The 230,686-nt window shown below is 51.2% G+C and carries 182 protein-coding genes and 5 tRNA genes (2 of these 187 only partly in view); 102 read left to right on the plus strand and 85 right to left on the minus strand.

Annotation, left to right across the window (positions count from 1 at the left end):
- The 4 genes from rpsL to ACYU87_RS12515 all read right to left on the minus strand — a co-directional run.
- Positions 1-4, minus strand: the 5' portion of a protein-coding gene (rpsL, locus tag ACYU87_RS12500; protein ID WP_046577394.1) for a 30S ribosomal protein S12. 425 nt of this gene lie to the left of the window's left edge; 4 of the gene's 429 nt are visible here — the first part of the coding sequence; it begins with the start codon at positions 2-4; the stop codon falls past the left edge of the window.
- A gap of 172 nt (positions 5-176) precedes the next feature.
- Positions 177-497 (minus strand): DUF3467 domain-containing protein, encoded by a 321-nt coding sequence (locus ACYU87_RS12505; RefSeq protein ID WP_461134424.1) that lies wholly within the window; start codon positions 495-497, stop codon positions 177-179.
- A gap of 317 nt (positions 498-814) precedes the next feature.
- On the minus strand, positions 815-4,264 hold the full coding sequence (locus ACYU87_RS12510; protein WP_461134425.1) for a pyruvate carboxylase: 3,450 nt from the start codon (positions 4,262-4,264) through the stop codon (positions 815-817).
- Positions 4,265-4,461: 197 nt separating this feature from the next.
- Positions 4,462-5,487: a hypothetical protein gene (locus ACYU87_RS12515; protein WP_461134426.1), complete on the minus strand. Its 1,026-nt coding sequence runs from the start codon at positions 5,485-5,487 to the stop codon at positions 4,462-4,464.
- A 116-nt stretch (positions 5,488-5,603) separates the two neighbouring features.
- Here ACYU87_RS12515 and ACYU87_RS12520 point away from each other — a divergent pair, with 116 nt between their 5' ends.
- Positions 5,604-6,263: a DUF1345 domain-containing protein gene (locus tag ACYU87_RS12520; RefSeq protein ID WP_461134427.1), complete on the plus strand. Its 660-nt coding sequence runs from the start codon at positions 5,604-5,606 to the stop codon at positions 6,261-6,263.
- Between the two features lie 12 nt (positions 6,264-6,275).
- Here the strand turns inward: ACYU87_RS12520 and ACYU87_RS12525 are convergent, their stop codons facing one another.
- Both ACYU87_RS12525 and ACYU87_RS12530 read right to left on the minus strand, forming a co-directional pair.
- Positions 6,276-6,449, minus strand: a complete 174-nt coding sequence (locus ACYU87_RS12525) for a hypothetical protein (RefSeq protein WP_461134428.1) — start codon at positions 6,447-6,449, stop codon at positions 6,276-6,278.
- 75 nt (positions 6,450-6,524) lie between these two features.
- Positions 6,525-7,760: a nucleoside recognition domain-containing protein gene (locus tag ACYU87_RS12530; protein ID WP_461134429.1), complete on the minus strand. Its 1,236-nt coding sequence runs from the start codon at positions 7,758-7,760 to the stop codon at positions 6,525-6,527.
- 147 nt (positions 7,761-7,907) lie between these two features.
- Here ACYU87_RS12530 and ACYU87_RS12535 point away from each other — a divergent pair, with 147 nt between their 5' ends.
- Positions 7,908-8,579, plus strand: a complete 672-nt coding sequence (locus tag ACYU87_RS12535) for a M15 family metallopeptidase (protein WP_461134430.1) — start codon at positions 7,908-7,910, stop codon at positions 8,577-8,579.
- A gap of 124 nt (positions 8,580-8,703) precedes the next feature.
- Positions 8,704-9,702 carry a M20/M25/M40 family metallo-hydrolase gene (locus tag ACYU87_RS12540; RefSeq protein WP_461134431.1) on the plus strand — a complete coding sequence of 333 codons (999 nt, stop codon included), beginning with the start codon at positions 8,704-8,706 and terminating at the stop codon, positions 9,700-9,702.
- Positions 9,703-9,753: 51 nt separating this feature from the next.
- On the opposite strand, the gene panC is transcribed toward ACYU87_RS12540, so the two are convergent.
- The gene (gene panC, locus ACYU87_RS12545; RefSeq protein ID WP_461134432.1) at positions 9,754-10,593 is read right to left on the minus strand and encodes a pantoate--beta-alanine ligase; all 840 of its coding nucleotides are present in this window, start codon (positions 10,591-10,593) and stop codon (positions 9,754-9,756) included.
- A gap of 139 nt (positions 10,594-10,732) precedes the next feature.
- Between panC and ACYU87_RS12550 the strand changes: the two genes are divergently transcribed.
- The 3 genes from ACYU87_RS12550 (at position 10,733) to ACYU87_RS12560 (ending at position 14,187) form a co-directional block, all read left to right on the plus strand.
- The gene (locus ACYU87_RS12550; protein WP_461134433.1) at positions 10,733-11,539 is read left to right on the plus strand and encodes a glycogen/starch synthase; all 807 of its coding nucleotides are present in this window, start codon (positions 10,733-10,735) and stop codon (positions 11,537-11,539) included.
- A gap of 197 nt (positions 11,540-11,736) precedes the next feature.
- Positions 11,737-13,578 (plus strand): glutamine--fructose-6-phosphate transaminase (isomerizing), encoded by a 1,842-nt coding sequence (gene glmS / locus ACYU87_RS12555; RefSeq protein ID WP_461134434.1) that lies wholly within the window; start codon positions 11,737-11,739, stop codon positions 13,576-13,578.
- A 33-nt stretch (positions 13,579-13,611) separates the two neighbouring features.
- Complete coding sequence (locus ACYU87_RS12560) at positions 13,612-14,187, plus strand: DUF2911 domain-containing protein (protein ID WP_461134435.1); 576 nt, start codon at positions 13,612-13,614, stop codon at positions 14,185-14,187.
- A 122-nt stretch (positions 14,188-14,309) separates the two neighbouring features.
- Here the strand turns inward: ACYU87_RS12560 and ACYU87_RS12565 are convergent, their stop codons facing one another.
- From ACYU87_RS12565 to ACYU87_RS12580, 4 genes are all read right to left on the minus strand, one after another.
- Positions 14,310-14,762 (minus strand): hypothetical protein, encoded by a 453-nt coding sequence (locus ACYU87_RS12565; RefSeq protein WP_461134436.1) that lies wholly within the window; start codon positions 14,760-14,762, stop codon positions 14,310-14,312.
- Positions 14,763-14,802: 40 nt separating this feature from the next.
- On the minus strand, positions 14,803-15,315 hold the full coding sequence (locus tag ACYU87_RS12570; RefSeq protein ID WP_461134437.1) for a hypothetical protein: 513 nt from the start codon (positions 15,313-15,315) through the stop codon (positions 14,803-14,805).
- A 777-nt stretch (positions 15,316-16,092) separates the two neighbouring features.
- Positions 16,093-18,306: a penicillin acylase family protein gene (locus ACYU87_RS12575; protein ID WP_461134438.1), complete on the minus strand. Its 2,214-nt coding sequence runs from the start codon at positions 18,304-18,306 to the stop codon at positions 16,093-16,095.
- 90 nt (positions 18,307-18,396) lie between these two features.
- Positions 18,397-19,980, minus strand: coding sequence for an amidase (locus tag ACYU87_RS12580; RefSeq protein WP_461134439.1), 1,584 nt, complete (start codon positions 19,978-19,980; stop codon positions 18,397-18,399).
- A gap of 283 nt (positions 19,981-20,263) precedes the next feature.
- Here ACYU87_RS12580 and ACYU87_RS12585 point away from each other — a divergent pair, with 283 nt between their 5' ends.
- The 5 genes from ACYU87_RS12585 (at position 20,264) to ACYU87_RS12605 (ending at position 27,654) form a co-directional block, all read left to right on the plus strand.
- Positions 20,264-20,965, plus strand: coding sequence for a hypothetical protein (locus ACYU87_RS12585; RefSeq protein WP_461134440.1), 702 nt, complete (start codon positions 20,264-20,266; stop codon positions 20,963-20,965).
- A 417-nt stretch (positions 20,966-21,382) separates the two neighbouring features.
- Positions 21,383-23,950 carry a TonB-dependent receptor gene (locus tag ACYU87_RS12590; RefSeq protein ID WP_461134441.1) on the plus strand — a complete coding sequence of 856 codons (2,568 nt, stop codon included), beginning with the start codon at positions 21,383-21,385 and terminating at the stop codon, positions 23,948-23,950.
- Positions 23,951-24,127: 177 nt separating this feature from the next.
- Positions 24,128-26,989 (plus strand): TonB-dependent receptor, encoded by a 2,862-nt coding sequence (locus ACYU87_RS12595; protein ID WP_461134442.1) that lies wholly within the window; start codon positions 24,128-24,130, stop codon positions 26,987-26,989.
- Between the two features lie 90 nt (positions 26,990-27,079).
- Positions 27,080-27,337: an AbrB/MazE/SpoVT family DNA-binding domain-containing protein gene (locus ACYU87_RS12600; protein WP_461134443.1), complete on the plus strand. Its 258-nt coding sequence runs from the start codon at positions 27,080-27,082 to the stop codon at positions 27,335-27,337.
- Positions 27,325-27,654 carry a type II toxin-antitoxin system PemK/MazF family toxin gene (locus tag ACYU87_RS12605; RefSeq protein ID WP_461134444.1) on the plus strand — a complete coding sequence of 110 codons (330 nt, stop codon included), beginning with the start codon at positions 27,325-27,327 and terminating at the stop codon, positions 27,652-27,654. Before ACYU87_RS12600 ends, ACYU87_RS12605 begins: the two co-directional genes overlap by 13 nt.
- A gap of 72 nt (positions 27,655-27,726) precedes the next feature.
- On the opposite strand, the gene rpoC is transcribed toward ACYU87_RS12605, so the two are convergent.
- The 17 genes from rpoC to mnmC2 all read right to left on the minus strand — a co-directional run bounded on the left by rpoC (position 27,727) and on the right by mnmC2 (position 45,685).
- Positions 27,727-32,076, minus strand: a complete 4,350-nt coding sequence (gene rpoC, locus ACYU87_RS12610; protein ID WP_461134445.1) for a DNA-directed RNA polymerase subunit beta' — start codon at positions 32,074-32,076, stop codon at positions 27,727-27,729.
- A 102-nt stretch (positions 32,077-32,178) separates the two neighbouring features.
- A complete protein-coding gene (rpoB, locus tag ACYU87_RS12615) occupies positions 32,179-36,048 on the minus strand; it encodes a DNA-directed RNA polymerase subunit beta (protein WP_461134446.1) in 3,870 nt (1,289 codons plus the stop codon).
- Between the two features lie 250 nt (positions 36,049-36,298).
- Positions 36,299-36,682 carry a 50S ribosomal protein L7/L12 gene (gene rplL / locus ACYU87_RS12620; RefSeq protein WP_461134447.1) on the minus strand — a complete coding sequence of 128 codons (384 nt, stop codon included), beginning with the start codon at positions 36,680-36,682 and terminating at the stop codon, positions 36,299-36,301.
- Positions 36,683-36,786: 104 nt separating this feature from the next.
- Positions 36,787-37,320 carry a 50S ribosomal protein L10 gene (gene rplJ / locus ACYU87_RS12625; RefSeq protein ID WP_461134448.1) on the minus strand — a complete coding sequence of 178 codons (534 nt, stop codon included), beginning with the start codon at positions 37,318-37,320 and terminating at the stop codon, positions 36,787-36,789.
- Between the two features lie 3 nt (positions 37,321-37,323).
- The gene (gene rplA / locus ACYU87_RS12630) at positions 37,324-38,022 is read right to left on the minus strand and encodes a 50S ribosomal protein L1 (RefSeq protein ID WP_460937224.1); all 699 of its coding nucleotides are present in this window, start codon (positions 38,020-38,022) and stop codon (positions 37,324-37,326) included.
- Between the two features lie 25 nt (positions 38,023-38,047).
- The gene (gene rplK / locus ACYU87_RS12635; RefSeq protein ID WP_461134449.1) at positions 38,048-38,491 is read right to left on the minus strand and encodes a 50S ribosomal protein L11; all 444 of its coding nucleotides are present in this window, start codon (positions 38,489-38,491) and stop codon (positions 38,048-38,050) included.
- 147 nt (positions 38,492-38,638) lie between these two features.
- Positions 38,639-39,205 carry a transcription termination/antitermination protein NusG gene (gene nusG, locus ACYU87_RS12640; protein ID WP_461134450.1) on the minus strand — a complete coding sequence of 189 codons (567 nt, stop codon included), beginning with the start codon at positions 39,203-39,205 and terminating at the stop codon, positions 38,639-38,641.
- Positions 39,206-39,304: 99 nt separating this feature from the next.
- A complete protein-coding gene (gene secE / locus ACYU87_RS12645; RefSeq protein WP_012928967.1) occupies positions 39,305-39,496 on the minus strand; it encodes a preprotein translocase subunit SecE in 192 nt (63 codons plus the stop codon).
- 18 nt (positions 39,497-39,514) lie between these two features.
- Positions 39,515-39,585 (minus strand) — tRNA-Trp (locus ACYU87_RS12650).
- A 123-nt stretch (positions 39,586-39,708) separates the two neighbouring features.
- A complete protein-coding gene (gene tuf, locus ACYU87_RS12655) occupies positions 39,709-40,896 on the minus strand; it encodes an elongation factor Tu (protein ID WP_461134451.1) in 1,188 nt (395 codons plus the stop codon).
- Between the two features lie 154 nt (positions 40,897-41,050).
- Positions 41,051-41,122 (minus strand) — tRNA-Thr (locus tag ACYU87_RS12660).
- Between the two features lie 27 nt (positions 41,123-41,149).
- Positions 41,150-41,222: transfer RNA gene (locus tag ACYU87_RS12665), tRNA-Gly, on the minus strand.
- Between the two features lie 61 nt (positions 41,223-41,283).
- A tRNA-Tyr gene (locus tag ACYU87_RS12670) sits at positions 41,284-41,366 on the minus strand.
- Positions 41,367-41,476: 110 nt separating this feature from the next.
- Positions 41,477-42,016 carry a hypothetical protein gene (locus tag ACYU87_RS12675; RefSeq protein ID WP_461134452.1) on the minus strand — a complete coding sequence of 180 codons (540 nt, stop codon included), beginning with the start codon at positions 42,014-42,016 and terminating at the stop codon, positions 41,477-41,479.
- 146 nt (positions 42,017-42,162) lie between these two features.
- The gene (locus ACYU87_RS12680) at positions 42,163-44,184 is read right to left on the minus strand and encodes a M13 family metallopeptidase (RefSeq protein WP_461134453.1); all 2,022 of its coding nucleotides are present in this window, start codon (positions 44,182-44,184) and stop codon (positions 42,163-42,165) included.
- A 140-nt stretch (positions 44,185-44,324) separates the two neighbouring features.
- The gene (locus ACYU87_RS12685; RefSeq protein ID WP_461134454.1) at positions 44,325-44,915 is read right to left on the minus strand and encodes a thioredoxin family protein; all 591 of its coding nucleotides are present in this window, start codon (positions 44,913-44,915) and stop codon (positions 44,325-44,327) included.
- 83 nt (positions 44,916-44,998) lie between these two features.
- Positions 44,999-45,685 (minus strand): tRNA (5-methylaminomethyl-2-thiouridine)(34)-methyltransferase MnmC2, encoded by a 687-nt coding sequence (gene mnmC2 / locus ACYU87_RS12690; RefSeq protein ID WP_461134455.1) that lies wholly within the window; start codon positions 45,683-45,685, stop codon positions 44,999-45,001.
- Positions 45,686-45,778: 93 nt separating this feature from the next.
- Here mnmC2 and ACYU87_RS12695 point away from each other — a divergent pair, with 93 nt between their 5' ends.
- Both ACYU87_RS12695 and ACYU87_RS12700 read left to right on the plus strand, forming a co-directional pair.
- On the plus strand, positions 45,779-46,288 hold the full coding sequence (locus ACYU87_RS12695; protein ID WP_461134456.1) for a DUF4293 domain-containing protein: 510 nt from the start codon (positions 45,779-45,781) through the stop codon (positions 46,286-46,288).
- 138 nt (positions 46,289-46,426) lie between these two features.
- Positions 46,427-48,994, plus strand: a complete 2,568-nt coding sequence (locus ACYU87_RS12700; RefSeq protein WP_461134457.1) for a zinc-dependent metalloprotease — start codon at positions 46,427-46,429, stop codon at positions 48,992-48,994.
- Between the two features lie 146 nt (positions 48,995-49,140).
- Here the strand turns inward: ACYU87_RS12700 and mdh are convergent, their stop codons facing one another.
- Positions 49,141-50,082 carry a malate dehydrogenase gene (gene mdh / locus ACYU87_RS12705; protein WP_461134458.1) on the minus strand — a complete coding sequence of 314 codons (942 nt, stop codon included), beginning with the start codon at positions 50,080-50,082 and terminating at the stop codon, positions 49,141-49,143.
- Positions 50,083-50,266: 184 nt separating this feature from the next.
- Between mdh and ACYU87_RS12710 the strand changes: the two genes are divergently transcribed.
- The 5 genes from ACYU87_RS12710 to ruvA all read left to right on the plus strand — a co-directional run bounded on the left by ACYU87_RS12710 (position 50,267) and on the right by ruvA (position 55,138).
- Positions 50,267-50,728 (plus strand): YkvA family protein, encoded by a 462-nt coding sequence (locus ACYU87_RS12710; RefSeq protein ID WP_461134459.1) that lies wholly within the window; start codon positions 50,267-50,269, stop codon positions 50,726-50,728.
- A gap of 213 nt (positions 50,729-50,941) precedes the next feature.
- Positions 50,942-51,145 (plus strand): Sec-independent protein translocase subunit TatA/TatB, encoded by a 204-nt coding sequence (locus ACYU87_RS12715; RefSeq protein WP_460937199.1) that lies wholly within the window; start codon positions 50,942-50,944, stop codon positions 51,143-51,145.
- 98 nt (positions 51,146-51,243) lie between these two features.
- Positions 51,244-52,716, plus strand: coding sequence for an Asp-tRNA(Asn)/Glu-tRNA(Gln) amidotransferase subunit GatA (gene gatA / locus ACYU87_RS12720; protein ID WP_461134460.1), 1,473 nt, complete (start codon positions 51,244-51,246; stop codon positions 52,714-52,716).
- A gap of 103 nt (positions 52,717-52,819) precedes the next feature.
- Entirely contained in the window at positions 52,820-54,439 is a 1,620-nt protein-coding gene (locus ACYU87_RS12725; protein ID WP_461134461.1) for a lytic transglycosylase domain-containing protein, read from the plus strand.
- Positions 54,440-54,547: 108 nt separating this feature from the next.
- Entirely contained in the window at positions 54,548-55,138 is a 591-nt protein-coding gene (gene ruvA / locus ACYU87_RS12730; RefSeq protein ID WP_461134462.1) for a Holliday junction branch migration protein RuvA, read from the plus strand.
- A 70-nt stretch (positions 55,139-55,208) separates the two neighbouring features.
- Here ruvA and ACYU87_RS12735 read toward each other — a convergent pair whose 3' ends face one another.
- Both ACYU87_RS12735 and ACYU87_RS12740 read right to left on the minus strand, forming a co-directional pair.
- Positions 55,209-55,409 (minus strand): hypothetical protein, encoded by a 201-nt coding sequence (locus tag ACYU87_RS12735; RefSeq protein ID WP_461134463.1) that lies wholly within the window; start codon positions 55,407-55,409, stop codon positions 55,209-55,211.
- A gap of 557 nt (positions 55,410-55,966) precedes the next feature.
- The gene (locus ACYU87_RS12740; RefSeq protein ID WP_461134464.1) at positions 55,967-58,189 is read right to left on the minus strand and encodes a S9 family peptidase; all 2,223 of its coding nucleotides are present in this window, start codon (positions 58,187-58,189) and stop codon (positions 55,967-55,969) included.
- A 156-nt stretch (positions 58,190-58,345) separates the two neighbouring features.
- Here ACYU87_RS12740 and ACYU87_RS12745 point away from each other — a divergent pair, with 156 nt between their 5' ends.
- Complete coding sequence (locus ACYU87_RS12745) at positions 58,346-61,534, plus strand: SusC/RagA family TonB-linked outer membrane protein (RefSeq protein WP_461134465.1); 3,189 nt, start codon at positions 58,346-58,348, stop codon at positions 61,532-61,534.
- Between the two features lie 2 nt (positions 61,535-61,536).
- Positions 61,537-62,847 (plus strand): RagB/SusD family nutrient uptake outer membrane protein, encoded by a 1,311-nt coding sequence (locus tag ACYU87_RS12750; protein WP_461134466.1) that lies wholly within the window; start codon positions 61,537-61,539, stop codon positions 62,845-62,847.
- Between the two features lie 157 nt (positions 62,848-63,004).
- On the opposite strand, the gene ACYU87_RS12755 is transcribed toward ACYU87_RS12750, so the two are convergent.
- Positions 63,005-64,081 carry a Gfo/Idh/MocA family protein gene (locus ACYU87_RS12755; RefSeq protein ID WP_461134467.1) on the minus strand — a complete coding sequence of 359 codons (1,077 nt, stop codon included), beginning with the start codon at positions 64,079-64,081 and terminating at the stop codon, positions 63,005-63,007.
- 97 nt (positions 64,082-64,178) lie between these two features.
- Here ACYU87_RS12755 and ACYU87_RS12760 point away from each other — a divergent pair, with 97 nt between their 5' ends.
- Positions 64,179-64,559, plus strand: a complete 381-nt coding sequence (locus ACYU87_RS12760; protein ID WP_461134468.1) for a hypothetical protein — start codon at positions 64,179-64,181, stop codon at positions 64,557-64,559.
- An 11-nt stretch (positions 64,560-64,570) separates the two neighbouring features.
- Here ACYU87_RS12760 and ACYU87_RS12765 read toward each other — a convergent pair whose 3' ends face one another.
- From ACYU87_RS12765 to thrA, 4 genes are all read right to left on the minus strand, one after another.
- A complete protein-coding gene (locus tag ACYU87_RS12765; RefSeq protein WP_461134469.1) occupies positions 64,571-65,617 on the minus strand; it encodes a galactitol-1-phosphate 5-dehydrogenase in 1,047 nt (348 codons plus the stop codon).
- Positions 65,618-65,697: 80 nt separating this feature from the next.
- A complete protein-coding gene (locus ACYU87_RS12770) occupies positions 65,698-67,299 on the minus strand; it encodes an McrB family protein (protein ID WP_461134470.1) in 1,602 nt (533 codons plus the stop codon).
- A gap of 57 nt (positions 67,300-67,356) precedes the next feature.
- On the minus strand, positions 67,357-68,424 hold the full coding sequence (locus tag ACYU87_RS12775) for a retropepsin-like aspartic protease (RefSeq protein ID WP_461134471.1): 1,068 nt from the start codon (positions 68,422-68,424) through the stop codon (positions 67,357-67,359).
- A 204-nt stretch (positions 68,425-68,628) separates the two neighbouring features.
- A complete protein-coding gene (gene thrA / locus ACYU87_RS12780) occupies positions 68,629-71,085 on the minus strand; it encodes a bifunctional aspartate kinase/homoserine dehydrogenase I (protein WP_461134472.1) in 2,457 nt (818 codons plus the stop codon).
- Positions 71,086-71,489: 404 nt separating this feature from the next.
- Here thrA and ACYU87_RS12785 point away from each other — a divergent pair, with 404 nt between their 5' ends.
- Both ACYU87_RS12785 and ACYU87_RS12790 read left to right on the plus strand, forming a co-directional pair.
- Positions 71,490-72,209, plus strand: a complete 720-nt coding sequence (locus ACYU87_RS12785; RefSeq protein ID WP_461134473.1) for a ferritin-like domain-containing protein — start codon at positions 71,490-71,492, stop codon at positions 72,207-72,209.
- A gap of 15 nt (positions 72,210-72,224) precedes the next feature.
- Complete coding sequence (locus ACYU87_RS12790; RefSeq protein ID WP_461134474.1) at positions 72,225-72,968, plus strand: ferritin-like domain-containing protein; 744 nt, start codon at positions 72,225-72,227, stop codon at positions 72,966-72,968.
- 104 nt (positions 72,969-73,072) lie between these two features.
- Here the strand turns inward: ACYU87_RS12790 and ACYU87_RS12795 are convergent, their stop codons facing one another.
- Complete coding sequence (locus tag ACYU87_RS12795; protein WP_461134475.1) at positions 73,073-73,477, minus strand: nuclear transport factor 2 family protein; 405 nt, start codon at positions 73,475-73,477, stop codon at positions 73,073-73,075.
- 94 nt (positions 73,478-73,571) lie between these two features.
- On the opposite strand from ACYU87_RS12795, the gene ACYU87_RS12800 reads away from it, so the two are divergent.
- The 3 genes from ACYU87_RS12800 (at position 73,572) to ACYU87_RS12810 (ending at position 76,253) form a co-directional block, all read left to right on the plus strand.
- The gene (locus tag ACYU87_RS12800; protein ID WP_461134476.1) at positions 73,572-74,369 is read left to right on the plus strand and encodes a helix-turn-helix domain-containing protein; all 798 of its coding nucleotides are present in this window, start codon (positions 73,572-73,574) and stop codon (positions 74,367-74,369) included.
- Positions 74,370-74,492: 123 nt separating this feature from the next.
- Positions 74,493-75,848, plus strand: a complete 1,356-nt coding sequence (locus ACYU87_RS12805) for a neutral/alkaline non-lysosomal ceramidase N-terminal domain-containing protein (RefSeq protein WP_461134477.1) — start codon at positions 74,493-74,495, stop codon at positions 75,846-75,848.
- 114 nt (positions 75,849-75,962) lie between these two features.
- The gene (locus ACYU87_RS12810) at positions 75,963-76,253 is read left to right on the plus strand and encodes a hypothetical protein (protein WP_461134478.1); all 291 of its coding nucleotides are present in this window, start codon (positions 75,963-75,965) and stop codon (positions 76,251-76,253) included.
- Positions 76,254-76,295: 42 nt separating this feature from the next.
- Here ACYU87_RS12810 and ACYU87_RS12815 read toward each other — a convergent pair whose 3' ends face one another.
- From ACYU87_RS12815 to ACYU87_RS12850, 8 genes are all read right to left on the minus strand, one after another.
- A complete protein-coding gene (locus ACYU87_RS12815; RefSeq protein WP_461134479.1) occupies positions 76,296-77,507 on the minus strand; it encodes an ATP-grasp domain-containing protein in 1,212 nt (403 codons plus the stop codon).
- 156 nt (positions 77,508-77,663) lie between these two features.
- Positions 77,664-79,139, minus strand: coding sequence for a leucyl aminopeptidase family protein (locus tag ACYU87_RS12820; protein WP_461134480.1), 1,476 nt, complete (start codon positions 79,137-79,139; stop codon positions 77,664-77,666).
- Between the two features lie 9 nt (positions 79,140-79,148).
- Complete coding sequence (locus tag ACYU87_RS12825; RefSeq protein WP_461134481.1) at positions 79,149-80,225, minus strand: alpha/beta hydrolase; 1,077 nt, start codon at positions 80,223-80,225, stop codon at positions 79,149-79,151.
- A gap of 82 nt (positions 80,226-80,307) precedes the next feature.
- On the minus strand, positions 80,308-80,736 hold the full coding sequence (locus ACYU87_RS12830) for a response regulator (RefSeq protein ID WP_461134482.1): 429 nt from the start codon (positions 80,734-80,736) through the stop codon (positions 80,308-80,310).
- Positions 80,737-81,121: 385 nt separating this feature from the next.
- Positions 81,122-82,390: a GTP-binding protein gene (locus tag ACYU87_RS12835; RefSeq protein WP_461134483.1), complete on the minus strand. Its 1,269-nt coding sequence runs from the start codon at positions 82,388-82,390 to the stop codon at positions 81,122-81,124.
- 91 nt (positions 82,391-82,481) lie between these two features.
- The gene (locus ACYU87_RS12840) at positions 82,482-82,883 is read right to left on the minus strand and encodes an acyl-CoA thioesterase (protein WP_461134484.1); all 402 of its coding nucleotides are present in this window, start codon (positions 82,881-82,883) and stop codon (positions 82,482-82,484) included.
- Between the two features lie 35 nt (positions 82,884-82,918).
- Positions 82,919-83,149: a cysteine-rich CWC family protein gene (locus ACYU87_RS12845; RefSeq protein ID WP_461134485.1), complete on the minus strand. Its 231-nt coding sequence runs from the start codon at positions 83,147-83,149 to the stop codon at positions 82,919-82,921.
- Complete coding sequence (locus ACYU87_RS12850) at positions 83,127-83,654, minus strand: PAS domain-containing protein (protein ID WP_461134486.1); 528 nt, start codon at positions 83,652-83,654, stop codon at positions 83,127-83,129. The genes ACYU87_RS12845 and ACYU87_RS12850 overlap by 23 nt, the downstream gene beginning before the upstream one ends.
- Before the next feature lie 216 nt (positions 83,655-83,870).
- On the opposite strand from ACYU87_RS12850, the gene ACYU87_RS12855 reads away from it, so the two are divergent.
- The 3 genes from ACYU87_RS12855 (at position 83,871) to ACYU87_RS12865 (ending at position 87,542) form a co-directional block, all read left to right on the plus strand.
- A complete protein-coding gene (locus tag ACYU87_RS12855) occupies positions 83,871-84,233 on the plus strand; it encodes a hypothetical protein (RefSeq protein WP_461134487.1) in 363 nt (120 codons plus the stop codon).
- Between the two features lie 151 nt (positions 84,234-84,384).
- Positions 84,385-86,613, plus strand: a complete 2,229-nt coding sequence (locus tag ACYU87_RS12860) for a TonB-dependent receptor (RefSeq protein ID WP_461134488.1) — start codon at positions 84,385-84,387, stop codon at positions 86,611-86,613.
- Positions 86,614-86,615: 2 nt separating this feature from the next.
- Positions 86,616-87,542, plus strand: coding sequence for a cation diffusion facilitator family transporter (locus ACYU87_RS12865; RefSeq protein ID WP_461134489.1), 927 nt, complete (start codon positions 86,616-86,618; stop codon positions 87,540-87,542).
- A gap of 52 nt (positions 87,543-87,594) precedes the next feature.
- Here the strand turns inward: ACYU87_RS12865 and ACYU87_RS12870 are convergent, their stop codons facing one another.
- Positions 87,595-87,930, minus strand: a complete 336-nt coding sequence (locus tag ACYU87_RS12870) for an antibiotic biosynthesis monooxygenase family protein (protein WP_461134490.1) — start codon at positions 87,928-87,930, stop codon at positions 87,595-87,597.
- 81 nt (positions 87,931-88,011) lie between these two features.
- Between ACYU87_RS12870 and ACYU87_RS12875 the strand changes: the two genes are divergently transcribed.
- On the plus strand, positions 88,012-88,947 hold the full coding sequence (locus ACYU87_RS12875; protein WP_461134491.1) for an NAD(P)/FAD-dependent oxidoreductase: 936 nt from the start codon (positions 88,012-88,014) through the stop codon (positions 88,945-88,947).
- Between the two features lie 42 nt (positions 88,948-88,989).
- Here the strand turns inward: ACYU87_RS12875 and ACYU87_RS12880 are convergent, their stop codons facing one another.
- Positions 88,990-89,445 (minus strand): hypothetical protein, encoded by a 456-nt coding sequence (locus ACYU87_RS12880; RefSeq protein ID WP_461134492.1) that lies wholly within the window; start codon positions 89,443-89,445, stop codon positions 88,990-88,992.
- Positions 89,446-89,588: 143 nt separating this feature from the next.
- Here ACYU87_RS12880 and ACYU87_RS12885 point away from each other — a divergent pair, with 143 nt between their 5' ends.
- The 4 genes from ACYU87_RS12885 to ACYU87_RS12900 all read left to right on the plus strand — a co-directional run bounded on the left by ACYU87_RS12885 (position 89,589) and on the right by ACYU87_RS12900 (position 94,194).
- On the plus strand, positions 89,589-91,367 hold the full coding sequence (locus ACYU87_RS12885) for a family 43 glycosylhydrolase (protein WP_461134975.1): 1,779 nt from the start codon (positions 89,589-89,591) through the stop codon (positions 91,365-91,367).
- Positions 91,368-91,572: 205 nt separating this feature from the next.
- Complete coding sequence (locus ACYU87_RS12890; RefSeq protein ID WP_461134493.1) at positions 91,573-92,832, plus strand: MFS transporter; 1,260 nt, start codon at positions 91,573-91,575, stop codon at positions 92,830-92,832.
- A gap of 62 nt (positions 92,833-92,894) precedes the next feature.
- Positions 92,895-93,614 (plus strand): YqjF family protein, encoded by a 720-nt coding sequence (locus ACYU87_RS12895; RefSeq protein ID WP_461134494.1) that lies wholly within the window; start codon positions 92,895-92,897, stop codon positions 93,612-93,614.
- Between the two features lie 10 nt (positions 93,615-93,624).
- The gene (locus ACYU87_RS12900) at positions 93,625-94,194 is read left to right on the plus strand and encodes a putative metallopeptidase (RefSeq protein WP_461134495.1); all 570 of its coding nucleotides are present in this window, start codon (positions 93,625-93,627) and stop codon (positions 94,192-94,194) included.
- 31 nt (positions 94,195-94,225) lie between these two features.
- Here the strand turns inward: ACYU87_RS12900 and ACYU87_RS12905 are convergent, their stop codons facing one another.
- Positions 94,226-94,531: a putative quinol monooxygenase gene (locus ACYU87_RS12905; RefSeq protein ID WP_461134496.1), complete on the minus strand. Its 306-nt coding sequence runs from the start codon at positions 94,529-94,531 to the stop codon at positions 94,226-94,228.
- A gap of 106 nt (positions 94,532-94,637) precedes the next feature.
- On the opposite strand from ACYU87_RS12905, the gene ACYU87_RS12910 reads away from it, so the two are divergent.
- From ACYU87_RS12910 to ACYU87_RS12920, 3 genes are all read left to right on the plus strand, one after another.
- The gene (locus ACYU87_RS12910) at positions 94,638-95,609 is read left to right on the plus strand and encodes an aldo/keto reductase (protein WP_461134497.1); all 972 of its coding nucleotides are present in this window, start codon (positions 94,638-94,640) and stop codon (positions 95,607-95,609) included.
- A gap of 82 nt (positions 95,610-95,691) precedes the next feature.
- Entirely contained in the window at positions 95,692-96,375 is a 684-nt protein-coding gene (locus ACYU87_RS12915) for a response regulator transcription factor (protein WP_461134498.1), read from the plus strand.
- Entirely contained in the window at positions 96,372-97,688 is a 1,317-nt protein-coding gene (locus ACYU87_RS12920) for a sensor histidine kinase (RefSeq protein WP_461134499.1), read from the plus strand. Before ACYU87_RS12915 ends, ACYU87_RS12920 begins: the two co-directional genes overlap by 4 nt.
- On the opposite strand, the gene ACYU87_RS12925 is transcribed toward ACYU87_RS12920, so the two are convergent.
- Positions 97,668-98,129, minus strand: coding sequence for a type II toxin-antitoxin system VapC family toxin (locus tag ACYU87_RS12925; RefSeq protein ID WP_461134500.1), 462 nt, complete (start codon positions 98,127-98,129; stop codon positions 97,668-97,670). The genes ACYU87_RS12920 and ACYU87_RS12925 overlap by 21 nt on opposite strands.
- On the minus strand, positions 98,126-98,329 hold the full coding sequence (locus ACYU87_RS12930; protein WP_461134501.1) for a hypothetical protein: 204 nt from the start codon (positions 98,327-98,329) through the stop codon (positions 98,126-98,128). Before ACYU87_RS12930 ends, ACYU87_RS12925 begins: the two co-directional genes overlap by 4 nt.
- Before the next feature lie 135 nt (positions 98,330-98,464).
- Here ACYU87_RS12930 and ACYU87_RS12935 point away from each other — a divergent pair, with 135 nt between their 5' ends.
- A complete protein-coding gene (locus tag ACYU87_RS12935) occupies positions 98,465-100,654 on the plus strand; it encodes a TonB-dependent receptor (protein WP_461134502.1) in 2,190 nt (729 codons plus the stop codon).
- 130 nt (positions 100,655-100,784) lie between these two features.
- Here the strand turns inward: ACYU87_RS12935 and ACYU87_RS12940 are convergent, their stop codons facing one another.
- Both ACYU87_RS12940 and ACYU87_RS12945 read right to left on the minus strand, forming a co-directional pair.
- Positions 100,785-102,803, minus strand: a complete 2,019-nt coding sequence (locus ACYU87_RS12940) for an alpha-amylase family protein (protein WP_461134503.1) — start codon at positions 102,801-102,803, stop codon at positions 100,785-100,787.
- 107 nt (positions 102,804-102,910) lie between these two features.
- Positions 102,911-103,633, minus strand: coding sequence for an SDR family oxidoreductase (locus ACYU87_RS12945; protein WP_461134976.1), 723 nt, complete (start codon positions 103,631-103,633; stop codon positions 102,911-102,913).
- Between the two features lie 224 nt (positions 103,634-103,857).
- On the opposite strand from ACYU87_RS12945, the gene ACYU87_RS12950 reads away from it, so the two are divergent.
- Positions 103,858-104,226: a hypothetical protein gene (locus ACYU87_RS12950; RefSeq protein WP_461134504.1), complete on the plus strand. Its 369-nt coding sequence runs from the start codon at positions 103,858-103,860 to the stop codon at positions 104,224-104,226.
- Positions 104,227-104,311: 85 nt separating this feature from the next.
- Positions 104,312-106,786, plus strand: coding sequence for a TonB-dependent receptor (locus ACYU87_RS12955; protein WP_461134505.1), 2,475 nt, complete (start codon positions 104,312-104,314; stop codon positions 106,784-106,786).
- Between the two features lie 42 nt (positions 106,787-106,828).
- Here ACYU87_RS12955 and ACYU87_RS12960 read toward each other — a convergent pair whose 3' ends face one another.
- Together ACYU87_RS12960 and ACYU87_RS12965 are read right to left on the minus strand one after the other, a co-directional pair.
- On the minus strand, positions 106,829-107,350 hold the full coding sequence (locus ACYU87_RS12960; RefSeq protein ID WP_461134506.1) for a DUF1905 domain-containing protein: 522 nt from the start codon (positions 107,348-107,350) through the stop codon (positions 106,829-106,831).
- A 4-nt stretch (positions 107,351-107,354) separates the two neighbouring features.
- Positions 107,355-108,446, minus strand: coding sequence for a helix-turn-helix transcriptional regulator (locus ACYU87_RS12965; RefSeq protein ID WP_461134507.1), 1,092 nt, complete (start codon positions 108,444-108,446; stop codon positions 107,355-107,357).
- 141 nt (positions 108,447-108,587) lie between these two features.
- Between ACYU87_RS12965 and ACYU87_RS12970 the strand changes: the two genes are divergently transcribed.
- From ACYU87_RS12970 to ACYU87_RS12995, 6 genes are all read left to right on the plus strand, one after another.
- Positions 108,588-108,983, plus strand: a complete 396-nt coding sequence (locus tag ACYU87_RS12970; RefSeq protein WP_461134508.1) for a pPIWI_RE_Z domain-containing protein — start codon at positions 108,588-108,590, stop codon at positions 108,981-108,983.
- 38 nt (positions 108,984-109,021) lie between these two features.
- Positions 109,022-109,546, plus strand: a complete 525-nt coding sequence (locus tag ACYU87_RS12975) for a hypothetical protein (RefSeq protein WP_461134509.1) — start codon at positions 109,022-109,024, stop codon at positions 109,544-109,546.
- Position 109,547: 1 nt separating this feature from the next.
- Positions 109,548-109,796 carry a hypothetical protein gene (locus ACYU87_RS12980; protein ID WP_461134510.1) on the plus strand — a complete coding sequence of 83 codons (249 nt, stop codon included), beginning with the start codon at positions 109,548-109,550 and terminating at the stop codon, positions 109,794-109,796.
- A 357-nt stretch (positions 109,797-110,153) separates the two neighbouring features.
- The gene (locus tag ACYU87_RS12985) at positions 110,154-110,606 is read left to right on the plus strand and encodes a pPIWI_RE_Z domain-containing protein (RefSeq protein ID WP_461134511.1); all 453 of its coding nucleotides are present in this window, start codon (positions 110,154-110,156) and stop codon (positions 110,604-110,606) included.
- Between the two features lie 60 nt (positions 110,607-110,666).
- A complete protein-coding gene (locus tag ACYU87_RS12990) occupies positions 110,667-111,020 on the plus strand; it encodes a VOC family protein (protein ID WP_461134512.1) in 354 nt (117 codons plus the stop codon).
- A 421-nt stretch (positions 111,021-111,441) separates the two neighbouring features.
- The gene (locus tag ACYU87_RS12995; protein WP_461134513.1) at positions 111,442-111,822 is read left to right on the plus strand and encodes an AAA family ATPase; all 381 of its coding nucleotides are present in this window, start codon (positions 111,442-111,444) and stop codon (positions 111,820-111,822) included.
- On the opposite strand, the gene ACYU87_RS13000 is transcribed toward ACYU87_RS12995, so the two are convergent.
- Genes ACYU87_RS13000 through ACYU87_RS13015 form a run of 4 tightly spaced genes read right to left on the minus strand, consistent with a single transcriptional unit; the run spans position 111,800 to position 114,591 of the window.
- Entirely contained in the window at positions 111,800-112,000 is a 201-nt protein-coding gene (locus ACYU87_RS13000; RefSeq protein WP_461134514.1) for a Uma2 family endonuclease, read from the minus strand. The genes ACYU87_RS12995 and ACYU87_RS13000 overlap by 23 nt on opposite strands.
- A 30-nt stretch (positions 112,001-112,030) precedes the next feature.
- Positions 112,031-112,198: a hypothetical protein gene (locus ACYU87_RS13005; RefSeq protein WP_461134515.1), complete on the minus strand. Its 168-nt coding sequence runs from the start codon at positions 112,196-112,198 to the stop codon at positions 112,031-112,033.
- Positions 112,199-112,244: 46 nt separating this feature from the next.
- On the minus strand, positions 112,245-113,612 hold the full coding sequence (locus ACYU87_RS13010; RefSeq protein WP_461134516.1) for a sensor histidine kinase: 1,368 nt from the start codon (positions 113,610-113,612) through the stop codon (positions 112,245-112,247).
- A gap of 1 nt (position 113,613) precedes the next feature.
- Positions 113,614-114,591, minus strand: coding sequence for an acyl-ACP desaturase (locus tag ACYU87_RS13015; protein WP_461134517.1), 978 nt, complete (start codon positions 114,589-114,591; stop codon positions 113,614-113,616).
- 160 nt (positions 114,592-114,751) lie between these two features.
- Here ACYU87_RS13015 and ACYU87_RS13020 point away from each other — a divergent pair, with 160 nt between their 5' ends.
- Complete coding sequence (locus ACYU87_RS13020) at positions 114,752-115,495, plus strand: lysophospholipid acyltransferase family protein (protein WP_461134518.1); 744 nt, start codon at positions 114,752-114,754, stop codon at positions 115,493-115,495.
- Here the strand turns inward: ACYU87_RS13020 and ACYU87_RS13025 are convergent.
- The gene (locus tag ACYU87_RS13025; protein WP_461134519.1) at positions 115,490-116,875 is read right to left on the minus strand and encodes a sigma-54-dependent transcriptional regulator; all 1,386 of its coding nucleotides are present in this window, start codon (positions 116,873-116,875) and stop codon (positions 115,490-115,492) included. The genes ACYU87_RS13020 and ACYU87_RS13025 overlap by 6 nt on opposite strands.
- A 235-nt stretch (positions 116,876-117,110) precedes the next feature.
- Here ACYU87_RS13025 and ACYU87_RS13030 point away from each other — a divergent pair, with 235 nt between their 5' ends.
- The 8 genes from ACYU87_RS13030 (at position 117,111) to ACYU87_RS13065 (ending at position 131,870) form a co-directional block, all read left to right on the plus strand.
- Positions 117,111-118,838, plus strand: a complete 1,728-nt coding sequence (locus ACYU87_RS13030; RefSeq protein ID WP_461134520.1) for an ArnT family glycosyltransferase — start codon at positions 117,111-117,113, stop codon at positions 118,836-118,838.
- Positions 118,839-119,078: 240 nt separating this feature from the next.
- A complete protein-coding gene (locus ACYU87_RS13035) occupies positions 119,079-120,326 on the plus strand; it encodes an efflux RND transporter periplasmic adaptor subunit (RefSeq protein WP_461134521.1) in 1,248 nt (415 codons plus the stop codon).
- Between the two features lie 118 nt (positions 120,327-120,444).
- A complete protein-coding gene (locus ACYU87_RS13040; RefSeq protein ID WP_046577604.1) occupies positions 120,445-121,122 on the plus strand; it encodes an ABC transporter ATP-binding protein in 678 nt (225 codons plus the stop codon).
- A gap of 47 nt (positions 121,123-121,169) precedes the next feature.
- Positions 121,170-123,557, plus strand: coding sequence for an ABC transporter permease (locus tag ACYU87_RS13045; protein ID WP_461134522.1), 2,388 nt, complete (start codon positions 121,170-121,172; stop codon positions 123,555-123,557).
- A gap of 45 nt (positions 123,558-123,602) precedes the next feature.
- Positions 123,603-126,017: an ABC transporter permease gene (locus ACYU87_RS13050; RefSeq protein WP_461134523.1), complete on the plus strand. Its 2,415-nt coding sequence runs from the start codon at positions 123,603-123,605 to the stop codon at positions 126,015-126,017.
- A gap of 157 nt (positions 126,018-126,174) precedes the next feature.
- Positions 126,175-126,576 (plus strand): GlcG/HbpS family heme-binding protein, encoded by a 402-nt coding sequence (locus ACYU87_RS13055; protein WP_461134524.1) that lies wholly within the window; start codon positions 126,175-126,177, stop codon positions 126,574-126,576.
- Positions 126,577-126,926: 350 nt separating this feature from the next.
- Complete coding sequence (locus ACYU87_RS13060; RefSeq protein WP_461134525.1) at positions 126,927-129,344, plus strand: ABC transporter permease; 2,418 nt, start codon at positions 126,927-126,929, stop codon at positions 129,342-129,344.
- A 78-nt stretch (positions 129,345-129,422) separates the two neighbouring features.
- Positions 129,423-131,870: an ABC transporter permease gene (locus ACYU87_RS13065; RefSeq protein WP_461134526.1), complete on the plus strand. Its 2,448-nt coding sequence runs from the start codon at positions 129,423-129,425 to the stop codon at positions 131,868-131,870.
- A gap of 64 nt (positions 131,871-131,934) precedes the next feature.
- On the opposite strand, the gene ACYU87_RS13070 is transcribed toward ACYU87_RS13065, so the two are convergent.
- Positions 131,935-132,276 carry a LytTR family DNA-binding domain-containing protein gene (locus ACYU87_RS13070; protein WP_461134527.1) on the minus strand — a complete coding sequence of 114 codons (342 nt, stop codon included), beginning with the start codon at positions 132,274-132,276 and terminating at the stop codon, positions 131,935-131,937.
- 510 nt (positions 132,277-132,786) lie between these two features.
- Between ACYU87_RS13070 and ACYU87_RS13075 the strand changes: the two genes are divergently transcribed.
- Positions 132,787-132,954, plus strand: coding sequence for a lmo0937 family membrane protein (locus ACYU87_RS13075; protein WP_461134528.1), 168 nt, complete (start codon positions 132,787-132,789; stop codon positions 132,952-132,954).
- A gap of 159 nt (positions 132,955-133,113) precedes the next feature.
- On the opposite strand, the gene ACYU87_RS13080 is transcribed toward ACYU87_RS13075, so the two are convergent.
- Complete coding sequence (locus ACYU87_RS13080; RefSeq protein ID WP_461134529.1) at positions 133,114-133,557, minus strand: response regulator; 444 nt, start codon at positions 133,555-133,557, stop codon at positions 133,114-133,116.
- Positions 133,558-133,923: 366 nt separating this feature from the next.
- Here ACYU87_RS13080 and ACYU87_RS13085 point away from each other — a divergent pair, with 366 nt between their 5' ends.
- The 11 genes from ACYU87_RS13085 (at position 133,924) to ACYU87_RS13135 (ending at position 157,370) form a co-directional block, all read left to right on the plus strand.
- On the plus strand, positions 133,924-136,329 hold the full coding sequence (locus ACYU87_RS13085; RefSeq protein WP_461134530.1) for an ABC transporter permease: 2,406 nt from the start codon (positions 133,924-133,926) through the stop codon (positions 136,327-136,329).
- Positions 136,330-136,340: 11 nt separating this feature from the next.
- On the plus strand, positions 136,341-138,719 hold the full coding sequence (locus ACYU87_RS13090; RefSeq protein ID WP_461134531.1) for an ABC transporter permease: 2,379 nt from the start codon (positions 136,341-136,343) through the stop codon (positions 138,717-138,719).
- Positions 138,720-138,731: 12 nt separating this feature from the next.
- On the plus strand, positions 138,732-141,149 hold the full coding sequence (locus ACYU87_RS13095; RefSeq protein ID WP_461134532.1) for an ABC transporter permease: 2,418 nt from the start codon (positions 138,732-138,734) through the stop codon (positions 141,147-141,149).
- An 18-nt stretch (positions 141,150-141,167) separates the two neighbouring features.
- The gene (locus tag ACYU87_RS13100) at positions 141,168-143,552 is read left to right on the plus strand and encodes an ABC transporter permease (RefSeq protein WP_461134533.1); all 2,385 of its coding nucleotides are present in this window, start codon (positions 141,168-141,170) and stop codon (positions 143,550-143,552) included.
- Between the two features lie 12 nt (positions 143,553-143,564).
- The gene (locus ACYU87_RS13105) at positions 143,565-145,937 is read left to right on the plus strand and encodes an ABC transporter permease (RefSeq protein WP_461134534.1); all 2,373 of its coding nucleotides are present in this window, start codon (positions 143,565-143,567) and stop codon (positions 145,935-145,937) included.
- Positions 145,938-145,955: 18 nt separating this feature from the next.
- Entirely contained in the window at positions 145,956-148,340 is a 2,385-nt protein-coding gene (locus tag ACYU87_RS13110) for an ABC transporter permease (protein WP_461134535.1), read from the plus strand.
- A gap of 110 nt (positions 148,341-148,450) precedes the next feature.
- Entirely contained in the window at positions 148,451-150,901 is a 2,451-nt protein-coding gene (locus ACYU87_RS13115; RefSeq protein WP_461134536.1) for an ABC transporter permease, read from the plus strand.
- 309 nt (positions 150,902-151,210) lie between these two features.
- Entirely contained in the window at positions 151,211-152,083 is an 873-nt protein-coding gene (locus tag ACYU87_RS13120; protein ID WP_461134537.1) for a hypothetical protein, read from the plus strand.
- Positions 152,084-152,086: 3 nt separating this feature from the next.
- Complete coding sequence (locus ACYU87_RS13125; protein WP_461134538.1) at positions 152,087-152,863, plus strand: LytR/AlgR family response regulator transcription factor; 777 nt, start codon at positions 152,087-152,089, stop codon at positions 152,861-152,863.
- Positions 152,863-154,743, plus strand: coding sequence for a sensor histidine kinase (locus ACYU87_RS13130; RefSeq protein ID WP_461134539.1), 1,881 nt, complete (start codon positions 152,863-152,865; stop codon positions 154,741-154,743). Before ACYU87_RS13125 ends, ACYU87_RS13130 begins: the two co-directional genes overlap by 1 nt.
- 203 nt (positions 154,744-154,946) lie before the next feature.
- Entirely contained in the window at positions 154,947-157,370 is a 2,424-nt protein-coding gene (locus ACYU87_RS13135) for an ABC transporter permease (RefSeq protein WP_461134540.1), read from the plus strand.
- 111 nt (positions 157,371-157,481) lie between these two features.
- Here the strand turns inward: ACYU87_RS13135 and ACYU87_RS13140 are convergent, their stop codons facing one another.
- On the minus strand, positions 157,482-158,039 hold the full coding sequence (locus tag ACYU87_RS13140) for a sugar O-acetyltransferase (protein WP_461134541.1): 558 nt from the start codon (positions 158,037-158,039) through the stop codon (positions 157,482-157,484).
- Between the two features lie 253 nt (positions 158,040-158,292).
- On the opposite strand from ACYU87_RS13140, the gene ACYU87_RS13145 reads away from it, so the two are divergent.
- The 10 genes from ACYU87_RS13145 to ACYU87_RS13190 all read left to right on the plus strand — a co-directional run bounded on the left by ACYU87_RS13145 (position 158,293) and on the right by ACYU87_RS13190 (position 174,277).
- Positions 158,293-160,680: an ABC transporter permease gene (locus ACYU87_RS13145; RefSeq protein ID WP_461134542.1), complete on the plus strand. Its 2,388-nt coding sequence runs from the start codon at positions 158,293-158,295 to the stop codon at positions 160,678-160,680.
- 364 nt (positions 160,681-161,044) lie between these two features.
- Positions 161,045-164,068, plus strand: a complete 3,024-nt coding sequence (locus ACYU87_RS13150; protein ID WP_461134543.1) for a SusC/RagA family TonB-linked outer membrane protein — start codon at positions 161,045-161,047, stop codon at positions 164,066-164,068.
- Positions 164,069-164,081: 13 nt separating this feature from the next.
- On the plus strand, positions 164,082-165,767 hold the full coding sequence (locus tag ACYU87_RS13155) for a RagB/SusD family nutrient uptake outer membrane protein (RefSeq protein ID WP_461134544.1): 1,686 nt from the start codon (positions 164,082-164,084) through the stop codon (positions 165,765-165,767).
- 183 nt (positions 165,768-165,950) lie between these two features.
- Positions 165,951-166,532, plus strand: a complete 582-nt coding sequence (locus ACYU87_RS13160) for a hypothetical protein (protein ID WP_461134545.1) — start codon at positions 165,951-165,953, stop codon at positions 166,530-166,532.
- A 36-nt stretch (positions 166,533-166,568) separates the two neighbouring features.
- Positions 166,569-166,865: a hypothetical protein gene (locus tag ACYU87_RS13165; RefSeq protein WP_461134546.1), complete on the plus strand. Its 297-nt coding sequence runs from the start codon at positions 166,569-166,571 to the stop codon at positions 166,863-166,865.
- A 568-nt stretch (positions 166,866-167,433) separates the two neighbouring features.
- On the plus strand, positions 167,434-167,829 hold the full coding sequence (locus tag ACYU87_RS13170; RefSeq protein WP_461134547.1) for a LytTR family transcriptional regulator DNA-binding domain-containing protein: 396 nt from the start codon (positions 167,434-167,436) through the stop codon (positions 167,827-167,829).
- 333 nt (positions 167,830-168,162) lie between these two features.
- A complete protein-coding gene (locus ACYU87_RS13175; RefSeq protein ID WP_461134548.1) occupies positions 168,163-169,215 on the plus strand; it encodes a DUF4097 family beta strand repeat-containing protein in 1,053 nt (350 codons plus the stop codon).
- Between the two features lie 129 nt (positions 169,216-169,344).
- Entirely contained in the window at positions 169,345-172,332 is a 2,988-nt protein-coding gene (locus tag ACYU87_RS13180) for an FAD-binding and (Fe-S)-binding domain-containing protein (RefSeq protein WP_461134549.1), read from the plus strand.
- A 143-nt stretch (positions 172,333-172,475) separates the two neighbouring features.
- Positions 172,476-173,462 (plus strand): hypothetical protein, encoded by a 987-nt coding sequence (locus tag ACYU87_RS13185; protein ID WP_461134550.1) that lies wholly within the window; start codon positions 172,476-172,478, stop codon positions 173,460-173,462.
- 134 nt (positions 173,463-173,596) lie between these two features.
- Positions 173,597-174,277 carry a 3-keto-disaccharide hydrolase gene (locus ACYU87_RS13190; protein WP_461134551.1) on the plus strand — a complete coding sequence of 227 codons (681 nt, stop codon included), beginning with the start codon at positions 173,597-173,599 and terminating at the stop codon, positions 174,275-174,277.
- A 180-nt stretch (positions 174,278-174,457) separates the two neighbouring features.
- On the opposite strand, the gene ACYU87_RS13195 is transcribed toward ACYU87_RS13190, so the two are convergent.
- From ACYU87_RS13195 to arfB, 4 genes are all read right to left on the minus strand, one after another.
- The gene (locus ACYU87_RS13195; protein WP_461134552.1) at positions 174,458-175,918 is read right to left on the minus strand and encodes a sulfatase family protein; all 1,461 of its coding nucleotides are present in this window, start codon (positions 175,916-175,918) and stop codon (positions 174,458-174,460) included.
- Between the two features lie 43 nt (positions 175,919-175,961).
- Positions 175,962-177,557, minus strand: a complete 1,596-nt coding sequence (locus ACYU87_RS13200) for a RagB/SusD family nutrient uptake outer membrane protein (RefSeq protein WP_461134553.1) — start codon at positions 177,555-177,557, stop codon at positions 175,962-175,964.
- Positions 177,558-177,571: 14 nt separating this feature from the next.
- Entirely contained in the window at positions 177,572-180,733 is a 3,162-nt protein-coding gene (locus ACYU87_RS13205) for a SusC/RagA family TonB-linked outer membrane protein (RefSeq protein ID WP_461134554.1), read from the minus strand.
- Positions 180,734-181,226: 493 nt separating this feature from the next.
- Entirely contained in the window at positions 181,227-181,628 is a 402-nt protein-coding gene (arfB, locus tag ACYU87_RS13210; RefSeq protein ID WP_461134555.1) for an alternative ribosome rescue aminoacyl-tRNA hydrolase ArfB, read from the minus strand.
- Positions 181,629-181,793: 165 nt separating this feature from the next.
- Between arfB and ACYU87_RS13215 the strand changes: the two genes are divergently transcribed.
- The 4 genes from ACYU87_RS13215 (at position 181,794) to ACYU87_RS13230 (ending at position 183,594) form a co-directional block, all read left to right on the plus strand.
- Positions 181,794-182,303, plus strand: a complete 510-nt coding sequence (locus ACYU87_RS13215; protein ID WP_461134556.1) for a hypothetical protein — start codon at positions 181,794-181,796, stop codon at positions 182,301-182,303.
- Between the two features lie 185 nt (positions 182,304-182,488).
- On the plus strand, positions 182,489-182,836 hold the full coding sequence (locus tag ACYU87_RS13220) for a hypothetical protein (protein WP_461134557.1): 348 nt from the start codon (positions 182,489-182,491) through the stop codon (positions 182,834-182,836).
- A 55-nt stretch (positions 182,837-182,891) separates the two neighbouring features.
- Entirely contained in the window at positions 182,892-183,242 is a 351-nt protein-coding gene (locus ACYU87_RS13225; RefSeq protein WP_461134558.1) for a hypothetical protein, read from the plus strand.
- A 1-nt stretch (position 183,243) separates the two neighbouring features.
- Positions 183,244-183,594 (plus strand): hypothetical protein, encoded by a 351-nt coding sequence (locus ACYU87_RS13230; RefSeq protein ID WP_461134559.1) that lies wholly within the window; start codon positions 183,244-183,246, stop codon positions 183,592-183,594.
- Between the two features lie 90 nt (positions 183,595-183,684).
- On the opposite strand, the gene ACYU87_RS13235 is transcribed toward ACYU87_RS13230, so the two are convergent.
- Complete coding sequence (locus ACYU87_RS13235; protein ID WP_461134560.1) at positions 183,685-184,932, minus strand: FG-GAP repeat domain-containing protein; 1,248 nt, start codon at positions 184,930-184,932, stop codon at positions 183,685-183,687.
- A 36-nt stretch (positions 184,933-184,968) separates the two neighbouring features.
- On the minus strand, positions 184,969-185,832 hold the full coding sequence (locus tag ACYU87_RS13240) for an SDR family NAD(P)-dependent oxidoreductase (RefSeq protein WP_461134561.1): 864 nt from the start codon (positions 185,830-185,832) through the stop codon (positions 184,969-184,971).
- Positions 185,833-185,972: 140 nt separating this feature from the next.
- Between ACYU87_RS13240 and ACYU87_RS13245 the strand changes: the two genes are divergently transcribed.
- The 5 genes from ACYU87_RS13245 to ACYU87_RS13265 all read left to right on the plus strand — a co-directional run bounded on the left by ACYU87_RS13245 (position 185,973) and on the right by ACYU87_RS13265 (position 191,377).
- Complete coding sequence (locus ACYU87_RS13245; protein WP_461134562.1) at positions 185,973-186,539, plus strand: hypothetical protein; 567 nt, start codon at positions 185,973-185,975, stop codon at positions 186,537-186,539.
- Between the two features lie 148 nt (positions 186,540-186,687).
- Positions 186,688-187,167: a hypothetical protein gene (locus tag ACYU87_RS13250; RefSeq protein WP_461134563.1), complete on the plus strand. Its 480-nt coding sequence runs from the start codon at positions 186,688-186,690 to the stop codon at positions 187,165-187,167.
- A 176-nt stretch (positions 187,168-187,343) separates the two neighbouring features.
- Positions 187,344-188,279, plus strand: coding sequence for a homoserine kinase (locus tag ACYU87_RS13255; protein ID WP_461134564.1), 936 nt, complete (start codon positions 187,344-187,346; stop codon positions 188,277-188,279).
- 183 nt (positions 188,280-188,462) lie between these two features.
- Positions 188,463-189,950 (plus strand): APC family permease, encoded by a 1,488-nt coding sequence (locus tag ACYU87_RS13260; RefSeq protein WP_461134565.1) that lies wholly within the window; start codon positions 188,463-188,465, stop codon positions 189,948-189,950.
- 80 nt (positions 189,951-190,030) lie between these two features.
- Positions 190,031-191,377, plus strand: coding sequence for a peptidoglycan DD-metalloendopeptidase family protein (locus tag ACYU87_RS13265; protein WP_461134566.1), 1,347 nt, complete (start codon positions 190,031-190,033; stop codon positions 191,375-191,377).
- Positions 191,378-191,442: 65 nt separating this feature from the next.
- Here ACYU87_RS13265 and ACYU87_RS13270 read toward each other — a convergent pair whose 3' ends face one another.
- The 3 genes from ACYU87_RS13270 to ACYU87_RS13280 all read right to left on the minus strand — a co-directional run bounded on the left by ACYU87_RS13270 (position 191,443) and on the right by ACYU87_RS13280 (position 194,353).
- A complete protein-coding gene (locus ACYU87_RS13270) occupies positions 191,443-191,898 on the minus strand; it encodes a ferritin-like domain-containing protein (protein WP_461134567.1) in 456 nt (151 codons plus the stop codon).
- Between the two features lie 105 nt (positions 191,899-192,003).
- A complete protein-coding gene (locus tag ACYU87_RS13275; RefSeq protein ID WP_461134568.1) occupies positions 192,004-192,894 on the minus strand; it encodes a helix-turn-helix domain-containing protein in 891 nt (296 codons plus the stop codon).
- Between the two features lie 28 nt (positions 192,895-192,922).
- Complete coding sequence (locus ACYU87_RS13280) at positions 192,923-194,353, minus strand: hypothetical protein (protein WP_461134569.1); 1,431 nt, start codon at positions 194,351-194,353, stop codon at positions 192,923-192,925.
- 310 nt (positions 194,354-194,663) lie between these two features.
- Here ACYU87_RS13280 and carB point away from each other — a divergent pair, with 310 nt between their 5' ends.
- Entirely contained in the window at positions 194,664-197,540 is a 2,877-nt protein-coding gene (carB, locus tag ACYU87_RS13285) for a carbamoyl-phosphate synthase large subunit (RefSeq protein WP_461134570.1), read from the plus strand.
- Between the two features lie 93 nt (positions 197,541-197,633).
- Here carB and ACYU87_RS13290 read toward each other — a convergent pair whose 3' ends face one another.
- Together ACYU87_RS13290 and ACYU87_RS13295 are read right to left on the minus strand one after the other, a co-directional pair.
- The gene (locus ACYU87_RS13290) at positions 197,634-199,178 is read right to left on the minus strand and encodes a DUF4394 domain-containing protein (protein ID WP_461134571.1); all 1,545 of its coding nucleotides are present in this window, start codon (positions 199,176-199,178) and stop codon (positions 197,634-197,636) included.
- 168 nt (positions 199,179-199,346) lie between these two features.
- A complete protein-coding gene (locus tag ACYU87_RS13295; protein ID WP_461134572.1) occupies positions 199,347-200,846 on the minus strand; it encodes a capsule assembly Wzi family protein in 1,500 nt (499 codons plus the stop codon).
- Between the two features lie 145 nt (positions 200,847-200,991).
- Between ACYU87_RS13295 and ACYU87_RS13300 the strand changes: the two genes are divergently transcribed.
- Positions 200,992-201,810, plus strand: coding sequence for an aldo/keto reductase (locus tag ACYU87_RS13300; protein ID WP_461134573.1), 819 nt, complete (start codon positions 200,992-200,994; stop codon positions 201,808-201,810).
- A gap of 6 nt (positions 201,811-201,816) precedes the next feature.
- On the opposite strand, the gene ACYU87_RS13305 is transcribed toward ACYU87_RS13300, so the two are convergent.
- The gene (locus ACYU87_RS13305) at positions 201,817-202,596 is read right to left on the minus strand and encodes a Nif3-like dinuclear metal center hexameric protein (RefSeq protein ID WP_461134574.1); all 780 of its coding nucleotides are present in this window, start codon (positions 202,594-202,596) and stop codon (positions 201,817-201,819) included.
- 223 nt (positions 202,597-202,819) lie between these two features.
- Between ACYU87_RS13305 and ACYU87_RS13310 the strand changes: the two genes are divergently transcribed.
- Positions 202,820-203,221, plus strand: a complete 402-nt coding sequence (locus tag ACYU87_RS13310) for a hypothetical protein (protein WP_461134575.1) — start codon at positions 202,820-202,822, stop codon at positions 203,219-203,221.
- 196 nt (positions 203,222-203,417) lie between these two features.
- Here the strand turns inward: ACYU87_RS13310 and ACYU87_RS13315 are convergent, their stop codons facing one another.
- Positions 203,418-203,558, minus strand: coding sequence for a hypothetical protein (locus ACYU87_RS13315; protein ID WP_461134576.1), 141 nt, complete (start codon positions 203,556-203,558; stop codon positions 203,418-203,420).
- An 84-nt stretch (positions 203,559-203,642) separates the two neighbouring features.
- Here ACYU87_RS13315 and ACYU87_RS13320 point away from each other — a divergent pair, with 84 nt between their 5' ends.
- Positions 203,643-204,002: a hypothetical protein gene (locus ACYU87_RS13320; RefSeq protein WP_461134577.1), complete on the plus strand. Its 360-nt coding sequence runs from the start codon at positions 203,643-203,645 to the stop codon at positions 204,000-204,002.
- A gap of 262 nt (positions 204,003-204,264) precedes the next feature.
- Here the strand turns inward: ACYU87_RS13320 and ACYU87_RS13325 are convergent, their stop codons facing one another.
- Positions 204,265-204,465: a hypothetical protein gene (locus ACYU87_RS13325; protein ID WP_461134578.1), complete on the minus strand. Its 201-nt coding sequence runs from the start codon at positions 204,463-204,465 to the stop codon at positions 204,265-204,267.
- 811 nt (positions 204,466-205,276) lie between these two features.
- On the opposite strand from ACYU87_RS13325, the gene ACYU87_RS13330 reads away from it, so the two are divergent.
- The gene (locus ACYU87_RS13330; protein ID WP_461134579.1) at positions 205,277-205,492 is read left to right on the plus strand and encodes a DUF6965 family protein; all 216 of its coding nucleotides are present in this window, start codon (positions 205,277-205,279) and stop codon (positions 205,490-205,492) included.
- Between the two features lie 6 nt (positions 205,493-205,498).
- On the opposite strand, the gene ACYU87_RS13335 is transcribed toward ACYU87_RS13330, so the two are convergent.
- Positions 205,499-205,738, minus strand: coding sequence for a hypothetical protein (locus ACYU87_RS13335; protein ID WP_461134580.1), 240 nt, complete (start codon positions 205,736-205,738; stop codon positions 205,499-205,501).
- An 829-nt stretch (positions 205,739-206,567) separates the two neighbouring features.
- Positions 206,568-206,831 carry a hypothetical protein gene (locus tag ACYU87_RS13340; protein WP_461134581.1) on the minus strand — a complete coding sequence of 88 codons (264 nt, stop codon included), beginning with the start codon at positions 206,829-206,831 and terminating at the stop codon, positions 206,568-206,570.
- A 179-nt stretch (positions 206,832-207,010) separates the two neighbouring features.
- Between ACYU87_RS13340 and ACYU87_RS13345 the strand changes: the two genes are divergently transcribed.
- Positions 207,011-207,529: a DinB family protein gene (locus ACYU87_RS13345; RefSeq protein ID WP_461134582.1), complete on the plus strand. Its 519-nt coding sequence runs from the start codon at positions 207,011-207,013 to the stop codon at positions 207,527-207,529.
- A 42-nt stretch (positions 207,530-207,571) separates the two neighbouring features.
- On the opposite strand, the gene ACYU87_RS13350 is transcribed toward ACYU87_RS13345, so the two are convergent.
- The 3 genes from ACYU87_RS13350 to ACYU87_RS13360 all read right to left on the minus strand — a co-directional run bounded on the left by ACYU87_RS13350 (position 207,572) and on the right by ACYU87_RS13360 (position 211,173).
- On the minus strand, positions 207,572-209,044 hold the full coding sequence (locus ACYU87_RS13350) for a TonB-dependent receptor (RefSeq protein ID WP_461134583.1): 1,473 nt from the start codon (positions 209,042-209,044) through the stop codon (positions 207,572-207,574).
- 88 nt (positions 209,045-209,132) lie between these two features.
- Entirely contained in the window at positions 209,133-210,587 is a 1,455-nt protein-coding gene (locus tag ACYU87_RS13355) for a S41 family peptidase (RefSeq protein ID WP_461134584.1), read from the minus strand.
- 232 nt (positions 210,588-210,819) lie between these two features.
- Positions 210,820-211,173, minus strand: a complete 354-nt coding sequence (locus tag ACYU87_RS13360; RefSeq protein WP_461134585.1) for a YraN family protein — start codon at positions 211,171-211,173, stop codon at positions 210,820-210,822.
- 100 nt (positions 211,174-211,273) lie between these two features.
- On the opposite strand from ACYU87_RS13360, the gene lipB reads away from it, so the two are divergent.
- The 5 genes from lipB (at position 211,274) to ACYU87_RS13385 (ending at position 215,893) form a co-directional block, all read left to right on the plus strand.
- Complete coding sequence (lipB, locus tag ACYU87_RS13365; protein WP_461134586.1) at positions 211,274-212,026, plus strand: lipoyl(octanoyl) transferase LipB; 753 nt, start codon at positions 211,274-211,276, stop codon at positions 212,024-212,026.
- Positions 212,010-212,414: a hypothetical protein gene (locus ACYU87_RS13370; RefSeq protein WP_461134587.1), complete on the plus strand. Its 405-nt coding sequence runs from the start codon at positions 212,010-212,012 to the stop codon at positions 212,412-212,414. The genes lipB and ACYU87_RS13370 overlap by 17 nt, the downstream gene beginning before the upstream one ends.
- A gap of 107 nt (positions 212,415-212,521) precedes the next feature.
- Entirely contained in the window at positions 212,522-213,073 is a 552-nt protein-coding gene (locus tag ACYU87_RS13375; RefSeq protein WP_461134588.1) for a 3'-5' exonuclease, read from the plus strand.
- Between the two features lie 95 nt (positions 213,074-213,168).
- Complete coding sequence (gene rnr, locus ACYU87_RS13380; RefSeq protein WP_461134589.1) at positions 213,169-215,706, plus strand: ribonuclease R; 2,538 nt, start codon at positions 213,169-213,171, stop codon at positions 215,704-215,706.
- A gap of 115 nt (positions 215,707-215,821) precedes the next feature.
- Positions 215,822-215,893, plus strand: a tRNA-Arg gene (locus ACYU87_RS13385).
- Positions 215,894-215,981: 88 nt separating this feature from the next.
- Here the strand turns inward: ACYU87_RS13385 and ACYU87_RS13390 are convergent.
- The 3 genes from ACYU87_RS13390 to ACYU87_RS13400 all read right to left on the minus strand — a co-directional run bounded on the left by ACYU87_RS13390 (position 215,982) and on the right by ACYU87_RS13400 (position 223,368).
- On the minus strand, positions 215,982-217,310 hold the full coding sequence (locus ACYU87_RS13390; RefSeq protein WP_461134590.1) for a hypothetical protein: 1,329 nt from the start codon (positions 217,308-217,310) through the stop codon (positions 215,982-215,984).
- 153 nt (positions 217,311-217,463) lie between these two features.
- The gene (locus tag ACYU87_RS13395; RefSeq protein WP_461134591.1) at positions 217,464-219,905 is read right to left on the minus strand and encodes a TonB-dependent receptor; all 2,442 of its coding nucleotides are present in this window, start codon (positions 219,903-219,905) and stop codon (positions 217,464-217,466) included.
- A 511-nt stretch (positions 219,906-220,416) separates the two neighbouring features.
- Positions 220,417-223,368 carry a glycosyltransferase family 117 protein gene (locus tag ACYU87_RS13400; RefSeq protein ID WP_461134592.1) on the minus strand — a complete coding sequence of 984 codons (2,952 nt, stop codon included), beginning with the start codon at positions 223,366-223,368 and terminating at the stop codon, positions 220,417-220,419.
- A 340-nt stretch (positions 223,369-223,708) separates the two neighbouring features.
- On the opposite strand from ACYU87_RS13400, the gene ACYU87_RS13405 reads away from it, so the two are divergent.
- Both ACYU87_RS13405 and ACYU87_RS13410 read left to right on the plus strand, forming a co-directional pair.
- Positions 223,709-224,338: a DinB family protein gene (locus tag ACYU87_RS13405; RefSeq protein ID WP_461134593.1), complete on the plus strand. Its 630-nt coding sequence runs from the start codon at positions 223,709-223,711 to the stop codon at positions 224,336-224,338.
- A 415-nt stretch (positions 224,339-224,753) separates the two neighbouring features.
- Positions 224,754-226,457: an AMP-binding protein gene (locus ACYU87_RS13410; RefSeq protein WP_461134594.1), complete on the plus strand. Its 1,704-nt coding sequence runs from the start codon at positions 224,754-224,756 to the stop codon at positions 226,455-226,457.
- A gap of 98 nt (positions 226,458-226,555) precedes the next feature.
- On the opposite strand, the gene ACYU87_RS13415 is transcribed toward ACYU87_RS13410, so the two are convergent.
- Positions 226,556-226,996, minus strand: a complete 441-nt coding sequence (locus tag ACYU87_RS13415; protein WP_461134595.1) for a LytR/AlgR family response regulator transcription factor — start codon at positions 226,994-226,996, stop codon at positions 226,556-226,558.
- A 282-nt stretch (positions 226,997-227,278) separates the two neighbouring features.
- Between ACYU87_RS13415 and cysM the strand changes: the two genes are divergently transcribed.
- The 3 genes from cysM to ACYU87_RS13430 all read left to right on the plus strand — a co-directional run.
- Positions 227,279-228,151 (plus strand): cysteine synthase CysM, encoded by an 873-nt coding sequence (cysM, locus tag ACYU87_RS13420; protein ID WP_461134596.1) that lies wholly within the window; start codon positions 227,279-227,281, stop codon positions 228,149-228,151.
- Between the two features lie 95 nt (positions 228,152-228,246).
- Positions 228,247-229,296, plus strand: coding sequence for a quinone-dependent dihydroorotate dehydrogenase (locus ACYU87_RS13425; RefSeq protein ID WP_461134597.1), 1,050 nt, complete (start codon positions 228,247-228,249; stop codon positions 229,294-229,296).
- 131 nt (positions 229,297-229,427) lie between these two features.
- Positions 229,428-230,686 carry the 5' portion of an FtsK/SpoIIIE family DNA translocase gene (locus ACYU87_RS13430; RefSeq protein ID WP_461134598.1) on the plus strand. Its footprint extends 1,345 nt past the window's final position, so the window shows 1,259 of its 2,604 coding nt (coding positions 1-1,259); its start codon is at positions 229,428-229,430; its stop codon lies off the right edge, out of view.

Consider the following 230,686-nt stretch of genomic DNA (forward strand, 5'->3'; position numbering starts at 1 on the left):
GCATTCTAAAATTAGTTTACGAAAAAACAGTCTTCCCGAATTTTGAGGTGCAAAGATACGCAAAACCGTTTGAATGCCAAAGAGTTTTCTATTTGTGGTTTGTAGTTTACGACGGACCGATGCACAGTTGTTAGTAACCGTACGACGCACCACCATAAACTATAGGCCGGCCACTCCTACGCCTGCCCCACCGGCCCACTAAAGCCACCACCTGGAAAGCGAAACTCATTGGGCTCATTGATACCACCGTATGCTTCTTCGAAACGGCTTATGTTTTCGCGCAGGGCTTCCAGCAGACGCTTGGCGTGTTCGGGCGTCAGGATAATACGGGCTTTTACCTTGGCTTTAGGCACGCCGGGCATCAGACGGATGAAATCAAGAATAAACTCGCTGTTCGAGTGAGCAATCATTGCCAGATTGGCGTAAACGCCCTCAGCAATCTCTTCGCTTAATTCAACGTCAATAGCACCTTCAGGATTTTGTTGGGGAGGAGTCATACGAAAACTAGTTATCAGTAGCGGCTATTCGCCAGAACGAGCATCGATTTGCCCGTTACATTGGGATATTAAGCAATACCGACAGCAATCGCCGTCAATAAAGTTTACCACCGCAATAATAGTGAAAACGCGCCATACCACACCGCCTATGAAGAGCCGGAATGCACCAATAGCAAAGATCCTGGCCGGAAACGATGGAGCCGTAGCTGACAGATATCCGACATGCCCAAGAGTATAGACGTATGTGCCATAATATAATAAACAGAAAGGGGATCGATGTCTGGTGCATCGATCCCCTTTCTGTTTATTATTACCCGTTAGGCCAGTTCAATCACACAGTCGTCCTGCTCAACGGTCGTTGCTTCTTTTAGCACAACTTTTGCAACCTTTCCTTCTTTGGAAGCGGCTACAATACTTTCCATTTTCATGGCTTCGATTACGAAAAGCGGTTGGTTTTTCTTCACAACGTCGCCTTCCTTCACCAGAATCCGCGTTAGCCGACCCTGCAACGGCGCACCTACATCACCGGCTTTGCTCACTTTGGCGTTCATGGCTTTTTCGACCTTCGAGGCCCGGTCGCGAACCTGTACCTGCCGACTCTGGCCATTCAGTTCGAACGTGATCGTGCGCATGCCAAACTCATCCGGCTCCGATTTGAACAGCAATCGAACAAGGATATTTTTTCCCTCTTCGATGTTGATTAAAATCTCCTCGTTTTCCTTCAGGCCATAGAAGAAAGCAGGCGTTGGAATGATGCTGACGTTACCGTACTGCACATTAGCTTTGTAGTAATCGTCATATACTTTGGGATACATCTGGTAAGACAGATAATCGACGAACCCATCGCACTGGGGATATTTTTCCTGGAAGGCTTTGAAATCAGCATCGAAGTCAATCGGTTTCAGGTGCTCGTTCGGCCGACCCGTAATGGGCTGTTCGCCTTTTAGCACCACCTGCTGAATATTCTCCGGAAAACCCCCAACGGGCTGACCCAGAATACCTTTCATCAGTTCTTTCACCGATTCGGGGAAGGATAATGACTCACCACGCGTCAGTACATCGTTGGCCGTGAGGTTGTTAGCCGTCATAAAGATGGCCATATCGCCCACTACTTTCGAGGAAGGCGTTACTTTTACGATATCACCAAAGAGCTGATTAGCAACCGAGTAGTTCTTTTTAAGAACTTCGAACTTATCGCCCAACCCCGTAGCAATGGCCTGTGGTTTCAGGTTCGAATACTGCCCACCCGGAATTTCGTTCTCGTACACTTCGGCACTACCCGCCTTCATGCCCGATTCAAACGGGTAATAGTACTCGCGAACATCTTCCCAGTAGTTCGAATACGCATTTAGCGACGGCAGACTTGTTTTACACTCCCGTTCGTGCCCCTGCATCATGGCAACGACCGAATTGAAATTCGGTTGTGAGGTCAGACCAGACAAGGCCCCGAGGGCACAATCAATAATATCAACCCCGGCGTCGATGGCTTTTAAATACGTAGCCGCCTGAATACCCGGTGTATCGTGCGTGTGCAGGTGGATGGGAATGCTCACCGCCTGCTTCAGTTCCCGAACCAGCACTTCGGCCGACAAGGGTTTCAACAGACCAGCCATATCCTTAATCGCCAGCAGGTGAGCCCCTTCGTCTTCTAACTGACGCGCCATATCCAGATAGTACTGGAGGGTGTATTTTTTCTGATTCGGGTCCAGCACATCGCCCGTGTAACAGATGGCCGCTTCGCACAGGGCATCCGTCCGTTCGCGAACAGCCCGCATGCTCACCTTCATGGCCTCAACCCAGTTGAGCGAGTCGAAAATCCGAAATACGTCAATGCCCGTTTCCCACGACTTCTCGACGAATTTCTCGATTAGATTATCAGGGTAAGCCGAGTAACCGACCGCATTGGATCCCCGAAACAGCATTTGCAACAGCATATTCGGCATGGCTTCGCGCAAGGCTTCCAGGCGTTTCCAGGGACTTTCGTACAGGAATCGCATGGCTACATCGAAGGTTGCTCCGCCCCAAACTTCCATCGAGAACAGTTCGGGATGGTTCTTGGCGAATCCTTCGGCTACCTTCTGTAAATCCTGCGTCCGAACGCGGGTCGCCAGCAGCGACTGATGCCCATCCCGGAACGTCGTATCCGTGTATAAGATACTCTTCTGATCAACTACCCATTTCGTGAAGTTTTCCCGGCCTAATTCCTTCAACCGGTCACGATTGCCCGGTGGATACTGGCTGTAGACGTCGAACGAGGGCACAATGGGTGTTCTGAACACCTTGCTGTCGTCTTTCTTTTTAACTTCCGGGTTGCCGTTTACAATCACGTCGGCCAGGTAGTTCAGTACCCGTGTCGAGCGATCCTGCGGCTTGCGGAAATCGAACAGTTCGGGGTGGGTTTCGATAAACGATACCCGCGCTTCGCCCCGTTGGAATACCGGGTTACTGATTACGTTCAGCAGGAAGCCGATGTTGGTTTTAACCCCCCGAATCCGGAACTCCAGCAACGCCCGTGTCAGTCGTTGGGTAGCTCCTTTCAGCGTACGGCCCCGCGCCGACACTTTCACGATCATCGAATCAAAGTAGGGCGAGATTTTCATGCCCGCGTAGCTGCTACCTTCGTCGAGCCGGATACCAAATCCGGCCGCATTCCGGTAGGCAGTTATCGTGCCAAAATCGGGTTTAAAGCCATTGGCCGGATCTTCCGTTGTGATGCGGCACTGAATAGCGTAGCCGTTGAGGGGTACATCGTCCTGGTGATTAATATAAATTCCATTATCGGAAAGCTGGTACCCCATCGCAATCAGAATCTGCGTTCTGACGATGTCGATACCGGTAACTTCTTCCGTAATGGTGTGCTCAACCTGAATCCGGGGATTTACTTCAATAAAGTAAATATTCTCGGCTTTATCGACCAGAAACTCCACCGTTCCGGCATTGGAATAGTTAACGGCCCGACCCAGTTGCAGGGCGTACGCGTAGAGTTTGTCTTTGGTATCCTGCCGTAGACCAAACGACGGCGCTACTTCAACAACCTTCTGAAACCGCCGTTGCACCGAGCAATCACGCTCGTACAGGTGAACAATATTTCCGTGCTGATCGCCCAGCAACTGTACTTCAATATGCTTGGGCTCTTCGATGAATTTCTCCAGGAAAATCGTGTCGTCGCCAAAGGCATTCCGGGCTTCGTTTTTGGCTTCGGCGAAGGCCTTTTCAAACTCCTCGGCCTGCCGTACCACCCGCATACCACGACCACCACCACCGGCGGCCGCTTTCACCATAATCGGAAAACCAATCCGCTGGGCTTCCGTCAGGGCAAACTCCGGCGACATATTTTCTTCCCGCGAATCCGGAATGAGGGGTACCCCTGCTTTAGTTGCCAGATTTTTGGCCCGAACTTTATCGCCCAGCGCGTCCATGGCTTCCGGCGATGGGCCAATGAATATTATTCCTTCTTCACGGCACCGCGTAGCCAGTTTTACGTTCTCAGATAAAAAACCATAACCGGGGTGAATGGCATCGATTTTATGCCGCTTGGCCAACAGAATGATGCCTTCAACATCCAGATACGGTTTCAGCGGGTCCTCATCGCGCCCAATTTGGTAAGCTTCATCAGCCTTATAACGGTGAAGCGAATACCGATCTTCGTAGGTGTAAACGGCAACGGTAGTGATGCCCAGCTCAGTGGCGGCCCGCATAATGCGGATGGCAATTTCGCCCCGGTTAGCGACAAGCAGACGGTTAATGGGTCGGATATAATCTTTCATGATTCTCAACAAAAGCGGCTTCAGGCTACAAGACTGCTAAATAGCTTGGCAAGATTGTTGAAAATTTTGAAAAAATCGTTCTGCCCTGCATAATCATTGGATAAGACAGCCTTTTCAACGAATATTACAGAAATCAATATACCTCTGTTGGCACGATAACCCGGTACTAATCACTACTCATTCGACGGTTTCCCGGCTTACCGGTAACTTTTTAGCCACTGCCTCAGAATGCTTGTGTTGGCAAGCGCCTTTACATCCTGTTTCAATTGTTTGATGTCCCGCTTTAGTTGGGCAATATCGCTGTTGAGGCTAAACTCGAACCCAACCAAGGAACCAGCACTAAAGGTCGATTTCCCGGTCATAGCCGCCAGTTCTTTCTGAAGCGATGCAAACTCGGCTTCCAGTTCCTGCGCCTGCTGCCGCAGAATCTTGTTGTAATAGGTGAGTTGCTCTTCGGCCAGGGCTTCCAGATGCGCCTGATCGATACGCTCGAATTCCAGCTGTAACCGGAACAGAGCCAGCAAATCGCTTTTCTCGTAGGCGGCTATGACGCGGTGCATAATGTCGGTCTTCCGCAGCTTTTCGGCTTCATCAGGTTCGCGGTCGGGGTGAAACGCTTTGACCAGGTCCATGTACAAGGTGCGAACCGCTTTGGTCGTTTTCTGCGCGTCAGCCATTTTTTTAGCCTCCCGCTCCAATTGTTTGGCCGACTTCGGTTTATTCGCCCGTTGGCGCTGGCGCTCGGCTTCGGCGGCTTCCTGTTCAGCTATGTAATCATCAGCGCCTTCATCTGAATTTGCTTCGTTTCGACTAGCCAACGGCTGGTCTTCGTTGCGGTCATCGTCGAATTCGGCCGTGTTATACGTGTCGTAAATGGGCCTGAGCGCATCGATTCCGTGTACCGAGATCAGATCGGATGCCATCCTTCGGATCAGGTCGGCAAGCTTCTTTTTCTCGTTGTTCGTGATGTCTTCGTGCCCATAAGCCCGATCGAAAAGGCGTACCAGATCGGCCTGTAACCGACAATACTGATCGAGCAAAGGGTGATAGTCGGCCTTGACCCGTTGCTGAATATGCCCGGAAACATCGCGCAGGTCGTGCAGATCAACCGTAAGCTGCTCAATTTTTTGGGTTAACCGGTTAAACTCTTTCTGCGATTTAGACAGCGGTTCGCTTCCGGTCCCTATGCGAACAATATGATACTGCGTCGGTAAAAACGACATGGTTATCTAAGCTTGTTAATGAATAGAAGATTCTGGTAGAAACAATCCGTAAGCGAAAATTTGGGGAGTACGCCATTCAGAACGTACTTCGTCGTCTGCTACGTCTTTTTCTGACCATGAGTGCACATACAACAAATCCGGTTGCTCACCTCGACTCCCAGCATCGCTTACTGATTGGCCTAGCCGTGGCGGTACTTAGTTATTTCGTTGTTCCGGGACGATTTTCCGTAGCGGCCCAATTTGCGCTTGTCTGGGTGTCTTTTGCCGTAACCATTCTCGTGCTGATGTGGATCAGCATCAGCGTGGCTCACCCGCGTGATTTGCCAGCGCTTTCACGCCTTGAAGATTCGAGTCGAACCCTCATCTCAACGTTCGTGCTTGTGGCTGCTGTTGCCAGTCTCTATGCTGTAATCGTGCTGCTCGATTCTGCCGACAAGACCAGCCCGGAGTGGCCCCGAAATCGACTGCTGGCTATTTCAGCCATTGCCAGTGCCTGGCTTCTGGTGCATACAGTTTTTACGCTCCGATACGCCCATTTGTATTACGGCAATGACACGAAGCAAAAAAAGCAACCCGGCGGTCTGGACTTTCCAAGCGAGCCGGAACCCGACTATCTGGACTTTGCCTATTTCTCGTTCGTAATTGGCATGACCAGCCAGGTTTCCGACGTTGCCGTTAGCTCCAGACCCATGCGCCGTACCGCTTTGGTTCATGGGTTGCTTTCGTTTGGGTTCAACGCAATCATTATTGCCTTGACCGTAGGCGGCCTCTCCTAGCCGATAACCCGGTTACCGTTGCCCCGCCCGCCCCTGCTTTTTGGCTTTTTCCTGTTGTTCTTTTTCGTAGGCTTCGCGCTGTTGTTTATCGGATAATAAGTTGCGGTATAAGCCATTCAGCACATAGATGTCGTCAACATCATCAATTAGTAAATGAAGTTTCTCACGTACCTGATTAATATTCATTCGGTTAGTCCGCTGAAGCGGTGCGTTTGTTGAATTAGCGATCTAAGCCACTAACACGTTTCTGCTGTGTTTTGCTCAGTGGAAGAAGAAATATCCGAGGGCTATACCGGCAATAACGCCCACCAGATCGGCAAATAAGCCGTAGGGTATCGCATGGCGGGAATTTTTGATGCCCACCGATCCAAAATACAGCGCTACGATGTAAAACGTGGTATCGGCCGATCCCTGGAAAATGCAGACGAGTCGCCCGACGAACGAATCGGGGCCAAATTGCTTCATCGCGTCGATCATGAGTGCCCGCGCACCGGAAGCACTTAACGGTTTCATAAGCGCCACGGGCAGCGCATCCGTAAAGTCCGTATTCATACCCGTCAGGGAAAATACATACCTGAACCCACCGACCAGGTAGTCCAGCGCACCGGCATTGCGAAAGGCCCCAATGGCAACCAGCATCCCGACCAGGTAGGGAATGATTTTGACCGATGTTTCAAATCCGCCTTTCGCCCCTTCAATGAATGTCTCGAAGATTGGGACTTTTTTTCGGATGGCCCCCAGCAGAAACGAGACTACGATGGTCATCAGAATGACATTGCCGAACACTTTCGAAAACGTTTCGACTTCTTCTTTAGGGCGGCCTGCCAGTAGCCAAAGTGCCAGGCCGATCAGGGCCGTAATGCCGCCCAGCCAGCCGAGCACGGTGGTGTTCAGCAAATTAATACGCTGCTTGATCGATACCGCTACCAGCGCGACAACCGTGGTTACGTAGGTGCCAATGACGCAGGGAATAAACACATCCGACGGATTGGCAGCGCCCAGAATAGACCGTTGCGCCATGATGCTCAACGGAATAATTTGCAAGCCTGACGTGTGCAGAACCAGGAACATGATCTGTGCATTGGATGCCGATTCTTTATTCGGATTCAGCTCCTGTAAACTCGCCATGGCCCGTAGTCCGAACGGGGTAGCGGCATTATCCAGGCCAATCAGATTGGCCGAGAAGTTCATAATCATCTGACCATTGGCGGGGTGGTCTTTAGGCACTTCGGGGAAGAGTTTATGGAAAAACGGACCAATGATGCGGGCCAGAAAATTGATCGCTCCGGCTTTTTCACCCACATTTAACAACCCCAGAAAGAACGTCATCACACCCGCCAGTGGCAGGGCGATGTCCATGACCGCGACTTTGGATGAATCGAACAGCCCCTCGACAATAAGTTTAAAAATTTCGGTATCGCCCAGAAAAATCAGTTTGGCGAGCGCTACCAGAAAAGCAATGACAAAAAAAGCAACCCAGATGTAATTTAAGGCCATCGGTTATGAAGAGCGAAAGAATAAGCGGGCTACAGGCTGTGGTGAAGCGTACTAAAAATACCGCACGGCTGTTCGCACCGATCCGTTTATAAATCCTGTAAGTTTACGTGAACATTTGGCTCAAACCAATTTTGCCTTTCTAAAGTAATGCGGCTTATTTGTATTCTACTCGCTATTTTTTCGTTCGCGCCCCTGCTTGCCCGGTCGCAGTCCTTCGAGGCCATAATGGCCAAACAGGGCCTTGTGGATGTGCAGAAAGTTGATCCGACCATTCTGGTTGAACTCAAGTATTCGACGACCGACAACTTCGTTGGCAAAGACGTATACGGCGACCTTACACGCGCCTACATGCAACCCATGGCGGCCAAAAAACTCGCCGAAGCCAGCAAGTATTTACAGGCCCATCACCCTACCCTCCGGCTGCTAGTGTATGATGCGGCCCGCCCCCGTACAGCCCAGTGGAAACTCTGGAACGCCCTTCCCGATTTACCCGAAAACGAACGCCAGAAGTACGTAGCCGACCCCCGAAAAGGGTCTATTCACAACTACGGCTGCGCGGTCGACCTGACAGTAGCCAATCAGGATGGCAAACCCCTCGACATGGGTACCAAGTATGATTTTTTCGGTGAACTGGCTTACCCATCCCGCGAGACCGAGCTGCTCAAATCGGGCAAACTAACCCAACAGCAGATTGACAATCGGCAGATTCTCCGCACGGCGATGCGCCAGGGTGGATTCAGCCCCATTGAGTTTGAGTGGTGGCACTTCAACGCCCTTTCCCGCGAGAAGGCTAAGATGGTGTTTCGGATTGTCGATTAGCGAACCCAACCAGTGAAAGGCTAGAGAAGACATCTCTGTTAGGAAATTACGTATGCGATTAATTGTGTTACGAGTAGCGTTTTGTGCCCTTTTCAGTATTTGTCAAAGCGTTGCGCAGCCTGGTATGTCTCAAGTATCCGTTCCGATACAGCTGCTCAAGAAGCACGTCTATCTATTAGCATCCGACAGTTTACAGGGCCGCGCCACTGGAACGAAAGGACAGCGGCAAGCTGCTTTATATTGCGCAAGTTCGTTTAGACAAAGTCATCTACTGAGTTCTTTTCGCCTTGATTCTGTTCGAGGTTCCTTTCGACAGACCTTTCCCTTCACACTCGTTGAAGCTACCCCCTTTGGCTATTCAGGCAGCTACAGGAGCAGCTCGTCATCCTACAAACGTTTTGAACTGATCGAGCAGACTCTCTCTACCAAGGACAGCAATAAAGTATTCTTTGGCGACAATGTAGGTGGCCTGATGATCGGAACCGATCTGAAAAAGGAAGTGGTGATCATTTCGGCTCACTACGACCATTTGGGGCGTAATGGAAAATACATTTTTCACGGTGCCGATGATAATGCATCGGGTACTGCTACTGTCCTTAGTATAGCTTCGGTGTTTGATAGCCTGGCTCAACAAGGATTCAGACCGCGCCGTAGCATCCTGTTCTTGCTTTTTTCGGGGGAAGAAGGCGGATTACTGGGCTCCAAGTATTTTGTTAATCATAGTCCCCTCAATCTCAGCCAATTCGTGTGCGATTTAAACGTGGATATGGTGGGTCGGGTCGATGACGATCATCGAAAGAACCCCAATTACTGTTATCTGATTACTAACGCTCAGGGGAGTGAGGTCAAGACAATTACTAAAAATAGCAATCAGCAATCGGTGAATCTGGTCTTAAATCAGGGTGGCTACGATGCCGAAAATGATCCCAATAACCACTTTTCCCGATCGGACCAGTACAATTTTGCCCAAGCAGGTATTCCGGCACTGTTCTTTACAAGTGGGTTACATCAAGACTATCACCAGCCTTCCGACACCGCCGACAAGATCGACTATATACTCTTGCAAAAACGGGCAACACTGGTTTTCCAGACAGCCTGGACGATGGCAAATCTCAACCCATAAGCAGCCAGCAGTCTACATGGTTACTATGATCAGGTTACGGAGCTGCATATCTCAAAACACCAGGTTATCAATCAGCCTGACTTTCCCGAGATGGGCGGCCAGACAGATGGCCGTTTGGCCGGGAGCCAGTACCTCTGTGGCCAGTTGAAGCGTGTCGGCATTGACAATTTCGACGTACTCTAACCGAAAATGGGGATTACCCGCAAAAAAGCCCGTTACAGCCTCTTTCGCCTGCGTAGGGGTATGACCTTCCACCAGTAAGTCGTGGGCCAGTGTGAGGGCCTTAAACAGGGCCGTAGCCTGCTCCCGCTCCGTGTCGGTAAGATTCCGGTTGCGCGACGACATGGCCAGCCCATCAGGCTCGCGGACGGTCGGGCACCGGACCAGCTCCACCCCGAAACTCAAATCGCGCACGAGCCGCCGGATAACGGCTACTTGCTGCAGGTCTTTCTGCCCGAAATACGCCTTGTTGGCCTGCACGATGTTGAACAGCTTGGCCACAACCGTACCCACCCCATTAAAATGCCCTGGCCGGAAAGTGCCTTCCATCACGGTTTCCAGATCGCCAAAGTTGAGCCGTAACGTTGTTGGTTCCGGGTACATTTCGGCTACCGAGGGCGCAAAAACAATATCGCAACCAGCGGCTGCCAGTTTCTGACAATCTTCTTCCAGCGTACGCGGGTACAAAGCCAGATCGTCGGGGTTGTTAAACTGGGTCGGGTTAACGAAGATACTGCTCACGACCACGTCATTCTCTACACGAGCCGTCTCGATAAGCGTAACGTGTCCTTCGTGCAAAGCGCCCATCGTTGGCACGAAGCCAATTGTGTTTTCGGGACGCAGGGAATTCAGGTGATGACGAAGGGCAGATACCGTATCGAAACGAAGCATAACCGACAAGTTTTTTTTGGGGTTGCAATGATACGAGAACTGTATCTTTTTTGCACAAAATGTATTGAAATACGGGAAAAATTTGTATAATTTTGCAAGTTTTTTGGTTCTCTCAGACAATACACACGCTTCCCTATTTATGAGCAAACTTCGCATCCTTTATGTCGCCAGCGAAATCAATCCTTTCCTGAAAACGTCTGACGTCGCTGATTTCGTCCGCAAATTGCCGCAGGCCATGCAGGAGCGCGGGATGGAAATTAGAATCCTGGTGCCGCGCTTCGGTCTTATCAACGAGCGCAAAAACCGGTTGCACGAAGTGGTACGGTTGTCGGGGATCAACATTGCCGTAGGAGACGATGAAAAACCGCTGATCATTAAAGTTGCCTCAATCCCGACAGCCAAACTACAAGTCTATTTTATTGACAATGAAGACTATTTCCAGCGGAAATATGTTTTCCACGACAAAGAAAACAAGTTTTACGACGACAACGACGAGCGGGCCATTTTCTTCTGCAAAGGTGTTCTGGAAACCGTTAAGAAACTAGGATGGGCTCCCGATATCGTTCACTGCAATGACTGGATGACCGCCCTGATTCCGCTGTACCTCAAAACAACCTACAAAAACGACCCAATGTTCAAGGACACGAAGTCTGTTTTTACTGTCTATAACAATTCGTTCGAGCACCGTTTTGAGGGCGACATCATCGAGAAAGCCCGCATGATGGACATTGACGATGAGATGCTGGCCGAATTAAAAACGGCTGATTTTGAAGGATTTATACGCATCGGATCGACCTACGCCGACGCGGTTGTTCGGGCGGAAGAAGAAACAAGCGAAAGCCTCAACGCCATCCTGACGAACTTCTCCGAACACAAATTTGACACCGTTGATGAAGGTGACGTGACCGACCGATACTACAATCTGTACACGCAGTTGGCGGGTTAGTCGGCTCCGAACGTTATCGACTGTCGATAACGAGCTTACTTGATGTAAACGAGTTCAGCAAATGACTCAATAAAAAGCCGGAGATTTCCGGCTTTTTACGTTTACTTTACTTTCGAAGAAAGGCAGCTGATGGCGTCTTTCACTTTCTTTACCATCTCAACCGATAAACGCACCGACGGTCCGGTAGCAATAAAATTATGTGTGGTATTGTCGCTTATGTAGGATACCGGGAAGCGTGTCCATTGGTGTTAAAAGGGCTGAAACGGCTCGAATATCGGGGCTACGACAGCGCGGGCGTGGCTTTGATGAATGACCAGGGCCTGACTGTATTCAAGAAAAAAGGAAAGGTAGCTGCTTTGGAGCAGGAACTGGCCGGTAAAGACGTCCAGTCCACCATCGGCATGGGGCACACCCGCTGGGCTACTCACGGCGAACCCAACGATGCAAACGCTCACCCGCATTATTCCTTTCATCGGAAGCTGGCCATTATTCACAACGGCATTATCGAGAACTATGCCGCCATCAAGCAGGCGCTACTCAAAAAGGGCCACACCTTCAGCAGCGATACCGATACGGAAGTTCTCGGGCAATTTATCGAAGATATCTGGGAGAATACAGCCGGGGCGTCGCTCGAAGAAGCGGTACGACTGGCCCTGCAGGAAGTTGTAGGTGCCTATGCAATCGTAGTTATGAATCAAACTGACCCAACTCAGCTGATTGCGGCCCGGAAAGGCTCACCACTGGTCATTGGCGTTGGCGAAAACGAGTTTTTTCTGGCATCGGACGCTACGCCCATTGTTGAGTACACCAAAGATGTTATTTACCTCAACGACTATGAGATAGCCGTTATAAAAAATGGTGAACTGACCGTTGTTACGCTCGACAATACAACCACAACGCCTTACGTACACAAAGTAGAACTGGAACTGGAAGCCATCGAAAAAGGCGGCTTCGACCATTTTATGCTCAAGGAAATCTTTGAGCAACCCCGCTCCATTGCCGATTCCATGCGTGGGCGCGTTAAAGCCGATGATGGCCTGCTCCAACTGGGCGGCTTGCGGGATTACCTGGACAAGCTGGCCAAATCCAAACGAATCGTTATTATCGGCTGCGGCACCTCCTGGCATGCGGGCCTGGTAGCCGAATACATTTTTGAGGAACTGGCCCGGATTCCGGTTGAAGTGGAATACGCATCGGAGTTTCGGTACCGCAACCCGATCATCAAGGAAGGCGACATTGTGATTGCCATTTCGCAATCAGGTGAAACCGCCGATACACTGGCCGCTATTGAACTGGCCAAGTCGAAAGGGGCCACTATTTTTGGCGTTTGTAATGTCGTGGGGTCGTCGATTGCCCGGGCAACCCACGCGGGTGCCTTCACCCACGCCGGACCCGAGATCGGCGTAGCCAGCACCAAGGCATTTACCGCCCAGGTAACCGTTCTTACATTGATGGCTCTGGCAGCCGCAAAGCGCAAAGGGACCATCTCCGACTCCCTGTTCCGGCAGCTGCTGGCGGAGCTGGAAAGCATTCCGGCGAAGGTTGAGCGGGTGTTGCAGGCCGCCGACAAGATTAAGGAGATCGCGTACATTTTCACCTACGCCCGTAACTTCATTTACCTGGGTCGGGGTCTGAATTTTCCCGTTGCCCTGGAAGGCGCGCTGAAGCTGAAGGAGATCAGTTATATCCACGCCGAGGGCTACCCGGCGGCCGAGATGAAACATGGCCCGATTGCTCTCATCGACGAAGATATGCCGGTGGTGGTCATTGCCACGAAAGACAGCTCCTACGAAAAAGTGGTCTCAAACATTCAGGAAGTAAAAGCCCGCAAAGGCCGCGTCATTGCCATTACAACCGAGGGTGATACGCATTTACCCGGCATGGTCGACTTTACCATCGAAATCCCGAAAGTTCACGAGATTCTGGTGCCGCTGATCTCGGTTGTGCCACTGCAATTATTAGCCTACGATATTGCCGTGATGCGCGGCCGTAATGTTGACCAGCCCCGAAACCTGGCCAAATCCGTAACAGTCGAGTAAATACCACAAACCCACGAGTCATTTTCACAGACAATGAAGAAAGCTACCCTCTTTTTCGGATTACTTTGCCTGACAATTGGTACAACAAACGCCCAAACATTCAGAGGTCTCGACAAAACGCCGATGGATATGGCTTATTACCCGGATGACTATGCGCACGACCGGAAATTTGCCCCCGCCAAGATTGGTACCGACAAGGCGATGGTTCGTATCACCTACAACCGACCAGCAAAAAATGGCCGTGAGATTTTCGGGAAGCTGGTACCCTTTGACAAGGTATGGCGGGCGGGCGCCAATGAAGCGCCCGAAATCAAATTCTACCAGGATGTTACGGTTGGTGGTAAAAAAATACCCGCGGGGAACTACGCCCTGCTGACGATCCCGACCGAAAAAGAATGGACAGTCATTCTTAGTTCCGATGTTGACCAGTGGGGTGCGTATAGCTACAATCCGGCCCTGGATGTGGCGCGGGTAACGGTGCCAGTGCAGAAGGCTGAAACGCCACTTGAGAACTTTTCGATCCAGTTCGCAAAGAAAGATGCTAAAACGACGACCATGTACATGGGTTGGGACACAACCGTAGTGGCCGTTCCTATTTCATTGCAGTAGATCTATAGGCCAATTCACAAAATAAATTTCTTTCTGTGGAGTCGATTATAAGTAATCGACTCCACAGAAAGAAACAGCATTCCGGGTACTATTTTCCCCCACTTGCCTGTTACTGACTAAAGCTACTCGGTAACCCGTTTGTATTTTTCAATAATCACCCGATCAATACCAAGCTTTTCGAGCTTCTCCACGCCTTTCTGGGTCAGCGTGTCATTCGCAATTTTCACGACAAATTTGAACGTGTTGCCCTCCCATTGCTTGTCGGTAAAATAATCCAGGTATTCCGTATAGACGCTATCGGCCAGGGTGTATTTCCCGCCCCCCCCGGTAAACTCATGGGACGAAGAATCACTACCCGTGCTGCGTTTGTGATTCAAAAACGAAAAGTGGTCAGCATTAATGATCTTAATCATTTTATGCGTCGGATCGAAGGTCGAAAAGGACGTATCTTTCTCTGTGGTCGTGGCCGAAACCAACTCCCAGGTTCCAACAATTGGCTTTGCCGTTTCTTTCGACTGGCAGCTACCCAACGCAGCCAGTATTGTTATCAGAACCGGTAACTGTTTGTAATTCATAGTGTATAGCTAACCTATTTAACTCCGGTAGAGCATCCGTTTAGTTTTTCCCCTGACGACAAAGCTGAACGGACTCCTCCAGTTTCTGCTTGATCTGCTTAATCAACGATTCGTCCTTCGTGTTGAACGTCAGCGAAGTTGTATTGTCCTTGTTGTCTTTGTCTTTACCGTCAGTATTGAACGAACCACCAAAGCCACCCAGATTCATCGCCATTTTCACTTTATCCGCCGGAACGTCTAACAGCAGCGTATACTGCCCATCTTTGTTCTTCTTGTAGGACACTTTCCGTACGTCTTTCAATTGCCAGGCCATATTCACGCCTACTGAAACGTCTTTATCCTTGCTATCGACATCCATATTTATCTGGCACCCCCTGAACCTAAACGTAGCGTTTTCGTCCTTGTCTTTGTCATCATCTATCGTCAGTTGATTGAACTGCTTTTCGAGCCAGGCTCCATTCTTGGCCAGGGTCTGAGCATGAGCGGGTTGTACCAGAGAAAAACCAAACGATACGATGCCTGTAACCGCCAGAAGCTTGGTAGCCGTTTTCATATTATCTATGTTAAGGTGAGCCTGAATCAAGCCGATTATTGTTGATTTCACAACCAAAACCGGCTGAAAGGTGCACAGCCATTATGAAAGGATGACCCACCAACGACTCTGGAGATTGATTGTGAGCCCGTAAATTGAACACAAGCTACTTGCGCGTTTGTGTCTTTTGAGTGGTAGGCTATCACCTCTTTTTCGGAACGTGCCGCTTCTCATCCGTAACCCACCTACGCCGATCAAGGCCAGAAGCACCAGGGTACACCTCAAATTATGTTTTGTCTGGCGTTGAGTTCTTTCTTGATTGCTTTTAAACTGTTCCAGTTCAAGAATAGAATTGGTAGCAATGCAAACGGTATCACGCCCAGACTTATGCTCGTTGCACCAAGTCCTTTTTTACTGGCTAAAATCACTACCATAACGAGCAGTACTGAAAGCGCGCCAGCCAACAGACCCGTTGCAAGCGCTGTTGTCTTTTTTTGTTTAAGTAAGGCCTCCTAGGTAATCATTTCTTCGATTTTCTCGCTTTTCATATGACTCAGTTCGTGTTAAGAAAAAGTTACTGTATCAGGGGTGTTCATCTTATCAACCGAAGCCCAAAAATGGAAACCCAGATGCTCTCTTCCAGGACCAGGAGGTTTGTTGCCTACAAGCTGGAAGTGCACGCTCCTGCTTGTTCTCCCTCCAACACACTGTTGTATGCTATATCCACTGACTGCCAAGGCATTGATAATTTTGAAAGCCGCCCCTGTGTGATAATGCAGTTCCATTGTTCAGGAATAGTTACTCCCCTGGATGGTACGTTTTTTCCACATGTTGCTTCACGTCTTCGGGGTAGAACAGCACGTCTTTGAATTTGCCCACCGTGTAGAGTGGAGCCTGATCGGTGAAGTGCTTCAGGCCGGGTTTACTGCTCTGGCCGCCCGTGACGACGGAGCGGGCTTTTACGCGCTTGCCGAACTCAACGACAGCCACAAAGCTATTGCCTACACTCCCGTATCGCTTCTTGGTGCCCGGATACGTCCTCGCAGCGAAAGCCGCCAGTGAACCCCAGGCAGAGGACGTGAACGCCACCGGGAGGCTGGGCTTCTGATCGTCGTAGGTTTCCTGAATCCTGCCGGTCAGGCGCTGGTACCGGTTGATGTCGCCCCAGGGTGTTTTCCAGGTACCGAAGTCGCGGGTAAGTTCGGTCAGTACCTCCGCCAGCGCCGTTACTTTTTCTTGCGCTGTGGTTTGGCTGATCGTAAACGCTGTCAGACTTAGGTTGTCGAAACGCTGATCGCCAGCGGCACGGCTACGCGCCAGGCGCTGTATTTTTTCGCCCCAGTAAATAGCCAGTGTCTGACCAATCGATGTAGCGCCGTAGGCTCTATCCCAGGCTTGGAGCACCTGAATGGCTTCAGTCAGGTCTTTGGTCTGATTGACGGCCTCCCCCGAAACTGTTTGATAGGCGGTCAGCAGTGCCGGAAGCAACGCATCGAAAGCCGATAAATGGGGGTCGTTGGCAGCGGCAATCAATGTGTCGAGCGTAAACATCGACTTATGGCTCAATACCCGAACGGCGTTGATGCCCCGATAATTTTCGGCATCGGGAGCCATATACGCCGGAAATTTGCCTTTATCGGGACTGCTGCTCCCCGACACGGTGAATGGCGTTGCATTGCAGTTCTGAATCCAGCCAGTAGCCGGGTTACGTACCTGCACGATCTCATCGACCGAATGCAAACCCTGCCAATCAGTTTTGGGGTCGCTGCCGTCGACAGGTTTCTCCCAGTCGAATGCAGGATTGCGTTTCGGCATAAAGTTGCCGTGCCAGTAGGCGATGGTACCGTTGCGGTCGGCAAAAACTGTGTTGTTGGACGCATTGCCGTTCAGTTTCATCACGGCTTTGAAACTGGCGTAGTCCGTTGCCTTGGTTCGTAGATACGACTGCGACAGCGCATTCAGGGGCGTGTTCATCATGGCAATGGCAATCCATTTTCCATCTTGTTCGCCCGCAATGGGACCGTGCTGCGTGAAATACATCGTAAACTCCTTGTACTGTATGCCCGATGCAGTCTTGTACGGAAGCCTGACTTTCTGTGTGCGAACGGGCTTCAACTCGCTGCCGTGTTTGTAGTACAGGGCATTTCCTTTTTTCTCGATCGTTTCTAGGTATTCGTCCATCGAATCGGCATAGCTGGTGGTATGCATCCAGCCACAATTCTCGTTAAAGCCCTGATAGATGAAAAACTGCCCCCACGTAACGGCCCCGTAGGCATTCAGTCCCGCCTGGCTAACCATGTGCACCTCCGACCGGAAATAGAACGATGTGTGCGGATTAATCAGTAACAAGGCATTCTTGGTAGCGCTTTTGGCGGGGGCAATGGCAAACCCATTTGAGCCAACCGACTCGCGCTCGTAGTGGTCGACGTTGTTGATCCAGGAGGTTGATTTTCGCTGTTCGTAAAATGCTTTCAGCCGCTCCGTCGAGACAACGCTAATGTTGCCACCAATACTGCCTTCGCTGAACATGAGCGGCATCCAGGGTTGAAAGCGTTTGAGTAATTTCGGTTTTACATCAGGGTGCGTGTAGAGGTAATAATTGCTGCCATCGGCAAACGCATCCAGCAGTTGCTTCATCCAGAGCGGACTTTTGCTGTAGATGGCAATGGCCTGAGTCGAATCCAGAAACAAACGTGCCCGCAAATCCTGGTACAACGCCGATTCCCCTTCAACCTCCGCCAACCGGCCGATTGACGTAATGTAGTTTTCCTCTACGCGCTCAAAGTCGTCTTCGCATTGGGTAAACAGAAGGCCGAAAATAACGTCAGCGTCGGTTTTGCCATAAATATGCGGCACGCCCCAGGTGTCCCGCGTAATCGTTACCCGTTTGGCCTGTTGCTGCCAGCGGGCAATGTCGGCTTTCGTGACTGGCTGAGCCTGGAGTGCGTGACCGGCAAGACCGATAAACACACACAGACACGAGCTAATTGATTGTCGTATAGAACGATGCATAGGTTGATGATGTAAGGCTCAAACAGGCTCCGGTTGTTTGAATTCGTGTAGAATACAGCAAACAGCCGGAGCCTGTTTGGGCCTGACCAGTTATTTCCCCAGGTCTACAAACCGTTTGGGTGGTGCCCGGTGGTGGGTTGCCTGCTCGTAGCCATACGCTACTCGAATTAACGTTGGTTCGTCAAAGATTCGACCCAGAAACTGAATGCCAGCGGGCAGATCGCCGGTCGTATACCCCATGGGTACGGTAAAGGCAGGCTGGCCCGTGCTGGGAGCAATCAACTGGCTGTTGTCTCCTTTGTAGCCCTTCGCATCGCCAACGAGTGCGGGCGGGTAGTTCCAGCTTGGGTAAACCAGCGCATCGACCTTGCGTTTATTCATTTCGGCTTCTATGGCATTCCGGTAAGCAGTCCGAAGCGGGTCCGTAAACGCATCACCACAGGAAATTTCGGGATGAGCAGCCCGGCCGGAATGGGTGTTCTGGCTAACCAGCCGATCCCGGACAAGGTCAGAGTAACCACCAACGCGAATGATATCGTCCAGCGTTTTTAACGTATCCCGCTTCACAAACGTCCGAAGGTACGTTTCAACGTCGGCTTTAAATTCCGAACACCACTGGTTGGCACGCAGGGAGTCAAAATCGGGAATGGTCACGTCAACGATTTGAGCACCGGCACGAGTCATATCGGCCAGCGCCTTGTCGAAGAGTTGTTTTACTTCGGGGTGGATGTTCTTGTCGACAAGCTGACGCATTACGCCAATTCTTGTACCCTTCAGGCCGTCCTTTCGTAAAAACTGGGTGTAACTTTTGGGCATTTTACCCAGGCTATTCTTCGTAATTGGGTCGTTGGGATCGTAACCCGCCGTAACGTCCAGCAACCGAACGGCGTCGGCCACCGTCCGGCACATCGGCCCACCCACGTCGTTCCGGGTGTACAGCGGAATAATGCCGTACCGACTTACCAGCCCCAGCGACGTCCGAAAACCAACCAGCGCATTATGCGACGACGGCCCCCGGATGGAGTTTCCCGTATCCGAACCCAGACCAACCGCGCCCAAATTGGCAGCCACCGCAGCGGCCGTCCCCCCACTCGATCCGGCGGGCACATACGCCAGGTTGTATGGATTCAGCGTTTCGCCCGCCATCGAACTTTGCGAATGCATGGGTGTGAAAGCCCATTCAGCCATGTTCGACTTAGCCAGCACGATAGCCCCTGCTTCCCGCAACTTCTGAACCTGGTAGGCATCTTTGGTGGGCACAAACCCCTTCAGGGCAATCGAGCCGCCTGTTGTTTGCAGCCCTTTCGTATTGAAATTATCTTTTACGATAACCGGGATACCGTGCAATGGACGCAACTTACCAGTTTTCTTAAACTCCGCATCCAGGGCACGAGCGGTAACCAGTGCTTCGGGATTTACGACAATAATCGAATTAAGTTTGGTCGGCTGGTCGTACGTTTGGATACGATCCAGGTACGCCTTCACTAGCTGTTCGCTCGTTAGCGAGCCATTTCGAAACGCCCGGTGGATGTCGCTGATTGTCGTTTCAACTATGTCGAATGAACTGGCGGAGGTTTTTCCGGGCTGAGCATGAGCCCGTGGTAGCCAGAGGAGACTCAATAGCGCTAAAAAAGAATAAACTCGCAGTTGACGAAGAGGAATATGTCGCGGCATACAGTGTTTATGTAAACGCCTAATTATATGGCAAAAATAGCTTTTCTTATTATGAATTAGCGAACATCAGGATAAATTAGCCCTGTTCATGTAGATAGCAAGAGGATTTACCGAAGAAAATTCTCCTACCCTTACTTCAGACCGATAGCTTCTTATTTTGTTAACGTTAGCCCTTTGTTGTCAGCGGGTTATTATGTATATTTACTATCCCAATCTACAACAAACAACTATACTAATGAGCCGGGTTTTGCCCTAAAAAGCATCGTCTGGCAAGTCAATCCGCATGAAAAAAGGACGCTCACAACCGAATCAACTCCAAATTGATTTTCTGGCGGCTTTCCGCCAAATGCTGATCAGTCTTGGTAGCTCCGACAACCTACCTGTCAACGAAAGTCTGTTTATGCAGATGACGGACCAGTGGGAAAACACGCGCGCCATGCCCGCTGATCTGTTGTTCACCAAAAGCCCCATTGAAGCCATCGTTTTCCGGTTACAGAAAGCCGAGTTGGAGGGCGAAGTGGGCCGTCTGCGCTTTCCGGCAGAACTGATTGCAGGCGAAATTCGCGGAGAGAAAGGCCTGACTGGTTTCTCCGCCAAGTTTCGGGAACAGGGCTGGATTATCTTACCGGCTGAGTTATCGGCGATGTATAAAAACCTGTTCCTGAATATTCTGGCCGCTTCCATCGGACTCGAATACCTCTATCCTGTTCGGAAGGAGTTACTGGCCGAGGCCGAACGCGTAGCCCTGGCCGCTATGTTACCCGAAGCTGAAGTACGTAAGTTTTTTGGTCTGCGTCTGTCGCGTTTTCCCGACAGCTTCCGTAGTGAAGTGTCCAACTACTTCAATCTTCCTTTCGATTACGTCCTGAAACGGGCTAATCATCTTGGTATGGTAACGGAACAGGTTATCGAAGAATCACGCACGGTAACACAACCGCTGCGTGCCTCGGTACTACGCCGTCCGCAAAGCAGTAGGGCGGCTTAAGGCATATTTCATTATTCTGTATTTGAGCCGGTTGGATACGTACGTATCCAACCGGCTTTTTTATGCACTTCGGTTTTCAGATTAAGTCCTGAAACCCATCCGCCCCTCCGCTTGGGATAGGACTGGTCTATTTCGTTTTCCGCATGGCCAACCTCTCCACTGGCTCAAACAGCCTATTTCCAGATGCTCATTTATCTTATTACACCAAAAAATAGAACCCAAATAAGAATATTAGCCGAAAAAACACTACTTCGATAGATACTATTTGGAAGTACCATCAATAACATAGTGCTTTGCATAACCTATTAATCCAATAGACTATAACTACTAATAGTCTACCTACAACCGGGAGTATAGGGAGTATTCGTGAGCAACAGCGAATAGGCCAACAACAGGTAGTGTCAACCATCAGTAAGAATGAAACAAATTTTAACAGTAGCTTTATTCGTAGGGGCTTTTCTTATACCCTTATTTCTATCCGCACAAAATGCTCCCGTTATCAACTCGACAGTAACCGGACGCGTTATTGATGCCCGCACCAGCGAAAACCTGATCGGTGCTACGGTAGTCATTAAAGGCACAACCAATGGAGGCCCAACCGATCAGAATGGGGAATTCAAACTGCTTACGGGTCAAAAACTCCCCTTCGTTGTTCTTGTCTCGTTCGTGGGTTATGTAACAAAAGAGGTAGTCATCAGTGATAACAACGTAGATATTAAACTCGAAGAGAGCTCGAATCAATTATCCGACGTTGTGATTACCTCCCGGCGTCGTCAGGAATCAGCGCAGGACGTTCCTATCCCGATTTCCGTTGTCAGTGGTAACCGGGCTGAAGATGCCGGCGCGTTCAACGTAAACCGATTGAAGGAATTGGTGCCAACCGTCCAGTTGTATGCCTCCAATGCCCGGAATACTACGCTGAACATTCGTGGCTTAGGGTCTACCTTCGGCTTAACGAATGATGGTATTGATCCAGGGGTTGGATTTTACGTGGACGGTGTTTACTACGCCCGTCCGGCAGCTACCGCCCTCGACTTCATCGACATTGAACAGGTCGAAGTATTGAGAGGACCTCAGGGAACCCTGTTTGGTAAGAATACAACGGCTGGGGCATTTAACATTACGACACGTCCCGCCGGATTCACGCCCAGCGGAAGTTTTGAACTGAGTTATGGTAACTACGGCTACATTCAGGCCAAGGGGTCACTAACCGGGCCAATCAGCAAAAAGCTTGCCGCGCGGGTATCGTTTACGGGCACGCAACGAAACGGCACGTTTTACAACGTCCATACTCAGCTTCCCATCAACGACATTAACAACATTGGCGTGCGGGCGCAACTCCTGTATACACCCAATGACAACGTAAGAATCACCATAATCGGGGATGTTTCCGAGCAGAAACCGAATGGCTACGGCTGGCCGGTAGCTGGTGTTGTTCCTACCAAACGGGCTGCTTATCGTCAATTCAATGCCATCATTGCCGATCTGAATTACAAGCTCCCCTATTCAAGCGCTTTCGACCGGATCGTTGATCTTGATACGCCCTCCAAAGCCGATAATAACCTCGGTGGGGTGTCGGTCAATGCGGATATTAAAATCGGGAACGGTACGCTGACCTCTACCACCGCCTGGCGGCACTGGCAATGGACGCCCCTGAACGACCGTGACTACATTGGTTTACCCGTTTTCACGATTTCGTCGGGCAACTCAGTGCATGACCAATGGTCGCAGGAGATCCGCTATGCGGGTAAAATTTCATCCCGGCTGAGTGGGGTCGTTGGCTTATTCGGCCTTTGGCAGGATTTGAAATCTGATCCTGTACAGACTGAAGAAGCGGGTTCGGCTCAATGGCGTTTTGCCCAAAGTTCTACCAGCGCCCTCTGGAAAACGCCGGGGCTTTTTGATAACTTCGGCATCCGGACAACCAACCGGATTCAGAGTACGGGGTTAGCTGCTTTTGGGCAACTTGACTGGGCCATAACCGACAAATTCCACATTTTACCCGGTGTCCGGTATAACTATGACAAGAAGGTAGCCAACTACAAACGCGAAACATACGGCGGTTTGCAAACAACCGATCCGGCTTTACTGGCCCTGAAAAACGCGGTTTATACGAACCAGGCGTTTGATACGGATGTATCGGAGGGTAATTTTTCCGGACAGGCTACTCTGCAATACAGAGCGGGCAGAGCGATCAATGCGTTTGCCACCTACGCCATCAGCTACAAACCCGTCGGGATTAACATTGGCGGACTGCCAACGGCCAACGGGCAGGTCTTACTTGACCTGGCCAGAGTAAAACCCGAACACGTAAACCACATTGAGTTCGGCTTAAAAACCAAACCATCGCCCAACTCCATCCTGAATCTGGTCTTCTATAATACAGAAATCAGGGATTTTCAGACGCAGGTACAAACGCCTGAACCCGGTGTGAACCGAGGTTATCTGGCCAACGCAGAGAAAGTACGCGTGATGGGCGTTGAGGTAGATGGAAACATACGGGTTGCCAATCGCTTAACCCTGAACGCGGCTGTTGCTTACACGGATGGTAAATATGTAACCTTCACGAATGCGCCGGTGCCGCTCGAAGAAACCGGTGGCGAGCAAGCCTTCAAAGACATTTCGGGGGGGGCGTTACCCGGTATCTCCAAATGGTCCGGTTCGGTAGGTGGTGAGGTAACCGCTGGTGGTCAGTTTATCGGCTTGAAAGGAAATTACTTCTTCGGGGTAGATGGTTTTTATCGTTCGTCATTTTCTTCAAGCCCATCGCCGTCTCGGTACCTTAACATTGATGGTTATTCTCTGGTAAACAGTCGGCTTGGGTTCAGAGCGTCTACGGGCATCTCGCTGTTCATCTGGGCCAGAAATCTGTTCAACACAAACTACTACGAGCAGTTGCTGGCGGCTCCCGGCAGCGCCGGGCATTATGCTGGCATTGTCGGTGATCCCAGAACCTATGGCATCACCCTGCGGTACACATTCTAACCGTATCTGAAACGGTTAACGCGCCCAACGCGACGGCAGTGGGCACTATATGCGGGAGTCCGTACCCACTTGTTTATTATTGATCTAGTAAAAGCTGTTCACGTTAATTTCATTTAACGTGAACAGCTTTTACTACTTTTAGCCTGTTTATATCCAACTTCCAAGCACAACGAATTAATGAAACATTTCTTTTTACTGTTACTTTTCCTGCTGGCGAGCCTCAGTCAAACCTGGGCGCAGATCAATATAGCGGGAATTGTTACCGACGACAGTAATCAACCCATGGCGGGAGTAACCGTTGTCATCCGGGGTACTAACACAGGGACTATTACCCAGACTAACGGGCAGTTTTCTTTTCAAACCAACGAGTCATTACCCCTGACCCTCAGCGTATCATTTATCGGCTACAAGCGGGAATATGTGGCCGTTCGGGGCAGTAATTTTCGCAGTATTAGCGTTAAACTGAGCGAGGAATCGACCTTGACCGATGAACTTGTGGGGTCGGTGAGTCGTGGGCCGGAAGATAGTCAGAAAGCAGCTGTAACGGTCGAGAAGCTTAGCACACGCCAGTTTCAGCAGTCACCGGCGGCTAGTCCGTTCGATGCCCTTCAGAACGTAAAAGGGGTCGATCTGTTAACCCAGAGCCTGACCTTCAAATCCGTGAATCTGCGCGGTTTTGGTGCCAACAATAACAACCGTTTTCTGCAGCTTACCGATGGCATGGATAATCGCTCTCCCGGCCTGGGTTTTGGTTTCGGCAATGTGGCGGGTGTCTCCGATCTGGACGTCGAGAGCATTGAGCTGATTCCGGGGGCTTCATCAGCCCTCTATGGTCCGGATGCGTTACAGGGCCTGATGCTGACAGCCAGCAAAAGCCCGTTTACCTACCAGGGTTTGAGTGCCCAACTGAAAGTGGGTGCCAATAATTTCGGGAAAGGTGATTTTGGGCCAAAAGGATACAGCGACATCGCCATTCGGTATGCCAAACAGCTGGGCACACGGTTCGCCCTTAAAGTAAACGTCCAGCGTCTTAGCGGTACCGATTTCATTGCGGATGACTATAGTGACCGATCGACGCGGGCGCGAGCGAATTTCTTTACCACGGATCCGAGCAAAGGCGGAGTAGCTACCGGCATTGGTTACATTCCCAACAACGACCCAAACACAAATTTTGCGTACGATGGCGTTAACAGTTACGGTGATGATATCAATGCGGGTGGAGCCTACACCTTCCCAAACGATTACGCAAACGTACTTTTACGGGGTAAGCTGGTAACCCGCACGGGGTATACTGAACTGGATGTATTGGGCAACAACGGAAACGTATTTAACAACCGGGCCAATGTGTCCCTGCATTACAAATTACCGGGTAACGTGGAGGCCTCACTTGGCTGGTATTACGGCAACGGTAACTTCATCCGGACCGCGGGCTTCCGCGAATATTTTCCCGACTATAAACGCCACCAGGTCAAAGCCGAGCTACGCGGTGATAACTTCTTTCTTCGGGCCTATACTACCCAACAGCAGGCTGAAGGCTGGAATATTGGCCAGACGGCTACTGCGATCAATAATAGCTGGAAATCGTTGAATCAATGGGCAACCGAGTTCGGCCAGGTGTATATTGATAACAAGTTTACCGTCGGCGATTCCCGCGCCACCGCTGACCGGGGTCGCTATCTGCCCGGCTCGGCTCAGTTCAATGCTGTTCGGGACGCCTACGCAAACACCTACAACACCGATTTTATCCCCGGCTCGACCACCGCGAAAGGAACGCGTTTCCGGGATAACTCTACCCTGTGGCATTACGAAGGCATGTACAACTTCACCAGGCTGTTGGACAATATGGTTGAGGTACTTGCCGGGGGCAGCCTCCGCCATTATGGCATCAATACAGGCGGCACGGCGATCGCCCTCAAAGCTGACGGCTCTGAATACACCATTAACGAATACGGAGCCTACGTGCAGGCGGCCAAAGAAATGAAAATAGGTACGCTGCTGACGGTGAAACCAACCATAGCCGTCCGCTACGATAAGAACCAGTATTTTAAGGGTGGAGTAACCCCTCGCGCATCGGCCGTTATCAGTGTTGGGCAGCATAATTTTCGGGGATCGTGGCAATCAGCTTTCCGAAACCCCTCACCGGGTCAGTTATTTGCGATTCCAGCGGCTGGCAAAGGGGGCGATGTAGGGGGCTCGTCACTCGCAGCTCAATCGGCCGGGCTATCCACCAATCCAGCCTATGTAGATAGTGACGTAAAGGATTTTACGGCCGGCCGGATTACGGAAGCACAACTCCGCAGCCGCGCGTATAAACCGGCTGATTTCACGACAGAGACGATAAAAACCTGGGAGGTAGGGTATAAAACACTGATTCAGAATAAGCTTTACATCGATGCTTTTTACTTCCACAGCCAATACACCAATTTTATTGCCGCCCAGAGTTTTTACCAGCCTACTAATGGCCGGATCGCTGACTTCGCGACAAACGCCTATCGCACGCTGCAAATTAATTTCAATAATTACAACGAGATATTCGTCGATGGCTGGGGCATTGGCTCGGAGTATGGTATAGGACGCGGGTTTACAATTAGCGGCAATTTTGCCCATCAGGTAGGTACCGTAACCTTACGGGATGCCCAGGGAAATGTTGTCAATGATAATGCGGGTGTACCCATCATAAAACGGAAGATGAGTAATCCTGAAGTATCGCAAAAAGGGCGCAACTTCTTTATTTCACCCGAAAACCGGTATAACCTGACACTTGGCAACGCACGTCTGACGAACCAACTCGGAGCCACGGTAACCTACCGCTGGACAGATAGAATGTGGGTGGAGCAGGGCACGACAGCGGGCGATATCTGGCTACCGTCCTGGACAAGCCTTGATGCACAGGTATCGTATAGAGTACCCACGTTCAAATCTATCGTTAAGCTGGGCGGCACAAACGTAATCAATCAGTACTATGCCCAGGGGTATGGCCTGGCCCGAATCGGTGGACTGTATTATTTGAGCATCACGGTTGATGAGTTGATGCGGTAGCTGTTTTCATAAATACGCTGCATGAAGAATACCACCGCAATTTTATTTTCTTCTACTTTGTTATACTTTTGTTATAACAAAAAAACAGCCATGCACGTTAACATTCGCCGTATCGGGAATTCGCAAGGTATCATCCTCCCCCGCACCTTGCTTCAGCAAACAGGTATTGAGAACGAAGCTGATTTACAGGTCAGGGATGGCGCCATTGTTCTTCGTCCGATCGAATCAAATCCACGGGCCGGCTGGGACGACCTATTTCGGAAAGCTTCAGAAGCTGGCCACACGCCCGGTAACGATTTGTTTGAGGATATGTCGAATGATTTTGATCAAGACGAATGGCAGTGGTAGTAAATCGGTTTGATGTATGGTTGGTTTCTCTGGATCCAACAAAAGGCAGCGAAATTGCAAAAACTCGCCCTTGTGTCATCATATCACCTGATCCGGTCAATAGATACTTGAACACAGTTATCATTGCACCATTGACCAGCACCCAAAAACCATATCCTACACGAGTTGATTGTCAATTCGATGGGCGAGATGGGCAAGTGGCCTTGGATCAGGTCAGAACGATAGACAAGTCACGCTTATTGAAAAAGATCGGTCAGTTAGGTGATGCAGTTAGTCAGCAACTTTGTACCACCTTAGTCGCCATGTTTACTTATTAAGAAGATGATAACACAAAAAATGCCCCAGCCATTTCTAGCTGGGGCATTTTTATACCGCTTATTGCTGAACGGTTAGACCGTAGCTTTTTTCTTGCTGCGAGCGTACTGTTCGCGCGATTCGGTAATCGTTTCTAGTTCCTCTTTCGAGCCAACAATCGCCGTTTGATAACGACGGAGACCCGTACCGGCCGGAATTAGGTGACCAACGATTACATTTTCTTTCAACCCATCCAGCACATCGCGTTTGCCACGAATCGAGGCTTCACTCAGTACTTTCGTCGTTTCCTGGAAGGAAGCGGCCGAGATGAAACTATCCGTACCCAGCGACGATTGCGTGATACCCATCAGCGTTGGTTGAGAAACAGCAGCCATCGCATCCCGAACGGTCACCAGGGCCATATCGCGACGTTTCAGACCGGAGTTTTCATCGCGCAGCTGGCGACTCGTGATGATTTGCCCTGGTTTGACGTTTGGCGAATCGCCAGCGTCCATAACCACTTTAGCGTCCAGAACTTTATCGTTCTCTTCGCGGAAAGACCACTTGTCAACAACCTGACCTTCGAGGAAGTTGGTATCGCCTGAGTCGATGATTTCCACTTTCTGCATCATCTGCCGAACAATGGCTTCGATGTGCTTATCGTTGATTTTCACCCCTTGCAGACGGTAAACTTCCTGAATTTCATTAACCAGGTACTCCTGAACAGCCGTTGGTCCTTTGATGGCCAGGATGTCACTTGGTGTAATGGCACCATCCGACAGAGGAGCACCAGCCCGGACAAAGTCATTGTCCTGTACCAGGATGAACTTCGACAGAGGGACCAGATATTTCTTCTTGGTTCCGTCTCTCGACTCAATGAAGATTTCACGGTTACCCCGTTTGATTGCTCCGTAGGTAACAACGCCATCGATTTCGCTGACGACAGCTGGGTTTGATGGGTTACGTGCTTCGAACAATTCCGTTACCCGTGGCAGACCACCTGTGATGTCACGTGTTTTACCGACGTTACGCGGAATCTTCGCCAGCGGCTGACCAGCTTTAATTTTCTGGCCTTCCTTCACCACCAGACGAGATCCAACCGGAAGGTTATAGCTCTTCTGTAATGGACCACCGTCGTTATCGGGCAAGTGCAACGTTAAGGTCGTTGTGCCTTGTACAACAATGGCTGGGTTCTTGGCTTTATCGCGGCTTTCGATGATAACTTTCTCCTGGAAACCAGTCTGCTCATCAAATTCTTCACGATACGTGATACCATCTTCAATGGCATCAAAGTTCAGCGTACCCGTCAGTTCGGACAGGATAACGGCGTTGTATGGATCCCAGGCGCAAATATCGTCGCCCTTTTTCACCATGTCGCCATCTTTAACCCGCAGGAATGCACCATATGGTACGTTGTTGCTGATGAGCACAACGCTACGATCATTTGGATTCACAATCCGAACTTCACCCGAGCGACCCATTACGATCGTTTGTGGGTTCCCTTCGTTGTCTTCCGACTGAACCGTCCGCATTTCTTCGAACTCAATCAACCCATCGAATTTCGCTTTGATCGATGCATCAACGGCAATGTTCGAAGCCGTACCCCCTACGTGGAATGTACGAAGCGTTAACTGCGTACCTGGCTCACCAATCGACTGCGAGGCAATTACGCCCACCGCTTCACCAATGTCTACCATGCGGCCCGAAGCCAGGTTACGGCCATAACACTTGGCACACACACCCTGACGGGATTCGCAGGTTAATACCGAACGTATTTCGACCGTTTCGATGCTCGTTTCATCGATATGGGCGGCAACTTCTTCTGTTACCAGCTCACCCGAAGCAACGATCAGTTCTTTCGAGAGCGGATCATAAATATCGTGAACCGTGGTACGGCCCAAAATACGTTCTGACAGCGGCTCAACGATATCTTCATTGTCTTTCAGTGCCGACACTTGCAGGCCACGAAGGGTACCACAATCGTCTTCACTGATGATTACATCCTGGGCTACGTCATGCAGACGACGGGTCAGGTAACCGGCATCAGCTGTTTTCAACGCTGTATCGGCCAGACCTTTCCGCGCACCGTGTGTGGAGATAAAGTACTCCAGTACGTCAAGACCTTCTTTGAAGTTCGACAGAATTGGGTTTTCAATGATCTCACCAACAGAACCCTGCAGATTTTTCTGAGGCTTGGCCATCAGACCACGCATACCACCCAACTGACGAATCTGCTCACGGGAACCGCGGGCTCCCGAGTGCATCATCATGTAAATGGAGTTGAAACCACCCTGATCTGCTTCGAGCTGCTTCATCAGCGTCTCTGTCAGACGGGAGTTCACCCGTGTCCAGATGTCAATAACCTGGTTGTAGCGTTCGTTCTCCGTAATCAGACCCATCAGGTAGTTATCCCAAACGGACTGTACTTCGGTTTTCGCTTCTTCAACCAGACCCTGTTTTGCTTCAGGAATCATGATGTCGCTCAAACCGATGGAAAGACCGCCTTTAAACGCCATCTGGAAGCCTAGTTCTTTGATTTCGTCCAGGAACTGAGCCGTACGGGCACCACCCGAAATCTTGAAGATGAGGGCAATGATCTGCTGAAGTTTCTTCTTCGTCAGCAACTCATTAATGTATCCAACTTCTTCAGGAACAGCTTGGTTAAATAATAACCGACCGGCAACGGTGTCGATGATTTTGTAAACCAGATCGCCATTCTCGTCCCGGACTTTCACCCGGCACTTGATGTTGGCGTGCTTGGATACACGACCCTCGTTGATACCAATAATTACTTCTTCGGTACCATAGAATGTCATGCCTTCACCAACAATCGGATATTCAGGAATGCTCTTACGTCCTTTCGTTACATAATACAAACCCAATACCATGTCCTGCGATGGTACCGTAATAGGGGCACCGTTGGCAGGGTTCAGGATGTTGTGCGACGCCAGCATCAGCAGCGACGCTTCGAGCACGGCTTCCTGGCCCAGCGGCACGTGAACGGCCATCTGGTCACCATCAAAGTCAGCGTTGAAGGCGGTACAGACGAGTGGGTGCAGCTGAATGGCTTTACCCTCAATCAGTTTTGGCTGGAACGCCTGAATACCAAGACGGTGAAGCGTTGGAGCCCGGTTCAGCAGAACGGGATGACCTTTCAGTACATTCTCCAGAATATCCCAGATAACAGGGTCTTTCCGGTCAACGATTTTCTTAGCCGACTTCACCGTTTTCACGATACCCCGCTCAATCAGTTTGCGAATAACAAACGGTTTGAACAATTCGGCTGCCATGTCCTTCGGCAAGCCACATTCGTGGAGCTTCAATTCAGGACCAACGACGATAACCGAACGACCCGAGTAATCCACACGCTTACCAAGTAAGTTCTGCCGGAAACGGCCTTGCTTACCTTTTAACATGTCCGACAACGACTTCAGCGCACGGTTACCCTCCGAACGAACGGCATTCACCTTACGTGAGTTGTCGAACAGCGAATCAACAGCCTCCTGCAACATCCGCTTTTCGTTACGGAGAATTACTTCGGGGGCCTTGATTTCGATAAGTCGCTTTAACCGGTTGTTCCGGATAATAACCCGACGATACAGATCGTTCAGATCGGACGTAGCAAAACGACCGCCATCCAAGGGGACGAGTGGGCGTAGTTCGGGTGGAATGACCGGTACCATCTTAATCACCATCCATTCAGGACGGTTCTCAATACGGCCGTTTGCCTCCCGGAACGCTTCAACGACCTTCAGCCGTTTCAGTGCCTCCGCTTTCCGTTGTTGCGACGTGTCAGTAGCCGCTGCATGACGCAATGAATACGACAGTTCGTCTAACTCTACCCGCGATAACAACATCTCCAGCGCTTCTGCCCCCATCTTTGCGATGAATTTGTTAGGGTCTTTGTCGTCCAGATGTTGGTTGTTACCCGGCAGTTTGTCAATAATATCCAGATACTCGTCTTCGGTCAGGAAGTCGAGTTGGTTGATACCATCCTCGGCTTTTACGCCAGGCTGAACGACTACGTAACGTTCGTAGTAGATAACCTGATCGAGTTTTTTAGTCGAAAGGCCCAACAGATAACCAATTTTGTTCGGCAAGCTGCGGAAGTACCAGATGTGCGCAACAGGCACCACCAGTTCGATGTGGCCCATACGCTCCCGGCGTACTTTCTTTTCGGTTACTTCAACGCCACAACGGTCACAAATAATGCCTTTGTAGCGAATCCGCTTGTATTTGCCGCAATGGCATTCCCAGTCCTTTACAGGTCCGAAAATACGCTCGCAAAACAAGCCGCCCATTTCGGGTTTGTAGGTCCGGTAGTTGATCGTCTCCGGCTGTGTTACCTCGCCGTAGGAACTCTCCAAAATAGACTCCGGCGATGCCAGACTGATCGTCACACTGGCAAAGTCGCTGTTGAGTTTCTTGTTCTTTTTGAACGACATTGGTTGGAGATTATAGGTTTTAAACGAATAGCCTGTAGTTCGCAGTTCCTGGTTTGTCATTGGCTGACGCCAAACAAACAAGAACTGCGAACCTCAAACCACTTACTCTAGTGTAATTTCAAGTGCCAGACCACGCAGCTCGTGTACGAGTACGTTGAACGACTCAGGAATATTTGGCTTCGGTAGATTTTCACCTTTCACGATTGCCTCGTATGCTTTCGCACGACCGACTACGTCATCGGATTTTACCGTCAGAATTTCCTGCAGGATATGCGATGCACCGAAAGCTTCCAGCGCCCATACTTCCATCTCACCGAAACGCTGACCACCGAACTGCGCTTTACCACCCAGCGGCTGCTGCGTAATGAGCGAGTAGGGTCCGATTGACCGGGCGTGCATTTTATCGTCTACTAAGTGACCGAGTTTAAGCATGTAAATGATACCGACCGTTACAGCCTGATCAAAACGCTCTCCCGTCAGACCATTGTAGAGGTATGTGCGGCCAAACGATGGCAAACCAGCTTCGTTCAGCTCATCAGCAACCTGCTGTTCGGTAGCGCCATCGAAAATTGGCGTTGCGTACTTCCGATCCAGTTTCTGACCAGCCCAGGCCAGTACAGTTTCGTAGATCTGTCCGATGTTCATCCGAGACGGTACGCCAAGCGGATTCAGGACAATGTCAACTTTCGTACCATCTTCGAGGAACGGCATATCTTCATCACGTACAATCCGGGCAACAACCCCTTTGTTACCGTGACGACCAGCCATTTTATCCCCTACTTTCAGCTTACGTTTCTTGGCAATGTAAACTTTAGCCAGTTTCACGATGCCAGCCGGTAGTTCGTCACCAACCTCAAGTGTGAAGCGTTCCCGCTTGAACCGACCGGTGATTTCACTGCGACGATTGTTGTAACTCTTGATGAGCGTAACAAGCATCTGGTTCAGTTTTTCATCTTCCGTCCAGCCCTCAAGGTTCATGTCGGCCAACAGGTTGGCTTCTTCAGGTACAGCATAGCTGCTTTCATCGCGGTAAGCATTGCGATCCGGGAATAAGTTATCCGTAATGTTCTTCCGGTTATACTTTACTCCTTTGCTCACAATTTCATCACCAAACTTGTGTTTGGCACCCGCGCTGGTTTTGCCATCCAACAACAGCACTAATTTGTCGATCATACGGGCGCGGAAGTCATTCAACTCACGGCCATATTTCTTCATCAGCGCTTTTACTTCGTCTTTGTGCTTACCCCGGTCTTCCTTAGCCGGACGGGCAAACAGCTTGGTATCGATAACAACACCTTTCAGGGATGGTGGTGCTTTCTTAGAAGCATCCTTCACATCACCGGCTTTGTCACCAAAGATGGCGCGGAGAAGTTTCTCTTCCGGTGTCGGATCGCTTTCCCCTTTCGGTGTAATCTTACCAATCAGGATATCACCTTCTTTCACTTCTGTACCGACGCGCACGATACCGTTCTCATCGAGGTTACGAACCGTTTCTTCGCTTACGTTTGGAATTTCAGAGGTTAATTCCTCTTCGCCCCGTTTCGTATCACGAACTTCCAATTCGAACTCTTCAATGTGGATCGACGTGAAGATGTCTTCGCGCACAACACGCTCCGAAATCACGATAGCATCCTCGAAGTTGTAACCCTGCCAGGGCATAAAGGCGACCTTCATATTCCGGCCCAGCGCCAGTTCACCAGCCTGCGTCGCATAACCTTCGCAAAGCACATCACCTTTTTTCACCTTCTGTCCTTTCAGAACAGTTGGGCGAATGTTGATGCAGGTATCCTGGTTGGTACGGCGGAACTTGATCAGGTTGTATGTTTTCCGGTCTTCGTCGAACGTAACAGCCAGTTGATCTTCATCAAGGTTGTACCGGACAACAATTTTGGTGGCATCGACCAATTCAATCACGCCATCAGCTTCAGCAATAACCAGTGTCCGAGAATCGACAGCCACACGACCTTCCAAACCTGTGCCCACGATGGGAGCTTCAGGACGCAGAAGTGGTACTGCCTGACGCTGCATGTTCGAGCCCATCAGGGCACGGTTAGCATCATCGTGTTCGAGGAAGGGAATCATGGAGGCCGCTACCGATACAATCTGGTTCGGAGCAATATCCATAAAGGTTACGTTCTGCGGCTCAGCAATCGGGAAATCACCTTCAAAACGAGCTTTCAATCGATCAACCAGGAAATTCCCTTTCTTATCGATGTCGGCATTTGCCTGCGCGATGTAGTGCGTATCTTCTTCTTCAGCCGTCAGATACATCACGGGTTTCTCCATCGATACTTTACCGTTTTCGATAATCCGGTAAGGCGTTTCGATAAAGCCCATGCTGTTGATCTTCGCGTAAACGCAAAGCGACGAAATCAGACCAATGTTCGGACCTTCCGGAGTTTCGATGGTACACAGACGACCGTAGTGCGTGTAGTGTACGTCACGAACCTCGAAGCCAGCCCGTTCACGCGATAGACCGCCGGGCCCCAGTGCTGACATCCGACGCTTATGCGTTACTTCAGCCAATGGGTTGGTTTGGTCCATAAACTGCGACAACTGGTTTGTACCAAAGAACGAGTTGATAACTGACGACAGCGTCCGGGCATTAATCAGGTCAACAGGCTTGAAGTCCTCATTATCCCGCACGTTCATCCGTTCTTTGATTGTCCGGGCCATACGAGCCAGACCAACACCAAACTGTGCATATAACTGCTCACCTACTGTCCGAACACGTCGGTTGCTCAGGTGGTCAATGTCATCGACAACGGCTTTCGAGTTAATCAGACCAATCAGGTACTTCACGATCGATACAATATCTTCCGTAGTCAACACCTTCATGTCCGACGAAATGTCAAGACCGAGTTTTTTATTGATCCGGTAACGGCCCACATCGCCAAGGTCATACCGTTTATCCGAGAAGAACAAGCTTTGGATGATCTCACGAGCAGTCTGCTCATCAGGAGCATCCGCGTTCCGGAGCTGCCGATAAATTTGCTCAACGGCCTCTTTTTCAGAGTTGGAGCTATCTTTCTGCAGCGTGTTATAAATAATATTGTAATCAGCCATGTTCATGTCCTCCTTGTGCAGGATGACAGACTTCTGACCCGATTCCGTGATTACATCAATGTCATCTGCCGAAATAGCTGAGTCACGCTCTAAGAGCACCTCATTCCGACTGATCGACACCACCTCGCCCGTATCCTCATCTACGAAATCTTCCGTCCACGTGCGTAGTACCCGAGCCGCTAATCGACGACCGATGGCCTTCTTCAAATTTGCTGGCGTTGCCGGTACCTCTTCCGACAAACCGAACAAGTCCAGAATGTCTTTATCTGACCCGAAACCAATAGCCCGCAACAGCGTTGTAACCGGAAATTTCTTCTTCCGGTCGATATACGCGTACATGACATTGTTAACGTCAGTCGAAAACTCAATCCAGGAACCTTTAAACGGGATGATCCGGGCTGAGTAAAGTTTTGTGCCGTTTGTGTGCTTGCTCATGGAGAAGAACACACCCGGTGAACGGTGTAATTGAGAAACAATCACCCGTTCGGCTCCGTTTATAACGAACGACCCTTTTTCGGTCATGTACGGAATGTTTCCTAAGAAAACTTCCTGCTCGATCGTTTCAAAGTCCTCGTTATCAGGGTCATTGTTCGTAAGGCGCAGTTTCGCTTTCAAAGGCACCGAATACGTCAAACCCCGGTCAATAGACTCGTCTACCGAGTATTTAGGAGGATCAACCAGATAATCGATGAACTCCAGCTTGAAATTCTCGCGGGAGTCAGAAATGGGAAAGTTTTCCTGAAAAACTTTGAACAACCCTTCTTCCGACCGTTGGTTAGAGGGCGTATCAAGCTGGAAAAAATCTTTGAAGGATTTTACTTGAATATCCAAGAAATCTGGATACCCAATCACTGGCTGAATCGTCGCAAAATTTTTGCGCGTACTGATTTTCGCGTTTGTCGCCAAGATTGTGCTTCGTTTAGTTGCGTAACCGATTCTCAATGAGTGCGTTGCGAAGATTTGCGACGGCACTCGAACTAAGCGGCTATTCAGGCTCCGGGTGTCACCCGACCCAAGGAGCGTAAATAGACAACATAAGGCAATATAAATTAGTTTGTCTTTTGCAATAGCTTAGACAAAAAGTCTCCAAACAGGAAAAGACCAGACGTTGGTCTGGCCTCCCCTGCCTGGAGCGATATGCGAAAGAGCTATCTGCTTACTTAACTTCTACTTCAGCACCAGCTTCTTCAAGTTGCTTACGAAGAGCTTCTGCTTCGTCTTTGCTTACACCTTCTTTAACTGGCTTAGGCGCTGTATCAACTAATTCCTTAGCTTCTTTCAGACCCAGACCTGTCAGGTCTTTCACCAATTTCACGACAGCTAGTTTAGCAGCACCAGCCGACTTCAGAACAACGTCGAACGAAGTTTTCTCAGCAGCAGCTGGAGCAGCATCGCCACCGCCGGCTCCACCGGCTACCATTACTGGAGCAGCAGCAGCTGGTTCGATACCGTACTCATCCTTCAGGATAGTAGCTAACTCGTTAACTTCTTTAACTGTCAGGCTTACAAGCTGCTCCGCGAACGCTTTCAAATCTGCCATTGTAGTATTTTTTTTATTTGGTTGTGATACGATTTTGTAACGCAGACATCTTGTCCACGATTTAAATAGTTATCGGATTAACGAACAGAATGTTCGTCCTACAGCTAAGCTGCTTCCTCACGCTCCGACAGCGTTTTGAGGATACCGGCCAGTTTGTTGCCACCACTTTGCAACGCCGAGATGACGTTTTTCGCAGGCGACTGCAACAGACCGATGATTTCGCCGATCAACTCTTCTTTGCTCTTCAGTGCGATGAGCGTGTCAAGTTGTTCAGCACCAATGAACAAGCTATAATCAATAGATGCAGCTTTCAGTTGCAGCTTGTCGTTCGTTTTACGGAACTCCTTGATGAGCTTAGCGGGTGCTTTGCCATTTTCAGCGTGAAACATTACAGCTGACTGGCCATGCAATACCGTATCGTTGAACGGGGTATAATCCGTATCCAGAGTCTCGAGCGCTTTTTTGATGAATGTGTTTTTCACCACTTTGTACTCGATCCCCTGCTCAAAACACATCCGACGGAGGTTGTTTGTTTCAGCAACCGTCATGCCATTGGCTTCCGTGATGTAGAAGAAGGGAATTGTCTGGAACTTTCCAGCTAATTCCTCAATAATTGCTCCTTTGTCCTCGCGCTTCATGGCTTAAATTCCGGCTACTGTGCCTTTATCGATCGTTACTCCCGGACTCATCGTACTCGACAGGTTAATTGTTTTCACATACGTTCCCTTAGCCGACGAAGGCTTCAGACGCAACAGTGTAGCAATGATTTCCTGCGCGTTTTCAGCCAGTTTTTCTGGCGTAAACGACACTTTACCAATACTGGTATGGATAGCGCCCTGCTTGTCAACTTTAAAGTCGATTTTACCGGCCTTTACCTCGCGAACCGCTTTAGCAACATCGGGCGTTACCGTACCCGATTTCGGGTTTGGCATCAATCCACGTGGGCCAAGCACTTTACCCAGACGACCAACTTTAGCCATAACACTAGGCATCGTGATGATTACATCGATGTCTGTCCAGCCTTGCTCGATCTTCTGAATATACTCATCCAGACCAACATAGTCTGCACCAGCTTCTTTCGCTTCGTTCTCCTTGTCCGGGGTGCAAAGCACCAGAACGCGAACCGTTTTACCTGTACCATGTGGTAATGTGGCAACGCCACGAACCATCTGGTCAGCTTTACGCGGGTCGACGCCCAGCCGAACGTCAATATCCACAGAAGCATCAAATTTCGTATACGAGATGTCTTTCAGAATCTCGGCCGCCTGGTGGAGGGAGTATTCTTTAGCAGCATCGTATTTCGATTGAGCTTCCTTTTGTTTTTTCGTTAACTTAGCCATGTCTGTGTTTGCTTCGGCAAGTCTTTTAGTTATCGAAGGGCGCTGTGCCCGTCACCGTGATTCCCATGCTGCGGGCCGTACCGGCCACCTGCTTCATTGCTGACTCCACCGTAAAGGCGTTCAAATCGGGCATCTTTGTTTCCGCGATGGTCCGAATTTGCTCCCAAGATACAGAGCCTACTTTGTTGCGGTTTGGTTGAGCAGAGCCGCCTTTCAGCTTCGCTGCTTCCAACAGCAGAATCGGTGCGGGCGGAGTTTTGATTACGAAATCGAAGGATTTATCCTTGTAATACGTAATCAGAACAGGAAGCACCGTACCCATTTTATCCTGTGTCCGGCCGTTAAATTGCTTACAGAATTCCATGATATTTAAACCCTTGGAACCCAGAGCCGGACCGATCGGAGGAGAGGGGTTGGCTTGCCCGCCTTTGACTTGCAGCTTTACGTAGCCACCTACTTCTTTTGCCATTGTGATAATTGAGTTACGATTTGCCCTTACGTCTCCTGGGAGTTAGTCACATAACCGGTCCAGTTTTCTTCATGGCAAACCAACTTGTTCTGACCGTTTATCCTCTGAGGGAAGCATAGGACGTCCGGTCACGGAACCTGATTTCAATCAGATTTCCTTTTCTACTTGCGCGTAACTGAGTTCTACCGGTGTATTCCGGCCAAATATTTTTACAACGACGTTCACTTTCTTCCGGTCGTCAAATACTTCTTCTACTGTACCAATGAAACCACCAAAGGGGCCATCGACAACTTTTACGGATTCACCCTTGATGTAAGCAATGGTCGGCACAGCCACTTCCTGCGCTTCTTCATGTACTTTACCCAGGATACGGTTTACTTCAGCTTGCCGAAGAGGTACGGGTACTTTTGACGTCGTTCCTACCTGCGCGTTGCCTAAGAAACCCAGTACGCCAGGCATGTTCAAAATCATATCCAGCGCCCGGTTATTACCCAGATCAGCCGAAATCAAAATGTAGCCAGGGAAAAATGATTTTTCCCGAACGCGCTTTTTGCCGTTACGCATTTCGTACACTTTTTCCGCCGGAATAAGTACCTGCGGAATTACTTCGTCCAATTTTTGTCGGATAATTTCGTTATCGAGGTAAGATTTAATTTTCTTCTCCTGCCCCGACACGGCCCGTATGACGTACCATTGTATGCCGTTTACGCTCATGTTGTGATTTAGAACCGCGTGGGCGGCCTCGTTACGATCTACGAACGTCGGTTTGTCTGATCAATAAAAGATCGTACAAACGCCTTTTCGTGAATCAATTTAGAATGACTGATAAAACGCGTTCAGCCCGTTCTCAAATACTAAATCTATCAGACCGACCAATAGCGCAAAAATCAGCGATGCTACCAGTACCAGCGTTGAACTGGATTGCAGATCGCTGAATTTGGGCCAAGTCACGTTGTGCTGAACTTCCTCCCAAGAGGCTTTCAGAAACGATATAAACTTGTCCATCGTAAAGTAAAGGATTTGCACGGGTGGAGAGATTCGAACTCCCATCAACGGTTTTGGAGACCGCTATTCTACCCTTGAACTACACCCGTTTATGATTTTTTGCTAAAATGACCGAGACAGCGTGCTCTGAAACGGACTGCAAAAGTACGAACTATTATTAAAAAAACAAGTGCATTTCTGTTAAGAAATGCACTTGTTCTGAGATATTTACCTTAGTCGAGGATTTCCGTTACCTGACCAGCACCTACGGTACGGCCACCTTCACGAATAGCGAAGCGAAGACCTTTTTCCATAGCGATTTTGTTGATCAGACTTACTTCAATCGTGATGTTATCACCAGGCATTACCATTTCAACGTTGGCTGGCAGTGTAATTTCGCCGGTTACGTCTGTGGTACGGAAGTAAAACTGTGGGCGGTACTTGTTGAAGAAAGGTGTGTGACGACCACCTTCTTCTTTCGACAGTACATACACTTCAGCTTTGAACTTCAAGTGAGGAGTTACTGAACCTGGCTTACAAATAACCATACCACGACGGATATCGGTTTTTTCAATACCACGGAGCAGAAGACCCACGTTGTCACCAGCTTCTCCACGGTCCAGAATTTTCCGGAACATTTCAACACCTGTTACAACTGATTTCAGGTTTTCAGCACCCATACCCAGGATTTCAACTTGCTCACCCGAGTTGATGATACCCCGTTCGATACGACCCGTAGCTACTGTACCACGACCCGTGATCGAGAATACGTCCTCTACAGGCATAAGGAATGGAAGCTCCGTCATACGAGGAGGCAGGGGGATAAAATCATCCACGCTCTGCATTAACTCTTCGATTGTGCTAACCCATTTCGCATCGCCGTTCAGACCACCAAGAGCAGAACCTTGAATAACTGGAATATTGTCGCCGTCGAAGTTGTAGAAACTCAACAACTCGCGGATTTCCATTTCAACGAGTTCGAGAAGTTCTGGATCATCAACCATGTCCACTTTATTCATGAACACGACTAATTGAGGAACACCTACCTGACGGGCAAGCAGAATGTGCTCACGTGTTTGTGGCATTGGTCCGTCTGTAGCAGCTACCACTAGGATAGCACCGTCCATTTGGGCAGCACCAGTTACCATGTTTTTCACATAGTCGGCGTGACCTGGGCAGTCAACGTGTGCATAGTGACGGTTCGTCGTTGAGTATTCAACGTGCGATGTATTGATGGTGATACCACGCTCTTTTTCTTCTGGAGCGTTATCGATCGATGAAAAGTCCCGTACCGCTGCTAGACCCTTTTCGGCCAGCACTTTCGTAATGGCAGCCGTCAGCGTCGTTTTACCGTGGTCAACGTGACCAATCGTACCGATGTTTACGTGCGGTTTCGAGCGGTCAAAATTCTCTTTTGCCATGTTTTTAAAACGCTATTGTGAACTGTTTTTGTTATTGGATGAACTCGCTGAACGTAAATTAAGCCGCACAATATCTCCCTGATAAGGTTGACATTGCTTTGGCTTGAAACCGCACGGGCGGCCCCGTCAAAAAGACTCCACAGAAGAAGTCTCGAGCCGTTACGGGGATTTGAACCCCGGACCTCTTCCTTACCAAGGAAGTGCTCTACCACTGAGCTATAACGGCTTGTTTTCAACAGTGTGTAATCAACTGAGCGGAAGACGGGTCTCGAACCCGCAACCTATAGCTTGGAAGGCTATCGCTCTACCAATTGAGCTACTTCCGCGAACTTAGCATCGAATACCAAGCAAAATGTATAATTAGCTGGGTGTTTTGTTGCTAAATAGTGGGGAGTGGAGGATTCGAACCTCCGAAGGCGTACGCCAGCAGATTTACAGTCTGATCCATTTGGCCACTCTGGAAACTCCCCAAGACACTGTTAAAGAACAATTTCCGCCCCGTTTCCGGTTTGGAGTTGCAAAATTACACGTTTTTATGGTGTTGTCAACACATGCCACAAAAATAATTTAGTTGGTTTGCCTATTCACTTACCAATTGGGTCAATAACTTGCCGTCTGGGTACTGAATTTCGGTGATTCGCCACCGCCCGGCTATTTGTTGCATATCCACTCTAATCTCTTCTGGCTTAGCCTGATTTTCAAACGTTACATAAACAATGGCCTTTGATCCACCGACAACTGCGGGCAACACCCACGTCTTTTTTACGGCCGCATCCGGTTTGTTGTAGAGTAAATTTATTTTTGTCCGGTTTAGTTTACCCGGCTTTTTTTTTGCGTCATTCCAGATAAGATCGGCTGTTGATTTGGCAAAAAACTGATCAATCAGCACCCGATCTTTTGTCTCCCGCATCGGGTTCTCGGTCTTGTTATGCTCAAAATACAGAGCTCGTACCAAGCGATCTGCCGCCGATCGGGGTGTATCCGGGCCGGGGCGTTTTGCCAGACTTGCTGCACTATCCTCTGTCGCATTGGCTGAAACAGTCTGGGTCTCCTGTTTTGGCTTTGTCTGGCAGGCTGAACCTACAGTGAGTAAGGAAACAAGCAGTAGGGATGTTTTCATGATCGGGAGGTTTAGGATAGTTGATGGCTTGGATAACCTCCGGCTGTCCAACGACGGAACATCGTGCTTTTGAGCAGAGCTATTGTCTAAAAACTCATTTACAACGTTTCGTCGGCAGACAGCCGGAGCCGTTTGGACCAGCTTGTTTACCAGACCTTAATGCGGTCTTCCGGCTTTTTGTACATTTTATCGCCAGGTTGAACATTGAACGCCTGATACCAGGCATTGATGTTGGACAGTGGCCCATTGCAACGATACAGACCCGGTGCGTGAGGATCGGTCATGATGAGCTGCGCTTCGGTTTCGGGTAGAACGTTAATGCGCCATACCTGAGCCCACGAAAGAAAGAACCGCTGATCGGGGGAAAAGCCGTCAATCTGACTTTTCTTCCCGCTCGATTTGCCTTGAGCTGTTTTCTTGAATGCATCATAGGCAATGGCTAGTCCACCCAGATCGGCGAGGTTTTCACCAAGCGTCAGTTGGCCATTCACTTTAATTGAGTCGAGAACTTTGAACCCGAAAAACTGCTCCTTTACCTGATCAGCACGTTTTTTGAAATTTTCCGCATCTGTTTTCGTCCACCAATCGCGAAGGGTTCCATCGGCATCATACTGCCGACCGGAGTCATCAAAGCCATGCGTCATTTCGTGGCCAATTACGGCACCGATACCGCCATAGTTGATGGCATCGTCAGCATCGAAATCAAAGAACGGAAATTGCAGAATAGCTGCCGGAAAAGCGATTTCGTTATTGACCGGATTGTAATACGCATTAACCGTTGGGGGAGTCATGCCCCACTCTGTTTTGTCAACGGGTTTGCCCAGCCGGTTAATCATGTAGTTATACGACCATTTACCCGCCGATTTTACGTTGCCATAATAGTCATCGCGGTTAATGACTACACCCTCATAACTTTTCCACTTATCAGGGTAGCCAATCTTGCGTCTGAACGACAGAAGCTTCGTCATGGCTTTTTTCTTGGTATCCTCGCTCATCCAGTCGAGGTTTTTGATATGCTCTTTGTAAGAAGCCTCCAGGTTGTCGACCAGGGTCAGCATGCGCTGTTTGGCTTCAGGCTTGAAGTATTTCTGAACGTAAAGCTGACCTAACAAATCACCCAGGGAGCCATCAATCAGACTGCTGACACGCTGCCAGCGGGGCGTTTGCTCTTTCTGGCCGGTTAGTACGCGTGAGAAGGCAAAGTTTTGCTTTACGAATGCGTCGCTCAGATAAGGGGCCGATCCTTTCAGAATATTCCAGCGCATATACGTACGCAGTTCTTCGATAGGCGTTGCGGCAATCAGACTATCGAGCGAGCGAAAAAATGCCGGGCTCTGCACCAGAACCGTATCCTGGCCCTTGGCGCCGTATTTCGTTAACTGATCCGCCCAATTTATGCCCGGTGTCAATTTAGAAAAACCGCTAACGGGCAACTTGTTGTATGTTTTGTAAGGATCGCGCAGATCAACCCGGGGCATTTGCGCCTTCGCCAGAGCGGTTTCAACGCGCATGATTACGTCGGCATCCTGCACAGCCTGCGTCGGTTCTTCGCCAATCAGGGCAAACATCTTGGTGAGGTTGTCATGATAGGCATCGCGAATTTTTGTGCTGCGGGCGTCATTTTTCAAATAGTAGTCGCGGTCGGGCAGCGTAGTGCCTCCCTGACTAAACTGAGGCAGGTATTTGGTGACGTTCTTGCGATCCTGGCCCACAAAAAAGCCGAATAACATGCCATTGCTTTGGGTCCGCTGATAAGCCAGTTCGTCCAGAAAAGCGGCCTTGTTGTTCACTTTATCGATACGGGCAAGATCGGGCTTGATGGGATCGAAACCCCGCTGTTCGATGGTAGCGCTATCCATACCACTGACGTAATAATCCCCCACCATCTGGTACAACCGGCCTTTCGTTGACGTTTTGGAGGCTTCCTCGAGCAACGACTTCATGGCGTCGAGGCTCTTTTCGCGTAACTCATTAAAGCTCCCCCACGATGTTTTAGAAGCAGGAATGGTATTTTTTTTCAGCCAGTTGCCGTTCGCGTATTGGTAAAAATTATCACCCGGCTTCACGGATAAGTCCATGTTTTGAGGATCGATAAACTTTTGAGGAACTGCCGCGATAATGCCGACCGCAATAGCTGTTGTGAGAAGAAAAGTTACTCGTTTTGTCATGATGACAGTTGGGTTAATAAAAGGCTACAAAAATAAGCAAAAATAAGAACGCAGATTGAGCGGCTTGTCAAAGCAAAAACAGATTAATCCGTTTTAAACCCGACTGATCCGCTCATTCTGCGTTCCTGGTTTCTGGATGCTTATTTACTCGCCGTCAGAGCCGATTGGAACTCTCTGTAAGTTCCGGCTTTGTACTGATCAAACGGCTCTTTCTGGTGGTAATTTTTGCCAAAGTACGTTATGATCTGATGAAACGTACGAGGCTCGAGATAACCGGGAATCGGCTGAATCAGATTGAATTTCTCGTCCAGAAACACCGTCGTTGGGTAACTCATCTGGTTTTTCAGCAACGCTGCGGCCAGTTCATGCACCCCCCGACTACCGCCATGTATGTATTTGAACGTCTGGTTGCCCAGGGTCACATCGCCCGTTTGTTCAGCGTTGAATCGGACAGCGTAGTAATTCTGGTTTACGTAATCGACAATAGCGGGCTTCGAGAACGTTTCCCGGTCCATTACTTTACACCAGCCGCACCAGTCCGTATACACATCGACAACGAATTTCTTCGGCTTCTTTTGGGTCAGGGCATACGCTTCCTGAATCGTCAGCCATTTGATGCGTTTGGGTTCGTCCCTGACCTTGCTCGTTGCTGGTTCAAGGGGAAGTGGGATTCGGAAGGCGGTGATCGTTATCAGAACGAAAGCCGCACCGATGAGAAGCAGACGATTCATACGTATGTTGTTTACCAGATAACGCTCGGTACCTAATAAAATTAGCCCCTGGAATCGGGACAGGTAAAAAACGCACACCGTAATCATTCAATAGGCTGATCCAGCGGTTTGATAGCCCGCAGTATGTCTCGTTTGTGCAGTGGGCCATCGTGCTTTTCTACGATTAGTCCGGCCGCCCGCATGTTGCGTTGCACGTAACTTTTCGAGCAGTAGGTAGTCAACATACCCCCTGGCAACAGAAGCGCTGCCAGTTGACTGAATATTTCCGGCTCCCAGAGTTCAGGCTGAGCCGAGGGGGCAAACGCATCAAAGTAGATCAAATGGAAACGCTCCGCCGTTTGCAAATCCTGTAATTTTCCTTCGTTCTTCGTCAGCGTAAAGTAGGTATTCAGGGTAATTGGCTCATTCCAGGCCGACTCGTGTAGGGCCGATAGATAAGCTGTTCCAAAAAACTCGTCGTAATTAAGCTGGCGAGCCTGATCAATTGGCATAGGGTAAGCCTCAATAGCGGTGTATACCACACCGTGTTGGCGAGCCTGCGCTTCTTGGGCGGTCAGCAGGGCATTCAGCCCGGTCCCAAAGCCCATTTCGAAGATATGCAGGTCAGTATCAGGGAATTTTTCGAACGCGGGTAGTAGCCCCACATCAATATACACCCGTTGCGATTCCTGATAGGCACCATGAATGGAGTGATAAGGTTTATCAAATGCTTCATTTACGGCGGTATGCGAACCATCAGCGGTCATCATCAGGTGAATATCTGCTTTCATTATCTATCGTTTTTGGCCTATTTTTGCCCGTTCATGTATGTATTTCAGGCCATACCTGATACGGTATTTATTACTCACTATCTGTTAACTCCAATGATTCAACGCGTTCAGACGATATTTTTGTTTCTCATTACCGTTGCCATGGGCATTGCGCTAACCAACCCTCTTTGGGAAAAAGTCGGCAAAACGTCGTCGGAAATGGCGCACCTTACGGCCTTACAATATTCAGCCCAACAATCTGTAGCCACGCAGCCGGGTCTACCCGCTCAAGCATTGCCCACCACCTACATCGACTCTGTCTGGTACCTGGCCCTGCTCATCGCACTGGTCGGATTGACGGCCTTCTACGCTATTTTCCAGTTTAGAAACAGGTTAACCCAAACCGCGCTGTGCGCCGTAAACTCACTCATGCTGACCGCCATTATGGGGATCATCCTTTACCGCACGCTTTACGCGGGCAAAGAATACGGAAACCCATCCGATCAGGGTTCTTTTCTAACTGGTTTTTACGCCATTATCGCAGCGCTGGTGTTTAACGCCCTCGCCAATCGTTTCATTCGCCGGGACGAGAAATTAGTGAAAGGCTCGGATCGGCTGCGGTAGCCAACCATATTTAGAAAAATTTACGAAATAGCCCGGTCGTACTATAAAGTTTGGCCGGGCTATCCTTTTATGATCATATAGACCCGTCTATAACTGCTTTTGCCGTATCTTGAGCGTCAATTACAACCTCAATTGACAATGCGAAAACAGGTACTCTTTTTTTTCTGTGTAATACTCGCCGTTCCTCATCTACTTCCTGCCCAGCCCACCAGCGCAACCGGAACAACAGGCAGCATCGCCACCTTCACCACGGGTATGGAACGCAATCCCGGTTTTATGACCTACTACTGGGATGCAAAAAAAGGAAAAGTATGGCTTGAAATAGCGGCTTTCGACGCCGAATTTCTGTATTACCCGACCCTGGCACAAGGCGTCGGCTCCAACGACATTGGATTGGATCGGGGCCGCTTAGGCCAGGAGCACATCGTAAAATTTCAGCGGAGCGGCCCAAAGGTGTTGCTGATTGAACCAAACTATGCCTACCGCGCCATTACCAACGACCCACTCGAACGGAGGGCCGTTGAGGAATCCTTTGCGAAATCGGTTCACGCTGGCTTCGACATTGCAGCCGAAGAGAACGGCAGGGTGCTCATTGATCTAACCCCGTTTCTGATGCAGGATGCCGTCGGTGCCGTGCAGGCCATCAGCCGTACCAAACAGGGTACATTCAAGTTCGATCCAGCCCGGAGCGCAATGTATCTGGCCCGCACCAAAGCATTCCCGCAGAATACGGAATTCGAAACGGTCATTACCCTGACAGGCGATAATCCGGGGGCTTACTTACGGGAAGTGGTGCCAACGCCTTCGGCTGTTACCATGCACCAGCACCACTCGTTTGTGCAACTGCCGGATAAAAACTACAAGCCCCGGGTATTCGATCCGCGCATTGGCTACGGTGGCATCGAGTATTTTGATTACGCCACGCCCGTTAGTCAGCCGATTATGAAGCGGTATATTTCCCGGCATCGGCTCGAGAAAAAAGACCCGTCGGCAGCGGTCAGCGAAGCCGTTAAACCCATTATCTATTACATCGATCCCGGCACACCCGAACCTATTCGTTCGGCTCTGATGGAAGGGACGGCCTGGTGGAATCAGGCGTTTGAAGCGGCTGGTTATAAGGATGCGTTTCAGGTGAAACTGCTCCCCGCCGACGCCGACCCGATGGACGTTCGCTACAACCTCGTTCAATGGGTGCATCGCTCCACGCGGGGCTGGTCGTACGGAGGCAGCATTAGCGATCCGCGTACAGGTGAAATTATCAAAGGGAAGGTTACGCTCGGGTCATTACGGGTTCGGCAGGATTACCTGATTGCGCAGGGTCTGGTTGGCAACTTTGCCGCAACCGGACAGGACTCTTCCCAATCAGACCCCATGATGACCATGTCGCTCGATCGTTTACGGCAATTAGCGGCTCATGAAGTGGGACACACCCTGGGTTTACCCCACAATTACATAGCCAGCACGGAAGGCAACGCGCCCGGTGCTACGGAGCGGTTCGGGCGGGCATCAGTAATGGACTACCCTACCATGGTCGCGAAAATAAAAGGGGCCAGTATTGACCTGTCCGACGCCTACGCCAAAGGCATTGGCGCTTACGATAAGTGGAGCATTCGCTACGGCTACGAGCAGTTTCCCAGCGGCACTAATGAGAAGCAGGCGCTGAACAAACTGGTGAACGACATGCACAAGGCTGGCCTTACCTTCCTGACCGATCAGGATGCCCGCCCCGAAGGCTCATCACACCCCGGAACGCACTTGTGGGATAATGGCTCCAATGCCGTTGACGAATTGAAGCGGGTGATGGACGTGCGCAAAATAGCGCTGGCAAATTTTACGGAAAAGAAGATTGCCGTTGGCGCGCCCATGGCAACTCTTGAAGAAGTGTTTGTGCCAATGTACATGTTCCATCGATACCAGGTTGAAGCAGCCGCTAAAGTACTGGGCGGTCAAACGTACACGAATGCTTTACGGGGAGACGGTCAGGCCGTACTGGCAGCGGTTCCGGCAGAAGAGCAGAACCGGGCTCTGAGCGTATTGTTGTCTACGCTGAATCCTGGCTTCCTGGCCGTACCGCAAGCCGTACTTGCCCTGATTCCACCCCGCCCGTTTCGGTATGATCCAAATCCGCGCGAAGTCTTCAAACGACATACCGGTATCACGTTCGACCCACTGGGCCCGCCCGAAGCCGCGGCCGGTATGACGCTCAGACTGATGTTAAACCCCGAACGCTGCGCCCGGCTGGCGAGTCAGCGATGGATCGTTAACGGTCAATTACCAAGCCTGGATCAGGTTATTGATCAGTTGATTACGTCGACCTACGGCGCTCCGCAGGGCTATCGTCAAAACAAAAAAGATGTCACCTACGACGGAGCGATTCGGCGTATGGTACACCGCAAAGTACTGGAGAGCCTGATGCAATTAGCCGTCGATAAAGAGCTGGATGGTGCCGTTCGGGCAGCCGCTCATGAAGGCATTATGCGAATTAAGAGCCAGTACGCCGTCGAACCAACGGTTGTTTTGCCAGCGAGCAGGACGCCTATCACTGAAACATCTTCAGGCAAAACTCCCGATTACCTGTACTGGCTGATCGGACAATACGAAACAAATCCTGGTTCAATACCGGTAGCCGCTGCCCTTGCCCCACCCGATGGTGCCCCCATCGACCCCGGTCAGGAATGGCTTTCGCCCGATTGCGACTGGAAGTAATTTTAAGCTAAAAAAAGCCATCTGTCAGCAGGCAGGTGGCTTTTTTTAGTGGTTACGTTACTATTTTTTGCCTGCTGATAGGCAGGATCGGGCAAAAAAGAGGCTCATCTATGGGAAGCCTCTTTTTTTAAAGAAACAGCGTATGATTACACGCCAATGTTCAGCGTACTCAATACACCATTCATGTTCCGAACGGCATCCGCTGATTTGTTGAATGCCGCCTGTTCTTCGTCGGTTAGTTTGTAGTCAATAATCTCTTCCCAACCATTGCGGCCCAGCACAACGGGTACACCCAGGCAAATGTCTGACTGACCATATTCACCTTCCAGCAAGACACAGGATGGAATGATGCGTTTCTGATCGCGCAGGATGGCTTCCACCATGTAGGCCCCGGCTGCACCGGGAGCGTACCAGGCCGATGTTCCGATAAGACCCGTTAACGTGGCACCACCGACCATCGTATCAGCCGCTACTTTCTTCAGCGTTTCCTCATCCAGAAACTGACTGACGGGCACGCCAGCTTTGGTGGCCAGACGCGTTAACGGAATCATTGTTGTATCGCCGTGACCACCGATTACAGAAGCCTGCAAATCATTGGGTGAACACTCCAGCGCCAGCGATAAATATGTTTTGAAACGAGCCGAATCCAGTGCGCCACCCAGACCGATAACCCGATTTTTGGGCAACCCCGACGATTTGAGCGCCAGGTAGGTCATGGTGTCCATTGGGTTGGAGATAATGATAAAGATCGCGTCGGGCGAGTGCTTCAGAATATTTTCCGTTACCCCTTTTACAATACCAGCATTGATACCGATCAGATCTTCGCGGGTCATACCGGGTTTACGCGGCAAGCCCGAGGTAATCACCACCACATCCGAACCGGCTGTTTTTTCGTAATCGTTGGTCGAACCAGTCAGTTTTATGTCGCAGTCGAGCAGTGTCGACGCCTGCAACATATCGAGCGATTTGCCTTCGCTGATGCCTTCTTTAATATCTAAAAGCACAACCTCGTGGGCAAGCTCCCGACGGACGATATTGTCGGCACAAGTGGCACCAACGGCCCCGGCACCTACTACGGTAACTTTCATACTGTATTCGAAATTAAAAGGTTAACTAGTCAGCGCAAAAGTACGTTTACCTACCAAGACAAACCAAAGTGTATGGATTAAAACTTATGGTGGGTTACAACGTTTATAGATTATTCAGTGTTTTTTTTGTCAAACATTCACCCGTAATTGCTTTTCCGATCAGCGACCAGCAACCGTACATACAATGGCAAACAGTAGTCTTATTTCGCGTATTTTAACGTCTATTTTTTTTAAACGAGCCAACATAGGTGCTGTACGCTATGCCCGTAATTCCAGAAGTCTCTTTCAGTTGGTGAAAGAGGCACTGGACAAAAGTGGTGGCTTGTCAGGCAGTAATATTGCGGCCTTCCGAGACCAGTTGGGCGTAGTTACCCGTTTGCTCAAAGCCTATGCGTCGGGTGAGTATCGCCAGCTGCCCTGGAAAACCCTGATCAGCATTGTAGCCGTATTACTATACTTTGTCAACCCGTTGGACATTATTCCTGACCTCCTGCCAATCGTGGGCTTTGCCGATGATATTGCGCTGGTAGGCTGGCTGTTCAGTTCGCTGGGTAGTGATATTGAAAAATTCCGTCAATGGGAGCAAACGGTGGCCAATTCCGGCGAAGCAAACGCGGGTACGCCTAAAACGATCAAGATTGGATGAGTATAAACACCCCGGTTTGTTGTTTCAACTTAAACATCTCGTCAGAAATACGATCAGTTGAACGAGCGACCAACCGGCGGGCCAAATAAAACTTGCTTTATTCGGTATCCGTGTTGAAACCAAATAGCACGTTGGCACGTAAGTTTCACCGACTTTTAATAGATTGTACGAGAGAGTTTTGTTAATTTTGCATACATTCAAATCCCAGGAAATATGATTTCGGCAAGCATTTTGGCATTTATGGGTTTGGGCGGTCAGGAAATGATTTTTATTTTCCTGGCATTGCTCCTATTGTTCGGCGCTAAAAAGATTCCCGAACTAGCACGGGGACTTGGTAAAGGCATCAAAGAATTCAAAGACGCAACCAAAGACGTTCGCGAAAACATCGAAGAAGGTCTGAAAGAGTCAGAGAAATAGTTTAGTCTTTTTATAGGCAGACAATTAGGTAGCCCCGAACCGGAGCCGCTTGATTGTCTGCTTCTGCTTTATAGGGTTTTCATGTTACGTCCTTTGTTTTGACACTATACCGTAGCTTTTCCTCCGTTCAGGCCGACATCAAATCCGGCTCCGTTACCTGTCGTCAATTGGTTGAGCAATACCTTGCCCGCATTGACGAGTACCGTCACCTCAACGTGTTCACTGAGGTCTACGATGTTGACGCCCTGCAACAGGCCGACACCATCGATCAGAAAATAGCCGCGGGTACCGCTGGACGACTGGCCGGTATGGTTATTGGCATTAAAGATGTGCTTAGTTATGCCGGGCACGGGGTCCGCGCCGGAAGCCGCATGTTAGGTGACTTTACCGCTCAATTTACGGCAACCGCTGTTCAACGCTTGCTCGACGAAGATGTCATTATCATTGGCCGGCAAAACTGCGATGAGTTCGCCATGGGCTCATCGAACGAGAATTCAGCTTTCGGCCCTGTCCTCAATGCGGCCGATACCAGTCGAGTACCTGGTGGGTCAAGTGGTGGCTCGGCTGTAGCGGTACAGGCAGGGCTTTGTCTGGCCAGCATAGGCTCAGATACGGGTGGCTCTGTTCGTCAGCCCGCTGCTTTCTGTGGCGTTGTGGGCCTCAAGCCTACCTACGGGCGCATCAGCCGCTGGGGTCTGATTGCCTATGCATCGTCTTTCGATTGCATTGGCCCCATTGCCAATACGGTTGACGATGCCGCTTTGCTTCTTGAAGTTATGGCCGGTGCCGATGCGTTCGACAGCACCGTATCCAGCCAGCCCGTTTCGGCCTACGCCCAGGCTACCCTCCCCGACCGGCCGCTTCGCATTGCCTACCTGCGCGACGGGGTAGAGAGCTCAGGCGTTGATCCGTCCATCCGGGAAGCGACGCTGGCCAAAATAGATGTTCTGCGAAAAGCGGGACATCTAGTAGAGCCGGTTAATGTATCATTGCTTAAATACCTGCTCCCTACCTATTACATCCTGACAACGGCCGAAGCCTCATCCAACCTCTCGCGTTTCGACGGTGTACGATACGGCTACAGAACTGTATCGACGAATGCATCACCTTTAGACATATCCATGCCGGCCCTTTTGTCGTTGTACAAAAAAAGCCGGACGGAAGGATTCGGAGCTGAAGTTCGTAAACGGATTTTGCTGGGTACATTTGTTCTGAGCGCCAGCTATTACGACGCCTATTACACCAAGGCACAGCAAGTTCGGCGGTTGATTCGTCAGGAAACGGAACAGTTGTTTGAGCAGTACGACTTTTTATTGTCTCCCACAACGCCAACACCCGCGTTTCTATTGGGGGAGAAAACAGGCCAGCGCCCGGACGATGATCCGTTACAAATGTACCTCGCCGATATTTTCACGGTGCAGGCCAACGTAGTCGGTTACCCGTCGATATCTATTCCCAACGGCACCGACAACCGTTTGGGTGATGGGCAGGGCTTACCAATTGGCTTACAACTGATGGCTCCCCCCTTTGCCGAGGGCGCGCTGGTAGCGCTGGCCAGAGAGCTAAGCTAACATTTACTATATGATATAGGACGCACGATATACATTCTATATTATATACCCCGCAGCATACATTATAGACTATACGTAGTAAAGCCTAACTGACGAAATTGATATGAACTACCTATGCCGTAGCCTGTTAAGATTGGGGCTGTTAAGTGCGGTGATGGGGCTGCTGACCGTAGCCCACGCTAGTCCGGAAAGACCCAATACTACGATTCAATCAGATACTACGGTCGTCAAAAAAGACACGATTGCCGTTGTACCAACGGTACCCGACAGCCTGTTACGGGAACGATTGACGAAACTACAAAAGAGCATTCCGTTAAACTATCACAAGTCGGTTCAGGCTTACGTAGACTATTTTACCTTCCGCAAAGCCAGCACGACCAAAACGATGCTGGAACGAATGCCGCTTTTCTTCCCGCTTTACGAGCGGATGCTGGCCCAGTACGGCTTGCCGGATGAGCTCAAATACCTGTCCATTGTTGAGTCAGCGCTGAACCCACGAGCCATTTCCCGCGCAGGGGCTGGCGGGCTCTGGCAGATTATGCCGGGTACCGGCCGGGACCTTCGCTTGTATCAGGACGATTACGTAGATGAGCGGATGGACCCCGTCAAGGCAACCGAAGCCGCCTGCAAATACCTTCGCGATCTGTACAACATCTTCGGTGACTGGGAATTGGCGATGGCCGCTTACAACTGCGGGCCCGGAGCTGTTAAACGAGCCATGCGACGGTCGGGGGGAGATTCCTTTTACACGATCTTCGATGCCCTGCCGAAAGAAACCCGCGGATATGTTCCCCAGTTCGTTGCGTTCGCTTACCTGATGAACCATGCGAACGATCATGGTATTACGGCGGAAACCTACGAGTACCCCATTCCACACGACACCATTCAGGTAAGCGGCTATTTCAACCTCGAAACGTTTGCCAAACAGAGTACCATGCCCCTGGCCGATTTACAAAAGATGAATCCGGCCATTACAACAACCATTTTACCCGAATACACGAACCGATACCCGTTGCGGATTCCCCGTCAGCAGTATGGCTATTTTGTCAGCCGCCGGCGGGCCATTCTGGATTCGGCCAGGCAGCGGCCAGGTGTTATGGAGCACATCCTGCTGGCGAATGCCGAGGAGATTCGCTACGGCAATGACTCGATGGGTGCCTGGAATGCGCTGGGGCGCAATGCGCTTGCAGGCATCAGCAACGAAGAAACATTGACGGAAGAAGGCGTCGCTTCGGCAAAAAACGGGAGCAAATCAGCGAAATTAGCCGCACAACTGGCGGTAGCGGAGTCGGCCGATGAACCGGAAGAGGACATTGAAACCGTGGTACTCCGCAAGCCGAAAAAACAGACGTACGTTGTTAAAAAAGGCGATAACCTGGGCGATATTGCCGACCGGTACAACGTTGACCTTTACGACATAAAACGCTGGAACCACCTGCGTTCTACGAAGATTCAGCGTGGTCAGACACTAGTCATTCTGAAAGAAGTTGCCGAAACCAGAGCCGAGCGACTTGCCGACCAGGGCACCACGAAAGGCCGTAAGAAAGCCGAGGAAATTGCCAAAACCAAGCGCTATAAACCACGCTACCACCGCGTTCAGGACGGTGATACGCTCTGGAACATCGCTCAGCGTTATGATGGCCTGACGATTGACCGACTCAAGAAATTGAATCATATCCGAACCAATTCGCTTCGCCCCGGTCAGAAATTAATTGTCGGGTAAAGGTGGTTAAACTGCCTTCCCAAACCCATGACTTTGTAGAAAAGTCATGGGTTTTTCGTATCTTTAGCTATACATAACACGCTAGAAAACAAGCTTTTCAATTCAAGAATGATTGCTTATTTAGACGGAACACTAACCTACAAAGAACCGACTCTGGTCATTATTGATGTACACGGAGTGGGTTACTCGGTTCATATATCGCTTCAAACGTATGCTGTTCTGCCCGGTGGTGGCGACCGGCTCAAACTATTTATTCATCACCTATTCCGCGAAGATTCCCAGGCGCTTTATGGTTTCGCGAATGCCGATGAAAAGAGTTTATTTCTGGATCTGGTTGGCGTATCCGGCGTTGGTCCCAATACGGCGTTGGGCATGTTATCGGCCATGCAGCCCGGCGATTTGCGGCTGGCTATTCTGGGCGAAAACGTACGGGCAGTACAGGCAATCAAAGGAATTGGAGCCAAAACAGCACAGCGGATTATTCTGGAACTGCGCGATAAAATGAAAAAATCGGGTGTTGTGCCCGATGGTCCTACTTACCGACAGCAACCAGCCGCCAACCCGGTTCGGGAAGAGTCGCTGGCCGCATTAATGGCATTAGGATTACCCAAACCTACCGCGGAGAAAAGCGTAGACGACGCCCTAAGGGCAGATCCGGACATGAGTGTTGAAGACGTTATCCGGCGGGCATTGCGGTAACCTTTACCATACATAAAGAAGCGTCGTTCGGGCTATACAACACCTGAACGACGCTTCTTTATTTTGTTATTTAGTTTACACCAGCGGCTTGTTTTGTTTTGTCTTTGGCCGCTGCCTTTAATTCTTTCGACTCGCTTTTTAACAGTTTCTTTTCTGCTTTTTCCATTTTCCGGTCGGCCTTTGCCATTCTCGTTTTTGGATCAGAAATACCTTTAACTTCTAGTCCTTTGTGTGTTTTGGCCTCCATTCTGTATTCCTGGGCTTTAGCCACTTTCTATTCGGCTTTCATTTCTTTTTTGGCCGCCTTTCCTTCCTGAACAGCCTGCGAGAAACCAGGTTGTGCTACTGCCAGCAAAGCACATGCAGAGGCAGCAATGATCAAATTTTTCATAGTGAATACTGTTTAGTGTAATGTGCTCAAAATGTCTAGAGCATTTTAGTGGTTTTTAACAGACATAAAATAGTTTTGTTTTATGCGATCATACTTACCTTTTTAATCCTACTATATCTATAGAAATTTACGATAGAGTCATAACTTATTTTAAATCATAGAATTACATCACCATTGATGCAAGAGCAATTTTTCAAAAGAATGAATCATTTTGAGTAATTTAGGATGAATCTAAAATATGTATTGCTGAGTATATAGCGAACTCTTACTATAAATTGTGTCAAAAAATACGCTTACCGCTATCAAATTTACCTCACCGACTAGTTGGCTATCTATAGATAAATTAGTAGATCCGACTATACACCTTATTTACCAGGCTGGCTACGTGCATCAATAAACGATGCCCAACTGGCGGGGGCTGGTTGGGCATCGATAAGTTAGTTTTCCGGACTATTTTTCAAATATGTTTCCAGATACGTTGTGTATTGTTGAAACAGCAGAAGCTGCGTGCCAGCGCTGTAGGCAACGCCATGAGCGCCGGGTGGGTATATTCTTAGATCGGCATCTTTGCCTGCGTCCTCGAGCGCATTTACCAGCTGGAACGTGTTCCGAACGTGCACGTTTTCATCCATCGTTGAATGAGCAATGAACATTTTTCCGGCCAGGTTCTTGGCATAGGTCGATACCGCACTGACCTTGTATTTTTCCTCATTTTCGGGAAGCAGGCCCATGTAACGTTCCGTGTAAATCGAATCATACAGCCGCCAGTCGGTTACGGGTGCACCCACAAGCGCAACTTTGAATACGCTCGGATGGGTCAGCATGGTATAGCTGCTCATATAGCCACCATAACTGTGACCGCGAATGGCCATTCGGTTGGCATCGACCCAAGGCTGTTTAGCCAGATAAGCGGCCGTTTCAGCAAAATCCAGACTTTCGTATTTGCCTAGTTTCTCGTAGACTACTTTTTCGAACTCACGACCGTACCCTCCGCTACCCCGGTTGTTTACGCCAACAACAATGTAACCCGTTTGTGCCAGCCACTGATGCCAGCCCGTTGTGGCAAACTCATTATAGACCGACTGCGCCCCCGGTCCGCCATAAATGTCCAGTACAACCGGGTATTTTTTCGTAGGATCAAAGTCCAGCGGTTTGATAATTGAAATCTCGATCTGCTGGCCGTCAGTTGTTTTGAAGCTGCTCAGCTCTTTAGGCGAGTAGTTGTGGCTGGCGGTATAATCCATCACACGCTTGTTCGTTTCCAGCGCTTTGATCAGTTGCCCTTTGGTATCGCGCAGTTCTACCTGCGTTGGGGTGGACACGTTCGAATATCGATCGATAAAATACTGCCCGTTGGGTGAAAAATTGACCGTGTGCTTACCCGGAATGGTTGTAAGCCGCCGTTTGTTTTTGCCATCGATATCCGCCACAAACAACTGTCGTTCCAGCGGGGATGCCTCCGTAGAGGTGAAGTAAACCTTCCTGGCTTTCGGGTCAATGTGGTGTACATAACTGACTTCCCATTGGCCACTCGTTACGGCGTTGAGCAATTTCCCCGTATAATCATAGCGATACAGGTGGGCAAACCCATCCCGATCCGACACCCAGTAAAATTCCTGAACACCCGCCGGAAAATAGATCAGGTGATTGATCCCGGCAAAAAAGTCAAACACATCAACCCAGGTGGTCGATTTTTCTTCCATAATCTGTCGGGCATCGCCCGTGCGGGCGTTGGCCATAAACAGCCGCAACTGGTTTTGTTTACGGTTCAGGTGCATCAGAGCCAGCTGCCCTTCCTGCGAAGTCCAGTAGATACGTGGGATATAGCCATCACCCAATTCTACCTTCATCCACTGCTTTGTGGTGTTGGCAAGCTCAACAACCCCGATACGCACTGTTGGATTATGGTCGCCAACGCGCGGGTAGGGCAGCGAGTCAAACGTCTCGTCGAAACCTTTGTAATCCGTTAGTTTATAGATGGGCACCTGCCGCTCGTCGGACTGCCAGAAGGCAATGAACTTGCTATCGGGCGACCACTCCCAGGCCTGCGCCAAACCGAATTCTTCTTCATACGCCCAGCCAAACCGCCCGTTATAAAACGCAGCTTTGGCATCGTTGGTGAGTTGGGTTTCTTTCTGCGTAGCAAAGTCAAACACGAACAAATTACCGCCCCGCTCGTACCCCACTTTGCTGCCATCGGGGGCCAGTTCTGCCGTTTGAGCATCGTTGGCCACGAGCTTCAGGCTCTTATCCGCTACTGAATAAACATAATAATCCGACACGCCCGACCGCCGATACACGGGACGAAAGTTGGCCTGAAACAGGATATTTTTTGAGTCTTTCGACCATTGAAAAGACCCGTACGCAAACGGCTTATCAGTACCCGGAAACGTCAGTTGGCTTCCGTCAAAAATAACGGCCTCTTTCTGGTCTTTCGGGGACAGCGTTTTGATGGTATTCTGTCCGTCAATGAACGAAAACTTTGTACCGCCTTCAATCCAGTTTACGCTGCGTGGACCGGGTGAGCCAGCCAGCTGCCCGCCGGAAAACAAGGCTTGTTGAAGGTTTGTGAAGCGCTGTTTGGCCTGTTGGGCGGTTGCCAGGTGAACAAACAGGAAAGCGAGGCCAGATAGCCAGACAACTCGGTTTAGATTGATCATGAAGTATGTAGAACGTATCGAATAGTCAAAACTACTAAAAAAAGGAGTTCGTTTTTTAAGCTGGAAGACGGATGCTCACAGGCGATGATTTCTCTTTTTGAGTATATTTCCAATTAAAACGTAGTCCTTTTTATTCATTCCCCAAACATTTTACCTATGACAAACAGGTACTCAATTGTTGGCCAGCGTATTCCATACTTATGGATACTCGGGCTAACCCTGCTGCTCTGCACCAGCGCACTGGCACAGAACGCTCGCGTTACAATTAAAGGCCGCGTTACCGACGCGGATAAACTCCCCCTTCCCGGCACTACCGTAGTGATTGTTGGTACAACGCTGGGTACCACGACCGATGCCGACGGTAATTACACGTTCCCCGTAACTGGTAAGCCCGGCCCGGTAACGCTGGCTTTCACCGCCATCGGGTACGAAACACTTCGGCAAAGCACGACCCTCGGCAGTGCCGAGCAGATTACGGTCAATGCTGAACTGGTGGCTGCCACAACCAACCTCGATGAGGTTGTCGTTACGGGGTCTACCCTTTCGGCGCCCAAGCGCGAGTTAGGCAACGCAATCAGTACAATCAAAGGCTCGGATTTACAGCAGAGTGGCTCGGCGAATCTGATTAACTCGTTGCAGAGCAAAGTACCAGGTGCGCAGATTACCCAGAACTCCGGCGACCCGGCGGGTGGTATCAGCATTCGTTTGCGGGGTATCAAATCGCTGGTTGGCTCCTCCGATCCGTTGTATGTTATCGACGGGGTCATTGTGAGCAATGCCAGTACCAATGTTTCGCAATTGGCACTCTCCAACGATGTAGGTAATGCTAATGTAGGACAGAACCGCCTTTCGGACATTAACCCCGATGATATTGCCACGCTGAATGTAATTAATGGCGCAGCAGCCGCAGCTCAGTATGGTTCGCGGGCGGCCAATGGCGTCGTAATTATTACCACCAAGCGGGGCCGGACAGGAAAAGCCCAGGTTTCTTTCTCAACCTCCTTCAACGTTAACGAGCTTCGCAAAAGCGTACCGGTCAACACGTATGGCAAGCAGTTTGGCTTTTCAACGTTGCGACTGTACACCATCGGTGGTATTTCGGCCGCTCAGATCGCGGCCAACCCCGGCGTAACGACGGCCAGCGTGTACCGCGACGGGGCCTATACACCACTCGCCACAAACCTGGTCGATGTACAGCGGTACAACTACTTCGACCAGATTTTCCGGACGGCCTATGGAACGGACAACAACCTCTCCGTTTCGGGCGGACGGGATAACACGCAGTACTACGTATCATTTGGCTACCTGAAGAATCAAGGCATCATCAAAGGCACCGACTTCACGCGCTACAACCTTCGCGCCCGCGTCGACCAGCGATTGGCTAGTTGGGCCAACCTGTCGGTGGGTCTGAGCTACATCAACAGCCTGTCTAACGAAAAAGCCAACGGCAACGTGTTTTATAGCCCGATCAATTCGGTCAACATCACGAACAACATTTATGATATCACCAAACGGGATGCTGCCGGTAATTTGCAGGCGGTTGAGCCGACACGCGTGAATCCCTTATCGACGATCGAGGACATGAAGTTTTCGCAATCGGTGAGCCGAACCATCAATAGCCTTCAACTGAACCTAACGCCGTTGAAAGGCTTGAGCGTCGACTACATCGTGGGGGTTGATGCTTATTCGCAGTTCGGCAAGAACTACATTCGGCCGTACCCCTACCAGGCGGTTGCCGGTTTGCCCGCAGCCCGCTATCCGGGTGGCTTTGCAGCCACAGCAACCAATCAGTCGCTACAGTTCAACAATGACCTGAACGCCACCTACGAGCGGCAATTCAGCGAGAAAGTCAAACTAAATGCGGCCATAGGGTATAGCTACCAGTTTTTCCAGGCAGACTACTCGATTAACAGCGGTCAGAACCTCACCCCGTTTATCGAAACAGTCAGTGGTGCCAGCAACACAACCTATCAGGTACGGTATGATCTGGACCGCTTTAGTTTAAGCGGCTTATTTGCGCAGGCTACACTTGGCTACAAAAATCTGGCGTTCATTACGGGAGCGGTCCGTCGCGATCAATCGTCGAAATTCTCACCTACGCAAACCAACCAGTATTACCCGAAGGTAAGTGGCTCGTTCATTGTGTCGGACCTTGATTTCTGGAAAAATATCTCCTCCAGCAATGTGTTCAACAGCCTAAAACTACGGGCTAGTTATGGCGAAGCAGGTAACCTGTCGGGCATTAGCTCCTACGCTCGTTTCTATCAGTTCAACCCGGTCGGTTTTCTGGGGAAGAACACCGTTGCACCGGGTACGCAATTGGCGAACCCCGACGTACAGCCCGAACGGATGGGCGAACTTGAAGGGGGTATCGATGTGTCGTTCCTGAATGGTCGAATCAGCCTGGGGGCAACCGCGTATCATCAGAAAATCACAAACCTGGTGGTTAATCGAACCCTGGCACCCACAACCGGCGGCACCAGCATCGTTAATAACGTCGGAGAGATGGAAAATAAAGGGTTCGAACTTGTTCTGGACGCATCGCCCATCAAGACCAAAGACCTGAACTGGGATGTTACGTTCATCTACAACCAAAACCGGAACAAAGTCCTGAGCCTGGGCGGCTTGCCGATTATCAGTCCCGATGCCTCATCGGCATCAGGAACACCGGTCAATTTGATTGTTGGACAACCGGTAGGCGTTTTTTACGGCAGCGCCTACGCGCGTAATCCTGATGGCTCGCTCCTGCTTTCTCCCTCGGGCTTTCCGCAATCGGAACGGGCCAACGCACAGGCCAATGGTGCCATTGACTACACTCCAGCCCGCAACGCCGACGGTTCTCTGGACGTTACCAAGCCAACAGCCAACGTCATTATCGGTAATCCGAACCCCAAATGGACGGGCTCGTTCAGTACCAACCTGTCTTATAAAAAACTGAACCTGCACGTTCTATTGGACATGGTTCAGGGTTCCAATGTCTTTAATGCCGATAAACGTACCCGTCAGGGTGTGGGTTTGGGCGATTATGCCGAACAGGAACTACGCGGCACGCTACCCCGCGGCTACATCTTCGGCGTTTACAATACGCAGGAATTTCGGGTCGATCCGGGTTCATATACTAAGCTGCGGGAGGTATCGCTCAGCTACACGTTGCCTACGTTTATCCGGAGCATCAACCGACTCAACATTGCGTTCGTTGGTCGCAATCTGTATTCATGGGATAAATACACGGGTTTCGATCCTGAAACCAACGCAGGTGGTAACAACGACCTGCTACGGGGCATCGACTTCGGCAATGTACCCATTCCACGCACCTACCAACTTAAACTGTCGGCGACATTCTAATTATGAAAAAGATACTCATACCCATTCTCCTGGCGGGTCTTCTATTGGCGCAGAGCGCCTGCAACAAGGAATACCTGAACCCCAGCTCGATCAATCAGTCGCAGGCCGTTAGTTCGCCGGAAGGGTTGATGACCCTCTGCAACGGTCTGCAGTACCGGTACACAACGGGTGGTGCCTTGAGCGTACTATACGCCAGCACAGCCGGTGCTGGCCTGACGACTCGGGAAGATTTTGTACTAAACGCGGGTAACGCCGACGAAGCGAATCTGGCGCTGGGTGCCAGTAACGTCAGCAATATCAACAGCGTAGTGCGCAACCTCTGGACACAGAGCCACCTGGTGCGCGCAAACGCCGAACTGATTCTGGCCAATACGGGCATCGTGTCGGATGCCGGAACAAAAAGCGGAATCGTGGGCTATGCATCTATTTTCCGAGCCTTATCGCTGGGTACACTGGGTTTATTCTTTGAACAGTCTCCCGTAACAACCGGCTATAATGTTCCGTTTGTACCCAGGGCTCAAGTATTCAAAGAAGCAATCAACACCCTTGAAACAGCAGCCACTCAGGTAGCAAGCGCGCCCGTTTCGGCTGACTTTACGAGTAAGATCGTGACGGGTGTTGATATGACCAATACCATCCAAGCTCTGATTGCCCGCTATGCCTTGTTTTCGGGTGATTACGACAAAGCACTGACGGCCGCGGCTAACGTTGATTTGAGCAAAAAATCAGTTTTCAACTTTGATGATAATACCCGCAACCCGTTGTTCGAATACACCTTCGGCAATCTGAACGTATTCCAGCCCACCAATGCCAATCTGGGTCTGCCGGGCTCTCTGGCACCCGATGCGGCTGATAAACGGATTAGTTTCCTGACCAAGACTAGCGCGAATCCGGCCGTTGCCCCCGTAGTTGCAACCGCATTTTACACAGCCAACAATGCAGCCGTTCCGGTTTACCTGCCCGGCGAGATTCTGCTGATTCAGGCCGAAGCCTACGCACGTAAAGGTGACCTGACCAATGCTGTAGCTTCGCTGAATAAAGTGCTGACGAAAACCGCGGCTCAGGATGCATTTGGGTTGGGGGCCGCGTTGCCTGCCTACTCGGGTGCCCAAACGGCCGACGCTATCCTGACAGAAATCTACCGAAATCGGCAGATTGAACTGGCCTATCAGGGTTTTCGTCTGGAAGATAGCCGTCGGTTCAACCGTCCGGGACCAGGTACAACCGGTGCCGAGCGCAACCGCAACTTCTTCCCATACCCATTAACGGAACGCAACAACAATACGAATACACCCGCAGATCCGGCAAACTAAAGAAGCTGAATTAGGAGGTTTTTTTTGACAGGATTAAACAGGATTTCACTAGCTAAGAATTTTCATTTGCTAAAAATCTTGATTAGTCCTATAATCTTGATTAATCCTGTCAAAAATCTCTTCTCCTCTTAACGAAGGCAAAAATCGTTTCCTGCTTCTAAAATTTTACGGGTAATCCCGTGCGGGTCGATTCGTAAATGGCCTGAAAAAGAGCAACCACTTTACGACCGTCTTCGCCTGTTACCGAAGGTGCCCGACCAGCCCGGATAGCCTCGCAGAACTCAGCGATTTGTAAACCGAAATAATACACGGTTGCGTCGATTGTATTGAAGAACGCCGTATCGTCGGCGATAAATTGCGCCAGTAAATTCTCCTCGCCCGGTACTGTCCAGAGGTCGTTAACGGGAGGGTCGGTAATACTCGACATACCGGCAATGAACAACGCTCCTCCGTCCGTCTGCACGCCCACCGAGGCACCGTTTTGGCCATGCACGTGAACTTTACCGAAGATACCCGGCTTCTGCGAGTTACTGACAATGATGTTACCCAGGCCACCGTTTTTAAATTTCACGATAGCGAGCGCAGTATCATCTACCTCAATATAGGGGTGGTTCAGGTTGCGCCAAACCCCAAATACTTCGTCGATTTCGCCCATATACCAGAGCAGTAAATCCAGTTGGTGGGGCGATTGATTGACCAGAACGCCCCCGCCCTCTGCGTCCCAGGTGCCACGCCAGGCGTCACTTTGGTAGTAGGCTTCATTGCGCCAGCCCAGCATCTGAATTGTACCGAGCACGGGCGTCCCAATTTTACCAGCATCGATAGCCTCCCGAATGCGCTGACTGGGTTCATAAAACCGGCGCTGGCTAATGACGCCCAACTGGCGGTTGTTGCGTTTGGCCGCGTCGATCATGGCATCGCAGTCTTCGAGTGTTGAGGCCAGTGGTTTCTCGACCAGCACGTGTGATCCGGCATTGAGAGCGGCCACAGTAGGCTCACGGTGGGCCGGGTGCGTGGTGCAAACAAGGCAGAGGTCAACGTTTTCCCGATCAACCATATCATATACATCGCTGTAAGCGCGAATACCATATTGATTGGCGAAGTCTTCCGCCTTCTGATACGTCCGGCCATAAACGGCAACTAGTTCAGCATCGGGTGTTTCCAGAACAGCTTTCGCGTGGAGGTGGGCCACTTTACCGGGGCCAATGATGGCAATGCGTAAGGGATCAGGCATAAGTTAAAACGTATGTCAACGAAATGCGTTTCATTAGGGTCTTCTACTCAACTGGACGCAAAAGTATATGAAACGGGGCCTGTTTGTTTTATTGTTAATGACTGTCGTTTTGGGGGCTTGTCAGAAAGATACAACCATAGGGCCGTCGGTTCTGCTCTTTAATCGATGGCAGGTTTATCAAACCCGTGATGTGAGCAGTACTGTCTGGACAGTGCAAAAGCCAGGCACTTATTACGACCTGGAATATCGTCAGGATGGAACCGTGGCTTATTACAAAGACAACCTGGTGACGACAACTCCCTGCTGTGCCGGAAGCCGATTCGAACGAAAAGGCGCGTTCATTCAATACACCGAATTTCCTGTCTGCCCAACTGTTTATTGTGGAGCTAACACAAATGTGCTGATCCGGGTATTGACGGATGATTTGCTGGAACTGCAAACTGGAGACCAGACTACGCAGTATAAACCCGTCAACTAAGCTTCCGCTTCTTACGGCTTCAGAACCACTTTAATCAAGCCTTTTTCTTTATTGTATAGCCGTCTAAACCAGTCAGCTCCTTCTTCGAGTGGGACTTCGGCGCTCAGAATGGCTTCGACATTGATACGGCCGGATGAAATCAAAGCCAGTGCTGCTTCGTACTCCCCGTTGATGGCGCAGGAGCCCTGCAACCGCAGCTGGCGAGTTACAACGGCCTGTAACGGAATCTCGACCGTTGGGGCCAGGTTACCGACCAGCGTTACGGTAGCTCCTTTTCGAACACAATCAATAGCCGTCTTAACCGTTGGTCCGGCACCCACGACTTCGAACGAGCTATCGGCTCCACGTCCGTGCGTAAGGCGCTGAACCTGGGCCATTACATCATCCGGCTGATCGTCGGTCCTGCTGGCGTTGATGGTGTGCGTGGCTCCCAGTTTCTGAGCCAGTGCGAGCCGATCGTTGTCCAAGTCGATTGCAATGATCGTACTACAGCCCGCCAGTTTAAGGGCCTGAATAACGAAAAGACCAATCATTCCTGACCCAACCACAACGGCCGAGTCATTGATCTGAACAGGCGTCAGGCTAACGGCATGAAGCGCGACCGCCACCGGCTCAACCAATGCCGCCTGCGTGAAACTAACGTTCTCGGGAATAGCGTACAGAATATGCTGTGGCACCGAGACGTATTCGGCAAAGGCCCCGTTTCGTTTAAAATCCGGTGTCGATACGCCGACTACTTCGCGACCATCGCTGAGGTTGTATTGCCCCCGTCGGCTATACCAATCGTCGAGCGCATACACTGTTGAATCGAAGGTAACCCGATCGCCGGTGGCCCAGTCGCGTACAGCACTACCCACTTCGGCAATGATTCCGCTGGCCTCATGCCCCATAACAATAGGCGGAATTCGCCGACCGCTGCTACCGTCCATGCCATGCACATCGGAGCCGCAAATACCAACAGCCTTCACTCGTACCAATACCTCGTTAGGCCGAATCGTTGGCTGGGGCAAATCCTGTAAATCGAACTGATTATATTGAGTAAGAACGAGGGCTTTCATAAGTAATGCAGACGTCCTGTCCGCCGGGCTAATGACTTCTTTTCTATTCTAAAGCGGGCGGATGGTATCGTGCCACCGTATTACGGCTTCTGATAAATCGCAACGAACGCGTCGGCGGGTACGTGTTCGTAGTCGCTATTCTGTAGACTCGGATTAATTTCGTAGGTAACAACCTCATCAACCGAATCCGGCGTTTCTCCGAATAACTTACTGGCCATTAGCGTTGTATACTTCTTCTTGACCCGAATCAGGCGCAGGTCAGGGTCTTTCCCCCAGGCCGGATTGTCACCTAGTATCAACTGAATTTTGGGCCAATCGTTAAAAAAATACTCCTGTAGTAAGGGAATGATCCGGTCGCGGAACACGTCGCAGAGATCAGCGTGGGTTTCGACAGGAGTCAGGTAAGCGTGGCCAATCTGATGATCACGATCAAGCAGGTACTCAATTCGTTCGTTGATTGTGCGCAGTAACTGACCCAAATCGACCTCATCGACAACGCCCAGCATGGTTGGGTCAGGCAACATCTCGCGAAACGAAAACCGGCGCCGTAAGGCGATGTCCAACAGCGCGATCGACCGGTCAGTTGTGTTCATAGTCGCCACCACAAACAGGTTCGACGGAACCCCGAACTGCTCCTGCGAGTAGGGCAACGTCAGCGAAAGTTCGTTCTCCGCCCCGAGCCGTTTATCGGTTTCGAGAAGTGTAATCAAATCGCCGAATACGCTGGCCACATTGGCCCGGTTTACTTCGTCAATCAACAAATAATACGGGGGTGCTTTGGCTAACCTTCGGCTTCGATTCTCAGGCGAATCGAGCAGGCAATCGGCCAGGGTACCGTAGCCCGCCTGCTGAACAGCGGTGATACAAGCCTTATGAAAAATACCTTTGCGAATCCGATAGCTGATCTGCCCATTGAACGCTTCGGGCCGAATACCTTCCACAAACTCCTCGTAACTGTACGATGGATGGAAGGTGATAAACGAGTTAGTTTCCCGCAGATACGGTTGTAAGGCGAACGTTTTCCCGGTACCGGGCGGGCCAAACAGAATCAGGTTTTGCGGTTGAGCTGGTCGACCGGATTCGGCCCCATAGTCGGCTTCCGGCTCCTCAACGGTAAAGTCGTTTACCGAACGGTCGTTCAGCGTGGGGTCGTCGGCCAGCCGCATTAATTCCGTCAGAAACGCTTCGTCTTCAGCCGCCCGATACACATCGGCATTGTGCCGGGCGGAATGCGGGCCCCGCTTGCTGCTTTCGGCCAGTTCGAGCAAACAATCTTCCCAGCACGTTCGCAAAAGGGGCTGATACAGCAGGTGAACGTTCGACTGCCCAATGATGACGGCCAGGTAATTCGACTTCTCGGTCAGGGGTTCAAAAACCAGCTCTTCAATGCTGCTCAGCCGATCCTGACAGGATTTTTTGACGGTCAGATGATACTCAACTTCCGCTCCGCGCGGGCTCACACGACGTGGTCGCTGGATACGAAGCGCCTGAAAATAATTGATACTGGCCACGATGGCCGTTTTTTCCGGTCGTACCGTAAACGTCAGCCGGGCATCTCCATTCGGCAGATTAACAATATCGATCAACTCCTTCAACAACCCAAAAAACCGCCGGACAGCTTCAGGATGGCTAATGTCACGAATGCGGTCAATGAGCGTTTGTTGCGGAGTGTCCGTTGGCACAGGAAAGAGGAGTTGTTGTTTACGAAGTTACGAGTTTTTCGGCGGTTTTGGGTTTCACTATTCCCGATAGTCGAAATGGTTATTGATGTAATCGACTGTAAGTTTCCCCTTCCTGAACGGTGCGTTACTCAAAATACCATCTCGCCTTATATTCAATGTGAGCCAGTCGTTCAGCGGTGACAGATAGGCTCGTTCACAGGTCAATGGTATCTGATTCACCTTAAACGTAACGTTCTTCACGTAGTGAAACAAGCCTATTTTCGTTTTACCAATTCCAGTAATCGCCTTTAATCGACGAATTGTTTTGTGGTCACCGAGTTTGGTAACACCGTTTGCCATCAGGTCAACACTATTAGAGCCAGAATCGAAAAACATGTTGAGTTGGTTGCCCGACTCAGTTTGAACAGCCATCAACGGGAACCCTATGCCGAACAGGTTTTTTTCGGCGGCTGAGTCGGTAACTGGTTTGCGAATCGTCAGCGTTTGCGCGTTAAAATCAGTGGTGTAGGAAAATTTGCGGAGAATATCCCAGCCCAAAAGCCCATCGACTCGTTGCTGTTTCAAAAATCTGCTTTTCTCCGTATAAATAACAGGAACATTATTCACGTGAATGTTACCCATCGATAGCGAGTCAAGAACGCCAACATGCGCCGGGATCGTTGTGCCGACAGCATTCAGTATAGTCATGTCCGCCATGTATTTTACGCTTAGCTCATCACTCAGTTTCTGAGGAATAACTGAAAAGCTAGCCCCCGAATCGAGAATTAGGCGGACGGGCTTTCCATTCAATAAAACGTCTGCAATAACGTAACCACCCTTCCGAACAGTAACCGGCAATAGTACGCTATCGGCAGTAAATCTGGTTTTCACTTCCGGATAAGAGGCCAGTAATTTTGCCAGCTTGTACTCGCCGTTTTTTTCATTTATCGAATCCGAAAACGCCACATAGTCGGCATATTTTTTACGCCAGAAATAGAGTTCATTCAATAAATAATGACGGGCCGCTTTGCTTAACGGGGAGCCTGTCTGTAAAGCAACTTTCTTCAATAGGCTCTCCGCTAAGCCAAACCGATGATACAGACTATGCTCGATAGCGTTGATGTAATCACGCGAAGTGGAATCCAAGGACGTGTAGTCTATAGCCTTGAAATCAAAATTTTCTAGATAGTATGTGGGATCTTTTGCTGGCGTATTTTGCTGTCCGGAAACGGCAAATGAGATGAATAGAAGGCAGATCAGACAAAAATAAAATCGCATGATACTATATCAGTAGTTGCTCCCTTTCTATTCATCAGAATACAATGGTACCTTGACAAGTTCTCATTTAAACTACGCCAAATAACTACCAATGCTCACCACGTCGGCGAAGACTCCGGAAGCTGTTACTTCGGCACCGGCACCGGGCCCTTTTATCACTAGTGGCCGGTCTTTGTAGCGTTCGGTGGTGAAGGAAACGATATTGTCGGCACCGGTCAGCTGATAGAACGGGTGTTCGGCATTGACTGGCCGCAGACCGATTGTGGCTTTATTGTTCTCGAAACTGGCCACAAAGCGCAGCTTTTCACCCCGCTCGTGTGCGGCACGAAGCAAGTCTTCAAAATAGTCATTGTTGCGCTCCAGTTCGGTGAAGAAGGCGGGCACCGTGGGCGCATCCAGGCAGGACTGCGGTAACAGAGTATTGATGGTTACGTCCTCCGGCTCCAGCGGAAAACCAGCCTCACGCGCCAGAATCAGGATTTTTCGGGCTACATCTAGGCCGCTCAGATCATCGCGGGGATCAGGTTCGGTATAGCCTTTTTCTTTTGCTTCACGCACCACATCGGCAAACGAGAGACCGGGCTGAAAGGTGTTGAAAATGAATGACAGTGTACCCGACAGGATTGCTTCGATTTTTAGAAACCGGTCGCCGGAAGTCATTAGCCCCTGCACCGTGTTGATAATGGGCAGACCAGCTCCTACATTGGTTTCGTAGAGAAACTTAACGCCCCGGTTCAAGGCCGTACGCTGCAACCGCCGGTACTCACTGTAAGGACCGGAATTGGCTACTTTATTGGGCGTAACAACCGAGATGTTGGCATCCAGCAATGACTCATAGAACTGCACAATGTCTTTGTCCGATGTGCAGTCGATGAACACCGAGTTCGGCAGGTTGTAATCTTTGATTTTTTCGACAAACGCCGGCAGCGACGTGGTTACGCCATCCATCAGCAGACGTTCCTGCCAGCCGTCCAGCGCAATGCCTTTGGTATCGAGTACCATCTTTTTGGTATTGGTCATACCCACCACGCAAACCTTGAGCAGTTTCTCCGTGCGCAGGTATTTCGACTGATCGTGGATCTGCTTCAGTAACGTTTTCCCGATCAGGCCCGTTCCGACGAGGTATAGATTCAGTACCCGCGCTTCTGACTGGAAGAAGATATTATGCAGCGAATTAAGCGCTTTGGACAGGTTATTTTTGTTAATGACTACCGAGATATTGATTTCCGATGAGCCCTGCGCGACGGCCACAATATTGACCCCGTTTTTACCCAGCACCGAAAACAGCTTTCCGGCGATACCTGAGCTTTTTTTCATTCCCTCACCCACCGTGGCAATGACGGACAAATCGCGCTCGATAGCGATGTTATCAATGTGCCCGTGCGCGATTTCGGCGGCAAATTCAGCATCCAGAACAGCCTTTACATTTTCGGCTCCGCGCGGGTCGATGGCAAAGCAAATCGAGTGCTCCGACGATGCCTGCGAGATCAGAATGACACTGATCTTGTGCGCAGCCAGTACGCCGAACAATTTGGCCGATACCCCCGCCACGCCAATCATACCGGACCCCTGCACGTTTACCAGGGCAATATCGTCGATGCTCGAAATACCCGTTATGGTGTACTGGCGACGTTCGGCTGTACGGCTGACGATGGTACCTTCGTGCGCCGGGTTAAATGTGTTTAATACCCGAACTGGAATATTGCGGGCAAAGGCCGGTTGCAGACTCGGCGGATAAATCACCTTCGCCCCAAAATGCGAAAGCTCCATAGCTTCGGCATAGGTTATGGTCGGAATGTTGAATGCATTGGGCACTTTTCGTGGGTCGGCCGTCATCATGCCATCCACGTCGGTCCAGATGTCGATCACGGTAGCATTTAGGGCTGCCCCCAAAATGGAAGCCGTATAATCGGAGCCACCACGCCCCAGGGTCGTTGTTTCGTTTTTTTCGGTCGAGCCAATGAAGCCCGTTATCATTTGCAGGTCCGTTGCTTTGGCAAAGTGGTCCTGGATGAGCTGGTTGGTAAGCGTATAATTTACTTCAGCCTGCCCGAACTGGGCGTCGGTTTTAATGAGTTTACGGGCATCACAAAACTGGGCCGGAATACCCCGGCTCTTCACACATTCGGTAATGACCGTTGTCGACAGGCGTTCGCCAAAACTGGTGATCAGGTCGTGAGTGCGCGGAGACAACTCCCGAATTAGCGAAACACCCCGCAGCAGATCTTCCAGTTCGTTGATGATGCCCCGAACGTGGGCGAACACTTTGCTTTGCTCTTTTACCGGAATCAGCGCCTTAACGATGTTGAAGTGACGGTCTTCGATCCGCCGAACCAGTTCCATGTAATCCGTTTCCCCGGTAGTGGCCATGCGGCCTATTTCGATAAGCTGGTTGGTAATACCGCCCATCGCCGAAAAAACAACAGCGATCTGATCGCCCTGCTGCCGATGGTTTTCAATGATCTGAATGACCTGCTTTATACTGTCTACGGACCCTACCGAGGTACCGCCAAATTTAAGAACCTGCATTACGACAAAAACGAAAAGGTGAGGGCTAACGAACAGGCCGTCGACTGGGCAACGGCTCGATTAGCCAAGTTAATGATGAGGATGTTGATGAGGGTAGTTTCTGGCAGGCAAAGATACTAGGGCCGTCAGATTTTCGGGCGTTTATCGGGCATGAAAGTCAGACGGAGCGGCTCCGGCTTTGTTTTATCCCTCCCCCAGCAAGCCAAATGGCGAAAATAATCCGCCCGAAGACGGTAGTAGACCGCTCTGTTTTTTGCTTAAACTGCTGACACAGGCCATGTTGACGACACGCTTTTAGCCGGTTTCTCCCTGAAAATAAATCCAAATTAGTCACGACGGCGTAAGTGTGTCAAACTGTCTGGCAAAATAGCAGTTGTATTGACACACTTACATTAAACTACGTTATGAGCAAGCAACAGAACGAATCGGGCCTGACCATGCTTCCGGGCCAATTAGAGCCGGTGATGGTCGGTCGTCGGCTATTTCTGCGTTACGCAGGCGCTTTTGCGGCAGGAGGTGTCATCCTGGCATCCTGCAAAGAAGGAGAAGAAAATCCAACAACCGTTATGGCATCCGTCGACCTGGGAACGGGCGATGTAGGCATCTTAAACTACGCGTTTGCGCTGGAACAACTGGAAGCGGCTTTCTATACGCAGGTTCTTCTGACACCCTATAGCGGTATGACCGATACTGAAAGAGCCGTTCTGACCGATATTCGGGACCACGAGATCGTTCACCGCGAGTTTTTTAAGGCCGCCATTCCAGCCGCGAATCGCATTGCTGATCTGACCCCGAACTTTACAAGCATTAATTTTGGTGACCGGACCAGCGTATTGGGAACGGCTAAGGCATTCGAAGATCTGGGCGTTTCGGCATACAACGGGGCGGGGCCATTGATTACAGACGTGAATTACCTGGCGCTGGCGGGTAAGATTGTATCAGTAGAAGCGCGTCACGCAGCCGCTATCCGCGATTTGCTGAACCCAAAATCAGCTGACTTCGCCGGTGACGATGTGGTAACGCCAAGCACCGGACTTGATGTGTCCAATTCACCATCCGTTGTGCTGCCCGTTGCGCAGAAGTATGTGAGAACACAAGTCACGGCCACCAATCTTCCCAAGTAAACCTGATACAACGTCATGAATCTATTCAACATAATCTCTGACCTCGAAAAGGCTGATCCCGACATCAGCGATCGTTACAGCTTTTACTCTCGCCGGAATCTTCTCAAATTTGGCTCTAAACTGGCCGCGGCTGGTATTCCAACGTTGGTCGCTGCCAGCTTGAACAAAGCACTCGCCCAATCGTCAGCTCCTACGCAGGCAGCCATCAACGCCCTCAATTTTGCGCTTACGCTCGAGTACCTGGAAGATGAATTCTACCGTACCGCACTATCGACAACGGGACTGATTCCGTCGTCTGATCAGACCGTTATCAACCAGATCAGCAAACACGAAACGGCACACGTTGCTTTGTTGAAGAGCGCGTTGGGTACAGCAGCCATTGCCAAACCAACGTTCAAATATCCAACAAACCCGTTTGTCAATTACGCAACATTCCTGGCCGTTGCCCGTTCATTGGAAGATATTGGCGTTCAGGCGTACAAAGGCCAGGCGGGTAACCTCATCAATGACAAAGCTATTTTGAAGACGGCTCTTCAGATTCACTCGGTGGAGGCCCGGCATGCGTCGGAAATTCGTCGGATAGCAGGTATGAAAGCCTGGGTCTCTGATACCACGCAAACAACATTCACACAGGGTGGTGTTAACCTAAAGACATTGCCAAATGTATCGGGCATTAGTGACGATAATTTCCGCGGGGCATTCGACGAACCATTGACTCAGGCGCAGGTCCTGGCCATTGCGGGACAGTTCTTGGGGTAAAACTCATATATAGGGAGACCGGGAAACCGGCAGGGTGACGGAAGGCATCGGGGATTTTCTCCGGTGTCTTTTTTTGTGCCTACCTTCAGCCCGAGCCTGCTTCTCTAGTGGTAAACGGCCTGAAAGAATTCATCTACCTTATGCTGATCTTCAGGAAAGTTATATACCTCCGTAATTTTGCCCTCCTTAATCCTCCACAACAGGCACGACATTCCTTTGAAATTAGCCGTTCCGGCGAGAGTACTCCAGTTCTCATGGCAGTCGATCACGTACTGATCATTGACACCCATTACGATAGGGCGGGCTTGAAAGGCAGCCTTGCCTAATTGAGAAAAATAACTCAGCACCTCGTCAATACCCGTTTTTACCCCACTCAAAGGATGTTTACCCGGAATGACCCACCGAATGTCGGGGGCAAGAATTTCCTGGATCAATGCCTGATCATTGGTGGCGTAGGCTTGAAAAAAGCGATTGACAAGGTCGAGGTTGGGGTGAGACTGTATCATCATAATTTATGTAGCGGCTTGAACTCGGCCACAAAATTATAAGGGCCATCTTTGACGAAATGGTGATAAAAAGACAAACTTTTGTTCATACCGGCCAATGTCCAGACAATTTGTAAGTTGCGCGTCTATTACCGATCAGCAGACGGATTCATTCATTAGCTACCATCAACAGCTGGGCTGCTTTTATTCAGATTGGCACCAGCACCCGTGGGGCCAGCTCGTATACGCCGAGAATGGCTGCATTCACGTAAACAGCGAAGGGAGAAAGATACTTGTGCCTGGCTGGCACGGCGCCTGGATTCCGCCGAATACACACCACGAGATCTGGTCTGATAGTCCACACGTACACATGCGGGCTCTGTGCTTTCGGGTAACACACGCCGAGGTTTCGCTGAATCGTCAGCTTGCGGTATTTCCCGTTTCGTCGTTGCTCAGAGAAATGATTCGGTACACAGAACGATGGGCACAGAACAGACAGGCTTCTCCCCAAGCCACTCCCTTTCTACAGGCGCTGCAAAATCTGTTACCGGACGAAATCACGAAGGCCATTCCCATTTGTCTACCATCGACAAGCCACGAAAAACTGGCGCAGGCCCTGGATTACATCCAGCAGCATTTACACGAAAAAGTAAGTATTCAGGAGGTAGCCAGCCACATTGCGTTTTCGGTCCGTTCATTAACCCGCCTGTTCACGCAACAGACAGGCATCTCGTTTTCAAGCTATTGCAAGATAGCCCGAATGATGAAGGCGTTGGAATTCATCGAGACAGGGATTGATACTGTTTCGGAACTGGCCGAACGGGTTGGTTACGACAGCCTGTCTACCTTCAGCAATAATTTCCTGGCTGTGTGCGGAAACCGTCCGTTACACTTTATTCAACAAAAGAGACAATAAAAAACATAACTTTCTGGTCTGACTGACACGAACCGTATACACACCCTACATTTGTGTTATTACTGACCACGAAAGGGCCAGGTTCAGTAAACGGCAAACCCGTTCGCGTTGGCCACAAGCTTTATGAAATTCTTCCGTATTCTCCTGAAAGTCCTGCTGGGACTCGTTGTGTGTATTCTGCTCTTTCTGGCGGTTAGTCTGGCTCCGGTCGATGAGACGCCTTACCAGCAGATGCCTTACTATACCCAAACAAAAGAGCGGCTGGCCCAATTACCGGCGTCGCCAACGGCCAAAGCCCCCCTCCGGGCGGGCTGGGCAAAAGCCAATATTACGCCCCCCTATCCAACGCCAACGGGCGGGTACGGTGCCCGGCGCGGCAAGCTTTGGCACGTGGTTGCCGACTCTATTTTTGCCCGGGCCATCGTTCTCGACAACGGCGGTACCAAAGTCGCCGTGGTGGGGCTCGACCTACTCATTACGCCCCCGACGGTGGTCGAATTGCTCAAAAAACGACTTCCCGAGCTGGGTCTACGCTGGGAGAATGTGTACATGGGTGCCATTCACTCACACAACAGCGTGGGTGGCTGGGCGCCGGGCGTTGTGGGCCAGTTAATTGCCGGTGGCTACGACGAAAAAATCGTGACGCGCGTAACCGATGGTATCCTGATGGCCATTCGTAACGCGCAACGTAACCTGGCTCCGGTAGAAGTAGGATTCGGCCAAACCGACGCCAGCGACCACATTTATAACCGCATCAGTTTCTCGGGACCAACCCAGCCGCTCGATGGTATGATCCGGCTGCTGAAGCTGAAAAAAGCAACCGGCGAATCGGCTTTGCTGTGCACGTTTGCCGGCCACGCTACACTGTATGAAGACAGTATGTGGAACTACCTCAGCCGCGATTATCCGGGATCACTGGTGGATCGGCTGGAAAAGAAGTCGGCTGATTTTGCGGTGTTTATGGCCGGGGCTGTTGGCAGCACAGGACCGGAAGCCCGCGGCAAAACCGATTTTCAGGAAATTCGCAACTACGCCGGTGATCTGGCGCTTCGCATCGAACGAACCGTGCCCCAAATCCAGACCCAATCCGATAGTGCACTGGCTATGCTTACCCTTCCGCTTGGTCTGCGCGAACCCCATCCACGCGTTATTGGCAACTGGCGGGTGCGTCCCTGGCTTTTCTACGCAGTTTATGGCGACTACCCCTCCGACCTGAAAGCACTGCGTATTGGTAAAACCGTATTACTCGGCACCCCCTGTGATTATTCGGGCGAGTTTGTGGCCGACTTCAACCCACTGGCTGCGCAGAAAGGTGTTAACTTGATGATTACCAGCTTCGATGGTGGTTACATTGGCTACGTAACACCCGACCGCTATTATAACCGCACAACGTACGAAACCCGCGACATGAACTGGTTCGGTCCCTACAACGGCGCCTATTTCGAGGAAATGATGATGGGGTTGTTGAAAAAGATATAACCCTCACCAGCGGGGTGGTTATCTTGAAACTTTACGCCTGAAAGTCAGTTGATAGCATACCAGATTGTCAACGATTTAGTTGGTAGCTGTTTACTCAACAACTGATCTTTTCTCATGCGTACACTCGTATTTTTACTGGCCGCTGGCCTTTCCAGTTCAGTCTGTCTCGCCCAAAGTGATACAGCCAAAGTAGTAAGACAAACACAACAGGAACCTGTTGACAGACAGGTTGCTATTCCGGGTGTCGATACGCCCATATCGGGTGGCGGCATGACGGCCCAGACGCCCGTTAATCCGATGCCCCCTGTACAAAACAACAAAAAACGAAAAACCTTACCCCCCAGCGATCCACGTGCGTTTGGCGTGTCGGTGCCGGTTGGTAAGGCCAAAAAAGATACGTTATAGTTTACTTGTATCCCAATCAGTACATAACGGGTTGGGATACAATTAGCTGGTTGGCTTTTCCGGTAAAGGAGCCGATGCGTGGAACTCCTCATAAATCCGGTGCATATAGTCGTCCAGCAACGCGCGAATCCGGGACCGATCTTCGGACTGAACAATCAAACCGACATGGTATTCGCGGTTCATACGCCAAAAAATTTCCGGCTCCGTAAAGACAGACAGATCAGGCCATTGGTGACGAGCCAATGAGACAATGAGACCGGCATGACCACCCGTATCGGTGGGTGGCAGATAATGTTCTTTACGCGCCATAGCGGTTTCGAGTTTAGCCCATTCGCGCCATAGATTCACGCCCGAAGCGGCCTCGACCATTTCGGCAATGTGCGCGCCACCAACGCGGGAAGCCGTTTCCAGAAAATACAGTTCCCCATCATGATCACCCCGAATGTATTCGGAGTGGGATGCACTATAACGCATGCCGAATGCCGACATCACTTGGTCGTTGATCTGCTTCAGCGCATCGGTTTCGGGCGTATCGACCTGGAGCGTTCCGGTGCGAAATACGCCCCCGCCGTGGGCCACTTCCATCGGTGTGGCCAGGTACTGACTAACCCGCGTAAAAACGGCTTTGCCATCGACGGATAAGGAATCGACGTGGTAAACTTTTCCCGGCTTAAATTCTTCAATAAGATAGGTATGCCGGTTGTCGCCCAGCAGATGAATGGCCGACCAGGCTTCATCCAGCGAATGAACTTTGCGGATGCCCGTCGCCGAGGCCTCCGACCGCGGTTTGATTAGCCAGGGAGACTCCGTTGTTTGTAAAAAAGCCGTTACCGTCTCATCGTGGAAGAGCGCACAGAAAGCTGGTACCCGAACACCAGCCGCAAAAGCCCGTGTACGCATGGCCAGTTTATCCCGAAAATAACGCGAGGTCGTCTGGCCCATCCCATCAATACGAAACGTCTCCCGAATCAGCGCGCCCTTCTCCACATCGAAGTCATCCAGTGCCACAACGCGATCAATTCGGCGCGAGCGCATGGCGTGGGCCAGCCCGACAATCATTTGCTCCAGCTCTTCGGGAGCGTTGCTGGGAGAGTTCAGAAAGAACATCTCTTCGATGCACTCGCGGGGCCACGCTTCATTGGCAAGCTTCTGGTCGGTCAGTAAATACACGGTGTTACCCAGCTCCTTACAGGTTCGCATAAACTCCTGCCCCTTCAGAAAGGTAGCGATACACAGAAAAGACAATTGGCTCATACTTTGGGGGTTCAAGGTTAGTTTTGGCCCGCTGGACGTGACTGAATCGTACAAATTCCGACAATCACTTCAGGGGCGTTACGCAGCCGCAATTGAATCAATGAACTGCATTTGGCCAAAAAAGATACGGCCAAATGCCTAAACAACGAACGTTTCTTATCTTTTTTCTACGATAAGTCGTTGCAAATAGTCGATTAACAGGCGAATACCAAAGCCGGTTGCGTTCTTCTGCGAACCGAATTCCGAGTCGGCAAAGGCCATCCCCGCAATATCCAGGTGCGCCCAGGCCGGGTGCTTCTCGCTGAAAAACTCCAGAAATTTAGCCGCGCTGATGGACCCCGCCAGCGGTTTTCCACTGTAATTTTTCAGGTCGGCCACATCCGATTTTATATCCTCCAGATAGGCGTCCCAAACGGGTAAGCGCCAGAGTTGTTCGCCCGTCTGATTAGCCGATTCGATGAGTTGGGCTGCCAGCAAATCGTTTGGTGTAAACAGGCCAGCCGCCTGGTAACCCAGAGCCGCAATAACGCTTCCGGTCAGGGTGGCCAGATCGATGAGCACATCGGGCTGGAAATTACGCACCATGTACCCCAATCCATCGGCGAGGATAACGCGCCCTTCGGCATCGGTATCGATGATTTCAATTGTTTTGCCGGAATAAGCCGTAATCACATCGCCGGGTTTGGTCGAACGCCCATCCGTCGAATTTTCGGTCGATGGAACAATGCCGATGACGTGAATGGGCAGTTTTAGTTTAGCCGCTACTTCCACCGTGCCCAGCACGGCCGCAGCCCCCCCCATGTCGCTCTTCATCAAGTGCATATTGCCGGATGTTTTGATCGACACACCACCCGTATCGAACGTAACTCCTTTACCCACCAGCCCTACTTTACGGGGATTGTCGACTCCTTCCGGTTTGTATTCGGCAATGATCAGCACGGGCGGCACCTCGCTTCCCTGGCTCACACTCAGTAGCGCCCCTAACTTTTGCCGTTCCAATTCGGCCTTGTCGAGAATCGTTACGGCATAATTGTACTGACTACCCGACGCAAGGGTCCAGTCGGCCAGCGTCTGGGGATTTTTGTAGTTGGCGGGCGCATTCATCAGGTCCAGCATCTGAAGCTGGGTTTGGGCAATGGCTTCTCCCCGAATCAGCGCTTCCTGCGCGGCAGCCCGTTCATCATCCTTGACATAAAGGGTCAGTCCGCCTGTTGCGGAAAAGAAAACCGGTGCCTCGGTCTTATCGGTCTGGTAGAGTTTAAGGGTATAGCCCCCTCCCCGAACACCCAGTACAACCCCTTCAACAACGGTACTATCAACGGCCGTCAGATCAATGGTCAACTGCGCGGGTAACTTACTTTTCTGATCGAAGAAGAACTTTCTAAAGGTCTTCAGCCAATCCATTTGCCTAGGATCGCTGCCCAACCCCAACAGCGTTGTTTTCTGGCCCAACGGACTGTAAACCGCCAGAACCTCTTTGGCTCCGGCCGTAAAATCGCGCTGTAGTACGTCGATGGGCAAACCCAGTTGAGGGGCCAGGGCGGTCAACTGATCAGCCAGCGCATCGGTTTGAACAAAAGGAATGATAAGATCGCCGGTGGTGGGCGATTGAGTCGTTAAGGTAATAGTCATATATAAGGCTTAATAAAACAACCACTCTACTGCTTTAGGAAATTCGAACCCCCAATGGGCTTCCTGGTGGGTGCCGGTTGGATCAACCGACACGCGAATATCGATAGCATTTCCACCATAATTCTGACGAACCAACGATTCGTTGAATCGCTGGATATTAGGCACCATATATTCGGATTCTTTCTCCCCGCCATACGCGTATATTTTCATAGGCACGGGTGCCTTGAAGCGAATGGCATCGAAATAAATTTTGGGGGAAATCCAGAGCGACGGTGAGAAGACCAGTAGTCGCCCAAACACGCCAGGGTGGAGCAGACCAGCGTAGATGCTAATCAACCCACCCAGTGAACTACCGCCCACTCCCGTGTGAGCCGCACCGGGCAGGGTACGAAACCGGGCATCGACGAGGGGCTTTACGGTGCGAAGAAGAAAATCCAGGTAATACTGCCCCCGACCTTTACCGGCCCGTGTCTGGTGAAAGGTAAATTCCCGGATACGCTCGTCGTTGGCGTGATCAATGGATACCAGAATAACTTCGTGACGATGGCGGGCCGCGAGTATGGCCATTTTCTGATCGACTTCCCAGCTCCCGTAGCCCGACCCGCCCCCAAACAGATTCTGGCCATCGTGCAGATACAGAACGGGATAGGCTTTGTTCGACTCCTGGTAATCATGGGGTAGTAACACATGCACCCGGCGGGTGGCCCCTCGTTGCGGAGCCTCCAGCGAATCGCCGAGTAATTCTATTTTAGGCAGTAATTTCGGATTGAACGGCATACCGAACCACCGCCAATGGGGCACGTAATCCTGTATTATCGGTTCGGCAGAAGACATCACCCGATCTGATACACCCTCGCCCGACGCATCCAGTTCGACGTGATCCCAGCCACCCCGCGTGTATTTATAGACCAGCGTTTCGGGCAGTTCCAGGTCTGCGGGAAACTCATAAACAAACTGACCTTCTCCAGTGGCCTGCATTTGAAACAAATCCAGATCGGGAAGCCAGTCACAAAAATTACCCGACACAAACACCGGCCGATCGTCGGTGCAGTGTGTGCGCAATTCCAAACGTATTGATGAAGACATACGTACAGAATCGGATACGGGCCCCAGTTGGTTCAGACTCCGCCCGGAAAGTTAGGGTGTCGGCAACGTATGTTGCTCTCCATCAGGCCAGTGCCCATTGCTCCATGAGTCCCTGCGCCAGCACAACCAGCTGATTGTAGTTGGCGGGTTTCGTCATGAACTGATTGGCCCCCAATGCTAAACTACGCTGAAGATCCTGGTTATCCGACGAAGTAGTCAGCATAACAACGGGAAGATGGGCAAACGTAGGCGTACTGCGCACTTGTGTCAGGGTATCAAATCCATTCTGACGACCCATATTGATATCCAGCAGAATTAACCGGGGTAATTTCTGACAGGAGGCCAGTTTTGGCAAAAGCTGATCGCCATCCGCCAGCGTCAGTACGCTGATCGGGCAGGGTGTATCCTCGAAGGCTGAGCTAATAAACAAACGATCGTCTTCGTCATCATCAACGACCCAAACAGTTGGTTCACCTGGGTAACCAAAGCCCGTAGGCAAGTGAAAAGCCATAGCAGATAGGGTAAATATGAAGTACGCAAACAAAAAAAATCACCGATTGACTACGCTACAGTAATTTAGTGCAAAACGGCTACCCAGACTGTGGGAGCGCATGAACTGCATTCGGCGGTTTATACCTGTACGCTGGCCGTATGCGAAAGTGTTGCACACTGATTATGGGTAAATCAGTCGATGAATCAACTCTATGAGCCTACTGTGCAGATTGCCAGCCATTGACTAGTTAATTAATTGTAATTTAACGAATTAGCTACCCTTGTATCTGCATATCCCTTACGCTGTCATTACCCAGGTAAACGCCTGTCCGTTTCGAAGAAATTGTCAGCAGTGCATGTCGTTTGCCCTGATCGAATTAAGTAAAATTGCGACTATGTACTTTTTATTCCCAGACCGGAAATGGGTCTTTAAAACGACCGCCTGCTTCCATGTGCTTCAGTTCCAGTTCGGTACAAAGACAATCCTGCAACTCCAGCGTGATCTGCTCTATCGATAAATCCTGACCAATAATGACCAGCTCATTCTGCCGGTCGCCGAAGCGCTTGTGCCAGCGAGCCTCTATAGCTTCCTGATTTTCCAGGAATGAGCCATACTGCGATCGCTGGCTGAATGGCATTGAGGCCCACCACACACCCGCCGATTCGGCCCGTAAGCTACCCCCGGCCTGACTGAAGTTCAGCGCATCGCTGGGTCGGGAAACGAGCCAGAAAAGACCTTTGCTCCGAATAATGCCGGCCGGAAAATTTTCGCTCAGGTAGTGCCAGAAACGCACCGGGTGAAAGGGGCGACGATCCCGAAAAACAAACGACGAGATGCCGTATTCCTCAGTTTCGGGTGTATGGGGCTTTCCGTTCTTATGGTTCTGCAACTCCTGAATCCAGCCAGCGGATTGCGACACTTCGTCGAAATCGAACCGACCGGTGTTGAGTACATCAGCCAGATCGACCTTACTGAACTCACTTTCGATCAGTTTGGCTTTGGGGTTCAGTTTGTGCAGAATAGCCTTTAACTCACCTACCTGCTGGCGACTTAGTAAATCCGTTTTGTTCAGGATAAGCACATCGGCAAACTCAATCTGGTCGGTTAACAGGTTAACAATCGTTCGGGTGTCGCTGGCGTCCTGGTTCATTTCCCGATCATGCACTGTATCAATGCTGCCGAAATCGCGGGAAAAGTTAAAGGCATCAACCACCGTAACGAGCGTATCCAGCCGGGCAAACCGTGACAAATCGACCCGACTTTCGCCCGCAACCGATTCGTCGGACTGAAAGGTGAAGGTTTGGGCTACCGGCAACGGCTCCGAGATGCCCGACGATTCGATGATCATGTAATCGAACCGCCCCTCGCTGGCCAGTTTTTCGACCTCAATAATCAGGTCTTCCCGCAAGGTGCAGCAGATACAGCCGTTCGACATTTCCACCAGTTTCTCCTCGGTACGGGAAAGGGTTCCCTCCTGCCGCACCAGTTCAGCGTCGATATTGACCTCGCTCATATCATTCACAATGACGGCCACTTTCAGGTCCTGCTTATTGTGTAATATATGATTCAGAAGCGTCGTTTTGCCAGCACCCAGAAACCCACTCAGCACGGTTACGGGCAAGCGTCCATCAGCCGACAGACGCGTATTCGAGCGTATAGTTTGATTCGTCATGGAGCAAAAGTAAGGTGATTTTTCCTTTATGCAACATTGTTGCATAAAGGAAAAATCACCTTACTTTTGCTCCATGATAGCAATTAATACATTACACGATGCGAATTGGCTTTTTATCTTCATCGAGTGCTACGAACGTAAAGGTGCCGTGAATAGCCTGGTGGCGCTCCATTGAGTACATTTCTTCAACGAAAATCTCAACGGCGATTCGGATGCTAGTATTTCCAACATGCTCGACACGACCAACCAGTTCGATGATGGTACCGGCCGGAATCGATTTGGTGAAGTTGATTTTATCGGATGAAACTGTTACCATCCGTTTACGGGAAAATCGGGTGGCGGCAATGAACGCCACTTCGTCCATCAGCTGCAGGGCCGTACCGCCAAATAACGTGTCGTAGTGATTAGTTGTACTCGGAAAAACTGCTTTGAAAATTCTGGTTTCAGCGTGTGCAATTCGGTCTTCAATTGATTGGGGCTCCTCAATGGCCATGTAGTAAGTTGATTACGGGACTTTTGCAAATAGTCCTAAATTGGTTTCTCCCAGTGGAATTGTTGGTAATATTCTGTTCGTAGGGCCAGCAGGCAGTCGGCGCATAGGCAACCTTCATACAAAGAACGGATGTAGCTGTGCTGCTCATCGGTTAAAGTAAGAGACTGGCACTGGCAGAGGTTGATACTGCCAACGCGGCACTCGAAATGCCGTTGGCAGCGCGGACAGCCAACGTGTTCGTGCTTAGCGGTCAAGGTAGGTTTCATCGAATGGAACCTCCTCTTCGAAGGCAATGAAATTGACGACCTCTTTCTGCTGATTCATGATCGGCCGAATAACGAGGTGACACCAGTAGGTTGACTGGTCTTTGCGATGATTGAGGACGACTTCGCTAACGGATTTCTGCTGACGAATAGCCTCCCGTATTCGCTGACGAACCTGCGGAGAAGTAGCCTCGCCCTGCAAAAAAGTCGGCTTACGACCAATAGCTTCGTAATTGGCGTACCCCGTCATTTTTTCGAAACCCGAGTTTACGTACTGAATTACCTGATCGGCGTCTGTAATCACAATCGTCCATCTATCGCTCAACAGATCATGCCGAACGGGGGCTGTCAGAGCCCAGTCCTGCGCTTTTGCCAGAGCTCGCCAGCCGGCCTCTCCCGCAAACAAAACCGGCCGTTGTCTGAACTCCCAACCCGCCAGCAGGGGCGTACACAGGGATGGCCGGTGCTGGGCAGCGAGTTGTTTATCGTATGGTCCGCAAAAGTTCATAATGGCGAAAGTAGAAGCTTCTGCTGACTAATGACAGAAGTATGTTATTTATTGTACAGACTCAATAACTAATTCGCGGACGTTTCGGGTAGCCTGTAGCCTGCTTTTCTATTAGTATCAGGAAACCAGCCAGTGCCACTACGCCAACTAGCTGGCCGTTATAGCGCCAGTCCGGTTGACCGGACCTGGTTATTGCTACAAATATCTTTCCAGTTTTTGACTACCTGTTGCATTGGTTCCCATTTTACCTTTGCCAGCATGAATGGGTTGCTGTATCTTTTCTCGGTCTGGCTGTTGCTTCTGACGGGTCTTCCCTGTCCGGATGCCGAGTGCCACGCGCACACCGATAAGCTGACCCAATCGTCGGGCACCCATTCCGACGACGAGCAGGCGCACAAAGCACCCTGTAGTCCCTTCTGCCACTGTGCCACCTGCCCCGGCTTTGCTACGCCCCGGGCATTCAGCTATGCTCGCCCGGCCGATCCAGTGACCACCGATTCATCCAGGCGGGTATTCGCGTATCATGCTCCCAGCCAGCGTACGGTCGTTCTTTCTGTCTGGCAACCGCCCAAATACTAACCGTTTTTCGTGGATTTCTTTTCGGTCGATTATCTATCGACTGGACTGTTCTTGTCTTTCCCACAGGATTTCACCCTGAGCCATACCCATAATCGTTTTGCCCAGGCAAAAGACTTGGTACGGCCGGGCCTGAACGACTTATCCCGTACAAATGAAAAACGTTTTTATAATCTCGTTTCTGTGCATCATAAATCTTGGCGGAGCAGCCTATTCGCAGGATACACTCCGCGTTCTGGTTCGCCATGCGGCTACCCAACAGCCAATTCCCGGCGCTACTGTTATTTTGATCGGCACCACAAAAGGTACGACGACCCAGGCAGATGGCCGGGCTGAACTTTACGTACCCGCTGCGCCCGCACACCAGATTCGGGTTTCGGCGGTGAGTTTTCAATCCGTTACCCAAACCATACAGACGTCCGTTCGTGACACGATCCAGATTGCGCTCGAAACCGCCGAAGAGGCCCTGGAAGAAGTGACAGTATCATCGACCCGCGGTGGCCGGAGCGTTGCCGATGAGCCGACCCGCGTCGAGGTAATCGACAGTGAGGAATTGGATGAAAAGGCCAATATGCAGCCCGCCAATATTGCCGTGATTCTGCGCGAAAGTCCGGGTATCCAGGTTCAGCAAACCTCTGTCATGTCGGCCAATGCTACCTTTCGGATTCAAGGCTTGGATGGCCGGTACACCCAGCTTTTGCAGGATGGGCTTCCACTCTATAGCGGCTTTTCGAGCGGACTGAGCCTGATGCAGGTACCACCCCTGAATCTGAAACAGGTAGAAGTGGTGAAAGGCTGCCAGTCGACGCTGTACGGCAGCGGGGCTATTGCCGGGCTGGTAAACCTGGTTACCAAAGAGCCTACCCGCGAACGGGATCTGTCCTTTCTAATCAACGGTACCTCGGCGCTGGGGCTCGACCTGAACGGGTATTACGCGCAACGGAATGAGAAAGTAGGGCTGACGCTCTATGCAACCCGCAATCTGCAACGCGCCTACGACGCCAATGCCGATCGGTTTTCTGACTTGCCCCAAACGGCCCGAACCACGCTGCAACCGAAGTTATTCTGGTACCCAAACCCAACAACAACCGTATCGGCGGGTTTGATCTGGTCTGATGAGCAACGTACGGGTGGCTATCTGCCAACCATCCAAAACGAAACGACTTCGGGATACACCGAAGCCAACAACTCGCAACGGCTGGCTACTCAGTTCCGGCTGGAAAAACGATTTTCCAGTGGGCTGCTAACCGTAAAGAATAGCATCAGCCGCTTCAGGCGGGCCATTGTCCTGCCCGCATACCGATTCGACGGCCTACAGCAGTCGTCGTTTTCGGAAATCAGCTATTTTCACCACCAGGCCAAATCGGACTGGATTGGCGGCCTGAACCTCTGGACCGATGCATTTCGTGATACCAGCCCAGCCAGCACCGTGGCGCCAGCGACCGTCTATCGCCAGACCATTGCCGGCTTTTTCGTACAGAATACGCTGACCTTATCGGAGCGGCTAAGTCTGGAAACGGGTATTCGGGTCGATGTGGTCCATACAAACACCAGCAACCAGACGGATGCAGAACGCCCGAACGTATTTCTTCTGCCGAGGTTTTCGCTCCTGTACCGGGTATCGGATCACTGGACAAGCCGACTGGGAGGTGGACTGGGCTACAAAGCACCGACTATTTTTACGGAAGATGCCGAACGGCTATCGTTTCAGGGCGTTGATTTGCGTTCCATCCGCAGCGATCAAACGGAGTCATCTATCGGGGCGAACTGGGATATTAATTACCGGACACAACTCGGCGACGAAACCACGCTGTCCATCAATCAGTTGTTCTTTTACACAACCCTGAACCGGCTCACCGTGCTGACCGCTCAACCAACGGGCTATGGTTTTCGGACGGCAAACGGCAGTTTATCAACGCGGGGCTTTGAAACGAATATCCGGCTGGTATACCATGACGTCCACACGTTTCTGGGTTACTCGTTTATTGATACGCAGCGCCGATACGATAACCTGACCGGGCCAACGCCTTTAACCGCCAAACACCGACTGTACTTTACGACACTCTACGAAACGGATCGAATCAAGACGGGTTTTGAAGCGTTTTACACAGGTCAGCAGCAACGTACGAATGGGACAACTACCCAGAACTACTGGACCATTGGCTACATGCTTGAACGAAAATGGAGTTTTGGCGGAAAAGCCAGTTCAGGCCGGGCCACCAAAGGAAGTGTTTTCATTAATTTCGAGAACATTCTGGATGTGCGCCAGTCCCGTTTTGAGTCGTTAGTGGACGGCTCCATTAATCAACCGAATTTTGTTACGGATATTTACGCGCCAACCGACGGGCGAATCATCAATGGCGGTATTAAACTGAATTTATAAGCATGGCGCACGATCATAACCACGACCACGCAGGCCACCACCACGGCCCCACCGTCTTAACATCCATCAACCGGGCTCTGATCATCGGGGCCGCGCTGAACGCGGTCTACGTCGTTGTGGAGTTTGTCCTTGGATTTTATTACAATTCGCTGGCCCTCGTTGCCGACGCCGGTCACAACCTGAGCGATGTAGCCAGCCTGTTATTATCGCTGCTCGCCTTTCGGCTGGCACGGGTTCGCCAAACACCGAGCTTTACGTATGGTTTCCGAAAAAGTACGGTATTGGCGTCACTCACGAATGCCGTCATTCTCCTGATCACTATCGGTGCCATTCTGTGGGAAAGCATTGGCCGATTCCGCCATCCGGAGCCAGTGGCCGGTGGGGCGGTCGCGTGGGTTGCGGGGGCAGGTATGCTGGTCAATGCGGCATCGGCCATGCTGTTTTTCCGGGACAAAGAGCATGACCTAAACGTAAAAGGGGCTTACTTACACCTGGCAACCGATGCGCTGGTCTCGCTGGGTGTGGTTGTATCGGGCATTGTGATCAGCTATACTGGCTGGACCTGGCTCGATCCGGTTATTGGTATTCTGGTTGCCGTCGTGATTATGGGATCGACCTGGCGGTTGCTGACGGATAGTCTGCGGCTCTCGATGGATGGCGTACCAACGGGTATCGACCTGCCAGCCGTTCTGGCCGATCTACGGTCGATATCGGGCGTGCAGGATGTACACCATGTGCATGTATGGGCGATGAGCACCAGCGAAAACGCCCTGACGGCTCATCTTGTGCTGCAACCGGGTCTCTCCGACTCGCAGATTGCTTCCCTTAAACACGATGCCCGCCACAAACTTGACCATCAGAAAATCAGCCATGCTACGCTCGAAACGGAAACCGTGGCAAATGACGACTGTGAAACGGAAACCTGTTAAGGTTACAGATGAATTTAGTGTCTCTTATCGGGTCTGCTTTTTACTTGAAATCTTATAGTTCGAAGCCATAATCGCGCTCCACTTTGCATACGCGCACTTTGTAACTTTCGTACCAGCGTTCGCGGCCTATCTGCTGGGCGATCCGGTGCTCGAAAACCTGTTTCCACGCCCGGATCGACTCCAGACTTTCCCAGTAAGATACCGTAATACCAAGTTCTGTTCGGGCTGACTCGACGCCGAGAAAGCCTGGTTGTTCATGCGCCATCTCGACCATTCGCGTGGCCATGTCCGCGTAGCCGTCTTCAAAATCCGTACGAATGGACGTAAAAATGACGGCGTAATAAGGTGTATCGGGTGTAGTCGCTATCATCGAACGAAGATAAATCATTGCAGGCACCGATCTACAAACGCAACAATGTTGCATTTGTAGATCGGTGCCTTATCTTTGTCTGAAGATTAGTAGGCAACTATGGACAGGAACTTTCTTTTTGATGTAATCATCGTAGGTGGGAGCTATGCCGGCTTGAGTGCTGCGCTGGTACTGGGTCGTTCGTTACGCAAGGTACTCGTTATTGACAATGGTAAACCCTGCAATCGGCAGACGCCCCACTCGCACAATTTTTTAACCCGTGACGGGGAGACACCGGCCAACATCGCTGCGATTGCCCGCGAGCAGGTTCTCCACTACCCTACGGTTTCGTTTCTTTCCGGTTTGGTCATCAAGGCCCAGGCAGATACGGATGGCTTCAAGGTCGAAACCGCCGATGAGCAACAATTTTCAACTCGAAAGCTGATTCTGGCAACCGGCGTTGCGGACATAATGCCGCCAATCAGCGGATTTGCCGAATGCTGGGGCCGCTCGGTACTGCACTGCCCCTACTGCCACGGATATGAAGTAGCCGGTCAGCGACTTGGTATTCTGGCAAACGGTGATACGGCCTACGAACTGGTTCGCCTTATTCAGCACTGGAGCGCCAATCTAACTCTATTCACCAACGGAGTCTCAACCCTCACAGCAGACCAGCGTCAGGTTATTGAGCAGCTCAATGTACCCATTATCGAGTTATCGCTTACCGCCATTGCTCACGAGCAGGGACAGCTTACGGCGCTGCAGTTTACCGATGAATCTACCTATGCCCTGGATGCGTTGTACAGCCGGGTTTTATACCAACAACACACTGATTTAGCCGAACAGCTAGGGTGTACTATGGCCGAGTCGGGGTTGATCGCTACAGCTGAGTTCGGCAAAACTAACGTGCCTGGGGTACATACGGCGGGGGATAACAGCTCACCAATGCGCCAGGTATCTATGGCCGTCACCAATGGCAATCTGGCGGGCGTCTGGATTAATCGGGAACTGATGGACGAGGATTTATCGGCCCGCCGTTCACAGGTAATAGGCTAAGTCTTCGAAACTAACTAGTCGCCTTCTACGACTTACGAGCCGTTACCGGCGCTTCATCAGCCTATAGACTCCGGCCGTCACCAGGCCGCCAAACAGATACCAGCCAACGGTCATGGCTGCCGTGGCCGTCGTACGACTGCTCGGTGCGGTTCCCAGTCCCATAGGGCCGGGCAGCGCCACGGCGCCCACGCCCGCAGCCAGGCCCAAAGCCGCTCCGGTCAGCAACGCATCCTTTGGTTTAACTAAACCAATTAAGCTGTAATAGATCGCATTGGAAACAATATCGCCACCCAACGCCCACTCGTGCAGTTCATCGTCCGCAGGGGGCTCTTCGTCCACCTTGTTCATCACTTTCTTAATGGCGCGCATCCCCAGAATATCGGCGCGGGGTGCTTCGGGAATGAACTGACGGGCCGTTTCGTGAAGAGCCGTCAGCGCACAGGCTCCCGCCAAACCACTGCCCAATGATTGCAGGATCGTTTTGTTTATATCGGTCATAGGTGCTTAACTTGTAAGCCTGTGCAAATGTTAATAGCGCCCCTAAACCTGACAATGCCGTGCGATCGCTACGCCTGCTTCTCCCGCTGATTGGTTCCTTTCTTTTCAGCTCTCAGCCTACGGTTGCACAGCAAAGGCCTGACGTGGCCCGACCGAACGCGGCCCGACCAAGCGTGGCCCGTACCTATTGCAACCCGATGGATATTAGCTATCGGTACAACTTTGAACAGCTGAACGAAAAAATTTCCTACCGTTCCGGGGCTGATCCGGTCATTATCAACCACAAAAACGAGTACTATCTTTTTGTGACCATACAGGGCGGCTGGTGGCACTCGACCGATCTGGTGAACTGGCGCTATGTTGTTCCCGACAAATGGCCCATGGAGGATATGTGCGCGCCAGCGGCTCTTTCGGTTCGTGACACGATGTACCTGTTTCAGTCGACGTTTGAGCAGCGTCCCATTTTTTACTCGACGGAGCCGGAGAAGGGAAAGCTGAAATTCCTGAATCGCTGGATGCCGCGATTACCCAAAGATATTGGTCCCTGGGACCCGGCTCTGTTCCACGACGATGACACGGACAAGTGGTACATGTACTGGGGCTCATCGAACGTGTACCCCCTTTTCGGGGCAGAACTGGATAAAAAACGCAACCTGACTTATGCGGGCAACAATCCGGCAGAATCGTACAAGGCCATGCTCTGGCTCGATCCGTACAAGCACGGCTGGGAACGCTTCGGCCCCAATCATTCCGACCCATTCAAGCCTTTTATGGAAGGTGCCTGGATGACCAAGTACAAGGGCACGTATTACCTGCAATACAGCGCTCCCGGCACAGAATACAACGTTTACGGTAATGGAACCTACGTGAGCAAAGACCCGCTGGGGCCATTCGAGTACGCACCCTACAACCCCATTGCCTACAAACCGGGCGGGTTCGCTACGGGCTGTGGGCACGGCAATACGTTTCAGGACAATTTTGGCCGTTACTGGAACACTGGCACGACCTGGATCGGCCATAACTGGGGTATGGAACGACGCATTGTGATGAACCCCGCCGGTTTCGACCAAGACGGTCAACTGTTTGTTAATACACGGTTCGGTGATTTTCCGCACTACCTGGCAACCAAAGCCGGACAGCCCAGCGACGAGCTATTTACGGGTTGGATGCTCCTCTCCTACCGCAAACCGGCAGTCGCTTCATCTACGTTCAGCGCGTCGTCCGTTGACACCCTGTCGGCAGACAAAACGACGGACGAAAATCCCCGGACGTTCTGGGTAGCAGCCCACAATAAACCCGGCGAAACCCTAACCCTCGATCTGGGTGCCGAACGCGACGTTCGGGCGGTACAGGTAGATTACATCGACTACCGCCAGACCATTTACGACTCCGATTCGACGGTGTACACGCAGTTCAAGATCCTGACCTCTACCGACAACAAGAAATGGACCGTTGTCGCAGATCTGACCGATACGTCGAACCGCAAAGAACCCAAACGCGACCGGGCCTGCGCTTATGTCGAGCTGGAGAAACCGGCGCGGGCACGCTACATACGCTATGAACACGGATACGTGGCGGGGTCGCACCTGGCCATTAATGCCTTTCGGGTATTTGGGAACGGACTGGGTAAAGTACCCGCTACCCCCGCCATCCTAACAGCAAAGCGACAGAACGACCAGCGCAACGCCGACCTCTCGTGGAGCAAAGTGCCGGGTGCCGTGGGCTACAACATACGCTGGGGCATTGCGCCGGATAAACTCTATCAGACGTACCAGTTCTGGAACGACCAGCCAAACACCTTCGAATTACGCGCTCTGAACGTTGGTGTACCCTATTACTTTGCCATCGAAGCCTTTGACGAAACCGGTGTGTCGGCCCTGAGCAAGGTGATTGACGATGGTTCTAGATTAGGGCCTAAGTGATGGCGCGAAGCTCCTGCTTCGTGTCTATTATTATCCGGCCTCCGGCCGGTTCCCGCCATCAGTGTTTGTTTACAACCGGCCGGAGGCCGGGCAATAGTAGGCACGAAGCAGGAGCTTCGCGCCATCAGCAGCACATCAACATTCAATAAGGAATACAAAACCTTATTGACTGAACATGGTGTTAGCCATAACAACCCTTTTTTATATGCCAATCCGTCGGCCTGCCCGCGACTATCGTCTGATTCACATTTACGCCATCATTTTCATTGATGTTATTGTGGGCTCGGCGGTGGGGCCAATTTTGCCGGAATTTGTGAAAGGACTGCAACGGCCACAACTCTGGCTGGCGGTGGGTACGGCGCTCTTTCTGGGAATGCAACTGTTCTCGGCTCCGTTACTCGGGAAGCTGTCCGATGGCTACGGTCGACGGCCCATTTTCATCATTTCGGCCATTGGAACGTTCCTCGCCGACTGCCTGCTACTGCCGGTGCGGGTCGGGTATTACTTTGCCAACCGGCTAAGCGACGGCACCACAAACGGCATGTACGCCACTGTCCGGTCGGCCATTACCGACATTTCACCCAAGGAAAGCCTCTTCAAGAACCTGGGTCTCGAAGGCGCGATCATCTCACTTGGCTTTGTAATCGGGCCCGCAGCATCCGGTCTGTTACTCACCACCTTCGACATTGTGCAGGGGAGTCAGGCCAGGATAGTAGCCATCATGGCGGTTACTCTATCGGGCCTGAATATGGTTTTGAGCTGGCTTCTCCGCGAAACTCACCCGAATCCACAGGGCTGGTCCAATACGTCGGCCGAAACAGCCGCGTTGAAAACCGAACTGGTTCAATCGCTGAATGTCCATAAACTCTGGACACGCCTGCTGGCTAAAAATCGACAGTACAACGGGTTGAGGAAACTGGTCATGATGCAACTGGCGCTGACGCTCAGCACGGGCTATTATTTTTACGTCGTTACCTACGTTAGTTTCGGGGCCTTGCAAATGGATGCCAGAGGCATCTCCTACTTTTTCATGTATTTTGGCGCATTAAGTGTCGTCATCAGCTATGTGTTTTACACCTACATCGCCGACCGCATCAACCAGCGACGGGGCATTTTCTGGCTCGCGCTGCTGGGTGTGCCCATTCTGGGCGGCTACGGCCTGGTTGGCACGTCCGTTCTGTGGCTCTATATCCTGGTCACCGTCGACTGTCTGACGTTTTCACTCATCCAGGGGTTGATTGAGGGGTTGATGGCGCAGTTAACCACGGATGAAGACCGGGGCGAAATTTTCGGTATCAATCAGGCGTTACAGGGCGTAGCCAGCTTTGTTACAACCGTGGTATTCGGGAGCTTGTCGCTGCTCGATTTGCGGTTGCCTTTCGGGTGGTTTGCAGCCTGTTTGTCGGTGGTGGCGTGGCTGGCCTGGGAACGAAACCACGTTCCTGGCACGCAGATGCGGCACTAAGCAGCGGACTGCTCAGATCGCATCCACTCATACTTTACGTTATTCTTTAACAGACGTTTGACATGGCTACTACCTTTTTGCGTGCCGAATGGCGAAACCTGATCTTTGCCAACTATGCCATAGACCGCCGGGTACTGGAACCGCTGGTGCCCTACGGCACCGAACTGGATGAGTTCAATGGTCTATGTTTCGGCAGCCTGGTCGGGTTTTATTTCCAGCGGGTAAAGTTGCTAGGTGTCATTCCTGTACCGTTCCACACCGAGTTTGAGGAATTTAATCTCCGCTTTTACGTTCGGCGCAAAACCGAAACCGGCTGGAAACGGGGTGTTGTTTTCGTTAAGGAGATTGTTCCGAAACTAGCCATTTCGCTGGTAGCCAACACGCTCTACGGCGAACCGTACGCCACCCATTCGATGCGCCACCAGTGGGAATTTACGGAGCAAACACAGCATATTCGGTACGAATGGAAAGTCGGCTCAGCCTGGAATTACATTGACGTAAACGCCGATCGGTTTGGGCACCCCTTAGTGGCCAACAGCGAAGAAGCCTTCATCACGGAGCATTACTGGGGGTACACAGGCCGGGGCGACCGTCGTACATCGGAATATGAAGTCGTACATCCAAGCTGGTCCATTTTTCCCGTTCATACGTACGACGTCCACTGCGACATAGTAAAACTGTACGGGAGCCAGTTCGCGCCGTTTTTTGATCAGCCGCCCAGTTCGGTTTTCCTCGCCGATGGGTCAGCCGTTACCATCAAGTCAGGGGCCGCGGTCGATTAAATAGTCAGTCATGTACACGGGTTTCTTCTTCATTACGATTATTCCCATGCGCCCAGCTTCGCTCTTACTCCTACTCCTGCTGGCTGGCCTGACAGGCTGCCAGTCTGGTTCCCAGCCCGAACCAGTCCAGTACAGCGTGCCAACGGAGGTAGAGCCGTTTGTTAAATCGTTCCGGGATGAAGCGAAAAAAAGGAATAACTCTGTCTCGACGGATAACCTGATCATCACATTTGGGACTGCCGTGAGCGAAGATATTTGTGGAGAGTGTCAGGTAGCCAGTGGGAAAACGCCCCGTATTGTTCTCAACGGCGATGCTTTCTGCTGGCAGCAGGCCAGCCAATATGAGCGTGAATGTCTGGTTTTTCATGAGCTTGGACACTGCCTGCTCGCGAGGACGCACAGAACGGACAAGTTCGCCAACGGAGCCTTCGTGAGTTTAATGAATCCTGCCGACGTAACGTTATACGCTACCTGCCGCTACCCGATCGGCCAGGACGAGTGCGACAAACGCCCGCGCCGGGACTATTACATAGACGAGCTTTTCGATTCCAGCACGCCAGCCCCCGCCTGGGGTAAGTGATCCGATATTATCCGCAGACTTGGCTTTACTCTCACTCTTGAGTACTTACCGACTCCAGCTTTTCGGCGGAGAAAGCTACTGCCCGCTCGGCAAAAAGCACCTTTGTGGCGGCCCAGGTTGTTCGGAACAACTCGCTCTGGCGATAGGCTTCCAGCGCATCCACCGAATCCCACAAACTGTACGTTATTCGGACGTTGGCTTGCCGGGGATCGCACAGAAGATCAAGCTGGTGGTTGCCGGGAAACGCGCGGATCTGCTGCTTCGAGCGATCAAAAATAGCGTGAAAGTCAGCCAGTTTATTTTCCTGAAACGTCATGCGAACAATACGAATGATCATAATTTATTAAAACTTAGTTTGCTGTTTGTGGTTCGTTGTTTGATGTTTGCAGGGCCGTTTGTCTTCTCAAACGACAAGCTACAAACCGGAAACGATAAACCCTCCTATGAATTACCGCACATTTGGCCGCACTGGCTGGAAAATCTCTGAAGTTGGCTACGGCATGTGGGGCCTGGCCGGCTGGACTGGCTCCGACAAAGAGGAAGTACTACGAGCGCTGCAACGCTCTGTTGACCTGGGTTGCAATTTTTTCGATACGGCCTGGGCCTACGCCGACGGGGTTAGTGAAGAAATTCTGAATCAATTGCTGAAAAACAATCCGGATAAGCGTTTGTACGCAGCAACCAAGATTCCACCGAAAAACCGCCAGTGGCCGTCGAAACCGGAGTCTGCCTTGGCGGATGTCTTCCCAGCCGATTACATTGTTGAGTACACCGAAAAAAGCCTGAAAAACCTCGGCGTCGAAACAATTGACTTACAACAGTTTCATGTTTGGGAAGATGCCTGGTCCGAGCAGGACGAATGGAAAGAAGCCATCACGAAGCTATCCCAGCAGGGTAAAGTTCGGGCCTGGGGACTATCGGTCAATCGCTGGGAGCCCGACAACAGCCTGAACACAATCCGGACAGGACTCATCGACGCCGTTCAGGTCATTTATAATATCTTCGACCAGAATCCCGAAGACAACCTGTTTCCACTCTGCCGGGAATTAAATGTCGGCGTCATTGCCCGCGTTCCGTTCGACGAAGGCACCCTGACCGGGACCTTTACAAAAGAAACGACATTTCCGGCAAACGACTGGCGGTCAACGTATTTCGTACCGGAAAACCTCAACAGCAGCGTTGATCACGCCGACGCCCTGCGGCCCCTCATTCCCAACGGCATGACCATGCCCGAAATGGCACTTCGGTTTATTCTGAGCAATCCGGATGTCCACACGACCATTCCGGGTATGCGCCAGATTCGTAACGTGGAGGCCAACTTGGCAACCAGCGATGGCCATCAGCTAGCGCCGGCATTGGTGCAGGAATTAAAAGGACACCGCTGGAACCGAACCCCAACCGAGTGGAGTCAGTAACAGGGCATACGGTTTCGGTACAGAGTTTACAGGTAACGGCCTTGTGTGACCCGAAAACCCGGTACCGAAACCTGCATAACGCATGAAGATACTCCTGATTGAAGACGAGCCCGCGTTACAAATCGCCATTCAGCACTATCTGGAAGGTGAAGGCTATACCGTTACCGTAGCGAATACGTACCGGCAGGGTGCCGAAAAAGCCCATGATTACGATTATGACTGCCTGATCGTAGACTTAATGCTTCCCGACGGAAACGGTCTTGATCTGGTACGTGCCCTGAAAAGCCGCCAGTCAACGGCCGGGATCATTGTCGTAACCGCCAAGGACGCGCTTAGCGATAAGCTGACTGGCCTCGACGCCGGGGCCGACGATTACCTGACCAAGCCGTTTCATCTGCCCGAACTCAACGCCCGGCTTCGGTCAGTACTGCGCCGTCGATTGTTTGGCGGTCAGGCACAACTAAGCGCGGGCGATCTTAAACTCTGGCCCGACCAACAGCGCGTCAGCGTTCATGATACCGATGTTAAGCTGACAGGAAAAGAGTACGACCTGCTCCTGTTTCTGGTGACGAATGCCGACCGGCTTCTGTCAAAATCAGCCATTGCCGAGCACGTTTGGGGCGATGCTATGGACGCAGCCGACTCGCACGAATTTCTATATACGCACGTCAAAAATCTGCGCCGTAAGCTTATCGTAGCCGGTTGTCCGGACTACATTCAGACCCGTTACGGAGCGGGTTACCTCTTTTCGACTCGGTTGCCATGAGCCTGCTCGGTCAGACCGCCCGCTATTTGCTGATCACCGCACTCGCCATCGCGCTGGTCGGTGCCGTTGGCTTTTACACCATTATTCACCGGAAGATTCGGTACGAAGTCGATGAGATTCTGACGGCCCAGGTTAAGCAAACGGCCTTACGGCTCAAGAAAAACCCCTCTGCCCCACTCACCGACTGGGACAACAACCCCCGTATTGAACGGGCAACACACCCCCTGAAGCCAACGTTTACGGATTTGACCACGCTGGATTCTCTGGATACCAACGAACCCATTCCCATCCGGCAATTGCAGGAAACCATTTCCGTTAATGAACACCTGTATCTGGTTACGATTCAACAACCTTACTACGAATTCAATGAACTGACGCGCGAGCTGGCGGTTGGCGTTATTATCAGCTTTTTGATCCTGGTAGCCCTGTCTGTGGTGGTTGGCTTGAGCTTATCCCGTCGCTTGTGGGAACCCTTTTACGCGACCATCAACCAGCTTGGCAGCGTCCGGCTCGATTCGGGGGAGGAACTGGTCTTTCCCGAAAATTCGATTCAGGAGTTTGGTTTGCTGAACCGGTCATTGAGCGAGTTGACGCAAAAGCTCCGACGCCAGTTTTTACTGCAGAAACAGTTTACCGAAAATGCGTCGCACGAGTTGCAAACGCCCCTGGCGGTGGCTTCCGCCGAGCTGGATTTTCTGTTGCAATCGGATCACCTGACCGAAAATGACCATGCCCATCTGCAACGGGCTACGGACGCGCTCAGCCGACTCAGTCATCTGAACCGATCCTTGTTGTTGCTCGCGCAGGTAGAGAATAACCAGTTTGCTACGGATGAGACCGTTAACGCGAGTGAACTCGTCAATCAATATACTGATGAGTACACACCGTTTTTTGAGCACAAAAACATGGCGATTATTCGGAAAATTTCGCCTGATGTTATGTTGACAATGAATCGACAGCTGGCAGTTGTTCTTCTCACAAATCTCCTGAAAAACGCGGCCCGGCATGGAAGTGCCCGGCATGGAGGTGCCCGCCATAATGCGTTGAAACACGGGGAAGCGAACGGCTATATGGCTATTGAGCTAACAACCAAAGAATTAACTATTCAAAACACAGGCGAACCTCTGCCCTTTACCGACACCCAGTTATTCAATCGGTTCGTCAAGAACCCGGCACGGCCCGACTCGACAGGCCTGGGCTTAGCCCTGGTCAAACAAATCTGTGACCGCTACCGCTTACCGCTGGCGTACCAGTACGATACCGATACGAGTACGCATGAATTCAGGATAGGGCTACTGAAGCAGGGGGCGTAATTCTTCAGGAAGAATTTTTCGCAAATCAAGAAAGACGTTTTGCAAATGGTCAAAATCACCGTCGGTTGTTACAAGCGTCAGGTTAAGCAATGACGCCGTTGCGGCTATCCACAAATCGTGTTTACCCATGTTGCGGGGCGTTGTAAAAGGATACCTCAAAAACTCAGGATGATTTCGTTGACTATAAGCATCAAGGTCTACGTATGTTGATAAAAACGTATCGTTAAGCTCAATGATCTGCGCTTCATCAAGGGCAAACTCTAAACGCTGACGTTTCGCCTTCGACCAATCTTGTTGAAAGGCAATAGATTCTATTTCAGCAATGCTGGCGAAAGAAACGTGTATATTTCGATCATCAGGATTAATCGCTCGAAGCACCTTATCATTAGATTTATCTCGAGCAATGTATATTAGGATATTGGTATCAAACAGAATATTCATTTACGAGCCAAGTCCTTCAATGCTGCTTCAAATTCCTCCTCTGAAATAGGCTCCCCACCCAGATCATACATTTTCTTGGGATCGTGACCTGTTAATTTGGCAAACTCAGTAGCACCACCGGCAGCAATGATTTCGGCTGCGGAATAAGTCTTGAACTTCTTAAACAAAGGTGGACGGTAGTTTATCTCTTTCGGTCTCATTGGGGGCATCGTTTACGTTCTTGTTACGAAACAACAAAAAAGGAGGCAAGATTCATACCATTCATTCGTCAGATAACTTCTTCTTCAAATTCTCTCCATAATTCCTTCCGAAACTTGCAGGCAAATCGTTCACTTATGAAAAACCTATTTTTTGTCGGCTTGCTCCTGCTCGGGACTGGTGCTGCATTCGGCCAGGCCAACCGCATCATTCGGGTGGAGGACAGCCTGACCCACGAGCCCGTTATAGCGGCCACCGTACGCACATCGGTCAAACCAGTTGTCGGGGCCGTTACCGACGCGACGGGTATAGCCCGGATTGCCAATTTGCCAGCCACAATCAACTCCCTTACGGTTAGCGCCGTTGGTTACGAGACGCAATCATTTCCCATAACCACGCCTGCCGATACGCTCGTTTTTCGGCTCCGTAGCCAGGATGCCTCTCTTGAGGAAGTGACCGTTACCGCCACCCGGACCAACTCCCGAATCGAAGATTTACCCATCAAGGTAGAGGTGCTGGGACAGGAAGATATGGACGAAGAAAGTGCGGTTGTGCCGGGTAACGTGAGCAGTATTCTGGGCGATATTTCGATTATTCACATCCAGCGAACGTCAGCTGTCAATGGTAATCAGGCCATCCGCATGCAGGGTCTTGATCCCAAATACACCCAAATTCTGCGCGACGGACTGCCTCTGTACGAGGGATTTTCAGGAAACCTGGGTGTGCTGCAGATCCCACCGCTGGATTTGAAGCAGGTAGAAATCGTGAAAGGCTCGGTATCCACACTGTATGGCGGGGGAGCCATTGGTGGTATGATTAACATCGTGTCAAAATCGCCCACCTCCGATAAACCAACTTTTACGGCTCTGATCAACCACTCCGGGCTTAAAGAAAATAACCTGAACGCCTATTATTCGCAACGCTACGGCAAAACAGGCCTTACCCTGTTCACGGGGTACACGAACCAGGCCGCCGTAGACGTAACCAACGATGGATACACCGATAGTCCGCAGATCAAGCAGGTCAATTTTCACCCCAAATTTTTCTATACGCCATCCGAGCAAACGCGGCTGAACATCGGCTATTCGTTCACCAGCGAACATCGGGAAGGCGGCTATCTGGCGGCCCTGGAAGGCACATTGCCCAACGCTTACCGCAACATCACCGACCTACAGCGGCATACCGTTGATTTCGACGCTACGCACAATACGTCGCAACAGAACGCACTAACCCTGAAAGGTGCCGTCAGTACGTTTCACCGGAAAAACACCGATTACCAGAAACTTTCCGACGGGCGGCAGTCGTCCATTTATCTGGAAGGCAACGACCTGTTCCGCTCTGGTAAACACCAGCTCATTACCGGCGCTAACCTGACCGTGGAAGCGTTCCGCAAAAACCCCGACAGCACCCGGCTGGTCGACTATACGTACCAGACCATCGGCGGATTTGTGCAGGACGACTGGCAGGTGGGCGACAACGTAGCCGTACAGGCGGGCCTTCGTTTCGATCACCACAATACGTTTGGTAACTTTTGGCTGCCCCGCCTATCCGTCAAACTGAAACCATCGGATCCGTGGACAGTACGGCTGAGTGTGGGAACGGGTTACAAAACCCCGAATCTGTTCGTAAACCAGACACCCGGCGCGTTGAACGTTAGTCTGATTTTCCCTCGTTTGCTACCAATCGACGTAGCCACGGTAAAAGCCGAGAAATCGGTGGGGGCCAACATGGATATTGCTTATTCGAAGACCTTCGAGAATGGAGTGTCACTCCAGATCGATCAGGCATTTTACTACACGTATGTCAACGCACCGGTGGTATCGGCGTTTGCCAGCACATCGAGTAACCTGGGTGCCTATACGCAATTGATCAATGCGCCCTACAACCTCTTCAGCGTTGGCACAGACACGTATGTCCGGCTTGACTACAAAGCGTACGAACTATATCTGGGCTACAACCATACCCTGGCCCGGCGCGATGGCGAATCTGACACCAGCTATCTGCCACTAGCACCACAAGACAAGTTTTCGACCACACTAGCCTGGGAGAATGATCATTTCCGATTCGGCGTAGAAACCGCCTACGTTGGCTCGCAATACCTGTACAACAATCAGAGAGTGGCAAACTACTGGTTTTTTGCCGGAGCTGCCGAGTATCACTACAACGACCACTGGCGGCTGGTGCTCAATGGAGAAAACCTGTTCAATATTAAACAGGCCAACTTCGAAACGGTTGTTACCGGCCCCATCAACCAGCCCACGTTCCGCCCGGTCTGGGCACCGCTGGAGGGAAGAATTGTTAATCTGGCCCTGAAATACACGTTGTAATGAAATGATGTAGGCTGTTTGATATATGGTCTGAGTGTGATCACTCCGAGGGCTGTGAGGACACGGCCCTGGGAACAGGCTACTTTTAGTATATCCTATCCCATACATCCTACATAATCTCCCTCTTTCTTTATTCAACCATCAACGCCGAATGCACAGCCAACTGTGGTACGACCACCGTAGCGATACCATTGGCGTAGCGGACGGGTAACGATTTGTTTTCGGGTTGCTGAACAACACGGGCGGGCTTTTTGTCCGTACGAAGCCGAACAGTCAGGTTTGTTAGGGGCGGCACGTCATCGTAGGTGAATACCTGTGGGTCGGCGTGGCGACCGCCGGTATTGATTAAATGTACGGCTAGCCGGTTGCCTTGCCGATTCAGAACGACATGAACCAAATGCGAACCACTTACTTCGACCACGGGCTTCGGCAGCAATGGGCGGACCAACGACGCCATGAAATCCCGAAGCCTGGCCGATTGGTGTATTTTGTAATCTTGGCTCAGGTCCGCGTACACCGCTGTCAGTGTACCCCGGCCAACCATGGTTTCCGTTGCGATAATACCTGGTGCCGGGTCACCGGGTTCTGACGTCAGAAACTGACCGACCGATTTTGTCGCAGCCCCTGCCATACGCACGGGTTGAAATGGCCCCGTCAGCACAACTGATTGACCATTGAGAAACGCCCATTTTGGCCCTGCAGCCGGTTCACTGATAACCTCAACGCCCAGCTCATTGGCGAACGAACGAGTTGTCTGGGCACCGATCAGGACCAGGTGTCCACCCTGCCGGGCATAGTCAAGCAATTCACGCCGGAACATCGGCGTGAGCGAGTCCTGCTGGGATACAACAATGACCGGATACTGACTCATTCGCCCCTGTAAGTGTTGCTCAGCCAATACGTCGACGGGCAGTTGGGCATCCAGAAGAGCCGTTAGTACCCCACTGATCCGTTGCGTCTGGCCATTGCCGAACAGCGCTTGATTGAAGGCATTCACCGTCTCGTTGGCATACAGTAAGGCGATTTGCGGCACGGAAATACGCCCGGCACAAAATGGCTGCCGGGCCCTAACGAAGCGACTCAAGGCAGCCATAGCGGGCAACTCACGCAACGACACGGAGGCATCCCGGCGTTGCTGGTAATAGATCTGAAATCCGCCCCCCAGCGATAGTATTTCGGCCGCTTCCTGCATGAGGTGTACCGCCGATTTCTGATCGCCCGGCCGCTGCGGCGGATTGAATGTATACCAGAAACTCCACGACATCAAATCCCAGGGCTTTTTATACAGCTGGCCTTGCGCGGCCATAATCCGCCCTTCCAGAGCAGCCGAAAGCACCCCGTTACCCGGCGTTAAGTCACCCGACATAAAATCGACATTTGTGTGAATGGGCTGGGGCATCATGGACGAATACGCCCAGTTCGACGCCATTCGGAACGTTGGCCGATGGCGGTGTACCGCATCGACATAATGGCCTATGTACTGCGTAAACGACCGACGGGCGAAATCTTTAAATAAACCATAATGGGCATCTTGGTCTGAACGGGGCACCGTCTGAATACCGGTCTCCGTCCGAAATTTTGCCAGAGCGACGGGTGAATAATCGAGTACCGTTGCCCAGCACTCCCCGTCAACCCATACCCCATCGGCTCCGTAATCAGCCAGTTCCCGGAGTTGCGGAATCAACAGCGAATCGACGTATGGGCCATGCACGGAAGTTTTTAATGTGTTGATGGTACCATCGGATTTTTGGGCGGCCCAGCCTGGGTGTTTAGCCAGTACCGCTTCATCGTACACCCCCGAATAATGCAGGTACAGACCGACACCATGTTTGCGCGTCACAGCCCGGTAAAACGCCAGTGGATCCTTGACGATACGCGGGGCCACGGTTGCCGTCGCTACTTTCGAGGGGTAGCTCGACACGCCCGGATGCCCCTTGCAATCGACCTGTATAAAATCGGGTTTGACGATTGCCAGCAATGAATCGAGCACCCGTTCCGATAGATTCCGGCCAATCAATGAATCCGTAGCAACCGCATGAAAATCGAAATGGAGCCCGAAATATCGTTTAGCATCAGGCGACGGCGCACTTGGCTGAGCAAGCAGTGAAAAGCTGTTGATGACGAAAAGTGATGCAAGCAGGATCTTCATTTCCGGTGGACTGGGTGTACTCGCAGGAGTGACAACCGTTACTAAAATATACGTTCAATTATGTAGGATGTATGCTAGACTCGTCTAGCATACATCCTACATAAAACCTAGTACTCCTGTGCCAGCGGGTGCACCATGAATTCATCAATCACCACGTGGGCGGGGCGGCTGACAATGAAGAGCATCGACTCGGCCATGTCTTCGCTTTGGAGCCAGTTCTGGGAAGTTTCGTGGCCGTGACCTTTGGCGTGGAAATGGGAATCGACCAAGCCGGAGTACACGCCTGTCACTTTAATGCCAAACGAGCGAACCTCTTTGCGCAGCGCACCCATAAACGCTTCCTGAGCATACTTGCTGGCGGTATATAACGATCCGCCGGCAAACGTCCGCTTGGCTACGTCCGAGGCTACCACAACGACGTGGCCCGAACCCTGTGCTTTCATGGTTGGTAAAGCGGCTTTAGTCAGGACAAATGTACCTTTCACGTTGGTGGCCATCAGCGCATCCCATTCGTCGACCGTGATGTCGTCGACATTTTTGAAAACGCCGTAGCCCGCGTTGTTGATCACCACGTCGATGCGGCCAAACTGATCAAGCGCCAGCTGGACAACCGCAGCCATGTCTGACTCGCTGGCAACGTCGCCCGCCTGAGCAATAACTTTTCCCCGGACGTGTCCTTCCGTTGCTTCTTTGGCGAGTTGGTTCAGGTCGTCGGCGTTGCGGGCGGTAACAACTACGTTCGCGCCGTGTTGCGCCAGCAGTAAGGCGGTTGCCCGGCCAATTCCCCGCGACGCGCCCGAAATGATAATGGTTTTGCTTTCTACGTTCATAGGAATAATGGTCTGATGGCAAAGGTCGCGAAGGATGGCAGAAAGTTCGTAAAGAAGTTTGCGTAGAGCAGATTGCATTTTGTTTTACTCGCTCTACTAGCTTGATTATCAAGACCAGTCAATCAAAGTAAAGAATTTTTAGACTCGCCTAAACCCATTTGTATTGTCAACTCGTATCTTTGACAGTATAACGGTTGCCACCCTATCAACTAAGCTTGTATTGAATGATTGATTGGCTCCATATGAATCGGTTGCGCGTAGCCCGCTTGTTACTTGGCCTGTTTCTGGCGATGTGGCTCAATGGGGTGGTGTTTCGCCACGCGCACCGGTTATCTGATGGCCGATTAATTGTTCACGCACACCCCTACTGGCCTTTCGGGAAGAGCCCGATTTTACCCAATACCCACACCGCGCAGGAAATTCTGTTGCTCGATCTGGCCGCGCATTTACCGGTCGTTGTCAGTAGTTTCTTCGCCTTTTTATTTCTTCTCAGGACACATCTACGGCCGGTTTTTTTGTTTACCAACCGTCCCTTTCAGTCCTATTCGCCGTTTCATTGCTTCTCCCATCGGGGTCCGCCCATCGTTTGTTGATTTCCTGGTAGTGCACACGCTGGCTTCTGAACCAGTGATTTTCGCTGCATGCTGCTGAACTAATCAATCAAACGACACATCCTGAATGAAATTATTTTTCCTGTTGATTGGTCTCGGACTGATCGAGGGTTCTGCGTATGCACAACCCACCCCCAATCGAACCATTCGCGGATCGGTCACCGATGCCGATACGCGCAAACCAATCCCGTTTGGCAACGTGAGCCTTATGGGACAGAACAAAGGAGCGCTCACCGATGCCCGTGGCCAATTTTCGCTGTCCATAAAAGCTGATTCGCTGCCTCACGCACTGGTCATTTCCTGCATCGGCTATAAAGCAGATACCCTGGCAATCGGGCCGGGCAACAACGTATATACGGCAACGCTACTGCCCGTTGTCAATGCATTGAACGAGGTAGTCGTCACGGGGGTTACGCGGGGCACGTTGCTTCGGCAAAACCCGGTGGCCATCCTGGCGATCTCGCACAAGTCCATCGAAACAACGGCCAGCAGCAACATCATCGATGTGCTGGTCAAGAATGCGCCCGGCCTGAACGCCGTAAAAACCGGGCCCAACATCTCAAAACCGTTTATTCGCGGACTGGGCTATAATCGGGTGCTCACCCTCTACGACGGGGTTCGGCAGGAGGGCCAGCAGTGGGGCGATGAGCACGGTATCGAAGTCGACAACTACAACATCGACCGGGCCGAAGTAATCAAAGGCCCCGCCAGTTTGATGTATGGCTCCGACGCGCTGGCGGGGGTTGTCAGTATGCTGCCGATGTACCCGAAAGATACGGAAGGCAAAATCAAAGTATGGCTGGTTACGGAATACCAGTCGAATAACCGGCTGCTGGGGGAGTCGATCAGTCTGGCCTCGGGCGGGTCGCGCTGGGCCTGGAACCTGCGCGGCTCCATTCGGGCGGCTACCAACTACCAGAACAGCGTAGACGGGCGCGTCTACAATACGGGCTTTTCGGAGCGAACGCTAACGACCATGCTCGGGTACTCGGGGTCTAAGGGCTACTCCCGATTCGGCGCGTCGCTATACGACAACTTACAGGGCATTCCCGACGGTAGCCGGGATTCGCTCACGCGGCAGTTTACGCGGCAGGTAGCCGAGTCCGATCTGGATGATATAAAGAACCGCCCCATCGTTCCGGCCAGCGAATTAACGTCGTACCAACTAAGCCCCCTGCACCAGCGGATTCAGCATTACCGGTTGCACACCAACAACCATTATCAGGTTGGCAACGGCGAAATCGATATCCTGCTGGCTTTCCAGCAGAACGTTCGCCGGGAGTATAACCACCCCACACAGCCCGAACAGGCTGGTTTATACGTACGGCTCAATACGTTCAATTACGGCCTGCGGTACAATTTGCCTAACCTGGGTCGGCTGGCTTCCACCATTGGCGTTAATGGCATGCTCCAGTCAAATAAAAATAAAAACGGAACGGACTTTCCCATTCCCGACTACCGGCTATTCGATGTTGGCAGCTTCGTTTTCCTGAAATACCAGGCCGATAAATTGACCCTGAGTGGCGGATTACGCTACGACAAGCGTCAGTTGACGGGCAATGATTTTTATGTTCGGAACGACCCCAGAACTGGCTTCGATAAACACGTCACTCTACCCGATACAGCCGGGGCCACCCTGCAATTTCCCCGGCTCGACCAATCGTTTACGGGTATATCAGCCAGCGTTGGTCTGACGTACGAATTCTCCGAAAAACTGGCACTCAAGGCCAACATCGCCCGGGGTTATCGGGCACCCAGCATTACCGAAATCGCGTCGAACGGTCTTGATCCCGGCGCGCACATTGTGTACATCGGCAACCGGAATTTCAAGCCTGAATTCAGTTTGCAGGAAGACATTGGCCTGACCGCTACTTTCCCCGACGTTAATCTGGGGGTGAGCGTTTTCAACAACTTCATTGAGAATTACATTTCGTTGTCCCAGCTGGTCGACGATCAGGGCGAACCGGTGGTCATTGTACCGGGTAACAAAACCTACCAGTACCAGCAATCGTCGGCGCAGCTGTATGGCTTCGAAACCCAGTTTAGTCTGCATCCCACCAGTTGGCGCGGGTTCAGTTTCGACAACAGCGTTGTGGTCGTTTATGGCTACAACCGGGGCCTACGTTACACGGATGCGGGCATCAATGGCGAGTATCTGCCGTTTATTCCGCCCCTGCGCGTGGCGACGGGCGTGAGTCAGACGTTATCGATGAAACGGCAGTGGCTGTCGGACGTGACCATCAAAGCGGATGTCGATTACAATGCCCGGCAGGATCGGTACCTGGGCCTGAACGATACGGAAACAGCTACGGCCGCTTACACGCTTGTGAATGCGGGCATCGACGGGCTTATTCACGTTGGCAAGGACAAGCCCGGCCTTCGGTTGTTGTTCCAGGTCAACAACATTTTTGACGTAGCCTACCAGTCGAACCTGAGCCGGTTGAAGTATTTCGAATATTTCACACAGTCACCCAACGGACGTCTGGGCATGTTCGGTATGGGCCGAAATATCTGCCTTAAACTGACCATTCCGTTTAATTAACAAAGATTCGAACCGGTTGGTCCGCCCAGCCGGTTCGAGCCTTCATGCCTGCTTTTTAAAGTACCGGATCATTTGACCAAAATCCATACCCATGGCTAGACCCATAACAGCCTGTGTCAATCGTTTGGTTTTGGTATCAGCAGTTTTGGCCTCGTCGATCCACTTGCTGAAATAGGTCTGATGGCCTCGACTTAACGTCTGAAAATGGGCCTGTGCAGCCGGGTCATCGTCCAGGCAGGCGAGCAGATCAGCTGAGATCGGCAGGGGCGAATCATCAAACTCCAGGTCAACCCGAACGGTGGCCCCGGCTTCTTTTCGAATGCCCCGGCGCATGGTTGCATTGACGGGCATGATAAACCCGCCCTCCCCGTCGCCAGACTTACCCATAGGTAGTAAAGCGGCCAGGCTGATGGGAACATTATCCAGCATTCCTTTCACCCGGAACGATGTTTTCTGGCCGGGTCTGATGGCGTCTGTTACAGCGAGCGGAACGTCAATGTACGTCCAGCCGGTTTTCTCGCCTTTCTCGTCGAACTTTTGAAGAATCGTGGTAAACGTGGGCATGATCTTACGCGTTTACCTGATACCGGGCGATCGTTGCCTCCAGCGATGTTTTTATTTCCTGCACCAGGCTGGCGGGTTCCAGAACCGTCAGATGCTCTCCGTAGCTCCGCAGGTGCATGAGCAAATCCCGGTTGGGAGCCAGTCGCAGGCGCACAATGCATTCGGTATCGGTATCGCTCAGCACCTCCTGGGTCTGGTGAATCGGCTTGGCTTTTACATAACGACCGAAGAGCGGACTGAACGAGAGAATAATGTTTTCGACGGGTCCGTGGCTGTCAGTAATGCCGTAAATATGCTCGAACAGGTCGCTTACGTTGGCCAGTATGGCGGGCGGAACATCGCAGGGATCATCCAGCAGTTCGAGTTCACTCATCCGATCGAGGGCGAAGGTTTTCTCCCCTCCGCTTACCGCATCATACCCGATTACGTACCAGCTATCGGCTACTTCGCGCAACAGAATTGGGTGCAGAATACGCAGCTTGGGCCGATCGGCCTGCGTAAGCACGGGGTTAGCCTGCTTGCCTTTTCGCGAAACTTTCCCTGTTGCAACGGGGGTAACCTCTTCGTATTTCAGATAGCGAAACGCCACCTGCCGACTCTGGTTGATCGCCCGAATGAGCATCGGCACAAACTGACGGTTACCGCCCAGAATTTTCTCTTCCACATACACAATCCGGCGCGATGTAGATGGTGCGCCCCGGTCATCGCTTTTCACCTCACGAATAATATCCAGACTCTGCCGCACTTTCTGCAGGGCATTCGTCAACTCATCGGCCACGGTGGCCCCCTGGGTAGCAGCCAGCACCTCGCGGGCGTAATCGAGCGCTTCCATGTCTTCGGGTGCGAGCATCAGATTCAGCAAGCGGAACTGCGGATTGCTGTAATAATAGCCATTGGCCCGCTTGTCGTACTCGATGGGCGCGTCATGATCTTCGCGCATCCGCTGAATATCCTTTTCCAGCGACGATACAGACCGAATCCCGCATTTGTCTTGGCATAGCTCAAATAGTTGCTGTTTGGAATAACGGCGTGGGTACCGACTGATAATCTCATCGATGAGCCGGTAGCGCTGGAAGGCAGAGCGGGTTATAGGCATGTTTAATGTGTGGAGACGCAATCCCTTGCGTTCTGACCACTACAAACATGGAAAATTTTTTCTTAAATAAAAAAAGAAGACCGTAAATAGATTACGTCTTGATAGGTATACTTTTGAACCGGACATTACTTAGACTATCTCATGACTCATACACAGCGTCCGTACTCAAACACCCCGGCTTACACGTCCCGCCCGTCGCTTTCGACCCGGCAGTTAGTTGACCTTGAACTGGGTTTATTTCTGCTTCAGCAGCTACATCCCACAGCCCCCCCAACGGCATTACCGGCCCTGCTCCGGCCCGACGATGCCTGCTGGCCAAGCCTGTCGGCTAAACAAAAAAAATACCTGAACCGAGGTCGGCTTTTACTGGCTCACTTTACCAATAGCCTCCACTGGCAGGCTTTGCTGGACGCCTACGCAGCTGCCCCCGCACACCGGCTGGCCTATGACTTGAGCAGCGATGGCAGCCACTTTTCGGAGAAAACAGTTGGCTTTTCCCGTAATCGACTGGGCGTGCTACGCAAAATGCTGGCCTGATCAATACCTATTTCAACGCTTAATTTTCTATCACAACCATGCTTAACCAGTTGATACAACGGGTATGGGGCCAGTCTGCCCCGGCTACGTACCGCAGTAAGGCTACTCGCACAACAGATCAGTGGGCGCAAAAAATCAGGCAGGAGACCATGGGATATACGGACCAGACGCCGTCGTTTACCGAATCAGCTCCTGCCACACTCTTCGCGAACAAGGATCTGATCATCAATCCTGTAACCGACAGCCAGACACAAACGCTGATCAAACGAATGATGGGTAACCACGCCGACAAGTTCGAGGCAGCGTTTAGCATCCGGCACCCGGATGCCGATCTTGCTTTCGATACCTACGTTCGGCAGCAGCTATCCCGTAGAACGCAGGCGCTCTGGCATAATAGCCACGGGGAGAACGGCCTGTCGAGCCTGCACGCCACTCTGTCGACACAGGCTGTTGGTGAGGATTATCTGACGATCTATGAGGTGCATGTAGGTGACCAGCCGGAGCTTACGGCTTATCAACCAGCACAATGTGCGATTCGGTATATTGTCAAAATCAAGGTCTAATATGGAATTACAACGCAAACAACTGGACCCGCTTGTCGTGCGTTTCACCGCAACAGCGCTTATTCTGGCCGAAGGCAGTACCACCACGATGGCCGTAAAAAAAGCCCTGCGCCAACGCGGCTACGAAGCCCGCCAGGCCGACGTATCCCAATGGCTGTTTGTGATCAGCCTCTGGGAGAACTGGACCTTCGACGACAGCGGTGCGCACCGCGTGTTCCACTTTCCAAGATTCGCTCCCTCATTGCAATGAGACTCCGGCTTATTCTTTTTCTGGCAGGTGTATGCAGGCGATGTATTCGGCTCTGCGTACACCTGCATTTACACACCATAACCCACAACACGCCACCAAAGCGCATCATGGCGCCTGCCTCCAGGCAGTACATACATCGGTAACCGATTACCCGGCTACAACGTATAAAAAGCAGTTGTCCGCAGCCCGACTATTGTCACTGCAGACAACTGCTTCTCGTTTCTATAGGGCTGGCTAAAGCAGGTGATTCTATTTCTCGTTTATGCAGTCAAAATTTTTTCTACAAAAAGAGAACAACGTAAAAAGATTACGTTCTGGTAGAATTAATTTTGATACGAACAATAAACAACACGACGAATGAACACGCTCCTTTCCACCTCCCGCGTTTCCCGCCCGGCCCTTGCCAGTCTGTTACACTGGCAGGAGCCACTGGCGACCCGGCTTCGCTTTCGGCATGCGTTACCGGGCATGGTAGCCAACCGACTGCTCAATGTGGAACTGGGACTTTACTTACTGGCCGAACTGGTTCCGACGGCACCGCCCCAGGTGTTGCCCGACCTGCTCAACGGCCAGGGGTACGCGTATCGGCACCGGCCCATCTGGTCGCCCCGACAGCACCGCGCGCTGAGCCAGGCTCGTATTCTGCTGGCCCCGTACATGGACCGTACGGCCTGGTTCAACGCGCTGGACAAATACACCCATCTTTCTTACGAGCTGCGGGTATTCAACGCACAGGGCACCCTTCGCACCGACATCAGCGGGTATTCGCTGCGGGAACGGCTGGGTATGTTTGCCAAGGCGTTGGCGTAAAGGCCAGTGGAGCCGGACTGATTGTCCCCGAATGTATGAATTCGTTAAACCCAATTGCTTATGATGCAATTTTTATCACTCGAACCCTTTGTTCCATCAGGAACTGATTTTGACAAGGCCAAACAACTTTTTCAGGCAGTAGGATTCACAATCAACTGGGACGCGGGCGACTACGTCGGGTTTGAGCGGGACAGCTGCAAATTCATCTTACAGAAGTATGACAACGTAGCATTTGCCGAAAACCTAATGCTCAATGTGCGCATCACCAACGCCGACGAGTTCTGGCAGGAAATGACGGAAAAGCAACTTCCCGAAACGTTCGGCATTCGACTCAGCAAGCCAACCGATCAGTCTTATGGCCGGGAAGTGAATCTGATCGACCTGGCTGGTGTCTGTTGGCATTTTGTATCGTAGGCCCGTTAGTTTTCAGCCAGTTTAATCTTGTTTGTATCTGCTGCTCTGTTAACGACAATCAAAGAAGGTTGTCGCGTTCACCTTGGGCAAAACCAACCTGAGCGAGTAGGCTAACTTTTGCGCGACCCAATCCGGCCACTGCTAGAGAAGCTAGGGCGCTCAAACGCATAACCCTTGCTATGTCCCCACGAAAGACTGACATTTGCTTCAAGTGTATTGGCTTAATCACGCGAATCAAACACTTTATCGTATAGATTAAGTATCAGGATTAAATGCATGGCTTTGTAATACGGCGGTGTCTTCTTCGTTATTTTGCATAATTTACAGGAGATAATGCAATAAATAGATTACATTAAGGAGATAGCGAAGTATGGCTTGGAGAACGACTAAGAAAAGCTTCTATTTACCCTTAATGAACTGATTGAGCACTCGAAGCAAGCAAAGAAAGTCAATTTTAAAGGATGCGATTCGGCAACAGCAGACTAATGGAAGCGTAAAGCTGGGTTCTCCTGAACGTATATTAAGGGAAGAAGATCGTGAGGTAAGTGATTTTATACTTGAAAAGATCACGTCTGATTATCGGTTTCCTAATCTGGTCTGTTCAGAAACCGTACAATCAGATTTGGCTTATTTTATTGAAGAGCATCGTTCTATCGAACTACTCCGTCAATACGATCTACCTATATCAAATAAGGTGTTATTCTACGGTCCATCGGGCTGCGGTAAGACCTTAGCGGCTTATGTATTGGCTGGAGAATTGGAGAAAATGATGATTGTCATCAACTTGGGTCGAATGAACTAAACACATAAATGGAACGAAGGCCAGGGAATACTAACCAGCAGGATTGAACACCATGCTCAAAATATGCCTTCGCTTTGTCAACCAACTCCTGCAGGCTTTGCATAGGTGATATGATTTCGATAGCGCATAACGGGGGCACTGTCATTCGAATCTCATCCCGGCGCACATCTATCGCCATCTTCGAATAAATCGACAAATCAGGCACTGACTACCAGCCATCTAAATCAAGGCTAAGTTCAGACAGGAATGTAAATCGGTCTTTATATCGGATTTTCAGTTCAAAGCCGATATTCATCTGAATATAAGCATGCACTTTACTGGGCATAGGTTTACCGCGATCTTGCTCATATGCCGATTGCTCTGTTACCGCTTCCATATCACCCCGGCGTTTTTAGTGTTTTTTGTAAGTATAGCGAATTTCATCAGAACGTCATACTGAATGTGCTGCCTTCGCCGGGTTTGGAATTGGCGGTGAGCTGACCGTTGTGGAGTTGCATGATCTGGCGGGAAAGACTCAGCCCGATGCCGGAGCCCGTTTTTTTGGTTGTGTAGAAGGGGATGAAAATCTGCTCCAGCGCTTCGGGTTCGATACCCGTTCCGTTGTCGGTGACGCGGATAACGACACGCGGTCCCAGGGCCTCAGCGTCGAGACGAATGGTTGGATTCGGCGTTTTGCCCAGGCTTTCCACCGCGTTTTTGATAAGGTTCAGCAGGACCATTTCGATTTGAGCGACATCGGCCCAGATGGCCAGATTTGGCGAAGAAACCGAGATGGGTATCCTGTGTTTTTGGGCATCAGACTGTACCAGCTGAACAACGTGACGGAGCAATTGCTCAACCGAAACATCGGCAAATACCGGCTGTGGAATGGCCGTAAAATGCCGGTAAGCGTCCACAAATTGCATAACACCCGCCCCCCGTTGTTCAATGGTCATCAGGGCGTCGCGCAGGTCATTGACCGATTCAGCAACGACAGCCGGAAATCTTGCGGTTTCCCGGGAGCCATCACCGGGTAAGGCCAGGGGCACCAGATCCGTTTCGACAATATCGCGCATGGTACCCGCCAGCGAAACAATCGGTGTGATGGAATTCATGATCTCGTGCCGCAGCACCTTGGTCAGATTTTGCCAGGCATCGAGTTCACGCTGCTGTAGCTCACTGCGAATATTCTGCATGGACGCTACCGTTACTAGCCGCCCCCGTAGCCGAACGGCTGTGCAGCGTACCGATAATTCTCCGTCGGTACCGGTCTGGTACGATACCGGCGTCGATGAGGTGGTCGATGCCCGGAGCACATCGGCCAAATCAGCGTGGGTAGCGTTCAGGTCGTTGAGGGTACGAAGCCGGTAAATACCCAGCAGCCGGAGTGCGGTTTGATTGACCAACTCCACCTGTCCGGTGGCATCGAACGTGAGCAGACCAACATTTACATGCTGAACAATCGTGTTGACGTAATGCAAGTTGGCTTCTTTTTCGGCCCGCGCCTGTCGGAAAGCGTCGAGTACTTCGTTGAACTGATCGTTCAGTTCGTGAAACGATGGACCAAGGTTACTATCGGCCCGGAAGGAAACCGCGAAGTCGGAGTACCGGACTGATTCCAGAAATCGCGTTAATTTCCGATTCAGGCCTGTCACATACCGGTACAGATTGACCGTCAGGAAAAGGTCAAGGAGGAGGAGTGGCAGGATCAGCAAGCCATTCGTCTGCTGATCCTGCAAATAAGTAAGCACGCCGGTAAGGCCAATGATACCAGCAATCCGCCAGCCTATACCGAGCGCAAATCGATCCATATTAGCTGGCAATCCAACTAAATGGATATTCGAGCGTGGGTACCTTGGTACGTTCCGCAATCCGGCGCAACCGGGCCGGTAATGCCATAACATAGTCACGGGCGCGTTGGCCGGCATCGTTGAGATCCGTAACCGCATCCACTTTCCAGTCGACCAGCAGGGCTTCGGCAATTTCGATGTAGTCGTAGGTTGTGTAAACGCCCAACCGTTGAGCCGCATCGGAGAAGTGGCTAAACGTCTGACCTATTTTAACGCCACTTTCGCGCAGAAAATGGGCGGGCATCACGATCTTTTTGCGCATCATATCTTCGAAGGCCAGCATCATTTCGGATGGATCAACTTCGAAAATCTGCCGGACAAAGTCTTTGTAGGCTTTCGCGTGGCGCATCTCGTCGGAGGCAATGACCCCGCATATTTTTGACAGCTGGTTGCAACCGGCCTGCTTGGCCAGCGTAGCGGTTCGGCGGTGCGACACGTTTGTGGCCAGTTCCTGAAACGACGTGTAAATGAAGTTGCGATAAGGATCTTTGCCGGTTCCAATGTCGAACCCATCGGCAATCAGGTACTGTGTGGACACTTCCATAGCCCGCATGTTAACGCGCCCCGACAAATACAGAAACTTGTTCAGCAGATCGCCGTGCCGGTTTTCTTCGGCAGTCCAGCTACGAATCCAGCGGGTCCAGGCCGTTGCGCTGCCCTGCTCAATTCCTTCCATGTCCATCAGCCACGACTCATAAGTCGGCAGGGCTTCTTCGGTAATGGTATCGCCAACCAGCACCGCTACGTAGTCGTAGGACAGTTCGCGGGTACTTTCGCGGAGCAGTTTCACCTCATCCAAAAAGGACTCCTTGGTCGTATCGGGCAGCAAATCGGCGGGTTGCCAGTTGGTCTCGATCGGTTTAAGGAAGTCATCTATAGATGCGTCGATTTTTTCGCCGACGTATCGCATTACATCTAAACGTGTGCCAGATAATATCATGTATGAGTAACGAAGAAAAAGGTCAATTTATCCCAGTATTTAACAAAGTTCGGCTAAAAGAGCCGATGTTTTAAATTAGCTCCTGTTTTTCTTCCCGCTGTACTGGACTCCGTATTAATTTTAGGGCTCAAATCATTACCGTAACCAGGGGTTTGCCTGTATGAAAAAAGGTTTAGATTATATACTGAGCTGTATCTACCTCCTTTATTTTGGATTGGTATTGTGCATTTTTCACGTAGCTCAGGCGATTGCGTTTAACGGGCTGGGTCGTCCGGCTCACAAAAAAGTAGTCGACTGGATGAACGCCAGCATTTCGTACGGCTGGTATCTGACGGGAAGCACGATTCGTTTTCGGCAGTCGACCGACCTTCCTGTCGATCGGCCGATTATTTTCATTGCCAACCACCAGAGTATGTTTGACATTTCGCCGATTATCTGGTTTCTGCGTCGGCACACGCCCACGTTTGTGTCTAAAGTTGAGCTGTCACATGGTATTCCGGGGGTATCCTACAACCTGCGCAAAAGTGGCGCGGCCCTCATTGATCGCAAAGATGCCAAACAGGCTATTGTAGAGATTGCCCGGTTGGGTAAGCTCATTCAGCAGGAAAACCTTTCGGCCGTAATTTTTCCAGAGGGGACCCGCTCCGCTTCGGGCCAGATGCGCCCCTTTGTGACGGGTGGCGTGGCAACGTTGCTCAAGCGGGCACCGGCTGCTCTTATCGTACCGATTGCCATTCGTGGAACGGGCCATTTCAACCCAAAGGGCCTTTTTCCCCTTCGGTCTTTTTCGAACATGTCGTGGTGTGTATTACCAGGTATCGACCCTAACGGCCGCCCGGCCGATGAAGTTGTCAAACTGGCGCAGGAAGCGATTGCCACAGAATTAATCAGGCCCGGCTTATAAGCCAAACTTTTCCAGACGACGATACAGGGCCTGCCGCGACACGCCCAGCTCACGGGCTACATCCGTGATGCTTCCCCGGTGTTTTTGCATCGCCTGCTGAATCAGTTGGCGTTCCATGTCTTCCAGTTGCAGGGTCTCGTTAACGGGCGAAGCGACACTCCCGTCTTTTCTGAAGACGAAATTACCAGGCTCAAGCAATATGCCGGAACTCCCGTCAGGCCGAGCCAGTTCAGGCCGAGCCAGTATAACGGCTCGCTCAACGGCGTGCTGCAATTCCCGGACATTACCCGGCCAGCGGTATTGCTTCATCTCGGCCAGCAGCGCCGGACTCAGGCCAGACACTGGCCGATTATACTGTTTAGCATACTTTTTCAGGAAATAATCGGCCAACGGTCCAATGTCAGATGGCCGTTCGCGCAGCGCGGGCAGGTGTAACTCAATGGTATTGATCCGATACAGTAGATCCTGCCGGAAACCCCGTTCAGCGACACGTTCGGCCAGATCGGCGTTGGTAGCGCAAATAAGCCGGACATCCAGTGCGCGGGCTTTGTTCGAACCCACCCGAGTGACCTGCCGCTGTTGCAGTACCGTCAAGAGTCTCGCCTGTTGCGATGGCGTCAGATTACCAATTTCGTCCAGAAAAATAGTACCCCCATTCGCTTCTTCAAAGCGCCCGGCACGGTCGTCGCGGGCATCGGTAAAAGCCCCCTTCACATGGCCAAATAGTTCACTTTCGAACAGGCTTTCGGTCAGGGCACCTACGTCGACGCTCACAAATGGCTTATCGCGCCGGTTAGAGTGTTCGTGAATCGCCCGGGCAATTAAATCTTTACCCGTGCCGTTTTCGCCTAAAATCAAGACGTTGGCGTCGGTCGGCGCTACCTGTTCAACCGTTTCCAGTACTGGCCGCATGGCACTGCCAATAATGGTTGCACTGGCCGAACTACCTTTCTTGCGGGTAGTCTTCTGAGCATCGTCCCGTTCCTCAACGTCCTCTTTCCTGCCGTTGACGGCCCCGCGAATGGTATCCAGAAACTTATCGTTCTGCCAGGGTTTCAGCACAAAATCGACCGCACCAGCCTTGATGGCCCGGACAGCCATTTCTACATCACCATACGCCGTAAACAAGACAACCCGCGCTTTAGGATCAATATCCAGAATGCGATCGAGCCAGGCGAACCCCTCCCGACCACTGCTCACATCGCGCTGAAAATTCATGTCGAGCACAATGGCGTCATACCGGTTATTGTTAAGCAGGAAAGGCAGCTTTTCGGGATTTTTTTCGATGTCTATCGCACCCACGTGGCGTTTCAACAGCAGCCGGGCCGCCAGTAATACGTCAGGATCATCGTCAACGAGTAAGAGTTTAGCATCTTGCATACATCAAAGATAGAATAGGGAACGAATTGTTGCACGTCGGTTTCGATTCAACAACGAATTACGGTTTTCTTACGTACTTTGACCGTTAAAAGTCGTTGAGCGGTCAATATTGTCAGTAGGTGGAGGATAGCCTGTATAAAGGCTATGTACCCGGCAGATTACGCACTCGCTACCTGGCTCTCCGGCAATAAATGAACGCAAACGCTACCCATTCTGACGTCTTCGTTACCAACCAATGACCGACAAGTACCCCCCTTTTGATGACCGCTGGTTTTACGCCCTTGTAGCCGTCGGTGTGCTCCTGAATGCCACGGGCCTGTTCCCGCCGATCATGGAGCCGGATAGTGCCCTCTACGCCTGTATTGCCAAGCGGATGGCCTTAAGCGGTGATTTTGTGAACTTGTATGCCGTGGGAGACGACTGGCTCGACAAGCCCCATTTTCCGTTTTGGGTGGATGCCGTGAGCTTCCGGATTTTTGGCGTGAACACACTAGCGTACAAGATTCCGGCACTTCTGTTTTTTTTAGGCAGCGTTCTGTACACGTACAAATTTGTCCGCCTGACGTATTCAACATTAACGGCGCAAGTGGCCGCGCTGGTTCTTCTGACGGCCTTTCATGGCGTCCTGTCAAACAGCGATGTTCGGGCGGAACCGTATTTGATGCCGCTCATCATTGGTCCGGTCTATCATTTCTACCGGGTGTTTCTGGGCGACAGAAAGCAGGCGCTACACCTGGTCATTGGCTCCTTCCTTACGGGATGCGCCCTGATGACCAAAGGTGTTTTTGTCCTTATTCCCATTGGGGCAGGGCTGGTTGTGCACTGGTTACTAACGGGCCACTGGCGCGAGTTACTCAAGCCCCGCTGGTATGTAGCTGTTGTGCTGTCGTTTGTCTTTACCCTCCCCGAAATTTACTGTCTGTATCAGCAGTTCGACCTGCACCCGGAAAAGGTTGTTTTCGGGAGTAAAGAGGTGTCAGGCATTCGTTTCTTTTTCTGGGACAGCCAGTTCGGCCGGTTCTTCAATACGGGCCCAATCAAAGGAGAGGGCGACAAGTTTTTCTTTGTTCATACGCTGCTATGGGCTTTTTTACCCTGGTCTCTACCCTTATACATCGGTATCGGAAAGCAGATCAGAGACTTGATTAAACGACCTACTGATTCCGTCGTTTCTGAACCCATAGAATACGTTTCGCTGGGCACCGGGCTGGTTACGTTTGCCCTTTTTTCGTTGTCGGGATTTCAGTTGCCCCATTACATGAACATCGTCTTTCCCTTCTTCGCCGTGATAACCGCTCAGTTTCTGGTTAGCCTGACGATAACTAATCTGCGGAAGTGGACCGTTGGGCAAACCAGTATCAGCTTGGCTTTTTCGGGCATTGCCATTGCCCTGCTGGTGCTGGTGAAACCGGCTGGACTCGTCGGCGGCCTGGTCTGGATCGTGATCATTACGCTGGTCACGTTTAGTATCTTCCGAAAAAATACGCTGTTGTCCTTGTCGGGTCGAATGGTCGGCGCCATGCTGATGCTGGCGGGCACGCTGAATCTGTTTCTGTATCCGACGCTCCTGCGGTATCAGGCGGGGATGGCAACGGCCAACTACGTCAATGAAGAGGCCAGACTGGCCAGTCGGCCTACCCTGCTGTATGAACCCGGTACGGGCGTTGGTGGCGGCAGCTTCTGGACATATGAGTTTTACGCTCAGGCGCCAACTTCCTACGTACGTACCGACTCGGCGATGCGGGCGCAGGTACAAAAAGCTCCGCAGCAGGTTTTCACGACCGCCGAATTTGCCAGTTCGCTGGAGACCCATGGTTTCCGGGTGAAGCGGCTGGCCATGTTCCCGTATTACCATGTCAGTCAGCTAACGTACGAGTTTTTAAACCCCGCTACCCGCGCCAAAACGCTGTCGCCCTATGTTCTGGCGGAAGTAGGGGTTGAAACAGATCGTACGAACGAGTAGGGCCAAACCCGAATAGCCGTATAAAAGCGGACAAGATTCGTCCGAAAGCGGACAATCGAAATAAGGCAATAGTTCTTAAACAACTGACTATCAGCAATAGGCTTCAACTGGCATGACTATTGGCACAGGGTATAGTAGCAGATGAGATTCGGGTATGGGCCTGCCTTTTCACCGTACTGACGGCCCGCTCTTTCACCGCTCCGGCGGCCCGGTTTTTCACTCATTCGCTTACGTAAACTAATGGATCGCGTCTTACCTAAACGTTTCTGGACAACTCAACGCCTGGCTATTTTTGGCGGGGGCGTACTGGTTATAAGCTTACTGGCTTACACACTCCTCTTCGCCGATCGCCGGTCGAAGCTAAATGTTGAAAAAGATAAAGTAACGGTTTCGGCTGTATCAACGGGCCCATTTGAGGATTTTATTGCCGTAACGGGTGTTGTACAGCCGCTGAAAACGATCCGGCTGGATGCCATTGAGGGCGGATACGTAACCCAAAAACTCGTTGAAGGGGGTAACACGGTAAAGCAGGGCGAAGTCTTACTGAAACTCGAAAACCAGAGTCTAAAACTGAGCTTCCTGCAGTCCGAAACCGAAGCCAACCGGCTTGTCAATGACCTGCAGAATACCCGTCAGCGGATACAGATTGAACGATTCACCTTGCGCAAAACCCTGGCGGATGTCGATGCGCAGATTTCGCAGGCAAAAGACACCTACGAGCGTCAGGAGAAGCTGTACAAAGATAAAGTTGTGTCGGAAGAGGACTATCTAAAAGCGAAACGTGCTTACGAACGATTGAACACCCAGCGTGGCATTGAAATCGAAACGCAGAAATACCAGGAGGAAAACGCAAAATTTCAGATTAAGCAGCTCGAAGGTACCCTGCAACGCACTCAACGGAATGTGGCGCTCTGGCAGCAGACTCTCGACAACCTGGTTGTGAAAGCACCCGTCTCGGGGCAGTTGTCCAGCATCGATGTCGAAGTGGGATCAAACATCAACCGGGGGCAGAACATCGGCCAGATCGACGACCTGAATGGCTTTAAAATGCGGGTTGGCATTGATGAACATTACATCAGCCGGGTATTTGCCGGCCTCAAAGGGTCGTTTGAATTCAACGGCAAACTGCACGAACTTGAAATTAAGCGGGTTTACCCCGAAGTAAAAAGCGGCCGGTTTGAAGTGGATATGACGTTTGTGAACGGCACCCCCCAGGGAATCAAACGCGGCCAGTCGTCGCCTATTCAGCTGGAGCTGGGCAAAGCCGCCAAAGCGACTCTTATTCCGGTCGGCGGTTTCTTCTCCGACACGGGTGGTAACTGGGTGTACGTAGTCGATAAAACGGGGAAACGGGCGGTCAAACGGCAGATCACCCTGGGCCGCAAGAACCCGGAATTTTATGAAGTACTGGACGGCCTGCAACCCGGCGAACAGGTAATTACCAGCAGCTACGAGAATTTTGGGGATAACGAAGTTTTAGAATTTTAACCTTTCGACAGGCTTAATAGCCGGGCCGACATTTCGGATTTGCAGGATTATTGATAACCTGCTTACTCCCGTAAATTCGAAACGTCGGCCCGGCTATTAAGCCTGTCAAGAAAAAAATATGATCCAGACAATCAACCTTCAGAAACTCTTCTCGACCGAAGAAGTAGAAACCACCGCCCTGAATGGCATCAACATGGATGTTAAAGACGGCGAGTTCGTGGCTATCATGGGGCCATCGGGCTGCGGCAAATCCACCCTGCTCAATATCCTGGGCTTGCTGGATAACCCGAGCGAAGGGGAGTACAATTTCTACGGCACGGAGGTAGCCAAAATGACCGAACGGCAGCGGGCACAGCTTCGTAAGGGTTCCATCGGCTTTGTCTTCCAGAGCTTCAACCTGATCGACGAACTGACCGTGTATGAAAACGTCGAACTACCTCTGCTTTACCTGAAAACGCCCCCCGACGAACGTAAAAAGCGCGTCGAAGAAGCGCTGGAGCGGATGAGTATCATGCACCGTCGCAATCACTTCCCGCAGCAGCTATCGGGTGGTCAGCAGCAGCGGACAGCCATCGCGCGAGCCGTAGTCGCCAAACCAAAGCTGATCTTGGCCGATGAACCAACGGGTAACCTCGATTCGAAAAACGGGGAAGAAGTGATGAAACTACTGGGTGAGTTGAACGACGAAGGCACGACCATCATTATGGTAACCCACTCACCCTACGACGCGGGGTTTGCGCACCGTACCGTGAACCTGTTCGATGGAAAAGTGGTGACGGAAAACTTCCACGTTTAACTATAGAGAGACGCAAAGGATTGCGTCTCTACGTATTTCTTACCTCTATGATCCGCAACTACCTCAAAATCGCCGTTCGGAGTTTGATGAAAAACAAGCTCTATTCGGGTATCAACGTCTTTGGTCTGGCGCTGGGTATGGCGTGCAGCCTGTTGATTGGTCTCTGGGTAAAGGACGAGCTTAGTTATGATCGTTTTCTGCCCGACGTGGAACGTATTCATTATGTACGCGTCAATTTTCCGTACAATGGCGAAACGGTAACAAACTCCATGACACCCGGCCCATTACAGGAAGCTATTGCGCAGGATATACCCGAGGTAGCGGGCGTAACAAAACTCAACTGGGGCAACGAAACGCTGATCAAGGTCGGTGAGAAAGTGGGGAAGGAAAAAGGCCATTTCGCAACCAGCGATTTCTTTAATGTATTCGACTTGCCTGCCATTTACGGAAACCCACAAGCAGCTCTGGCCCAAACCAACCAGATCGTTATTACCCAGAAACTAGCGGAAAGATATTTTCCGAATGGGATGGCCCTGGGCAAAACGCTGCAACTCGACAACGATAAGTTTTATGTTGTCGGCGCCGTTATTGCCAATTTGCCTACCAACGCTACGCTCCAGTTTGACTGGCTGGTGAACTGGAAACAATACCAGCAGGACTGGATGAACAGGTGGGGAAATAATTCATTCCAGACCTACGTTCGCCTGAAGCCCAACACGACCCAGGCACAGGCTGAAGCGGCTATGGCCAGTATCTATCCCCGAACGGCAGGAAAAAATTTCGAAACGGGCCGGCCTATTCTTCAGCCGATAACCGACTTACATCTGTACGGAGAGTATAAAAACGGGCAGTCGGTAGGTGGCCGGATCGAGTACGTGCGTATATTCTCCATCGTGGCGCTGTTCATATTGCTCATTGCCTGCATCAACTTCATGAACCTGTCTACGGCCCGATCGTCGGAGCGAGCGAAGGAGGTAGGTGTCCGAAAGGTGGTAGGTGCGCTACGGTCATCGCTGGTTGGGCAGTTCATGAGCGAGTCGATCATTATGAGCTTGCTGGCGGTGGTGCTGGCTCTCGGTTTCGTCTGGACGCTTTTACCCACGTTCAATACCCTATTCGAAAAGCAGTTAACGCTTGGTGCAGCGGAACCGTCGTTGTGGCTCAGCATTCTGGGTCTGGTGCTCATTACGGGTATCCTGTCCGGCAGTTATCCGGCCTTTTTCCTGTCATCGCTCCAGCCGATCAAAATTCTGAAAGGGAACGGAGCGCCTTCACGGCTTCAGTTCGGTTCCGGACCAGCCCTGTTCCGGCGCGTACTGGTCGTTTTTCAGTTCTCGCTGTCTATTTTTCTGATTGTGGGTATGCTGGCCGTGGGGCGACAGATGGATTATCTGCGCACGAAAAACCTCGGTCTCGACCGAGAGAACGTGGTCTACATCCCGCTTGAGGGTGAAATTGCGCAACCCAAAAAGGTGGAAGCCTTCCGGCAGGAGGTTATGCGAAAGCCAACCGTTGCCTCGGCGACAACCACCATGTCGCTGCCGGTTAACGTGCAGAGTACCTCCGGTGATTTACGATGGCCCGGGAAGGATCCTAAACTGGAAACCAGCGTGTCCTGTATGTTTGTCGGGGGCGATTTTACCCGCACAATGAACATCAAGTTAGCCGCTGGCCGCGATTTCAGACTGGACAGTCCTGCCGACTCGGCCAATTATATCATTAATGAAGCAGCCGCCCGACTCATGGGCGCATCAACCCCGGGCATGAAAAATCCGCTTGGTAAGGAGGTCACGTTCTGGATGGGTAAAGGCCGGATTATTGGGGTGATGAAAGATTTTCACCTTGGCTCACTCCATCAGACTATCAGCCCGTTGATTCTTTGCTTCGACAGCCGTAACACGAGTTATCTGCTGGTGAAAACCCGCGCCGGACAAACCCGGCAAGCCATCAGCGATCTGGAACAACTCGCCAGGCAGTTTAACCCAAATTATCCGTTCGACTACCACTTCATAGACGAAGAGTACGAGAGTCTTTATCGGAGCGAGCAGCAGGTAAATACACTGGTCAACTACTTCGGTATGCTGGCTATCCTGATTTCGTGTCTGGGTTTATTCGCACTGGCAGCTTTCACCGCTGAACAGCGCACGAAAGAAATCGGTGTTAGAAAAGTGCTGGGTGCATCGGTTGCCAGTATCGTTGGCTTACTCTCCAAAGACTTTCTGACGTTAGTTCTGATTGCTCTTGTTCTGGCCACACCGTTGGCCTGGTGGGCGCTCAGCAAATGGCTCGACACATTCGCTTATCGGGAAAACCTGCCCTGGTGGATTTTTGGCGCGGCCGGTACATTAGCTATACTGATCGCCTTTCTGACGGTGAGTTATCAAAGCATCAAAGCCGCCCTGATGAATCCCGTAACAAGTTTGCGATCCGAATGATACTGAGAGACGCAAAGGGTTGCGTCTCTGCTAAAAAAACTGCTCATGTTCAGCAATTACTTCAAAATTGCCCTACGTACCCTCTGGAAACACCGTACTCATACGCTCATTAACATCGTTGGGTTATCGGTAGCATTTGGTACCTGTGTGCTGTTGTTTCTGACCGCTACGTTCGAGCTATCCTACGACGCGTTTCATGCAGACGCCGACCGCATTTTTCGGCTTAATTTTCTGGTTTCCGAACGTGATGGATCGCCCGAAAAAAGCACGATCATGCCTTATCCAATTTCACCGGCTCTAAAAGCTGAGTTTCCTGAGATTGAAGGTATTTCCCGCTTTTTCGACCGTAGCGCAAGCGTTCGTCGGGGAAACCAGACATTCGGTAAAGATGTCAGAATGGTCGATCCTGATTTTCTGCAGATGTTCACCTTTCCGCTTCAAAAGGGCAATCCCAGAACGGCCATGAGCAGCCTGAGCGATATCGTTATCAGCGAGAAGATGGCGCAAGACGTTTTCGGCAAAGAAGACCCAATCGGTAAACCGATTCAACTCCGTTTGAACGACAATTGGCAGGCCTTTACCGTGACGGGTGTCATGACCAATGCACCCAAAAACTCCACGTTCGACTTCGATGGGTTGATTCGCAGCGACAATGCCCCGGATTATCAGGAAAACAAAACCCGCTGGGATCATGGCAATCATGATGTATATGTCAAGCTGAAAGCCGGAACCGATCCACAAACGCTCCAACGCCGGACGCAGGCTTTTATCGAAAAATACTTTGCCCAGGAAATTAAGGAGCAGAAAGAGCAAGGCTATCCCAAAAATGCACTGGGTTTTCAGAAAAGCCTGTTGCTGGAATCCATGCGGGACGTCCACTTCAACACGGAAACGAGCAGCCAGGGAGTCAGCCGGACCTACGTATACACGCTGCTGCTGATTGGCCTGTTTATACTAGCCATTGCCTGTATCAATTTTATTAACCTGACCATTGCTCAGTCGCTGTCCCGAGCGCGGGAAGTAGGGGTTCGCAAATCACTGGGCGCCAAGCGCGGACAGCTGTTTGGGCAGATCTGGGGCGAAACACTCATGCTATGCCTGGTGGCCTTACTCGTCGGTCTGGGACTGGCGTATATATGTTTGCCTACGTTTAATCGACTCTTCCGGAGCCATCTGGCGTTGGCAGATTTTTTGAATCCAGGTACGTTACTGGTAACGGGTCTGGGCTTTCTGTTCATTTCGCTGACCGCCGGGGGATATCCATCCTGGTTCGTGACGCGTTTCAACGCTGTGGAAGTGCTGAAGGGCAGCGTGAAAGTAAGCCGACCGGGACTGTTGCGCAACTCACTCATCATGAGTCAGTTTACGATTGCCTGCCTGCTCATCATCTGTACCATCATTGTTCACCAGCAAATCACCTACCTTCAGCAGAAACCAGTCGGGCTGGACAAAGAACAGGTAATCAGTATTCCGGTAGGTGGCGAACTTAACGGCGAGCTAGCCCTGAAAGCCATGCGCGACCGACTGGCCAATCAACCGGCAATTACTGCGGTGTCAGGGTCGGGAGTCAACATTGGGGCGGGCCTGGATGGTAGTTCGTTCCGGATGGTGTTTGGCTTCCTCTACGGCAAACGGGATATTAGCTGCGACTGGGTACGGGTAGATACCGACTACCTGAAAACAATGGGTATCAAACTAATCCAGGGCCGCGATTTTAGCGCCAAGTTCAGTACCGATTCCAGTTCGGCTGTGCTGATCACGCAAAGCATGGCAAAGGCGCTGGGCGAAGCCAATCCGGTCGGCAAGTTCATTAAGCCCGACAATAAATCGTTCCAGATCGTGGGCGTCGTGTCGGACTTCAACCTCTACTCATTGCACCAGAAAGCGCAGCCTATTGCCCTGCAGATGCAGGCAAAAAATCCCATTCAGTACATTCTGGTCCGCGTCAATCCACAAAACCTCACGGGTGCCGTCGATATTATCAAAAGCGCCTGGAAAACGATTGCCCCGAAGCAGGAATTTATCGGTTCATTTCTGGATGAGAATACCGAACGCTGGTACAAAAAAGAACAGCGGCTGGCAACCATCTTCTCGTCGGCGGCTGGTATTGCCATTCTTCTGTCTTGCCTGGGTTTGTTCTCCATCGCCCTGATCTCGATTCAGCAGCGTACGAAAGAAATTGGCGTTCGGAAAGTACTGGGGGCCAGCATACCCAATATTGTTATCCTGCTCTCCAAAGATTTCCTAAAGCTGGTTGTTATGGCGGTTGTCATTGCCAGCCCAATTGCCTGGTATGCCATGAACAAATGGCTGTCTGACTTTGCGTACAAAATCGACATTGCCTGGTGGGTGTTTGTGCTGGCGGGCTTTTTGGCAATGGGTATTGCCGTTTTAACGGTAAGTTTCCAGAGTGTGAAGGCCGCCCTGATGAACCCCGTCAAATCGTTACGATCCGAATAAGAGAGACGCGAAGGATCGCGTCTCTACAGTACTCCACTAAATAGGATTTAACACTGTCCTTCCATCCTGTTACGGTCATGCCAATAAGCGCTTCTCCGATTCTTTATCTTTGCTTGACGACTCGCCGAAAGAGTCTGACTCAACTATAAGTCGAATCATGAGCATTACCTTAGAACAAGCCGAAACAGCGGTAAGAGCTGCAAAAGCGAAAGCAGTAGAAATTGGTACCCTGATGAACATTGCGGTAGTCGATGCCGGTGCGAATCTGACAGCCTTTGTCCGCATGGATGGCGCGTGGCTGGGCTCGGCCGACATCTCGCAGAAGAAAGCCCGGACGGCTCGTTATTTCGACATGCCAACGGGCGAGTTGGGTAAGGTGTCGCAGCCGGGTGGGTCTCTGTACAACATCGAACACTCGAACGGCGGCCTGATTACTTTTCCGGGTGGCATTCCTATCAAAAATGCGAACGGTGAAGTTATTGGTGCCATTGGCGTATCGGGCAGCTCGGTAGAGAACGACCATACGGTCGCCCAGGCCGGTGTCGATGCACTTAGCTAAATTCGCTTTAATTTTCAATTCAATCTGGTTCTAACAGATTGAAAAACCGTTTGCCCGGTTTTGACGAACCACGGCGGCACGGAGCATATAGGTTTTCTACGGTCTACCTGCCGTTCGTGAAAATCTATGTGCTCCGTGCCGCCGTGGTTCGTTCTTTTTTGGCTCCGGTGCCCGTTCTGGGTACTGGAAAAAATGCTTGTGTCAGGACCGATCGCCATGAGCGTTTGCAAAAAGCTTAACATTTTTTAACACCCTGTCAATCAGCATAAAAGACAAACAAAACGCGATAGTTAATACCTTCACGCCAGCAAATTATCATCAATAATTAACACGCTTAAATCGGTTGGTTCATGCTTCAGAATTACCTCAAAATCGCACTGCGCAACCTGCGTCGGCGTCGGTTCTACACCCTGGTTACGCTGCTCGGCCTCACGGTTGGCATTACCTTTCTCCTGCTGATTGGCAACTACATTCTGGGCGAATTAGCCGTGAACAACTCCTTACGAAATGCCAGCCAGCAGTACCTCGTGCAGAGCCGGTGGAAGGAGAAAAGTATGGGCATGGATGTGGCAACGCTGGCGCCCATTGGTCCGACACTCAAGGAACGATACCCGAATCTAATAGCCAGTTACTACCGCTTCTATGGCGTTACGGCCATCGTCTCGAACGGCCAGAATCACTTTAGAGAACAGATTCAGGTTGGCGATTCCACCCTGCTGCCCATGTTCGGTTTTCCGCTGGAATACGGTGATCCGAATACGGCATTACTGGCCCCAAATTCAATCGTTATTACGGCCGCGCTGGCCCAGAAATACTTCGGCAGAACCGACGTGCTTCGGCAGCCATTAACGGTGCAGACACCCGTACGTGGTCAGCAGGTATTTACCATTACGGGTATCCTGAAAGCGCTTCCGTTCAACAGCGTCACCAACCTGTTATCGTTGCCCGATCAGGCATTTATTCCGATGCGTAACGTTGGTTACTTTGTACCGGAGGCAGCCATGCAATCCTGGCAGAATCAGTACACTCCGACATATGTGACGTTGCAGCCAGGAGTAACCGCCGACCAGTTAATACGCCCCATCAGACAAACACTGGCCACCTATGCCCCGCCTGGCTTTAAAGAAAATCTCAACGCTTACCTCAGTCCTCTACGAACGTTGTACCTGAAGGCAAACAATGGCCTGGTTGAGAAAATGGTGTTGACCCTGGCTATTATTGCGCTGTTTATTCTGCTGATGGCGGTAGTCAATTTCGTAAATATCACCATCGGTATGTCGGCAACACGGTTGCGGGAAATTGGTGTCAGAAAAGTGCTGGGTGGCCTCAAAAAGCAGGTTATCATCCAGTTTCTGGTCGAAGCTCTGCTCCTGACCATGGGCGCTACCGTACTGGCGCTGGGGTGCTACGAACTCTTTCGATCGACCTTTGCGGCTTTACTCGAAAAACCGATACCGTCGGTGCTGACCTGGTCGCCCTACGCTTTTCTGGCCGTAGCATTGTTGATGCTGGTTATTGGTTTACTGGCGGGTGGTTACCCGGCGTTTGTGCTGTCCGGCCTGCCTTCCATCGACTCCTTGAAAGGTAAACTGACGTCGTCGGTACAAAAAGGTGTCGGCCTACGCCGGGCCTTCATTGTTTTTCAGTTTACGGTAGCCATTCTGGTTTTTGTTGGGGCCGTGGTCATTGGCCGACAGGTCTCATTTTTTTTCAGTAAAGACTTAGGCTATCAGAAAGACCGGATCCTGACAATATCGTCGGTACCCCGGGACTGGTCGACCGATGGGGTAAAGCGGATGGAAGGCATACGAAGCCAGCTGGCACGCATTCCCGGGGTGAGCGCCGTGAGCCTTTCCTTCGAAATTCCGGATGGCCGAACGAGTGGTAGTGCCCGCCTGTTCCCGCAGGGGCGCGACAGTACGCAGGCCATCACGGCCAGTGTGCTAACTACCGACGAGCGATTTGCCGAAACGTACGGGCTGCGCCTTCGCGACGGGGCTTATTTCACCGCCAGTCAGGGCGATTCTCTGAACGTTGTTCTGAATGAAGCCGCAACAAAGGCTTTGGGTTGGGGCAATCCGGCCAAGGCCATTGGCCAACTGGTTCGACTTCAGGGCAACAGCCAGCTGTACCGGGTGAGTGGCGTTCTTACCGATTTTCACTTTGGCTCACTTCACGAAACCATCAAACCCCTCATTTTTCTGAACAACCGCAGCAATCCCATTTACCGCTATTTCTCGATCAGGATTGCGGGTAACTCCGGCCGATTAGCTGAACCAGTTGCCGCCGTTGGGCAAGCATGGGCGCGCCTGTTTCCCGATGCCCCATTCGATTACGCCTTCATGGACGATACGCTTCAGAAACTTTACAAAACCGAGATTCAATTACAAAAGGCATCGCGGCTAGCGACGATGCTCGCGTTGCTCATTGTTTTGCTGGGTGTACTGGGGCTGGTTTCACTGAATGTAACCCAGCGCACCAAGGAAATTGGTATCCGGAAAGTGCTCGGTTCATCGACCATCGGTATTGTCAACCTGTTCCTGAAAGAGTTTGGCCTGATTCTAATCATTGCCAATGGTATTGCCTGGCCAATTGCCTATTATCTGCTGGGTGACTGGCTTACTCAGTTTGCGTATCGCACCGAACTGTCGTGGTGGCCATTTGCGCTGGTAGCCGTTTGCCTGGCCCTGTTAACGGCCCTGATTGTGGGTACGCAAACGATCAAAGCAGCGCTGACAAATCCGATAGCAAGTTTACGCAGTGAATGATGATCGGGCCGTTTTATTATGTATCAATTGCTGACGCACAGGAGCCGCAAAGGGTTTCGGCTCTACACAACAATGCTTATGCTACGTTCTTATCTTACAATCGCCCTTCGGAATCTCCGTTCACACCGTGCATACACGCTGCTGAACGTCATTGGTCTGTCAGTCGGCATGATAGGTGCCCTGCTGATTTTTCTGTTCCTGCGCCATCACCTTAGCATCGACCGACACCACGCGAACCTCGACCGAATTTTCCGAATAAACACGGATCTTCATCTAGCCGACGGCTCGGTTGAGTACAATCCGGAAGCGCCCCTACCCCTGGCAGCAACCCTCCGCCGGGATTACCCGCAGGTAGAGCAGGCGGCATTTCTGGTGATGAACCGGGAGTTAACCGTTCGTGTCAAACGGCCCATCCAGGCTGGGCCCGGCCTAGATGGGCCTGGGGTGGGCCAGTCAGCTCCGCTGCGTTTTCTCGAACACAAGGGCACCGGCCAGGTTGAGCCGGAATGGTTTGACATACTCGATTATACCTGGCTACAAGGCAATCCGAAAACCGCCCTCCGTCAGCCCAACAGCGCAGTGCTGATTCAATCATGGGCAACGAGGTACTTCGGCAATGCCGACCCGATTGGACAAACCTTAACCATCAATAATAAAACCGACGTTACGATTACGGGCGTTGTGGCCGATCCTCCACCCATGACCGACACGAACCTCGGTTTGTTTTTATCGATGACAACGCTGAAGCAGATTGACCCGGAGTATGAAGAAACCAACTGGGGTTACCTTAACAGCACCAATCGATTATACGTCAGGCTTAGAAATCCGGAAGCCGCTCTCAGTCTGGATAACTCATTTCCGGCGCTGGTTCGGAAGCAATACGGCGCGGACGCGAAAGTCTTTCAGTTTCATACGCAGCCCCTGCGCGACATTCACGTCGATGTGAAGCGGGGTGGCGAAACAATTCGGGCGTCGATGATCTGGTCGCTGGGCCTAATTGGCGGACTGCTGATCGTGGCGGCTTGTATTAACTTCATCAATCTGGCTACGGCACAGGCCCTCCGGCGCGGAAAAGAAGTTGGGGTTCGCAAAACGCTGGGTAGCTCGCGGAGTCAGTTAGTTGGGCAATTTCTCCTCGAAACAAGCCTGATCGTTTTCGTATCGGGCGCCCTGGCTCTGTCGCTGGTGTCGCTGCTGCTCCCCTTCTTCACGGATTGGGTTCAGACGCCCCTAACCTTACGGATCGATCCATTGACAGGTTTATTTATCGGCTCATTATTAGTAAGCATTACGCTGATTGCGGGTGGCTACCCAGCGGCTGTTTTATCGGGGGTTTCGCCCTGGGCGGCACTGCGTGGTCCGGCATTGCGGGGTAAGCTGACCGGTGTTTCGGGACGGGGCTTTACGGTACGTCGGGTGCTGGTCGTGGCTCAGTTTGTCGTTTGCCAGTCGCTTATTATTGGGGCGCTGGTCGTAGCGAATCAGGTTCGATTTATGCAGCAGGCCGACCTGGGGTTTCAGAAAGACAACGTTGTGATCGTTACAGTACCCGCTAACCAAAGAGCGCGGCAGGAAGCGTTCAAGAAGCAGCTTTTGCCGTATTCCGATATTGTATCGGTTAGTTTGAGCCACCGCCCGCCGTCGAGTGATCAGCTGTTTGGCGGCTCCTTTAAATTTAACGGAAGCAACGAGTGGGTCGTCTTTCCGGTTCGGGATCGGCTGGCCGATGCGGACTACGTCCGAACATATGGGTTAAAACTGGTAGCCGGTCGGAATATCACGCCCAGCGACACCATTCGCGAATACCTGATCAACGAAACCCTGGCTCACCAGCTTGGCTTCAATGATCCGCAGCAGATACTGGACAAAAAACTTCAGTATTATCCCTCAGCGGTTCCGCTGCCCATTGTTGGCGTCGTGAAGGATTTCCATCAGAAATCACTTCGGGAAGCAATAGGGCCATGCCTGATTGCCAGCAGGGCTGATTGGTATACCCGAGCAGGTATCCGGATTTCGGGAAATAATCCCACACAAACACTCCAGCAAATCCGGCAAACCTGGCAGCAACTCTTTCCGGATGAGGTATTTGAATACCAGTTTATGGACGAACAGGTGGCCTTTTTTTATCAAACGGAAGCACTCCTTGCCCGGCTCATCAACGTGTTTACCGGCATTGCTATCCTAATTTGCTGCCTGGGTCTGTATGGTCTGGTTCTGCACATTGTTGGACAGCGCACCAAAGAAATTGGCATTCGTAAAGTGCTCGGCGCATCGGTCGCGGGTATTGTAGCACTCCTGTCAAAAGACTTTATTAAACCGATTATCATCGCCATTCTGATTGCATCACCCCTCGCCTGGTGGACCATGAATGCCTGGTTGCAGGATTTTGCGTACAGGGTTGATATAGCCTGGTGGGTATTTGCACTGGCAGGACTGCTGGCCATTAGCATTGCCCTGCTGACGGTAAGTTATCAAAGCATCAAAGCCGCCCTGATGAATCCCGTAACAAGTTTGCGATCCGAGTAGAGACGCGATCCTTCGCGTCTCAGCCTCACCCCCGCGTTGCAATCAAATCCAGAACATACCCAGATCAGGCTGTTAGTTTCATGGTTACATCACTTATCCGACGACGGGATACGAGCAATTCAATTCCGTCAGTCATGTGTAAATGTACCGATTTTGAACTCGTCCGAATGATTTCTTTAACAAAAGCAGGATTGATTAACGCCGATTTATTGGCGCGAATAAAATCTGGAATTTGCTCTTCGAAATACCGCAATGTCTGAGCAACCATCAAAATTTTTGAGCTGTCAGCAAAATGAATGATGGTATAGTTTCCATTACCTTCTAACCTGATCATCCTCTGCGTGTTTTGAGGATCTTTGTAACCGGGAATAAGCACAAAACCTGCCTGCATTTGCTGTTTTGCCATGTAATTAATAGAGAGTCGTCTTAAATTAGTTGATGATTGACCAGGACTAAAAACGTCTGGCGTGTTACGAGTAAACTCAGAAATAATGCTCCGAGAAAGCCTGTTTTTCAACAAAAATTCAAACGGGTTGACCTAAAAGTACCTTGTCCAATTTATTTACCAACTCCGTACTTTCCAGTTGAAAAACGATTAACAGAAATGACTATTCGTTTACGTTATGTATTACTCAGAATCGGTAACACAATCAGCCATTAAAAAAAACCGAAGCCACGAACGCTGCGCCAATGATTCATCAGGCGTAGGCCAAAACAAGTCACGTAAATTCATAAATTACATACAAGGAGGCTAGGCGAAACAAACCGATTACTCGCCCTTTCATCCAGAATTAGATACATCAATCAAGCATTGGTTTAATTAACAAAACGCTGTCGATCAAACATTTTAAAACAATCCAGGTTCTAAATAGCGCTAGTTAAACAAATCAACACTTACCATCTATCACTAAGAACCATGGGCAATCTTCTGTACACAATCGCGGTTATTCTCATTATCGTCTGGTTACTAGGCTATTTAGGCGTCCTTGGCGCTGGTATTGCTACGAGTGGACTCATTCACATTCTGCTGGTTATCGCTGTGATAGCTATCATTTTGCGCTTGATTCAGGGCAGAGGTATTTAATGAATCACGTCATGACGGGTTAGCTTCGCTGGCCCTATTTTTCGCCGTTGCTTTTTGTTTCAGATGGTCTTTTCCTGCTGTATGAAATAAGAAGCAACGGCTTTCAATTAACGTCGTTTTGAAACGACTACCAATGCCGTTTATTAAATAATTCTGCTTCTACCGGGAAAGATTAACTGTCCAGAACCAGTATTCTTTTATTATCTGGAAATAGTTCTCCCAGGCTTCCAGATTTGAGGGCTTCCCCAGAAAAGAATGAGCACCAAGCTGATAGGCTTTATTAACAAGATTCTGATCCTGTTCACTGCTCAAAATGATAGTAGGGAGAAGGGGATATTGTCTTCTTACTTCCTTCAGTAAAGCAAACCCCTGACTAGTTTCTGGCAAACTCAGGTCAAAAATAAGCAACTTGGGAAAACTTCGTTCAGTAAACGAGCGCGCTAGAAAAGAGAGCGCTTCCTGCGCTGTCATCGCAAAAATAGGCTCGGCCTGGGGAATTTTTGCTCGCAAACAGTATCCAATCAACAATTGATGATCTTTGTTACTCTCTACCACCAAAAGAGGGATACTACTCCTTTGGTGGAACATCTGTTCAGGCTCCATACGACTAAAATCATTTGTTGAGTATTGATTTAAATCATCAAGACGAAATGGAAGGGTTCAACAAATGAATAAATTAAACCAGGAAGCAAGACTACCACTAAAATCTGTAGTAAATCTGAAGCTATCTTGAAAAGTCCGACGAAGGCACATACGATGTAACTTTAGCCGAAAAAGTGTATGATCGCTTAGTTCTGTTTTATCCTACTGGTAAGACCATATGTCCGCATCTGTACGCACAGCGTCCGTTTGCGGACACTTTTTTGATCTCAACCTAATATTATCCCCTTAAAATCAACCAGTTAACTTTCTGGTACGGCATTTGGCACACTACCTGGCTGGACCATGTCCGTTTCCTCCCTCCTTCTTATGCTCACGAACTACCTCAAAATTGCCTGGCGCAACTTAACCAGAAACAAAGGCTACTCGGCGATCAATATTGGAGGCTTGTCTACCGGTATGGCTGTGGCCATCCTCATCGGCCTGTGGATCAATGATGAGCTGACATTCAATCAGTACCACAAGGACCACGACCGCATTGCTCAGGTTTATCAGAATCAGATTTTCAATAAGGAGATTGGCACGATACATTCCGTTCCCCGCCCGCTGGAAATGACATTGCGTAACGCGTACGGCGAGCACTTTAAGCACCTTGTCATGAGCAGCTGGCGGTTTCGCAGCATTCTGGCCCACGGAGAGAAGAAACTGGTGAAACAGGGCAATTTTATGCAGGAGGCAGCCCCGGATATGCTGGGATTAACCATGATCTCCGGACGAAAAGACGGGCTGAAGGACCCCAGTTCTATTCTTCTGGCCGCTTCTACGGCCCAGGCGCTCTTTGGTAATGAAGCAGCGCTGGGTAAAATCGTAAAGCTCAACAACAAGTACATGATGAAGGTAACGGGCGTGTACGCCGACGTGCCATCCAGCAATGACTTTAGTGCCACGACATTCATTGCCCCCTGGGATCACTACGTCAACAACACCGAATGGGTCAAGAATTCAGCTGATAACTGGGGCGATAACTCCTGGCAGTTATTTGTTCAGACGGCCGACAACACCACAGTAGCGCAAGCTTCGGCTAAAATCCGGGATGCGAAAATGAAGAACGCCCCCGAAGGTATTAAACAGTACAAGCCGGAATTGTTCCTATTGCCCATGAACGACTGGCATCTGCGCGCCCATTTTGAGAATGGTGTGCAGGCGGGTGGACGCATCGATAACGTCTGGCTGTTTGGCATCATCGGGGCATTCGTCTTGCTGCTGGCGTGCATCAACTTCATGAACCTGAGTACGGCCCGCTCCGAAAAGCGAGCCAAAGAGGTGGGCATTCGAAAAGCAGTCGGTTCGGTCAGACGACAACTGGTTACCCAGTTTCTGAGCGAATCGTTCCTGGTGGTTGGGTTGGCCTTTGGCCTGGCTCTAGGTTTGGTCCTGCTGGCGTTACCTTCGTTCAACACACTAGCCGACAAGATGATCGAATTTCCCTGGACAAATGGCTATTTCTGGGGTGCCTCGTTGTTATTTGTCCTGTTCACCGCCTTCCTTTCTGGCAGTTACCCCGCGCTGTACCTGTCGTCGTTTCAGCCCATCAAAGTATTGAAAGGTACCGGCTCGTCGTCACGATTCGGAGCAAGACGCTTTACTACCCTACCCCGTAAGGTATTGGTTGTTCTGCAATTCACCGTATCGGTAGCCATGATCATTGGCACGATCATCGTATTCCGGCAAATTCAGCATTCCAGAAATCGGCCCATTGGCTACAACCGGGACGGCCTGATTCAAATCCCCCTGAGTGAGGGCGCATTTGTGGGAAAATATGACCTGCTGCGCCGTGAGTTTCTCAACTCAGGGGCCGTAATCGACATGTCTTCGGCCAGTAGCCCTACTACCAGTATCTCCTCCAACCGGTCAGGCTTTACGTGGGAAGGCAAGCCCGAAGGGTTTCAGGAGGATCTGGCCTACACGGTGGTTTCGCCCGAATACGTTAAATCGCTGGGGCTGAAAATCATTGCCGGTCGTGATTTCTCGCGGGCGTTTGCAACCGACTCCAACGCGGTTATTCTGAATAAAACCGCCGTAAGATACATGGGTCTGAAAAACCCGGTCGGTACGGTTATCCGCATGGATGGCAACCCACCGCTAACGGTCATCGGTATCATCGACGACATGATCATGACATCGCCCTACGAGCCGATAAAGCAGGCAATGTACGTGTTCGACAAAGACAACAGCTCCATGTACTACAACCTCCGGCTGAACCCCAGCCGAAGTGCCAGTCAGTCTCTTGCGGCTGTCGAACGCGTTTTCAGAAAAAACTTCCCCGACCTGCCTTTCGAGTACCAGTTCGTCGATCAGGAATACGCAACCAAGTTCTCTTCCGAAGAGCGCATTGGCAACCTGGCGGGTGTGTTCACCACGTTGGCCATTCTGATTTCCTGCCTGGGCTTGTTCGGACTGGCCTCCTTTGTGGCCGAGCAACGTACCAAAGAAATTGGCATCCGTAAAGTACTGGGAGCCAGCATAAGTAACCTGTGGGGGTTACTCTCAAAAGATTTTATGCTGCTGGTGTTGATTGCCCTGCTCATCGCTACGCCCCTGGCCTGGTACGGCATGAATCAGTGGCTGCAAAAGTATAGCTACCGAACCGAGTTGAACTGGTGGATTTTCGTGGCTGCGGGAGCGGGGGCACTGAGTATCGCGCTACTGACGGTGAGTTTCCAGAGTATCAAGGCCGCCCTGACGAATCCGGTCAAATCGCTACGCAGCGAATAAACTACGCGACTATGTTTACAAACTATCTCAAGATTGCCTTTCGCAATCTGACCCGAAATAAGGTTTTTTCGATCATCAATCTGTTGGGTTTATCGACCGGCATCACCGTATGCCTGATGATCTTTCTGTTCATCAGCAACGAGTTCAGCGTCGATGATTTCCACAAAAATGGCAAAAGCATCTACCGCGTTATGCGCGGCATGGATCATGAAGGCAAAACGATGGAGGTCTCTTACCTGTCGGGGCCATATGCACCGGCGCTGCTAACCGATTTTACCGGGCAGATTGCCCAGGCGATTCGGGTGAACCCCACCAACGCGTTGATCACGTCCCAAAACAAATCGTTTCACGAACGAAAAATCATCAATGCCGACCCGGCCTTTTTCACATTCTTTTCCTTCCCGTTACTCAAGGGCGATCCCGCTGCGGTACTGCTTGATCCGGCGAGTGTTGTGCTGACGGAGTCGACCGCCAAAAAATACTTTGGCAGTGCCGACAACGCGATGGGCAAAATCGTTAAAGTCGACAAGAGTTTAGCGGTAAAAGTCACGGGCATTGCGCAGGATGTGCCCGTAAATTCCCACCTGGATTTCGACCTAGTGGTGCCACTGGCGAATTACAAAGACCGGAGCTGGATGACCAACTGGATCAACAACGGCCTTTACACCTATGTGCAACTGGCTCCAACGGTAAGCGAAGCACAGGTCGAGCGGAATTTTCCACGTTTCATGGATAAGCACATGGGGCTTGTTATGAAAGAATCCGGCTTCAAGTTCACCTTATCGCTCACACCCTTACGGGATATTTATTTTGAACAGGCAGCCCTCGACAGTGTCAGACATGGCGATAAGCGAGTGGTCTACATCTTTCTGTCGATCGCGGTTCTCATTCTGCTGGTGGCCTGCATCAATTTTATGAACCTGTCCACGGTTCGGGCGGTGGAGCGATCCAAAGAGATTGGCGTTCGCAAGGTGCTGGGAGCGGTCAAAGGGCATCTGGTATGGCAGTTCATTGGCGAGTCGCTCCTGCTGACGACCCTTTCGTGCGTACTTTCGATCGGGTTACTGGCACTGACACTACCCGCGTATACACAACTGCTGGGTTACCCGCTTAACCTGTCGGGGTATGCCCTGCCGATCGTACTGTTTCTGCTCGGCATCATTGTCATCGCGGGTTTCCTGGCGGGGAGCTACCCGGCGTTCGTCCTGGCCGCTTTTTCCCCCATTCAGGCCCTGAAAGGCAGACTACGGCTGGGCAAGGGTGGCGTTTCGTTGAGACAGGTGCTGGTCGTGGTACAGTTCAGCATTTCGATTTTGCTGATGCTCGGCACCGCCATCGGTACGCAGCAGATGAGCTATCTCAAAAACAAACAGCTTGGCTACAACAAGGAGCAAACCCTGGTCGTCCCCATCGATAACGAAGACACCTATAATTTCTTCACGGGCCACAAACCGGAATTGCTCGCCCAGAGCCGAATCGAGGCCGTTTCGATGATGTCGGGTGAGCCGGGTGGTTTCTTCGATGGGCACATGTTCGATGTCGAAGCACACGACAACCGATGGAAAGCCCGGACGGAATTCGCTGATTTTGATTACGTAAAAACCTTGGGATTGAAACTGATTACGGGTCGGGATTTTTCCTCCGCGTTTCCCTCCGACACGACGCAGGCGGCTCTGATCAATCGAACGGCGGCTGCGCGCTTAGGATGGACACCCGAACAAGCCGTCGGCAAGTGGCTGAAAAATACGGGACGCGACAGTACGAAGCGTACCATCATTGGCGTGGTCGATGATTTTAATTTCCTATCACTGAAAGAGTCGATTGAGCCATTGGTTATTTCTCCCAGCGACGACAGACGGGCTGCTCTTATCAAATTGAAGCCCGGTAACTTGTCCGCTACGGTCGAAACCATTCAGCAATTGTACGCCAAAACGCGACCGGCCTATCCGCTTGACTATCACTTCCTGGACCAGCAGTTCGACCAGATGTACCAGGCCGATCTGCGTCAGCAAACGATTCTGAGCATTTTTGCCGGTCTGGCCATTTTCATCGCCTGCCTGGGTCTGTTTGGTTTAGCTTCGTTCTCGGCCCAGCAGCGCACCAAAGAAATTGGCGTGCGTAAAACATTGGGGGCTTCGGTGGGCAGTATTGTCGGGCTGCTTTCCAGCGATTTCCTAAAACCGGTTGGCATGGCTATTCTGATAGCATCGCCCATAGCCTGGTATGTCATGGACAAATGGCTACAGGGCTTCGCCTACAAGATCGATATTTCGTGGTGGGTCTTTGTGGCAGCGGGGGGCCTAGCCCTGACGATTGCCTTTGTTACAGTCAGTTTTCAAAGTATAAAGGCCGCTCTGGTAAATCCGGTAAAGTCACTACGAAGCGAATAAACCATCATTCTCATGCTACGGAACTATCTTAAAATCGCCTGGCGGAATATCATCACCAACAAGGCCTATTCAGCCATTAATATCGGTGGGCTGGCGGTGGGCATGGCGGCTACGCTGCTCATTTTCCAGTACGTTGCTTTCGAACGGAGTTACGACCGTTTCCACGAACATGCCGACCGTATTTTTCGCGTCAAAGCCGACCGGTACGAGAAAGGCGTGCTATCGACCGAATGGGCGGGCGGTCCGTTTGCCGTTGGCAGCAACCTGAAGGCTGCGTTTCAGGAAGTGGAAAAATACGCCCAGATCTATGTTCGGAACAACCTGTTGCTGGAAGTAAACAACCGGAAGTATAAAATAGAGCAAGGCGCATTTGCTACCCCGTCATTCTTTACTGTTTTCTCCTATCCGCTGCTGACGGGCAGTAAGCAAACCGCGCTGACCGACCCCAATACGGGGGTTATTTCGACCTCGCTGGCGAAGCGGTTATTCGGGACCAAAAATCCGATGGGGCAGCTCATCCAGATCGAACGCGAATTTCCAATCCGAGTAACCGGTGTCTATCAGGACTTCCCCAAAAACTCTCATCTGAAAGCCGACTACCTGATGTCGTTCAGTACCTTTCAACGGTTGGCGAATCCCAAAAATGAACCGGATAAAGTTTTCGAAAATGCCTGGGACTGGGATGGTTGCCTGACGTATCTGCTGGTAAAGCCGGGCACAGATCCCGAAAAGCTAGCGGCAAAATTCCCTGCTTTTCTGAAGAGCAAAGAGCAGCTGGATCCAAAAATGGACAACGGGCTGATGCTGCATTTACAGCGCCTGACCGACATTCACCTGTATTCCCATTTTATGTTTGAAGCCAGCCCCAACGGCGATGGTAATTCGGTGTATGTGTTGCTGTGCGTAGCCTTTTTTATCATTTCCATTGCCTGGATCAATTACATCAATCTGGCCACGGCCCGCGCCATTGGCCGGGCCAAAGAAGTGGGCGTTCGGAAAGCCGTTGGGTCGTACCGAAGTCAGTTGATCGGGCAGTTCCTGATCGAGTCGGCCCTGCTCAACTTCATGGCCGTTATCGTGGCCTTTATCGGTATCCTGCTGGCCCTTCCGCTGTTCAATCAGTTTACGGATCAAGAGGTAACGTACTCATTCGTGTGGTCGGCCCGTTTCTGGCTCGGCTTAGGATCAATGTATGCCATTGGAACCCTGTTGTCGGGGGCGTATCCAGCGTTTGTGCTGTCTAATTTCAATCCGGTTTCAGTCCTCAAAAATGGCGTTTCGGCGTTTAAAGAGGGTGTTTTTCTGCGAAAATCGTTGGTCGTTATCCAGTTTTCGGCCTCGGTTTTTCTGCTGGTTGGCACCATCACTGTATTCCGTCAATTGCAGTTTATGCGTAGCCAGAATCTGGGAATCGATATTGGTCAGACACTGGTGGTAGACCGGCCGATAAACGACTCCACGCGCGTAACCAAAACGAAGGCCTTCAAAACGTACCTGCTTCAGCAATCGGCGATTAAAAGCATTGCCGTAGCGGGGTCAATTCCCGGTGAAAAGGTAGAGTTCAACGCGGGAGGTATTCGCGTGGCGGGTACGCCCCAGGAAACCGGGAAACAGTACCGCGTGATTGGAGTCGACTACGATTTTATCAATTCGTTCGGCATGAAGGTCATTGCCGGGCGCAATTTCGACACAAAACTGGGCGAAAAGGATGCCGTGGTTTTCAATAAAACCGGTATCAGGCAGTTAGGATTCACCAGTCCGGAGAAAGCCCTGGGGCAGAAAATAGATTTCTGGGGAGACATTCTCACAATCGTTGGGGTAGTCGATGATTTCCACCAGCAGTCGCTACGGGAAGCCTACGAGCCGCTCATTTTACGCCTTGACCCCGGCGTGAACGGGCAGTTGTCTATTAAGCTGACCGACCGTAATCCCGCGCAGGGAATCGCTACGGTAAGAGAAGCCTGGTCGCAATTTTTCCCGACCGACCCGTTTGTGTACTCGTTTTTAAATGAACGGTACGACAAACAATACCGGACCGATGAGCGGTTTGGGCAGGTGTTCGGCTTTTTCACGCTGATGGCGATACTGGTAGCCTGCTTAGGTCTGCTCGGTCTTGCCACGTTCACGGCGCAACAGCGCACCAAAGAAATCGGTGTCCGTAAAGTATTGGGAGCCAGTGTCGGTAGTATCATCTCACTTCTCTCCAAAGATTTCCTGAAACTGGTCCTGATTGCCATTGTGATTGCCAGTCCAGTTGCCTGGTACGCCATGAACCGCTGGCTACAGGATTTCGCCTATAAAATCGATATCGAATGGTGGATGTTTGCCCTGGCAGGCATTCTGGCCGTAGGCATTGCGCTGCTGACGGTGAGTTTCCAGAGCGTAAGAGCCGCCCTGATGAACCCCGTCAAATCGTTACGATCCGAATAATCTCTACGCACCAATCTCATGCTGAAACATAATTTTCTGCTTATCTATCGGAACGTCAAACGGTTTAAAAGCACCTTTTTCATCAATCTCGTTGGCCTGTCTACGGGTCTGGCCTGCGCCCTGCTCATTTACCTGTGGGTGAACGATGAATTGAGCGTCGATACGTTTCATTCGCAGAACAGTCAGCTGTATCAGGTGATGGAAAATAACCCGAACGCCGATGGCATCAGAACGCAGGATCGTACGCCGGATCTGCTGGCTGAAACAATGGCGGCCGAACTACCAGAGGTAGCCTATGCTACGGCGGTCGTTCCCGCATCCGTAATGCCATCGCTGCTCACTCTATCGGCGAATAATATCAACGTTAAGGCGGCCGGGCAATTTGCAGGTAAAGACTTTTTCAACATATTCTCCTTTCCGCTCCTTGAGGGCACCAAAGACAATGTTCTGGCCGACAAAAACGGAATCGTCCTGTCCGACGAGCTGGCCATGAAGCTGTTTCATACCACCGAAAACGTGGTCGGCCGAACGATGGAATGGCAGTTAGCGCAATTCAAAAAGACGGGTTTAGTGACGGGCGTTTTTAAGAAATTACCGGCTAACTCATCGGCCCAATTTGATCTCCTGCTGACCGATCAGGCGTTCAGAGATCCCGAACTTTTTCAGCGCACCGTATCCTGGGACAATCACGCGCCAGCCACTTATCTGGTCTTAAAAAAAGGAACCAATATTGGGCAGTTCAACAGGAAAATTGCGGGGTATCTTAAAACGAAATCCCGCGAGTCGACGGTTACGCTGTTTGTCAGGCCCTTTTCAGAGGGTTATTTATACGGCACCTACAAAAACGGGATCCAGGCGGGCGGGCGCATCGAGTACGTTAATCTGTTCTCCATGATCGCCATTTTCATTCTGGTCGTCGCCTGCATCAATTTCATGAACCTGTCCACCGCAAAGGCATCGGTACGGCTCAAAGAGGTGGGCGTAAAGAAAGCGATCGGTGCCAGTCGAGGGTCACTTATTGCGCAGTACATAAGCGAGTCGCTGTTCATGACTTTTCTGTCATTGCTGGTAGCGATTCTGCTGGTCGTTATGTTGTTGCCCGCCTTCAATGACATTACCCAGAAGCACCTGTCGCTTCAGCTCGATGGCCGGGTCATGCTGGCTTTTCTCGCCATTACATTGCTTACCGGTATTATATCCGGCAGTTACCCGGCCCTGTACCTGTCCGGTTTTAATCCCATAGCCGTGCTGAAAGGGGGGGCACTCTCCCGGAGTTCGATGGGCGAAATCTGGACGCGACAGGGGCTGGTGGTGTTTCAGTTTGCGCTGTCGGTCATTCTGATCGTAGCGGTTCTGGTCGTTTATCGGCAAATCAGCTACGTCCAGAGCAAGAACGTAGGCTTTCAAAAAGAGAATGTCATCTACTTTTCGAGGGAAGGAAAAATAGCCGAAAACACTGATGCGTTTCTGGCGGAGGTAAAGAAGATACCGGGCGTACTGAATGCCTCGGGGATGGAGCAATCGCTTATTGGCAGTCAGGGCGGCACCGTGGGGCTGAACTGGAAAGGCAAAAATCCGCAGGAGTCTATCCGGTTCATCAACATCACGGTTGGCTATAACGCCATCGAAACGCTGGGCATGCACCTGAAAGAGGGGCGGGCATTCTCCCAAAAATTCGGCGCCGACAGTACCAACATTATTTTCAACGAAGCGGCTGTCAAAGCAATGGGTCTGACAAATCCGGTTGGCCAGACGGTGCAGCTGTGGGGTCAGAACCGGCAAATTGTCGGTGTGGTCAGCGACTTTAACTTCGAATCGCTTCGCGACGAGGTGAAGCCGGCCTTCATGAAACTTGATCCTGTGCATACCATGACGCTGATGGTTTCTATCGAGGCCGGGAAACAGTCCGAAACGATTGCCAAACTCCGGCAGGTTTACCAGGCATTCAATCCGGGTTATACGCTGGACTATAAATTTTTAGAGCAGGATTTTCAGACGCAGTACGTATCGGAGCAGCGGGTTTCGATCCTGTCGCGCTACTTCGCCGGATTAGCCATTCTCATCTCCTGTCTGGGACTTTTCGGTCTGTCAGCCTTCACGGCAGAACGCAGAAACAAGGAAATCGGTATCCGCAAAGTGTTGGGCGCGTCGGTAGTGGGCATTACGGCCCTTCTTTCCCGAGACTTCATCAAACTGGTTACCATCGCCATCCTGGTTGCGTTACCGACAGCTTATTACTTCATGCATAAATGGTTGCAGAGCTTCGCCTATCACACGACCATTCAGTGGTGGGTGTTGGTTTCGGTTGCCTTTTCGGTGATGGCGATCGCCTTGCTAACCGTGAGTTTCCAGAGTATTAAAGCGGCTCTGATAGATCCGGTAAAATCCCTGCGATCCGAATAAACTTCGACAACCATGCTACGAAACTATTGGCTCACAACCTGGCGAAATCTGGTGCGTAACCGGAGCTATACACTCATTAACCTGGTCGGCTTGACGCTGGGGCTGAGCGTAGCGATTGTGCTGTTTTGGATTGTCCGGTTCGAGTATAGTTTTGACCGGTATCATCGCCATGCCGACCGATTGTACCAGGTCCGCAGCCACGACAAATACGGCGAAGCAAACTCCCATGTGCCACAGGGAATTATCAAGGCGTTGCAGACGCAGTTTCCCGGCGTGGCAAAAGCGGTTAGCGTAAAAGGCACCGGCAATACGGTCAGCATAAAAATTGGCCAGCAGGTGTTTAACGCAACCGGCTTTTTCTACGCACCGCCCGCACTGGCCAACATGATTGACCTAGTCTGGGTAAGCGGTTCGCCGAAGCAATCTCTAACCGCACCCAATCAGGTGGTTCTGGACGAAAAAACCGCCCGGCAATGGTTTGGGCAAAACGCGCTGGGCAAAACACTCCGGTTGGATAACGTTGCTACGCTGACGGTTTCGGGCATTATCCGAAACGGTAAACCCAATTCGATGCTACCAATTCGGGTACTCGTCTCCTACGCGACCCTGCCAATCGTGCAGGAGATGTACAAAAACGAGAATCACTGGGGCGGGGGCGATTCAAAGTTTCATGGGTACGTGCTGCTCGAACCAGGCACCCTGCCAACTACGATTGAAACGGGGCTGAACCGGCTGGCGACCCAACACAGACATGTATCGGATTATGTATCGTACGAACTGATGCCACTACCGGATGCTCATTTCGACACGGATACCGATGCCTTCAATTACACCATCGCACGCTGGATGCTATACACACTGGCGGGTATTGGCGTACTGCTCATTGGCCTGGCCGGTATCAATTTCATTAACCTGGCGACCGTGCAGGCAACGCAGCGCAGCCGCGAGATTGCCGTGCGGAAAGTGCTGGGCAGCAGTCGTTCGCAGCTCATTACGCAGTTCTTCGGAGAAACGGCCCTGCTGGTTTTTCTAGCCATTGGCTTGGGTAGTTTGCTGGCGACGCAGTTGATTCAGTACGCTGACCAATTGCTGAATACCCAGGTCGGACAATCGACGATCTGGACTAGCAGTACCCTTTTCTTTCTGCTGAGTCTGGGCACGTTGGTAACCCTCCTGGCAGGTAGCTATCCGGCACTTGTCTTGTCGGGGTTCCAGCCGGTGCGCGTGTTGCGCGGACGTTTTTCGGGGCCGCGCCGGGGCATATCGCTTCGACAAACACTGGTGGTGGCTCAGTTCGTGATTGCTCAGGTACTGGTCATCTGTACGCTACTGGGTATCAGGCAGATTCGGTATGTGTACCAGAAGGACCTAGGGTTTGACAAGCAGGCCGTCGTGACCGTCGACATGCCGGAACGCGACAATGTCGTCCTGCGCGAACGGTTTCGGCAGCAGTTGCGCCAGCATCCGGAAATCAAGGACGTAGCGTTCGGACTAACCACGCCGTCGAGCAGTCATAACTGGTGGTGGGAAACGGTGCGTCACCGTAACCTGCCAAACGGCGAATACACCTTCCGGTTTCAGCACGTAGACACCAATTATTTTCAGTTCTTCAAGATCCCGCTGGTCGCTGGTCGGTCATGGAGCCGCGCCGATACGAACACGGTTGCCATCATCAACGAGAAAGCAGCCCGCGACCTGGGCTTCCGAACGCCGGAACGGGCCATCGGCGAACGGATTACGCTTTATTATGATAAACCTTTTACCATACTGGGTGTGGTGAAAGATTACCATTCGCAGAGTCTACGGTCGTCTATCGTACCCCACATCTTTCTGTACACCAACCAGAATTTTCAGACGGCCAGTATTCGCATCGATCCGCAGCAAACCAAAAAAGCCATTGCCCACATTGAGCAATACTGGAAAGCCCTGTTTCCCAACGCTTACTTTAAGCCAACATTTCTGGACCAGGATCTGCGGGCTTTTTACGATGATGAACGCAAACTGACCAATTTTCTGACACTGTTTGCCATCGTTGGCATTTTCATCGGCTGTCTTGGTTTATTCGGCCTGGTATCGTTCGTGGTGACACAGCGTACCAAAGAAATCGGCGTGCGCAAAGTCCTCGGCGCAACCGTTGCAGGTATTGTCGCGCTGCTCTCGAAAGACTTTCTGAAACTCGTCCTGATTGCCTTCGTCATGGCCAGCCCAATTGCTTACTACGCGATGAGCCAGTTTTTAGCCGACTACGAATACAAAATCACAATTGACTGGTGGGTGTTTGCCCTGGCAGGCATTCTGGCCGTAGGCATTGCGCTGCTGACGGTGAGTTTCCAGAGCGTAAGAGCCGCCTTGATGAACCCCGTCAAATCGTTACGATCCGAATGATGTAAACCTACTAACCCCATGCTAACAAACTACCTGAAAATTGCCATTCGGACACTATGGCGCAACCGGCTGTTCACGGCCATCAACGTCTTTGGCCTATCGGTCGGACTAGCCTGTGTAGTGGTGCTGGTATTATTTGCTCAGAAATGCCTGACCTGGGATAGCTCCCACGCTAAACTTGATCGAATTTACTACGTCAGGACCCAATACCCAGGGGGCGACATCGGCAATCAGACGGTGTATCCGCTACTTGATCAGATGGTGCGCGACTTTCCGGAGATAGAAACGGGCACGCACAACCAAAGCTTCAGCTGGCCCTGGATTGAATATGGCGACAAGAGCATTCAGGAATCAACCAGCTTCGTCGATTCCACTTATTTCCGGGTCTTCACGTTTCCGTTCAAATACGGTGATCCAGCTACGGCCCTGGTCAACAAACGGTCGGTGGTACTGAGCGAGAAAACAGCGCAGAACTTATTCGGCGATAGTAACCCGGTTGGTAAATACGTGACCGTTAGCGACACGCTGCGCTATGCCGTTACCGGTGTGTTGAAGAAACTACCCTCTAACTCATCGCAGCAATTCGACGTATTGCTCCCGGCCGCTAATTTGCTCGACTACCCGGGATTTAAAGAAATGGCCGACTGGTCTAATACCTTCGCGTCGACCTACATTCTGTTGAAAGATGGCGCTGACCCGGCCCGGCTTGAGGCCAAACTTCCTCAGTTGGTAAGATCCCATTACGAACCCCATGCGAAGAACTCTATCCTGCGGTTAGCCCCGTTTAAAAACTTCATTTATACTGAAAATCCGTCGTTTGAGGGGCTCATTTATGGCTCTGTCATCATTGCGTTGTTTTTACTGCTGATCATCAGTATCAACCTCATCAATCTGAATACCGCTTCGGCAATGCCCCGGGCCCGAGAGGTTGCCATGCGGCAGGTAGTAGGGGCTACGCGCCGGTTAGTGCTGGGTCAGTTCTGGACGGAGTCAGGCATAGTTGTCGTTGTCTCGCTGACGTTATCCCTGCTGTTCGCTCTGTTCTATTTAATACCCAGCTTCAACCAGCTGCGAAGCGAAAATATGCAACTGAGCATTGATCTGGCTTCGGATTACCCATCCATTCTGACGGTGTTAGGCATTGCTCTCACGGTGGCACTGGTAGCCGGAACCTACCCTGCTCTGTACCTGATGGGATTGAAAACGACAGAGGCTGTGAAAGGTAAGCTTTCGGCGAATCCAACAAGTGGACGACTCCGGCAAAGCAGTCTCATCGTCTTTCAGTTTACGCTGGCTATTATTTTGATTCTGGGCACCGTTGGTATGCGTGAGCAGCTTAATTATATGAAAGAGGCTAACTTGGGCTTCGACAAGAACAACGTACTCGTTTTCAAGACAAACCTGGCTTACCGCAACGAAAAACTAGCGCAGGTACGGGCGCAATCCATTTTTGCCCAGCTTCGACAGACACCGACTGTTGTGTCGTTTACCAGCACGTACTACACGCCGGTTGCCTACCAGGAAAACTTTAATCAATATTACCCGGATGGTCGGCAAGACCAGCAGGTGCACGTACGACATATGGGCGGGGCGGTCAATTACACGGAGACGCTGAAAATTCCGATGCTGGAAGGGCGTAATTTCTCCGATACCACACCCGCCGACTCGGCCAACAACGCCGTCATTATTAACGAGTCGGCCATGCGGGCGTTCGGGTGGAAAACAGCGGTGGGCAAAAAACTACGTCAGCTCAATAATTCGGCCGTACACACAATCATCGGTGTAACAAAAGATTACCACTACCGAGACCTGACCGACCGGGTAGAACCAATGCTCCAGGCTTACGGTGGTCACGAAAGACTCAGCGGATACCTGATGGTTCGGGTCAATGATCCCGCCAACACACCAGCATTAGTAGCAGGTCTGGAGCGGGAGTTCAGAAAAATTCCCGCGCGCCGGGCACTCACGTACTCCTATTTATCCGATGATATAACCCAGGCATATCGATCACTTGATAATATCTGGCAGATGATCAGCTTCGTCACTATGATTGCCATTCTGACGGCCTGCGCCGGTGTTTTCGGACTGATATCGCTCATGGCCCAGAAACGGACCAAAGAAATTGGTGTGCGGAAAGTATTGGGAGCATCGGTGGCGAGTATTACGGTATTGCTCTCGACTGACTTTCTGAAATTAGTCTTGCTGGCGATTCTGATTGCGGCTCCTATTGGCTGGTGGGTAGGCCAGACTATGCTGAACTATTTCGCGTACCACACCCAAATTCAGTGGTGGTATATCGCACTGGCCGGTGGCCTAGCCATTGGTATTGCGCTCCTTTCAGTACTTTTTCAGGCGCTCAGGGCCGCCCTGATGAACCCCGTCAACTCATTGCGATCCGAATGAAGTAGGGACGGCACCAGTGAACCAACGATTAATCACATCTCATCATTTGACTGGCTTTCAGCATAGTAACAAACCCCTTGACAGCCACAAACGATTGCAGTCTCCCAGTTATGATAAACAGTTATTTTACCACCGCCCTGCGTGCGTTGAAGCGCAACTGGAGCTATTCAATCATCAATGTGCTGGGGCTGACACTCAGCCTGGCCTGCTGCCTGCTTTTGTTTCTGGCTATTCGCTACGAACTGAGTTTCGACCGGCACAATACACACGCGGATCAAACGTACCGGCTGATTTCGTCCAATAGAAGAGCAAACGACGATCACTGGCAGGTCGGCATGCCCTTACCCATATTACCTGCGCTACGCAACGATTTTCCGGCGCTGACTAACGACGTAACCATGGTTTACCGAATGGCGAACGTGGTCGTGAGTGTGCGGGAAAAAGCCAATGCGGCTACTAAGAAATTTCAGGAGGGCGACGGCATCATAGCGTTTGCGGAGCCGGAGTACTTTCGTCTGTTCGACTATACCTGGAAAAGCGGTAGTCCACAAACTTCCCTCAACAGACCCAATACGGTTGTTCTGAGCGAACGCTTGGCCGAGAAATACTTTGGAACAGGCAACCCAATTGGTAAGACCCTCCGGGTTGAGAACAAGACAGATTTTGTAGTAACGGGCGTGGTGCAGGAACCTCCTGCCATGAGCAGTGTACCCTTCAGCATGTTACTGTCATTTTCTTCCCTGAAACAGTTTGGAGCCAGCACAGACTGGGACGACTGGCAGTCGACGTACGGTGGCGCGCAAATTTACCTGAAGCTGCCCGATGCGCCAGCCAGTCAGCCAGTGGCTGCAGCACAGATGAACAGGCAACTGGTGGCGTTCATCAACAAATACCATGAACCCGACACCGCCCGTGATCTGATTTATGCGCTCCAACCCCTGACCAGCATTCACGTTGACATGCGGACCGACAATTATGCCAAGCGGACCGTAAGCCAGGAAATGATCTGGGCAATGGGGCTGATTGGCTTATTCATTCTGGTCACGGCCTGCGTCAATTTCGTTAACCTGGCCACCGCGCAGGCCATTCGCCGGGCCAAAGAAGTGGGTGTCCGTAAGGTATTAGGCAGTTCACGCGGTCAACTGGTTCGGCAATTTCTGGGCGAAACAGGTGTACTAACGGCTCTCTCGATGGTACTGGCATTCCTGGTTGCGCAGGCATCCTTGCCGTATGTGGGCGAGTTACTCAATATAAAGCCGGGGGGCGCTACGCTAGTCGATCCAACCATCATCCTCTTTTTGTGTACGCTGGGGGTACTAACTACCACGCTGGCCGGATTTTATCCGGCGCTGGTCTTGTCAGGTTACCAGCCCATTTTAGCCCTGAAAGGCAAAATACGGGCATCGCGGGGCAATGCACAACTATCGCTCCGCCGGGGATTAATTGTGGGGCAATTTGCTATTTCACAACTGCTCATTATCGGAACGATCATTGCCTACAGCCAGATGAAATATTTCCGCTCGGCCGATATAGGCTACAGCCGGGAAACCGTACTGACGGTGCTGATTCCGGAGAAAAAGCCCGGTCAGCTTGAAACCCTGAAAGCTAAGCTAGCGGGCTTACCCGGTATCCAATCCATGAGTTACGCCATGACGACGCCCTCCTCGACCAGCAACTGGACAACGGGGTTTCGCTTCGGGAACGACGACAAAGAACCGGACTATGGCGTGCTGATGCGCCCCGCCGATACCGCTTATGTGCATACCTACGGGCTCAGGTTGCTGGCTGGCCGGATGTACCTACCCGCCGATACCATACGGGAACTGGTCATTAATGAGGCTTTTATGAAGCGCCTGGGTTTTCAGAAACCCGAGCAGGTGATTGGCCAGTTGATGAAGGTGAACGGCGAAGCCACGAAAAAGCCAATCGTTGGCGTAGTCCAGGATTTTAATGCGTTCTCGCTGCACAAGCGCATTGAGCCCAGTGTGCTGACCTCTTACCGCGACCAGTACCGCAGTTTGGGCATCAAACTGTCGGCCCGGCAGGGCGGTACGGAGACCATTAGCCAGTTGCTGAACGGGATCGAAACCCACTGGAATACTACCTTCCCCGACTTTGTATTTAAATACAGTTTCCTGGACGAAACACTCGCCAATTTCTACAAAACCGAAGAACGCATGTACCGGCTGTTCCAGTTGCTGGCGGGCATTGCCATTTTCATTGGCTGCCTGGGCCTTTATGGTGTCGTCGCGTTCATGGCTGAAAGCCGGACCAAGGAAGTGGGTATCCGGAAAGTACTAGGGGCTTCGACGGCCAATATCTTTGGGCTATTCTCGTTCGAATTTGTCAGGCTAGTGCTGGTAGCGCTGGTGCTGAGTTCCCCCATTGCGTGGTACGTCATGAATCAGTGGCTCCAGACGTTTGCCTACAAAATCGACATCGAATGGTGGATGTTCGCCCTGGCGGGACTGCTGGCTGTAGGTATCGCCCTGCTGACGGTGAGTTTCCAGAGTATCAAGGCCGCCCTGATGAACCCGGTGAAAAGTTTACGATCTGAATAATACGAACAAACTCGGGCAACCGAATTTTGTTGCATTGCACAAAGAAATGGCGCAAAAAAGGGAATAGCTACCAGTCGGCTATTCCCTTTTTTGCCGTTCACGCTGCCGAACAAGTCGTTTGTTTACACAAACCCGTCGTTTGCTTCTATTTGCAGAAACCCGTCCCATCGCCTGCTTAGATTTGTGGCCCAAAAAGCTCAGCGCGAGTACGGATCGCTTCGCGCATGTGTACGGGTACATGTTGAGTAAAAGCTTCACGAAAATGACTTATTCTGAAGCTAGTTAAAACCGCTCCATCGAGTAAGTACTGTGCGTAAAAACGGCTTCGGCTATCTCGTTCACCTGCTACTGCTAACTGGATTGGCCTGCACCTCTACCGATAGTAAACGTCATTCGGTGAGAACAACAAACCAGGCACCCGCAGCAGATCAACTGCTCACCCCTCCTCCCTGCCAACAAATTATCTGGCAGGAAGGAGGGGTTGATAATCAATACGTTTATAACTTCGATGCGCACCAGCGCCTGCATCAGTGCGCAACCCTGGAAGATAACAGCGGATACGGGATCTACGCCTTTAACCAGCACCTTACCTACACCCAACAGGGGCGGCTTGAGCAGGTACACAACCAGTCGGATTCCAGCCACTATACCTACCAGAAGGGGCAGTTAGCCTCCATTGATTTTTTTCAGGAAGGGCTACCCATCTATCGCTACCAGCTAAAAAACAATACCCGTAAAAAGTTGGTGGAGCTGCGAGGTATCCCACTCAACAACAGTGGCTTGCAGGGATACTCCACCCGCTATCAACTCGATGAACAGGATCGCTACGTGCAACTCGATGTGTTCAATGAACGGGGCAAGCTATACTATCGGGTTATCCAGGGAAACTTCGTGTCTACCCCCAATCTTCTGGCCCGAAGCATGCGCGGCATTCCTTATGATCTCAATCGTCATCCCTGGCCTGGCTGGGGAGAGCAGTTTCCGGTGAGCGAACACCTGGCCAGCCGCGTCGAGATCTATCGGTATGCATCACCCCAAACCCCGACCCGACTCATCAAACGGGCCGATCTGTCGCTGGTGTTTCAGAACGACCGGCTCGGGTACATCACCCGACAGATCAGTATCGATGCACTCACTACTATTCGGGATACCGTTTGTATTCGTTATTTAGCCTGTTACTAACCCATGGCCACCGACATTCACATTCTTATTATTGAAGACGAAGCCGTGCTGGCGATGGACTTGAGCGACCTGCTGGAGGAAGAAGGCTATTCAGTTGTTGGAACGGCCAATAATGGCCGCAAAGCCCTGCGGCTCCACCAGGAGCACCACATTGATCTGGCGCTGTGCGACATCAGTATCAAAGGCGACTGGGATGGGATCGGGACTGCTGAACACCTGCTGGCCGAGCGGCCCATTCCCATTATTTTTCTGACGGCCCTGACCGACAAAGCGACGCTTGAGCGAGCCATGACCATTCGGCCAGCCGCCTACCTGATCAAGCCCGTTACCGTTCCGGGACTGCGGGCGGCCATTGAACTGGCCCTGCGCCATTTTATCCAGCCAGAACCCACGCCTTTGGAGGCTTCGACCAGCTTGGCTTCGCTGCTGACACCGGCGGAGACCATTGGTGAGCCCATGCTCCGCATTGACAACGCCGTCTTTATCAAACACAAATACCAGTTTGTCAAGATCCGGCTGGATGAGATCGACTATCTGGAAGCGGACAGTGCCTACACAGCGGTGGTCACAGCGACCCAGCGCTTTGCTCTGCGCCTGACACTGGGTCAGGTACTTACTCGGCTCAACTTCGCCCGTATGGTGCGCATTCACCGCTCCTATGCAGTTAATCTGAGTCGGGTGGAGACGTTCAACGAACGGGAAGTAGGCCTGGCAGGTCATACCTTACCGCTGGGAAGGTTTTATAAAGCAGACTTTTTACGAAACTTTTCCATTCGCTGATGGGTACGCGTATCGGGCTGTTCGTTTGGCTACTTATGATGGGCATCTATAGCCAGGCCCAACCCATAAAAGATAGCAGTGATATAGCCCAATTCCGTCGTCGCATGGCGGGTATGGCCCCTGTACAACGACTGAAGCCAACAATCGATTTCAGCGGCAGGCTGATCAGCCAATCTCGTTTTCAAGAAGCCCGCCCCTTAATACAGGCAGCCCTGGCCGTGGCTCAGCGGGCCAAGCTGCCCAATTGGATTGCCCGATTATACATGCAATTGAGCTACCTCGAAATCAACGAAGGTCATCATATCCGCGCTATTGACTACAGCCTCCAGGGACTGAGAATTGCCCGGTCAGTGCATGCTTACGACCTGCAGCAATCGATTTTCCATAGACTTACCGAAGAATACAGGGAATTGGGCGACACGACAAAAAGCCGCCACTATCGACAGCTAGCCAGTTCGTTGATGCAGGAGCCAAATCAACCGAACGTTTCCTTCTGGCGTTTTATGAATCAGGCGGATCAGGCTTATAATCGGGGACGTGTCGATTCTACCCTGTTTTTTTACCGCCAGACCCTGACCGTGTTGTGGGCTACCCGGAAGTGGATTTTTTATTATTCCGTACTGGATGGGTACGGCGTAATGCTGGGAAAGGCAGGACGCTACCGGGAGGCCGAACAAACCATTCTTCGATGTCTGGCTTACGCCCATCAGCAGGGTGATTATCGGCGGGAAACGTATGCGTATATGCACCTGCCCGACCCCTTGCTGCAGCTGGGTCGGCTGGCCGAAGCCCAACGCTACGCTCAACTGGCCTTAAACCGAATTAAAAACGACCTCGAACGGCAGGATGAACATTTGGTAGAGGTCTATGAGGTCATGACGCGTATTGCCGAAGCGCAGGGGCGATACAAGCAGGCCCTAACCTACGAGAAGTTGCATCACCAGACCGCCAGTCGGATATTACAGAAGGAAAATAGCCGACAACTGGCCGAAGCTGAAACCCGTTACCAGCTGGCTCAAAAGCAAGTACGCATCGACCAGTTAGCCAACGACAATCACAAACAGCTAAACCAGATTAGTCGGCAGGCGGTGGCGGTGCTGGCCCTGTTGGCCCTGCTCGCTATCACCGGGTGGCAGTACCGACAGATTCGGCGGGTGAATGCCCGACTACAGCGCAAAAACCTGACAATTTCTCAGAACAGCGAGCAAATCAGCGAGCAGGCCGAGCGATTGCGGGTACTGATGCAGGAATTACACCACCGGGTGAAGAACAACCTGGCCATCGTCTCCAGTCTGTTGCGGATGCAGGCCAAGCGGCTGGACGACCCACGGGCTGTGCAGGCCGTACAGGATGGGCAACGGCGGGTAGAGGCCATCGCCCTGCTCCATCAACAATTTTACCAGACCGAAAACCTGGCTCATGTAGCCGTCAAATCATACATAACCGAACTGACCCAGGGGTTATTGCTGGGCTACGGTTTCGACCCGGACGATTTCGATTGCGAGATAGAGGTCGCCGATCTGCAACTGAATGTGGATGTGGCCGTGCCCCTGGGCCTAATCCTGAACGAGGTCCTGACCAATGCCTTCAAATATGCCTTTACGGAAGGGGTAGTACAGGGTCATAACAGCGACCCGCCCACCCGCCCCTGGCTACGGGTTCGGCTCCAGGCCGAGCCGGGTGGTGATCTGTTGGTAGAGGTGCAGGATAATGGTCCCGGTTTGGCGCCCCCGTTGCCCGCTGGCGGACGTCTGTCTTTCGGACGTCGTCTGATTCAGGAACTGACCGTGCAGTTGGGGGGTGAAATGAGCCTGACGAACCAGGAAGGCACCTATTTTCGGCTTCGGATTCCCGGCCCAACCGGAGCGACCGACAGTTGACGGCTCCGTTGTTCGCCAATGACTGGCACCCGTCATGCAGCTTGCCAATCCGCATTCTGTGTCCGCAACTGAACGAAACCCCGTCCGTTTGCGGACACAAACCGTTCACAAAAAATCATAACTACCTACTAAACAGATCATTAAAATGATGGTATGCTATTTGGAATGGTTCAGGCAGTACATTGCCTAACATACCGTGTTTCATGCTGACGAATTTTATCAAAATTGCCTGGCGGAATCTGATTCGCAACAAAGCCTTCTCAGCGATCAACATCATTGGGCTGGCCCTTGGCCTGGCAACCTGCCTGCTCATCAGCCTGTTCGTGCTCGATGAACTTAGCTACGACCGCTTCCATGAAAAGGCGAATCGCATTGTCCGTGTTTTCTTTCGGGGATCCATGCAGGGCGGGAAGATGAACGAAGCCCATGTGATGCGGCCCGTTGCCCAAACCCTGAAAACGGATTATCCGGAGGTGCAGGAAGCAACCCGTTTGCGCATAGGTGGCTCGCCGTTCATCAGCTACGGCGATAAGACCTTTCGCGATGCCTCGCTCGTTTACGTCGACTCCAATTTCTTCCAGGTATTCACGTTCCCAATTCTTCAGGGAGATGCCAGAACGGCCCTGGTTCGCCCCAACACGGCAATTATTACGCAGGCATTGGCCCGTAAGTATTTCGGCAAGGCCAATCCACTCGGTAAGGTGCTTACGATCAAAAGCTGGAATACGACGTTTCAGGTGACGGGTATTATTGACCGGATACCCACAAACTCTCACATTCAGGCCGACTTTTTTGCCTCGATGGCGAGTTTTCCGGAGGACAAGGCACCCTCCTGGATGACGTCCGAATTTTTCACCTACCTAGTACTACCCCAAGGCTACGATTACAAACAACTCGAAGCCAAGTTGCCGCAGGTGGTGGACAAATACATGGGGCCGCAGATACAACAGTCGTTTGGCATGAGCATGGCCCAGTTCCGGCAGAAAGGCAATGATCTTGGCCTGTTTTTACAGCCGCTGACGGAGATTCACCTGTATTCAACCTTTGCCTACGACCTCTCCCCTCCCGGCGCCATTCAGTACGTTTACCTGTTCGGAGCGATTGCGCTGTTCATGCTGATCATTGCCTGCATCAACTTCATGAACCTGTCCACGGCCGGGGCTTCCAAGCGGGCGAAAGAAGTTGGGATTCGAAAAGTGCTCGGTTCCGTCAGGCAAAGCCTGACCAGCCAGTTTCTGATCGAGTCCATGCTACTCACAGGCATTGCGCTATTGATTGCCGTCGGTATGGTGTACGCATCGCTGCCCGCCTTCAACGCGCTGGCGGGTAAAACACTGGCGATCAATTTTCTAGCAAATGTCTGGCTCCTGCCAGGGCTATTATTGTTTGGCCTTCTGGTGAGTGTACTGGCCGGAAGCTACCCGGCCTTTTTCCTCTCGTCGTTCAGGCCGGTAGCCGTACTGAAAGGCACCAAGTTTACCGGCGACAGAAAGAGCATCAGCCTGCGGAGCGGACTCGTCGTGATTCAGTTTTTCATTTCAATCACCCTGATCGTTAGTACCACGGTGGTTTACCGGCAGCTTAGCTACATTCAACACAAAAAGCTAGGCTACAACAAAGACCAGGTGCTGGTATTACCGGAAACCTGGCTATTGGGCAAAAAAGAAGAGGTATTCCGCAGCCAGATCATGCAGGATCCGAATGTACTCAACGTCAGCACATCGGGTTACCTGCCCGCTGGCCCCAGCAACAATAACAACTTCATGGTTTACCCCGAAACGAACGCCACTCAACTGGTTAAAACGCTGCGGTACGATGTCGATTATAATTACATTCCAACCCTGGGTATGCAGCTGGCCACCGGGCGGAATTTCTCGCCCGCGTACGGTACGGATTCGACCAGCGTCATTCTGAATGAGACGGCGGCAAAAACACTGGGCTGGGGCGATAAGGCCATTGGGCACACCCTGACCAACACCAATAATGACGGCAATAAAGGCACGTACCGGGTTATTGGTGTTGTCAAAGATTTCCATTTCAAATCGCTGCACGAGCGTATTTCGCCCCTGGTCATGGTGTTGGGAAACAGTGCTGGCACAGTCATCGTAAAAGTAAAAACCAAAGACCTGACCGGCCTGCTGGCGAACCTGACGAAGCAATGGAATCAGCTGGCACCGGAGGCTCCATTCACGTACTCTTTTCTGGATGAACGCTTCAACGACACCTACCGGACCGAGCAAAAGATCGGGCAAATACTGGGCCTGTTCGCTGGAATGACCATTTTTGTTGCCTGCCTGGGCCTATTCGGTCTGGCCACGTTTATGGCCGAGCAGCGCACCAAAGAAATTGGTGTTCGTAAGGTGTTGGGCGCATCCGTGACCAGTATTGTCGCTTTACTTTCCAAAGATTTCCTGAAGCTGGTCGGTATAGCCATCGTGCTCTCGGTACCGGTGGCCTGGTACGTCATGGATCGCTGGCTACAGGACTTTGCCTATAAAATAGAACTGTCGTGGTGGGTATTTGCCCTGGCCGGCCTACTTGCGGTGGGCATTGCCCTGGCAACGGTAAGCTTCCAGAGCGTGAAAGCCGCTTTGATGAACCCGGTGAAATCGTTGCGGTCCGAATAAGGTGGCTCCGGCACACTGGTAGACCGGCAACCCTTTTTTTATCCTGTGCGTCAGCAATGCCAGTCAGTCAGGAGACGCGAAGGGCACCGGTCTACCAGTACCAGCGCGGCATCAATTCAATGTCCGCATAACGCGGCAGGGATTTCCGGCGGCAAATACGTTAGCAGGAATGTCTTTTGTAACGACGCTGCCTGCTCCGATGGTTGTATTGTCGCCAATGGTTACGCCGGGGCACACAATGACTCCGCCCCCTAGCCAGACGTTATCGCCGATGGTAATGGGCGCGGCCAACTCCGGCCCTTTGATGCGCTCGGCCGCAATGACGGGGTGGTAGGCTGCGTATAGCTGCACGTTGGGTGCACACTGAAAATTTATGCCGATGGTAATTTGGGCGCAATCCAGAAAGATACAGTTAAAGTTCAGAAACCCATTTGCGCCGATACTGATGTTTGACCCATAATCACAGTAGAAAGGCGGCTGTATATTCAGGTTGGCACCCATGTGGCCCAGCAACTGACCAAGAATGGCCTGTCGTTCCGGTTCGGCCTCGTAAGGTGTCCGATTAAACTCGGAGAACAATGTCCGGGCTTTGGCTCGCATGCTTAGCAACGTAGCGTCGCTGGCGTCGTACAATTCGCCGGCCAGCATCTTTTCCAGTTCTGTTTTCATTTCGTTGTGGTTTTGCCAGTAAACGTATAAGCCAGACAACTGTGTGTTTTGTAGCTTTCCCCCGAAAGCATCTGAATCGGTAAAACTATCTGTAGTCGCTATACGGTTGTCCGCAATGGTACAAAAACTTGTCCACATTCGGACATAGCGCACCACCCAAAATATTAATCTTCTGACTATAAGATACTTACCTATTTGGTACAACTTTTGGCGTAGTATATCTATTCTTAACGACCTTTAACCATAATCGCTCATGGTCCGCAATTACCTGAAAATCGCCTACCGAAATCTCTGGAAAAACCGCCTGTTCAGCATCCTGAATATTGTCGGTATGGGCGTAGGCATAGCCGCCGTCGGTCTGATGGTTCTATACGTGTGGCATGAACTGGGCTACGACCGGTTCCATACCAATGCCGACCGTATTTTTCGGGTTGTGCAGCATGCACAGTGGGCGGGCGGCAATCTGCAGCTTGCAACCACCTCGGCCCCGTTCGCCGATGCCCTGAAAAACGATTATCCTGAAATAGAAAAGATCGTTCGGATCAATAGCGAAGGTGGGGGGTTGATCACGTACCGGGATAAGAAAATTGAGGCCAACGACATTATGTTCACCGATCAGTCGGTGTTCGATGTTTTCACATTGCCGTTTCTTTACGGCAATCCGGCAACGGCCCTGACTCAACCGCAACACATTGTCCTGACCAGGACTCTGGCCGAAAAACTATTCGGCGATCCCGCCAAAGCCCTCGGGCAGACAATCGAATTCAGCAATCACTTTCCCAATACCGTAACGGGTGTCATTGCCGATGTACCAACAAACTCCCATGTTCAATTCAGTGCCTTGCGGTCGCTTCCCGCCAATTATACCGACGGCTGGCAGAATTTCAACCTGTACACTTATGTATTGCTCCATAAAGGAAGCGACTACAAAACCCTGGAAGCTAAACTGAGCGGCTTCTTTCCCAAATACCTAAAGAAGGAAATGGGTGAACTGACGTACCGAATGGAACTGCAGCCGTTGCCTTCCATTCACCTGCATTCACATCTGGACTACGAAATCGGGGCCAACGGCAGCAGCCAGACTGTCTATATGTTTGCGCTTGTAGCCGCCCTGATTCTCCTGATTGCCAGCATCAATTACGTGAATCTGTACACGGTTCGGTCAATGAGCCGTATGCGTGAAGTGGGCGTTCGAAAAGCGATTGGCTCGCAACGTAGTCAACTCGTGGGGCAATTCATTACCGAGTCGGTCCTAATGGCGCTACTCGCCAGCCTGGCTGGTCTGATGCTCGCTAACGGCGCGTTACCCCTGTTCAATGAACTGGCCGAAAAATCTCTTTCACTGACTTCTTTCGGACCCTGGCCGATGCTGGCCGTGGCATTCCTGTTTGCCGTCTTACTAGGTGCCGGTAGTGGCCTTTATCCGGCTCTGTTTCTGTCGGGCTTCCGAACGGTGGTGGCATTAAAAGGTCAGGCAGGCAGCCAAGTAGGTGGTATCGGATTTCGGCAGGCCCTGGTCGTTTTTCAGTTTGTCGCAGCGGTGGGATTAATTGCCTGTTCGTGGGTTATTTACCGGCAGATGGACTATGTTCTGCATAAAGATCTGGGCTTCAACAAAGGTCAGGTCGTCACGTTTCATCTGGAAAGTGAAGCCCCGCGCAAACAGATTCAGGCGCTGAAGGACGAGTTACGAAAAAGCCCCCTTATCGAAGCCGTATCAGCAGCCAGTAATCCTATTGGCAATAACAACATTGGTACGAAGGGGATGATTTTTGAGCAGAACGGTGTCATGACCGCCGGTTCGCAGGTGGTACAAAAATTCGCTGTCGATGCCGACTACCTGAATACCCTGCAAATCAAGCTCCTGGAGGGCCGTAGTTTTTCAGACTCATCTCCGGGCGACGCAACGGGTGCCGTATTAGTAAACGAAGCATTGGTCAAAAAAATGGGCTGGCAGAGCCCAATTGGGAAGCGGGTCAGGTCGTACGTCAGCCTAGACAAAGCCATTGAAGCGCAGGTCGTTGGCGTCGTGAAAGACTTTCACATCTATTCGCTTCAGCACAAGATCGAGCCACTGGTTTTGCAGATGCCCGACCCAGAGGAAAAGGATAACCTGTACGTTCGCATTCAATCCGGTAAAGCCACTGAAGCCCTGGCCTATATCCAAACGGTTTACCAACGATTCGACCCATCGGCCAGTGTAAGCTTCCACTTTCTGGATGAAAACTTTTCCCGGCAATACAGAGCCGAACAAAAGCAGGGACAGCTGTTGCTTTCATTCACGATTCTGGCTGTTTTTATCGCCTGCCTGGGTCTGTTTGGACTGGCTGCCTTAGCCGCCGAAGTTCGAACCAAAGAGATCGGGGTTCGTAAAGTGTTAGGCGCATCGGTGGCCAGCATCGTGTCCCTGCTCTCCAAAGATTTCCTCAAACTGGTGGTCATGGCCATTGTAATTGCCACACCCATTGCCTGGTACGCCATGAGCCAATGGTTACAGAGCTTTGCTTATCGAATAGAGCTGGAGTGGTGGGTGTTTGCCCTGGCAGGCTTACTGGCCGTCAGCATTGCGCTCATAACAGTAGGATTCCAGAGCGTAAAAGCGGCCCTGATGAACCCGGTCAACTCGCTGCGCTCCGAATAACGGACGCAAAGCCGCAAAGGGTTGCGGCTCTACGCTAGTCCATTCATTCGTCCACTCGCCATTGGTTAACAATACCGTAACAGAGTTAACTGATTCATTCTGTTTACGTGGGGCGACAATACGCACCTTTTAAAAGCAGGACTGAGCATCGATGCTCAGTCCTGCTTTCATATTTAGGTAACGCGACAGGTTACATCCCGTTACTATCACTGAGTAGATTTCTATAGCTAACTGATTTTCTTGAGAGTATAAGTCACGGCTAATCAACGGCTTATTATCTAATTGTTAATAGACCGGACGAATTTGCCTGCTTAGTTTGTCACTTGTAGTATTGTTCATTTATTCTTCACTAACCAAGCTACTTATGAATCGATTTTACGCAGCCCCACCCCCGTTGAGGTTATTCATTACCACTTGCCTGCTTGTCCTGATTGCCCTTCAGACTCCACTGGTTTACGGGAACGGGCGGCCATTCGAGCAGCCGAAAACGGCCGATATCCTGGTAAAGGGCCGGATTAAGGATGCCCTCACCAACGAGTCACTAACGGGTTGTACCGTTGTGATCAAAGGAAGCCAGCGCGGCACCACCACCAATGCCAATGGCGACTACTCGATCTCCGTACCGAACGAGAATGCTGTACTGGTTTTCGGTTTTATCGGTTACGAAAAGCAGGAAGTTGTCGTGGGTAACCGCACCATACTCAACATAGAGCTGAAGTCCGAAGCATCCGAACTGTCGCAGGTGGTCGTTGTTGGTTATGGCAGTACGACCAAGAAAGACGTGACGGGCGCGGTGAAATCTCTGAAAAGTACCGAGTTCAACAAAGGCATTATTAACTCACCGGAGCAGTTGCTGCAAGGTAAAGTATCCGGCGTTAACGTCACCTCGGCCAGTGGTGAGCCCGGCAGCACCCAGTCGATCACGATTCGCGGGCCAGGGGGCGTCCGGACCGGTAGCACACCCCTTTTTGTCCTGGACGGCCTGGCTCTCGACAATTCAAGTACGGGCGGGGTAACCAATCCCCTGAACTTTTTGAACCCGCAGGATATTGAGTCGATCGACGTGCTGAAGGATGCATCAGCAACGGCTATTTACGGGTCACGGGGTGCCAACGGCGTGGTACTGATCACGACCAAGAAAGGCAAATCGGGCGTATCGACGCTTACCTATTCGACCAGCTATGGCATTTCTACCCTGACGCGTGCGCTGCCCGTTTTCTCGGCTGACGAGTTCCGGCAGCAGGTACCCCTGGTCGGCGGTGTTCTCGACGATCAGAAGAGCAACACCGACTGGCAGAAAGAGATTACCCGAACGGCCTACACCAAGAACCATAACCTATCGCTGGGTGGCGGTTCGGAGAAAACGACGTTCTACGGTTCGTTTGGGTTGCAGAATCAGGATGGTATTCTGAAAGGTAGCCAGATGAACCGGTACACCGGCCGCATCAATATTTCGCAGAAGATGCTGGAAGATCGGCTGACCATCGACGCTAACCTCAATGCCGCGTATACCAACAACCAGCGGCCGCTTATCGAAACCATGATCGGTAGTGCCATTTCGAACAACCCGACGTATCCGGCTTACGATGCCACGGGCAAACCGGCTCAATACCAGTCGATCACGAACCCACTGACAACCTTACAGTTGAATCAGGACATTACCAACATCACCCGGATCGTGGGTAGCATCTCGCCCTCGTTCCGGATTATCGACGGGCTGGTGTATAAACTGAATTTCGGGATCGATAACTCCAGTTCGGTGCGGAATCAGCAATCGCTGCCCAATACGGTACCGTTTCAGGATGGCCGACTGGAAACGACGTACACCTACAACAACAACCGGCTGATTGAGAACTACCTGACGTACACCCGCAACCAGGGCGATCATAACCTGACGGCACTGGTTGGGCATTCGTACCAGAAATTCTCGTTGCAGGGCCGTTCATCGAGTATCAACAAATTTCCTATTTCGGACATTCAGCCGATCTATAATCCGGGTCTGGGACAGGACCTGACCCTGGCCAACAACAAGCCGACGGGTTATGCAACCCTCAACGAGTTGCAATCCTTTTTCTCCCGCGTCAATTACCAGTATAAGGACAAATATTTGTTGACGGCTACCGTCCGGGCGGATGGTTCCTCCAAGTTTGGTTCGAATAACAAATACGGCATTTTTCCGTCGTTCTCGGCAGGCTGGCGTTTGTCGGAAGAAGCATTCATGAAGTCGTCGCCGTTCAGTGATCTGAAACTACGGGCGGGCTGGGGCCGGACCGGTAATCAGGAAATCCCCTCCAAGATCACCCAGGCGTTATTTACCTCGCAGGTATCGGCCTCAACCAGTTACCCCCTGACGGCTACGGGCTCTTACCCGGCGGGAACGTCGTATGCCCGGCTGGCCAACCCCGACATTCAATGGGAAACATCGGACCAGACCGATGTAGGACTGGACTTTGCTTTATTTAACGGCGCTATTTCCGGCGGCATCGATTATTTCCGGAAAGTGTCCAGTAACATCCTGCTCGAAGTCATTCCGGCCGATCCCGTTCAGCCGGCGGGTACATTCTGGACCAACGTGCCCGCTATGACCATTACCAACAAGGGACTTGAGATGGAACTGATGTACCATTACATGGCCAAAAGCGGTTTCCGGTTCGATGTGGGTGGTAACGTCACGTTTATCAACAACGTCGTCAACAACTCGCCGTATTCGGTTATTGCGTCGGGATCGGCGCAGGGATCGGGTCTGACGTCGGCAACGATCAATGGCTACGTAAACGGCCAGCCCATCGGCACGTTTTTCCTGAAAGAATTTACAGGTTTTGACGACAAAGGCATCAGCACCTACCGCGATGTGGACGGCAACGGATTAATTACGGACAAAGACCGGATTCCGGCCGGAAGTGCGCTGCCTACGAAGCAGTTCAACGTTAACGCCAGTTCGTCGTTCAGAGGGTTCGATTTGTCGGCCAACTTCAATGGTGTGTCAGGCAACAAGCTCTACGACAACACGGCCAACTCCAGCTTCTACAAACTGCGTCTGTCGAAAGGGCTCAACACCACGCCGGAGGCCATTGCCAACGCTAATGAATCCGTCAACAATCCAGCGCCTGTTTCGACGCGCTACCTGAAAAATGGCTCGTTTTTCCGCCTGAACAACCTGTCGCTGGGCTATACGGTTAACACAAAGGCGCTGGGTATTAAACGGTGGGTGTCGGGCTTACGCGTGTCGGTAACGGGCCAGAACCTGTTCGTGATCACGAAATACGACGGGTACGATCCGGAGGTCAATACCGACCGCACCGTTAACGGCATATCCTCGTACGGGATTGACTACCTGAGTTATCCCAAAGCAAGATCGGTCGTTTTTGGCCTGAACCTGACGCTCTAATCCGTAAAAAATCATGAAGACGAAACTACCTATTTTGCTGACCCTGGTCGGCATCCTGTTCATAAACGGCTGTACCAATCTGAACGAGGTCATTCTGGACGAAACCTCCGCCACGGGCCTTTCCGACAGACAGGCAGCCGATGGTATTATTGCGCCGGTGTATGCTCGTTTGCCCGATATTTTCCTGCATACCAACTACTTTAACGTGCAGGAAATTTCGACCGACGAAGCCATTCTGCCTTACCGGGGTGGCACCGACTGGGGCGATAATGGTATTTACATTGCCATGCACCAGCACACACACACCAGTACCGACCCAAACATTGGCAGTACGTGGGGATTCATTTTACAGGGAATTTCCAGGTCCATTACGGCCATTAATACCCTGCCAACGCTCAATGACGTTTCGGCCAAAACCTACCTGGCCGAAGCACGGGGCATGCGCGCCTACTACAATATGCTGGCGTTCGACCTGTTCGGGGTTGTCTTTGTGAAAGACGATTTGGGCGCTACGTCGGTTATTCTGCGGGATGAGAAAGCACTGGACTACCTCAAAAGCGAATTTCTGGCTGTTGAACCCAACCTGGAAACCACCGTTGGACCGGGTCGCCTGACCAAGGGAGCCGTTTGGGGATTGCTGGCCCGGCTGTATCTCAACTCGGGCGTGTATCGGGACCGGTTTGCCGCGTCGTTTACGTTCCGATCTGACGATATGGACAAGGTTGTGGAGTACTGCGACAAGATCATTTCGTCGGGACAGTACCAGTTGTCGAACGATTTCTTTTCCATTTTCGGTTCGAACAACCACGACAACAAGGAGCTGATTTTCGCCGTCGATCAACGGGCCGATCTCAATGGGCACAATCGGTTGGCGTACTTCTCCATATCCGGCGATCAGTTCCCCATTCCGGCTTACCCGGCGGCTAATGGTACCGACGGTCCCGCCATCACCCCGGATTATTACCAGACCTGGGCAACGGCTTATGCGCCCAAAGATCCAACGGTCGATCCGCGCTTCTACAAGCAGAATTTAACCATTTACTCCAACCCAGCCGATTCGTGCGTGGCCGAAGCGGACTTCAATATCAACCGGGGTATTCTGCGCGGCCAGCAGTATGGTCTGCTTCGGAAGAACGGGGTTTTCCTGAAATGTCCGGACGGGAAGTTTAAAGTCGGGAAGCTCTTCAACGATACGCGCAACAAGCCTACGCTCCCCGTGAACTTTACGGAGCAGATTGATTATACGGTGGCAGGCAGCAACCACAACACAGGGTATCGGGTGGAGAAATACGAGTTTAGCAAGAAATCGGTCAGCGGCCGTAACTTCGGTGAAGCCGACATTATTATTCTTCGTCTGGCCGACATTTACCTAATGAGGGCCGAAGCCAAACTCCGTAAAAGTGGCGATGCCGCCAGTGCGCTGGCCGATGTTAATACCGTTCGGGCGGCCCGGACGATAACGACTCCCGCACCAGCCCTCACGTCGATGTCGCTCGACCTGCTCTTTCGCGAACGGGGCTTCGAGTTGTACTGGGAAATGGTTCGGCGCACAGACATGATTCGCTTCGGCAAATACGAAGGAACCTGGACCGAAAAAACCAATACCGACAGGCTGAAACGGGTTTTCCCAATTCCGCAGACGGCCATCGATGGCGCGTCTAATCTACCCGGCTATCTGAAGCAAAACGATAGCTATTAAGCCCAACAGATCCGCCTGTTCTGGTCTATTCATCGGGATGTCCGCTGTCGTACAAATTTTGTCCGAAAGCGGACATCCCCCGTTTACACCACACAATAACTTATTGATTAACAAAAATTTACACAACTGGCACGATGATGGATAGCGTAAATCGAATCACCTGATCTACTCATTGCCGATACGATGAAAACGCTCTTTACGCTGTTATTGCTTACGGTTGGTTTCGGCGCGTTGGCACAACGTTCGTCCAGCAAACAAATAACGAACGATGGTCGACAACTCCGCATCCGGGTAGACATTGAGCAGCCCGATTATTCTGTTCACTACCGTCGATTGTTCGACGTAACTGACATGGACGAAAGCGCCATAAAAGCGCTGGAGAATCACATTATCGATTCACTGGATATGGCCTCTTCCAGCAATGCAACGGTACGAGTTGGCAAGTCAACCCACGAAAACCAGCGCACCAGAAAAACCACGGAGGAGCGTGTCACCTATTCGTCAAATTCCGCTGATGCACCCTATCACCAACTGGAAGCCAGCACCAGTTCGTCACTGTCTCCCGCTAGCGTTTTTCCGTCCTCGGTGTTGGTCCGGGAAGATAAAGAGAACGGTCGTTTGTGGATGCAGTACACCTTTCAGAAAGATGGCGATGAACTGGTTATCGAACGAACAGCCAACGTTATCGGCAAAACGGAACGCGAAAAACAAGCGATCATCCGGGAGACCGAACGCAGCTTCGGCATTAAAACCGGCAATCAATAAAATTAGTAGAAAATTTAGCCCGGCATTCTTACCGCTATGTCATACATCGCCATCCCTATCTCCTCATTACCGGGTAAACAGGATATTGAAATCGACGTGACAATCAATGGGCAAAAACAGGCACTTCACTATCGTGTCGAACTGTTTTACTGGGGCGATTGTCGGGTACCGACCTTTGATCGGGTTGAGTGCATCCAGCAGTTACTTGCCGATTACGACCGGGACTGGGCCCTCTACTACATCGGTGCACCAACGGATGACTTCGTCCCCATTACATTCGTCAGAAAAGAGGACCTGGTCAAACAGCGGACTTTGCTGAGAGCCTATTCCTGAAACCAAACCGCAGATCCTAACTAAGCCAACGAAGAATAAGCCTGACTGATAGCCACTTTATCGACTATCGGGCAGGCTTACTCTGACTATACTATACAGGAAAACTTTATATCTGACTCATCTGCCTGTCAGTAGGTACTCATCCCAAAACCAACATAGCAAACTATTAAATTTTTTTTACGAACATATGGCTGGTGTTTATACCAGCGCGGGGTTAGAGTCTTACGCCAGTATAGACGGCCTAAAGCCTGTTGACGACGAATTTACTATCAGCTTTGGTATGCATCAGGTACAGTTCGGCAGTTGACATAAATCCCTGTCTGTGAATTCATTGACCGAATTTTTAATTTATTTTTCTGCCTAAATTCAGTATCCACCCAGTGATTATGATGGCACACAGCCAAATTCTATCGCCGATATTATACCTAAGCGTAGTAAAAACCGGCGCGTTGGTAGTACACTGGAGAATGAAAAAAAATAGTACCTACTAACATTTTAAAAGTAACATATTAATTTATTCTATACCTTTATAAAAACTTATAGTTTACTTATTTGATAAATCATATACATGAGATTTAGTAGACTGATCGACAATACGTCCCGTATTACGTATTTGATGGGATGGGGCAATTACACCCGTGTGTTTCTGATCGACTCATCTCCGGAAGTGAATGCCACTACATTGAAAAAATGTGTTGACACGCTCCCCGGATTTATTCGATTGAGCAAAAGCCTGGCGGTTAATCCATGCCACGTTGCTCAGGTTCGCCGGAAGGGCGACCGCTGCGCCGACGTGCTGGTTAATGGCACCTGGCTACCGGTAAGTCGTCGGAGAGTGACCCCTGTGGTGAAGCACTTGCAGGAAATACAGGGTGCCCGCCTGAAGGGCCTGGTTCACTTTCGGGTGCTGAATCAACCAGGTGGGCCACAGAGACCAATGGTCTACAGTAGTCCAATAGCCTGATAGTATGACATACTAGTAGCTATTTATATTGATTGATAAGGGGTTGTGTCCTCGGCACATACAACCTCCCCGCCGACCCACTAAATGGGTTGAATACTATACTATTCCCTGAACCACTCTCTGTCCGGCATCGAACATATTATGTCCGCTGCCGGACAGAGAGTGGTTTTTTATTAACCAAAAATATCTCATAATCAGCAAGATATGCTACATGGCACGACACTTGCACTTCTATAGTAGGGTACCTTCAGACCAGCGCGGTGTTGAATTTGTGTACGTCATGCAACCTTACCCACAAGACAGGCATCTTTAGCGCATAACCGACTAAACACCATGAAACGCAACCAGTTTCTACTAACCCTATTGAGCGCCGGCACACTGGCACTGACATCGCTGGCCGGTACTCGCACCGAGGATCAGCCCCCCTACCAAGTCAAAACCTTCTCGGGCAAGATCAACGCCGTACGGGCCGAGACATCGGGCGGTAGCCTGACCATTGAAGGCGGAACCGACATGAATGCTAAAGTGGAGATGTACGTACGCGCCAATAACTGGAACGATCGGCTCGACAAAAGCGAGATTGAGGAGCGGCTCCGCGATTACGATATTACAATTGCGCAGGAAGGCAGTACTCTTGTGGCAACGGCCAAACGCCGGAACAACGACCGGGATTGGAAGAAATCGCTAAGCATCAGTTTCAAATTCTATACCCCCCGCAATGTTAACACCGACCTCCGTACCTCAGGCGGTAGCATTCACCTGGCAGCCCTCACCGGTAATCAGCGGTTCCGCACGAGTGGCGGTAGCCTGCATGTCAGTGATGTTCAGGGTAACCTAGATGGCCAAACGTCGGGTGGTTCCATCAGCATGGAGCACTGCCGTAACAGCCGGTCATCGAACATTGACCTTCAAACGTCAGGAGGCTCCATTGACGCGAGGGAGTCGACGGGTACCATGCGCCTGCATACATCGGGGGGCAGCATCCGGCTCACCGATTTAAAAGGTTCGATTGATGCGCAAACCAGTGGCGGCAGCGTTAACGGCAACGACATCGAAGGCGACATTAAAGCCAGCACATCGGGCGGATCAGTACGACTGAACAACGTAGCGGGTAGTCTCGACGCCAGCACCAGCGCCGGTAGCGTTGACGTAAGCCTGACCAGACTAGGCGAGTTTGTTCGTCTGAATACCAGCGCGGGCAACATCAACGTACGCATGCCCCTCGACAAAGGCATCAGCCTGAACCTGAGCGGCAACCGAATCAAAATCCCATTAAACAACTTCACGGGCGACACCGAAAAAGACCGCATCAAAGGCACCCTGAACGGTGGTGGCGTCGCGGTTACGCTTTCTGCCAGCAGCGGCAATGTGTATGTGAATCAATAGAACGATATAGGGTGTATGATGTATGGTAGAGTAGAGTAGAACGTCATATACCCTATAGCATACATCATACACCCTGACAAAGGCCATTCGTTTTTGTATCTTTACAAGACGTTTGATGCTTTTGCTGCTATGTTTCGCCTTTCCCAAAAACCGCCTTTTGCCAATCTGCTGCCTTCCTTCGAAGGTGACCTGTATTTCGACGATTCACCGCAGCATACGGCCCAACGGATTCTGTACGCAACCGATGCGTCCGTGTATCAGGAAATGCCCATTGCGGTGGCGCTACCCAAAACCGTAAGCGATATCAAACAATTGCTGCGTTTTGCCCGTCAACATGACCTGGGACTTATTCCCAGGGCTGCTGGAACCTCACTGGCGGGACAGGTAGTTGGGAGCGGCATTGTCGTAGACATCTCCAAGTATCTCAGTAAAATTCTGGACGTCAGGGCTGACGAGAGCTGGGTGCGCGTTCAGCCGGGCGTCATCCGCGACGACCTCAACGCCTTTCTGAAGCCTCACGGATTACTGTTCGGTCCGGAAACCTCTACCGCCAGCCGGGCCATGATTGGCGGCATGATCGGTAACAATTCCTGCGGCTTACATTCCATCATCTGGGGTACTACCCGAAACCACCTACTCGAAATAAAAGCCGTATTGAGCGACGGGGCCGAGGTAGCATTCGGGCCGCTCAACCGCCACCAGTTCGAAGCAAAGTGCCGGGGCGAAAACGTGGTAAGTCCACTCGAACAACGACTTTACGTTCAGTTCCGTGACTGGTTGTCAACCCCAGGCGTTCAGCAGCACATCAGCGACGGGTATCCTAAGCCAACCGTTACCCGCCGGAATACAGGGTACGCGCTGGATGCGCTTTTGCCGTTTTTCAAAACCGATTCATCTTCATTTGCGACTCAGGCGGAGAACGAACCAGAACCAACATTTAACTTCGCTCAGCTCATTGCTGGCTCGGAGGGCACCCTTTGCTTTATCACCGAGGCCAAGCTGAACCTGTTGCCGCTGCCGCCCAAAGAATCGGCGCTGGTATGCGCCCACTTTACCACCGTTCGGCAATCACTGGAGGCCAACCTGGTCGCGTTGGCGCATGGCTGCTCGGCCTCGGAGCTGGTCGATGATTACATTCTGCAACTTACCAAGACCAACATCGAGCAAACCAAAAACCGCACCTTTGTCGAGGGTGATCCGAAAGCCATTCTGATGGTCGAGTTCTTTGGCAACACCAGCGATGAGGTAGCGAAGAAAGCCGCCGATTTTACGTTGGCCCTTCGGCAGAAAGAACTAGGGTACGCTTACCCCACCCTGTTTGATACCGATACGCAGAAGCCCTGGGCGCTACGGAAAGCCGGGTTGAGTATTATGTATAACATTCCCGGCGACGATAAGCCAGCGAATGTTATCGAAGATACGGCGGTCGATGTGCACGACCTGCCTGATTATATCGACGAGCTGGACCGGATGGCCTGGGAACAGCATGGCCTGAAACTCGAGTATTCGGCCCATGCCGGCGCGGGCGAGATTCACGTTCTTCCGCTGATCAACCTTAAGTCATCAGAAGGACGCGCCACATTTCGGGCGCTGCTCATGGACACGGCGCAACTGGTCAAAAAATACGGGGGGTCGCTTTCGGGAGAGCATGGCGACGGTCGTTTGCGGGGCGAGTGCATCGCGTTTATGCTGGGTCCCGAAAATTTCCAGTTGTGCAAGGATGTCAAAGATCTCTGGGATCCGCACAACACCTTCAATCCCGGCAAGATCGTGAATACGCCCCCCATGAATGAGTCGTTGCGTTCGGAAGCGGACCGGGTCATTGCTCAGCCCAGCACGGTATTCGACTTTTCGAAAGATGGCGGCCTGCTGGAATTAGCGGAAAAATGCTCCGGCTCCGGCGACTGCCGTAAGACGGAAATCTCGGGTGGAACCATGTGCCCGAGTTACATGGCCACCCGGCGCGAACGGGATACCACGCGCGGGCGCGCCAATATTCTGCGGCATTTTTATACATCGCAGGAGAAACCATCCGATCACGATTATGAGGCTGTCAAAGACGTCCTCGACCTGTGTCTATCCTGCAAAGCCTGCAAAGCCGAATGCCCGTCGAGTGTAGACATGACCCGCATGAAAGCCGAGTTTACGCAACAGCAGTACCGCAAAATGGGCGTCCCATTACGGGCGCGACTGGTTGGCAATTTCACGAAACTCATGTCGCTGGCGAGTATAGCGCCCTGGACATACAATGCCCTTTACAACAACCCAACTCTCCGCCGGGCCGCTAACCGCGCCGTGGGGTTCCACCCCGACCGGACTATGCCGGAACTGGCGAAGGTGACCTTGCAAAAATGGTTTACGAGCCGGAGCGACAGGTTACCTCACTCAAGTAAGCAACTCCTGTTTTTCTGCGATGAATTCACCAACTACAACGACGTGCAGGTTGGGCAGAAAGCGATTCAACTGATGGAGCGGCTGGGCTATTCCGTAACCATTCCCGAACACGTAGAAAGTGGACGAACGTATTTATCGAAGGGGTTGGTTGATGACGCCAAAGCCATCGCCATTCGTAACGTGACGCTGTTGAAAGACCTCGTTACCGACGACAGCCCCCTGATCGGACTTGAGCCTTCGGCCATCCTGACTTTCCGCGATGAATACCCGCTGCTGGTTCCCGACAACCTTAAAAAGGATGCCGAACGAATTGCCCAAAACGTTTTCCTGTTCGAGGAATGGCTTGCCCGCGAAACCGACGCTGGCCACGTTGACCGAAGCCTGTTTACGACGACCGCTCAGTTGGTGAAAGTACACGGTCACTGTCATCAGAAAGCCCTCTCGTCCATGATTCCGGTCAAGCAAGTACTATCCCTACCCCCTAACTATACCGTTCAGTTAATTCCGTCGGGCTGTTGCGGCATGGCGGGCTCCTTCGGCTACGAAGCTGAGCACTACGACCTGTCGATGCAGATTGGCGAACTGGTTCTATTTCCGGCCGTCAGGCAAGCCGAAAAGGCTATTATCTCGGCAGCGGGCACCAGTTGCCGTCACCAGATCAAAGACGGTACGGGCCGGAAGGCCCAGCACCCCGCCGAGATTTTGTTTGATGCGCTGGCATGAATTCCTTTCCGGACAGGATTACAGGATGAACAATATTTTCCATTTAGTAAAAGCCGTCAAATCCCGTTCATCCTGTAAATCCTGTCCAGAAAACCTTTTCGCCTGCCGGTGGTTCTTCATAGACTTTAAACATTCACATAGTCATGGAAAACAACGCGAATCTCTCCGATGGAGCCAGACAGGCCGATACAGTCTCCAGCGAACATGCCGAAACAATGTTCGGTGCCGATCAGGCCGAAACCAATATGGTGAAGCTGGTAGATGGCAAATTAGTCTCTACCGGCGATACCGAAGCTGACGTTTCCGATGATATGCCCCGCATTCGGCTGGGTAGTGACGAGGAACGGGCTTTACAGGGCGACGACAAAAAGAAGTACGAGAACTCAGATGCGGCCTTACGGGCAGGCACGATGTTCGATCCGTCGGTTATGCCAAACGATCCCATCGCCGTTGGTGATATTACCGGAAACCCGGATGCGGGTTCTGACGTAAATACAGGTCTACTGTCCGAAGACAATCAGGATAAAAAGGAAACGTCAACCAATTCATTTGGCGGCTGGAACTTTATCGGAAACGGATACCCGACCGGCGATATGATTCCGCAAACACCGGGTGTTCCGGCACCGGGTGCTCCGGATCCCACACAACCCTCGCCGATCATTCCGCCAACACCTCCGACGCCACCAGTACCGGGTCCCGAAATTCCGGATCTTCCAGGCACGCCTAAACCAGCGGTACCCGAAATCCAGGAACCCGACCAGCCTGATCGCTCGCACGAAATCAACGCCCGTACGCTGACCACATTCACGTCGACACTGGGTGCTACGCAGACCGAGAATCGGGAGCCGGGTGAAGCCGGACCCGATGACGAAGGCATGAAAGACAAGCCTGACACAGGCGAATCGGCACATCCGTACGACGTTAATGCGAAAGATTCTCCTGCTAATCAGCCAGGTGAACGTCCGGAAGAAGCGAAGGAAGCACAGAAATTGCCCCGCGAACTGGCCGACGAAAGCAGTGTTACGGCACAGGATATGATTTCGGGACCCGATCGTTCGGACCAGAAATCGACCGACGGGCTGGACCGTAAGTACAACGATCCGGAAGCTGCCCGTGAGATGGCCAGCTAGGAATAGACTAGGACTATAATACATACCGGCGCGGCTGGAAAGTCAGGTGATAACGGGCTATAACAAGCATCTCATCACCTGACTTTCCAGCCGCATTGCGTTTTTACCTACATTAGGCAAAAATTCTAAACTACATGAAAAAGCTTTTTCTCCCCTGCCTGTTGCTCAGTGTCGTTGCCCTGGCAGCACCACCCAAATGGACTTCTTTGTTTGATGGCAAGACCATAAAAGGCTGGCACAGTTACCACAAAGAGGGTGTAGTAGGCTGGTCTGTCGAAGACGGAGCCATGACTCCCGACGGTACCGGCGGTGACCTCGTAACAGATAAGGAATACGAAAATTTTGACCTGGAATTCGACTTCAAAATTCCAAAAGGCAGCAATAGTGGCGTTGTCTACAAAATAATCGATAGCCCCGATATTAAATCAACCTATATGTCGGGACCGGAGTATCAGGTTATCGACGATAAAGGCTATGTAGACGCTGAAGGCAAGCCTTACAAGCTTAAGGATACCCAGATGACCGGTGCGAACTACGACATGATTCCACCGTCGGATTTCAACGTTGCCAAAGCCCCCGGCGAATGGAACAAAGGCCGTATTGTGGTTAACAAAGGCCACGTGGAGCACTTCCTGAACGGCAAAAAAGTAGTCGATTACCAGTATGGGTCCGACGACTGGAAGGCGCTGGTAACGAAAAGCAAATTTGCAAACTGGCCTTATGCGACACCCCACGCCAAAGGCAAGATTGCCCTGCAAAACCACAGCCCCAGAGAGCGCGTCTGGTACCGAAACATTCAGATTCGGGAATTGTAGTATTTGAATCTGTTTGATCTTCTGTTTGTGTAGCCTGATTTGTCATCCCTCCTTTGGTCGGGAGGACAAATCAGGTAATTACAGGTATGGCTGTAAACGCTTAAACAGGCATCTGGTACCCGTTTCGAGAATCGCACCAACAACCCGACCGCATGACTAAATGGTAAACCGGCAACCAGTCTACTGACCTGCCGTAACTCGCCCCGGCTCGCGAACATTGGCTCCGGTACGCTTCTGAATATCGTCTCCAAGGTCAGTACGGGCTTCTTCGGCAATTTTTTCCAGTTTCGCGACAACATCCGGGTGTTGCTCCCGAACGTCGTACCGCTCACCGGGATCACGACGCAGGTCATAAAGTGCCGTAGCAAATTCATGCGTTTCCGTGCTTGGGCCGGGTTGCCCGTTCTGACCCGGCAGGAAGCCTTCATACGTACGACCGGGATGAGCAAATACCAGTTTCCAATCGCCCTCCCGCACGGCTTCGAGGCTATTTCTGCGATAGTAATAGTAAAACTTATCACGGGGCGTCACGGTATTATCGCCTTTTAAGAGCGCGATCCAATCGACCCCATCAATTCGTTGTTTGGGCAATCGGGCTCCGCAAACGTTCGCTACTGTTGGTAGAATGTCCAGTGCCGTCAGCAGTTTGTTGCTTACCCGACCCGCTGGAACAACCCCCGGCCAGCGCACCAGACAGGGTACGCGATGCCCCCCTTCAAATGAGGTTCCTTTCCCCTCCCTGAAACCACCCGACGAACCCGCATGGTCGCCATAATTCAGCCAGGGGCCGTTGTCGCTGATAAAAATAACCAGTGTGTTTTTATCCAGACCCTGCTGCTTCAACTCACCCATGATTTGACCGATTGACCAGTCCAGTTCCATCAGCACATCGCCAAAGATCCCGCGCGCGCTCTTTCCTTTAAATTTCGCCGAAGCCGCCAACGGAACGTGCGGCAACGGATGTGGGACGTACAAAAAGAACGGCTTTTTCTTATGGTTTCGAATGAATGAGACAGCTCGTTTGGTAACAGTTTCGGTTATCTCACTGGCATCATCCAGATTCCTGATTTCCTGCTTTGGCTCGTTACCTTCAATCCAGCGCAGAGCCGGATACTGCGCCTTTTCCTGATTGGGATGCCGCGGCCACATATCGTGTGAATAGGGTACACCGTAATACTCATCGAACCCCTGTTGCAGCGGCAAAAACTGCTTATTATCGCCCAGATGCCATTTTCCGAATATACCCGTTGCATAACCGCGCTCCTTGAGCAGTTCAGCCAGGGTCTCTTCGTTTGGGTTCAGGCCAACAGGCGAGTTTGGCCCTAACGCGCCTGAAATACCCAGCCGATTGGGGTAACAACCTGTTAGCAAGGCTGCCCGCGACGCGCTGCAAACGGCCTGAGCCGCCAGGAAATTAGTAAATCGGGTCCCTTCGGCCGCCATCCGGTCCAGATTAGGCGTTGTATAATCAAGTGCACCAGTACAAGACAGATCGCCATAGCCCAGATCGTCCATGAAAAACAGGACAACATTAGGCGGGGTTACGGGAGCCGGTTTCCGGACCCAGGCGGTAATGAGCAGGCCAGCGCCTGCCAGCAGAAGCGCACTATATAAAAGACGAAAAGGGCGTGTAAGCATCATTACATGAATCTAATTATTAAAAAAAGTACGCGCGGGCAAATCTCTACCAGCCCGGATTCTGGGTGAGCGTTGGGGTCAGGTTACGTTCCTTCTGCGGAATGGGCCATAGATAATGACGGGACTTATCAAACGTTCGGTTTACGGCAACTACCTGAACGGTTGCCAACGCCCCAGAAGCGGTTTTGTAAGTAATCCCATAAATTGGGCCCGGTATCACACTCTCAGCCGTTTTCCACCGGCGAATGTCAAAGAGATGCTGGCCCTCAAAGGCTAATTCGACGGTTCGCTCCCGCCGAACAATGGCTCGTAAATCGGCCTGGCTGGTGATGCCGTTAATTGCGGGCTGTTTCACATCCGAACGCCCATTGCGCACGGCGTTGATGGCCGAAACTACGCTGGCATCCAGCTGATTCAATTCTATTTTAGCTTCAGCATACGTCAGCAGAATTTCGGCATAACGCAGCAGGATGATGTTGATACCATTGTTTGCCGGATTGGCGTAATCGTCAGCATTGACGTATTTTTTGATATTGAACCCCGTTGTCGAGGCAATATATGTATTCCCAACGGCATCGGCCGTACCACTGGTTGGCTCGGGTCGGAAGGTTATACCGCTCGGCAGCCCATCACCCGTCAGAAAAACAGAGAGCCGAAGCCGGGGATCACGGTTGGCGTATGGATTGGCCGGATCATAGCCACTGCTGGTATCCGTAATGAGCTTACCCGCCGTTGTTTCATACAGGTCTACCAGCGCTTTGGTAGGCACATAGGTGCTGGTGGCACTTTTCTGGCTATAGGGTGCCAGCAGGCTAAAGACATTGACCGGATAAGTATCCTTGATGAACTGCCGGTCCAGCAAGACTTCCCTATTGTTTTCGGCCGCCACCGTAAATAGCTTTTCGTAGCTGTCATTCAATCCGTAAACACCTAGTTTTATCACCTGGTCGGCCGCATCAGCTGCCTGCTGGTAGCGACCGGCCAGCAGATTGGCCCGCGCCCGCAAACCCAGAGCCGCCCCTTTAGTAAACCGGCCTTTATCGGTAGCGGCATAGGTGGTGGGTAATAAACCGGCGGCATCGCTCAGTTCTTTATCAACAAAATCCCAGATCTGCGTAATGGGAGCACGAGCCAGCGTACGACTGTCATCCAGCGAAATATCCGTGGTAATCAAGGGAACATCCCCGAAAAGAGACGCCAATTTTACGTACTGGTACGCCCGTAACGCCCTCGCTTCTCCCTTGAACTGGCTGATCAGCGTGGTATTGGTTGATGTAACTTTATCGACGTTCTCCAGGAAATAATTACAGGCCCGGATGCCCTTGTAAGCCTTGGCCCATTCGCCAAAAACCTTTGCGCTGGTAGCATCATACTGCCCCAGTTCAACGTAGGCCTGCACATCGAAAGGCTGGTTGGTGTGCGCAATATCCGTCATGGCATCCCAACTAAAGATGTTAGTACTGTCGAGATCCGTGTACAACGAATTGGTCGCCAGACGAGCATCATTTTCCGTTTTCCAGAACAGGCTTTCTGATAACCGGTCATTTGGCACCGTATCCAGTAATTCCCGGTCACAGGCCGTAAAAAGCAATCCTGAGATGGCCAGCAGGAAAGGTAATACCGTATAGTTTATTCGTTTCATGAGCTTGAATGAGGTTAGAACTGGAGGTTGAGGCCAAGCGTATATAACGCTGTTTGCGGATAATAAACCGCCCGGCCAGAGCCCGCTTCCGGGTCGAGGTTCCACTCATTGAGCTTCGACAGAGTCAGTACATTGGTGGCCGAGACATAGGTACGAATTCGGCTCAGCCGCACTTTCGACGCAATGGCCGCCGGCAACGAATAGGCAAGCTGAACATTTTTCAGCCGTACATACGACCCGTCGATCACCAGCCGGTCGGAGGTAGCTACGTTACGCAGATCAAATTTTAGGGGGCGCGGAAACCGGGCGTCGGTATGCTCTGGTGTCCAGTAATTGTTGGTATAAATAGAATGCGTAAAGCCTTCCTGATTCCCCATTTCTGCCAGTGCACCGGCCAGACGGGTACTTACCTGGGCCGCTCCCTGAAAAAGCAGATTCAGCTCAAAATTCCGGTATGCGAAGTTGGAGTTGAGGCCAAACGTGAATTTGGGAAACGAGTTACCAATATTCGTCATGTCGTTGGCGTCAATTTTACCATCACCGTTGGCATCTATGTACTTTACGTCGCCGGGTTTCGTATTGGCAGCATACGTCGCTTTGTAGTTGTTGATTTGCTCCTGCGTCTGAAATAACCCGTCTGTTTTATACCCCCACAACGTATTGATCGGCAACCCAACGGCAATAATGTAGCGCGGATCAATATCAGACCCGAGTATGTAGGGCCCCGTTCCTTTCAGGTCAACAACTTTGTTCTCATTTATACTGAAGTTACCTCCCAGGTTATACTGAAAGCCCGACGCATTTTTAGCTCCCCGGTAGTTCAGACTGAATTCCCAGCCTTTGTTTTCTACCGAACCGGCATTTTGGGGCGGAGCTGTCAGCCCAATGGTCGCTGGAATATCCAGGTTCAGCAGAATATCGTTCGTCAGCTTGCGGTAGTAATCGACGGTTAGGTTCAGGCGCCCCCGCAGAAAAGAAGCATCGAGACCCAGGTCAAGCTGCGTGGTCGACTCCCATCCCAGATTGGTATTGGCTAGTGTCGTCTGGCGATAGCCCTGCACAGCCGCCCCGTTGAAATCGTAGCCACTGGCCGTTAAGGCAGCGAAATAACTGTACAGGTTTACGGACTGGTTACCGGTTATACCCCACGAGCCACGCAGTTTTAGGTCATTAACCGTTTTTTGCAGCCCCTGCCAGAATGTTTCCTTCGACAGTCGCCAGCCAGCTGAGAATGAAGGAAAAAAGCTGTATTGTTTAGGTCCGGTAAATTTGGATGAGCCATCGTACCGGCCGTTTACTTCAACGAGGTATTTCCCGTCGTAGTCATAATTCACGCGCCCGAAATAGGATCGTAAGCCATAAAGGGCGTCGTACCCGCTGTTGTTCTTGGTTCCGTCATTAGCTCCCTGCCCGATGGACTGAATATCGTTATTAAAAAACCGCTCGCGGTAGGCACTCAAAAACGTTTGTGTATTGCCGATCTGCGAATACCCCAGCAGCCCTTTCAGGTTATGATTAGCCAGTTTCCGCTCGTAGGTGAGCAAATTGATCAGCGTATATTCTCGCAAGGTGTTGCGGACTTCAGTGAGTGTATTGTTGGCTACTGTTTTTGTTATGTTAGTATTTTTGTCGGTGTTAACGTAGGAGTTGGCGAAGTTCTTCTCCTGGGTAAAAAAGCCTCGACCGGCCAGTTGTGTCGAGAATGTCAGGCCATCCACAATTTCCCAGTCGGCCTTGACATAGCCTGCCAGGTAGTCCGTAGATCGCTTCGAGTCACCCCCTATTTCGGCATACATCAGTGGATTGTTACCCTGTGTACTCAGCCCATACGTACCATCCGCATATTTGGGTACGGCCCACAGCGAGCCATGCAATAAAAAGTTGACCGGGTCAATAGTAGGTGCCTGTGAGTAATTGTAGCGGTAGTTGATGTCGCCACTCACCCGCAGCCTGGGCGAAATGGTATAATCCGTGTTCAGACGTATTTCGCCAATTTTACTTCCATAATGCGTAATAATGCCTGCCTGATCCTGATACCGAAGGCTCAACCGGGTACGCAGCGCTTCGTTACCACCCGCCACCGCTATGGTATGATTTTGCTGGGGAGCCGTTTGAAGTACCGTCTGAAACCAGGTATTGGGCAACGGGTATTTCTCCCGATCTGTAGCCGTTACATACGCCTGAATAGACGACTCGGTAAAGCGGGCGGGCAAGGGTGAGCCGGCATTGGTATAGGCTGCTACCTGCATCCGCATGTACTCTTCCAGACCCATCATGTGCGGTTTGTTGATCGAGTTCTGAAGCGCATAATACCCGTTATACTCAACCTGAACCTTACTCCCTTTGGCTCGTTTGGTAGTCACCAGCACAACCCCGTTTGTCGCTCTGGACCCATAAATAGCCGTTGACGCAGCATCTTTCAGAATGGATATTGTTTCGATATCGTCGGGATTAATATCGGACAACCGCTGTTCGATACCATCAACAATTACCAGCGCATCGTTTTTGCTCATGTCATAGCCGCCTGTGCCATTGTTGGTTCCGGCCGTATTACCAATGCCGTTTATGTTGAAGGTGGTAATTCCCCGAACGCGGATCGCCGTGTTAGAGCGACCCGGCGACCCGCCCTGATCGAGGACGGTAACGCCGGGCAGCTGTCCCTGCAACGACTGCTGAATATTGGAGACCGGCCGACGGGCAATTTCTTCCGCGCCGATCTGCGATACGGAATTGGTCAGGCTGTTGCGTTTCTGAGTACCATACCCCACAACGACGACTTCCTCAAGCTGTTTATTATCCGTCGTTAACGACACGTCAACACGGCTACGCCCGTTCACCGGCACCTCCTGCGTAGTAAAGCCAATACCCGAAAAAACCAGAACGGCGTTGTCTGGTGCCTCGAGGGTGAATCTCCCGCTGGCATCGGTAGTCGTGCCTTTCGTTGTACCCCGAATGACCACATTGATACCGGGCAGGGTTTCACCCGTCTCACTTTTAACCGTACCCGTAATGGAATTAAGGATATTAAGTGGATGAATAATGGCCTTGACGGTCTCACTTTTTTGCTGAACAGTAGGAGCCAGAGCGACCGGCTGCGACCAAGCCGCCCGCAGTTCGACCAGCAACAGCATGAACAGAAGTCCCACGTTCGTGGCTTTTCGTAAATGATTAGTCATACGCGTAAATTAAGTTGTCTTGTCATTTGTCCATGAGCTGGACATGACCGGATAATAAATAAGCGACTCATTGATTGAGCGATTGAGTCAGCTACCAGAATCTGTTACAGAACTGGGTAAACTACCTCGATGAGCAGACCCGAATTGGCGTCGAATCTACTAGTATGGTTAATCGATGAACAAAGGTTGATAAGCCAAATTTCTTTTCCAAGAAAAACTTAAAAAATTGATTATCAAACATTTACCTAATAGTCTATCGAGAATTACCAGTATTCAGTGACAATCCGAATTGTTGAAGAGGCACGGGCGTGAGGATGAATAAGTTACAGGCTTAACCTATCAACTGCCTATTGACTGGCTGGATGTAGTGTGTCTTTGCTATCCGTTTCTTAGGGCTAACAGCATACCCGTTGGTTTCGTGGTTGGTAAGGATCAAGACATTGATCCCTACCAACCACGAAACCAGTAGCCTAGAAATTATACCGGAAAAACGTTAAAAATCGACCTTTTTTCGCTTCTCCTTCACGTCTCCCTTATGCTTTTTCGAGGAGATGCGTTCGGCTATGGCTGACCGGGATGGTTTTGTTGCCCGACGGGGTTTGGGCTTCTCGAACGCTTTTTCAATAAGCCGGTAGAATTTCTTCGTTACCTTCTCTTTGTTGGCCAGTTGCGTTCGCTCCGTCTGGTGCGTCAGGACCAGTTCGCCTTCGGTAGTCAGTTTGCCCGCTAGTTTTTCTTCCAGGACAGTCCGCTCTCCGTCGGTAAGTAGCTGCGACTGGCGAACGTTGAACCGCAGCTCTGCTTTGGTGGCCACTTTGTTCACATTCTGTCCACCAGCTCCACCACTACGGGCAAACTGATACTGTAATTCGGACTGTAAACGGGACGTATCCATACTTAATGAAGCTAATTGGCGGATTGACTGGAAAAACGGCCTTTCGAGCGAACAATCGTCTGAGGTGTCAGTTTCCCTCAAAACTAATGGATTCAATGATATGACTTACCACGATCAAAAAATCACCGGTAAGCCGCATTGATAAATCGTAAACAACAAACACCAATGTCTATAAACCAACATGCTTCAAACCTGATCGATATAACCGTGAGCGCTTTCAATAGCCAGGTTGCCAGCATCTCGCCAACAGATGGACTTTCGCTCGTTGACAGCTGGCTCAGCTTTCTGAAAGCTGACGAACAGGAAGATAGTCCAATCACCCATCACCTGACTGCGCTACGGACGGAATTACAGAGAAGTAACCTCAACGGCACCCGGATTCAGGAAATTCTCAACGAACTGGTTGGGCAAATCACGCACCTTGCCAATTCGGCGGAGGCCGATCATGCATCAGGCCTTACGACGCTTTCTGACGCTTTGCAGGGGTTTAATCAGCAGTTGAACTCGTCAACGCCGATGACCAACCCCGACAAACAGGCACCCATGACCAGCACGGTTGGGGGCGAGTCAGCAACCAGTGGGGCCGGAATTTCGGCCCTGGGTATGAGCGATGACGACCTGTCGAACCGGAACGGGGGCACCCTGAGTAGTATTCCGATCGGAACTTCGGAGTAGATTCAGTAGGGAGAGCCATTGTCTTTCCGAAATAAGTAGGGCCGTTCGCAGGATGAATAGTTACCTGGCCCCGGTTTGCCCGAAATGGCGGTTAATTTAACCGCCAACAGCCCTTCTATCAACTGAACAAACCATCGTCAGGCGGGTTGTTTATACAACAACAGGCTTAAATTTTCCTCATCAGGATGCTAGGATCAAACAAGTTAGAAGAGAGCATGCTCGGCGAAACGCTCAATCTGTTTCGGGTTACAGACAAAGCCGATATTTCGGCGGCTCAGGGCGTTATGCTGATTGACGGCTGGTTGCAGGCACTGGACGGTGACCCGAATATCGACCGGATCAAAGACCAGCTCAACGAATTGCGTACGGTCCTACAATCGGCCCAGCCTGACGAACAGCACCTACGGTCGTTGCTAACGAGTTTGGCCGACACGGCACAGGAAGTTGCTGAAGGCCCAACCGCAGAAGGTACCTGGACAGGCGGACTGGAAAGTCTGTCAAAGATCCTGCGCGACTTGGCTGCTGATTTGTAACCATTACATTTGACCCGATCGGTTGATCACCATTAATTTAGAATCACTACACAACATGGAAGGAACAAGCGCAACCCTCGAACACCGAATGCTCACCGATACCCTCGGCGCTTTTGGTCCGGAAAACCTATCTACACTCTCACCCGAACGAGGTATTTTACTGCTCGAAGGCTGGTTAAACGCATTACCCGGCGATGTTGGTGCTGAACGAATCATGGCCGAGATCACTACATTGCGTGATCACCTGAAAACGGGCCATTTCGATCTCGAAAAAATCCGGCATCTGCTGCTTAGCATGGCCAGTCATACATCAATTCTCTCGCATGAGCCCGCAGTTGATCCGTCAACAGCCAGTCAGCTAGCCCAGCTAGCGCAGGCACTGCGCGGTCTCAGTAACCGCTTTTAATATGTTTACGCACGAAGAATCATCAACGCTGCTCGACTCCACCATGGATGTTCTGGATAGCGATCCGGGCAATCTGACACCCGAAAGCGGTACCAGCGTCATCGACCAATGGTTGGTCCAGCTTAGTAAAGGGGAGAATACAAAGGATATTACCAGCACGCTGGAGCAGGTAAAGGCACAGGCGGAAGCGACTCCGGTAAACACCGACGAGTTAGCCAAGCTGCTGGAATCGCTGGCAACGCAAACCGGCGAGTTTAGCACGATGATGGGAGCCGAAGGCGACATGGCAACGCGCCTGGAAGCCTTGTCGGCCGCCATTCGGTCATTAGCGGGACAGCTGAGTAATCAGTAACAGGGTTCACAAAGCAAGTGGGTTAGCCGGGTGACATGGCATCGTTTCACCCGGCTAACCCACTTGCTTCAGCGTATTTTGTCTGGAAAGTTACCGGGTTTTCAGACCGTTCCAGTATATCAACACATTCAGCGTAGCCCTGCCCGATGCGATCAGATCCAGATCGCCATCCCCATCGAGGTCGGCGGCTTGTAAGTCTTCGCAGGCCATGCGCACGCTATCGTTAATGACGTAACCCGCGACGCTACCCTGCTCCTGAGGTTTGAAGAGCCGGATACCGACGTTCTTATCGGCATTAGGATTTCGCCATCCTGCCACTACTTGGTCGCTACCTACACCCATAAAGTCACCGCACACCAGGGCATGCCCCTGGCTGAGTATATCCGTGAGAACGCTGATCTGCTTTTCGTCTTCCTTGCTTCTTACTTTTCTGAGGGTGTAGTCGCCACTTTCCACCTGGAGTAGACTCCCGTGCATGGGTTGAATGGTGGCAATGCCTTTACCCTTATCCAACCGCCTAATTTCGCCAATGCCTTCTACACCTTTGGTCAACAGAGGCAGCGCATTACTGGCAGCTTCGGTGTCGACAGGGCGCCAGTTGTTCCTTTTCCACTGAAAAATAGTCCCGCCTTCTTTACTGGCAACGATCAGGCCCGTGGCAGAGCCGTTTTCGCCATCTTCCCAAACCTCAAGATTATGCGTCAGGTGCATGGTCGAGTCAACCAGGTGGCGTTTCCAGGCAGCACGCGGGTTCTTCGGAAATTCGTAGCCCCAGATTCTAACGCCTTTCCCCTCCCCGTTTTTGTTGCCCAGGCCATGCAACGGAACTACAATTAACTGGTAGGTATCTCGCCCAACCCTGGCCCAGCGCATCCGGTGGGTCGTCACTTCGTGCGGCAAACGGACGGGCTCCCATAGTTGGGTTGGGTCCTGCGGCCGCAGCAAGTAAAAAACAGCGCCCGACTTTGTACTGTCGCTGGTTTCGGCTGGGTTCCAGCCCGCCCCAACAGCCACCTCCACCCGCCCATCGCCATCCAGATCGCGGGCGGCCAGGCAAACGTTATCCTGCGGAGTCAGATTGGCCACCATGACATGCCGTTTCCAGGTATCAGTCTTCGTACCGGGATTTCGGTACCAGACAATCTCTTTCTGATCGGCCAGCAGAATATCGGACTGACGATCGCCGTCAACATCACCAATAGCGAGGCCATAGCCAATGCCAATCTGGTTATCAACCACCTGAACAGTAAAATTCAGTGCATTTTGCCGGGTTGTATCCGGTTGCGCCATTCCAAAGGAGGCAGTTAGGCAGCAAAGGAGAAAGAGGGCTTGTTTCATGGCATTTGTTATCCTATCGGCGTACGATACACTTGTTTACAGCTTGGGGGCGCGCAGTCCGCTAATTCGGCTCAGAATCCAGTCCAGCGTACGGGCGGGTAACAGGCGGGGAAGCACCCAGCCCGTCAGCTTACCAGGCACCAGTGCATACCGGATGGAGGGGTGGGCTGTTTCGTGAATATCGACAATGCGTTTACCCAGGTAATCAATAGAAAACCCTTTATTTTTAGAGGCATCAACCTGTTTCAGAAAGCGACTGATGGCCGGAAAATAAGGCGTACAGGCATAAGTACTCATATCCGTTCCTTTGTCCCAGATAGGCGTTTTTACGGCTCCAGGCCCAACAATAATTACCCTTATTCCGAACAAGACCAGCTCACGGCGCAGGCTGTGCGACAGCCCCTCCACCGCATGTTTAGACCCAACGTAAGCCCCCATGAACGGAATAGCCACCTGCCCATTCACCGAACTGATGTTCTGAATGCGACCCGGCTGAACGGGATGATTGTCGCGGGCGCCGAGTAATGGCAGAAACGCCTGCGTAACCTGAATCAAACCCAGTACATTCACCTCGAAATGAGCCCGGATGGTAGCCATCGGCTGATCTTGCAGGGGACCGCCAATAGCAATACCCGCATTATTGATCAGCCCGCCCAGGCCACTACCCGCCAGCCGCTCGTCAAGCGAACGGGCGGCCGCCACAACAGCGTCCTGATCCGTTACATCGAACAGGAGCGGAACGAATGATTCACCTAATTCCTGCTGCAAACGGTCGGCATCTATCGGCGTTCGAACGCTACCGAAAACGGTATATCCCCGATCAATAAAGTGCCTGGCTGCGCCATAGCCAATACCTGTCGAAACGCCAGTGATGAGGATGTGTTTGCTAATAGGCTTCATGGTGTAAACTTACCCATAATCTGGCTCAACAAACGCGCTCAAGTTGAGGTTATGCATTTTAAAAAGCGAGTTGCTGGTGCATGCTTTTTCACTGCACTAACGATTCACTCTTTCGCTGTTTCACTCATTCGCGATTACACATGCAGGACATCGAACCGTTCTACGGCTGGGATAAGTACTATACCGCATCAGAAGATGAGCGGTCTCCGTTCTACGAGCGGGAGTACAACATGCAGCAATATGAAAATAATATTTACGGCTACTACATTCATCCGCTGTGGGACGAAATAGGCTCCGAAACTCTTTATTGCAAGATTCTCTTCGCTAACTACGACCGGCAGTTTGTCATTATCGAACTCTTCGGCGAATGGAACGACACGCTCCATAACGACATCATGTACCTGAAACGGCAGGTCATTGATCCGCTCGTGCAGGAGGACATCAAGTATTTTATTCTCATTAGTGAGAATGTTCTTAATTTCCACGGCTCCGATGACAGCTATTACGAGGAGTGGTTTGAGGATGTTGAAGATGGGTGGATTGCAGCCGTTCACTCTCCGGAGTTCATTGAACGTGAGTGGAAAAAATACCACCTCGACTATTACATAAACTTCGGCGGCACCCTCGACATCGAGAACTGGCGAACCCTTAAACCCGCCGGTCTATTTGAGTTAGTCAACAACCTGATTATACGACGACTGGGGTAAGCTAGTTACGTATGCGCTAAACCGGAAAGAAGCCTCTCGGGGTACTATGCCCTTCCGTAACCCGCTCCTTCCTTTCCTCCTTTTCTTATTGTTTTTCCCTTTGTTTCTGGTCAATTTTCACCCATACAAAAACCCAACGAGTAAATCCATGGAAAGCAACGAAAAGGTGAAGGATACGGAAGATGTACAGGCCGCCAAAGCAACGACGGCCGAAAAGCTGAACGCGTTTAAAACCGAAGCGGGTCAGCACCTGGATGCCGCAACGACCCAACTCGACGAGTTGAAAGATAAGTTGGTTGCGCAGGCGCAGGCGTTCGGAAAAGACATTGATATAGATGGCATAAAAGCCAAGGCAACGGAGCATTTTGAGGCCGCGAAAGCCGCTACCGCTGAGAACTTGGCTAACCTGCAAACCCAGGCAGAAACCGTGTTTGCGTCAGCCTCTGCCAAGGCCGACGAGCTGTCGGATGTGGCGGAAGACAAATTCGACGAGGTAAAAGCTGAAGCCGCTGTTCAGCTTCAGGCAGCTCAGGTAAAGCTGGACGAGTTGAAGGCCGAAGCCGCGATACAAATCGAAGCCACGAAAGAAAAGGCCAAAAGCGTATGGCATCAGCTATTTGGTCAGTAAGCGACTAGTTTTCCCCTAGAAAAGCCAGCTCTCTGACTAGGGAGGCTGGCTTTTTTTTATCAATCAGATATAGCGATGAAAGTCAAGCGTTTTGGGCAGATAAGTGAATATGTACGCGAGATTGGTTTCCAGTAGCGAATAACTAAATTTGCGCTTCGTTGCCTCTTCCTTATATCGTGGATTCTATTCGTGTTTTTGCCCCCGCCACCGTTGCGAACGTAGCCTGTGGATTTGATATTTTTGGCTTTGCCGTCGATAACCCCGGCGACCAGATTGTTCTGTCAACCAGCGATGAGCCGGGTGTTCGCATTACGGACATCATCGGCGACAATGGCCGTTTGCCCCGTGAGGCAGCCCGTAACACAGCGGGTATCGCCATTCAAACCTACCTGAAGCACATTGATCGTACGGACATTGGCCTCGACATTGTACTGCATAAACAGATGCCCCTCGGCAGTGGGCTGGGTTCCAGTGCCGCCAGCGCCGTAGCAGGCGTTTTTGCCATTAACGAACTACTCGGGCGGCCCCTCCCGATTCTCAAGCTATTGCCTTTCGCGATGGAAGGCGAACGCATTGCCTGCGGATCGGCCCATGCCGATAATGTAGGTCCCTCACTGTTAGGCGGCTTCGTTGTCGTGCGAAGCTATAACCCGCTGGATGTCATCAAGATCGAAACGCCAGCCACCCTGTTCTGCACACTGGTTCATCCTGATATTGAGGTCAATACGAAAGATGCCCGCTTTATTCTGAAAAACGAAGTCTCGCTGAAAAATACCATCATTCAGATGGGCAACGTAGCCGGTCTGATTGCGGGTTTGATGACCCCCGATTATAGCCTGATCAGCCGTTCACTGGTTGATGTTATCATTGAGCCGGTACGGGCTATTCTGATTCCGGAGTTTAATGAGGCCAAGCAGGCCGCTCTGGATAATGGCGCACTGGGGTGCAGCATATCTGGCTCGGGGCCATCCATGTTTGCCCTCAGTCGTGACGCTCAGACCGCCGAAAAAATTGGAGCCGCCATGCAGCAGGCGTTCCTGTCGGTAGGCATTAACAGCGAAGCCTACGTATCCGAAATCAATCGGCAGGGGCCTAAAGTATTGCCAAACTAGACCAGTCAGACGCATAATCAAACAGCCTTAGGAACAGTTAAATGGGCTAAAATACCGCCCTACAGAAAGAAGTATATTCGAACAAACAGACCTATAAAAATAGGGATAGCGGACGATTCACCGGAGAAAGAGTTGTTTTTCCGGCAAAACGCTTGCTTCTTGTACATATATCTTCTTTTATTCATGTCAACAAACCTACCGAATGCGCTCTCGTCGGCCGATGCCACAACGGAACCGACGGAATTTAAACGTTCTCTGAGTCTGCTCGACTCCACCCTTATTGTTTCCGGGTCGATGATTGGCTCCGGGGTTTTCATCGTAACGGCCGATATGGCCCGTAATCTGGGATCATCCGGCTGGCTATTGATGTTATGGGTACTCACTGGTATCCTCACGGTAGCTGCCGCCCTCAGTTACGGCGAACTGGCGGGCATGATGCCCAAAGCGGGCGGCCAATACATCTACATTCAACGGGCTTTCGGACATCTCACCGGCTTCGTCTACGGCTGGACGGTGTTCATGGTTATTCAGACCGGCACCATTGCAGCCGTAGCGGTGGCGTTCACCAAGTATTCCGCCGTATTTATCCCCGCTCTCAGCCCAGCCAATGTCTTATTTTCGGTTGGCCCGGTGAGTGTATCGGGTGGATCTATTTTCGCGATTGCGAGTCTGATCCTGTTAACCTGGCTCAACAGCCGGGGGGTTCAGAGCGGCAAGCTGATTCAAAACGTTTTCACATCGGCCAAACTGATCGCTCTATTGGGGCTGATCGTCATTGGCATCACCATCGGGCTAAGCACGGGCCTGCTGTCGACCAACCTCTCTAATGCCTGGGAAGCCAGCACGACATCGGCCACCGGCGACGTACTGCCACTGGCAGGCATGGCGCTGATTCTGGCTTTCGGTACATCGATGATCGGTTCACTCTTTTCGGCGGATGCCTGGAATAACGTTACGTTCATTGCGGGTGAGATCAAGAATCCACGCCGAAACATTCCCTTGGCGCTTTTCTTCGGTACCCTGATCGTTACAACAATTTACTTCCTGGCCAACGTTTCCTACTTGTCTTTGCTTCCGCTGAAGGGATTGCCAACCGCTACGGATATTGTGGGGCGAGGGATTCAGTTTGCCGATGCCGATCGGGTAGCTACGGCCGCCGTCGAAACCGTTTTTGGGAATGTAGCCGTCGCCATTATGGCCGTTCTGATTATGGTTTCGACCTTTGGCTGCAACAATGGCCTGATTCTGGCGGGAGCCCGTTTGTACTACGCGATGGCGAAAGACGGTCTTTTTATCAAACAGGCATCGCATCTGAATAAGAACTCGGTGCCAGGCCGGGCGCTGTGGTTACAGTGCATCTGGGCATCCTTACTGTGCCTGTCGGGTAAATACGGCGATCTGCTGGACTATTGCACATTTGCCTCGTTGCTATTCTACATTGTCACCATTGCCGGACTATTCCGGCTTCGGCGTACCGAGCCAACTGCCGAGCGGCCCTACAAGGCGTTCGGTTACCCAGTCGTTCCGGCACTGTATATCATTGCCGGCCTGACGATCTGCGCCATTTTACTCTACACCAAAACCTTCAATACGGGTATGGGCCTGCTCATTGCCGGACTCGGTATACCCGTCTATTTCTTCACAAAACGGGGACAGCGGAACGCGGCTTAAGTTCGCGACTGGTTCATGCGTGATTACCGACTCCGCCTAAACTATCACCGGGATAAAGTCGTTTAACTTCTGGGAACACTATGGTAGTTAATCACACATTTCGCTTCGTTTGGGTTGGGTTGCTATTGGCCGGATTGAGCGCCTGCACGGGCGTTGGTCCAACGGCAAGTCTGTTTCGGTCAACGTCACCCCATGAGAAATACGGGCAGTCGCTTAAAGATGCGAAGCTCGACCAAACAGCGCTCGGCACTGACTGGCTTTCGGCCGGCGAACGTGCCCTGCGCGATTCACTCAGAATCACCATACCCTACCGGGAAAGTGGTTATTTTTCGGCTACGAAAGCATTCGCGGTCGGGTACCGGATCGATGCCCAACGGGGCGACCGGCTTCTGATACGCGTTGAGACGCAGGGGCAAAAAGAAGCCCAGGTGTTTATTGATGTATTTGCCCTGGAATCCCGCGATAAAACCAGCCTCATTGCCGCATCGAAAGCGGATACAAACGTGCTGGCCTGGGAGCCCCGACGCACCCAAACGTACCTGATTCGGGTTCAGCCCGAATTGCTGCGAACGGGCCAGTATACCATTACGGTTACGCGGGAACCCGCGCTGAGTTTTCCGGTCAAAGGTCGCGACAGCCGGCAAATCAGTAGCTTTTTCGGTGTTGCCCGCGACGGTGGCCGTCGGCGGCATGAAGGCGTCGATATTTTTGCACCCAGAGGTACACCCGCGGTGGCTTCAGTTGATGGAATTATTTCGGGAGTTGGTGTAAGCAAACTGGGGGGTAACGTCGCGTTTCTGACCGATATTGACCGAAACATCCGGCTCTATTACGCGCATCTAGATCGCTGGAACGTCAGGAACGGCCAGCACGTATCCATCGGCGACACGGTTGGGTTTGTTGGTAATACCGGCAACGCCCGAACAACGGGACCACATCTGCATTTCGGCATTTACGGCTTTACCGACGGAGCCACCGACCCCCTGCCGTTTATTCGTCTTGGGCGCGGTCCGGCGCGCCAGTCATTGCTTCCGGCGTCTCGCCTGGGCGATTCTGTGCGGGTATCGGTGGCCCGGTCAACCATTCGACTGGCTCCCGGCAGCGATTCACCCGTTCTTCGTGAGGTACCCAAGGCAACGGCATTAACCATTTTGGGCGGTACAGAAACATGGTTGCGGGTTGAACTGCCCGATGGCCTGACCGGCTATGTGATGAGCAATGCCACTGAAACCGAAAAACGCCCGCTCCGACGAGTGGTTCTGTCGGCTCCCCGGCCCCTGCTCGACGCAGCCCATAACCGGGCGGCACCCATGAAAACACTCCCGGCTGGCGCGTCGGTGGATGTGCTGGCCACGGCTAGTTCGTTTCAGCTGGTTCGCGACCTCAACGGTCAGACAGGCTGGTTACCGCTCAACGCAGCTCCTTGAGCAGTGTAAACAAAAAAGCCTGCCGTGTGGCAGGCTTTTCGGTAGGTATCTGGAGAAATTTGCCCTTAGGCTGCTTTCTGTAGTCCTTTTACTTTTGTAAGCGCTTCTTCCAGCGAAGACAATTGCTTCTGCAGATCTTCTTTGATGTAGGCTGGAATATGGTCTTTCTCGATAGCGTCTTTGTATGATTCGACAGCCGCGTTCTCGCCAAATTCAACTGAGCTTAATACGGTCTCTCTGTCTTTACCCGTCAGTGCCGACTTGATGTCAATCCAGGCGCGGTGCAGTTTACTTGAAATGTCAGTTGAGGTTGCGTCCGATACAGCCAATCCGTCAATACGAACGATGTGTTCGGCCAATTGGCTGCGGAATCCCTGGCTTTGAATGACGTAATGCCGGAACAAATCGTCTAACTGAGCGTCTTCAGTATCGTCGATTGCTTTTTCGTATCCCTGAATACGGTCATTATTGATTTTGACCAGTTCATTCAAATCGTCAACAATTTCTTTATTGGTAATCATGGCAGTCTGGTTTCTATAGTTTGTAAATTCCTCAATACAACTACAGGTAAGACTGATTGTTTAGCTAAAAAAAAAGAGTTTACCGACAACATTCCCGTTGTCTACTTATGGAAAGAGACTGGGCACCATCCGAAAATCGGCGGGTGTCCGACCCGTTTGTTTTCGAAAAAAGCGCACAAAATACGATGGGTCGCTAAAGCCCAAAAGAAACGCAATTTCCTTGGTAGACTGGGCCGTGTGCGTCAGCAATCGCTGTGATTCAATCAGCAGGCGCTCCTGCCATAACTGGCTGGCCGTTTTTCCGACAACATGCTGACAGACGTAATTGAGGTAGTTAGGCGTCAGATTCATCAGATTGGCATATTCCCGCACCTCCCGAACCGTCAGAAAGTGTTGTTCCAGCAATTCTTCATACTGCCGGAGCCGATCATACAGGTGCGTATCGGAACTGATTTGCCGGTCATGGTACAGTCGGTTAGCGGCTTCCAGCAAAATATGCACGAACGATAAAAACACCTCAGACCGGCTAGGCAAACGTACCTCGTACTCTTGGTAGGCATACGTCAGTAAATCGCGGAAGAAACCCGGTTGCGGCACGGCCGATAGCAGGGGCTGATGCTGGCGCGAATGAAAGAAAGGATACTGATGCAGCCGATTACCAAACCGGCCCTTGAAAAAATTCGCGTCGAAAAACAGATTGTAGCCTTTCGTATCGACCGACAACTCCCAGCTGTGTACCTGGCCCGGCGTCAGAAAGTAGAGTTGGTTCGGCTCAATCGCGTAGGTTTTGAAGTCAATCGTATGCGTACCCGTGCCTTCGCCGATCCACATAACCAGGTAAAAGGTGTGCGCGTGCGCATTGCCGATTCCCTTCACCTCCTGAACGAGCCGCTCCAGCCTGGTCATATAAAAAGCCTCATCGGGCTCGTGGCGCGGAAACGAATGAAGCTGGTAAACCGGAACGGGCGAATCAGCAGGGATGGTTTCGTTTTTCATAAGGTCCCTGAATTACATCGACGCTGGCTTACTGCTTCGTGGCGGTCACGCTCCGCAGACGCACTCGGGAACCTGCTTCAAACGCACGCTGGCTGGCTGGGCTGGTCAGCGATAGTTGCGAAATAACGCCGTCCCAACCCGATAGCTGGCTGGTATTGATTTCATAGGTTCTGAACTGACCATCGCCCACGATGGGAAAATCGACGTATCGACCATCCGTATCCATGAAATCAATTTCATCGGGTTTGCGCCAGGATAGCCTGGCCACGGTACCTTTTGTCTGAAAAGCGGCCTCTACATAGAGCTTAGGCGTGTTTTCGGCGTACCAGAAATTCAACGGGCTGGCAATCCGAAAGCCCGCATCATTGGTGTTTTTACGGGACCAGTTTACGTTCAGTTCGTTTTGGATCGGCCAGCCTTTATCGGTTGTGTTGGTGTAAAACCACCCCTGCCGGTCACTCACAAACTTGTATGCGGGCGACGATGGTGGCCGGGGCTGGTTATAAACATACTGGCGAATGTCGGTTAGTGAGCCGAGAATCAAGGTGTAGTCAAATTCATACTGCCCATTGTGATCAATCAACAGAAACTCCTCGCCATTCATATACCCCGCCGACTGGTCGAACTCTCCCCCTACTTTGGGTATGCCAAATCCAGCCGTTCTGAAACGCACCTGACCCGGTTTGTAAAGACCTACTCCCCGCCCGTTTGTATTCAGCAGAGCAGTCCAGTGTTCGGTACCGTATCGGTTGGTCATGTTGCGATCCGAAAACTCGGAAACGGCATCATTGGTAAAGGGCTTCAGTCCGGTGTACGTAATCATCCGATCATAAGGACCATTCAGATACACACAGGGAGCTTCCTGCGTACGAGCCTCGTACTGTGTCGTATCCGACCGATTAACCACAACACGGCAACGCACATGCACGGCGTTATCCTTAATCGTTACCCAATGCTCGAACGTACATTCGGCGGGTTCGTTCAACAAAGGCCAGATGTGCGGTATTGACTTTACGTACAGCTCGTTATCAGTTTGTTTGTAGCTGACAATTTGCGCCGGATTGAGGAAATAATCACCCGCCTGAACCGGATTCCAGCCGAGGTATTTCCATTGCTCAACGGGTTGTTTTCCGTTCTGGACATAATACGTCGGGCCCGCATAGAGCGAGGTTTGAATCTGGCGTCCCAAATCAGGATTGTTTACCATATTCACGCTGCTGCCCGCTTCGGACAGGTACGTAATGGCGCCCCCCATGTTCAGATCGACACCGACCCGAAGCTTGTCATTGTCGAGAAACAGCCGTCGCTGGGTAGACGGCTGCGGCTGTCCTGGTAAACCACCCGAAGGCGGATTGACAACCGGTGGCGCGTTGGGCGTAGTGGATGGATAATCGCGAACACAGGTGACAGCCAGGCAACTTACCAGAACGTATATAACCAGATAATAAGGACGAATCATAGAAGCAGTGTACGAAAAACATACGTAATCAAAAATAGACCACCCGGCGTCTATTTCCAAGAATGATTAGCGAATGGGGTCGTGAAGTCGTCTATTCGAAGCTGATTTATAAAGAAAGCGTTAATTTTTAACTAATTCCCTGTTCCTTTCCCAGGTATGCGCTACTTTTGCAAGATTTTTGGGTATCCGTGTGCGGCCTATCAATCAGTCTTCTTTGTGTTCATTAACTAGTCAATAGTTTTTAGTCAATCGGGTGTGCCGGGCCCCTGGTTCGCCAGATCGCCGGACCGGTTCATTTTCCAACTGAAAAATGCCTAAAAATACCAACATTCGCTCCGTTCTTATTATTGGCTCAGGCCCCATCGTGATTGGCCAGGCGTGTGAATTCGATTATGCCGGCTCACAGGCCGCTCGTTCCATTCGGGAAGAAGGCATCGAAGTTTCGCTGATCAACTCCAACCCGGCCACGATCATGACCGATCCGATCAACGCCGATTACGTGTACCTGCTGCCCCTGGAGAAAAAATCCATCGTCGAAATTCTGGAAAAACACCAGAAAATGGGCAAACCCATCGACGCGGTACTCCCAACGATGGGTGGCCAAACGGCGTTGAACCTGGCTATCGACTGCGATAAAGCAGGTGTCTGGAAAAAATACGGTGTAGCTATTATTGGTGTCGACATTAAAGCCATCGAAACCACGGAAGACCGCGAGAAATTCCGGCTGCTGATGCTGGAACTTGGCGCGGGGGTATGTAAGGGTCGTACGGCCCGCTCGTTTCTGGAAGGCAAGGAAATTGCGCAGGAAATTGGCTTTCCACTCGTTATCCGGCCTTCTTTTACGCTGGGTGGCACGGGGGGCGGATTCGTTAACAAGCCCGAAGATTTCGATAAAGCACTCACGGCTGGTCTGCATGCGTCGCCCGTCCACGAAGTACTCGTTGAACAAAGCGTCATGGGCTGGAAAGAATATGAACTGGAGTTGCTTCGCGACAACAACGGCAACTTCATCATCATCTGCTCCATCGAGAACTTTGATCCGATGGGTATCCATACCGGCGACAGCATAACGGTGGCTCCGGCCATGACCCTGCCCGACACGCTGTACCAGAAAATGCGTGACCTGTCCATCCGGGTCATGAGCGGCATCGGGCAGTTTGCGGGGGGCTGTAACATTCAGTTCTCGGTTAACCCGCAAACCGACGACATCATCGTTATTGAAGTGAACCCACGGGTGAGCCGGTCATCGGCGCTGGCTTCCAAGGCAACGGGTTATCCGATTGCGAAGATTGCCGCTAAAATGGCCATCGGCTACAACCTCGATGAGCTGACCAACCCCATTACGGGCACGACCTCGGCGTTTTTCGAACCAGCTATTGATTACGTGATCGTGAAAGTCCCCCGCTGGAACTTCGACAAGTTTCCGGGTGCCGACCGGTCATTGGGCCTGCAAATGAAATCCGTGGGTGAAACAATGGGTATTGGCCGGAATTTTCAGGAAGCCCTGCAAAAAGCCTGTCAGTCGCTCGAAATTCGGCGCAACGGACTTGGTGCCGATGGTCACGAACTGACCGACCGCAATGCCCTGACCGAAAGCCTGCAACACCCGAGCTGGAATCGGTTGTTTCATATTTATGATGCGTTCAAGGCCGGTATGTCGTTCCGGACCATTCAGCAACTCACCCGCATTGACCCCTGGTTTCTGCACCAGATCGAAGAGCTGATTGAACTGGAGCGCGAAATAGAGAAGTACGACCTGGACGATATGCCCCCCGAACTGCTTCGGACGGCCAAGCAGAAAGGGTATGCCGACCGGCAATTGGCCCACCTGCTGCAGGTGAAGGAGAGCAAGATTTACAGCTATCGCCAGGCGCACAACATTCGCCGGGTGTATAAATGCGTGGATACCTGCGCTGCCGAATTTGAGGCCAGAACGCCTTATTATTATTCGACCTTTAACAACCAGGTGCCCATCACGACGGACCATGCCGAACCCGTGTCGGATCTACCCGGTAACGAGTCCATTCGGAGTGACCGCAAAAAAGTAGTCATTCTGGGTTCCGGCCCCAACCGCATCGGGCAGGGTATCGAGTTCGATTACTCGTGCGTACACGGCGTACTGGCCGCGAAAGAAGCGGGTTACGAAACGATCATGATCAACTGCAATCCGGAAACCGTTTCGACCGATCCTGACATTGCCGATAAGCTGTATTTTGAGCCGGTTTTCTGGGAGCACGTTCATGCCATTATCATGCACGAAAAGCCGGAAGGCGTTATTGTGCAGCTGGGTGGGCAGACGGCCTTGAAGATGGCCGAGAAGCTGACCCGTTACGGTATCAAGATCATTGGTACGAGCTGGGAAGCCCTCGATCTGGCCGAAGACCGGGGCCACTTCTCCGAGATGCTGCAAAAACTCGAGATTCCCTATCCGAAGTTCGGTACGGTACGCGAGTCGGAAGCGGCTATCGAACTCTCCCGCGAACTGGGTTTCCCGTTGCTGGTACGGCCAAGCTACGTACTGGGCGGGCAGAACATGAAGATCGTGATCAACGAGAACGAACTGGAACAGCATGTAATGAAAATTCTGCAGGACATTCCGGATAATAACATCCTGCTCGACCACTTCCTCGAAAATGCCATTGAAGCCGAAGCCGATGCCATCTGCGATGGTGAAGATGTGTACATCATCGGTATCATGGAACATATCGAACCGGCGGGTATTCACTCCGGTGACTCCTACGCCGTGCTGCCTCCTTTCGACCTGAGCGAAAACGTAATTCGGCAGATCGAAGAGCACACGAAGAAGATTGCCCTAGCCCTTAAAACGGTTGGCCTGATCAATATTCAGTTTGCGATCAAAAACGAGGTGGTGTACATTATCGAAGCCAACCCCCGCGCCAGTCGTACCGTACCGTTTATCTGTAAAGCTTACCAGGAGCCTTACGTGAACTACGCAACGAAGGTGATGCTGGGCGACAAAAAGGTAAAGGATTTTGATTTCAAACCCGTTAAAAAGGGGTACGCCATCAAGATTCCGGTCTTCTCGTTCAGCAAATTTCCGAACGTAAACAAGGAGCTTGGTCCCGAAATGAAATCGACTGGCGAAGGCATCTACTTCATTGATGACCTGACCGACGATTATTTCCAGAAAGTGTACTCCGAGCGGAATTTGTACCTGAGCCGATAGAATCCGTTCTTTCAGGTACTTAGCAAAAACAAAAGAGCCCCATTCGTCACTGACGAATGGGGCTCTTGCACATTGAGTAAACCGCAAACCAACTTAAAACCCTAAACCAAGAGCGAATCCACGCACGATCGGGTTGCCGGGCAGCGTTCCGGCAGCCGAGGCCGAACCATTCGTTAGGTTGACCGTGTACAGAACGGTGGTGCCGTTCGAGCGTAGCACGGCGTAAGCGGTACCGGATGTACCACCAATATCGAAGCCATTGGCCCCCTCTGCCGTAACACCTAACGAACCAACGGGCACAAGCGTACCATCATTTGGTGGCACTTGCGTGAAGAGTCGGGCGGTGCTCATGCTGGTTTCAATGTTATACAACGTTGTCGTTGTAGCACCCGCGAAGTTATTGGTATAAGCCGAAGCGGTTACGGTTGGCGTACCCGGATTCAGAGAGCCATCTACCATAGCAACGGCTCCTGTTTCGGGGTTCAGGCGCAGGTTCTGGCCTGAATTTGTAACGACCCGAATCCGGTCGACGGTTGGGTTAAAGTCAAAGCCAACATCATTACCAACGAGCAGCGTGCTTAACGGACCCGATCCAACTACCGCTGCCGCTCCATTTGAGGTATTGAGCGTGTATAGACGGCTGGTGCTGCCAATGGCGTACAATTGTCCGTTAACAGGGCGGAAATCAATACCAAACAGCGTTTCGCCGGGCTGAAGTCCTGTGATTGGCTTGGCAACGGGCGATGGGCTAAGTGGGTTAAAAATAAGCAGGTTACCAGATCCGTCCAGGGCATAGGCAACCGGCTCCGTTGGGATGGCCAGACCAATGATTGTGCCGGGCAGGTTACCTAGTTTTTGCAAACGACCCGTCGACAGGTTGATCTGTTGGAGTTCAGAGCTGCCGTTGAAGGTTACCGCAACCAGCCCCTGCGAATTGTCGTTCGGTGAAATATCGAATCCGGCGGCTCCGGTAATATCCAGTCCAAGCGGACCAACATCGATCAGTGTACCATTGTTGGGCGGATTTTGAATGTACAGCCGATCCGTAGCGGGGTCAATGTCGTACAACGTGGTGGTGGTTGCGCCTGCCCGGTTGTTGGTGTAGGCTACTGCCGAGATCGTTGCGCCCGATACCCCATTGATGGCCCCATCGACGGCTGCAACGGTTCCTGTTTCGGGGTTCAGGCGAAGATCCTGTCCTGTATTAGTCACTAGACGAATCCGGTCGACGGTTGGATTGAAATCGAGCGCGACTACGCTTCCGGTAACGGCGGGTGTAAACGGAGCCGATCCGATAGCGCGGGCTACAGCGGTTGCCGTATTGATAACGAACAGACGGCTCATGTTACTTACCCCGTAGAGTTGCCCGGTAGCAGGCCGAAAATCGATGGCCATGATTCGCTCACCGCTCATAAGACCCGAACCCGTAATCGTTGTTGTTGCCAGAGGAGCATTGGCATTTCGGATATTGAGCCGTACCAGCTGGTTGGCATCATTCAGGGCAAAAACCGTAGCGTCGGGTACATTTCCCGGATCGGGGGCAAGACGGTGATCCTGACAGGCATTGAGCGTTAGTAAAGAACCAATCGCCAATATCCCCGCAACCAGCCGAAGACGTTTTTTGTAAAGCGTAGTCATAGTCTTTCTCGTTGAAAATAAATATGAAAAGATCGTGCAGCGAACTGCACGTACCTATACGCGTTACCACTCCCTCTGGATTTCTGAAATTAAAAAGAAATTAAAAAACTACGTAAACGGGTTGTTCAGCCGGTACGTTTTTCGCCAGGAAAACCCTTCTCGTTGCTTCTACCACATCTTTTTCAGACTTATGTAACTGGCAAAACTATCCGGCATCAACTCACCCCGGTCGAGCGCAAAAGCGGTAGTCAGGAGGGTTCCGGGACATTTAGGGACTGCCCATTGGGCTGCCAGATAGGTAGACAGTTGGTGGAATACACCGGGATAAGGTTGCTTGTATGACCCGAAATTACGACTGTAAGACGTTCGCATCAGGAGGGTTGGCCCGCGCCGAAATGCCCCGGTAGCCCCTGCATACCAGGCTACCACCCGGTTATTTGGATAATAGCCGTTACCCGCATAGCCATTACCGATGGCCGGTGTCAGATCGGAGCGGGGCATGATGAAGGGCGTGCCAAGCGTACGCCCCCGATACGACCAGCCCTGAATGTACTGGCTGTGGTTGAAATAGTTGTCGGCTCCCTGGTACCGGGCGGCCGGATCGAAGGTTGGCCCACTTTGATTCGTGGTGGTTAACCATTCGAGAACAACCCGCTGAAGCCGAAATCGGGGATCAGTCTTCTGCCGGTTCAGGAACCGTAAGCCAGTCAGCCCATCCGGTACATTCTGTAAAGCAAGCCCGGACGCATCATCGTACATGTGCTGATGATAAAGCAGCCAGTTGGCCATATCGCCTTTCCATTCCAGCGCCAGGTCGTAACTTCCGACATGGTTACCCAGGCGATTCGTCCCGTCAAAACCGGTGAATCGGTCGTTTTCCAGCGCATCCGGATAACGGCCAGTAACAAGCGACAGATAGTCTTGAACCGACGTCGACAGGTTACCATTAACCGCCAGGGGCGTGCCAATCAAATAACCGGCATGACCGCCCCACTGCACCTGGTGATTTAAGCCGCCGTAAATCCGGATGCGCCAGGTTGGTTTGCCGATCCGGCCGTACAGGTATTTCTGATGGAGATAGCTGCCTTGTATGTACGAGTCGATGAGCCAGCCGTGGGCATAGCCTGCGCGAATGGCAATCAGCTTTTTGGTGAATCCCACGGGAACAAAATCCGGTGTATGAAGCTGTATTTTCGGGAACGGCATCGCGTTTCCCGACCAGGCAACAAAGCCCGATGTAAGCAGCGTATCGCCCAATCCAACAACCTCACGCCGATTTCCTCCGTATAGTTCAAGGTAGTTGAAACGCACTTTCACATAGGCATCCGGCAGCAAAACGGCCGGGTTATTGCCCGTTGAGGGAGGGCCAACGTTCGCTACTGCATAGAGACCAAATCCCCAATCGAAACGGGATTTGCCTTTTGTCGTTGAATCCGGTCTGGTTTTGTAATCCCGAGCGGCCCCCACCCGAACGGTGGCAAATGCTCCCCGCACCGGCGTGGTGTTGTACTGGTTGGCCCGCAGCCAGAACGGGTTTTGTGGCGATGGGGTAGCCAGCCCTCCAATATCCGCGGAATAGCGTACTATACCCACTGACGAAGCTTGCTGGGCCCAGACAATCGACGTATTTAATAGGAAAAGGGTAACAAACCAGTATAGTTGGCGCATAGTGTATCTATTCTCCCAAACTGTAGTCCAAACAGCTAAGCAAACATACGCCATACTGACTAAATGAGTTTGCTTACCGAATTGTCTGTTTCTTAAAACATCTTAACCTTAATTTTAATTAGTATATATGAAACATTACTAGCGCATGACTATACCATCTACTACGCTTAACAATGGTGTCGAAATGCCTCTGCTGGGGCTTGGTGTTCATACCCCAAGTCACAACGACGAGGTACAGTCGGCCATAGAGTGGGCACTTGAAGCCGGTTGCCGCTTAATCGATACGGCAGCAGCGTATGGCAACGAGCGGCAGGTAGCCGATGCTATTCGATCAAGCGGCATTCCGCGAAGCGATATTTTCATCACGACAAAAGTGTGGAACGAAGACCAGGGGTATAACCGGACCATACGGGCCTTTAACCGCAGTCTGGAACGTCTGTCGATTGACGCCGTCGATTTGTACCTGATTCACTGGCCGATAAAGGAACACCGGCATGATACCTGGCGCGCCATGGAAACGATCTATTCCCAGGGGAAAGCCCGAGCCATTGGCGTTTCGAACCACTCTCCGGCTCACCTGGATGAATTACTGACGAAAGCGCAGATCATACCGGCGGTCAACCAGATTGAGTTAAGCCCTTATTCGTACTTACCCGACGTGCTGGAATACCATCGCCAGAAAAATATTCAGACAGAAGGCTACGCTCCGCTGGTACGGGGACAAAAACAAAACGATCCCAGACTTCTTGAACTGGCCGAAAAATACGCGAAGTCGACCTACCAGATTCTCATACGGTGGTCGTTGCAACACGGGGTTATTACCATTCCCAAGTCAGTCAAGCGCGAACGCATTCAGGAAAACTTCGATGTCCTGGATTTTACCCTTTCGGACGAGGATATGACACTGATGAACACGTTTTATGATAATACACGCGTTGCCGATGACCCACGCAACATGCCCTGATAACGCTTAACTTCTAACAATCTGTGGCTGGTGGTGAACAACGCATTCGACCGGTAGTTTTTCCTGTAGCAGGTCGCCCAATGCCTGCAGCCCCCATTCCTCGCAGCGCCGATGCCCAACGGCAATAACAGCAATACCCGTTTCATCAACGGCCTGCTGACCCGGCTTGCGGTAGGCACCAGTCAAGTACAGATGCGCGCCCTTGTCGGCCGCTTCACGAACGAGCGCATCGGTCATGGCACCGACAACCGCAATTCTGGCATGGGCGCCCTGCCAACTGGCCGAACTATGCCCGGCTTCGGCCCTGTCGTAGCCGCCAAAGGTGGTTTTCGCCCAGTTCAACCAGTGATCAAATTCCTGGTCAGCTACGTCGGCCATCATACCAATCGGGCGTTCAGGTGCAGGCTCCTTACTTTTGGTAGTTTCCTGTTTGTAGCCCAATGGCTCCGGTGTACCCGATGCTTCCAACTGATCGAACAGACGCGTATTGTAGCCAATTGTTAGAGCTTCATCGAACGGCAAATGATGCGCTAATACCCCTACTCCATTCGGCAGGTGAGCGAGGTCGAGTTGCCAGGGGCGGTGTAACCACACAGCATCCAGATCCATCTCCGTTACCCACTTTGCCAGACCCGGAAATGGTTCGAGCGCCAATCCGATCCGTTGAACAGGCTGGTCGGACGGATGGTAGATGCCCCCCCTTTCGTCGGCAGAGAAACGGTGTACGGACAACTCGTTTTCGAGGAATTCAGCGATGTGACTGATGGTAAGCGTTGACGTGTTCATCCTCATTTAACTTGTCTCCGGACCAGATAGTTTTGGTCAATCCGTAGCCCGTATGAAATTTGTCCGCTCTGTACGGTAATGAACGAAACGTGTCCGTTAGCGTACAAAGCGGCAAAGCACAAAAAATATCAATCCACTATCAGTCAGCAACTTAACGCCGTTGGCACACTTGTTGGCATAAGGTAAGAGAACGTATTTATCACTCAAACAACGTCTTACAGCCATGAACAACACATTGACTTCCGCCTTCGCCAAAACCTTTGTCGCCCTCTTTTTACTAAGCAGCACCAGCCTTCTGGCTAACCCGACTGTACCTGCCAAGCCAGCTACGTTTGACGCCAGTGTTTATGTCAACAGGGCCAATAAGATTCGGCTGGCTATCGAAAAAACAGCGGTAGAGCCGTTAACCATTACCCTGCGCGAGGCAGGTCAAAAAGTTTCGCTTTTCTCGCGGCAGATTAGTAAAAAACAAACCAAAGTGGTCCTTCAACTGGATGTGGATCAGCTGGCCGATGGTGCTTATGAACTGGAAATTGCCTCTGCTTCGGGCCGTATTGTAAAGCAAGTGAACTTACAGGCGGTGGCACCCGTACCAACTGTTGAACGCCTTTTGGCTATTCAGTAGTCGACCGCTGATCGAAAGCCTCCTGGCCCTTCAAGACTGAAGAGCCAGGAGGCTCTATTTTTGACGTTCGGCCAGAAACATACGGTTCAGCCTTTGTTTAGTTTCGGGAAACTACTCTGGAAAACAGTACCCGTACGCCCACAAGAGCCGATGACTTTACCCATCACTCGCTACCCTTTGCCTAGTTTCGGCTACGTCAACGTGGCACGAATACCCGGTGTTGATACCTGCACTCCGTTTCGGGTTCTGTCCAGAGCCAGGTGCCGTGCTCTTTTGTCCAGATAACGAGCGATACCTGGGCACCCGTTATCTCATTCCTCCCAAAATTACCGGCCATACCTTAACAGAATGGGGTTTCTGAAAGATACCAAACCGCGTAGTTAACGCACAGCGGATGACATTGATCATCAATAAGCAACTTATGATTTTGCTGCTACTAAGTTTTTGGGCTGCGCTGGCCGGGTGCGGTAGCGGCATTCGGACCGTTGACTTTGAGAGTAAACAGTTTACGGCAACGTACAAGGCCGATTCGCCCCATGACGTAGATACCACAAGCTTGTCTGATTTGCTGGATTCAAAAGCGATTTACCGCTTCGGCAAAGATGGCAAGGGTATAAATCATATTCAGATAGGCATGTCGTCAAAAGACACCCCCTTCACCTGGGAAATAAACGGGGATAGTCTACGGATAAATAGCACACCTTATGCCGTACAAAAACAGGACGAAGGATTTATTCTCAAATCGGATTCGACCAGAATCACGCTGAACCAACAGCCTTAGTATCGGCTTTTTCGAACTATTTCTATGGCCATAAATTCCGTTAGCCAAATAGTTATCCACAAATTGACCCGTAAACCTGTGGATAACTACGAATATGGACACTATTATGTTGGTAAGTCGGTCGCCGACACGTTTAACGACGGTACAGCCTGGTTGACTGCTTATCTGTTTTCCCTTGGGTTTCAGCGAGGTTCAACCACTATAAAAAATAGCCCGGAAGTCAGCTTCCGGGCTATACACAATTGAAATTTTTACGATCCGTTTAAGCGCTCCTTAGCTGGTAAAGATTGCGCTGCAGGCGCGTTATTTCCTTACGACAATAGACCAGTTGATCCGTGGGTGCGTGTGCATCCTGCAAATGGTCCAGTAACTGAAGCCATGCATTAATGTGCTCCTCGGTTAGTGCGATCAAATCTTTATGAGAGTGAATCGGCAACGCCTGGTTGACTCGTTGAGTTTCCATCGTAAAAACATTTTGATATGAATTATGTGTCTATTTTCTGACCAGATCACGCATTCCTGACCCTCCAGATATTTAATTTTTTACAATTATAGTCCTATTAACAAATAGATACTCATTTGTTCTCCTTAATTCACTGCGGCTTGAAATTAAATTTTCAGTTGCCCCGCAGGCACCTTATCACCAGGTCGTACGCCCCAATATGGCTCATAAAGGTACAACGTCGGGAAAACCCGTATCGAGCTTATACAATCCCTCATAAGCTACTTGAAATCAGCACCTTATTAAACTTAACGCTGGTTTTTAGTTCCATTTCCTCACGATTCTCTGATCTCGTCAACAAACTCATTGGGCAGTAGTACTGTGTGTAGTACACGTTAAAGAATGGTGGAGTACAACAGCCGTTATCTAGTTAGGTGGTGGCTGTTTTTTCATGATAGACCGTATTCTCACAGAATATGGTCTGCTTTTGAGTTATCGGTCAGCACAATTGAGAAATACGATGCCAACGGTTTATGGCTCAAATGCAACCTCCTTACGTTTCCTGATAGCCCGCTTGGGAAGATTGATTTATTTATTTTTCAGGAAATTAATATCTAAATTGTTTTCATATTATAATTTACATTAACTTTATTTTATTGAAATATGAATAGGGTAGTATATTAGTGTGGCTAGAATTGTAAAAGCCCATCTACTCTGTGGATGGGCTTTTTGGCATTCATATATAGTGCTTTTAACAACCAGCCTTTTCCGTCAAGAAGGCTTAATTTATTCCGGCTATGGCAGCCTACAAACTAATCCTTATTTTTGCTCTATGCAACTGAGTACAGAACATCAGGAATTAGTTAATTTCTTCGACAATCGTCCGCTACCTGCCGGGCCTCAACACATCAACCCATACAGCGTTTTTCTCAATCTGCCGGGTGCTGTAGAGGGTCAGCTCAGGCAGTTGCGAAGCGAGGTCGAAGCGTCCAGGAAATCGGCGGCAATCATGCTTCAGGAAGTTCGGGCTTGGGTGATAGCCCAGTAACCGCCTTTACTTAATAATACCCGATTGATTTCGAATCAAGTCTTTCCGAACCTTTTCAGCAGCTGCCAAATCGACCAGTGTGATGTTGGCCTTCTTCCTGAGCGTTGGCGAAGCCGACAACACTTCGGTAGCCATTTGAATAAGTAACGCTGCAGTTGCCTGCCCGTTACTCTTCCGGCGCGTGGCCCGACGAGTCGACTGATCAGGGGCGTGGGCCAGTGGCTTTGACAATTGAAAGGACTCCATTATAGCTTAGATTTGTTGTTTATGTTCTTATCAATAGAACACAAAAAATGCTGTTTTCAGCACGGAAAAAGGCATTTTTTGTCAATAAAACGGGAAAATAAGTGTAACTGAAGCGTGTGGAAGTGCGCTAAAATGCCTTAGCGCAGCAGCAAGGTAACAGCACCGTCGGGACCTCCTGAGTGGCAACCGTACTTACCTGCTTTAGGCGTGAATATCAACTCATTGTTTGCTTTAACAACTGATTTTACCAGAAGAATCGTTATTGGTCATGTAGGCTTATGCAACTGATCGCGACAAGCCATTGTATTGTCTAGCTCTATGTTTACCTTACTATTTATAACTACAAGTTTATTATATACAAATAAAGTTAACAACTTTTCTTGTTCGGTACTATTCTATCTTTATATTTGCTTAGAACACATACCATATAGAATTAGTCGTTGCTGCGATTACTGGCTTAGTTACCATACACACACTTGAGTTACCCATACTCAGCTAAACTCAAATCTAATTGTACACGTCTATCGTAAATACGGGAGAATTACGGCAAGTTATGCAGTATGTCGCTGTCTACACTCTGTTTGACATCCCTGTAGCAAGAGGGTTCTCTTCGTCGGAAGAAGCTATTCGTTGTCTCGAAAAAGTAGGCGACGATCCTGATTCATCACCACTAGGAATTTACGATGCGGGTTCAGGTGCTCTGACGTTCAATGAGCATGAGCAGTATTCATCCGCTAATATAAATCGGGATTCAATCATACGCCTTGCTCAATCCTATATCAGGCGTATTGTGTAGCCCAATATAACTACTTAACTGATTTTAAGGCAACTAGACTACATTGTTTTTAATAACAAGCGCCGGATTCGCTCGCTCGTAGTCATCTATGTAGGCCCTGCCCAACTCCGTTAATTCATAACAGGTGGCCTCGTTCGGACGCTCATCGCTCGCCTTTATCAAACCAATATTAACGAGCCCCATGATGTAATACCTGATCATCATGCGGTCAAAACTCGTTTGCTTCTCAACCTGGCTGTATGTTGCGCACCGGTACGTAGCCGTCAGTATACTATATTGCGCAAACGTAATAATCATGGTTTTATTAATTATGTATAGATTTGCCCACATGAAGCGTACCAGAACGTTCGACTAGTGTGAAACTCTTTTTCACATAGATGGCCAAAGCGTTTCTTGATCAGTTACTAACGAAATGTAAGGAGCTACGTTGCTGAAATACATACACTTCTTAGCCAGTGGCCCCAGCTACAGCACACATGGATAACCGTAAATTCCCTATCGGTCCCTTCGCCAGCCAAAATAGCTATTCAGATAGCGAGATGGCCCATATTATTGATGTGATTGATGCTAGCCCGCTGGCCTATCGGAAAGTGGTTCAGGACTTATCAAAGCATGACCTGACCAGGACCTACCGCGCAGGGAGCTGGACCGTGCAGCAACTCGTTCATCATGTGGCCGATATTAGCTTACTGCATTTCTTACGGATGAAACAGGTGCTGACCGAACCCGCCTACGACATGGCCACTATGATCAACATGGATGGCTGGGCCAATACGGCCGATGGCATTAATGCCCCAGTCGGTGATTCGCTCACCCTGTTCGAAGGCGTCCATCGCCGGTACGTTTATCTGGCCAAGTCATTGACGCCCGCTATGCTGGCCGTCAGTTATTACCACCCTACCCGTCATCTGCAAATAAACCAGGCACAGGCGCTGGCAATGTCGGCTTGGCACGTGCAGCATCATCTGGCGCACATCAAACTAGCGCTGGACTAACAAACTGGTTCAGTAAGTAAAACGGCGCTCTGGTTCACCTTCTTATTTGGCCGGTATTTGTTCTTCTTCCTGTTGTTTTCGTACCTGCTGCCCGATGGGCACATATTCTACCTCACAGGGGTAACCAAACAGGCAATTGCTTTTAATCTGCTCCGCAACCCGATCGGGCACCATGCTTTCCCAACCATTTTCGCCCAGCTGAATCATCTCCAGAACACGGTCGGTCGAAATGTGCAGGTTCTGCTCGTTGTAATCCGTAATGTCCTCTATTTTGTCATTCCGCACCAGATACTGGAACAGCGGCTCCAGCGTAGGTGGCAACTGAAACTCGTTGCAGGTGTAGATGTTCCCCTGTTTCAACGTCGGATACACAAACAGCTTGACCTTTCGGCTGAATAATGTAGCAAACGACTCCAGAATACCGCCCGGCAAGAATTCGTAATGGCTCTCTTCAAAGATGTATTCAAGGTTCGGAATCCCCACAATCAAGCCTATTTTAAGCCGCGTCAGGCGGGCCAGATACGCCACCAGTTTGTAATATTCCAGGTAGTTGGAGATCATAACGGTCTGCCCCATCGAACACAAAATATCGATCCGGTCCAGAAAATCTTTTTCGTCAATACCCTGTTCGTTGGCTTTCAGGTTGTGCAGCGTCAACTCCGCCATGGAGATAACCCGATTGGCATCGACGTCAGGCTCGTCCTTAAATTGCTTCAACCCATTTTCGATCATATCCATCTGTACATTCGTAACCGGCCGTAGCCGACCCCGCATGACCAGAATATGCTTTTTATAAAGCGCTTCGGATGGCTGTAATACCTGACCGTCGGCACCAAACAGGGCCGCATCCGTAAAGCCATTCTTCACCAAATGAAGGCTCATCAGCCGGTTATCAACGCCCGCAAAATCGGGGCCGCTGAACCGGATCATATCAATCTGAATCCGCTCCGGCGCCAAATCGTCCATAAGCGACAGGACCAGCGTTTCGGGCGATTTGGCGTAATAATAGCACCCATAAATCAGGTTGACCCCAATGATGCCCAATGCCTGCTGTTGCAAGATATTTTCGTTGTCAATCATCCTGACGTGGATAATGACATCGTTGTAGCCCGATTGGGGGTTAAGCTGAAATCGGCAGCCGATCCAGCCGTGGGCCTCGTTGGTTTTCTGATAATTAAGCGCAACGACCGTGTTGGCAAAGGCAAAGAACGTGGTGTCGGGACCGCGTTTTTCGGCCAATCGTTTCTCCAGCAAGCTATACTCTTTATTCAGCATTTTCACCAGCCGCGACTCAACCACGTAACGACCACTTTCTTCAACCCCGTAAATTGAATCGCTGAACGTCATGTCGTAGGCCGACATGGTTTTGGCAATCGTACCCGACGAGCCACCAGCCTTGAAAAACATAGCCGCTGTTTCCTGACCGGCTCCGATTTCGGCAAACGAGCCATAAATGCGACGATCGAGATTAACTCGTAATGCTTTTTGCTTCGTACCTACATTCTTTTCGTACATAGTCTATTCGGCTTGCTGATGTTAAAGTTACAGCATAAAACGCCAAAAGCAGCCTTTGGGGCTGCTTCGAACGTAAAATAATACAATATTAATGTTGTATGTCAGGTAACTTATCGTTGAAGAACATGTTGCTGCCACCCGCCTTACGGTCAATGGACGAAGTGATTTCGTAGGTTGGTTCACTGGCACGAGCGGCTACCCGGCCAGCGCCGGTTATACGGGCTATGGCCGCGCTGAGTAACGACTCGTTCACGTCGCCCAGTTGTTGCCAAACCTCGTTCGTGTATTCTTTTGCTTCAACAGTTGGTTTAAAACCGGTCGAATAATCGGACTGGTTGAGCGCATTGAACGACTTGGTGACAATGGGTTGCATGCCCCATTTAATACGGCCCTTGTCGTCCGAGATTGTGATTGAGCCTACGTTCTTCCCGTACGTCGTTGCCCCAATGATTGTTACAGCCATAAAAGGCTTCAACCCATTGATCACTAATTCACTGGCAGAGGCTGTTCCGCTGGTTGTGAGCACGGTCAGCGTCTGTAGATTAGCCCCGATGTTGTCGGCCTTCTGCAAAAAGTACCCATTAAACCAATCGGCACCATATCTATCCAGGTACACTTGAGTCAGCGTTTTGTTGTATTCTTTCTTGTAGAAAATCTTTGACGGGTCAATTCCTTTCCCAATTAAGCTCGCAATATTCTGAGCCGACGTAACATAACCACCGGGATTGTACCGAAAATCGAGTACCAGATCCGTAACACCTTTTGTCTTGAACCGGGCGAATACCCCATCAACCAAATTATCGTACGTGTGGTCGTTAGGACCAGTTGGACCGGTAGCAAACTGATTATAAACGAAATAGCCGATCGTTTTGCCCTTGATTGTGTATACAGAATCCAGAAAAACCGGATTTGCCTGAAGAACGATAGCCGATGTTTGCCGGGTGGATGTCGTGTTGACAATGGTATTTGTGGCATCTACACTAGCCAGCGTATACGTTTTGGTCTCAACGGTACCACTAATCAAATCCGCGTAATTGCCGGTGTTGAGCGTTTGTCCGTTAATCTGGTAGAATATATCGCCCCGTTTCAGGCCCGCTTTAGCGGCTGGCGAATTTTTCTGAACGTACAGTACCTTGCCGATTACCTCATTACTCCCGGCGGAACGCAGGTACAGTTTGTATTCCAGGCCATCTGTTTTGCTTTCTCCATTCAGCGATGCCTTCAGCGCATCGGCGCTCTCCTGTATCCACGAAAAGCGATCACCGTCTGGATTAGTAGTGGCATTGTACGTGTTTAGAATAGAGTTGAAGAAATTCTTGGGTGCTTGTGATGTATCCGGGTTGGCGGGAAGCTTATCATTCCAGTAATAATTCGTCCGCATGTTGCCCAGAATCCAGGCATTTACTTCTCCGTTTGTGACGGTCGATGTAGTGGTTGCCGTGCCGGGAGTAACGTCTTCTGTACTTTTTTTACAGGAGGCTAACAGAACCAGACTCGACGCTATAAAAATCAGGGCTGGGCGAAAAACAAAAGTCTTTATCATACTAGTTGGTCTTGTGTAAAATCAATACTACCAGAACGTAATTTTACTTAGAATAATTTGTGCGATTTAGTATAAATACAGCCTAATTGGTCTACATTCCATGAACTACTTTTGTTCTGGTTGTTACTACCTCATTCTGAATATCAGTTATTGCAGACTCGCCACTTTTACCCTTGAGTATTCTTTCATTTTTCGGGTACGTACCAAAAAGGGATGGCAATAATCTCTACCCCTACGAAAAGGCATCTTCAATGTGCTTTACCTGCCAGTCAGCCCCCGCTATGGTCACGGCTATGATGTCGAACCGGAGGTCATGCATCCAGCCATGCGCGAAAATATAGTGTTCGGCAGCTTTCATAATCAGTCTGGCTTTCGCGTAGGACACGAACTCTTCGGGATGGCCATAACTCAGGTTGGTGCGGGTCTTGACTTCAGCAAATAGTAGCAATCGTCCTTTTTTAGCGATAACATCAATCTCAGCGTGCTGATGACGGTAGTTCTGAGCAACAATTTCGTAGCCTTTTTCCCGCAGGTAACGGACCGCTTCGATCTCGCCCTGCTTACCGGTTTCATTGTGTTGTGCCATTGCTTTAAGTAGGTTACGGATAACTAATCGAACGAAACAGAGCCATCTGGTTGTTAATACCAGGAAGTTGCCTTATGAAAGGCCAGTTCCTCGTAAAGCAATGAATAGTCGCATTAATAAACAAGTTGACGTTCGTAGGTTAGGATTGATCGCGTATCAGCAGGCATGGGACGAACAGGAGCGCCTGTTTGCCACCATTGTCAATCAAAAATTACTGAACCGTACCCAGCCTGCCGATGCGCAGAAACCCACAGCCAACTACCTCCTTTTCTGTGAACATCCGCCCGTGTATACCCTTGGCACCAGCGGACATCCGGAAAATCTGCTGATCGACGAGGAGCGGCTGACCAATGAACTAGGCGCAACGTTTTTCAAAATCCGGCGTGGGGGCGACATTACGTACCACGGACCTGGTCAGTTGGTTGGCTACCCCATTCTGGATCTGGATAACTTCTTTACCGACATTCATCGGTACATGCGGTTGCTGGAAGAGAGCATTATTCTGACCCTGGCCGATTATGGCTTGCAGGCGGGTCGGATAGAAGGAGCCGGTGCGGAGAGGCTGACGGGCGTTTGGCTGGACGTTGACGGGGCCAATCCCCGCAAAATCTGTGCCCTGGGCGTAAAGGCAAGCCGTTGGGTAACGATGCACGGTTTTGCGCTGAACGTTAATACCGATCTGCGTTATTTTTCTCATATTGTCCCCTGCGGCATCACCGACAAAGCCGTTACTTCACTGGCCGTTGAACTGGGTCGCGAAGTACCTTTAGAAGAAGTAGCAAACAATGTCCAACGGCACTTGTTCGAATTGTTTGAGATGGAATTAGTCCAGAATAATGAAGAAAGACATTAACTTTTTGCCCGTTGAGGGCGTCCATATTGTCATTGCCCGGAAAGACAACCTAATTGGCGGCTATGACTGGCAGGTTTATTTGATTAACCAGAATGACGTGCCGATCCAGACGGTTTTTGTGACCTCGAAGGGCTACGGCCTGAAGAACGACGAGGAACAGAAAACCTCAACTCTCCGGCATTTTTTTGTTGACGTGCAACCCGGAGCGCATGAGGTTGTCGAAACCATTATGCCGGATGTCTTTCACCTCAATAACGAGTACTGGGTGAGCTATTTTATTGGTAATCAGATCTTCGACAAGAAGTTTATCTTTGTTCCCGACAGCATTGTCGAGGAAAACCTGGTGACGATACCCGCTCTGGGGCTGGAAGGAATTTTGCACGCCTGAGTATGGCGGGTAGAAACCGCGACGCTGATTCTCTGGTTTCTATTATACGGAGCTTCCGTCAGGGTTCATTACTTGGATTCACCGGTTTCTCCCTCACCATGCTCGCTATGCCTCAACCCGTCTCCTGGAAGCATTGCCTTAGAAACTTCCTCGTTATCGACCTTAAAACCGGGTCGGGGGAGCCATCGCTACGGTCTACGGAGCCGCGTCTGCAACAGGATGAAAAGAGCCTTTTTTTTAAACGGGACGACAACCTATCGGCTGCGGGCTGGGCTGATCGGCGGGCTTCTTTCGTTGCCGAGTTTGGCCGGATCATCCGCACGGGTGTGGGCGGATTACTTTTCGACAATGACGACAAGCCCTATCACAAAGAGAAGCTGTCGAGCAATGGCGATGAAAAAACCCTGCTGAATGCGTTCCTGGTCAGTGTAAACCGATACCCACCTCACTTTATGCCACTCGATCTGCTCGTTCTGAATGTGCCAACCTGGCTACTCGACTGGACCGGCGACCGAACCAGCGGAGTGTATTACCGCGAACGCGACTGGCCCCGGATTGACCAGTATGCCCGCGATTCGATAGTGATGTTGGTACAGATCTACCTGTACTTGGTGGGTGCCCCGCTCGTGGCCGACGAGCACATTGTTTTGAGTGATTAACTCACTCGAATAACACACAGTCTATTACTATATATCATGGATTGCTACGTCAGTCCATACCTTTTTAGCCAGACACTAACAGGCTGGCAGATACCATGAGAAACGGAAAACCGAAACAAACGAAATATACCAAAGACACCGCTGGCCAACCCGCCAGTCGCCAGTCGAACCCGGACCGCCCCCGGGAAAAAGGAGCGGAAAAATCAGAAAAAAGTCAGTCCCGATCTGGACAGAGCCGATCGGGACAATCTCGGTCTGGACAGAACAGGCCCATACAACAAGCCGACTCTTTTCTGGACGAGATGAAAAATGACCTGATGGCGTTTTTTCAAATCAACAGCAACCAAACCTTTACGCAGGAGCAGATTCTTGAGCATTTTGACCCCAGCGACCGGCGCATGAAACTCATCATGCACGGCCTGGTTGGCGAATTGCAGGACGAAGGTTTCCTGAAGCGTCAAGACGATGGCAGTTACCGGACGGATGCCGATGCAAATGTAGTCGAAGGCGTTGTCGATCACGTTAACTCGCGCTTCGCGTTCGTCATTCCGGATACCGAAGCAGGTGTACGTCGTGACAGAGATGACGATATTTGGGTATCAAGCGACGACCTTGCGGGCGCTGTAGACGGCGACCGCGTGCGGGTGGTACGCTTTACGGACTCCCGCAATGGGGGTCGAAATGGGGCCAAACGCCGGATTGAAGGCAAAGTAGCCAACGTCGTCGAACGCGGACGCACCGAATTGGTGGGGCGCATTGAAGTGGGGCCGGCCTATGGCTTCGTTGTTGCCGACAGCAAGAAAATCTACGACGACATTTTTATCCCGAAAGAAAAACTCGGTGGTGCCAGCGATGGCGAAAAAGTGATCGTTCGACTAACGAAATTTCCGGACCCGAACAGCAGCAAACAGCGCTTTGAGGGCGAAGTAAGTACAGTGCTGGGTATAGCGGGCCAGAACAATACCGAAATGCACGCCATCCTGGCTGAATTCGGCTTACCTATTCATTTCCCGGCCGATGTCGAGAAAGAAGCCGAAGCCATTTCAACCAAGATTCTGAAGAAAGATTTGGCCAAACGGCGCGATATGCGTGAGGTGACGACCTTCACCATTGACCCCGTTGATGCGAAAGATTTCGATGATGCCCTTTCGGTGCAGATGCTCGACAATGGCAACTACGAAATTGGCGTACACATTGCCGACGTAACACACTACGTGTTGCCGGGCTCAAAACTGGAAGAAGAAGCTTTTAAACGCGCCACGTCAGTTTATCTGGTCGACCGGGTTGTGCCCATGCTTCCGGAAAAACTGTCGAACGGCCTGTGCTCGCTGCGACCTAACGAAGATAAGCTTACCTTCTCGGCGGTGTTTGAGCTAACGCCCAACGCCCAGATCGTGAACGAGTGGTTTGGCCGAACAGCCATCCATTCTGATCGACGCTTTTCGTACGAAGAAGCGCAGGACATTCTCAACCACAACGGTGGCGATTACCTGACCGAACTTCGGCTGCTGAACGAGCTGGCCCACAAGCTACGCGATGAACGTTTCAAGAACGGAGCCATCAATTTCGAAACGGTTGAAGTGCGCTTTCGGCTGGACGAAAACGGTGTTCCCCTGGCGGTTTATCCGAAAATTCGTCAGGATACTAACAAGCTGATCGAAGAGTTCATGCTGCTGGCCAACAAGCGCGTAGCGGAATTTGTCCACACCCTGTCGAAACGGAACAAAGGCGGAGAGGAGAACACCATGGTGTACCGGGTTCACGAATCGCCCGCCGAAGACAAGCTACGCAGCTTCTCGGAGTTTGCCCGTAAACTAGGCTACAAACTCAGCGTCGACGATGAACACCTGTCGAATTCGATGAACCGCTTTATGGCGAGCATTGAAGGCAAGCCCGAAGCAAACATGCTTCAGCAGTTGGCGGTACGGACCATGTCGAAGGCGCGATACAGCACCGAAGATTTGGGTCACTTTGGGCTGGCCTTCAAACGGTATTCGCACTTCACATCGCCCATCCGTCGATACCCCGACATGATGGCTCACCGTTTGTTACAGCATTACCTCGACAAAGGCAAGCCCGCCGACCGGGAAGAATACGAAGAGAAGTGCCGCCATTCGTCGGAGCGGGAGAAAATGGCTTCTGAAGCCGAACGCGCCAGTATCAAATACAAACAGGTTGAATTCATGAGCCGTATGGCTCCCGACCAGGTATTTGACGGCGTTATTTCGGGGGTTACCGAGTTCGGCATTTTCGTAGAGATCACCGAAAACAGCTGCGAAGGGCTGGTCCGGATGCAGGATTTAAGCGATGACTTCTACGAATACGATAAAGATAATTACCGCATTGTAGGCAGCCGTACCAAAAAGATGTACACCTTCGGTGATGCCGTCGTAGTCCGGTTGAAAGAGGCAAACCTCGCCCGCCGAAGCATGGACTTTGCCCTGGTGAGCGACAGTGCTGGCCGGGCTACTGATCTGAGCACCAGTCGTCGTTCCAGCCGGAGCGATGGTGGCAACCAGTCGAAAGGATCATCGCGCGGGTCGTCTTCATCCCCTTCAGGCGGTCGTTCCAAGAGTAAAGATGAGGCAGCACCCAAGGGTGAAAACAGACGCGGAGGCCGCGGACGCCGGTAAGTGATTGTTAAGTTTGGGTCAACAAATGGCCCAAACTTAAATCTTGTTTACGATTTGACTTGCGTTTTAGCGCTGTAATCTGCTATATTTGCACTCCCAAATAGGGACATTGCCCGCTTCCGTAGTTCAATGGATAGAATTTCGGTTTCCGGTACCGACGATAGGGGTTCGAATCCCTTCGGGAGCACAAAGTAAAAAACGACCCGCTTGCTAGTAGATAGTAAGCGGGTCGTTTTTTTGGGTTGCTAAATATAGAGGCAGTGGATAGAGATACCTTACTTACGGTTCTCTAATTGCTCAATCCGTTTCTGCTGCTGAATCAAATACAACGTCAGCTCCTCAATTTTTTCCAGGAGTACCGCATTCATCTTTACCAGGTCAACCCCTTCTTTCACGACCTCGCTGGCTGACGGTACACCCGGCAAATGCCCATTTTTTTGAACAAAGCCTGCTACTGACTCCAATGAGCGTAACGTGTAGGTGGGTGCAAATACCTTATCGCTCCACTCGGCCACGTTGTTGATTCGTAGCTGATAACGGGCCTTGATTACATCACCCCGTTCGTTGACAGTCAAAAATTGATCCGTGTGTTGAGTAGTGGGGCTGTTACTGGTCAAATCAGCTAGTCGAAAACCGGATTCATTTGGCTGTCCGCTACTAACATGTAGCCGGGTTGTTGGGGCCGAAGTACCGATACCAACGTTAGCCTGATTACCTAATATCACCGCATTACTGATGGCAACGTGTGAATTGGCTCCGATGGCTGTTGCGTTGTACAAGGCCATTGACTCCGCACTCGCCTGATGACCGATCATCGTGTTGCTGGTTCCTGCCCACTGACCTCCGCCGGCTTCACCACCAATAATTACATTGTGTCCTCCTGCCCCATCACCTGCCTGAGCGTTATAACCCATCAACACGTTATCATCGCTGGTAGTAACAGTTGTACCTGAATTGGGGCCAATGATGATATTATTGTTGCCTGTACTATTATTATAGCCCGCTCGGGTACCGATAAATGTATTATTGCCGCCCGTGGAATTATTATACCCCGAGGCTTGACCGACAAAAGTATTGCGTAGACCAGACGTATTTTGTAATCCTGCCTGATACCCAAAGAAGGAATTGTATTCACCCGTAGTATTAGAGGATCCAGTACCACTACTCCCCATAAATGTATTAGCAGCACCCGTTGTATTAGAATTTCCAGAATCCGCACCAACAAATACATTGGCAAGGCCAGTTGTATTTCTAAGTCCTGAATTTGTACCTACAAATACATTGGCAAGGCCAGTTGTATTGAAGTTCCCTGCGTTTGTGCCTATAAATGTGTTAGCTAATCCAGATGTATTTCTTTCACCTGCACCAGTGCCTATGAACACGTTGCTACCACCAGTTGTACTGTTATATCCAGAGTAGCTACCTACAAATACGTTACCATATCCAGTCATATAATAATTCCCAGCATAAGGGCCTACTAATGTATTACTACTGCCAGGAGATGATGAATTTGGTATGGTAGCCACATAGTTACTCTGCGCTAACAATTGATGATTACTCGTTATCGACAGGAGTAATAAACCTAGAAAGTATCTGTTTCGCATACGACTTTATTTTTGTGATTAAATAGTCGAAAATATGTATATCGACCAAATAGTGCAGCACAAATTGTACCAGCTAAAATAGAAACGGGTCGAAGGAAATACCCCCGACCCTACTAAACAATGTAGCCTATCAATAACGACCCTACTTACCCCTTACCGATCCTTGTCATCGTTGCTGATTTTCTTGCCTTTCTTGCTGCCACTAGCGCTCATCTGGCCGAACCGCCATTCGAAGGTGAGCCGCACCGATCGACGAACCATGTAAGACCGGGATTCCGATTCGAAGGTGGGGGCTGACTGGCGACTGGTTTGCTCGATTCCCCGATAGAATGGATTGTTTAATCCCAGCGTAAGGCTGGCTTTCTTGTTTAACAGGTCATGTTTAGCCGAAATGCTATGCCAGTAAAACCCCGTATTGGTTCCCTGTAAGCTAATCCAGCCCGAGTTATAGTTGCCATTCGCCTGTACGGTATAGTTGCGGGGAAGTTTATAGCTGGTGTTCAGGTTGAGGTTCCAGACCAGACCACTATTGCTCTGCCTGAGGACAGGACTTTTCAGATCGACGTACCGCAGATCGCCCCCCCCGTTGAGTGTCCAGTTTTTTGTAGGTTGGCTACTGACGTTTACGTTCAGGCCGTAGGCTTTCCGCTGGCCTATGTTCTGGGGTTTCGTGAGGGATACCCCGGCAGCATCCACAGTTGACAGGTATTCGATGGCGTTGTTCGTCAATCGCCAGTACAGGGATGTGTTAATGGACAATCCATTCTTGGCACTCAGGCTATACGCCAGTTCCGTGGCGTGGCTTAACTCCGGATTGAGCAGCGGGTTGCCCGTTTGAATATTCTTTGGATCACTCTGGTTGAGCCACGGATTCAGGTACCAAACCAGCGGGCGTTGAATTCGCTGGGTATAGCTGATCTTGAACGTGTTTGTCTTGATTGTTTTTGACAGCGTAATGCTTGGAATCAGGTTGTTATACTGACTGAACAGCTTTGTTTTGCTCGTAACAAAGTCGCTCTGAATAGCCGTGTGTTCAAAGCGAGCTCCGGCATTCAGGTTCCAATGGCGTTTGGTGTCTATCCGCAGCGAGGTATAACTCGAATAAACTTTCTGTATGTAATTGAAATCGTTCGACTGGGTCGAATCGGGGAGCATAAGGCTTTGGCCATCCAGCGACTGTGTGACGCGGTATTCGCTGCCAATATCACGCAGAATAGCCTTCAGCCCGACTTCAAGTTTGATATCAGTGGTATCACGAGCGCCCCTGATGGTGAACGGATGCGTGTAATCTGCCTGCGCCGTGTACTCTTTATTGCTGCTGTAGTTGGTGCTGTGCTGGCGATAGATCAGAGCCTCGGAGAGACTGTACCGATCCGTATCATAAAAGTAATTGTCGGGCATCCGGCTGAACTGCGTCAATACGGACAGTTCCTGACCAGGCTTTTTAAACGTTTTCGTATAGCCCAGATCAAGCTGTCCGTTGCCATACGGGTTAACGAACCGGACGTCATTTCGGAAGGCTTGCAGTACATCGCCCGCGGGGCTGGTGAGCCGGTTGAAGACCGAACTGTTACTGGGATAGGATCCCCCCCATACGTTGGCGGCAAAGTTGATATGATTGGTCGAGTCCGGATCATAATCTACGCTCATCTCGCCATAGCCCCCCGTGCCCGTGTTATCGGCCTGGCTGCTTTGGGTCAGAATGTTCAATGACTGGCTGGGTCCATCGCTAACGGGCATCAGGGTTGTCCGCGTCGACTGACTTTCGCGAATATTACGAAACTGGTAGCCATTGGCGGAAAGGGACAAGCCGAATTTCTTCCGCTTCAGGTTCAGGTTCGTTCCCACGCCCCTGTTCAAATTCCCCGCCGTCGCATTTACCGATCCGTTGAATCCCTCCAGTGCTTTTTTGGTGATGATGTTGATGACTCCGGCGGAGCCCTCGGCATCGTATTTAGCGCCGGGGCTGGTAATTACCTCAATGGATTTGATGACGTTAGCGGGCATTTGGCGCAGGGCATCAGCCAGATTACGGGCCATCATGGCCGAAGGCTTCCCGTTAATGAGAACTTTGATATTACCGTTGCCCCGCATTTGCACGTTACCATCCAGATCGACACTTAGGGTAGGCACTTTTCGCAGGACATCCGCAGCCGTACCACCCGCGTTGGAAATGTCTTTTTCGGCATTGTACACCAGGCGATCGCCTTTATCTTCCACCAGCGCCTTTTGCCCGACTACTGCTACTTCGCCAAGCGTTTTTCCCTCTGTCATCAGCAGAATGGGGCCAAGCTGACGTACTGGCTGATCGGCAGTGAGGGTAACCGGTATTCGTTTGGTTTGATAGCCGACAAACGATAGCATAAGCGTATAAGACCCCACTGGTATGTTGGGTAGCACAAATGACCCGGCCCCATCGGTGGTGGTACCCGTCACCAGCCTGGCCCCGTCCATGAGGGCCGCTGTCGCAAAGGGAACGGGCTTTGTTGTCGTTGAGTCGGTCAACGACCCCGTCAATTTTCCGGAATGAATGGCCTGAGCCTGGGCACTAGTCGCCCATACGCCAAGCAGAAGCAGCGTGAAAAGATGTTTCATCAGACTATAGGATCGATTAAACCTGTTGGGGTTAAGTCGGTAGGTGGGGCTGAATTAAGGTTTGTGAACGAATATGACGGTTCCGGTTTCCAGTCTTATTCGTTTGTTGGAGTAAGGATAGAACTCGTGCCTTTCGGGTTGCATCCTGGGTTAAAAATATTTTCAGGCCTTTGCAGCAAAGACGACTCACCGGGAGAAACATTACAGCCCCGGTTCATTTTTTTCTGCCCTGACGGCGGGTTACCTGTGCGTAAGCCTGTCTACCGGGTTACCCGTAAACAAAAAACCATTCCTCAAGTCGGGAATGGTTTTCTCTCTTTTCTTAACCTAAACGAAGTTTACTGCAGTCCAATGGGGCATGGTGTCCCACTCAGATTCAGGAGTCAACTACTGTACCAGACTATTAACAAACTGGCAGTCAGGACTCGCCCTTAATACCGTACGATAAATGTGTACGATTATGGACAGCAAACGTCCACTTTAGTACAGCCGTCCATTTGGTCAAAACCTATCAGCCGAAGTCAGGAAGATGCTTTTTAGAAAGAGCTTCATACTTAGCCGCGGCCACAGACTGGCTTGCTTCTCTGCACGCGTCGACGATGGTTTGCAGAATGTATAAATCCGCGTTGGGGCTACTGAACCGCCCCTGTCCGCTTTTGGTGTAGGTCAGATTCTGATCGGCGCGGGTAGCCATTGTATCGGCGATGGCCAATGCTTTAGCGGGTTCATTCAGGGCGAACAGAAACCGTACGTAGTTAGAGGAAATCTGGTCATAGGGCAGGCTTTTGTCCGGCATCACCTTCAGGGAGAAATTCAGCACGTCACGCGCTTTATCGGTCTGGCCTTCGCGCAGCAGCTGATCGGTCAGCCGGAAAAACGCCAGCCGGGCCGACACCACGGGCGGCCCTTTGTAGGTTTGGTCGTAATACACGTCGGGGTTGTCGAGTTCTCGCCAGCTGGTCTTGTGCATCATGTTCTCGTACATAATTTTAGCGTTGACGTAGCCATCCGTCGCACCCGGCACGGCCACCGGCATCAGGCGGTAGGTGTAGCCCTCCAGTTGCATGTAATTCTTTAAGCCCAGGTAATGCGCCGTGGTCAGGGTGCTCGAAAAATAAATGGGTCGCTGCCAATTATTGGTCGCAATCACATCCAGCATAATCAGATCGGGTTTATAAAGATCTTTCTTGCCCAGGGTCCATTGCAGGGTATCCTTAAGCAGCGGTTTCAGTTCGGGCGAAACAAACCGGGCCCGGTTAACGGCTTTCTTATCGATCGGCAGATAGAGAATGGACGAGGGCAATACATTGGTCATATCGCCACTGGTGAGCGGCAGCTGGATGGCCGGGCTGTTAGTCTTTACCAGATTGACATACTGTTTCAGATCAATCCCGCTTTTTACACCGGGAATTTCGTAAAAAGGAATAATGTCGTTTTTTCCCTTGTTGAACTGATCGAATTCCAGCGACATCGGCACGGCATCGGACTCATAGATCTTCCGCTTCATTTGCTGAATATACCATTCCGTACCCAGCAGACTCAAGTTGCACACGCGCACATCACGACGAAAATTCTCTACCTCCTGAACGTACCAAAGCGGAAAGGTATCATTGTCGGCCTCGGTGAACAGGATCGCATTGGGTGCGCACGAGTTGAGCATATTTTTGGCGAAGTCGACGGAGTGAAAGCGATGATCCCGGTTGTGGTTATCCCAGCTTTTGACGCACATCATGACGGGTACCAGTAAGCACATCCCCAGCACCAGTTCGTTCCGCAGCCGGGCCGACTTCAGGACTGTACGTAATCCGTCGGCAATGGCCGTAACGCCCAGGCCAAGCCAGATCGCAAAGAAGTAAAACGAGCCGACATAGATGTAATCGCGTTCCCGCGGCTCGGCGGGCGGTGAGTTTAGAAAGACCTGTAAGCCAATGCCCGTTATCAGAAACAATAAACTCACGATCAGCCAGTCCTGACGCCGACGTTTGTACTGATAAAGGCTACCCAGCAAGCCCAGCACAAACGGTAGCATGTAAAAGTTGTCGTGCGCCTTGTTGGCTTTCAGCAGGTCCGGTGCCAGCTGATCGGATGACCAGGGTAGTAAATAGCCCGCATCGTCTTCGTCGCTCTCCCGACCGGCAAAGTTCCACATCAGGTAGCGCCACCACATATGGCTCAGCTGGTACGTAAACAGGAATTTGAGATTATCGCCCATGGTGGGCTTTTGCCCTTCGGCTAGCCCGAGCATCTGTCGGTACAGTTCAGGGTGGTTCTGCTGGCTGCTGTACAGGCGGGGAAACAGCATCTCATCACCGGGCGCGTAAATGTATTCCGGCTGGTAATCGAAGATGACGTATTTGCCCTTTTCCCGCTTCCACATGGGTGCTCCGCGCTTCTGGTCAATTGGCCGGGCGGTAAAAACCGGTCCGTACAGTATCGAACGACTACCATACTGCTCCCGATTCTGGTAGGCCCGGAAGTTCAGCACTTCGGAGGGGTCATTCTCGTTGAGGGGCGGGTTGAAATTGGCCCGCACCAGCACCTGCAAGTACGACGTATACCCAATCAGCAGAAACGCCAGAGCCAGTAAGGCCGTATTCAGGACAACCCGTTGCCGCCGAATAGACCCGATGATCCCATACCCGATGGCTCCCATCAGAGCCAGACTAAAGACGATTACCCCGGAGTTGAATGGCAAGCCAATTGTATTGACAAACAACCGCTCGACCACAAAGGCCAAAGCGGGCAGACCCGGAATAGCTGCGTTGATGCAACCCAGGACAACCAGCCCGATGCCCAGTGCCATTACGCCACCCCAGAACGTTGGCACCGGGTATTTTTTGGCGTAATAAATGAGTGCAAGAACCGGAACAACTACCAGATTCAGCAAATGGACGCCAATAGACAACCCAGTCAGGTACGCCATGAAAATGAGCCATCGGTTGGCTGCGGCTTCGTCCTCAATGCGCTCCCATTTAAAAGCGGCCCACACCACAATAGCGGTGAAAAAGGACGACATACCATACACTTCGGCTTCAACGGCCGAAAACCAGAAGGTATCGGAAAACGTGTAGACCAACGCCCCTACAGCACCCGTACCAATAACCAGCATCGAATCGGCGCTGGTGTATTCACTGACCGGTTTACCGATTAGCTTCTGGGCGAGCAGGGTAATGGTCCAGAAAAGAAACAGAATGGTAAAGGCACTGGCCAGTACGGAGGTCATATTAATCCAGTAGGCTACTCTGGTCAGATCACCCAGGGAGAGCATGGAAAAAGTGCGGCCCAGTAAGAGAAAAAACGGAGCTCCGGGCGGATGAGGGACCTGAAGTTTAAAGGAAGCAGCAATGAACTCGCCACAGTCCCAGAAGCTGGCCGTTCGTTCAACGGTCAGGGTATACGTGACGAGCGCTGTGGCGAAAGCGAGCCATCCAAGGATGGTATTCAGTCGGTTAAAAGGGATCATACGGGTATAGCGTTAGCGACATAAAGTTGTGTAAGTAGCCGCCAAAACTACACCGGAGAACCGTTCAAATGGAGCCCTCCGCCTGTTAAGAAATGTTAACAAACATCTGATTTACAATTATTTAACATTTATTCAGGTATTGTCTAAGCTCAACGCTGATGTCCGCTCATTGGCCGGACCGGTTTGCCCGTACACCTGCCCAAAAAAGATCAGTGCACAAGGAGCATGAAAAAAAACCGCGTTGCATGACCGCTTACTAACTTCCCCGACGAGAAGAATCGAGAAGTTCTGTACTTACCGTACCGATTGGAACGATGACGACTCTAGACGATAAAGTTTTATGAACAACAAGCAATACGACCGACGGAAGTTTGTGACTAATCTGGTCATGTATGGCATCGGGGCCAGTACCCTCGTAGTACCCACGCCCGGATTGGCCAATTCCGGAGCGGATGCCACGAACATCAATCATATTGGTCCACAGGCCGGGTTCACCCCGCAAATCGGAACCTTGCTGTCCATGCTGGACTGGGTGAGCGATAGCGTTATAAAGTACAATGCCAAGCTAACCGTTGAGCAACTGGACTATCTGTTCGATCAGGAGTCCAATACCATCGGCTCGTTGATGCTTCATCTGGCGGCTACGGAGGTTCTTTATCAGGATGTAACATTCCATAACCTCAAGGATTTCTCGGATGCCAACAAAAGCAAATGGACTGTGGCCATGGAGTTGGGAGAAGCCGCCCGAAAGCAGATCAAAGGCAATCCGCTGAGTTATTACAAAGATGCGTTTGCCGATGTTAGAGCCACGACGAAAGCCGAAATGAAAAAACGGGACGATGCCTGGCTCTTGGCCGGCGAAACCAAGGATTGGGATTGGAACAACTACTGCAAATGGTTTCACGTAACCGAGCATTACGCCAATCACCGCGGACAAATGACCTGGTATGCCAAACGAATACCCAAATGATAGATCTGTTACTGAAATATATTACGTATATTGCCCGTAGTGCATAAGACCAAAAAACGCCGAACTCATCGTGGCCCGGCGTTTCTGCACTCTTTTCTTAACTTAAACGCGGTTAAAGCGTCAGACCAATGACGCGAGAAATTGGTTTAATGTTGCACGCCAGCAGACACTTTATTACAAGCGGCAGAATACGTATGCCAATGGGTACGACAAACGCCGGGGCTTTTTGAGTCCCGGCGTTTGTCTTTACTTCCCGGAAAGGTTCGTGGTCAGGCGTAGAGAATTGAACAATTTACTTAGTTTTGTTGTACGCGTCAATGATAGTAAGCCTGACGTAAGTTGTCCGCCCGTTTGCCAATAAACGCACTGATTGATTTCGATCCGAATCTATTTCTGCACTAAACCTACACGCGACATGAATACTCAATCGACAATAAATCCCCACCCCTGGCGCCGTTTTTACCCAAAAGGCATTCCCGACGAAATTAACCCTGATGCCTATACGTCACTGGCCGCTTTGCTGGAAGAGGGATGCCGGCGATTTACGAACCGACCCGCCTATGCCTGCATGGGTAAGGAAATTACCTTTGGCGAACTGGATCAGTTGTCGGCACAGTTTGCCTCGTTTCTGCAAAATGGTCTGAAGCTACAGAAAGGAGATCGTATTGCCATTCAAATGCCCAATACGCTCCAGTATCCCATCGCGATGTTCGGAGCACTCAGGGCCGGGCTGGCCGTGGTCAATACAAACCCGCTGTACACGCCCCGCGAAATGCAGCATCAGTTCAAGGATTCCGGGGCCAAAGCGATTGTCATTCTCAGTAATTTTGCCAGTAATCTGGAGAAAATCCTCGCCCGAACGGAGATTCAGCACGTTGTCATCACGCAGCTCGGCGATTTACTGGGCTTTCCCAAAAAGCAGATCGTCAATGCCGTTGTCAAATACGTGAAGAAACTGGTTCCTGCCTACCACCTGCCCGACGCCATTTCATTCAACGATGCGCTGAGCCGGGGAAGTAGCCAGCCGTTCAGGCCCGTACCGATTCAGAATACCGATCTGGCCTTTGTTCAGTACACGGGTGGAACAACAGGCGTTTCGAAGGGGGCTATGCTGACCCACCGAAACATCATTGCCAATGTAGAAGGCCAGCATTACTGGATGAAGCCGGGCGGCACGCCCGATGGCGAGGGTATTATCGTAGCCGCCTTACCCCTTTACCACGTATATGCCCTTACGACAAATGCACTGGCGTCCCTGAAAAGTGGCTCCATGAACTTGCTGATCACTAATCCGCGCGACCTGAACGCCTTCATCGACGATCTGAAAAAGTACCGGATAACGGCTTTTACCGGCGTCAATACGCTGTACAATGGCCTGCTGAATCACCCCCGCATTAACGAAGTTGACTTCAGTTCCCTGAAAGTTACGTCAGCGGGCGGCATGGCCCTACAGACAGCCGTAGCCGAACGATGGGCCAAACTCACCGGCAATGTTCCCTGCGAAGGGTATGGTCTGACCGAAACATCGCCCGTGCTTTGCTCAAACCCGGTCGACGGTACGGTACGGGTTGGTACGATTGGCATTCCCTGGCCCAGCACCGATATGAAAATCATTCGGGAAGATGGCACGGATGCCAGCGTTGGCGAAGCCGGTGAGATTGTGGCGCGGGGGCCGCAGGTATTTCTGGGTTACTTCCGGCGTCCCGAAGAAACGGCCCAATCCATGCTGGGGGACTGGTTCAAAACGGGCGACATTGGCGTCATGAATGAAGATGGTTTCTTCAAGATCGTTGATCGCAAGAAAGACATGATCCTTGTATCGGGCTTCAACGTGTACCCGAATGAAATTGAGGATGTTGTATCGCAGTGCCCCGGCGTTCTCGAAGTAGCCTGCATTGGGGTACCCGACGAACGGTCGACGGAAGTCGTTAAAATATTCGTCGTCAAAAAAGATCCGAATCTGGAAATAGATACCATCAAGGCATTTTGCCGGGAGAACCTAACGCCCTACAAAGTACCACGGATCATTGAGTTCCGGCCTGAACTGCCCAAGTCTAACGTCGGCAAAATTCTACGTCGGCCTCTGCGGGATGAAGAGCTGGAAAAACTGAAAAAATAATTATACCCGTAGTTCGTGCCCTCACGAACTACGGGTAAGGTTCGTGTCCTTACGAACCTGCCTGCCCAGCTTATTTTCCCTTAACCTAGCGGCTATGTTTATGCTACCAGCTCCAGCGTATTCAGCGTTGACAGCTCCTGCTGGAATCCCTTGAGGTGTTTGATAAATCGGCTGGCTTTCCGGCGGGATACCTCAACCCGGTCACCGTTGATGAGGCTCACACTCAACTGCTGCTGGTCGGGATGGACGCTGTCCAGATACAATAAGTTAATAATGTTCTTTTTATGCAGTCGGGCAAAGACTTTGGGCGACAGGCGACCTTCCATTTTTTTCAGTGTCAGTGATACAATCAACTGACTACCGTCCGAAAAATGAAATATGGTGTAGTTCCCTTCGCCCTCCAGACGCACGATCCGGTGCATCGGCATTTTTTTGCGGCACCCCCAGAATGGAAGCGTAAGGTCTGACATGGAAAACTGGCCCGCGAGTTTTTCGACATGCCCTTTCGAGAGTGGATGAGTAACGACAGTTGCTCTCATATACCTGATTTGTTAAACGTGTGAATAGTTGGACTGCTTCTACTACTTAGCATGTAACCTGTACTTACCTTGCAGTAAGAGCAAATTACAAATTTTTCATTTTCAAGCAATTAGTCATTAAATAAATTTAGTTCATGTGGTAATAGTACTCACCCGAACATTACGTGCGATCAGGTGAGCAATTCGTTCTCAATGGGTTGTTTATGCCAAAAACGCATCACTTACGAACTTATTAAGTGGCTTTCTCATTGACAGCTAAGTAACAATCCTCTACGAATCAGCATGGCAACCTTGCTCGATTTAGTCGGTAATACCCCTTTGGTTGAGTTAAACCGTCTGAATCCAAATCCCAACGTTACAGTATACGGTAAACTCGAAGGCAATAATCCGGGTGGCAGCGTAAAAGACAGAGCCGCCGTCAGCATGATCCAGGGTGCTTTGTCCCGCGGTGAGTTCCAGCCGGGCATGACCCTGGTTGAAGCGACAAGTGGTAATACGGGCATTGCCCTCGCCATGATTGCGCGACTGTATGATATTCCCATTGAGTTGGTCATGCCCGAAAATTCAACCAGGGAGCGCGTGCTGACCATGGAAGCGTTCGGTGCCAAGGTTACCCTGACCGAAACCATTGAAAGTGCTCGTGACTACGCGGAAGCACAAGTGGAGAAGGGCGGCTTCCTGATGCTCAATCAGTTTGCCAACCCCGATAATTACCTCGCTCACTACCGCACCACGGGTCCTGAAATATGGCGTGATACCGACGGAAAAGTGACTCATTTTGTTTCATCGATGGGCACCACGGGTACCATTATGGGTACGTCGCGTTACCTGAAAGAGCAAAATCCGGCCGTACAGATTGTTGGCTGTCAGCCTACGGATGGCTCATCGATACCGGGTATCCGAAAATGGCCGACCGAGTACCTACCTAAAATTTTCGAACCCCAGCGCGTTGACCGCATTATGGAAGTTTCAGCCGATGAGGCAACCCTGATGACCCGTAAGCTGGCGAACGTTGAGGGTGTTTTTGCGGGTATGAGCAGTGGCGGATCAGTTCACGCGGCCCTTCAGCTGGCGCAGGAAATTGAGTCCGGTATTATTGTCTGCATCATCTGCGACCGGGGCGACCGCTATCTGTCATCGGACCTGTTCGGATAGCAAACGTTGCTTGTCCCGATAGAGAAATTACGTTATACAAAGATTCTATGGGCTAAACCAACCGGGACGGGCGGCCCTATAGTATCTTTGCCGGTATGTACAAGCACATCATTCTGCCCATACTGTTCCGCTTTGATGCCGAAACCATTCACCATACCGTTACGCGCCTGTTGCAGATAGCCTTGTCCATTCCGGGCGTATCGGGGCTTTGCCGGAAGTTCTACGTAGTTGACGACAACCGGTTGGCGCGCACCGTATTTGGATTAACGTTCCCGAACCCAGTGGGTATGGCCGCCGGGTTCGACAAAAATGCCGAGCTAATCAGCGAGTTAAGTGATCTGGGCTTTGGCTTTGTTGAAATCGGAACGGTAACGCCCCGCCCCCAGCCCGGCAATCCACGTCCTCGCCTGTTTCGGTTGAAAGCCGACGGTGGGTTGATTAACCGAATGGGCTTTAACAACAAGGGGGCTGGTCCGGCTGCCGAGCGTATACGGCATTTTGCAAAAAATCGGGGAAACCGACACGTCATTATTGGTGGAAATATCGGCAAAAATAAAGATACCCCCAATGAGGATGCGCTAACGGATTACCTCCTCAGCTTTCGGGAGCTGTTTGATGCGGTCGATTACTTCGTTGTTAACGTCAGTTCGCCCAACACCCCCGGCCTGCGTGACTTGCAGGAGCGGGAGCCCCTCACGCGCTTGCTGGCAGCGCTGCAACAGGAAAACCGCCAGAAACCAGCACCCAAACCCATTCTCCTGAAAATTGCCCCCGACCTGACAAATGGCCAGTTGGACGACATCATTGCGATTGTCGCCGAAACCGGCATTGCGGGCGTTATTGCCACCAACACAACCATCAGTCGGGAGGGTCTGACAACCGATGCGACCACCATTGCCCAGGTGGGCGCAGGCGGGGTTAGCGGGCAACCGCTACGCGAGCGCGCTACGGACGTGATCCGCTATTTACACCAGCAATCGGGTGGTTCGTTTCCCATCATCGGCGTTGGCGGTATTGCCACACCCGCCGATGCCAAAGAAAAGTTAGCGGCCGGGGCCAGTTTAGTACAGGTGTACACCAGTTTTATTTACGAAGGTCCAGCCCTCGCTAAACGCATCAACAAAGCATTGATAAGCGAACGGTAGCCCGTTACGGCTTCTCTCATTTGATTACCTACCGTACGGTCTTTTTTATTACTTCTCTATACCTCTTCTTGTCGTAGTTTCTCGTTAAAAAGTGGGAAATTTACCTGCAGTGACCGCCCATAACCCAACGTATGGCACAACCAACTACATCACCGCGTCAGAATACAATCCGACGTCCGGCCGAACGCAATGAACCCCGTCCGCGAGTCAACCGGGATGGCGAATCATCCGGTCGGTTCAAAACCCCGTCCTTCAATTGGGGTGCCGCCCTTGATCGCTGGCTAACTGACCAACGCTCGGCCTTAACTCTGGGCATGCTGCTGATGGGGCTGGCGCTGGGGCTGATGGTTGCGTTTATCTCCTACCTCATCAATGGGCCGGCCGACCAAAGCGTGGTCGGCGCAGCATTCTCCGAGCCACTCGTCGAAACCGGCACCGAAACGCGCAACTGGGTTGGGCTGGTAGGAGCCTATATAGCCCAGGTGTTCGTGTTCCGCTGGTTTGGCGTGGGCGCACTGGCCATACCCGTTATCGTCTTTTTGTCGGGCTACAAACTAACCTTTGGCAGTGAGCTGGTGCCGTTAGGCCGGGCAACCAAAGCCTTACTGTTTGCCGCCGTTTGGTGCAGCCTCATGCTGGGTTACATGGTGCTGGTTACCGACTCTGCCGAAACGGCCAGTGTTTGGTGCGGAGGCATCGGCTACGAAATCAATGAGGTGCTGTACAGTTTGTTCGGCTGGGGTAATCTGGCCTTTATCGGCTTTCTATTGTTCTTTTTCGTCGTTTATTTTTTCGATGTCCGGCATATCAAGCTACCGGACTTTTCCCGTTCTACCCAGCCGAGAACCCGAATGCGCTCGGATGATCCGTTGCAGACGTACGCCGAGAGTGAGCTGGAGCCTGAAGAGGAGGACGAGGTTGAGCCTGTCGATGAAGAAGATCCCGAGCCGGTCATGACAGCCAGCCAGCCGGTTCATGTGTTCGTACCTGACCCGGTTCGCCCCGTTGTGCCGGATGCTGTACCAACTGTCGAACAGCCTGCGCCAGCCACCTCACTACCCGAAGTCATTGCGCAAACCACCGGGGTTACGCTCACCATCAAAAATCGGGATACGACCGTCAACAACGGTGACACCACCGAAGAGCTTAGTGCCGTGCCCGCCCCCACGTTTGAACCCGATCCATTCGAAGAGGACGATCTGGTAGCAACGCACGGGTTATACGACTCAACACTCGATTTGCCGCAGTACCAGTACCCGCTTGCTACGCTCCTGACCGACTACCCAAACAGTCGGAAGGCGCAGGTTTCGGATGATGAACTGACGGCCAACAAAGAGAAGATCGAAAATACACTGCGCAACTTCGGGATTGAAATTGACTCCATACAGGC

The sequence above is a fragment of the Spirosoma lituiforme genome (genome assembly GCF_054776635.1).

What these genes read in the sequence shown, in the direction of transcription:
- ACYU87_RS12505 (WP_461134424.1), bottom strand. Translation starts at nt 497, where the DNA reads ATGACTCCTCCCCAACAAAATCCTGAAGGTGCTATTGACGTTGAATTA.
- ACYU87_RS12510 (WP_461134425.1), bottom strand. Translation starts at nt 4,264, where the DNA reads ATGAAAGATTATATCCGACCCATTAACCGTCTGCTTGTCGCTAACCGG.
- ACYU87_RS12515 (WP_461134426.1), bottom strand. Translation starts at nt 5,487, where the DNA reads ATGTCGTTTTTACCGACGCAGTATCATATTGTTCGCATAGGGACCGGA.
- ACYU87_RS12520 (WP_461134427.1), top strand. Translation starts at nt 5,604, where the DNA reads ATGAGTGCACATACAACAAATCCGGTTGCTCACCTCGACTCCCAGCAT.
- ACYU87_RS12525 (WP_461134428.1), bottom strand. Translation starts at nt 6,449, where the DNA reads ATGAATATTAATCAGGTACGTGAGAAACTTCATTTACTAATTGATGAT.
- ACYU87_RS12530 (WP_461134429.1), bottom strand. Translation starts at nt 7,760, where the DNA reads ATGGCCTTAAATTACATCTGGGTTGCTTTTTTTGTCATTGCTTTTCTG.
- ACYU87_RS12535 (WP_461134430.1), top strand. Translation starts at nt 7,908, where the DNA reads ATGCGGCTTATTTGTATTCTACTCGCTATTTTTTCGTTCGCGCCCCTG.
- ACYU87_RS12540 (WP_461134431.1), top strand. Translation starts at nt 8,704, where the DNA reads ATGTCTCAAGTATCCGTTCCGATACAGCTGCTCAAGAAGCACGTCTAT.
- panC (WP_461134432.1), bottom strand. Translation starts at nt 10,593, where the DNA reads ATGCTTCGTTTCGATACGGTATCTGCCCTTCGTCATCACCTGAATTCC.
- ACYU87_RS12550 (WP_461134433.1), top strand. Translation starts at nt 10,733, where the DNA reads ATGAGCAAACTTCGCATCCTTTATGTCGCCAGCGAAATCAATCCTTTC.
- glmS (WP_461134434.1), top strand. Translation starts at nt 11,737, where the DNA reads ATGTGTGGTATTGTCGCTTATGTAGGATACCGGGAAGCGTGTCCATTG.
- ACYU87_RS12560 (WP_461134435.1), top strand. Translation starts at nt 13,612, where the DNA reads ATGAAGAAAGCTACCCTCTTTTTCGGATTACTTTGCCTGACAATTGGT.
- ACYU87_RS12565 (WP_461134436.1), bottom strand. Translation starts at nt 14,762, where the DNA reads ATGAATTACAAACAGTTACCGGTTCTGATAACAATACTGGCTGCGTTG.
- ACYU87_RS12570 (WP_461134437.1), bottom strand. Translation starts at nt 15,315, where the DNA reads ATGAAAACGGCTACCAAGCTTCTGGCGGTTACAGGCATCGTATCGTTT.
- ACYU87_RS12575 (WP_461134438.1), bottom strand. Translation starts at nt 18,306, where the DNA reads ATGCATCGTTCTATACGACAATCAATTAGCTCGTGTCTGTGTGTGTTT.
- ACYU87_RS12580 (WP_461134439.1), bottom strand. Translation starts at nt 19,980, where the DNA reads ATGCCGCGACATATTCCTCTTCGTCAACTGCGAGTTTATTCTTTTTTA.
- ACYU87_RS12585 (WP_461134440.1), top strand. Translation starts at nt 20,264, where the DNA reads ATGAAAAAAGGACGCTCACAACCGAATCAACTCCAAATTGATTTTCTG.
- ACYU87_RS12590 (WP_461134441.1), top strand. Translation starts at nt 21,383, where the DNA reads ATGAAACAAATTTTAACAGTAGCTTTATTCGTAGGGGCTTTTCTTATA.
- ACYU87_RS12595 (WP_461134442.1), top strand. Translation starts at nt 24,128, where the DNA reads ATGAAACATTTCTTTTTACTGTTACTTTTCCTGCTGGCGAGCCTCAGT.
- ACYU87_RS12600 (WP_461134443.1), top strand. Translation starts at nt 27,080, where the DNA reads ATGCACGTTAACATTCGCCGTATCGGGAATTCGCAAGGTATCATCCTC.
- ACYU87_RS12605 (WP_461134444.1), top strand. Translation starts at nt 27,325, where the DNA reads ATGGCAGTGGTAGTAAATCGGTTTGATGTATGGTTGGTTTCTCTGGAT.
- rpoC (WP_461134445.1), bottom strand. Translation starts at nt 32,076, where the DNA reads ATGTCGTTCAAAAAGAACAAGAAACTCAACAGCGACTTTGCCAGTGTG.
- rplL (WP_461134447.1), bottom strand. Translation starts at nt 36,682, where the DNA reads ATGGCAGATTTGAAAGCGTTCGCGGAGCAGCTTGTAAGCCTGACAGTT.
- rplJ (WP_461134448.1), bottom strand. Translation starts at nt 37,320, where the DNA reads ATGAAGCGCGAGGACAAAGGAGCAATTATTGAGGAATTAGCTGGAAAG.
- rplA (WP_460937224.1), bottom strand. Translation starts at nt 38,022, where the DNA reads ATGGCTAAGTTAACGAAAAAACAAAAGGAAGCTCAATCGAAATACGAT.
- rplK (WP_461134449.1), bottom strand. Translation starts at nt 38,491, where the DNA reads ATGGCAAAAGAAGTAGGTGGCTACGTAAAGCTGCAAGTCAAAGGCGGG.
- nusG (WP_461134450.1), bottom strand. Translation starts at nt 39,205, where the DNA reads ATGAGCGTAAACGGCATACAATGGTACGTCATACGGGCCGTGTCGGGG.
- secE (WP_012928967.1), bottom strand. Translation starts at nt 39,496, where the DNA reads ATGGACAAGTTTATATCGTTTCTGAAAGCCTCTTGGGAGGAAGTTCAG.
- tuf (WP_461134451.1), bottom strand. Translation starts at nt 40,896, where the DNA reads ATGGCAAAAGAGAATTTTGACCGCTCGAAACCGCACGTAAACATCGGT.
- ACYU87_RS12675 (WP_461134452.1), bottom strand. Translation starts at nt 42,016, where the DNA reads ATGAAAACATCCCTACTGCTTGTTTCCTTACTCACTGTAGGTTCAGCC.
- ACYU87_RS12680 (WP_461134453.1), bottom strand. Translation starts at nt 44,184, where the DNA reads ATGACAAAACGAGTAACTTTTCTTCTCACAACAGCTATTGCGGTCGGC.
- ACYU87_RS12685 (WP_461134454.1), bottom strand. Translation starts at nt 44,915, where the DNA reads ATGAATCGTCTGCTTCTCATCGGTGCGGCTTTCGTTCTGATAACGATC.
- mnmC2 (WP_461134455.1), bottom strand. Translation starts at nt 45,685, where the DNA reads ATGAAAGCAGATATTCACCTGATGATGACCGCTGATGGTTCGCATACC.
- ACYU87_RS12695 (WP_461134456.1), top strand. Translation starts at nt 45,779, where the DNA reads ATGATTCAACGCGTTCAGACGATATTTTTGTTTCTCATTACCGTTGCC.
- ACYU87_RS12700 (WP_461134457.1), top strand. Translation starts at nt 46,427, where the DNA reads ATGCGAAAACAGGTACTCTTTTTTTTCTGTGTAATACTCGCCGTTCCT.
- mdh (WP_461134458.1), bottom strand. Translation starts at nt 50,082, where the DNA reads ATGAAAGTTACCGTAGTAGGTGCCGGGGCCGTTGGTGCCACTTGTGCC.
- ACYU87_RS12710 (WP_461134459.1), top strand. Translation starts at nt 50,267, where the DNA reads ATGGCAAACAGTAGTCTTATTTCGCGTATTTTAACGTCTATTTTTTTT.
- ACYU87_RS12715 (WP_460937199.1), top strand. Translation starts at nt 50,942, where the DNA reads ATGATTTCGGCAAGCATTTTGGCATTTATGGGTTTGGGCGGTCAGGAA.
- ACYU87_RS12725 (WP_461134461.1), top strand. Translation starts at nt 52,820, where the DNA reads ATGAACTACCTATGCCGTAGCCTGTTAAGATTGGGGCTGTTAAGTGCG.
- ruvA (WP_461134462.1), top strand. Translation starts at nt 54,548, where the DNA reads ATGATTGCTTATTTAGACGGAACACTAACCTACAAAGAACCGACTCTG.
- ACYU87_RS12740 (WP_461134464.1), bottom strand. Translation starts at nt 58,189, where the DNA reads ATGATCAATCTAAACCGAGTTGTCTGGCTATCTGGCCTCGCTTTCCTG.
- ACYU87_RS12745 (WP_461134465.1), top strand. Translation starts at nt 58,346, where the DNA reads ATGACAAACAGGTACTCAATTGTTGGCCAGCGTATTCCATACTTATGG.
- ACYU87_RS12750 (WP_461134466.1), top strand. Translation starts at nt 61,537, where the DNA reads ATGAAAAAGATACTCATACCCATTCTCCTGGCGGGTCTTCTATTGGCG.
- ACYU87_RS12755 (WP_461134467.1), bottom strand. Translation starts at nt 64,081, where the DNA reads ATGCCTGATCCCTTACGCATTGCCATCATTGGCCCCGGTAAAGTGGCC.
- ACYU87_RS12760 (WP_461134468.1), top strand. Translation starts at nt 64,179, where the DNA reads ATGACTGTCGTTTTGGGGGCTTGTCAGAAAGATACAACCATAGGGCCG.
- ACYU87_RS12765 (WP_461134469.1), bottom strand. Translation starts at nt 65,617, where the DNA reads ATGAAAGCCCTCGTTCTTACTCAATATAATCAGTTCGATTTACAGGAT.
- thrA (WP_461134472.1), bottom strand. Translation starts at nt 71,085, where the DNA reads ATGCAGGTTCTTAAATTTGGCGGTACCTCGGTAGGGTCCGTAGACAGT.
- ACYU87_RS12785 (WP_461134473.1), top strand. Translation starts at nt 71,490, where the DNA reads ATGAGCAAGCAACAGAACGAATCGGGCCTGACCATGCTTCCGGGCCAA.
- ACYU87_RS12790 (WP_461134474.1), top strand. Translation starts at nt 72,225, where the DNA reads ATGAATCTATTCAACATAATCTCTGACCTCGAAAAGGCTGATCCCGAC.
- ACYU87_RS12795 (WP_461134475.1), bottom strand. Translation starts at nt 73,477, where the DNA reads ATGATGATACAGTCTCACCCCAACCTCGACCTTGTCAATCGCTTTTTT.
- ACYU87_RS12800 (WP_461134476.1), top strand. Translation starts at nt 73,572, where the DNA reads ATGTCCAGACAATTTGTAAGTTGCGCGTCTATTACCGATCAGCAGACG.
- ACYU87_RS12805 (WP_461134477.1), top strand. Translation starts at nt 74,493, where the DNA reads ATGAAATTCTTCCGTATTCTCCTGAAAGTCCTGCTGGGACTCGTTGTG.
- ACYU87_RS12810 (WP_461134478.1), top strand. Translation starts at nt 75,963, where the DNA reads ATGCGTACACTCGTATTTTTACTGGCCGCTGGCCTTTCCAGTTCAGTC.
- ACYU87_RS12815 (WP_461134479.1), bottom strand. Translation starts at nt 77,507, where the DNA reads ATGAGCCAATTGTCTTTTCTGTGTATCGCTACCTTTCTGAAGGGGCAG.
- ACYU87_RS12820 (WP_461134480.1), bottom strand. Translation starts at nt 79,139, where the DNA reads ATGACTATTACCTTAACGACTCAATCGCCCACCACCGGCGATCTTATC.
- ACYU87_RS12825 (WP_461134481.1), bottom strand. Translation starts at nt 80,225, where the DNA reads ATGTCTTCATCAATACGTTTGGAATTGCGCACACACTGCACCGACGAT.
- ACYU87_RS12830 (WP_461134482.1), bottom strand. Translation starts at nt 80,736, where the DNA reads ATGGCTTTTCACTTGCCTACGGGCTTTGGTTACCCAGGTGAACCAACT.
- ACYU87_RS12835 (WP_461134483.1), bottom strand. Translation starts at nt 82,390, where the DNA reads ATGACGAATCAAACTATACGCTCGAATACGCGTCTGTCGGCTGATGGA.
- ACYU87_RS12840 (WP_461134484.1), bottom strand. Translation starts at nt 82,883, where the DNA reads ATGGCCATTGAGGAGCCCCAATCAATTGAAGACCGAATTGCACACGCT.
- ACYU87_RS12845 (WP_461134485.1), bottom strand. Translation starts at nt 83,149, where the DNA reads ATGAAACCTACCTTGACCGCTAAGCACGAACACGTTGGCTGTCCGCGC.
- ACYU87_RS12850 (WP_461134486.1), bottom strand. Translation starts at nt 83,654, where the DNA reads ATGAACTTTTGCGGACCATACGATAAACAACTCGCTGCCCAGCACCGG.
- ACYU87_RS12860 (WP_461134488.1), top strand. Translation starts at nt 84,385, where the DNA reads ATGAAAAACGTTTTTATAATCTCGTTTCTGTGCATCATAAATCTTGGC.
- ACYU87_RS12865 (WP_461134489.1), top strand. Translation starts at nt 86,616, where the DNA reads ATGGCGCACGATCATAACCACGACCACGCAGGCCACCACCACGGCCCC.
- ACYU87_RS12870 (WP_461134490.1), bottom strand. Translation starts at nt 87,930, where the DNA reads ATGATTTATCTTCGTTCGATGATAGCGACTACACCCGATACACCTTAT.
- ACYU87_RS12875 (WP_461134491.1), top strand. Translation starts at nt 88,012, where the DNA reads ATGGACAGGAACTTTCTTTTTGATGTAATCATCGTAGGTGGGAGCTAT.
- ACYU87_RS12880 (WP_461134492.1), bottom strand. Translation starts at nt 89,445, where the DNA reads ATGACCGATATAAACAAAACGATCCTGCAATCATTGGGCAGTGGTTTG.
- ACYU87_RS12890 (WP_461134493.1), top strand. Translation starts at nt 91,573, where the DNA reads ATGCCAATCCGTCGGCCTGCCCGCGACTATCGTCTGATTCACATTTAC.
- ACYU87_RS12895 (WP_461134494.1), top strand. Translation starts at nt 92,895, where the DNA reads ATGGCTACTACCTTTTTGCGTGCCGAATGGCGAAACCTGATCTTTGCC.
- ACYU87_RS12900 (WP_461134495.1), top strand. Translation starts at nt 93,625, where the DNA reads ATGTACACGGGTTTCTTCTTCATTACGATTATTCCCATGCGCCCAGCT.
- ACYU87_RS12905 (WP_461134496.1), bottom strand. Translation starts at nt 94,531, where the DNA reads ATGATCATTCGTATTGTTCGCATGACGTTTCAGGAAAATAAACTGGCT.
- ACYU87_RS12910 (WP_461134497.1), top strand. Translation starts at nt 94,638, where the DNA reads ATGAATTACCGCACATTTGGCCGCACTGGCTGGAAAATCTCTGAAGTT.
- ACYU87_RS12915 (WP_461134498.1), top strand. Translation starts at nt 95,692, where the DNA reads ATGAAGATACTCCTGATTGAAGACGAGCCCGCGTTACAAATCGCCATT.
- ACYU87_RS12920 (WP_461134499.1), top strand. Translation starts at nt 96,372, where the DNA reads ATGAGCCTGCTCGGTCAGACCGCCCGCTATTTGCTGATCACCGCACTC.
- ACYU87_RS12925 (WP_461134500.1), bottom strand. Translation starts at nt 98,129, where the DNA reads ATGAATATTCTGTTTGATACCAATATCCTAATATACATTGCTCGAGAT.
- ACYU87_RS12930 (WP_461134501.1), bottom strand. Translation starts at nt 98,329, where the DNA reads ATGAGACCGAAAGAGATAAACTACCGTCCACCTTTGTTTAAGAAGTTC.
- ACYU87_RS12935 (WP_461134502.1), top strand. Translation starts at nt 98,465, where the DNA reads ATGAAAAACCTATTTTTTGTCGGCTTGCTCCTGCTCGGGACTGGTGCT.
- ACYU87_RS12940 (WP_461134503.1), bottom strand. Translation starts at nt 102,803, where the DNA reads ATGAAGATCCTGCTTGCATCACTTTTCGTCATCAACAGCTTTTCACTG.
- ACYU87_RS12945 (WP_461134976.1), bottom strand. Translation starts at nt 103,633, where the DNA reads ATGAACGTAGAAAGCAAAACCATTATCATTTCGGGCGCGTCGCGGGGA.
- ACYU87_RS12950 (WP_461134504.1), top strand. Translation starts at nt 103,858, where the DNA reads ATGATTGATTGGCTCCATATGAATCGGTTGCGCGTAGCCCGCTTGTTA.
- ACYU87_RS12955 (WP_461134505.1), top strand. Translation starts at nt 104,312, where the DNA reads ATGAAATTATTTTTCCTGTTGATTGGTCTCGGACTGATCGAGGGTTCT.
- ACYU87_RS12960 (WP_461134506.1), bottom strand. Translation starts at nt 107,350, where the DNA reads ATGCCCACGTTTACCACGATTCTTCAAAAGTTCGACGAGAAAGGCGAG.
- ACYU87_RS12965 (WP_461134507.1), bottom strand. Translation starts at nt 108,446, where the DNA reads ATGCCTATAACCCGCTCTGCCTTCCAGCGCTACCGGCTCATCGATGAG.
- ACYU87_RS12970 (WP_461134508.1), top strand. Translation starts at nt 108,588, where the DNA reads ATGACTCATACACAGCGTCCGTACTCAAACACCCCGGCTTACACGTCC.
- ACYU87_RS12975 (WP_461134509.1), top strand. Translation starts at nt 109,022, where the DNA reads ATGCTTAACCAGTTGATACAACGGGTATGGGGCCAGTCTGCCCCGGCT.
- ACYU87_RS12980 (WP_461134510.1), top strand. Translation starts at nt 109,548, where the DNA reads ATGGAATTACAACGCAAACAACTGGACCCGCTTGTCGTGCGTTTCACC.
- ACYU87_RS12985 (WP_461134511.1), top strand. Translation starts at nt 110,154, where the DNA reads ATGAACACGCTCCTTTCCACCTCCCGCGTTTCCCGCCCGGCCCTTGCC.
- ACYU87_RS12990 (WP_461134512.1), top strand. Translation starts at nt 110,667, where the DNA reads ATGATGCAATTTTTATCACTCGAACCCTTTGTTCCATCAGGAACTGAT.
- ACYU87_RS13000 (WP_461134514.1), bottom strand. Translation starts at nt 112,000, where the DNA reads ATGGCGATAGATGTGCGCCGGGATGAGATTCGAATGACAGTGCCCCCG.
- ACYU87_RS13005 (WP_461134515.1), bottom strand. Translation starts at nt 112,198, where the DNA reads ATGGAAGCGGTAACAGAGCAATCGGCATATGAGCAAGATCGCGGTAAA.
- ACYU87_RS13010 (WP_461134516.1), bottom strand. Translation starts at nt 113,612, where the DNA reads ATGGATCGATTTGCGCTCGGTATAGGCTGGCGGATTGCTGGTATCATT.
- ACYU87_RS13015 (WP_461134517.1), bottom strand. Translation starts at nt 114,591, where the DNA reads ATGATATTATCTGGCACACGTTTAGATGTAATGCGATACGTCGGCGAA.
- ACYU87_RS13020 (WP_461134518.1), top strand. Translation starts at nt 114,752, where the DNA reads ATGAAAAAAGGTTTAGATTATATACTGAGCTGTATCTACCTCCTTTAT.
- ACYU87_RS13025 (WP_461134519.1), bottom strand. Translation starts at nt 116,875, where the DNA reads ATGCAAGATGCTAAACTCTTACTCGTTGACGATGATCCTGACGTATTA.
- ACYU87_RS13030 (WP_461134520.1), top strand. Translation starts at nt 117,111, where the DNA reads ATGACCGACAAGTACCCCCCTTTTGATGACCGCTGGTTTTACGCCCTT.
- ACYU87_RS13035 (WP_461134521.1), top strand. Translation starts at nt 119,079, where the DNA reads ATGGATCGCGTCTTACCTAAACGTTTCTGGACAACTCAACGCCTGGCT.
- ACYU87_RS13040 (WP_046577604.1), top strand. Translation starts at nt 120,445, where the DNA reads ATGATCCAGACAATCAACCTTCAGAAACTCTTCTCGACCGAAGAAGTA.
- ACYU87_RS13045 (WP_461134522.1), top strand. Translation starts at nt 121,170, where the DNA reads ATGATCCGCAACTACCTCAAAATCGCCGTTCGGAGTTTGATGAAAAAC.
- ACYU87_RS13050 (WP_461134523.1), top strand. Translation starts at nt 123,603, where the DNA reads ATGTTCAGCAATTACTTCAAAATTGCCCTACGTACCCTCTGGAAACAC.
- ACYU87_RS13055 (WP_461134524.1), top strand. Translation starts at nt 126,175, where the DNA reads ATGAGCATTACCTTAGAACAAGCCGAAACAGCGGTAAGAGCTGCAAAA.
- ACYU87_RS13060 (WP_461134525.1), top strand. Translation starts at nt 126,927, where the DNA reads ATGCTTCAGAATTACCTCAAAATCGCACTGCGCAACCTGCGTCGGCGT.
- ACYU87_RS13065 (WP_461134526.1), top strand. Translation starts at nt 129,423, where the DNA reads ATGCTACGTTCTTATCTTACAATCGCCCTTCGGAATCTCCGTTCACAC.
- ACYU87_RS13070 (WP_461134527.1), bottom strand. Translation starts at nt 132,276, where the DNA reads ATGGCAAAACAGCAAATGCAGGCAGGTTTTGTGCTTATTCCCGGTTAC.
- ACYU87_RS13075 (WP_461134528.1), top strand. Translation starts at nt 132,787, where the DNA reads ATGGGCAATCTTCTGTACACAATCGCGGTTATTCTCATTATCGTCTGG.
- ACYU87_RS13080 (WP_461134529.1), bottom strand. Translation starts at nt 133,557, where the DNA reads ATGGAGCCTGAACAGATGTTCCACCAAAGGAGTAGTATCCCTCTTTTG.
- ACYU87_RS13085 (WP_461134530.1), top strand. Translation starts at nt 133,924, where the DNA reads ATGCTCACGAACTACCTCAAAATTGCCTGGCGCAACTTAACCAGAAAC.
- ACYU87_RS13090 (WP_461134531.1), top strand. Translation starts at nt 136,341, where the DNA reads ATGTTTACAAACTATCTCAAGATTGCCTTTCGCAATCTGACCCGAAAT.
- ACYU87_RS13095 (WP_461134532.1), top strand. Translation starts at nt 138,732, where the DNA reads ATGCTACGGAACTATCTTAAAATCGCCTGGCGGAATATCATCACCAAC.
- ACYU87_RS13100 (WP_461134533.1), top strand. Translation starts at nt 141,168, where the DNA reads ATGCTGAAACATAATTTTCTGCTTATCTATCGGAACGTCAAACGGTTT.
- ACYU87_RS13105 (WP_461134534.1), top strand. Translation starts at nt 143,565, where the DNA reads ATGCTACGAAACTATTGGCTCACAACCTGGCGAAATCTGGTGCGTAAC.
- ACYU87_RS13110 (WP_461134535.1), top strand. Translation starts at nt 145,956, where the DNA reads ATGCTAACAAACTACCTGAAAATTGCCATTCGGACACTATGGCGCAAC.
- ACYU87_RS13115 (WP_461134536.1), top strand. Translation starts at nt 148,451, where the DNA reads ATGATAAACAGTTATTTTACCACCGCCCTGCGTGCGTTGAAGCGCAAC.
- ACYU87_RS13125 (WP_461134538.1), top strand. Translation starts at nt 152,087, where the DNA reads ATGGCCACCGACATTCACATTCTTATTATTGAAGACGAAGCCGTGCTG.
- ACYU87_RS13130 (WP_461134539.1), top strand. Translation starts at nt 152,863, where the DNA reads ATGGGTACGCGTATCGGGCTGTTCGTTTGGCTACTTATGATGGGCATC.
- ACYU87_RS13135 (WP_461134540.1), top strand. Translation starts at nt 154,947, where the DNA reads ATGCTGACGAATTTTATCAAAATTGCCTGGCGGAATCTGATTCGCAAC.
- ACYU87_RS13140 (WP_461134541.1), bottom strand. Translation starts at nt 158,039, where the DNA reads ATGAAAACAGAACTGGAAAAGATGCTGGCCGGCGAATTGTACGACGCC.
- ACYU87_RS13145 (WP_461134542.1), top strand. Translation starts at nt 158,293, where the DNA reads ATGGTCCGCAATTACCTGAAAATCGCCTACCGAAATCTCTGGAAAAAC.
- ACYU87_RS13150 (WP_461134543.1), top strand. Translation starts at nt 161,045, where the DNA reads ATGAATCGATTTTACGCAGCCCCACCCCCGTTGAGGTTATTCATTACC.
- ACYU87_RS13155 (WP_461134544.1), top strand. Translation starts at nt 164,082, where the DNA reads ATGAAGACGAAACTACCTATTTTGCTGACCCTGGTCGGCATCCTGTTC.
- ACYU87_RS13160 (WP_461134545.1), top strand. Translation starts at nt 165,951, where the DNA reads ATGAAAACGCTCTTTACGCTGTTATTGCTTACGGTTGGTTTCGGCGCG.
- ACYU87_RS13165 (WP_461134546.1), top strand. Translation starts at nt 166,569, where the DNA reads ATGTCATACATCGCCATCCCTATCTCCTCATTACCGGGTAAACAGGAT.
- ACYU87_RS13170 (WP_461134547.1), top strand. Translation starts at nt 167,434, where the DNA reads ATGAGATTTAGTAGACTGATCGACAATACGTCCCGTATTACGTATTTG.
- ACYU87_RS13175 (WP_461134548.1), top strand. Translation starts at nt 168,163, where the DNA reads ATGAAACGCAACCAGTTTCTACTAACCCTATTGAGCGCCGGCACACTG.
- ACYU87_RS13180 (WP_461134549.1), top strand. Translation starts at nt 169,345, where the DNA reads ATGTTTCGCCTTTCCCAAAAACCGCCTTTTGCCAATCTGCTGCCTTCC.
- ACYU87_RS13185 (WP_461134550.1), top strand. Translation starts at nt 172,476, where the DNA reads ATGGAAAACAACGCGAATCTCTCCGATGGAGCCAGACAGGCCGATACA.
- ACYU87_RS13190 (WP_461134551.1), top strand. Translation starts at nt 173,597, where the DNA reads ATGAAAAAGCTTTTTCTCCCCTGCCTGTTGCTCAGTGTCGTTGCCCTG.
- ACYU87_RS13195 (WP_461134552.1), bottom strand. Translation starts at nt 175,918, where the DNA reads ATGATGCTTACACGCCCTTTTCGTCTTTTATATAGTGCGCTTCTGCTG.
- ACYU87_RS13200 (WP_461134553.1), bottom strand. Translation starts at nt 177,557, where the DNA reads ATGAAACGAATAAACTATACGGTATTACCTTTCCTGCTGGCCATCTCA.
- ACYU87_RS13205 (WP_461134554.1), bottom strand. Translation starts at nt 180,733, where the DNA reads ATGACTAATCATTTACGAAAAGCCACGAACGTGGGACTTCTGTTCATG.
- arfB (WP_461134555.1), bottom strand. Translation starts at nt 181,628, where the DNA reads ATGGATACGTCCCGTTTACAGTCCGAATTACAGTATCAGTTTGCCCGT.
- ACYU87_RS13215 (WP_461134556.1), top strand. Translation starts at nt 181,794, where the DNA reads ATGTCTATAAACCAACATGCTTCAAACCTGATCGATATAACCGTGAGC.
- ACYU87_RS13220 (WP_461134557.1), top strand. Translation starts at nt 182,489, where the DNA reads ATGCTAGGATCAAACAAGTTAGAAGAGAGCATGCTCGGCGAAACGCTC.
- ACYU87_RS13225 (WP_461134558.1), top strand. Translation starts at nt 182,892, where the DNA reads ATGGAAGGAACAAGCGCAACCCTCGAACACCGAATGCTCACCGATACC.
- ACYU87_RS13230 (WP_461134559.1), top strand. Translation starts at nt 183,244, where the DNA reads ATGTTTACGCACGAAGAATCATCAACGCTGCTCGACTCCACCATGGAT.
- ACYU87_RS13235 (WP_461134560.1), bottom strand. Translation starts at nt 184,932, where the DNA reads ATGAAACAAGCCCTCTTTCTCCTTTGCTGCCTAACTGCCTCCTTTGGA.
- ACYU87_RS13240 (WP_461134561.1), bottom strand. Translation starts at nt 185,832, where the DNA reads ATGAAGCCTATTAGCAAACACATCCTCATCACTGGCGTTTCGACAGGT.
- ACYU87_RS13245 (WP_461134562.1), top strand. Translation starts at nt 185,973, where the DNA reads ATGCAGGACATCGAACCGTTCTACGGCTGGGATAAGTACTATACCGCA.
- ACYU87_RS13250 (WP_461134563.1), top strand. Translation starts at nt 186,688, where the DNA reads ATGGAAAGCAACGAAAAGGTGAAGGATACGGAAGATGTACAGGCCGCC.
- ACYU87_RS13260 (WP_461134565.1), top strand. Translation starts at nt 188,463, where the DNA reads ATGTCAACAAACCTACCGAATGCGCTCTCGTCGGCCGATGCCACAACG.
- ACYU87_RS13265 (WP_461134566.1), top strand. Translation starts at nt 190,031, where the DNA reads ATGGTAGTTAATCACACATTTCGCTTCGTTTGGGTTGGGTTGCTATTG.
- ACYU87_RS13270 (WP_461134567.1), bottom strand. Translation starts at nt 191,898, where the DNA reads ATGATTACCAATAAAGAAATTGTTGACGATTTGAATGAACTGGTCAAA.
- ACYU87_RS13275 (WP_461134568.1), bottom strand. Translation starts at nt 192,894, where the DNA reads ATGAAAAACGAAACCATCCCTGCTGATTCGCCCGTTCCGGTTTACCAG.
- ACYU87_RS13280 (WP_461134569.1), bottom strand. Translation starts at nt 194,353, where the DNA reads ATGATTCGTCCTTATTATCTGGTTATATACGTTCTGGTAAGTTGCCTG.
- carB (WP_461134570.1), top strand. Translation starts at nt 194,664, where the DNA reads ATGCCTAAAAATACCAACATTCGCTCCGTTCTTATTATTGGCTCAGGC.
- ACYU87_RS13290 (WP_461134571.1), bottom strand. Translation starts at nt 199,178, where the DNA reads ATGACTACGCTTTACAAAAAACGTCTTCGGCTGGTTGCGGGGATATTG.
- ACYU87_RS13295 (WP_461134572.1), bottom strand. Translation starts at nt 200,846, where the DNA reads ATGCGCCAACTATACTGGTTTGTTACCCTTTTCCTATTAAATACGTCG.
- ACYU87_RS13300 (WP_461134573.1), top strand. Translation starts at nt 200,992, where the DNA reads ATGACTATACCATCTACTACGCTTAACAATGGTGTCGAAATGCCTCTG.
- ACYU87_RS13305 (WP_461134574.1), bottom strand. Translation starts at nt 202,596, where the DNA reads ATGAACACGTCAACGCTTACCATCAGTCACATCGCTGAATTCCTCGAA.
- ACYU87_RS13310 (WP_461134575.1), top strand. Translation starts at nt 202,820, where the DNA reads ATGAACAACACATTGACTTCCGCCTTCGCCAAAACCTTTGTCGCCCTC.
- ACYU87_RS13315 (WP_461134576.1), bottom strand. Translation starts at nt 203,558, where the DNA reads ATGGCCGGTAATTTTGGGAGGAATGAGATAACGGGTGCCCAGGTATCG.
- ACYU87_RS13320 (WP_461134577.1), top strand. Translation starts at nt 203,643, where the DNA reads ATGATTTTGCTGCTACTAAGTTTTTGGGCTGCGCTGGCCGGGTGCGGT.
- ACYU87_RS13325 (WP_461134578.1), bottom strand. Translation starts at nt 204,465, where the DNA reads ATGGAAACTCAACGAGTCAACCAGGCGTTGCCGATTCACTCTCATAAA.
- ACYU87_RS13330 (WP_461134579.1), top strand. Translation starts at nt 205,277, where the DNA reads ATGCAACTGAGTACAGAACATCAGGAATTAGTTAATTTCTTCGACAAT.
- ACYU87_RS13335 (WP_461134580.1), bottom strand. Translation starts at nt 205,738, where the DNA reads ATGGAGTCCTTTCAATTGTCAAAGCCACTGGCCCACGCCCCTGATCAG.
- ACYU87_RS13340 (WP_461134581.1), bottom strand. Translation starts at nt 206,831, where the DNA reads ATGATTATTACGTTTGCGCAATATAGTATACTGACGGCTACGTACCGG.
- ACYU87_RS13345 (WP_461134582.1), top strand. Translation starts at nt 207,011, where the DNA reads ATGGATAACCGTAAATTCCCTATCGGTCCCTTCGCCAGCCAAAATAGC.
- ACYU87_RS13350 (WP_461134583.1), bottom strand. Translation starts at nt 209,044, where the DNA reads ATGTACGAAAAGAATGTAGGTACGAAGCAAAAAGCATTACGAGTTAAT.
- ACYU87_RS13355 (WP_461134584.1), bottom strand. Translation starts at nt 210,587, where the DNA reads ATGATAAAGACTTTTGTTTTTCGCCCAGCCCTGATTTTTATAGCGTCG.
- ACYU87_RS13360 (WP_461134585.1), bottom strand. Translation starts at nt 211,173, where the DNA reads ATGGCACAACACAATGAAACCGGTAAGCAGGGCGAGATCGAAGCGGTC.
- lipB (WP_461134586.1), top strand. Translation starts at nt 211,274, where the DNA reads ATGAATAGTCGCATTAATAAACAAGTTGACGTTCGTAGGTTAGGATTG.
- ACYU87_RS13370 (WP_461134587.1), top strand. Translation starts at nt 212,010, where the DNA reads ATGAAGAAAGACATTAACTTTTTGCCCGTTGAGGGCGTCCATATTGTC.
- ACYU87_RS13375 (WP_461134588.1), top strand. Translation starts at nt 212,522, where the DNA reads ATGCCTCAACCCGTCTCCTGGAAGCATTGCCTTAGAAACTTCCTCGTT.
- rnr (WP_461134589.1), top strand. Translation starts at nt 213,169, where the DNA reads ATGAGAAACGGAAAACCGAAACAAACGAAATATACCAAAGACACCGCT.
- ACYU87_RS13390 (WP_461134590.1), bottom strand. Translation starts at nt 217,310, where the DNA reads ATGCGAAACAGATACTTTCTAGGTTTATTACTCCTGTCGATAACGAGT.
- ACYU87_RS13395 (WP_461134591.1), bottom strand. Translation starts at nt 219,905, where the DNA reads ATGAAACATCTTTTCACGCTGCTTCTGCTTGGCGTATGGGCGACTAGT.
- ACYU87_RS13400 (WP_461134592.1), bottom strand. Translation starts at nt 223,368, where the DNA reads ATGATCCCTTTTAACCGACTGAATACCATCCTTGGATGGCTCGCTTTC.
- ACYU87_RS13405 (WP_461134593.1), top strand. Translation starts at nt 223,709, where the DNA reads ATGAACAACAAGCAATACGACCGACGGAAGTTTGTGACTAATCTGGTC.
- ACYU87_RS13410 (WP_461134594.1), top strand. Translation starts at nt 224,754, where the DNA reads ATGAATACTCAATCGACAATAAATCCCCACCCCTGGCGCCGTTTTTAC.
- ACYU87_RS13415 (WP_461134595.1), bottom strand. Translation starts at nt 226,996, where the DNA reads ATGAGAGCAACTGTCGTTACTCATCCACTCTCGAAAGGGCATGTCGAA.
- cysM (WP_461134596.1), top strand. Translation starts at nt 227,279, where the DNA reads ATGGCAACCTTGCTCGATTTAGTCGGTAATACCCCTTTGGTTGAGTTA.
- ACYU87_RS13425 (WP_461134597.1), top strand. Translation starts at nt 228,247, where the DNA reads ATGTACAAGCACATCATTCTGCCCATACTGTTCCGCTTTGATGCCGAA.